The organism is Gordonia sp. (in: high G+C Gram-positive bacteria) (assembly GCF_047600385.1).
Lineage (GTDB): Bacteria > Actinomycetota > Actinomycetes > Mycobacteriales > Mycobacteriaceae > Gordonia.
The window spans coordinates 2587014-2817699 of record NZ_JASGKZ010000001.1 but is presented as its reverse complement, the minus strand read 5'-3'; the positions used below and the strand labels follow the sequence as shown (position 1 = coordinate 2817699).

General features: G+C 69.6%; 184 protein-coding genes, 2 tRNA genes, 3 rRNA genes and 16 pseudogenes (2 of these 205 only partly in view). 58 read left to right on the top strand and 147 right to left on the bottom strand.

Annotation, left to right across the window (positions count from 1 at the left end):
• Nucleotides 1–103: the 5' portion of a multicopper oxidase family protein gene (locus tag QM809_RS12720; RefSeq protein ID WP_415046128.1), read on the bottom strand. Its footprint begins 1292 nt before the window's first position; the window shows 103 of its 1395 coding nt (coding positions 1–103); its start codon is at nt 101–103; its stop codon lies beyond the left edge, outside the window.
• 174 nt (nt 104–277) lie between these two features.
• Here QM809_RS12720 and QM809_RS12715 point away from each other — a divergent pair, with 174 nt between their 5' ends.
• The 5 genes and pseudogenes from QM809_RS12715 (at nt 278) to QM809_RS12695 (ending at nt 7099) form a co-directional block, all read left to right on the top strand.
• Nucleotides 278–1927: a flavin-containing monooxygenase gene (locus tag QM809_RS12715; RefSeq protein ID WP_415046127.1), complete on the top strand. Its 1650-nt coding sequence runs from the start codon at nt 278–280 to the stop codon at nt 1925–1927.
• Between the two features lie 166 nt (nt 1928–2093).
• A pseudogene (locus tag QM809_RS12710) lies at nt 2094–3159 on the top strand (alpha/beta fold hydrolase).
• 258 nt (nt 3160–3417) lie between these two features.
• Nucleotides 3418–5142, top strand: a complete 1725-nt coding sequence (locus QM809_RS12705) for a sigma-54-dependent Fis family transcriptional regulator (RefSeq protein ID WP_415046126.1) — start codon at nt 3418–3420, stop codon at nt 5140–5142.
• A gap of 75 nt (nt 5143–5217) precedes the next feature.
• The gene (locus QM809_RS12700) at nt 5218–6399 is read left to right on the top strand and encodes an alkaline phosphatase family protein (protein WP_415046125.1); all 1182 of its coding nucleotides are present in this window, start codon (nt 5218–5220) and stop codon (nt 6397–6399) included.
• Between the two features lie 40 nt (nt 6400–6439).
• Entirely contained in the window at nt 6440–7099 is a 660-nt protein-coding gene (locus QM809_RS12695) for a TMEM175 family protein (protein ID WP_415046124.1), read from the top strand.
• 40 nt (nt 7100–7139) lie between these two features.
• Here the strand turns inward: QM809_RS12695 and QM809_RS12690 are convergent, their stop codons facing one another.
• A complete protein-coding gene (locus QM809_RS12690; RefSeq protein ID WP_415047082.1) occupies nt 7140–8171 on the bottom strand; it encodes a fused (3R)-hydroxyacyl-ACP dehydratase subunits HadA/HadB in 1032 nt (343 codons plus the stop codon).
• A 256-nt stretch (nt 8172–8427) separates the two neighbouring features.
• On the opposite strand from QM809_RS12690, the gene QM809_RS12685 reads away from it, so the two are divergent.
• From QM809_RS12685 to QM809_RS12675, 3 genes are read left to right on the top strand one after another with little or no spacing between them, the layout of a single operon-like run.
• On the top strand, nt 8428–10374 hold the full coding sequence (locus QM809_RS12685; protein ID WP_415046123.1) for a hypothetical protein: 1947 nt from the start codon (nt 8428–8430) through the stop codon (nt 10372–10374).
• Nucleotides 10371–10568, top strand: coding sequence for a hypothetical protein (locus QM809_RS12680; protein WP_415046122.1), 198 nt, complete (start codon nt 10371–10373; stop codon nt 10566–10568). Before QM809_RS12685 ends, QM809_RS12680 begins: the two co-directional genes overlap by 4 nt.
• Before the next feature lie 36 nt (nt 10569–10604).
• The gene (locus QM809_RS12675; protein ID WP_415046121.1) at nt 10605–11870 is read left to right on the top strand and encodes a hypothetical protein; all 1266 of its coding nucleotides are present in this window, start codon (nt 10605–10607) and stop codon (nt 11868–11870) included.
• Nucleotides 11871–11912: 42 nt separating this feature from the next.
• On the opposite strand, the gene QM809_RS12670 is transcribed toward QM809_RS12675, so the two are convergent.
• A complete protein-coding gene (locus QM809_RS12670; RefSeq protein WP_415047145.1) occupies nt 11913–12659 on the bottom strand; it encodes a hypothetical protein in 747 nt (248 codons plus the stop codon).
• Between the two features lie 61 nt (nt 12660–12720).
• Nucleotides 12721–12960 (bottom strand): annotated as a pseudogene (locus QM809_RS12665) (aldehyde dehydrogenase); the annotation flags it as partial.
• A 118-nt stretch (nt 12961–13078) separates the two neighbouring features.
• On the opposite strand from QM809_RS12665, the gene QM809_RS12660 reads away from it, so the two are divergent.
• Nucleotides 13079–13594 carry a hypothetical protein gene (locus tag QM809_RS12660; protein ID WP_415047144.1) on the top strand — a complete coding sequence of 172 codons (516 nt, stop codon included), beginning with the start codon at nt 13079–13081 and terminating at the stop codon, nt 13592–13594.
• Nucleotides 13595–13643: 49 nt separating this feature from the next.
• On the opposite strand, the gene QM809_RS12655 is transcribed toward QM809_RS12660, so the two are convergent.
• Complete coding sequence (locus tag QM809_RS12655; protein ID WP_415046120.1) at nt 13644–14075, bottom strand: hypothetical protein; 432 nt, start codon at nt 14073–14075, stop codon at nt 13644–13646.
• A gap of 451 nt (nt 14076–14526) precedes the next feature.
• Here QM809_RS12655 and QM809_RS12650 point away from each other — a divergent pair, with 451 nt between their 5' ends.
• Complete coding sequence (locus QM809_RS12650; protein WP_415046119.1) at nt 14527–14916, top strand: PucR family transcriptional regulator; 390 nt, start codon at nt 14527–14529, stop codon at nt 14914–14916.
• 52 nt (nt 14917–14968) lie between these two features.
• Here QM809_RS12650 and QM809_RS12645 read toward each other — a convergent pair whose 3' ends face one another.
• On the bottom strand, nt 14969–15391 hold the full coding sequence (locus QM809_RS12645) for a nitroreductase family deazaflavin-dependent oxidoreductase (protein WP_415046118.1): 423 nt from the start codon (nt 15389–15391) through the stop codon (nt 14969–14971).
• A 165-nt stretch (nt 15392–15556) separates the two neighbouring features.
• On the opposite strand from QM809_RS12645, the gene QM809_RS12640 reads away from it, so the two are divergent.
• The 3 genes from QM809_RS12640 to QM809_RS12630 all read left to right on the top strand — a co-directional run bounded on the left by QM809_RS12640 (nt 15557) and on the right by QM809_RS12630 (nt 17743).
• Nucleotides 15557–16543, top strand: a complete 987-nt coding sequence (locus QM809_RS12640) for a quinone oxidoreductase family protein (RefSeq protein ID WP_415046117.1) — start codon at nt 15557–15559, stop codon at nt 16541–16543.
• 42 nt (nt 16544–16585) lie between these two features.
• Entirely contained in the window at nt 16586–17110 is a 525-nt protein-coding gene (locus tag QM809_RS12635) for a YdeI/OmpD-associated family protein (RefSeq protein WP_415046116.1), read from the top strand.
• 108 nt (nt 17111–17218) lie between these two features.
• Entirely contained in the window at nt 17219–17743 is a 525-nt protein-coding gene (locus QM809_RS12630; RefSeq protein WP_415046115.1) for a DUF1697 domain-containing protein, read from the top strand.
• A 19-nt stretch (nt 17744–17762) separates the two neighbouring features.
• Here QM809_RS12630 and QM809_RS12625 read toward each other — a convergent pair whose 3' ends face one another.
• Entirely contained in the window at nt 17763–18122 is a 360-nt protein-coding gene (locus tag QM809_RS12625; protein WP_415046114.1) for a hypothetical protein, read from the bottom strand.
• 99 nt (nt 18123–18221) lie between these two features.
• A complete protein-coding gene (locus QM809_RS12620) occupies nt 18222–19076 on the bottom strand; it encodes a LysR family transcriptional regulator (protein WP_415046113.1) in 855 nt (284 codons plus the stop codon).
• A 69-nt stretch (nt 19077–19145) separates the two neighbouring features.
• Here QM809_RS12620 and QM809_RS12615 point away from each other — a divergent pair, with 69 nt between their 5' ends.
• The 3 genes from QM809_RS12615 (at nt 19146) to QM809_RS12605 (ending at nt 21781) form a co-directional block, all read left to right on the top strand.
• Nucleotides 19146–20084 (top strand): EamA family transporter, encoded by a 939-nt coding sequence (locus tag QM809_RS12615; protein WP_415046112.1) that lies wholly within the window; start codon nt 19146–19148, stop codon nt 20082–20084.
• 4 nt (nt 20085–20088) lie between these two features.
• On the top strand, nt 20089–21006 hold the full coding sequence (locus tag QM809_RS12610; RefSeq protein ID WP_415046111.1) for an alpha/beta fold hydrolase: 918 nt from the start codon (nt 20089–20091) through the stop codon (nt 21004–21006).
• A gap of 106 nt (nt 21007–21112) precedes the next feature.
• Nucleotides 21113–21781 (top strand): DUF4241 domain-containing protein, encoded by a 669-nt coding sequence (locus tag QM809_RS12605; RefSeq protein ID WP_415046110.1) that lies wholly within the window; start codon nt 21113–21115, stop codon nt 21779–21781.
• 41 nt (nt 21782–21822) lie between these two features.
• On the opposite strand, the gene QM809_RS12600 is transcribed toward QM809_RS12605, so the two are convergent.
• The 3 genes from QM809_RS12600 to zapE all read right to left on the bottom strand — a co-directional run bounded on the left by QM809_RS12600 (nt 21823) and on the right by zapE (nt 23699).
• Entirely contained in the window at nt 21823–22140 is a 318-nt protein-coding gene (locus QM809_RS12600; RefSeq protein ID WP_415046109.1) for a DUF2316 family protein, read from the bottom strand.
• Between the two features lie 142 nt (nt 22141–22282).
• Nucleotides 22283–22678 carry a tautomerase family protein gene (locus QM809_RS12595; protein ID WP_415046108.1) on the bottom strand — a complete coding sequence of 132 codons (396 nt, stop codon included), beginning with the start codon at nt 22676–22678 and terminating at the stop codon, nt 22283–22285.
• A gap of 97 nt (nt 22679–22775) precedes the next feature.
• Nucleotides 22776–23699 (bottom strand): cell division protein ZapE, encoded by a 924-nt coding sequence (gene zapE, locus QM809_RS12590; RefSeq protein WP_415046107.1) that lies wholly within the window; start codon nt 23697–23699, stop codon nt 22776–22778.
• 279 nt (nt 23700–23978) lie between these two features.
• Here zapE and QM809_RS12585 point away from each other — a divergent pair, with 279 nt between their 5' ends.
• From QM809_RS12585 to QM809_RS12575, 3 genes are all read left to right on the top strand, one after another.
• Nucleotides 23979–24281, top strand: a complete 303-nt coding sequence (locus QM809_RS12585; RefSeq protein WP_415046106.1) for a hypothetical protein — start codon at nt 23979–23981, stop codon at nt 24279–24281.
• Nucleotides 24282–24571: 290 nt separating this feature from the next.
• Nucleotides 24572–24892 (top strand): N-acetylmuramoyl-L-alanine amidase, encoded by a 321-nt coding sequence (locus QM809_RS12580; RefSeq protein ID WP_415046105.1) that lies wholly within the window; start codon nt 24572–24574, stop codon nt 24890–24892.
• A gap of 319 nt (nt 24893–25211) precedes the next feature.
• Entirely contained in the window at nt 25212–25415 is a 204-nt protein-coding gene (locus tag QM809_RS12575; RefSeq protein WP_415046104.1) for a hypothetical protein, read from the top strand.
• 224 nt (nt 25416–25639) lie between these two features.
• Here the strand turns inward: QM809_RS12575 and QM809_RS12570 are convergent, their stop codons facing one another.
• Entirely contained in the window at nt 25640–25984 is a 345-nt protein-coding gene (locus QM809_RS12570; RefSeq protein WP_415046103.1) for a hypothetical protein, read from the bottom strand.
• 410 nt (nt 25985–26394) lie between these two features.
• Between QM809_RS12570 and QM809_RS12565 the strand changes: the two genes are divergently transcribed.
• Nucleotides 26395–29892 carry a hypothetical protein gene (locus QM809_RS12565; RefSeq protein WP_415046102.1) on the top strand — a complete coding sequence of 1166 codons (3498 nt, stop codon included), beginning with the start codon at nt 26395–26397 and terminating at the stop codon, nt 29890–29892.
• A gap of 135 nt (nt 29893–30027) precedes the next feature.
• Here the strand turns inward: QM809_RS12565 and QM809_RS12560 are convergent.
• Nucleotides 30028–31483 (bottom strand): annotated as a pseudogene (locus QM809_RS12560) (IS1634 family transposase).
• 588 nt (nt 31484–32071) lie between these two features.
• On the opposite strand from QM809_RS12560, the gene QM809_RS12555 reads away from it, so the two are divergent.
• Nucleotides 32072–32506, top strand: a complete 435-nt coding sequence (locus QM809_RS12555) for a hypothetical protein (RefSeq protein ID WP_415046101.1) — start codon at nt 32072–32074, stop codon at nt 32504–32506.
• Complete coding sequence (locus tag QM809_RS12550) at nt 32506–33099, top strand: tyrosine-type recombinase/integrase (RefSeq protein ID WP_415047081.1); 594 nt, start codon at nt 32506–32508, stop codon at nt 33097–33099. Before QM809_RS12555 ends, QM809_RS12550 begins: the two co-directional genes overlap by 1 nt.
• A gap of 59 nt (nt 33100–33158) precedes the next feature.
• Here QM809_RS12550 and QM809_RS12545 read toward each other — a convergent pair.
• The 7 genes and pseudogenes from QM809_RS12545 to QM809_RS12515 all read right to left on the bottom strand — a co-directional run bounded on the left by QM809_RS12545 (nt 33159) and on the right by QM809_RS12515 (nt 38953).
• Nucleotides 33159–33232 (bottom strand) — tRNA-Pro (locus tag QM809_RS12545).
• Between the two features lie 86 nt (nt 33233–33318).
• On the bottom strand, nt 33319–34764 hold the full coding sequence (gene der, locus QM809_RS12540) for a ribosome biogenesis GTPase Der (protein WP_415046100.1): 1446 nt from the start codon (nt 34762–34764) through the stop codon (nt 33319–33321).
• Nucleotides 34757–35437, bottom strand: a complete 681-nt coding sequence (cmk, locus tag QM809_RS12535) for a (d)CMP kinase (RefSeq protein ID WP_415047080.1) — start codon at nt 35435–35437, stop codon at nt 34757–34759. Before cmk ends, der begins: the two co-directional genes overlap by 8 nt.
• A 35-nt stretch (nt 35438–35472) precedes the next feature.
• Nucleotides 35473–36517: pseudogene (locus QM809_RS12530) on the bottom strand (pseudouridine synthase).
• Nucleotides 36518–36593: 76 nt separating this feature from the next.
• Nucleotides 36594–37274 carry an SMC-Scp complex subunit ScpB gene (scpB, locus tag QM809_RS12525; protein ID WP_415046099.1) on the bottom strand — a complete coding sequence of 227 codons (681 nt, stop codon included), beginning with the start codon at nt 37272–37274 and terminating at the stop codon, nt 36594–36596.
• Entirely contained in the window at nt 37271–38104 is an 834-nt protein-coding gene (locus QM809_RS12520; RefSeq protein ID WP_415046098.1) for a segregation and condensation protein A, read from the bottom strand. The genes scpB and QM809_RS12520 overlap by 4 nt, the downstream gene beginning before the upstream one ends.
• Nucleotides 38105–38110: 6 nt before the next feature.
• Nucleotides 38111–38953, bottom strand: a complete 843-nt coding sequence (locus tag QM809_RS12515; RefSeq protein ID WP_415047079.1) for a ParA family protein — start codon at nt 38951–38953, stop codon at nt 38111–38113.
• A gap of 391 nt (nt 38954–39344) precedes the next feature.
• On the opposite strand from QM809_RS12515, the gene QM809_RS12510 reads away from it, so the two are divergent.
• Nucleotides 39345–40991, top strand: coding sequence for a DUF222 domain-containing protein (locus QM809_RS12510; protein WP_415047078.1), 1647 nt, complete (start codon nt 39345–39347; stop codon nt 40989–40991).
• 140 nt (nt 40992–41131) lie between these two features.
• On the opposite strand, the gene xerD is transcribed toward QM809_RS12510, so the two are convergent.
• The 28 genes and pseudogenes from xerD to pheS form a co-directional block, all read right to left on the bottom strand.
• Entirely contained in the window at nt 41132–42058 is a 927-nt protein-coding gene (gene xerD / locus QM809_RS12505; RefSeq protein ID WP_415047077.1) for a site-specific tyrosine recombinase XerD, read from the bottom strand.
• Entirely contained in the window at nt 42058–42678 is a 621-nt protein-coding gene (locus QM809_RS12500; RefSeq protein WP_415046097.1) for an NUDIX domain-containing protein, read from the bottom strand. Before QM809_RS12500 ends, xerD begins: the two co-directional genes overlap by 1 nt.
• Nucleotides 42679–44425 (bottom strand): annotated as a pseudogene (locus QM809_RS12495) (CTP synthase). It lies immediately after the preceding gene.
• 86 nt (nt 44426–44511) lie between these two features.
• On the bottom strand, nt 44512–45438 hold the full coding sequence (locus tag QM809_RS12490) for a copper transporter (RefSeq protein WP_415047076.1): 927 nt from the start codon (nt 45436–45438) through the stop codon (nt 44512–44514).
• Nucleotides 45438–46628, bottom strand: a complete 1191-nt coding sequence (steA, locus tag QM809_RS12485; RefSeq protein ID WP_415047075.1) for a putative cytokinetic ring protein SteA — start codon at nt 46626–46628, stop codon at nt 45438–45440. The genes QM809_RS12490 and steA overlap by 1 nt, the downstream gene beginning before the upstream one ends.
• Nucleotides 46629–46748: 120 nt before the next feature.
• On the bottom strand, nt 46749–48512 hold the full coding sequence (gene recN / locus QM809_RS12480) for a DNA repair protein RecN (RefSeq protein WP_415046096.1): 1764 nt from the start codon (nt 48510–48512) through the stop codon (nt 46749–46751).
• A 3-nt stretch (nt 48513–48515) separates the two neighbouring features.
• A pseudogene (locus tag QM809_RS12475) lies at nt 48516–49491 on the bottom strand (NAD kinase).
• A gap of 75 nt (nt 49492–49566) precedes the next feature.
• Nucleotides 49567–50391, bottom strand: coding sequence for a TlyA family RNA methyltransferase (locus tag QM809_RS12470; protein WP_415046095.1), 825 nt, complete (start codon nt 50389–50391; stop codon nt 49567–49569).
• 24 nt (nt 50392–50415) lie between these two features.
• A complete protein-coding gene (locus QM809_RS12465) occupies nt 50416–50670 on the bottom strand; it encodes a hypothetical protein (protein WP_415046094.1) in 255 nt (84 codons plus the stop codon).
• Nucleotides 50671–50693: 23 nt separating this feature from the next.
• Nucleotides 50694–52451: an HAD-IIA family hydrolase gene (locus QM809_RS12460; RefSeq protein WP_415046093.1), complete on the bottom strand. Its 1758-nt coding sequence runs from the start codon at nt 52449–52451 to the stop codon at nt 50694–50696.
• Between the two features lie 116 nt (nt 52452–52567).
• Entirely contained in the window at nt 52568–53533 is a 966-nt protein-coding gene (locus QM809_RS12455; protein ID WP_415046092.1) for an epimerase, read from the bottom strand.
• 470 nt (nt 53534–54003) lie between these two features.
• A 5S ribosomal RNA gene (gene rrf / locus QM809_RS12450) occupies nt 54004–54120 on the bottom strand.
• A gap of 115 nt (nt 54121–54235) precedes the next feature.
• A 23S ribosomal RNA gene (locus QM809_RS12445) occupies nt 54236–57377 on the bottom strand.
• 520 nt (nt 57378–57897) lie between these two features.
• A 16S ribosomal RNA gene (locus QM809_RS12440) occupies nt 57898–59420 on the bottom strand.
• Together the 16S, 23S and 5S rRNA genes form the textbook arrangement of a ribosomal RNA operon.
• A gap of 526 nt (nt 59421–59946) precedes the next feature.
• Nucleotides 59947–61251, bottom strand: coding sequence for a tyrosine--tRNA ligase (tyrS, locus tag QM809_RS12435; protein WP_415046091.1), 1305 nt, complete (start codon nt 61249–61251; stop codon nt 59947–59949).
• The gene (locus tag QM809_RS12430; protein WP_415046090.1) at nt 61248–61478 is read right to left on the bottom strand and encodes a Trm112 family protein; all 231 of its coding nucleotides are present in this window, start codon (nt 61476–61478) and stop codon (nt 61248–61250) included. The genes tyrS and QM809_RS12430 overlap by 4 nt, the downstream gene beginning before the upstream one ends.
• Before the next feature lie 27 nt (nt 61479–61505).
• On the bottom strand, nt 61506–64562 hold the full coding sequence (locus tag QM809_RS12425; protein ID WP_415046089.1) for an AMP-binding protein: 3057 nt from the start codon (nt 64560–64562) through the stop codon (nt 61506–61508).
• Nucleotides 64563–64643: 81 nt separating this feature from the next.
• Nucleotides 64644–66095 (bottom strand): argininosuccinate lyase, encoded by a 1452-nt coding sequence (gene argH, locus QM809_RS12420; protein ID WP_415046088.1) that lies wholly within the window; start codon nt 66093–66095, stop codon nt 64644–64646.
• Nucleotides 66096–66210: 115 nt separating this feature from the next.
• Nucleotides 66211–66705 (bottom strand): arginine repressor, encoded by a 495-nt coding sequence (locus tag QM809_RS12415; protein WP_415046087.1) that lies wholly within the window; start codon nt 66703–66705, stop codon nt 66211–66213.
• A gap of 39 nt (nt 66706–66744) precedes the next feature.
• Nucleotides 66745–67668, bottom strand: coding sequence for an ornithine carbamoyltransferase (gene argF / locus QM809_RS12410; RefSeq protein ID WP_415046086.1), 924 nt, complete (start codon nt 67666–67668; stop codon nt 66745–66747).
• The gene (locus QM809_RS12405; protein WP_415046085.1) at nt 67665–68924 is read right to left on the bottom strand and encodes an acetylornithine transaminase; all 1260 of its coding nucleotides are present in this window, start codon (nt 68922–68924) and stop codon (nt 67665–67667) included. Before QM809_RS12405 ends, argF begins: the two co-directional genes overlap by 4 nt.
• Nucleotides 68921–69895: an acetylglutamate kinase gene (argB, locus tag QM809_RS12400; protein WP_415046084.1), complete on the bottom strand. Its 975-nt coding sequence runs from the start codon at nt 69893–69895 to the stop codon at nt 68921–68923. Before argB ends, QM809_RS12405 begins: the two co-directional genes overlap by 4 nt.
• Nucleotides 69892–71082, bottom strand: coding sequence for a bifunctional glutamate N-acetyltransferase/amino-acid acetyltransferase ArgJ (gene argJ, locus QM809_RS12395; protein WP_415047074.1), 1191 nt, complete (start codon nt 71080–71082; stop codon nt 69892–69894). The genes argB and argJ overlap by 4 nt, the downstream gene beginning before the upstream one ends.
• A gap of 56 nt (nt 71083–71138) precedes the next feature.
• Nucleotides 71139–72222 (bottom strand): annotated as a pseudogene (gene argC / locus QM809_RS12390) (N-acetyl-gamma-glutamyl-phosphate reductase).
• Nucleotides 72223–72557: 335 nt separating this feature from the next.
• Complete coding sequence (locus tag QM809_RS12385) at nt 72558–73082, bottom strand: hypothetical protein (protein WP_415046083.1); 525 nt, start codon at nt 73080–73082, stop codon at nt 72558–72560.
• 287 nt (nt 73083–73369) lie between these two features.
• A complete protein-coding gene (locus tag QM809_RS12380; protein ID WP_415046082.1) occupies nt 73370–74539 on the bottom strand; it encodes a metallophosphoesterase in 1170 nt (389 codons plus the stop codon).
• A gap of 12 nt (nt 74540–74551) precedes the next feature.
• The gene (pheT, locus tag QM809_RS12375) at nt 74552–77089 is read right to left on the bottom strand and encodes a phenylalanine--tRNA ligase subunit beta (protein WP_415046081.1); all 2538 of its coding nucleotides are present in this window, start codon (nt 77087–77089) and stop codon (nt 74552–74554) included.
• An 80-nt stretch (nt 77090–77169) separates the two neighbouring features.
• The gene (gene pheS, locus QM809_RS12370; RefSeq protein WP_415046080.1) at nt 77170–78222 is read right to left on the bottom strand and encodes a phenylalanine--tRNA ligase subunit alpha; all 1053 of its coding nucleotides are present in this window, start codon (nt 78220–78222) and stop codon (nt 77170–77172) included.
• A 278-nt stretch (nt 78223–78500) separates the two neighbouring features.
• On the opposite strand from pheS, the gene QM809_RS12365 reads away from it, so the two are divergent.
• Nucleotides 78501–80894 carry a protein kinase domain-containing protein gene (locus QM809_RS12365; RefSeq protein WP_415046079.1) on the top strand — a complete coding sequence of 798 codons (2394 nt, stop codon included), beginning with the start codon at nt 78501–78503 and terminating at the stop codon, nt 80892–80894.
• 114 nt (nt 80895–81008) lie between these two features.
• Here the strand turns inward: QM809_RS12365 and QM809_RS12360 are convergent, their stop codons facing one another.
• The 4 genes from QM809_RS12360 to infC all read right to left on the bottom strand — a co-directional run bounded on the left by QM809_RS12360 (nt 81009) and on the right by infC (nt 83162).
• Complete coding sequence (locus tag QM809_RS12360; protein WP_415046078.1) at nt 81009–81824, bottom strand: TrmH family RNA methyltransferase; 816 nt, start codon at nt 81822–81824, stop codon at nt 81009–81011.
• Nucleotides 81825–81862: 38 nt separating this feature from the next.
• Nucleotides 81863–82243: a 50S ribosomal protein L20 gene (gene rplT, locus QM809_RS12355; protein WP_415046077.1), complete on the bottom strand. Its 381-nt coding sequence runs from the start codon at nt 82241–82243 to the stop codon at nt 81863–81865.
• A 45-nt stretch (nt 82244–82288) separates the two neighbouring features.
• Nucleotides 82289–82483, bottom strand: coding sequence for a 50S ribosomal protein L35 (gene rpmI, locus QM809_RS12350; protein WP_415046076.1), 195 nt, complete (start codon nt 82481–82483; stop codon nt 82289–82291).
• A 91-nt stretch (nt 82484–82574) separates the two neighbouring features.
• Entirely contained in the window at nt 82575–83162 is a 588-nt protein-coding gene (infC, locus tag QM809_RS12345; protein ID WP_415046075.1) for a translation initiation factor IF-3, read from the bottom strand.
• 226 nt (nt 83163–83388) lie between these two features.
• Between infC and QM809_RS12340 the strand changes: the two genes are divergently transcribed.
• A complete protein-coding gene (locus QM809_RS12340) occupies nt 83389–83757 on the top strand; it encodes a DUF1844 domain-containing protein (protein WP_415046074.1) in 369 nt (122 codons plus the stop codon).
• Nucleotides 83758–83873: 116 nt separating this feature from the next.
• Here QM809_RS12340 and QM809_RS12335 read toward each other — a convergent pair whose 3' ends face one another.
• Both QM809_RS12335 and uvrA read right to left on the bottom strand, forming a co-directional pair.
• Nucleotides 83874–84203 carry a hypothetical protein gene (locus tag QM809_RS12335; protein ID WP_415046073.1) on the bottom strand — a complete coding sequence of 110 codons (330 nt, stop codon included), beginning with the start codon at nt 84201–84203 and terminating at the stop codon, nt 83874–83876.
• Between the two features lie 235 nt (nt 84204–84438).
• A complete protein-coding gene (gene uvrA / locus QM809_RS12330; RefSeq protein ID WP_415046072.1) occupies nt 84439–87312 on the bottom strand; it encodes an excinuclease ABC subunit UvrA in 2874 nt (957 codons plus the stop codon).
• Between the two features lie 404 nt (nt 87313–87716).
• Here uvrA and QM809_RS12325 point away from each other — a divergent pair, with 404 nt between their 5' ends.
• The gene (locus tag QM809_RS12325; protein ID WP_415046071.1) at nt 87717–88415 is read left to right on the top strand and encodes an MBL fold metallo-hydrolase; all 699 of its coding nucleotides are present in this window, start codon (nt 87717–87719) and stop codon (nt 88413–88415) included.
• 97 nt (nt 88416–88512) lie between these two features.
• Nucleotides 88513–90798, top strand: a complete 2286-nt coding sequence (locus QM809_RS12320) for a HelD family protein (protein WP_415046070.1) — start codon at nt 88513–88515, stop codon at nt 90796–90798.
• 19 nt (nt 90799–90817) lie between these two features.
• Here the strand turns inward: QM809_RS12320 and QM809_RS12315 are convergent, their stop codons facing one another.
• The 3 genes from QM809_RS12315 to QM809_RS12305 form a co-directional block, all read right to left on the bottom strand.
• Nucleotides 90818–91264, bottom strand: coding sequence for a universal stress protein (locus tag QM809_RS12315; RefSeq protein WP_415046069.1), 447 nt, complete (start codon nt 91262–91264; stop codon nt 90818–90820).
• 116 nt (nt 91265–91380) lie between these two features.
• Complete coding sequence (gene uvrB / locus QM809_RS12310) at nt 91381–93537, bottom strand: excinuclease ABC subunit UvrB (RefSeq protein WP_415046068.1); 2157 nt, start codon at nt 93535–93537, stop codon at nt 91381–91383.
• A 140-nt stretch (nt 93538–93677) separates the two neighbouring features.
• Nucleotides 93678–94895: a hypothetical protein gene (locus tag QM809_RS12305; protein ID WP_415046067.1), complete on the bottom strand. Its 1218-nt coding sequence runs from the start codon at nt 94893–94895 to the stop codon at nt 93678–93680.
• A 108-nt stretch (nt 94896–95003) separates the two neighbouring features.
• Here QM809_RS12305 and QM809_RS12300 point away from each other — a divergent pair, with 108 nt between their 5' ends.
• The 4 genes and pseudogenes from QM809_RS12300 to coaE all read left to right on the top strand — a co-directional run.
• Nucleotides 95004–95444, top strand: coding sequence for a VOC family protein (locus tag QM809_RS12300; RefSeq protein ID WP_415046066.1), 441 nt, complete (start codon nt 95004–95006; stop codon nt 95442–95444).
• Complete coding sequence (locus tag QM809_RS12295; RefSeq protein ID WP_415046065.1) at nt 95437–95979, top strand: DUF402 domain-containing protein; 543 nt, start codon at nt 95437–95439, stop codon at nt 95977–95979. The genes QM809_RS12300 and QM809_RS12295 overlap by 8 nt, the downstream gene beginning before the upstream one ends.
• 147 nt (nt 95980–96126) lie before the next feature.
• Complete coding sequence (locus QM809_RS12290; RefSeq protein ID WP_415046064.1) at nt 96127–96879, top strand: hypothetical protein; 753 nt, start codon at nt 96127–96129, stop codon at nt 96877–96879.
• Between the two features lie 90 nt (nt 96880–96969).
• Nucleotides 96970–97557, top strand: a pseudogene (coaE, locus tag QM809_RS12285) (dephospho-CoA kinase); the annotation flags it as partial.
• Nucleotides 97558–97663: 106 nt separating this feature from the next.
• On the opposite strand, the gene rpsA reads toward coaE, so the two are convergent.
• On the bottom strand, nt 97664–99130 hold the full coding sequence (gene rpsA / locus QM809_RS12280; RefSeq protein WP_415046063.1) for a 30S ribosomal protein S1: 1467 nt from the start codon (nt 99128–99130) through the stop codon (nt 97664–97666).
• Between the two features lie 247 nt (nt 99131–99377).
• On the opposite strand from rpsA, the gene QM809_RS12275 reads away from it, so the two are divergent.
• Nucleotides 99378–100199, top strand: a complete 822-nt coding sequence (locus QM809_RS12275) for a class I SAM-dependent methyltransferase (RefSeq protein ID WP_415046062.1) — start codon at nt 99378–99380, stop codon at nt 100197–100199.
• 139 nt (nt 100200–100338) lie between these two features.
• Here the strand turns inward: QM809_RS12275 and QM809_RS12270 are convergent.
• A pseudogene (locus QM809_RS12270) lies at nt 100339–101749 on the bottom strand (aspartate aminotransferase family protein).
• 31 nt (nt 101750–101780) lie between these two features.
• A complete protein-coding gene (locus QM809_RS12265) occupies nt 101781–103310 on the bottom strand; it encodes a CoA-acylating methylmalonate-semialdehyde dehydrogenase (protein ID WP_415046061.1) in 1530 nt (509 codons plus the stop codon).
• A 131-nt stretch (nt 103311–103441) separates the two neighbouring features.
• On the opposite strand from QM809_RS12265, the gene QM809_RS12260 reads away from it, so the two are divergent.
• Nucleotides 103442–105079, top strand: a complete 1638-nt coding sequence (locus QM809_RS12260; RefSeq protein WP_415046060.1) for a PucR family transcriptional regulator — start codon at nt 103442–103444, stop codon at nt 105077–105079.
• Nucleotides 105080–105136: 57 nt separating this feature from the next.
• Here the strand turns inward: QM809_RS12260 and QM809_RS12255 are convergent, their stop codons facing one another.
• The 15 genes and pseudogenes from QM809_RS12255 to QM809_RS12185 all read right to left on the bottom strand — a co-directional run bounded on the left by QM809_RS12255 (nt 105137) and on the right by QM809_RS12185 (nt 122989).
• Nucleotides 105137–106021 (bottom strand): universal stress protein, encoded by an 885-nt coding sequence (locus QM809_RS12255; protein ID WP_415046059.1) that lies wholly within the window; start codon nt 106019–106021, stop codon nt 105137–105139.
• The gene (locus QM809_RS12250) at nt 106018–107859 is read right to left on the bottom strand and encodes an amino acid permease (RefSeq protein ID WP_415046058.1); all 1842 of its coding nucleotides are present in this window, start codon (nt 107857–107859) and stop codon (nt 106018–106020) included. Before QM809_RS12250 ends, QM809_RS12255 begins: the two co-directional genes overlap by 4 nt.
• 266 nt (nt 107860–108125) lie before the next feature.
• Nucleotides 108126–108878 (bottom strand): amino acid ABC transporter ATP-binding protein, encoded by a 753-nt coding sequence (locus tag QM809_RS12245; RefSeq protein WP_415047073.1) that lies wholly within the window; start codon nt 108876–108878, stop codon nt 108126–108128.
• A gap of 44 nt (nt 108879–108922) precedes the next feature.
• On the bottom strand, nt 108923–109903 hold the full coding sequence (locus QM809_RS12240; RefSeq protein WP_415046057.1) for an amino acid ABC transporter permease: 981 nt from the start codon (nt 109901–109903) through the stop codon (nt 108923–108925).
• On the bottom strand, nt 109900–110781 hold the full coding sequence (locus QM809_RS12235; protein WP_415046056.1) for an ABC transporter substrate-binding protein: 882 nt from the start codon (nt 110779–110781) through the stop codon (nt 109900–109902). Before QM809_RS12235 ends, QM809_RS12240 begins: the two co-directional genes overlap by 4 nt.
• A 120-nt stretch (nt 110782–110901) precedes the next feature.
• Complete coding sequence (locus tag QM809_RS12230) at nt 110902–111969, bottom strand: isocitrate/isopropylmalate dehydrogenase family protein (protein WP_415046055.1); 1068 nt, start codon at nt 111967–111969, stop codon at nt 110902–110904.
• A gap of 58 nt (nt 111970–112027) precedes the next feature.
• On the bottom strand, nt 112028–113701 hold the full coding sequence (locus QM809_RS12225) for a serine/threonine-protein kinase (RefSeq protein ID WP_415046054.1): 1674 nt from the start codon (nt 113699–113701) through the stop codon (nt 112028–112030).
• A gap of 31 nt (nt 113702–113732) precedes the next feature.
• Nucleotides 113733–116558, bottom strand: a complete 2826-nt coding sequence (gene polA, locus QM809_RS12220) for a DNA polymerase I (RefSeq protein WP_415046053.1) — start codon at nt 116556–116558, stop codon at nt 113733–113735.
• A gap of 255 nt (nt 116559–116813) precedes the next feature.
• Complete coding sequence (locus QM809_RS12215) at nt 116814–117602, bottom strand: ABC transporter ATP-binding protein (protein ID WP_415046052.1); 789 nt, start codon at nt 117600–117602, stop codon at nt 116814–116816.
• Complete coding sequence (locus QM809_RS12210; RefSeq protein WP_415046051.1) at nt 117586–118521, bottom strand: ABC transporter ATP-binding protein; 936 nt, start codon at nt 118519–118521, stop codon at nt 117586–117588. The genes QM809_RS12215 and QM809_RS12210 overlap by 17 nt, the downstream gene beginning before the upstream one ends.
• Complete coding sequence (locus QM809_RS12205; RefSeq protein WP_415046050.1) at nt 118518–119747, bottom strand: branched-chain amino acid ABC transporter permease; 1230 nt, start codon at nt 119745–119747, stop codon at nt 118518–118520. The genes QM809_RS12210 and QM809_RS12205 overlap by 4 nt, the downstream gene beginning before the upstream one ends.
• Complete coding sequence (locus QM809_RS12200) at nt 119744–120790, bottom strand: branched-chain amino acid ABC transporter permease (protein WP_415046049.1); 1047 nt, start codon at nt 120788–120790, stop codon at nt 119744–119746. Before QM809_RS12200 ends, QM809_RS12205 begins: the two co-directional genes overlap by 4 nt.
• Nucleotides 120791–120871: 81 nt before the next feature.
• Nucleotides 120872–122078 (bottom strand): annotated as a pseudogene (locus QM809_RS12195) (branched-chain amino acid ABC transporter substrate-binding protein).
• Between the two features lie 169 nt (nt 122079–122247).
• Nucleotides 122248–122865, bottom strand: coding sequence for an ANTAR domain-containing response regulator (locus tag QM809_RS12190; RefSeq protein ID WP_415046048.1), 618 nt, complete (start codon nt 122863–122865; stop codon nt 122248–122250).
• A gap of 42 nt (nt 122866–122907) precedes the next feature.
• Nucleotides 122908–122989 (bottom strand) — tRNA-Leu (locus QM809_RS12185).
• A 231-nt stretch (nt 122990–123220) separates the two neighbouring features.
• On the opposite strand from QM809_RS12185, the gene QM809_RS12180 reads away from it, so the two are divergent.
• A complete protein-coding gene (locus tag QM809_RS12180; protein ID WP_415046047.1) occupies nt 123221–125281 on the top strand; it encodes a CocE/NonD family hydrolase in 2061 nt (686 codons plus the stop codon).
• A 220-nt stretch (nt 125282–125501) separates the two neighbouring features.
• Here QM809_RS12180 and QM809_RS12175 read toward each other — a convergent pair whose 3' ends face one another.
• The 7 genes and pseudogenes from QM809_RS12175 to trpC all read right to left on the bottom strand — a co-directional run bounded on the left by QM809_RS12175 (nt 125502) and on the right by trpC (nt 134913).
• Entirely contained in the window at nt 125502–125954 is a 453-nt protein-coding gene (locus tag QM809_RS12175) for a hypothetical protein (RefSeq protein WP_415046046.1), read from the bottom strand.
• A 750-nt stretch (nt 125955–126704) separates the two neighbouring features.
• A pseudogene (locus QM809_RS12170) lies at nt 126705–127620 on the bottom strand (acyl-CoA thioesterase).
• A 49-nt stretch (nt 127621–127669) separates the two neighbouring features.
• On the bottom strand, nt 127670–129103 hold the full coding sequence (pyk, locus tag QM809_RS12165; protein WP_415046045.1) for a pyruvate kinase: 1434 nt from the start codon (nt 129101–129103) through the stop codon (nt 127670–127672).
• Nucleotides 129104–129113: 10 nt separating this feature from the next.
• Complete coding sequence (gene lgt, locus QM809_RS12160; protein ID WP_415046044.1) at nt 129114–131720, bottom strand: prolipoprotein diacylglyceryl transferase; 2607 nt, start codon at nt 131718–131720, stop codon at nt 129114–129116.
• A 68-nt stretch (nt 131721–131788) separates the two neighbouring features.
• Nucleotides 131789–132589, bottom strand: coding sequence for a tryptophan synthase subunit alpha (gene trpA / locus QM809_RS12155; RefSeq protein WP_415046043.1), 801 nt, complete (start codon nt 132587–132589; stop codon nt 131789–131791).
• Nucleotides 132586–133903, bottom strand: a pseudogene (gene trpB / locus QM809_RS12150) (tryptophan synthase subunit beta). Before trpB ends, trpA begins: the two are co-directional and overlap by 4 nt.
• Nucleotides 133904–134094: 191 nt before the next feature.
• Nucleotides 134095–134913 carry an indole-3-glycerol phosphate synthase TrpC gene (gene trpC / locus QM809_RS12145; protein ID WP_415046042.1) on the bottom strand — a complete coding sequence of 273 codons (819 nt, stop codon included), beginning with the start codon at nt 134911–134913 and terminating at the stop codon, nt 134095–134097.
• A 177-nt stretch (nt 134914–135090) separates the two neighbouring features.
• Here trpC and QM809_RS12140 point away from each other — a divergent pair, with 177 nt between their 5' ends.
• From QM809_RS12140 to QM809_RS12120, 5 genes are read left to right on the top strand one after another with little or no spacing between them, the layout of a single operon-like run.
• Nucleotides 135091–136371 carry an SWIM zinc finger family protein gene (locus QM809_RS12140; RefSeq protein WP_415046041.1) on the top strand — a complete coding sequence of 427 codons (1281 nt, stop codon included), beginning with the start codon at nt 135091–135093 and terminating at the stop codon, nt 136369–136371.
• Complete coding sequence (locus QM809_RS12135) at nt 136368–137855, top strand: DUF5691 domain-containing protein (RefSeq protein WP_415046040.1); 1488 nt, start codon at nt 136368–136370, stop codon at nt 137853–137855. The genes QM809_RS12140 and QM809_RS12135 overlap by 4 nt, the downstream gene beginning before the upstream one ends.
• On the top strand, nt 137852–139012 hold the full coding sequence (locus QM809_RS12130) for an ATP-binding protein (protein ID WP_415046039.1): 1161 nt from the start codon (nt 137852–137854) through the stop codon (nt 139010–139012). The genes QM809_RS12135 and QM809_RS12130 overlap by 4 nt, the downstream gene beginning before the upstream one ends.
• Complete coding sequence (locus QM809_RS12125; RefSeq protein WP_415046038.1) at nt 139009–141408, top strand: DUF5682 family protein; 2400 nt, start codon at nt 139009–139011, stop codon at nt 141406–141408. Before QM809_RS12130 ends, QM809_RS12125 begins: the two co-directional genes overlap by 4 nt.
• Nucleotides 141405–142619: a VWA domain-containing protein gene (locus tag QM809_RS12120; protein ID WP_415046037.1), complete on the top strand. Its 1215-nt coding sequence runs from the start codon at nt 141405–141407 to the stop codon at nt 142617–142619. The genes QM809_RS12125 and QM809_RS12120 overlap by 4 nt, the downstream gene beginning before the upstream one ends.
• Before the next feature lie 283 nt (nt 142620–142902).
• Here the strand turns inward: QM809_RS12120 and QM809_RS12115 are convergent, their stop codons facing one another.
• The 12 genes and pseudogenes from QM809_RS12115 to hisD form a co-directional block, all read right to left on the bottom strand.
• Nucleotides 142903–143553: a TIGR02234 family membrane protein gene (locus tag QM809_RS12115; RefSeq protein ID WP_415046036.1), complete on the bottom strand. Its 651-nt coding sequence runs from the start codon at nt 143551–143553 to the stop codon at nt 142903–142905.
• 197 nt (nt 143554–143750) lie between these two features.
• Nucleotides 143751–145307: an anthranilate synthase component I gene (locus tag QM809_RS12110; RefSeq protein ID WP_415046035.1), complete on the bottom strand. Its 1557-nt coding sequence runs from the start codon at nt 145305–145307 to the stop codon at nt 143751–143753.
• Nucleotides 145304–145492: pseudogene (locus QM809_RS12105) on the bottom strand (tautomerase family protein); the annotation flags it as partial. The pseudogene QM809_RS12105 and the gene QM809_RS12110, both read right to left, overlap by 4 nt.
• A gap of 48 nt (nt 145493–145540) precedes the next feature.
• Nucleotides 145541–145903 carry a phosphoribosyl-AMP cyclohydrolase gene (gene hisI, locus QM809_RS12100; RefSeq protein ID WP_415046034.1) on the bottom strand — a complete coding sequence of 121 codons (363 nt, stop codon included), beginning with the start codon at nt 145901–145903 and terminating at the stop codon, nt 145541–145543.
• A 132-nt stretch (nt 145904–146035) separates the two neighbouring features.
• Entirely contained in the window at nt 146036–146821 is a 786-nt protein-coding gene (gene hisF / locus QM809_RS12095; RefSeq protein WP_415046033.1) for an imidazole glycerol phosphate synthase subunit HisF, read from the bottom strand.
• 43 nt (nt 146822–146864) lie between these two features.
• Nucleotides 146865–147704, bottom strand: coding sequence for an inositol monophosphatase family protein (locus tag QM809_RS12090; RefSeq protein ID WP_415046032.1), 840 nt, complete (start codon nt 147702–147704; stop codon nt 146865–146867).
• A gap of 5 nt (nt 147705–147709) precedes the next feature.
• The gene (gene priA / locus QM809_RS12085; protein ID WP_415046031.1) at nt 147710–148462 is read right to left on the bottom strand and encodes a bifunctional 1-(5-phosphoribosyl)-5-((5-phosphoribosylamino)methylideneamino)imidazole-4-carboxamide isomerase/phosphoribosylanthranilate isomerase PriA; all 753 of its coding nucleotides are present in this window, start codon (nt 148460–148462) and stop codon (nt 147710–147712) included.
• On the bottom strand, nt 148462–148779 hold the full coding sequence (locus QM809_RS12080; protein WP_415046030.1) for a hypothetical protein: 318 nt from the start codon (nt 148777–148779) through the stop codon (nt 148462–148464). Before QM809_RS12080 ends, priA begins: the two co-directional genes overlap by 1 nt.
• Complete coding sequence (gene hisH / locus QM809_RS12075) at nt 148776–149441, bottom strand: imidazole glycerol phosphate synthase subunit HisH (RefSeq protein WP_415046029.1); 666 nt, start codon at nt 149439–149441, stop codon at nt 148776–148778. The genes QM809_RS12080 and hisH overlap by 4 nt, the downstream gene beginning before the upstream one ends.
• Nucleotides 149438–150067 carry an imidazoleglycerol-phosphate dehydratase HisB gene (gene hisB, locus QM809_RS12070; protein ID WP_415046028.1) on the bottom strand — a complete coding sequence of 210 codons (630 nt, stop codon included), beginning with the start codon at nt 150065–150067 and terminating at the stop codon, nt 149438–149440. The genes hisH and hisB overlap by 4 nt, the downstream gene beginning before the upstream one ends.
• Nucleotides 150064–151281: a histidinol-phosphate transaminase gene (locus QM809_RS12065; RefSeq protein ID WP_415046027.1), complete on the bottom strand. Its 1218-nt coding sequence runs from the start codon at nt 151279–151281 to the stop codon at nt 150064–150066. Before QM809_RS12065 ends, hisB begins: the two co-directional genes overlap by 4 nt.
• Nucleotides 151278–152607: pseudogene (gene hisD / locus QM809_RS12060) on the bottom strand (histidinol dehydrogenase). The gene QM809_RS12065 and the pseudogene hisD overlap by 4 nt, the downstream one beginning before the upstream one ends.
• Before the next feature lie 231 nt (nt 152608–152838).
• Here hisD and QM809_RS12055 point away from each other — a divergent pair.
• Genes QM809_RS12055 through QM809_RS12040 form a run of 4 tightly spaced genes read left to right on the top strand, consistent with a single transcriptional unit; the run spans nt 152839 to nt 154899 of the window.
• Nucleotides 152839–153141 (top strand): hypothetical protein, encoded by a 303-nt coding sequence (locus QM809_RS12055; RefSeq protein ID WP_415046026.1) that lies wholly within the window; start codon nt 152839–152841, stop codon nt 153139–153141.
• A gap of 15 nt (nt 153142–153156) precedes the next feature.
• Nucleotides 153157–153708: a hypothetical protein gene (locus tag QM809_RS12050; RefSeq protein ID WP_415046025.1), complete on the top strand. Its 552-nt coding sequence runs from the start codon at nt 153157–153159 to the stop codon at nt 153706–153708.
• Between the two features lie 18 nt (nt 153709–153726).
• Complete coding sequence (locus tag QM809_RS12045; RefSeq protein WP_415046024.1) at nt 153727–154479, top strand: hypothetical protein; 753 nt, start codon at nt 153727–153729, stop codon at nt 154477–154479.
• Between the two features lie 9 nt (nt 154480–154488).
• Nucleotides 154489–154899 (top strand): DUF1801 domain-containing protein, encoded by a 411-nt coding sequence (locus QM809_RS12040; protein ID WP_415046023.1) that lies wholly within the window; start codon nt 154489–154491, stop codon nt 154897–154899.
• Here the strand turns inward: QM809_RS12040 and QM809_RS12035 are convergent.
• Together QM809_RS12035 and QM809_RS12030 are read right to left on the bottom strand one after the other, a co-directional pair.
• The gene (locus tag QM809_RS12035) at nt 154884–155351 is read right to left on the bottom strand and encodes a hypothetical protein (RefSeq protein ID WP_415046022.1); all 468 of its coding nucleotides are present in this window, start codon (nt 155349–155351) and stop codon (nt 154884–154886) included. The two genes, QM809_RS12040 and QM809_RS12035, sit on opposite strands and share 16 nt — an antisense overlap.
• Nucleotides 155352–155451: 100 nt before the next feature.
• Nucleotides 155452–155901 (bottom strand): GNAT family N-acetyltransferase, encoded by a 450-nt coding sequence (locus QM809_RS12030; protein WP_415046021.1) that lies wholly within the window; start codon nt 155899–155901, stop codon nt 155452–155454.
• Nucleotides 155902–155938: 37 nt separating this feature from the next.
• On the opposite strand from QM809_RS12030, the gene QM809_RS12025 reads away from it, so the two are divergent.
• Nucleotides 155939–157447 carry a plasmid pRiA4b ORF-3 family protein gene (locus QM809_RS12025; protein WP_415046020.1) on the top strand — a complete coding sequence of 503 codons (1509 nt, stop codon included), beginning with the start codon at nt 155939–155941 and terminating at the stop codon, nt 157445–157447.
• Between the two features lie 49 nt (nt 157448–157496).
• Here QM809_RS12025 and nadC read toward each other — a convergent pair whose 3' ends face one another.
• A complete protein-coding gene (gene nadC / locus QM809_RS12020; protein WP_415046019.1) occupies nt 157497–158417 on the bottom strand; it encodes a carboxylating nicotinate-nucleotide diphosphorylase in 921 nt (306 codons plus the stop codon).
• The gene (nadA, locus tag QM809_RS12015; RefSeq protein ID WP_415047072.1) at nt 158410–159420 is read right to left on the bottom strand and encodes a quinolinate synthase NadA; all 1011 of its coding nucleotides are present in this window, start codon (nt 159418–159420) and stop codon (nt 158410–158412) included. Before nadA ends, nadC begins: the two co-directional genes overlap by 8 nt.
• A gap of 201 nt (nt 159421–159621) precedes the next feature.
• On the opposite strand from nadA, the gene QM809_RS12010 reads away from it, so the two are divergent.
• Nucleotides 159622–160317, top strand: a complete 696-nt coding sequence (locus QM809_RS12010; protein WP_415046018.1) for an NUDIX hydrolase — start codon at nt 159622–159624, stop codon at nt 160315–160317.
• A 78-nt stretch (nt 160318–160395) separates the two neighbouring features.
• Here the strand turns inward: QM809_RS12010 and QM809_RS12005 are convergent, their stop codons facing one another.
• The 6 genes from QM809_RS12005 to QM809_RS11980 all read right to left on the bottom strand — a co-directional run bounded on the left by QM809_RS12005 (nt 160396) and on the right by QM809_RS11980 (nt 165779).
• On the bottom strand, nt 160396–160980 hold the full coding sequence (locus QM809_RS12005; protein ID WP_415046017.1) for a DUF2567 domain-containing protein: 585 nt from the start codon (nt 160978–160980) through the stop codon (nt 160396–160398).
• Complete coding sequence (locus QM809_RS12000; protein ID WP_415046016.1) at nt 160977–161213, bottom strand: hypothetical protein; 237 nt, start codon at nt 161211–161213, stop codon at nt 160977–160979. Before QM809_RS12000 ends, QM809_RS12005 begins: the two co-directional genes overlap by 4 nt.
• Nucleotides 161214–161429: 216 nt before the next feature.
• Nucleotides 161430–162461: a biotin synthase BioB gene (bioB, locus tag QM809_RS11995; protein WP_415047071.1), complete on the bottom strand. Its 1032-nt coding sequence runs from the start codon at nt 162459–162461 to the stop codon at nt 161430–161432.
• A 5-nt stretch (nt 162462–162466) separates the two neighbouring features.
• Nucleotides 162467–163213, bottom strand: coding sequence for a dethiobiotin synthase (bioD, locus tag QM809_RS11990; protein ID WP_415046015.1), 747 nt, complete (start codon nt 163211–163213; stop codon nt 162467–162469).
• Between the two features lie 68 nt (nt 163214–163281).
• The gene (locus QM809_RS11985; protein WP_415046014.1) at nt 163282–164445 is read right to left on the bottom strand and encodes an 8-amino-7-oxononanoate synthase; all 1164 of its coding nucleotides are present in this window, start codon (nt 164443–164445) and stop codon (nt 163282–163284) included.
• A complete protein-coding gene (locus QM809_RS11980) occupies nt 164442–165779 on the bottom strand; it encodes an adenosylmethionine--8-amino-7-oxononanoate transaminase (protein ID WP_415046013.1) in 1338 nt (445 codons plus the stop codon). Before QM809_RS11980 ends, QM809_RS11985 begins: the two co-directional genes overlap by 4 nt.
• Nucleotides 165780–165927: 148 nt before the next feature.
• On the opposite strand from QM809_RS11980, the gene QM809_RS11975 reads away from it, so the two are divergent.
• The gene (locus tag QM809_RS11975) at nt 165928–166500 is read left to right on the top strand and encodes a TetR family transcriptional regulator (RefSeq protein ID WP_415046012.1); all 573 of its coding nucleotides are present in this window, start codon (nt 165928–165930) and stop codon (nt 166498–166500) included.
• Nucleotides 166501–166555: 55 nt separating this feature from the next.
• Nucleotides 166556–168904, top strand: coding sequence for a malto-oligosyltrehalose synthase (gene treY / locus QM809_RS11970; RefSeq protein ID WP_415046011.1), 2349 nt, complete (start codon nt 166556–166558; stop codon nt 168902–168904).
• A 105-nt stretch (nt 168905–169009) separates the two neighbouring features.
• Here treY and QM809_RS11965 read toward each other — a convergent pair whose 3' ends face one another.
• From QM809_RS11965 to lspA, 15 genes are all read right to left on the bottom strand, one after another.
• Nucleotides 169010–169852, bottom strand: coding sequence for a hypothetical protein (locus QM809_RS11965; RefSeq protein ID WP_415046010.1), 843 nt, complete (start codon nt 169850–169852; stop codon nt 169010–169012).
• A 102-nt stretch (nt 169853–169954) separates the two neighbouring features.
• Entirely contained in the window at nt 169955–171082 is a 1128-nt protein-coding gene (locus tag QM809_RS11960; RefSeq protein WP_415046009.1) for an MlaD family protein, read from the bottom strand.
• A 28-nt stretch (nt 171083–171110) separates the two neighbouring features.
• Nucleotides 171111–172235 (bottom strand): MlaD family protein, encoded by a 1125-nt coding sequence (locus tag QM809_RS11955; RefSeq protein WP_415046008.1) that lies wholly within the window; start codon nt 172233–172235, stop codon nt 171111–171113.
• A complete protein-coding gene (locus tag QM809_RS11950) occupies nt 172232–173344 on the bottom strand; it encodes an MCE family protein (protein WP_415046007.1) in 1113 nt (370 codons plus the stop codon). Before QM809_RS11950 ends, QM809_RS11955 begins: the two co-directional genes overlap by 4 nt.
• A complete protein-coding gene (locus tag QM809_RS11945) occupies nt 173338–174318 on the bottom strand; it encodes an MCE family protein (RefSeq protein ID WP_415046006.1) in 981 nt (326 codons plus the stop codon). The genes QM809_RS11950 and QM809_RS11945 overlap by 7 nt, the downstream gene beginning before the upstream one ends.
• Nucleotides 174315–175352 (bottom strand): MCE family protein, encoded by a 1038-nt coding sequence (locus tag QM809_RS11940; protein ID WP_415046005.1) that lies wholly within the window; start codon nt 175350–175352, stop codon nt 174315–174317. Before QM809_RS11940 ends, QM809_RS11945 begins: the two co-directional genes overlap by 4 nt.
• Nucleotides 175349–176671, bottom strand: a complete 1323-nt coding sequence (locus QM809_RS11935; RefSeq protein WP_415046004.1) for an MlaD family protein — start codon at nt 176669–176671, stop codon at nt 175349–175351. The genes QM809_RS11940 and QM809_RS11935 overlap by 4 nt, the downstream gene beginning before the upstream one ends.
• Nucleotides 176672–176677: 6 nt before the next feature.
• Nucleotides 176678–177544 (bottom strand): MlaE family ABC transporter permease, encoded by an 867-nt coding sequence (locus QM809_RS11930; RefSeq protein ID WP_415046003.1) that lies wholly within the window; start codon nt 177542–177544, stop codon nt 176678–176680.
• A 1-nt stretch (nt 177545) separates the two neighbouring features.
• A complete protein-coding gene (locus tag QM809_RS11925) occupies nt 177546–178319 on the bottom strand; it encodes an MlaE family ABC transporter permease (RefSeq protein ID WP_415047070.1) in 774 nt (257 codons plus the stop codon).
• 444 nt (nt 178320–178763) lie between these two features.
• Entirely contained in the window at nt 178764–180050 is a 1287-nt protein-coding gene (ilvA, locus tag QM809_RS11920) for a threonine ammonia-lyase IlvA (protein ID WP_415046002.1), read from the bottom strand.
• Between the two features lie 65 nt (nt 180051–180115).
• On the bottom strand, nt 180116–180424 hold the full coding sequence (locus tag QM809_RS11915) for a hypothetical protein (RefSeq protein ID WP_415046001.1): 309 nt from the start codon (nt 180422–180424) through the stop codon (nt 180116–180118).
• Nucleotides 180425–180565: 141 nt separating this feature from the next.
• The gene (locus QM809_RS11910) at nt 180566–181237 is read right to left on the bottom strand and encodes an IMPACT family protein (RefSeq protein ID WP_415046000.1); all 672 of its coding nucleotides are present in this window, start codon (nt 181235–181237) and stop codon (nt 180566–180568) included.
• A gap of 8 nt (nt 181238–181245) precedes the next feature.
• Nucleotides 181246–184785 (bottom strand): DNA polymerase III subunit alpha, encoded by a 3540-nt coding sequence (gene dnaE / locus QM809_RS11905; protein WP_415045999.1) that lies wholly within the window; start codon nt 184783–184785, stop codon nt 181246–181248.
• A 154-nt stretch (nt 184786–184939) separates the two neighbouring features.
• Nucleotides 184940–185866: an RluA family pseudouridine synthase gene (locus QM809_RS11900; protein ID WP_415045998.1), complete on the bottom strand. Its 927-nt coding sequence runs from the start codon at nt 185864–185866 to the stop codon at nt 184940–184942.
• Complete coding sequence (gene lspA, locus QM809_RS11895; protein WP_415045997.1) at nt 185859–186482, bottom strand: signal peptidase II; 624 nt, start codon at nt 186480–186482, stop codon at nt 185859–185861. Before lspA ends, QM809_RS11900 begins: the two co-directional genes overlap by 8 nt.
• 82 nt (nt 186483–186564) lie before the next feature.
• Between lspA and QM809_RS11890 the strand changes: the two genes are divergently transcribed.
• Nucleotides 186565–187524 carry a hypothetical protein gene (locus QM809_RS11890; RefSeq protein ID WP_415045996.1) on the top strand — a complete coding sequence of 320 codons (960 nt, stop codon included), beginning with the start codon at nt 186565–186567 and terminating at the stop codon, nt 187522–187524.
• Between the two features lie 106 nt (nt 187525–187630).
• Here the strand turns inward: QM809_RS11890 and QM809_RS11885 are convergent, their stop codons facing one another.
• Nucleotides 187631–188212 carry a hypothetical protein gene (locus tag QM809_RS11885; protein WP_415045995.1) on the bottom strand — a complete coding sequence of 194 codons (582 nt, stop codon included), beginning with the start codon at nt 188210–188212 and terminating at the stop codon, nt 187631–187633.
• Between the two features lie 178 nt (nt 188213–188390).
• Between QM809_RS11885 and QM809_RS11880 the strand changes: the two genes are divergently transcribed.
• Nucleotides 188391–189329, top strand: a complete 939-nt coding sequence (locus QM809_RS11880) for an asparaginase domain-containing protein (protein WP_415045994.1) — start codon at nt 188391–188393, stop codon at nt 189327–189329.
• Nucleotides 189330–189332: 3 nt separating this feature from the next.
• On the opposite strand, the gene QM809_RS11875 is transcribed toward QM809_RS11880, so the two are convergent.
• Nucleotides 189333–190718: a DNA polymerase IV gene (locus tag QM809_RS11875; RefSeq protein ID WP_415047069.1), complete on the bottom strand. Its 1386-nt coding sequence runs from the start codon at nt 190716–190718 to the stop codon at nt 189333–189335.
• Nucleotides 190719–190842: 124 nt separating this feature from the next.
• Entirely contained in the window at nt 190843–191292 is a 450-nt protein-coding gene (locus QM809_RS11870) for a nitroreductase/quinone reductase family protein (protein ID WP_415045993.1), read from the bottom strand.
• Between the two features lie 101 nt (nt 191293–191393).
• On the opposite strand from QM809_RS11870, the gene QM809_RS11865 reads away from it, so the two are divergent.
• Nucleotides 191394–192071, top strand: a complete 678-nt coding sequence (locus tag QM809_RS11865) for a TetR/AcrR family transcriptional regulator (RefSeq protein ID WP_415045992.1) — start codon at nt 191394–191396, stop codon at nt 192069–192071.
• An 18-nt stretch (nt 192072–192089) separates the two neighbouring features.
• On the opposite strand, the gene QM809_RS11860 is transcribed toward QM809_RS11865, so the two are convergent.
• Nucleotides 192090–192281: a hypothetical protein gene (locus tag QM809_RS11860; protein WP_415045991.1), complete on the bottom strand. Its 192-nt coding sequence runs from the start codon at nt 192279–192281 to the stop codon at nt 192090–192092.
• Nucleotides 192282–192777: 496 nt separating this feature from the next.
• Between QM809_RS11860 and QM809_RS11855 the strand changes: the two genes are divergently transcribed.
• A complete protein-coding gene (locus QM809_RS11855; RefSeq protein WP_415045990.1) occupies nt 192778–193545 on the top strand; it encodes an SGNH/GDSL hydrolase family protein in 768 nt (255 codons plus the stop codon).
• Between the two features lie 46 nt (nt 193546–193591).
• On the opposite strand, the gene QM809_RS11850 is transcribed toward QM809_RS11855, so the two are convergent.
• From QM809_RS11850 to QM809_RS11745, 22 genes and pseudogenes are all read right to left on the bottom strand, one after another.
• Nucleotides 193592–194497 carry a phosphatase PAP2 family protein gene (locus QM809_RS11850; protein ID WP_415045989.1) on the bottom strand — a complete coding sequence of 302 codons (906 nt, stop codon included), beginning with the start codon at nt 194495–194497 and terminating at the stop codon, nt 193592–193594.
• Nucleotides 194498–197713: an isoleucine--tRNA ligase gene (ileS, locus tag QM809_RS11845; RefSeq protein WP_415045988.1), complete on the bottom strand. Its 3216-nt coding sequence runs from the start codon at nt 197711–197713 to the stop codon at nt 194498–194500.
• Between the two features lie 279 nt (nt 197714–197992).
• A complete protein-coding gene (locus QM809_RS11840; protein WP_415045987.1) occupies nt 197993–199207 on the bottom strand; it encodes a hypothetical protein in 1215 nt (404 codons plus the stop codon).
• A 45-nt stretch (nt 199208–199252) separates the two neighbouring features.
• Nucleotides 199253–200026, bottom strand: coding sequence for a DivIVA domain-containing protein (locus tag QM809_RS11835; protein ID WP_415045986.1), 774 nt, complete (start codon nt 200024–200026; stop codon nt 199253–199255).
• 257 nt (nt 200027–200283) lie between these two features.
• The gene (locus QM809_RS11830) at nt 200284–200613 is read right to left on the bottom strand and encodes a YggT family protein (RefSeq protein WP_415045985.1); all 330 of its coding nucleotides are present in this window, start codon (nt 200611–200613) and stop codon (nt 200284–200286) included.
• A 60-nt stretch (nt 200614–200673) separates the two neighbouring features.
• Complete coding sequence (locus tag QM809_RS11825; RefSeq protein WP_415047068.1) at nt 200674–201480, bottom strand: cell division protein SepF; 807 nt, start codon at nt 201478–201480, stop codon at nt 200674–200676.
• Between the two features lie 56 nt (nt 201481–201536).
• Nucleotides 201537–202256 (bottom strand): alanine racemase, encoded by a 720-nt coding sequence (locus tag QM809_RS11820; RefSeq protein WP_415047067.1) that lies wholly within the window; start codon nt 202254–202256, stop codon nt 201537–201539.
• Between the two features lie 57 nt (nt 202257–202313).
• Nucleotides 202314–203045, bottom strand: a complete 732-nt coding sequence (pgeF, locus tag QM809_RS11815) for a peptidoglycan editing factor PgeF (RefSeq protein ID WP_415045984.1) — start codon at nt 203043–203045, stop codon at nt 202314–202316.
• Complete coding sequence (gene ftsZ / locus QM809_RS11810; protein WP_415045983.1) at nt 203045–204250, bottom strand: cell division protein FtsZ; 1206 nt, start codon at nt 204248–204250, stop codon at nt 203045–203047. Before ftsZ ends, pgeF begins: the two co-directional genes overlap by 1 nt.
• Before the next feature lie 170 nt (nt 204251–204420).
• A complete protein-coding gene (locus QM809_RS11805; protein WP_415045982.1) occupies nt 204421–205197 on the bottom strand; it encodes a cell division protein FtsQ/DivIB in 777 nt (258 codons plus the stop codon).
• Nucleotides 205194–206675, bottom strand: a complete 1482-nt coding sequence (gene murC / locus QM809_RS11800) for a UDP-N-acetylmuramate--L-alanine ligase (RefSeq protein ID WP_415045981.1) — start codon at nt 206673–206675, stop codon at nt 205194–205196. Before murC ends, QM809_RS11805 begins: the two co-directional genes overlap by 4 nt.
• On the bottom strand, nt 206672–207826 hold the full coding sequence (gene murG / locus QM809_RS11795) for an undecaprenyldiphospho-muramoylpentapeptide beta-N-acetylglucosaminyltransferase (protein WP_415045980.1): 1155 nt from the start codon (nt 207824–207826) through the stop codon (nt 206672–206674). The genes murC and murG overlap by 4 nt, the downstream gene beginning before the upstream one ends.
• The gene (gene ftsW / locus QM809_RS11790) at nt 207823–209592 is read right to left on the bottom strand and encodes a putative lipid II flippase FtsW (protein ID WP_415045979.1); all 1770 of its coding nucleotides are present in this window, start codon (nt 209590–209592) and stop codon (nt 207823–207825) included. The genes murG and ftsW overlap by 4 nt, the downstream gene beginning before the upstream one ends.
• A gap of 401 nt (nt 209593–209993) precedes the next feature.
• Nucleotides 209994–211535: a UDP-N-acetylmuramoyl-L-alanine--D-glutamate ligase gene (murD, locus tag QM809_RS11785; RefSeq protein ID WP_415045978.1), complete on the bottom strand. Its 1542-nt coding sequence runs from the start codon at nt 211533–211535 to the stop codon at nt 209994–209996.
• A 6-nt stretch (nt 211536–211541) separates the two neighbouring features.
• Nucleotides 211542–212612, bottom strand: coding sequence for a phospho-N-acetylmuramoyl-pentapeptide-transferase (mraY, locus tag QM809_RS11780; protein ID WP_415045977.1), 1071 nt, complete (start codon nt 212610–212612; stop codon nt 211542–211544).
• Between the two features lie 703 nt (nt 212613–213315).
• Nucleotides 213316–214909, bottom strand: a pseudogene (locus tag QM809_RS11775) (UDP-N-acetylmuramoyl-L-alanyl-D-glutamate--2,6-diaminopimelate ligase); the annotation flags it as partial.
• A gap of 174 nt (nt 214910–215083) precedes the next feature.
• Nucleotides 215084–216928, bottom strand: a complete 1845-nt coding sequence (locus tag QM809_RS11770; protein ID WP_415045976.1) for a peptidoglycan D,D-transpeptidase FtsI family protein — start codon at nt 216926–216928, stop codon at nt 215084–215086.
• Between the two features lie 26 nt (nt 216929–216954).
• The gene (locus QM809_RS11765; protein WP_415045975.1) at nt 216955–217764 is read right to left on the bottom strand and encodes a hypothetical protein; all 810 of its coding nucleotides are present in this window, start codon (nt 217762–217764) and stop codon (nt 216955–216957) included.
• On the bottom strand, nt 217764–218807 hold the full coding sequence (rsmH, locus tag QM809_RS11760) for a 16S rRNA (cytosine(1402)-N(4))-methyltransferase RsmH (protein WP_415045974.1): 1044 nt from the start codon (nt 218805–218807) through the stop codon (nt 217764–217766). The genes QM809_RS11765 and rsmH overlap by 1 nt, the downstream gene beginning before the upstream one ends.
• A gap of 212 nt (nt 218808–219019) precedes the next feature.
• Nucleotides 219020–219457 carry a division/cell wall cluster transcriptional repressor MraZ gene (gene mraZ / locus QM809_RS11755; protein ID WP_415045973.1) on the bottom strand — a complete coding sequence of 146 codons (438 nt, stop codon included), beginning with the start codon at nt 219455–219457 and terminating at the stop codon, nt 219020–219022.
• A gap of 411 nt (nt 219458–219868) precedes the next feature.
• Nucleotides 219869–220270: a DUF3040 domain-containing protein gene (locus tag QM809_RS11750; RefSeq protein ID WP_415045972.1), complete on the bottom strand. Its 402-nt coding sequence runs from the start codon at nt 220268–220270 to the stop codon at nt 219869–219871.
• A 154-nt stretch (nt 220271–220424) separates the two neighbouring features.
• Entirely contained in the window at nt 220425–220871 is a 447-nt protein-coding gene (locus QM809_RS11745; RefSeq protein ID WP_415047066.1) for an SAV_6107 family HEPN domain-containing protein, read from the bottom strand.
• Between the two features lie 169 nt (nt 220872–221040).
• Here QM809_RS11745 and QM809_RS11740 point away from each other — a divergent pair, with 169 nt between their 5' ends.
• Both QM809_RS11740 and QM809_RS11735 read left to right on the top strand, forming a co-directional pair.
• Nucleotides 221041–221712: a GNAT family N-acetyltransferase gene (locus tag QM809_RS11740; protein WP_415045971.1), complete on the top strand. Its 672-nt coding sequence runs from the start codon at nt 221041–221043 to the stop codon at nt 221710–221712.
• A gap of 4 nt (nt 221713–221716) precedes the next feature.
• The gene (locus QM809_RS11735) at nt 221717–222625 is read left to right on the top strand and encodes an LppM family (lipo)protein (protein ID WP_415045970.1); all 909 of its coding nucleotides are present in this window, start codon (nt 221717–221719) and stop codon (nt 222623–222625) included.
• 77 nt (nt 222626–222702) lie between these two features.
• On the opposite strand, the pseudogene QM809_RS11730 reads toward QM809_RS11735, so the two are convergent.
• Nucleotides 222703–223612 (bottom strand): annotated as a pseudogene (locus tag QM809_RS11730) (methylenetetrahydrofolate reductase).
• A gap of 206 nt (nt 223613–223818) precedes the next feature.
• Here QM809_RS11730 and QM809_RS11725 point away from each other — a divergent pair.
• The 4 genes from QM809_RS11725 to QM809_RS11710 all read left to right on the top strand — a co-directional run bounded on the left by QM809_RS11725 (nt 223819) and on the right by QM809_RS11710 (nt 229136).
• Nucleotides 223819–224955 (top strand): polyprenyl synthetase family protein, encoded by a 1137-nt coding sequence (locus tag QM809_RS11725; RefSeq protein WP_415045969.1) that lies wholly within the window; start codon nt 223819–223821, stop codon nt 224953–224955.
• A 126-nt stretch (nt 224956–225081) separates the two neighbouring features.
• Entirely contained in the window at nt 225082–226590 is a 1509-nt protein-coding gene (gene crtI, locus QM809_RS11720) for a phytoene desaturase family protein (protein WP_415045968.1), read from the top strand.
• Between the two features lie 28 nt (nt 226591–226618).
• A complete protein-coding gene (gene mptB, locus QM809_RS11715; protein ID WP_415045967.1) occupies nt 226619–228208 on the top strand; it encodes a polyprenol phosphomannose-dependent alpha 1,6 mannosyltransferase MptB in 1590 nt (529 codons plus the stop codon).
• Complete coding sequence (locus tag QM809_RS11710; RefSeq protein WP_415045966.1) at nt 228201–229136, top strand: phytoene/squalene synthase family protein; 936 nt, start codon at nt 228201–228203, stop codon at nt 229134–229136. Before mptB ends, QM809_RS11710 begins: the two co-directional genes overlap by 8 nt.
• Nucleotides 229137–229642: 506 nt before the next feature.
• Here QM809_RS11710 and QM809_RS11705 read toward each other — a convergent pair.
• Nucleotides 229643–230011, bottom strand: coding sequence for an Rv2175c family DNA-binding protein (locus QM809_RS11705; RefSeq protein ID WP_415045965.1), 369 nt, complete (start codon nt 230009–230011; stop codon nt 229643–229645).
• A 32-nt stretch (nt 230012–230043) separates the two neighbouring features.
• Between QM809_RS11705 and QM809_RS11700 the strand changes: the two genes are divergently transcribed.
• Nucleotides 230044–230686, top strand: partial view of a protein kinase domain-containing protein gene (locus tag QM809_RS11700; protein ID WP_415045964.1) — the 5' portion only. 563 nt of this gene lie beyond the right edge of the window; the window shows 643 of its 1206 coding nt (coding positions 1–643); the start codon lies at nt 230044–230046; its stop codon lies beyond the right edge, outside the window.

Sequence of the window (230686 nt, the reverse complement as noted above, 5' to 3'; positions counted from 1 at the left end):
GGTCGGCGAGCGGCGGGATGCGCAGCGGCGTCCGGAAGTCGACCGCGTCGACGGTGCTGAGCACGTCCCGGCCGCGCGGGAGCGCTCCGCAGGCGGCCAGCACGACGGCCCCGGCCGCGCCTCCGGCGAGGGCCAGGAAGCCGCGGCGGCCGATCTCGGCGACATGCGGGGACGTCTCCGGACCCGGCCCGAAAACTGTCCCAAAGTAGGACGGACACGAGTGAGGTGAGGCACAAAACTCTGTCATTGTGATCCGCACTACTAGGAGGGTTCTTTCATGACCGTCACCGACATCGCCCCCGACACCGAGGCCGGCGAAGCGACACGCACTCTCAATGCCCTGGTGATCGGCGCCGGCGTCGCCGGCCTGTACCAGGTCTATCAGCTCAAGAAGCTGGGCCTGAACGTCCACGGCTACGACGAGGCCGGCGACGTCGGCGGCACCTGGTACTGGAACCGCTACCCGGGCGCCCGCTTCGACTCCGAGGGCTACATCTACCAGTACATGTTCGACGAGGACCTCTACAAAGGCTGGGGCTGGAGCAAGAAGTTCCCGGATCAGGAGGAGATCGAGCGCTGGTTCCACTACGCCACCGACAAGATGGGGGTCCGCGAGGACTTCACCTTCAACACCCGGATCGAGAGCGCCGAATACGACGAGAGCACGGGCCGCTGGACCGTCCGCACCAGCGGCGGCGAGACGATCGACACCCAGTTCCTCGTCTCGTGCGCCGGCATGCTGTCGGCACCGCTGACCAACGTGTTCGAGGGCCAGGACTCGTTCCGGGGCCAGATCTTCCACACCTCGCGCTGGCCCGCGGAGGGCGTCGACTTCACCGGCAAGCGCGTCGCCGTGGTCGGCACCGGCGCCACCGGTATCCAGGTGATCCAGACCATCGCCCCCGAGGTGGACCAGCTCAAGGTGTTCATCCGGACCCCGCAGTTCACCCTGCCGATGAAGAACCCGGACTACACCGCCGAGGACGTGCAGGCCTACCACGACAAGTTCGAGCACCTGCGCGACACCATCAAGACCACCGTGGTCGGCTTCGAATACGACTACACCGCCAAGGAGTGGGCCGAGCGGACCGAGGAGGAGCGGCTCGAACTCCTCGAGGAGTGCTACAACGACGGTTCGCTGAAGCTGTGGATCGGCTCGTACATCTCGATGTTCATCGATCCCGACGTGAGCGCGGCCGTGTCGGACTTCGTGCGCGGCAAGATCGAGGCCCGCCTGAAGGACCCCGAGCTGATCGAACTCCTCGTCCCCCAGCCCGGGGACTTCGGGTTCGGCACCCATCGCGTCCCCCTCGAGCGCGGATACTACGAGGCCTTCCACCGCGACAACGTCGAGGCGATCGGCGTCCGGAACAATCCGATCAAGCGCATCGTGCCCGAGGGCATCGAGCTCGCGGACGGCACCGTCCACGAGGCCGACATCATCGTGCTGGCCGTCGGCTTCGACGCGGGCAGCGGCGCGCTCTCCCGGATGGATCCGAAGGGCCGGGACGGCCGCTCGCTCGCCGACGACTGGAGCCGGGAGATCCGGTCGACGATGGGCTTCATGGTGCACGGCTACCCGAACATGCTGACCACCGGCATCCCGCTGGCCCCGTCGGCGGCGCTCTGCAACATGCCGACCTGCCTGCAGCAGCAGACCGAGTGGATCACCGGCCTCATCGGGCACATGAAGGAGAACGGCCACGCCGTCGTCGAGCCGACCGTGGAGGGCGAGGAGGCCTGGGTCCAGCACCACGACGAGGTCACCCAGGCCACGCTCCTGGCCAAGACCAACTCCTGGTACAACGGCGCCAACGTCGAGGGCAAGCCGCGCGGCCGGATCCTGTCGTACCTGGGCGCCGCCGACTTCCGGCAGCGCACGGACGAGAACGCCGCGCAGGGCTACCCCGGCTTCCAGTTCTCCTGAACCGCCTCGCCGAGGGTCCTCTCGTCTGGAAACGAGGCGGGAGGACCCCGGCCCGAACCACAATGATCGTGCCTGTAAACCACGACACAGGTGCGCCCGGCGACCGCCGTCACGGAGCACCGCGACGCTCCGGCACCACTCACGACCCTTTGAGGAGACCACGACCATGGCCATCGAGAACCCCTTCTACACCCCCGAGTTCCAGGGCGAGTACGAACTGATCGAGCATCGGCGAACTGCAGCTGGAGGAGGGCGGGGTGATCCCCGACTGCGAGCTGGCCGTCGCCACCTACGGCACCCTCAACGAGGCCAAGGACAACGTCGTCCTGATCCCGACGTGGTTCTCCGGCACCCACGTGACCTGGCGGGACGTCTACATCGGCCCGGAGCACGCGCTGAATCCGGAGAAGTACTTCATCATCGTGATCAGCCAGATCGGCAGCGGCCTGTCCACCTCGCCGCACAACGCGGACGGCCCCAACGCCGAGATCGCGATGTCGAAGTTCCCGGACGTCCGGATCGGCGACAACGTCGTCGCCCAGGAGCGTCTGCTCCGCGAGCACTACGGCATCGAGCAGCTGGCCCTGGTGGTCGGCGGCTCGATGGGCGCGCAGCAGACCTACGAGTGGGCCGTGCGCTTCCCGGAGAAGGTGCTGCGGGCGGCGCCGATCGCCGGCACCGCGCAGAACACCCCGGACGACTACCTGATCGCCCAGGTGATCCGCGAGCAGATGATGTCCGATCCGGGCTGGAACGACGGCGAGTACACCTCGAACACGGAGGTGTTCGACGGCCTCAAGCGCATGTCGCACATCTGGGCCATCAAGGGGCTGTCGTCGGACTTCTGGAAGCTCGAGGTCTACAAGGCCCTCGAGTTCGCGAACAAGGAGGAGTTCCTGGCGGGCTTCCTGGAGCCGGTCTTCACCGCGATGGACCCCAACGATCTGCTGACGCAGTCGTGGGCCTGGCAGCGCGGCGACGTCGCCCGGCACACCGACGGCGACCTGGCGGCGGCCCTCGGCCGGATCACCGCGAAGGTCTTCGTGATGCCGATCGACCTGGACCAGCTCTTCCCGCCCGCCGACTGCGAGGCCGAGGCGAAGCTGATCCCGAACGCCGAGTTCCGCGTCATCAACGACGTCCTGGGCCACCTGGGCCTGTTCGGCGTGGCGCCGACCTACATGGAGCAGGTCGACAAGCACCTCGGTGAGCTGCTGGCCGCCGACGTCTGACGTTCCCCGGCAGCTGACGTTCTCTGCAGCCGCGACGCAGCGGTGGACCCGGGTCGTCCGGGTCCACCGCTGCGTCGTCGTCTGCCCGGCCGCCGACGCGCCGCGGGGACCTGACCCATCGGACAGGACGTCCCCCGCCTTTTCGGGCACGATCGGCGACGCACGCACGGCGGTTCGCGAATGTGACCGGCACTACATTCCGGATCCGTGGACACTGGAACCGGGAGACCTGGAACCGGGAGACGAGGAGCGACCGACGTGAGCACTCGCACGCTGAGCAGCGATCAGCAGACACCGGGTCTGCCCCGGTACATCACGCAGTCCTGGCATCGATCCCGCGAGGCCGGGCTCGTGCCGGACCGCGAGATCACCCAATTCGAGTACGTGGCCGATCTGGACTTCCAGCGGCGCCTGGTGCAGTGCGCCTCCCCCGTTCTCGACCGTCTCCGGCACGATCTCGCCGACATGCCGCTGAGCATCGCGCTGACCGACGAGCATGCCCGCGTGATGCTGCGCCGGGACAGCGACCGCCGCCTGGCCGGACTCCTGGACTCGGCGTGTTTCGCGCCCGGCTTCGACTACTCCGAGGGCCGGGTCGGCACCAACGGCGTCGGCACCGCCGTCGAGTCGGGCATGCCCGTCTACATCGACGGCGCCCAGCACTTCAACGAGGGGATCCGCGAGTTCACCTGCGCCGGCGCCCCCGTCCACGATCCGCTCAGCGGCCGCCTCGAGGGCATCATCGACATCAGCTGTCTGGCCCGGTACGCCAATCCGATGATGCGGCAGCTGGTCGTCGGCGCCGCCCGCGACATCGAAGCCGAACTCCGCTCCCTCGGCTCGGCCAAACAGCGGGCCGTGCTCGCCGCGTTCATCGCGGCCTGCCGCCGCCGCGCGAGCGCCGTCTTCTCCCTGAGCTGCGGCGTGTTCATGTCGAACTCCGGCGACCACCGGATCCTGGACCCCGTCGACGAGGCCTTCCTCCGGGAGGAGGCCCAGTCGATGCTCGCCCCGTCGACACTCGACCGGTTCACGCTGAATCTGCCGTCCGGGCAGGCCGTCGAGGTCCGGCGCACCCTCATCGAGGAGCACGGGGAGTCGGCGGGCGTGGTGCTGGAGGTGGAACCGGTGACGGCCGGCGCGATGCCGGCGGCGCCCTCCACCCAGCGGGCCCCCGCGCTGCCCGGCGCCGTCGGCACGTCGCCCCAGTGGGCGCGCTGCCGCACCGAGCTCGCCGACCTCGCGGCCGCGAGCACCAACACGCTGTTGACCGGCGAGACCGGCGCGGGGCGCACGACGCTCGCCCGCGGCGCGCACCTCAACAAGAACCCGCAGGCCCCGTACACGGTGGTCGACTGCGCGGCGTCGACCGTCGTGACCGACGTCGAGGAGGCGCTCGGATCCGGGGCGACGACGGTGATCCTGCGGCGGATCGACGCCCTCGCCGCACCGGACGACGCCCTGATCGCCGAGATGATCGCCGACGACCAGCACGGCTACCCCGCCCGGTGGATCGTGGCGACCGCCGACGCGGGCAACTCGGCCCTCCTCGATTCGCGGCTGGTGCCGCTCCTGGAGCGCACCGTCGAGATCCCCGCCCTCCGGCATCACCCCGACGACGTCCTGCCCATCGCGCGCATGCATCTCGGCCAGCTGGCCCCGCACCGCACCGTGACCCTCGACGACGGGCTGGTGCGCGCCCTCAAGAAGTATCCGTGGCCGGGGAACGTGACCGAACTCGTCGACGCGCTCACCCACGCCCTGAGAGCGAATCTCGCCGGCACCCTGACCGAGCACGACCTGCCGCCGTCGATCCATTCGGCGCCCAAGCGGACGATGACGGCGTTGGAGACCGCCGAACGCGACACCATCGTCGCCGCGCTGCGGGAGAACGGCGGCAATCGCGCCCGGGCCGCCCGGATGCTCGGCATCGCCCGGTCGTCGCTCTACCGCAAGATCGACACCTACGGGATCACCCTGTGACTCCGGCACCGCCCGGATCCACGACCTCGCCGATTCGTCCGGTCCGGGCCGCGCGGGCCCCGTAGCGTCGACGTCATGGGACCCCTGGACGCCGTGCCCCCGGACCGCTGGACGAGCGGACCGACCCTGGCCGATCTGACACCGTCGGCGGCGAGCGCCCTGGGGTTCGGCGACACGCGCGCCCTACCCGTCCCGGACGGGCACACCGTCGTGATGCTGCTGGTCGACGGTCTCGGAGACCTGCTGCTGGGCGACCACGCGGCGCTCGCCCCGACGCTGTCCGCGCATCGCGTCCGCGCGATGTGCGCGGGGTTCCCGTCGACCACGGCGGCGAGCCTGACCGCGCTGGGCACCGGCCTGGGCAGCGGCGAGCACGGGATCCTCGGTTACAGCTTCGTCCCGCGGGACCTCGATCCCGATGCCCGCCACGTGCTCAACGCCCTGCGCTGGACCCTGGACACCGCCGACGGGCCGTCGGCGGCACGCCTGTTCCCGGCCGCCGACGTCCAGCCGGCGCCGAGCATGTTCGACGAACTGGCGCGCGCGGGCGTCGACGTCGTCGCGGTGATGCCGGGCGAGTTCGCCGGGACCGGTCTGACGCTGGCCGCGTACGGGACGCCCGCCGACCATCGGAAGGCCTCGTCGGCCGACGAGGTGCGCCGCACTCTGCTCGACCTGGTGGGCGAGGGCGACCGCGGACCCCGACTGGTCTACGCGTACCTCTCCGAACTCGACACCGCGGGTCACCTCCGGGGCCCGGGGTCACCGGAATGGTGTGAGCGCCTGCGGGCCGTCGACGGCGTGGTCCGCGACGTGGTCGAGGCGCTGCCGCCCGGCGCCGCCCTGGTGGTGACCGGCGACCACGGCATGATCGGCGCGGGTCGGCGGATCGACGTCGAATCGGATCCCGCCCTGCACCGGGAGGTGCGCGCCCTCGCCGGGGAGGCCCGGGTCCGGCAGGTCTACGCCGAGCCGGGGGCGGGCGCCCGGGTGGCACGACGGTGGGCGGACGTCCTGGGCGACGATGCCCGCGTCGCCACCCGCGATCAGGTGATCGACGAGCGGTGGTTCGGTCCGGGACCGGCCGCGCACGTCGTCGACCGGATCGGCGACGTGGTGGTCGTCGCCCGGGGCGACGTGCTCCTCACCCGCCCGTCCGCCGAGCCCTTCGAGACGACGATGCCCGGCCACCACGGCGGCTGGACCGCCGCGGAGATGCTGGTGCCGCTGATCGTGGCCGCAGGCGAGGCATCGTGATCACCCGGCCGTCTCCCCCGCCCGGCCCTACACTGCCTCCATGGACGACGACTCCGACCCCGCTGCGGGCACCGTGTCCGGCGACGATCGACGCACCACCGAAGGCCTGCGGCGACTGATCGCGTTCACCGACGCGATCGTGGCGATCGCGCTGACCCTGCTGGTGCTGCCGCTCACCGACCTCGCATCCGACGCCCCGGAGGAGACCGGCCTCGGCGCGTTCCTCTCCGACCACCTGTCGATCCTGGTCTCGTTCGTCGTCTCGTTCACCGTGATCTGGGCGCTGTGGCGGCAGCATCACCGGCTGATCGAGTACTTCCGGTGCTACGACGGTCCGCTGTCGCGCCTGCACTTCGTCTGGCTGTTCACCGTCGTGCTGATGCCGTTCTCCACCGCGCTGATCGGGTCGTCGTCGATGGCCGCCGCCAACACGCTGTACATCGCGAACCTGTGGGTGTCGGTGGCGGCGCTCGGGCTGATGCAGCACCACGGCCTCCGCCGCCCCGCACTGCTCGAGCCCGGCCGACCCCGCCGCGAGCTGGCCGCCGCGGGGATCGACTACGCGCCGATCGTCCTGCTCACCGTCGCGCTGGTGATCACCGCGATCCGGCCGTCCGTCGGCCAGTGGCCGCTGCTGCTCCTGCTGCTCGCGATTCCCCTGGGGATCCGGCGGACACGCAGGCACGCCGCCGCGTCCTGAACGGCCCGTCCGGGACCGGGACACGGCGGCCGAGCGCCGGTCAGGAGAAGCGCAGGTCCAGGGTGGCCATGCCGAAGATCTTCTTGTCGTTCGACTTCGCGGTCAGGATCACCACGCCGCTCCGGGTCTGCGGATCGAGCGACTTGACCCTGCCGCCGTAGACGACGTCGCCGCGCCCGTCGGCCGGCACGATCGCCGGCGCGGAGAGGCGGACCGAGTAGCGGCTCACCGCACCGGGGTCGCCCGACCAGTCGGACACCACACCGGCGCCCAGACCCATCGTGAGCATCCCGTGCGCGATCACGTCGGGCAGACCGGCGAGCTTGGCGCAGGCCTCGTCCCAGTGGATCGGGTTGGCATCGCCGGAGACGCCCGCGTAGTTCACCAGGTCGCCGCGCGAGAGCCCCGTGTGGTGCTCGGGCAGCGTGTCGCCCTTGGTCAGCTCGTCGAAGTTCCGCGAGCCCACGGTGCGGGTGGCGACGGCGGTCGAGCGGGCCGGTGCCTCGCCCTCGCGGACGGTCTTGACGTAGTCGGCGGCCGCATCCTCGACGGAGAGGATGTCGACGTCGTGCATCATCAGCTTGCCGACGGCGTCCTTGATCCCCGGGTCCACCTCGTCGGCCGAGACGCCGACGACGGTGGTGTGCATGGTGTGCACCGTCTCGCCGTGCTGGTCGACGAAGGTGTTGGTGATGGTGATCATCTCCTTGCCGGCGATCTGCCGGATCGAGGAGAGCTCCACATCGGTGGTCAGCACGTCGCCGACGACGATCGGGCGGTGCTGTTCGAAGACCTGCTCGGTCTGGACGTAGGTCTCGTACCCGACCACGACCTCCTGCATGAGCTTCTGATTCGCGGCCATCGCCGGAATGGAGGTGAAGGTCAGCGGCGCGACCAGTCCGCTGTAGCCGAGCCCGCGCGCGGCCTCCTCGTCCCAGTGCGCCGGGTGGTAGTCCTGCACGGCACGCGCGTACTCGCGGACCTTCTCGCGACCGACCTGGTAGGTGTGGTCCGCCACGTAGTAGTGTCCGACGCGCTCGGCGAGCGCGGTATTCTCCGACGACGTCATCATTCTCCTGGTGTTCATGTGGACCCGGTGGTCGAGTGGACCCACTGATGTTAGTCCCGTGAACAGCACGTTCCGAATCGATGACGACGCACCGCCCCGAACGCCCGTCGGCTCCGGCGCAAACGCCGGTGCCGCGATCCCCCGGTGGGGCATGATTCAGGTCACAGGGTCCCCTATGATGTGACGCAACCCGAAAACATGCCAATGCTTGTTGTCACGATAAGGCGAGGCATGCCATAGTCACGGAATGCAGGTAGCGATGAGCCACACACTCCATCTCGCCGAAGACGCCGGCGGCGGTGCCGCACTGGACCAGGTCTTCATCATGAGCGGCGCCACCGCCGTCATCGCACTGGGCCTCCTGGTGATCGCCTATCGGCACCGCACCTTCGCCTCCGACTGGCTGCAAGACCTCTCCGCCTGGTTCAGCCGACTGAACGATCGACCCACCTGGTCGGTGCTGCCGATCTTCCTGTTCCTGGCGACCATCCTCACCGCGTTCTTCGGATTCATCTGGGACGTGAGCCTGCACATCGGCCGGGGCCGCGACGACGGTCCGCTCGCCAACCCCGCGCACTACTTCATCCTGGTGGGCCTGTTCTTCCTGTTCATCGCCGGGGCGCTGGCCATGACCCTGCCCCGGAACGACGACCGCTCGCCCGCGATCCCGGGCATGGCGGCGGTGCGGATCACCCGCACCTGGTACAGCCCGGCCGCCGGCATCCTGCTCGCCGCCTGCGGCCTGTACGCCCTCACCGGCTTCCCGCTCGACGACATCTGGCATCGGATCTTCGGCCAGGACGTCACCCTCTGGGGCCCCACGCACCTCATGCTGATCGGCGGCGCCGGATTCTCCCTGGTCGCCGTGATCCTCCTGATGCACGAGGGCTATCTGGCGGCGAACTACAGCAAGCAGAAGAAGCAGGTGCCCACCGGACCGCGCTCGATGCTGTTCGGCCGCCCGGTGCCCGCGTGGGTCACCGGACCGACCGTGCTCAAACTCATCCAGACGTTCGCCTGCGGCGGCCTGCTCATCGGTCTGTCGGTGTTCCAGGTGGAGTTCGACTTCGGCATACAGCAGTTCCGGCTGGGCTTCCATCCGATGTTGATGATCGCCGCGGGAGTCTTCGGCTGCGTCGTCGCACGACTCTGGGCCGGCCCCGGAGCCGCCGTGCTCGCGGTCCTGTTCAACCTGGTGATCCGGGTGATCGTGGCCGTGCTGGTGGGCCCGGTGTTCGGCGAGCCGACCAACGTGTTCCCGCTGTATCTCGCGACCGCGCTCGTCGTCGAACTGCTGGCCCTGATCCCCCGGCTGCGCGAGAACGCACTGGCCTTCGGCGCGACCGCGGGCGTGGCCTGCGCCACCCTGGGCGTGTGGGGCGAATCGCTCTGGGTGAACCAGGTCTTCCAGACCCCCTGGCCGTCGAGCATGTGGCCCACCCTGCTGGCCGTCGGCCTCCCGGTCGGCGTGACCGTCGGTCTCACCGCGGGCCTGTTCGTCCGCTGTCTCCAGCCCACGCCGCTGCCGCGCCCGCTGGTGCGCCGGGGCATCGTCGTCGCGATGATCGTCACCGTCGCGGCCTCCACCCTCGTGCTGCTGGACATCTCCCACCCGCAGAACGCTTCGGCGAAGGTCGAGCTCACCGAGTCCGCCGAGGTCGACGGCTTCCGCATGGTGACCGCCGACGTCCGGATCACCCCGGAAGACCTGGTGAAGGAAGACCCGGAGTGGGTCACCATCCTGGCGTGGCAGGGCGGCGGCGACACGCTGCGCGGCCTCGTCGTCGACCGGCTCGACCGCGTCGGACCCGGCCACTACGTCTCGACCAAGCCCGTCCCGGTCTCCGGGAGCTGGAAGACGGTCCTGCGCATCCAGCAGGGCGGCATGCTGACCGCGGCCCCGGTGTTCATGGCCGCGGACCCGGGGATCGGCGCCGCGGAGGTGAGCGCCCTCCCCGAGTTCACCCGGCCCCTCGATCGCGAGATCGACATGCTGCAGCGCGAGCGCAGGTTCGATCACCCCGCCTGGCTCTTCTCGGCCGCGACCTGGGTCGTCGCCGCGATGACCATCGCGCTGATCTGGATCCTGAGCTGGGGTGCCGCCCGCGTCAACGCCGCCTACTTCCCGCGTGAGGACCAGCGCCCGCTGGTGGCCGGCCGACGGTCGCGCCCGCAGCAGCAGCCGGAAACCGCCGCGTCGTCGTGACGACGTACTACCTGGCCGATCACCCCCTCATCACGGCGGTGCCGGCCTTCGGGCCCGCGTTCATCGTCGTCGCGGTGGTCGTCGCCGTCGTCGTGATCGACCGGCGGCGGCGCGGCGACGAGGACGAGGACGAGTTCTACGACGACCTCGACGACGAGTACACCGACGAATTCGACGCCTACGACGACAAGTGACCGCACCCGGTCCGCATCCGACCCCCAGGAGACTCCTTGCTGCTCGCACACGGTTCCGGTGAGGCCTCGGCGTTCCCGGTCGACATCACCTACGCGCTGATCGGCGGATCGTGGGCGCTGGCGATCTCGTTCCTGGTGCTCGCCTTCGCCTGGAAGACGCCGCGACTCAGCCCGGCCAAGCACCGCGCGACACTGCCCCGGCTCACCCGGTTCGCCGATGCGCCGCTGCTGCGCGAGGCGCTCGGGGCGCTCGGGGTGGTGCTGACGGTCGCCGCCCTGGTGATCGGCTTCGCCCAGCGGGCCGACCATCACGATCCGCTGGTCGGCACGTTCTTCATCTGGCTCTGGGTCGGTCTCGTCCCGCTGTCGCTGCTGTTCGGCCCGGTGGCGCGCCACCTCTCGCCGGTCCGGACCGTCCACCGCTGGGTGTGCCGGGCACTCGGTCGCCCGACCGAGCAGGGCCTGGTCGCCTACCCGACCGGACTGGGCCGGTGGCCGGCCGCCGTGGGACTGTTCGCCTTCGTCTGGTTGGAGCTCGCCGTCGACGAACCCGGTTTCACCGCGGTGTTCGCCTGGTGTCTGGTCTATCTGGCGGTCACCGCGCTCGGCGGGGTCGTCTTCGGCGACCGCTGGTTCGGACGCGCCGACCCGTTCGAGACGTACAGCACGGTGATCGCGACGTTGAGCCCGCTGGGCCGGGATCGCGGCACCCGGGAACTGGTGCTGCGCAATCCGCTCAACGGGCTGCCCACCTACGGTTCCGGTCCCGGCGCGGTGGCGGTGATCTCGGTGCTGATGGGGTCCACCGCGTTCGACGCCTGGTCCGCCGTCTACGGACTGCACGAGGCGTGGGCCCGCACCGCGCTGCTGCTCACCTTCATCGTCGCGGTGGGCGTCTCGTTCAGCCTGGCGACCATGGCCACCGGCGGCGTCTCGCGGGAACGACGCCGCGCGATCCCGGGGAGGATGGCCCACACCCTGATCCCCATCGCCGTCGGCTATCTGATCGCCCACTACATGCAGTACTTCGTCGAGGACGGCCAGGAGACGCTGCACCGGTATCTGCACGTCCTGGCCCTGCCCGAACCCGACTCGTGGACGCCGTTCACCGATCATCCGACGCTGCTGTCGGTGTCGGCGGTGGCCGCGATCGTCCTCGGCCATCTCCTCGCCGTGGTCTCCGCCCACGACGCCGCCCTGCGGATCCTGCCGCGACGGCACCAGCTCACCGGGCAGCTCGCCCTGATGCTGATGATGGTCGGCTACACGTTCGCCGGCCTGTACCTGCTGTTCGGCGGCTGACGTCCCCGGTCGGCGCGGTCTCCCCGCCGACCGGGGACGCGGTCAGGCGCGGAAGGCCGCGGCGAAGATGCCGGGCAGCTTCAGCCACGACGGCGCGGTCGCGAAGTCGCTGAGCCTGCGCCCGGTCGACGCCGCACTGCGCGCCGAGACGAACCACGGCGGCTTCGGGAACAGCGCGAACTCGCCGCCCAGCACCGACCGCGGGAAGGGTCGGAACGGACCGGTCACCACGGTGCGCTCGGCGTGCGGGATGAGCAGCGCGTTGTGCACGATGCCGATGCCGCTCTGCGCGTCGTCGAGGGTGTGGCCGGGGAACGCGCCCCAGGTGGCGGTCGGGGTGAGGAACGCCAGTCCGGTCCACGCGTTCACGCCGATGCCGCCGTAGCGGAGTCGCGCGATCGCCTCGCCGAAGCTCCCGCCGAGCCGCTTCTTGGTTCCCGGATCCACCAGGACGTTGGCGCCCAGGGTGCCGGTGAGCCGGTCGTTGGCGTAGTCGACGGCCGCATCCAGGAAGGTCTGCGCGTCGCCGCCGCCGTCGAGTTCCACCACGCCCAGGACCGGCGCGAAGTACTCGGTGCGCTCGATCGCGTCGGGGCCGTCGCCCTCGACGGTCACCAGCAGCCGACCGTCGCCGAAGGTCTCGACCGACTCGTGCGACGCGGCGGCGTCGTCCAGCCGGGCCCGGCTGCCCGGGTACCACGGGGTCCGCGCCGGGAAGCGCTGCAGCGCCGACCGGACCTCGCGCAGGAACTCCTCCCGCAGCGACCACGCCGAGTCGACGACGAGCATTCTGTCCCGCGATGCAGTTGTGCCCGGCGTTGTGCAGACGCATGGTCACCACGTTCTCGGCCTGGTAGCGCAGGTCGGCGTCGTCCCAGTCGCCCGGCACGACGATGATCGGCGAGACGCCGCCGAGCTCGCTGGTGATCGGCTTGGTCAGCAGCGGGGTGCCCGCGCGGCGGCGCTCGTCGGCCTCGGGTCCGCGGCCCCACACGATGGCGTCGTGCGTGGCGACGCTGCCGGTGATGTGCACGTGGGCGATCGTCTCGAGCCCGCACAGGTAGGCGCCCTCGGCGGCCCCGCCCGGCACCACGCGCACCAGATCGGCGTCGATCAGCGGTGCCAGGGCCCTGCGATAGACGTCGAGGAGCGCGTCGAAGGTCGGATTCACCTTGAGGATCGCGGCACGATGGTGCACCACCAGTTCGGTGAGCAGATCCAGCGGTCCGATCGAGGTGATGTTGCCCGCGCCGAGGACCAGGCCCACCCCGCCGGACACCCCGGTCTCCCGGGCGCCGTCGCCGACGTCCGCGCGGACCGTCTCCTCGTCGACGCCGGGCTGCGTCCAGACCTCGGCGGAGAAGCCGTTGAACAGCAGCGTCTGCTGCAGATCGAGCGGCAGCACCTGCCAGGCCAGACGGTTCCCCGGACGCTTCTCCGGGGAGATCGGGTCGAGCGGCGACGCGCCCCGGGCCAGCGCGGCCAGCGAGTGGGCGACCGTGCCGAAGCCCGCGAGGGTCGCGTACGGGCCGGACAGCCACTCCTCGCCCAGCAGCGAGGAGTCGGGGGCCAGCCCCTTGATCTCGGCCGCGGTCTCGGCCCACTCCTGCGCGACGGGCGCGATCGCGTCGTGGGTGGCGGCGATCAGCGCCGCGCGCTCACCCAGGCTCATCGCGGCCCAGGCCTGTGCGCCGGAGGTCAGCGCGGTGACGGCTTCGTCGTAGGGGGCGGTGTCGAACGGCTGCTCGGTTGTTTCTTCGGACACGGGACTCCTCATGCGGACACGGGCACGCAGATCGTGCCCATGCACCAATGATGCGTCCGTCCGCTCTCCGTCGCCACGGGCCGACGCTCAGAGATCCGCGTTCGTGATTGTGCCGCGGCACAAATCGTGCTTATCGTCGACGTATGCCGCCCCCTCCGCCGCCCACCGTTCGACCGCCGATCGACGAGATCGACGCCACCGCGCTCGCGCACGCGATCACCGACGACATCCTCACCGGTGAACACGCCTACGCCGAACGCGCCCTGCCCCGGACGACCCTGGCGGAGGTGGTCGCGCAGAACGTCGCCGCCCTCCTGGCCGCGGTGCGCGACGGCACCGAACTCGACGTCGAACCGGCGCGGCGCGCGGGCTCGCTCAAAGCGCAGGCCGGGGTCCCGTTGGCGGGTGTGCTGCACGCGTACCGGATCGCCGGTCTCCACGTCTGGGAGCGGATCGGTGAACTGCTCGGCGGACGCGACGACGCGGGCGCCCAGTTCTACACTCTGGGCGCTCGGACTTGGTCGATCCTGGACACGCTGTCGACCGTGGCGGCCGAGGCGCATCGGGAGGTGAGCGATGCGCGCGGTCGCTGGGACGAGCACTCCCGGCTCGCCGCGACCCTGGACCTGCTGGAGGGCGTCCCCGCACCGGAGCGGAGGGAGGCCGCCGCCCGGACGCTCGGGATCACCGAGCCGGGTCGGTTCGTCGTCCTCTCCACCGACGCGCCCGACGGCCTGCGCGGCCCGGGCGGACCGTCGGACACGCACTGGATCGATCGCGGCGGCATCCGGCTCGGACTGCGGAGCCTGCCCGTCGAATGCGGCCGCCGCGTCCCCAGCCGCCGGTCCCGACGACCGCCGTCGGCTCGGCCTCAGTCGCGAGTTCACCCTGTTGCACGAGGCGCCGGAGGCCGCCCGGCAGGCCGCGCTCGCGCTCCGCTGTCTGGCCCCGGATGCTCCGGGGACGGTGCGCTACGGCGATCTGCCGCTGGAGACCCTGGTGGTGTCACAGCCGCATGCGGCGAGCGAAGCCGCCGACCAGGTGCTCGGCCCCCTCGACGCCGTCCCGATCGGCGACCGCGAGGTGCTGCTCGACACGCTGGCCGCCTGGATCGCCTGCGACGGCTCCACGAGCCGCACCGGGCGCGCCCTGCACTGCCATCGCAACACCGTGCTGTACCGGATCCGGCGGCTGGAGTCGTTGACCGGCCGCTCGGTGGGCAGGCCCGCGGACGTCGCCGCGCTGACCGTCGCCCTGCTCGCCCGACGGCACCTCCGCTGACCCCGGTCCCGCGGTGATCCGCGGCGTCCGGGCTCCGCGGCCCGTCCGGGGCTCACTCCAGGACGAACACCGGGATCCGCCGGGTCGTCTTCTCCTGGTAGTCGGCGTACGGCGGGAACGCCTCGACCGCGAGCCGCCACCAGTGGTCCCGCTCCGCACCGTCCACCTCGCGGGCGGTGAGCTCGGTGACCGTCGTGCCGTCCTGCACGACGACCCGCGGATGCGCCTTCACGTTGTGGTACCACGACGGGTTCCCGGGGGCGCCGCCCTTCGAGGCGACCATCGCGTACCGACCGTCCTCCTCGACGCGCATCAGCGGGACGTAGCGCTTCTTCCCCGACTTGGCGCCGACGGTGGTGAACAGCACCACCTTCCGGCCGTCGATGTCGACGCCGTCGGTGGTCCCCCGGTCGAGGATCGTCCGAGTCTGGTCACGCACCCACTCGGTGGGGCTCAATTCCGGCTGTTCGCTCATGGCGGGGTCAACACCGGACCGGACGAGATCATTCCGGGGCTTTCCGCGCCCCGGACCTCCGGCGTTATCCTTCGACGACGGACACCGTGCCGGAGCGTCGAGGATGCGCCGACCCGATGCGGACGACGACACGGTGCAGACGACACGGCGACGATCGGAGATCCCATGACCGGAACGACCATGCGAGCACTCGTCCTGGGCCGCGGCCCCGATTGGGCGCTGGTCGAGCGGCCGGTGCCCGAACCCGGCCCGGGCGAGGTCCTGGTCCGCAACCGCGCCGCCGCCGTCAACCACGGCGACTTCCCGATGCTCGCGGCCGCGGACCCCACCGCCGGCGGCCACGGCGAGGAGTCGATCGCCGGGTTCGAGTACGCGGGCGAGATCGTCGCCGTCGGCCCGGACGTCCGCGGCCGAACCGTCGGCGACCTCGTGTTCGGCATCTTCCCGGCGTCGTTCGCCGAGTACGTGACCGTCGACGCGCGCTACCTCCTCCGCCGGTCCGCCGCTCTCGCACCGGAGATCGCCTGCGCCCTCCCCTCGGCGCTGCTCACCGAATACGGTGCGCTGGCGGCCGCGGGTTTCGCCGCCGGCCAGAGCGTGCTGATCACCGGAGCCTCCAGCGGGATCGGGCTCGTGGGCGTGCAGACGGCCCGGGCGCTCGGCGCCTCGAAGATCATCGCGACCACCCGCAGCGCGAGCCGGCGGGGACTGCTCACCGAGCTCGGCGCCGACACCGTGGTCGTCACCGGCGAACAGGATCTGACCGAGACCGTTCTCGCGGCGACCGACGGCGTCGGCGTCGACGTCTCCCTCGACCACGTCGGCGGCGCCACCTTCGCCGCCTGCCTGCCGGCCACCGCGGTCGACGGCCAGGTGGTCAACATCGGGCGCCTCGACGGGCCCGCGTCGACCGTCGACCTGGACGCGCTCTCGTACCGGCACCTCACCGTCCGGGGCGTGTCGTTCGGCTTCAGCCGGCCGTGGGAGGTGGTGCCCCTGCTCGAGCAGGTGTCCGAGATCGTGATGCCCGCCGTCGACGACGGCCGGATTCGCCCGATCGTCGACAGCACCGTCGACGTCGCCGAGGCCGCGCAGGCGGCCGAACGGATGCGCTCGGGCGCGGCGGTGGGCAAACTGGTCTTCCGCTTCTGAACTCTTCCGACAGCGAGATCCGACGGCGACAAGGAGCCCGCCATGCCCGCCAAGACCTCACCGACGATCCGTTTCACCGCCGAGGTGGAACGGGTCAACGACCGGACGCTCGCGCGGATCCCCGCCGCGGCGAGCGCCGAACTCCCCTCCCGCGGCCAGGTCGCGGTGACCGGCACCCTCGACGGTGCGAACTTCGCCACCGTCGTCGAACCCGACGGCAGACGCGGCCACTGGGTCCGGATCGACGACGCCGCCCCCGGGAGCACCGTGACCCTGGAGCTCACTCCGGCCGAGCGGTGGCCCGAACCCGCGGTGCCGCAGGATCTCCGCGAGGCGCTCGACGGCGCCCCGGACATCGCCGACACGTGGACGGACATCACCCCGATGGCGCGGTGGGAGTGGGTGCGCTGGATCGGGGCGACCAAGAACCCGGCGACCCGTCGTCGTCGGGTGGAGGTGGGCATCGACAAGCTCCGCAACGGCAAGCGTCGCCCGTGCTGCTTCGACCTGTCGTCGTGCACGGATCCCGAGGTCGCCCGCAGCGGCGTGCTGATCGGCACGAAGTAGGCCCCGGCACGGGAACCAGCCCGTCGGCCTGGAACGGACTCCGGCACTGGAACGGACTGCGGCACGAGCCGCCTCCGGTCGTCGGTCCCGGCGCCTAGGATCGTGCCCATGAGCAGTCGGATCCATCTGTTGCGAGCGGTCAACGTCGGCGGCGCGACCCTGCCGATGGCCGAGTTGCGCGCCCTCGCCGAATCGCTCGGCGCCGCGAACGTCCGGACCTACATCGCCTCCGGGAACCTCCTCTGCGATCCGCCCGGCGATCCCGCCGAGTTCGACCGCGCCCTGGAGCGGGCCGTCGAAGACCGGTTCGGCTTCTTCCGCGAGGTGATCTCCCGGAGTCGTGACGAGCTGGTGGCCGCCCGCGCGGCCCACCCCTTCGAGGTGCTCGAACCGAAGTACTCCTACGTGACGTTCCTGACCGACGCGCCGGCCCCGGAGAACGTCGCCGCGGCCCGACGGTTCGCGACCGGCGACGACCGCTGGGAGGTCGTCGGCCGCGAGATGCACATCCGCTACATCGGCGGCGCCGGTCGCCCGCAGATGAAGGACGCCTCGATCGGCCGGGCGCTCGGGGTTCCGGGCACGGCGCGGAACCTCAACTCCGTCGACAAGCTGATCGAACTGAGCCGCTGACACCCGCCCGCAGCACCTGTCACCGCATGTCGAACCCCAGGTCGCGGTATCTCGCGACGGAGCCCCGACCGGGGAGGGCCGTCGGAGGATGCTCGCTGTACCAGGTCTGTTCGACGAGGTCGATCTCGCCGCCGGACAGCCACAGGACGAGTTCCCCGGCGAGCTCACCCGCATCGTCGACGACCGCGAGCTTTCCCGGCGCCGGACCGTCGGGGAACGCCGAGACCGGAACCCCGTTCGGACAGGTCAGCTTCGCCGTCGTCGGGCTGCCCTGGACCGACTCGATCGTCAACATCTGGGCACTCACCGCGGCGTCGTTCTGGATGCTCGCCAGCAGGGCGAGGGCATCCCGCTGACCTCGATCGAGTCGCCCGTTCACCTGACCAGAACCTCTCCGATTCTCCCTATCCCCGCAACGACCGCGTCTCTGTCGAGTTCCGGGACCGGGACGGTGCCGGTCGAACGCACGGAGCGGGGTTCAAGAATACAGCGCGGTGACCATGTCGATCAGCTGCGACAGACCGGTCGGACGCTCGTCGCGCCGCCAGACCAGGTGCACCGGGATGCGGGGGCCGTCGTTGATCGGCCGGTAGGCGACCCCCGGCCGCGGGTGATGGTCCGCCGTCGCCTCGGCGGTGGTGCCCACGCCGCGACCGGCGGCGATGGCGTCGAGCCAGGTGTCCACATCGGTGGCCTCGGCGAACGTCGGCATGTGTCCGGTGCCCCGCCAGAGGTCCTCCGTCGTCGTACCGTGCCGGGAGTCGATCAGGACGGTGCGTGCGGCGATCTCGCGCATGCTGAGCCTGCGTCGTCGTGCCCATTCCGGGTCGTCGGCCGCGAACGCGACCAGGCGCTGTTCGAGTCCGACGACGACGGAGTCGAACCTCCGGTCGTCCACCGCCCGACGCACGATGCCGACGTCGGCGAGCCCCTCGGCCAGGCCCGACGTCAGCGAGGCGTGCCGCACCAGCACCAGTTCGATCGCCTCGTGTTCGCGCGCCCAGTTCCGCTGCAGCGGGGTCGTGTGCCGCCCCAGCGCCGCCCACGCGTAGCCGAGCCGGAGGCGGGCGTGCCGGGTGCGGAGGAACCGCTCGAAACGATCCGCTTCGGCGAGCACCCGCCGCGCCTGCGGGAGCACCTGGTGTCCGGCGCTGGTGAGTTCGCAGCCGCGCGGCACGCGGCGCAGCAGGGTCACCCCCGCCGTCTTCTCCAACGACGCGATCGTGCGCGACACCGCCGCCTGCGAGACGTGCAGTTCGAGGGCGGCATCGGTGAACGATCCCGTCTCCACCGCGGCGACGAACACGCGCAGTTCCCGCAACGTCCAATCCATGACTAAATCGTATGACAGTGGCGATACATGCACTAGGTGATTCGCGTATCCGCACTTAGCGTTCAGGACATGGTTCAGGAACTCGTAGACGCTGCACCGGCCGCGACCGCGGTCGAGACACACCGACCCGGGGGTCTGCCGGACGCCGCGGACACCGCCGGTCGCAGCCGGCACGCGGCCGGACTCGGATTGATCCTCGGCACCTCCGTCTCGAACCAGGCGGGCGCCGCATTCGGTGCGCTGGCCTTCCCGGCCATCGGACCGGTCGGCGTGGTCGCGGTGCGCCAGATCGTCACCGCGCTGATCCTGGTGCCCACCGTGCGTCCGCCGTTCCGCAGTCTTCGACGCAGCCAGTGGGGTCCGATCCTCGGCCTCGCGGTCACGTTCAGCGTGATGAATCTGGGCCTGTACGCCGCGGTCGAACGGATAGGTCTCGGGCTGGCGGTGACCCTGGAGTTCCTGGGTCCGCTCGCCGTGGCCCTCGCCGGGTCACGACGCGCCCGCGATCTCGGCGCGGCGGTCCTCGCGGGGATCGGCGTCGTCGTCCTGACGAATCCGGGGCCGGCGACCGACGTCCTCGGGATCGGGATGGCGCTGTGTGCGGCCGCGGCGTGGGGCGCGTACATCCTGCTGAACCGTTCGGCCGGGCAACGGCTCCCCGGCCTGCAGGGCACCGCCGCCGCGAGCGCCGTGACCGCCGCGGTGTGGCTGCCGATCGCCGCGGTCTGGTTCGCCTTCCACACTCCGACGCTGCCGGCGATGCTGCTGGCGGCGGCCTGCGGAGTGTTCTCGTCGGTCCTGCCCTACACCGGCGATCTGCTGGCGCTCCGGCGTGTTCCCGCCCCGGTCTACGGCACGGTGACCAGCGTGAACCCGGTGTGGGCCGCACTGACCGGGTGGCTCGTCCTGCACCAGGCGCTCGACCTTCACGAGTGGATCGGGATCGGTCTGATCGTCGTCGGCAACGTCCTGGTGTCCGCGGGCGGATTCCGCCCCGGGCATGATTGATTCCATGACGACACGTTCCGGCACCGCGCGTTCAGGCGACCTCGACCTCGTGTACGACGAGTTCGGCGACCTCGACGCCCCGCCCGTCCTGCTGATCATGGGTCTCGGCGCCCAGATGACCCTCTGGCGCGAGGGCTTCTGCCGGGCCGTCGCCGACCGCGGTTACCGCGTGATCCGCTTCGACAACCGCGACGTCGGCCTGAGCACCAAGCTCGACGGCGCCCGCGTGTCCGGTCCGCTGCTGCCGATCCGGTTGGCGAACACCTTCCTCGGCCGCCCCGTCGGCGACGTGCCGTACACGCTCGTCGACATGGCCGACGACGCCCGGGCCGTGCTCGACCACCTCGACATCGAGCGCGCGCACATCGTCGGCGCCTCGATGGGCGGGATGATCACACAGGTCTTCGCCGCCGAGCACGCCGACCGTGCGCACACCGCGACCGTCGTGATGTCGAGCAACAACCAGGCGCTGCTCCCGCCGCCCGGACCGAAGCAGTTGCTGTCGTTGATCAGCCCGCCGCCGAAGAACGCCGACCGCGAGGCCCTGATCGCGCACCGCGCGAAGGTCGGGCAGGTGATCGGCAGTCCCGTCCATCCGCTCAGCATGGAGCAGGCGCTCGCCTACAGCGCCGAGAACTACGACCGGAGCTACTACCCGGCCGGGTTCGTGCGACAGTTCGCCGCGATCCAGGCCACCGGTTCGCTGGCCGGATTCAACAAGCGGACCCGCGTGCCCACCCTGGTGCTGCACGGCACACACGACAAGCTGATGCGTCCGTCCGGGGCCAAGGCGATCGCCAAGGCCGTGCCGGATGCGCGGCTCCACCTGGTCGACGGCATGGCGCACGATCTTCCCGAACCACTGTGGGACGAGATCGTCGGCACCATGACGGGGCATTTCGCCGAGCACACCGGCTCCTGACGGGCCGCGGCGTCGTTCCTTCGGCCCCCGTTCCCATGGACGCCGTTCCCATGGACACTGTTCTCATGGACGGTGTTGTCGGCACCCTCCGGTAGCTTCTGCGGGCATGGACCCCTCGTCGTTCCACGCTCTGCGCACCGGCCCGGTCGACGGCCGGAATCACACCGTCGTCGCTCTCGGTGACCTCCGTCTGCCGTCCGGGCGGCTGGAGGCCTGCGATCCGTTCGTGTCGCTCGGTGAGGGTCTGGTGTTCCCGGTCCCGGCCGGGTCGTATCCGGCGTTCGTCACGGTGGCCGACGTCAGCGACGCCCAGGACGGCGGTCACCTGTGCGAGACCCACCTGAGCGTGGTCTTCGCCGAGGGAACACCCGCCCGGCTCGGCCTGCCCGTCCCCGAAGGCGGGACGCCGCCGCCCGCCGGTGAGCACTACGGGATCGGCGTCGACGCCGGGACCGTCGGATTCGCCGACGCCTCGGCCGTCGCCGAGTGCATGCCGCGGGGAGCCGACTGGTACGAGGAGATCTTCGACAACGGGGAGCCGGACAGCTGGTTCGCCCTGATGGACTCGGCCGAACATCTGGCGGCGGGCTGCGCGAACATCGTCCTGCCGCTGGCGAAGAACGGCGAGAACGTGGTGCTGTCGCATTCCGGTTGGGGTGACGGCTTCTACCCGGTGGTGGCGACGTACGACGCCGACGGCGCTCTCCTGGGCGTGCACATCGATCTGCTGGTCGACGACCCCGCCTACTTCGACCCCGCCGACGACGAGAAGTGACGGCGGTCCGGCCGCGGTGTTCGTCGGCCGGGCACGGATGATCAGTGTTCGGCGGTACGACGCCGGGCGGGCACGGGTTTCAGATCGAACCAGCGCTGCGCCTTCCGGCGGCTCGGCTCGGTGAGGACGGTGAACGGGACGGGTTCGCCGCCGGTGTCGGTGACCGCCGCTTCCAGGTAGTCGCGCAGGAGCCAGACCTCGGCCGGTGCGCGTCTGCCCGCCATGGCCAGGAGTTCGCGCACCGATTCGGTGTCCATCTCGAGGTCGGCGGCGACGTCGTCGACCGTCAGCCCGGTCAGTGCGAGATTCTGCTGCAGTTCGCGTCGTGTGCGGCGGATCTCTTCAGCGTTGAGCGACATCGTCGGTCGTCCCCTCTCGGTTGTTCTCCGGTCTGCGGCCGGTTCGGACCACACCCATCATCCTCGTCTCCGGCGCGGGTCGGTGTCGCCGGCTGTCGTGATCCGGCGGCTCGCGACGACGGTTCCGTGTCACCGGGGCGGGCTACACCCCGATGTCGAAGCCGAGGTTCACGTCGCATGCGGCCTGTCCACCGCGGATCCCCCAGTTCTCGGTCGGGATGTCGCGGACGGTGATCGAGACGCATTCCGGCGGAATGCCCAGTGCCGCGAACCGGTCGACGATCTCCCGGTACAGGGCCCGTTTGGCGTCGACGGTGCGGCCGGCGAAGCAGTCGACGTGCACCATCGTCAGATACTCGGGCTGTGCGAGGTTCGGCGGCGCCGCGAAGCGGTGGGGTTCATGGACGACGAGCCGGATGTGCTTGTCGTTCTCCGGGATCCGGAACGCCGCGACCAGCGAGTCGTGCACGGCGTCGATCAGGGCGATCTCGTCGTCGTGCGACCATCGGCGGCGGACTTCGATCTGTGCATGCGGCATGTGTGCCACGCTACGGCTCGGAGGCTTCGCCAGACCAGCGAGTTTCCCACTCCGGCACGGACTGCCGGCCCACTGCAGCCGCGTCATCGGACTGCCGTCAAGCCAGGGTCGACAATCGGCTCCGCATCCGAGTGGTTCCCGCTGGAAGTCGTCCCGACGTCGCGAACTCCGTGCGGTCGACTTCACTCTCGACCCGAAGCACGACGTCGCGGTCGTAAAGCACGTCGATCAGGTGAACGAAACGCTGCGCCGCTTCCCGGTCGGTCCGAACCAGGTCCGGGACGTCGCTGACCGTCCAGACGCCGTACCGAGTCGCGAGATCCAGGTAGTCGGCCGCACTCAACGGTCGGCCGCAGATCTCTGTGAAGGACACTCCGAGGTGCTCGTCTTCCACGTCCCAGGCCCAGAACCACCGAGAACCCACCCGGCATTCCGTCGGCGTCCTTCCAGAAGACGGAGGGCACACCGCCCAGCGACCCGACGCGAATCCACCGGTGTGCGGGACCCGGCTGCGATAGTCGACGCCCGCATCCAACGGAACCACTTCACAGATCCGCTCGATCAGATCGATGGTCGGCTGGAACGTGTCGTGGAAAAGCGGGTTCGGCATCAATTCGCTGGGCAAGCAGTTCGACGTGACCACCAGGCGCACTCCACGGCCTACGAGTTCCCGAATCAGCGTGTCGAGGAAGATCCCGTCAGCAGGATCGTCGACCTGCAGTTCGTCGAAGCACAGAACCCGTGCCGACCCGAGTACACCGTCGATCGCACCACCGAGACCACCGCGATCGCGGATCTGGAGGTGAAGATCACACAGGAACTCGTGCCAGTGCACGCGAACCACTGACTTCTTCGGAAGGCACTGGACATACGAGTCCAGCAGGAGCGTCTTCCCCCGCCCCGCGGGTCCGGCGAGGTAGATGTTCGACGACCCGGCGAGCGCCGCACACGCCGCGCGCTGCGGCGGATCGAGTTCGACGCCCCGGGTCTGCGCTACCCGGACCAGGTCTCCGAAATCCACTCCTCGCCGAGTCCATCTCATGACCGCGACTCTAGGCTTCCCACTATCGAACAACGCCTATCTGAGAGGAATCCCACGACCGTTCATACGACCTGCTGCTCCAATGCGGACCCTCACCGCCGGCGGCGCCCCAGCGAGGACAAGGTTCCCGATCCAGGTCGAATCACACCGTCCAGACAGACCATTCCCACCGACTCCCTCCCTAGACACGCTGGACAAGAGAATCCGCGGGCTATGGCATGAGGTGCGAGTGTAGAAGCGAGTGCCAGAAGGAGCAGAATGCTTGCAAACACGATCGTCACCGCCATCGAACAGCGGCTCGAAATCGAGTTCTTCTACGATAGAAGGTACCGCGTCGTGCGCCCTGCCACTCTCGAAACGTCGCGAACCGGCAATCCGACATTGAGCGCATTCCAGGTCGCCGGCGGAAGCAACTCCGATCTCGGCGACGGTCTTCCCTGGCCGTACTTCACATTGACCAAGATGTCGCGCGTGCTGCTGAGCAATCGCCGTTTCACCGATTTTTCGGAAGAATATCGGCGCGCCGACCCTCGTATGCGGACCATCGTCGCGCAGCTCTGAGTGCACTTTGCGCGGCAACGCGATAGCGGTGGAGCATGATCGCGAGTTCTGATCGTCGCGTCCACCAGTCGGAGCGTCGCCATCACGTCCGGTGGGAGTCCTTAGGCTGGTCGCGGCCGACCTGGCGAACGTCGATGTCCGGCAATGCCGGTGAAGGGAGGCGATATGACCTGGAGTGGAGATCCGATCTGGCTGCCCGAGGTGCTGCGCGGTGCGGGACTGACCGTGATCGAGCAGCCGGGATAGCGTCAGCGCGGTCACGGCGACTTCAAGACGTTCACCCATGTGATGTGGCATCCACCGCTGGAGGCGGAGCCAACGACTGGTACTGGGTGCAGAACGGCACTAACGGTCTCGCCGGTCCGTTGAGCCAGCCGATCCTCAAACGTGATGGCACGTATCGAGTCATCGCCGCCGGTATCGCCTGGCATGCGGGCATCGGTTCGTGGCCGGGATTGCCGACGAACAATGCGAACTGGCACAGCGTCGGGATCGAAGCGGTGAACGACGGCCGTGGTCAGCCGTGGCCGGAGGTGCAGCGCGAGGCCTACCGCGTCGGGACACGGCGGCGACTCTCCGTCGCCTCGGGCGCGGTGCCGACTGGCTGGTGAGACACAAGAAGTACGCGCGGATCCAGAGCAAAATCGATCCGTATCCGTTCAATATGGACGACGAACGACGACGGGTCGCGCTGCTCCTGGCAGGAAAGTCACCGGTCTTGCCTGAACGCAACGAGATCGACGTATACGCGAGCGGAAACGCTTGGTTGGGTGAGCGGATCACGCAGGGCGAGGTCCCCATGGGCTATGACGGTCAGGGCCTCAGAGTTCGCGACCAGGATCGTGTACTGGTCGGAGACCTCCAGAGCGCACGCGGTGCCGCGCGGGGCCACTGCTCGAAGACTACCAGCGGCGTGGCGGTACCGGCGGAATGCTCGGCTACCCGGTCCGCGATCACACCGTGCTGGAGGAGACTCCGGAGCAGGATGCCGGTTTGGTGCAGGCATTCGACGCCGATGTACTGTACGCATTCGCCGGCGCCGAACGGCCCGCGCTGGTCGGCGGCGTGATCGGCTCGCGCTGGGCTGAGGAAGGATACGAGACCGGTCCGCTCGAATACCCGCTCGCCGACTAAGAGCCGCCGGACGACGGCAGCCGGGTGCAGCGCTCCCAGCAAGGCACCCTGTCGTGGCACCCGTCGGGAGCGTTCAGGACCGTAACCACGTGACGTCTGTCGGACGGTGTCGAAAGCAACGGGGGCAAGGGTCAGCCGACCGAGGCGGCCAGGCGAAGGGATCCGACTCCACAGCCAGAGCCTTGGCATAGCGCCGACTGAGCGAACTGTGGAGGCCACCGCCGCTAGGCCGCGGCGCTCCCAGACTCCCCGATGACTACGGCCTGGACCTCGTGATGAGATCCGGAATTGGGGCATGCGATCAGAATTGCACGCGGACCGCTTTCCAGGGCGATTCCGCAGTTCAGATGGCCGGACTGGCAAGATGTCGGCAAGCAGAAGCCGCCCGTCGGAGGTCCGTCGAGAAGCGCGATGTCGGCATCGTCACTGATCGCCCGCTCAGCTTCATGCAGCTCGATCTTCCTAGGCTGATCGCCGAAGATCTCGCAAACCTGTGGGGTGAGAGCGGCCTCTCCCTCCCGTTCCATCAGTGTTTCGCCGTCGCCGGGCTCTATATCCTTCAGACGCACTGTGCCCGCACCGCGAGGAGTCGCTAACCCCGCTCAGAACGAACAGCCTCGACGGGAGTCGACCTGGTCTCCAACGCCGCCGACGCCTGCGTGGAGCGCATGGAGGCACGACCGAGAGTTTCGTGCGTGACGTTCTTGCGCTTCATGTGCTCGCCTCCGCCAAATGGTCGCCCCTCCATCTCCACTGAGGGAGCCTCAATCTAGCGATGCGTTGGTCTTGAATCAGGTCACATGCGGGCCGGTTGCCAAAGCGGGCGCCATCAGGTCACTCGACCGTGCAAGTCCAGCCTCCAGCGACGCAGCACGGTGACGTCTGGCTACCGGTGTGGCGCAGCCGATAATCGGGCCGACTCGTTATATTCGGAGTGTATCTAACGGGATCGAGTAGGGACGGAGGGGTAGGAGCAGACATGGACCTACTCAGTCGCATTGACCGACGTTTGAACGACACCCGATACCGCCTGCAACCGTCTGACTTCGAGGATTGCGCGGCCGCGCTCGTCGCCCATGACTACCCGGGCCTCGTTTCCGTCACCGGCGGAAGCGATCACGGACTTGACGCAGAGCTCGTCAAGCCGAACGGCCAGGTCCTCGGCCTCATCATCACCTCATCGCGCACCTGGGAACGCGCCAAGAAAAACCTTCGCGAGAGCCTCAAGTCCGCCCGAGACCACAATAGACGCGTCGACCAAGTCGTCATCGCGAACCTTGCCGAAGTCAACCGGCAAAAGCGCATCAAGCTGGCCGCCATCGCTGAGGAGTTCAGTTGCGAACTCCTCCAGGTCTACGATCGCCCATGGTTCGCAAATGCGTTCCGCGATGACCCCGACTGGCGCCGCAAAATTCTGCAAATCGAAGGCGGTGCGTTCAGCCTTTCCCGCTCGCCCCGCGGAGCGCGCCCGGATGAGCATCAGCTCCCCACTGTCGGCCGCGACGAACTCCTCGACCGAGCCGAGAACTCGGAGCAAGACCTCATCTTCTGGGGTGTACCGGGAGTCGGCAAGAGCCATGTCGCCGGAAGGCTGCCCGGCGCGCTGTTCCTTGAACGGAATACGGCACCCGAACGGCTACTCGACGACCTCCTTGCCGCGAATCCGCGGCTAGTTGTCGTGGACGACGCCGGTGGCCGACCCGACGACATCGAACACCTTCTACATGCTCGAGACGCAGAGAACCTCAAGTTCCGCGTCGTGGTCACCTGCTGGCCCCACGAGGTGGAGAGTGTCGCCGATCATCTTCCGAGGGCACTTAACCTTGAGGTAGATCTCCTCACCGTGGAGGAGATCGGAACTCTCCTTCGCGAGCGAGGCATCACCCGGATCTCGGTCATCGCTCATCTGCTCCAGCAAGCCCAAGGGCGCCCCGCTTGGGCACTGAACCTTGCAGACCTTCTCGTACAGCAAGGCGCCTGGCAAGCCGTGTGGACCGGCCAAGCGCTCAGGGACCAGATCCGGGCATTCCTTCGCCGGTCCAAAGCACCAGCCGAGGCGATCCAATTGCTCGCATCCATCGCCCTTGTAGGCGACGCCAACGAGAACCAGACCCGAATCATCGCGAAGCTATTCGAACTCAGCCCCACGCAGTTCGAGGAGCTCATCCGCTCGGTCGCGATCGCCGGACTCGTGGATGTTCGCCGTAACCGAATCTGGAACTCCACCGACGGGCGAAACTTCGAGAACTCCTATCGCGTAGTTCCCCGCAACATCGCAGCGAGCATCGTGGCCGATGTCTACTTCTCCGGTCACGCGACCGCCGTACGCATCAGCGATATCAAAACTGCGTTGCCTGAGCTCCTATCGGGCATACTGCAAATGCAGATTTACGCTGCACTACTCGGCGCCGAGGACCCGATGGTGCCCCCTGTTTCCGAACTCCTCTCGGTCCTGCCCAACCTCGGATTTGGCTCCGAGGGTAACGAACTCTCGCGCACCTATGCACTCATCAACCCTGGGTGCACCCGTTTCGTCTTCGAGTACCTAAAGCAGGCAGCATGTGACGCGGCCGAGAATGACGATGAAGATACCACCGTCGCCGCAACCAATGTCCTCGCCGCACGCGTCGCAGCCTCTCTTCAGGCCGAGCAATCCGAACATGTCGGTCTCTTCTTCGAGTCACTAGCCCGGCTAGCAGCACGCGGTTGGGACTACGCGGCACCCATCAAGACCGTGGTTGAAGATGTCCAGGACGCCAGGACTGGCGATCGCCCCACCTCGACCGCAATCGTGCATCTCTGCACGGCAATGGGGAGCAACCAAGCCAAAGGTCTGCCTGACAACGTCTGGTTCAAACTCGCGGGGCATGTCCTCCAGCCGACCTTCGACGGCAACTACATGAGCCCCGAGAAGGTGAACTCGTTCGTCATGCAATCCTTCACCTGGAGCGAAGAAGACATCGGCGCCATGTTCGACGCTCTCGAACCAGAGTTGATCAGGCGAGTCGCTCTAACTTCGGACGAAAATCTTTTAGGCCTTATCGAGGTCATGAGCAAGTGGACCTGTGTTGCCGGCGGCTACGCCTTGCCGTTCGGCGGTATCCCAAGTCCAGGACAGCGGACCGCGGCACGACGAGTCGCAGTCTCGATCTTCAAAGCCATCGCTCCATTGGTAACCACCTCAGGCCTACGCGCAGTCTTCAACCGAGAAGCCTCCAGCCTCGATATCAAGCTCACCGAGCCGGACGAACTCTTCGTGGCACTGACCGCCGAGCGCGACTTAACCGAAGATTGGAAAGAGAACCGCCGTACAAGGGAAGCGGAACTTGATCGGGCGCTCGCGGCCTACATCGAGCAACCACCCGACGCTATCATGACGTGGCTCGTCGACCACACCACCGACCTCGCCGTGTTGAAGCGCGGCTCAGCAGCGCAGAGCTTAATGGCCCGCCTCTCCTTACGTTCCGACCCTGACCTCTGGCTCCGTGCAGCGCTGGATCACGGACTGGGTCGCGCAGCGGGCCCCCTCGTCAGCAGCTGTGTCGACAACGGCCTCATGACTGTTACGCTTGCCACGGCGATCCTCCGCGATCCAGGTGGACGAGGTTCGCTCATCAACTCGGTCATCAGCGAGTGCAACGACGCCGAACTCGTAGCACTCGTCATAGAGGCACTCGAGGCTGACGACCTTAAAGACCTCGACTCATCCTACGCGATTAGCCATGCACCTGAGCCCACTCGCCTTGCCCTGTTCACCCACCGCGACCCCAGGGTTCGAAGCCGTGCGGCAGCGCTGTGGGCTGCGGAGATATCGTATTCCTCCGAAAAGATGCCAGACGACCCCGCCTGGGCTCCGGCCATGCGCGACCTTGTCGTCCGATCTGACGCCATGCGCGACCACATGCAGTCCCAGGCGCTTGACGTCCTCGCGAAGACGAATCCGGAGGTGTACATCGATCTACTTGTCAAGCACGTCGAAGCGCTTGTGGGTCACGTTGACTTCGGGCAGTGGGAGAAGAGCACCCGTGAACTGGACAGCGCGCATCGCTTCTCGCTCTGGGACCGGGTGCGGGAGAGCCCGATGGCCAACAACCTGTTCTGGGTCATCTCATCCGCCGACATCGAGTGGATAGCCGCCGCCGTGTCCGACCCAGCCTTCCCGATCTCGCTCAGCGATCTGCTGCACGCGACGCGGTTCCAGTTCGGCAAGCGGTACCCGCTGAAGGTCCTCGCTGTCATGCTCCGACCGCTGCGGTGGCAACCGGACGACCTTCTCTGGACCCTCGAGGTCGGAACGTACTGGGGCGAAAAGCACGAACGACTCGAACAGCACCTCCAGGTGTGCCGCGAGCTGGCTGAGTCCCTCGAGCCCGACCTCTCAGGCCTCGGGAAACGAGGGATTGAGATCTTCGAGCCACGTTTGGCTGAGGCGAGAGCTAGTGCGCGCCGGGCTGCGGTTCGCGGAAAACCCAGTTAATCAACCAACGTCGTTCAGGGTCACAACTGAACTCGAGCCAAGGAGAAGCAACGGGTTCGAACCGGAGACAGGACGGCACCGATCCTGAGAATCCGCGTGATTCTATGGTTCTCATGAAACCTGACTTGGCTCAAATTAGTGTCCACCCCGGATTGCGGCCAGGGCTTTTGCTAGATCAGGGGTGAGGGGGTCGGCGGCGGTGAGGGTTTTGCCGGCGATGTCGATGTAGACGGTGCGGTAGCGGCGGGCGGTGGTGACGAATTTCTTGATCGACCAGTCGGTGCGGGCCTCGATGATGCGGGTGACTGCGAGGGCGGCCATCACTATGGCCAGGTGAGCGCGGATGGAGTCCTTGGTGTGGTGGTAGATCAGGCAGGCGGCCAGATCGGATTTGGGCATGCGGAAGCTCTTCTCGATCCGCCATAGCTGGTGGTAGGCGCCGATCACGAAGTCCGGGGCCGGGTCGGTGGTGTTGGTGGTGTAGGCCTTCGGCCCGGCCAGTGCCCGTGCTTTCTCGGCCAGCTCGCGGTTGACCGGCTTGCCGGCGCCGGTGAGCGTGACGAACCGGTTCGGTTTGACCGGGATCTTGCCCTGCACGGCCTTCTCCGCTTTGGCTACTTGCTCGTTGATACCGCGCAGGCTGCGCTGAGCTCGGTCGGTGCTGTACCGGTAGTAGGTGACCCGATCAGTGGAGTAGCTGGTCTTCGGGTTCGCCGGAAACCGCTGCGTCAGGGTCAGCCCGTCGGGAAGTTCCCGGCCTGGATGGTTCTGGCGCCATTGGTCGATCTGGTACGGCCCCGTGGGGAGTTTGTCACCGCGGATGAACGTGAGGCCGGCGTTCTCGATCGCGGTCATGCTGGCCGCTGAGATCATGCCCGTATCAGTGACGACGGTGACGTCGGTGAGCTGGTGGGCGGTCATGAACGAGGTGAGGGTGGGGATCATGGTGAGGGTTTTGTCTTTGTTGCCCTCGGATGCTTCGATCATCAGCGGAAAACCCGCTGGCGTCGGTGAGCATGCCGACGGTGATCTGCGGTTCCAGGCGGTGTTCTTTGGAGAAGCCGGGTTCACCGAAACCGTCGGATTTATCGGTCTCGAAAGACAGTGTCGTGACGTCATAGAGCACCCAAGTCGCCGGCCCGAGCCCGGCATGGGCTACACAGGCGGCGGCGAGCTGCTGCCGCCAGGATGTGCCGGCATAGACCGGTAGCCGGCATTTGACCGTCGCGTACGAAGGCACCGGCACGCCGACCTCGTCCAGGACGCGCCGGGAGTCCAGTTTGCTGGTCGGTTCGATGATCCTCGCCAGCACCAGGTCCCGGAACACGGTGTCCCCACCAGTAGCGTCGTCGAAGCTGAGTTCGCGGTACACCCCGTCCAGGGCGTCCCACAGGACTGACATGCCGCTGCTGCGGATCGGCGGTATCTCTCCGGTTTCGGCGGCCGAGAGCCCGAGATCGAGTTTCCCCTGACCTTCCGATAACCGTTGTGCGGCAACATTTTTCAGCGCGGTAAGTTCGGCATCGTTGTGTGCGGACCCGATGTGGTCGATCGTGCGAGCGCCCTTGCGGTTGGAGTACACGATCTGCACCGCGGTCGCCCCTGAGGCCGTCTTCACCGTCCGCACGAACGCCATCCCACCAGCCTGGAACCCTCGATTAGTGTCCACCCCGACACCCCAACCCGCAGGTCACAGGACCGCCGAACTCAGAATCCGGGAAAATGAGCCAAGTCAGGTTCCAGTGACTGCGGCACCCCGACGTCGCAGCGCTCGTCCGATCACCTGTGGGTGGACCAGGACTAGGCACTCGTCGTCACGAGGATGGGGAACAGGATGGGGAACCTGGACCCGGTCGAGGTCGCCGAGATCGAACACGCCTGTGACGGCGACTGACCCTGGAGCACGCCGTAGGTGGGAGTCGAATGCTGAGCGACATCGATCGGCGTCTCCTCGATATCGCCGGCCGCTTCTACCGCGTCCCAAGCACACTGGGACGCGGTACGCGAGGAATTCGGCCTGACCTACACCATGTACTTGCAACTCTTCAACCAGTGCTGGACTAACATCCTGCCCTCGCGTACACGCCGACCACCGTGAAGCGGCTCCGCCAGATCCGCGACCACCACTCCCCCTCGGTTCGTGGGGGAAGATCAAACGCACCGAGCTCGGTCCGAGCAAGTGGCGTGCGCGAAGTACCGCGACTACGACGGACGAACCCGGGTGGTGGAGCGGTTCGCGAAGACCGGAGCGGCCGTCGAGCGCGCGCTCGTCAACGCGCTCACGGACCGGTCGACCCTGGTTGCTGCGGCTGCGGATATCAACGGCACGACACCAGCGACCCTCATCCTGGCGCAGCGCCAGGATGAGGGTCGGCTGGCGCCACAGACACTCGCCAAGTATCGCAAGTCGATCGACTATCGCATCGTTCCCGCGCTCGGCGGTGTCCACGTGTGCGAGGCCACCGTCGGGAGTCTCGACGCCTTCCTCCGGGCACTGGAATCGTCGCATGTACGTGCGCAGTGCCAGACCCGTGCTCGGCGGGATGATGAAACTCGCCTGGCAACACCAGCGGGCCGAAAGGCGCTGCGGATCTCCCGGACCTGTTCGACGTGATGGCCGGGACCGGTGCGCGGATCGGCGAGGTGTTGGCGCTGCGGTGGCAGGACGTGCAGTGGTCTACGGGTCGGGGGAAGAAGAAGCAGCCGGCGACGGTGACGATCGCGGGCACGGTCATCGACGACGGGACGCGGCAAGACTTCCCGAAGTCGCACACCTCGAAACGGACGATGGTGCTCCCGGACTTCGCCGAGGCCGCACTGCGCCGCCAATCCGAGCGTGATCTGCCCTCCGCTGAGGACCTGGTGTTCCCGTCACGGACGGGTGGACCGCGCACGTCATCGAACACCCGCCGTCAGTTGCGAGCCGCACGTGAGTTCGTCAAGCACGAGAAACCTGCCGACGGGAAGAAACCTGCTGACGGGAAGAAGCTGGATCCGAAGGAGTTCGATTGGGTGACCCCACACGTGCTCCGCAAGACCGCGGCGACGTTGATCGAGGGCGCGATGGACATGGAATCCGCAGCCCGGCAACTCGGGCACGCGTCGCCGGAGGTCACTCGGGCGCACTACGTCGCGAAGCCCGAGGTGGGCCCGGACGTGCGGAAGGCACTTGACGTGTTGGCCTCAGTTTCCGCCGTTTCGGGGTGATGAGACAGATAACCGCCCCCGCCGGGTGTCCGGCGAGGGCGGTTGACCTGCTGTTTCTGTCGGGCTGACAGGATTTGAACCTGCGACCACCTGACCCCCAGTCAGGTGCGCTACCAAACTGCGCCACAGCCCGTTTCCCTTGCGGGAGGCGCTCCGTAACCGGAGCGAGGATTACATTAGCGCACCCTCGCCCCGGATCACGAATCGCCTGTTCAGGACCTATTTCTTGCGGTCCCGCTTGTCGCGCACACGGACGTTGACCCGCACCGGCGAGCCCTCGAAGCCGAACTCCTCGCGGAGCCTGCGCTCCAGGAACCGCCGGTAGCCAGCCTCCAGGAACCCGGTCGTGAAGAGCACGAAGGTCGGCGGGCGGGTCGCGGCCTGGGTCGCGAACATCACCCGCGGCTGGCGGCCGCCGCGCACCGGCGGCGGCGTCGCGGCGATCACCTCCTTGAGCCAGTTGTTGAGGCGGCCGGTCGGGACGCGCTTGTCCCACGACTCCAGCGCCTGCTCCATCGCGGGCACCAGCTTCTGGACGGCACGACCGGTCTGCGCGGAGATGTTCACCCGACGCGCCCACGGCACGCGCGCGAGTTCCCGGTCGATCTCCTTGTCCAGCTGGAAGCGACGCTCCTCGTCCACCAGGTCCCACTTGTTGAACACGACGACCAGTGCACGACCGCTCTCGACGATCATCGACAGCACTCGCAGGTCCTGCTCGGTGATCGGCTCACCGGCGTCGATCAGCAGCAGCGCCAGCTCCGCCGAGTCGAGGGCCGCCCGCGTCCGCAGGGAGGCGTAGTACTCATGTCCGGTGGCGGTGCGCACCTTGCGCCGCAGACCGGCGGTGTCGACGAACTGCCACGGCCGACCGTCGAGCTCGATGATCTCGTCGACCGGATCCACCGTGGTGCCGGCGACGTTGTCGACCACCGAACGCTCCTCCCCGGCGAGCCGGTTGAGCAGCGAGCTCTTCCCCACGTTCGGCTTGCCGACCAGTGCCACGCGCCGCGGACCGCCCTCTCGGTGCACCTCGCGCGGGGTCTCCGGCAGCGCCTCCAGGATCACGTCGAGCAGGTCGGCGGTGCCGCGCCCGTGCGATGCCGAGATCATGTGCGGCTCCCCCAGCCCCAACGACCACAGCACTGCCGCATCGGCCTCGGCGCGCTCGCTGTCGACCTTGTTGGCCGCCAGGATCACCGGCGTCTTGGAGCGCCGCAGCACCCGCGCGACGGCCTCGTCGGTCCCGGTGGCCCCGACGGTGGCATCGACGACGACGACGATCAGGTCCGCCGTCCGCATGGCGTACTCGGCCTGGGTCGCGACGGCCTGCTGCAGGCCCTTCGCGTCGGGCTCCCATCCGCCGGTGTCGGTGACCATGAATCGTCGTCCGATCCAGTTGGCCGGGTAGGAGACGCGGTCACGGGTGACACCGGGGATGTCCTCCACGACGGCCTCGCGGCGACCGATGATCCGGTTCACCAGGGTCGACTTGCCGACGTTGGGACGGCCCACGATCGCCACCACGGGCAGTTTCTCGGCGGTCGCCTCGTCGGCGGCGTCGGCGAAGTCGGAGAGGTCCCAGTCGGACTCGTCCGACCAGGTGCCGTCACCGGACGCCGCGGCGTCGGCGAATCCGGCGTCGTCGAACATCTCGTCAGACATCTCGCACTCCGATCCGCTCGCCGGCCAACTCGGTCAGCCGGTCGAGCACTTGCTCCAGGGTCAGGTCGCTGGTGTCCACGAGCACCGCGTCGTCGGCGGCGCGCAGCGGGCTCACCGCGCGCGTGGAATCCAGGTGGTCGCGCCGGTTGACGCTGTCGAGGACCTCGGCGAGGTCGCTCGGGCGCCCGGCGGCGAGGTTCTGCCGGTGCCGACGCTCGGCGCGCGCCTCCGGCGTCGCCGTGAGGAACACCTTCAGCGCCGCGTTCGGGAAGACGACGGTGCCGATGTCGCGGCCCTCCACCACCAGGAACGCGTCCACCGCGTGACCGCGCTGCACGGCCACCAGCTTCTCGCGCACGGACGGGTTGGCCGACACCGCGGAGACGCTGCCGGTCACCTCGTCGGTGCGGATCTCGGCGGAGACGTCCTCGCCGTCGAGACGCACCACGGACGCGCCGTCGTCGCCGACGCCGACCCGGATGTCGAGCGGGGCGACCACGGCGGCCACCGCGGCGTCGTCGTCGGGCGCGATGCCCGCGCGCAGCACCGCGAGGGTGGCCGCGCGGTACATCGCGCCGGTGTCGAGGTACTGCGCGCCGACCCGTTCGGCGAGCCGACCGGAGACCGTCGACTTGCCGGTCCCCGCGGGACCGTCGATCGCGACGACCTTCAGCACCGATTCGGCGGCCGGATCCTGTCGAGAGCCGTTCACATCGCCACCGCCTTGTACAGCGCGCCGATCTCCTTGCTGTCGAGCACCCGCAGGCTGCCCGGACGCTGTTTGCCCAGCGTGATCGGCCCGATGTCGGTGCGCACCAGCTGCTGCACCGGGAAACCGACCTCGGCGAGCAGGCGGCGCACGATGCGCTTGCGGCCCTCGTGCAGCACCAGGCGCACCAGGGTCCGACCCTCGTGGAGTTCGAGCACCGAGAACTCGTCGACCGAGGCCGGGCCGTCGTCGAGCTCGAATGCCCTCGCGCAGCCGTCGTCCGAGGCCGCGCGGCACCTGGCCCTTGACGGTCGCCAGATAGGTCTTGGGCACCTCGAACGACGGATGCATCAGCCGGTGGGCCAGCTCGCCGTCGTTCGTGAGCAGGATCAGACCTTCGGTGTCGGCGTCGAGGCGTCCGACGTGGAAGAGCCGCTGCCCGGCCATCACGCGTTCGGCGACCAGGTCGCCGATGCAGGGGCGGCCCTCGTCGTCACTCATGGTCGACTGCCAGCCCTTGGGCTTGTTCAGCGCGAGGTACTGCTTGGTCTCGTCGATGATCACGCGAGCGCCGTCGACCTTGATGATCGCCGTGTTCGGGTCGATCCGCAGGCCCTGTTCGACGACGATCTCACCGTTCACCTCGACGCGTCCGGCGGCGATCAGTTCCTCGGCGCCGCGCCGCGAGGCGACACCGGCGGCCGCAAGCACCTTCTGCAGGCGCATGCCGTCCTCGACGTAGGTGACGCCGTCGCCGTTCACCTCGGGCACCTGGTGCCGGGCCGGTTTGGCGTTGTTGAGACGACGCCGACCCGAGTCGACGTCGGGGCGCGAGCCCTTACGGTGCGGTTTACGCGCGAAAGGCTGCTGGGCGGGTCCGCCCTTGCGGCCCTTGGCCGCGCCCTTCTTGCCCTTCGCGGGGCCTCCCCTGGCGGCGCCGCCCTTGGCCGCACCGCCCTTGGCGTTCTTGGGGGCGCCGCTCCTCTTGGCGCCGCCCGCGCCCTTGTTCCTGTCCGGTCTGCCGTCTCGGCTAGCGGGTGTCATGTTGATCCTTGTGTAGTTGGTTCGACGACGTGGTTCTGGAATGCCGTCGAAGGATCCGCCGCCGCCCGGAGGGGGCTCAACCCGTCGTCGGGCCGTCCTCGTCCAGGACCTCGGCGGCGAAGTCCCTGTCCGATTCTGCCGGTCGGGCATCCAGTTTGGCGAATCGTGGATCCTCCAGGAGTTCCTCACCGAGGTCGTCGATGACGTCGACGTCGGGCAGCAGCGGCGCCAACTCCGGAAGCTCGGCGAGCGAGGCGAGACCGAGCCGTTCCAGGAACAGTTCGGTGGTCGCGTACAGGGTGGCGTGCGAACCCTCGTCGGTGCCGGCCTCGACGACCAGCCCGCGCGCCAGCAGCGTCCGCATCACGCCGTCGACGTTCACCCCGCGGATCGCGCCGACCCGCGCACGGGTGACCGGCTGCTGGTAAGCGACGACGGCGAGCGTCTCCAGCGCCGCGCGAGTGAGTCTGGTGCGCGCGCCGTCCAGCAGCAGGTTCTCGACGTAGGGCGCGTACTCGGCGCGCGTGTAATAGCGCCAGCCGTCGCCGGCGTAGCGCAGGTCGTGTCCGCTGCCCGCCGCGGTCAGGTCGGCGGAGATGGTCCGGAGCATGCGCTGCACGCGGTCACGATCCTGCTGCACCACACCGGCCAGTTCGGCGGCGGAGATCGGCGAGTCCACCACGAGGAGGACGGCCTCGAGCGCGGCGCGCAGCTCCTCGTCGTCGAGGATCTCCTCGGCCTGCTCGGTGTCGGTCATCCGTAGTCCTCCGCCTTCTCGATGGCCTTCGCCATGCGTTCCTCGTCGGCCTCTCCGGTCCAGCCGACCTTCAATTCTCCCAGCGCCGACTCCTGGTCGAACAGCACCGCACGCTCGCGGTAGAGCTCCAGGAGCCCCAGGAAGCTGGCCACCACCTCGGTGCCGTTCACGCAGTCGGCGACCAGTTCCTGAAACGTGAGGTAGCGCCCCTCCGCCGCCTTCAGCAGCACGCTCATCCGCCGGGCCTGTTCGGGCACCGACACCGGGGAGCCGTGCAGGTGGTCGAGTCCGACGGTCGGCACCGGTTTGGGCGCCAGCGCGGCGGCGGCGATCCCGGCGAAGTGTTCGACGTCGACGCCGAGGACCACCTCGGGCAGCAGATCCGTGTAGCGCTCCTCCGGGGAGACCGCCCGCGGATAGCGTTTGAGCGCGGCGGCCTCCAGCTCGGCGAACAGCGCGGCGACCTGCTTGTAGGCACGGTACTGGAGGAGCCGCGCGAACAGGAGATCGCGGGCCTCCAGGAGTGCGAGGTCCTCGGGATCGTCCACCTCGCCCGACGGCAGCAGGCGGGCCGCCTTCAGATCGAGCAGCGTCGCCGCGATCACCAGGAACTCTGTGATCTGCTCCAGATCGGAGTCGGCTCCGAGCGCCTTGGTGTAGGCGATGAAGTCGTCGGTGACGGTGTGCAGCGCCACCTCGGTCACGTCGAGTCGGCGTCGGCTGATCAGATCGAGCAACAGGTCGAACGGACCCGTGAAATTGCTCAGCCTCACCTCGAACTTCGCGGGTCCCCCGTCCGCGGCGTCGTCCGTCGAGCCGCTGTCGGCCATCGACCGCTACTGCGGTTCGTTGCGGGCGATCACCTCTCGCGCGAGGTTCCGGTAGGCGATCGCGCCCGCCGAGGTCGGAGCCCACGAGGTGATCGGCTCGCCGGCCACGGAGGTCTCGGGGAATCGGACCGTGCGATTGACCACGGAGTCGTACACGGCATCGCCGAACACCTCCACCACGCGCGTCATCACGTCGCGCGAGTGCAGCGTGCGGGCGTCGAACATGGTCACGACGATGCCGCCGAGCCGCAGCCTCGGATTGAGGCGGTCGCGGACCTTCTCGATGGTGTCGGTCAGCAGCGCCAGTCCACGCAGACTGAAGTATTCGCACTCCATCGGGATCAGCACGTTGTCGGCGCAGGCCAGGGCGTTCACCGTGAGCAGGCCGAGCGACGGCTGACAGTCGATGAGGATGTAGTCGTACCGGTCGGCGACGGGGTGGAGCGCCCGAGCCAGCGCCTGCTCCCGTCCCACCTCGCTGACCAGCTGGATCTCCGCCGCGGAGAGGTCGATGTTCGACGGCAACAGGTCCAAGCCGTCGACGCGGGTCCGATGCAGGACGTTCTCCGTGGACGTGAACGGCGGGACCAGCAGGTTGTGCACGGTCTCCTCGAGCTCGTGATGCCGGACGCCCAGGCCCGCCGAGAGCGCCCCCTGCGGGTCCAGGTCCACCAGGAGCACCCGGCGTCCGACCTCGGCCATCGCGGCCCCGAGGTTGATGGTGGTGGTCGTCTTGCCGACGCCGCCCTTCTGGTTGCACACCGCGATGATCTTCGCCGGTCCGTGCTTCTCCTTGGGCCGCGGGTCCGGCACCTCACGGTATGGGCGCCCGGTGGGCCCAATCACCACGGCCGCGGCGCCGTCCGAGGACGACTGACCGAAGGATCCGGGCTTCGTCGAGCTCACCTGTCCGCTGCTCCTCCCCGGCGAGAACCTCGCCCATGACCGCGGACGGCACCCGCCCGCTCTTGAGTCACCCTAATGGTAGTCGTCTCTCACCCTCCTCCCTTCCGGCACACCCACCGTCGACCGCGATTCGGCGGAGACGCGGCGAGAATCCCGCTCGTGCGCTGCGAGGCATCCCTCTCCCTCGCGATATCGGTGATCCCGGTCTCACCCATTCTCGATCATACTCGAATACATGTTCGCTTCAAGTATTGATCGAACAACTCGTCAGGCGATATGATGGACACGTCGACGACGCCCGTCGTCGGTCCACGCCACAGGAGGGGAGGTCGTGATGGTCGACGACGAGTTCGACGCCCCCGCCCTCCTGGCCGACCTGACCCCGAGGGAACTGGTGGCGGTGATCGAGGCCGCGGAAGAGCATCTGGCCGTCGCCCCGCTGTCCCGGGAGTCCGAGGACGGGCTGTTGACTCTGTTGGAGAGTCGGGAACGGGCGCATTGCAAAGGAGTGGCCGTCGATGCGGCGTTGCACGTCGAGTTGTCGGATCGTGCCGCCTACACCCGGGCCGGGTATCGGACCATGCACCAGCTGTTGACGCAGGGATTGCGGATCGGCGAGGGCCGGTCCCGACAGCGACGCACGGTCGCCACCGTGATCGGCCGATTCACCTCGCTCACCGGCGAGCCGCTGGCTCCGGAGTACCCGGCGACCGCCGTCGCGGTGGCCGACGGCGCGATCGGCGCGGATCACGTGTCCGCGATCGACGAGGTGATGGACAAGATCCCCCACTCGGTCGCCCCGGACCGGCGCGCCCAGGCCGAGTCGATGCTCGCCGACGCCGCCCGCACGCTGAACCCGGCGAGCGTCGGCATGGTCGGCAACCGGATCCTGGCCCACCTCGATCCGGACGGCACGCTCGAAGACGAGACCGATCGAGCACGACGAAGCACCCTCGCCCTGTCCCCGCAGGACCGCCGCCTGATGAGCCGGATCCGCGGCTTCCTCGCCCCGGAACTGCGCGCCGAGTTCGAGGTGTTCTTCGATCAGTGGGCGGTACCGGGCATGAACAACCCCGCCGATCCGGACTCCCCGTCCGGCGCCGTCGGAGCACCCGGCGTGGATCCGGCCGTCGTCGCCGCGGCAGCCGAGCGGGACGAGCGTCTCCTCGGCCGGCGACAGCACGACGCGGTCCTGGCGATGGTGCGCTGGGTCAACGCCCAGATCGCCGAGGCACGACCGGACGGTCTGCGATCCCAGGTGGTGATCACCGTGACCGACGAGGATCTGGCCCGCCAGGCCGGGGTGGCGTGGACCGCCACCGGCACCCGGCTCCCGATCGCCGACCTGGTGAAGTACGCGGCCACCGCGGTTCCGTATCTGGCGGTGTTCGCCGAGGGCACCTCCCAGGTGCTTCACCTCGGTCGCGGCTCGCGCCTGGCCTCCCGAGCGCAACGGCTGGCGCTGTTCGCCCGCGATCGCGGCTGCACCGCTCCCGGTTGCACGCATCCGTTCAGCAGGACCCAGGCGCATCACATGCCGGACTGGGCCGACGGCGGCCCCACCGACATCGACCGTCTCGGTGCGGCCTGCGGCCGCCACAACCGGTGGAACGGCAAGAATCCGGGCCGGTGGGAGTCGATGGTGCTGGGCGACGATGCCGGCGCGAACGCCGGACGGGTCGGATGGCGGCCCGCCGGACGAGAAGGTCCATGGATCGTCAATCCGCTCTTCCATCCGGAGAAGCTCGCCACCGCTCTCGTTGATGAGTCGGTCGGTGAGTCGACGAGAGGAGATCGCAGCTCCGACGCTCCGAGCTCGCCTGCTCCGACACCGCCACCGGTGGTGAACCACCGGCTCGGCGATTCCGGGACCGACTCACCGCCGGAGGCGAAACGAACCGAGACACCGCCACCCGGCACTCGACGATCCAGCAGCGAATCCGGGGCCGAAACCCTCGTCGAACAGCTCTTGGCCGCCTGATGTCCCCCGAGAATCAGGCCGTCAGGAGTGTGCCCGAACAGATCCCGGCCCGATGGATCCCGGAGTCGGCTTCGACAAGCCTTCGTCACTTCGTTCCTCCGGCTGCTCAGCCGGCGGACAGCGGCGGCCCCCGGAATGAGTCACCGGGCGCGCGGATGCGCGGTCGCGTACACCTCGCGCATCGTGTTCACCGTGACCAGGGTGTAGACCTGTGTCGTCGTCACCGACGAATGTCCGAGCAGCTCCTGCACCACGCGGACGTCGGCGCCGCCGTCGAGCAGGTGCGTGGCGAAGCTGTGTCGCAGCGTGTGCGGCGACACCTCCTTCTCCACTCCGGCGCGGTCGGCGGCGTCGACCAGCACCTGCCAGGCGCTCTGCCGCGACAGCCGCCCCCCGCGGGCGTTCAGGAACAGCGCGGGCGTCGCCCTGCTCACCAGCGCGGGCCGCCCGCGCACCAGATACGCCTCGACCGCCGCGATCGCGGGCCGTCCGACCGGCACGATCCGTTCCTTGCCGCCCTTGCCGCGCAGCACCACGGCGCGGTGGTCGGTGTCGATGTCGTCGACGTCGAGCGCGGTGACCTCGGAGATCCGGGCCCCGCAGCTGTAGAGCAGTTCGAGCATCGCCCGGTCGCGCAGCGCCCGGGGATGGTCCGGTTCTCCCGCGGACTCCAGGATCGCCAGCACCTCGTCCACCGTGAGCGCCTTCGGCAGCCGGCGCGGCGGCGTCGGCGGACGCACCGCATGCGCGACGTCGTCGACCGTCATCCCCTCGGCCGCCGCGAACCGGTGGAACCCGCGCGCCGCCACCAGCGCACGCGCGACCGACGAGTCGGCCAGCGGCGCCACCGCACGCTCCGGGTCGCCCCGGCGCAGAGCCACCAGGAATTCGCGGACGTCGTTCTCGCCGATCTCCGCCGGCTCGGTGATCCCCCGGGCGGCCAGATACTCCGTGTACCGCACCAGGTCACGCCGGTACGACGACACCGTGTTGGCCGCGGCCCCCTTCTCCACGGTCAGGTGGTCCAGGTACCGCTGGACGGCGTCGTCGAGCGTGGCGGACGCGATCACGAGCCCAGTCTCCGCGGACGGTCGGTCCACGGCGCATCCGGCGCACGCAGCGCCGCACCGGTGTGCTCGGCCGCCGCGAGCGCCAGCACCCCGGCGACGGCGATCGCGTTCACCAGTTCCCCGGACAGTGCGGCGGCGACGGCGTCGTCGAGCGTCAACCAGCGGAGCACCAGGTCGGCCTCCTCGTGTTCGCGTTCGCCGCCGTCGATCTCGCTCAGGCCTTCGGCGAGGAACACCCGGATCGATTCGTCGGTGAATCCCGGGGAGGAGTCCAGATCGACCAGCGTCCGCCACGACGACGCGGCCAGCCCCGCCTCCTCGGCGAGTTCACGCCGGGCGGCGTCGACGGGCGTCTCCGACGGCCCGCCGTCGAGCAGTCCGGCGGGCAGTTCGAGGAGCCGTCGTCCGACCGGGTGCCGGTACTGCACCACCATCGCGATCCGTCCGTGAGCGTCGCGGGCGACGACGGCGACGGCCCCGTGTTTGGCGACCACCTCGCGACGCGCGGTGCGGCCGCCGGGCATCACCACCTCGTCGCGGCGCAACTCCAGGATCGCACCGGAGTACAGCGTCTCCGATCCCCGGACGGAGAACTCGTGCGATCCCGGAGCGCTCACCTAGACCTCCGCGGTGTCGTCGTCGGCGCTGTCGGCGTCGCCGAGCCCGGTCGGGTCGTACCCGTCGAGCTGCACCGGCAGACGCTCGGCCGCCTTGTACTTCAGCGCGGCCTCGATGAACGCCGAGAACAGCGGGTGCGGGCGCGTGGGACGGCTCTTGAGTTCCGGGTGGGCCTGCGTGGCGACCAGGAACGGGTGCACGTCGCGCGGGTACTCGACGAACTCCACCAGCGTGCCGTCCGGCGACGTACCGGAGAACTGCAGGCCGGACTCGGCGATCTTGTCGCGGTAGGCGTTGTTCACCTCGAAACGGTGACGGTGCCGCTCGGTCACCTCGGTGCCGCCGTACGACCGCGCGACCACGCTGCCCGGCGTCAGCACCGCCGGGTACGAACCCAGGCGCATTCGTGCCGCCCAGATCGGCCTCACCGGAGACGGCGGCCTCCTGGTCGGCCATCGTGGCGATCACCGGCGCCTTCGTGTCCGGATCGAACTCGGTGGAGCTCGCATCGCTCAACCCCACCGATCGGGCGGCCTCGATCACGACGCACTGCAGACCCAGGCACAGCCCGAGGAGCGGGATGCGGTTGTGCCGCGAGTACGCGATCGCGCCCAGTTTGCCCTCGATGCCGCGGATGCCGAAGCCGCCGGGGATCATGATCGCATCGACCCCGCTCAGCGCCTCGTGCGCGCCCTCCGGCGTCGCGCAGTCGTCGGACGGGACCCACACGATCTCGGTCCGCGCGTAATGCGCGAAACCGCCGGCGCGGATGGCCTCGGTCACCGACAGGTAGGCGTCGGGCAGGTCGATGTACTTGCCGACGATCGCGACGGTCACGGTCTCGCGCGGCGAGTGCACGCGGTCGAGCAGGTCACCCCACACGGTCCAGTCGACGTCGCGGAACGGCAGACCGAGCTGACGCACCACGTACGCGTCGAGTTGCTCGGAGTGCAGCACCTTGGGGATGTCGTAGATCGACGGCGCATCCGGGGTGGAGATCACGCCGTCGATGTCGACGTCGCACATCAGCGCGATCTTCTTCTTCAGCGCCTCGGGCACCGGCCGGTCGCATCGCAGGATCAGCGCGTCCGGCTGGATGCCGATGCTGCGCAGCGCGGCCACCGAATGCTGCGTCGGCTTGGTCTTGAGCTCGCCGGACGGGCCGAGGTACGGCACCAGCGAGACGTGCAGGAAGAAGACGTTCTCCCGGCCGAGGTCGTGCCGGATCTGGCGGGCCGCCTCGACGAAGGGCTGCGATTCGATGTCGCCGACGGTGCCGCCGATCTCGGTGATCACCACATCGGGTTCGGCACCACTCTCGTCGGGCTCGTGCATGGCCAGCATGCGCGACTTGAGTTCGTCGGTGATGTGCGGGATCACCTGGACGGTGTCGCCCAGGTATTCGCCGCGCCGCTCCTTGGCGATCACCGTCGAATAGACCTGGCCGGTGGTGACGTTGGCCGAGCCGCTGAGATTGCGGTCGAGGAAGCGCTCGTAGTGGCCGATGTCCAGATCGGTCTCGGCGCCGTCCTCCGTCACGAACACCTCACCGTGCTGGAAGGGGTTCATGGTGCCCGGATCCACGTTGAGATACGGGTCGACCTTCTGCATCGTCACACGCAGCCCACGCGAGGTGAGCAGTTGTCCGAGGCTCGACGCGGTCAGTCCCTTACCCAGGGACGATGCGACACCTCCGGTGACGAAGATGTGCTTGGTTCCTGGCTGCTGTTGGCGCAGTGATCGCAAACTGAATGCTCCCGTCAAGGCTGAATACCTACGGGATTTCAGGCTATCACCATCGGCGGCCGTCGGAGACCGACACTCTCCGACGATCAGGGGTTCGGCGGCTCGACAGTGATCGACGACGCACCCGGACCGGTCCCGTAAGCCCCGGAACGTCCGTGCCTCTCGGAGTCGAGCGCGAGCATCACGGTGACCCGACCGGTCGACGTCTCAACGTCGTCGACCGTCGACAACGCGTTGCCCAGCGTCGGATCGGCGCGGACGACGGCGACCGGCGACCCGCCCGCGGCCGAGCCCGTTCGGCCCGCCAGGATCCCGCCTTGACCGCGGGTGACCAGCGACGACGTCAGACGCGCGACGAGCTGTCCCTGAGTGCCCGAGTCGGCGCTCAGCTCGCCCCCGGTCACGACCATCGCCAGGCGCGCCGAGGTGACGGTCCCGTCGGCGTATTCGAGGAAACCGCCCTCGCGCAGCGCGGAGAGGGCGATCTCCCGGTCGGCTTCGGCAGCCGGTCGTGCTCCCTCCCGGAACATCACCGCCATGCCCAGCAGGTCGCCCACCCGGGATCCCGAATCGGTGAAGTCGCCCCGCAGGCGCTGCCCGCGCGGGACCGCCTGGTCGACGATGGAGGTGACCGTCGCCGCGTTCTGGTCGCGCACCAGCTTGGCGGTGAGGCCGAGTTGTCCGGCGAACACCGCGCCGGCGTCGTTCAGCAGTCCCTTGAGGGCCTCGACGTCGGATTCGGCCGCGTTCGGCGTGGTCACCACCAGGACGGGCTGGTCTTTCAGGATGCCGCCGACGAGTCGCGGGGTGACGCCTTCGAGGAAACCCCGGTCGACGTTCACCTGGCGGGCGAGTCCGTCGCGCTCGGCCTGGGTCTGCCCCAGCCGGTCACGCTCGGTGCCGGTCAGCGCGTTGACCCGGTCGCCGAGGTAGCCCGATCCGAGGAACAGGCCCAGGGCCAGGGCCAGGAACACCGCGATCAGCGAGATCGCGTGCTGCCGCATCGTCAGCATCAGTCGCCGGCCCTCCAGCCGCCGACCCATCCGGTCACGGTGTCCCACCGGTGACCGAACCACTCGCCGATCCCCGATCCCATTCCGGGATCGGTCAGCAGCAGCACGGTGATCAGCACGATCAGCGCGGCGAGCAGCAGCATCGCGACCACGGCGCCGCCGACGCGACTGCGGTACAGCGTGGCGACGGCCTTGGCGTCGACGATCTTCTGCCCCACCTTGAGTCGGGTGAGGAAGGTCGACGGGATCTGGTCGCGGCGGGAGCGGTCGAAGAAGTCTTCGAGCGAGCCGCCGAGTCCGACGGTGACGATCAGATCGGCGCCGTGGAAGTCGGCGAGCAGCAGCGCCAGATCGCCGGCCGAACCGATCGCGGGGAACGTGACGGCGCCGATCCCGAGATCCTGGATCCGCTCCAGACCCACGGCGTGCCCGTCCGGGTCGGCGGGCAGCACCAGTTCGGCCCCGGATTTGAGGGTCGCGTCCTTGAGTTCGTCGGGATCCCCGACGATCACGGCCGGGTGGTAGCCGGCCTTGGTCAGGGTCTCGGCGCCGATCCCGACGCCGATCATGATCGGCTGGTACTCCTTGATGAACGGCTTGAGGGCCTTCAGGTCGGCGGCCCGATCGGAGCCGTCGCCCACCACCACCACGTGGCGGCCCTCCAGCTTCACGTTCAGCTCGGGCACGCCGACGCCGTCGATGAGCAGCGGCGATTCGCTGCGGATGAACTCGAGCGCGTTGCCGGAGAACGCCTCCAGGTGGTCCACCAGACCGGTCTTGGCCTCGAGCATGCGATCGGCGACGGCGATCTCGTCGAGTTCGGTGCCCCGCGCCACCACGCGGTCGCCCAGGTAGAGCCTGCCGTCGTGCAGACGCACCTTGGCGCCGTCCTTGACCCGCGCGAACACCTCGGGCCCCACCGAGTCGAGCAGCGGGATGCCCGACGCGGCGAGCACCTCCGGCCCCAGGTTCGGGTAGCGCCCGGTGATCGACGGCGAGGCGTTCACCACCGCCGTGACCTCGGCCTCCACCAGGGCATCCGCGGTGAGACGGTCCAGGTCCACCTCGTCGAGCACGACGATGTCACCGTGGCCGACGCGCTCGAGGAGTCGTTTGGTCCTCTTGTCGATGCGCGCGATACCGGTGGTACCGGGCAGTTCCTCGGTGCGGCGACTGAGCAGGGCTGGCATCCTCATGCGTTCGATCCTGATCGCCGACCCGACCGATCACACGGAGGCGCGCCGTAACACCCTCAACTTTTGCCCCACACAGATCAAGAAACCCTTGAGTCACACGGGTTCACCCTGATCTCACCGGCGTTCGGCGCGCACCGCCTCGGCGGTCTGCAGCAGTTCCTCCGCATGCGCACGACCGGTCTCCGAATCACCCAGGCCCGCCAGCATGCGCGCCAGCTCCGAGACCCGTTGCTCCCGGCTCAGCTCGGTCAAGGTGGACGTCTGCCGCCCCTTCGACCCGCCGCCGACCTTGCCGATCACCAGATGGTTGTCGGCGAACGCGGCGACCTGCGGCAGATGAGTCACGACGATCACCTGGTGACGGCCGGCCAGCCGGGCCAGCCGCGCACCGATCTGCACCGCGGCCGCGCCGCCGACACCGGCGTCCACCTCGTCGAACACCATCACCCCGCCCGCATCCGGTTCGGCGAGCACCACCTCCAGCGCGAGCATGACGCGCGAGAGCTCACCGCCGGACGCCGACTTCCCGATCGGCAGCGGTCGGGCGCCCTTGTGCGCGACCAGCCCGAACTCGACGCGATCGGCGCCGTCCGGACCGGCCTGAGCCCGCCGGCCGTCGACGGTGATCGCGAGCCGATCGTCGTCGTCGGCGGGGACGAGGTCCACGGTGACGGCCAGTTCGCTGCCGCCCATCGCCAGACCCGCCAATTCGGCGGAGACCTTCTTGCCCAGCGTCCCGGCCGCCCCGGCCCGCGCCTTGTGCAGTTTCGCGGCGAGTTCGGCGACCTTCTCCCGTTCGGCCTCGGCACGCGCCTCCAACTCCTCGATCGACGACTCCGGGTCCTCGATCTGCGCCAGCCGCGCCCGCGCCTCGTCGGCCCAGGCGATCACGCCGTCGACGTCGGCGGCGTATTTGCGCGTGAGCATCTTGAGTTCGGCCTGCCGATTGAGCAGCGCGTCGAGATCGTGCGCGTCGCTGGGCAGTCCGCCCAGGTACGACGACAACTCGTCCCCGAGGTCGTTGACCACCAGCAGCGCCTCCTCGATCCTCGGGAGCAGACCGCGCAACGCCTCGTCGTCGGCCGCTTCGAGCAGCGAACGGGCGCCGCCGAGAGCTTCGATCACGCTGCCGTCCATGCCGCCGTCGCCGACCACGGCCCGATGCGCCCCGGCCGCGGCGGCCCGCAGGTCCTCCAGGTCGGTCAGGCGCCGGATCGTCGAGATCAGTTCGGCGTCCTCCCCCGGCTCGGGCGAGACGGCGTCGATCTCCTCCAGGCCGAAGCGGAGCCGGTCGGCCTCCTGCGCCAGCGCCCGGGAGTCGGCCCGGCGTCGTTCCACCTCGTCCACGGTGGCCAGCCAGCGCGCCCGCGCCGCCCGATACCTGGTCAGGGCCAATGCCGCCCGGCTGCCCGCGTACCGGTCCAGCGCGGCCCGCTGCTGCTCGGCGCGGGCCAGCCGCAGCTGATCGTTCTGACCGTGGATCGCCAGGAGTTCACCGGTCAGCTCACCGAGGGTCGCCGCGGGCACCGAGCGTCCGCCCAGATGCGCCCGCGAACGGCCGTCGGCGTTGACCGTCCGGGCGGCGATGATCGTCTCGTCGTCGTCCAGGACGGCCCCGGTGGCCTCGAGCACCTCGGCGATCGCGGCCGGCCGGGAGTCGGCGGGCGGCAGCCGGAAACGGCCTTCCACGACGGCGCGGTCGTCGCCGGTGCGCACCCGGCCGGCATCGGCCCGCGCCCCGGACAGCAGCCGCAGACTGGTGACGATCATCGTCTTTCCGGCACCGGTCTCACCGGTGAGCACGGTGAACCCGGGAGAGAATTCGGTGGTCGCGGATTCCAGGACGCCGAGTCCGCGGATCGAGAGCTCTTCGAGCACGGGTTACTGACTCCTCCCTCGCCAGCCGGTCACCGGCAGCGAGAACTTGGTCACGAGACGGTCCGTGAACGGCTCGTTGCCGATCCGGATCCACTGCAGTGTCTGATCGGCGCGTCGCACCTCCACGCGCGCCCCCGCCGGGACCTCCAGGATCCGGCGGCCGTCGCACAGTGCGACCGCGGGACGACCGGCGGCGTCGACCTCCACCGCGATCCGCGAACGCGGGCTGGTGACGAGCGGACGCGCGAACAGCGCGTGGGCGTTGTTGGGCACCACCAGGATCGCTTCGAGATCCGGCCACATCACCGGGCCGCCCGCCGAGAACGCGTAGGCGGTGGAACCGGTGGGGGTGGAGATCAGCAGCCCGTCGGCGCCGAACGCCGAGACCGGTCGCCCGTCCACCTCGGTGACCATCTCCAGGACGCCGTTGTGCGACCGGTTCTGGATGGCCACCTCGTTGAGCGCCCACGACCGCCCCAGCACCGCGCCGCCCTGGGCGTCGACCACGGTCACGTCGAGGACCATCCGGTCCTCGAGGCGGTAGTCCCCGTTCACCAGGTGTTCGAGGACCTCGTCGAATGCGGTTCGCCTCGGCCTCGGCCAGGAACCCGATGTGCCCCAGATTGACGCCGATCACCGGCGCATCGGCGGGATAGGCCAGCTCCGCGGCCCGCAGGAACGTCCCGTCGCCGCCCAGGACCAGGGCCAGCTCGCAGCCGGCGGCCGTCTCCGGACCGGCGTGCACCACCTCGACCTCGGCACCCGTCGCGCGCAGGCTCTCCGGATCGATCGGATGCCACGGATGGTCCGGCGACTCCGACGGAAGACGGGTGTCGTGGTGCAGCACCCGCAATGTGATCCCCGCCTCGGCGCAGCGACGCCCCACCGTCGTGAGCGTCTCGGTCACCTCGTCCCGGCGGGTGTGCGCGACGACGAGGAACGTCCGCCGGTCGACGGCGGTCGAATCCTGAACGCTCATCGGTGCTCCCCTCGTGTCTGATGTTCGACTGCGCTGACCGGCAGCCGGGCAGCGACTCCTCGCGCGTGGACCGCGCTACTGCGGTCCACGCGCGACTGCTGCGTGAATCTGCTCCACGGTATCGTCCGGTACCGACAGATCCGTGCCGGCGTCGGGTTTGTGCAGCCAGAGGAAGTATTCGACGTTCCCCGACGGTCCCGGGAGCGGGCTGGCCTCCACCGCCCGGACGACGAGTCCCTGCGCCGCGGCCGCCGCGGCGACGTCGACCACGGCCTGCGCCCGCAACGCCGGATCCCGGACCACGCCGCCCGCGCCGACACGTTCTCTGCCCACCTCGAACTGCGGCTTGACCATCGGCAGATAGTCGCCGCCGGGACGCAGACACGATGCGAGCGCCGGCAGCACCAGTTTCAGCGAGATGAACGAGAGATCGGACACGATCAGATCGACCGGCCCGCCGATGGCCTCGGGAGTCAGGTGACGCACGTTGGTGCGGTCGTGGACGTGCACGCGGTCGTCGGTCTGCAGGCGCCACACCAGTTGTCCGTAGCCGACGTCGACGGCCTCCACCTCGGTGGCGCCGCGCCGCAGCAGCACGTCGGTGAAACCGCCCGTCGACGCGCCCGCATCGAGGCATCGTCGTTTCTCGACGACGAAGCCGAGCGGACCGAACGCGTCGAGCGCACCGATCAGCTTGTGGGCGCCGCGGGACGCCCAGTCCTCGGACTGCGTCTGAGTCACCAGCACGGGCGTGTCCCGGCCGATGTTGGTCGCCGGTTTGGTCGCCACCGTGCCGTTGACCTTCACGTGCCCGGCATCGATCAGTTCGCGGGCCTGCTCCCGGGACCGGGCGAGTCCCCGGCGGACCAGTTCCGCGTCCAGGCGGGCGCGGGCGGCCATCAGTTCCCGCCCCGGATGTTGTCGTCAGCCACGGCCGACCTCCTCGAGCGTCGCCGACAACGCATCGTGCGCCCGCACCAGCAGTTCGCCCTGGCGACTCAGCGCCGCGAGGGAGAACGCTCCCTCGGCCGACTCCCGGATCGAGGCGGCCTGCGCGAGCAGTTCGCGCACCTCTCCGGTCACCGGATGATCGGCGGGATCACCCGGTTCGGCGGTCGTCTGGGCGGCCCGGGCGGCGAGTGCGGCCGGGGACGGCATCGGCGTGTCAGATCCGGTCATGGCGTGTTCAGGCTAGCGCACCGTCAGTGCGCGGCGGTGAGCCCGAGGCTCTCGAGCAGCGTCGCAGTGGCGGCGTCGCCGCTGCTGATCCGCAGGTCCAACGCGCCGACGTCGGCCGTCCAGACGGCGTTGGCCAGGGCCGGAAGCAGCGCAGCGGCATCCGGTGCCCCCTGCGGTTCGACGGTCACGCGGTGCTCCGCGACGGTCACCTGCCAGCCTCGTTGACGCCCGATCCGCAGGCTCGACGCCGCGGCGTCGACCTCCGACAGGTCTCCGACCACGAAGGTGGGACGACGATCGGCCGGTGCCGCGAGCAGGTCCCGCGGCGATGTGACTCCGGTGAGGACCAGCAGACTGTCGATCCCGACCGCGTTGGCCCCCTCGATGTCGGTGTCGAGGCGGTCGCCGATCATCAGCGGACGCCGGCTCTTCCCGCGGGCCAGCACCTCGCGCATGATGGGCGCGGCGGGTTTGCCCGCGACCGTCGGCGTCGCCCCCGTCGCACTCGCCACCGCCGCGACCATCGAACCGTTGCCGACCAGCAGGCCGCGCTCGGTCGGGAGCGTCGTGTCGGTGTTGGTCGCGAACCAGAGGGCGCCGTTCGCGATCGCCAGCGCCGCCTCGGACAGCTGGGCCCATCCGGTCTCCGGCGAATGCCCCTGGATCACCGCGGCGGGATCGTCGTCGGCCGAGGTCACCGGCTCCAGTCCGGCGGCGCGGATCTCGCCGCGCAGCGAGTCCGCCCCGACCACCAGCACTCGGGCCCCGGCGGGCACGCGCTCGGCGACCAGCCGGGCCCCGACCTGAGCACTCGTCACCACTTCGTCGGGGGTGGCCGCGAAACCCATCGACACCAGGTGATCGGTCACCTGCCGAGCCGAACGGCTCGCGTTGTTGGTCACGTAGAAACGTGCCTGCGGCTGATCACGGATCAGTTCGACGGCGCCCGGAAGGACGGTGTGACCCTCGTACAGGGTGCCGTCCAGGTCGAACAGGAGCGTGTCGTACTCCGACAGGACCGTCCCGTCCTCGTTCTCCTCCGCGGTGCCGGAGTCGGCGGCCTCGGCCTCGAGGCCTTCGGCGAGCAGTTCCTGCAGCACGAACTCCGCGTCGGTCGCGTCGTCGACGTCAGCCGCCGCCGCGTTCTGGTACCAGATGAGCGCATCCGCTCTCCGGCCGGCCTGGTAGAGCGCGTGCGCGTAGGCGCTGAAGAGCCGGGCGGCCTCCGTGCCCGTCCGGCCCGCCCGAAGGCCGCGGCCCGCGAGGACCCGCACCGCGGCCTCGGGATCCCCGAGGTCGAGGTAGGCCCCCGACTCGACGATCGCGAGTTCGACGGCCTCCTCCCCCGAGAGCGCCTGCCCCTCCGAGCTCTGCGCCACCTCGACGGCCTTCTCCGGCCGGCCCAGTCCACGCTCGCAGTCGGCGATCAGCGGGAGCAGCGCATCGCCGTCACCGGAGATCCGCCGCGCCGCCCGCAGCTCCGAGATCGCCTCCTGCCACTCGCCCGCGTAGTAGGCGGCGATGCCCGCGGTCTCCCGGACCACGCCCACCCGGGCGGCCCGCGCCCGGGCCGCCCGCGCATGCTGCAACGCCAGCTCGGGATCTTCGGCGAGGACGTCACCCACGACGACGAGGTGCCGCGCCACCCGATCGGCGGTCGCCTTGTCCAGACCCTGCAGATCCCGGCGCACGTCCGCTTCCAGATCGGAGGCCTTCACATCGTCGGGGATCGACGGTCCCGAATCGCCCCGGCCACCCTGCTGCGAACCACCCTTACTCATCCCACCAATCTATTCTGACCTGCACTGCATCCCGAAATCGCCGGATGGGACGACGACCCGCGGCTCCCGGCCTGCGCCGGTGCCCGGGAGCGCCGTCGGCGACGTGAGCAGGCCGGTCACGTGAGCAGGTCGGCGAGTGCGCCGTCGAGGTCGGGATGGCGGAACTCGAACCCCGCCTCGGCCAGCACCCGGGACCGAGCCCGGCGGCCGGTGAGCCCGAGCGCCGGATCCGTCCGCAGCAGCACCGCGCCCATCCGCAGCAGCGGTGCGGGCGTCGGCGGTGACCAGGGCCGGTGCAGGGTACGACGGAGCGACGCCATCAGTTCTCGGTTCCGCACCGGGTTCGGCGACGACGCGACCACCACCCCGTTCGGGAGGATCACCTCCGGGTCGAGCCCGAGTGCGGCACGGGCGACGGCGAGCCAGTCGTCGATGTGGATCCAACTGAACCACTGCTCTCCGGAGCCGACCCGGCCGCCGAGGAACGCCCTCGTCAACATCACCAGACGGTTCAACGCGGGCGTGTTCCTGTCGAGGACCACGGAGGTCCGCAGCACCGTCAGTCTCTCCGTGTGCGCACCGCTCACGGCCTCCTCCCACGGGCGGGCGACACCGGTCATCTGAGGGAGCGCGGCCACGCCCGGCAGATCCGGCGGCACCGGCGTCAGCTCGTCGCACCAGTGGTCTCCGGCGTCGCTCCAGATGGCGGTGGTGCCGGCCTGCAGCCATGCCTCGACCGGCGCCGTCCGTCGTGCGGCCGCCGCCACCAGGGCCCGGGTGGCGGCGACGCGACTGGCCCGCAGATCCGCGATGTTGGCTTCCGTGGGCCGACAGTCCACCAGCCGGCCGGCGAGATTCACGACGGCGGTACGACGATCCGCCGTGATCTCGTCGACCCACGGTCCCTGGGTGCGCCCGTCCCACTGCACCTGTTCGAACGACGACGTGGGATCGACTCGTCTCGTCAGAATCACGGGCCGGGCGCCGCGGGCGGCGAGATCGGCCGCGAGTCGGGTGCCGAGCGCCCCGGAACCTCCGGCGATCACGACGGTCAGCGGCGATTCCTGCTCTCGTGCGTTCATGCCACCACCCTAGATCTCGGTGCATCCGTCTACGCTCACCGTGTCTGACTCCGCGGGGATGAGAAGTCGTGCCCTCACCAGATGAGCCGAGCGGAGGAACGTAGTGACGGCTGCCCAGCCGCGCTGGCTGAGCCGAGTGGCGGAACGCAGTGAACGGCACTCGCGTCGAAGCCCCCGTCCCCAGAGAGTGTGGTTTCGACTCGGGGTCGTTCACTCCGTTCACGCCCCCGGCTCAACCAACGGAAAGGAACCGGATCAACGAAGAAGAGAAGCCCGATCAAAGCGAAGAGGTCCCGGATCAACCAACGAAGAGGCTCAACCAACGAAGAAAAAGAGAAGAGAGAGGGGCTCGGTCAGGAGAAGAGAAGAAAGGGGCCCGGACAGCGAGAAGACCCGACCAGTAAGAAAAACCCCCGGGATGCGGAAAGACCCTGAACCAGAATCTGGTTCAGGGTCTCCCCTAATGTTGTGTTCGGCGGTGTCCTACTCTCCCACACTGACTAAAGTGCAGTACCATCGGCGCTGGAGGGCTTAGCTTCCGGGTTCGGAATGGGACCGGGCGTTTCCCCTCCGCTAAAACCACCGAAACAATACGAAACAACACCACACCCAACCACCCCAGAAGGGGGGTCGAATGCTCGTGTGTTGTTTCAGAAGCACATAGTGGATGCGACACACCAAAAATTTTTGGTGTTCGGGTGTTATTGTAAGTCCTCGGCCGATTAGTACCAGTCACCTGAACACATCACTGCGCTTACAGTTCTGGCCTATCAACCCCATCATCTGTAGGGGGCCTTACCCCACCGAAGTGGGTGAGAAACCTCATCTTGGAACAGGCTTCCCGCTTAATGCTTTCAGCGGTTATCCCTTCCGAACGTAGCTAACCAGCAGTGCTCCTGGCGGAACAACTGGCACACCAGAGGTTCGTCCGTCCCGGTCCTCTCGTACTAGGGACAGGTTTCCTCAAGTTTCTAGACGCGCGCGGCGGATAGAGACCGAACTGTCTCACGACGTTCTAAACCCAGCTCGCGTGCCGCTTTAATGGGCGAACAGCCCAACCCTTGGGACCTACTCCAGCCCCAGGATGCGACGAGCCGACATCGAGGTGCCAAACCATCCCGTCGATATGGACTCTTGGGGAAGATCAGCCTGTTATCCCCGGGGTACCTTTTATCCGTTGAGCGACACCGCTTCCACTTGCCGGTGCCGGATCACTAGTCCCGACTTTCGTCCCTGCTCGACATGTACGTCTCACAGTCAAGCTCCCTTGTGCACTTACACTCAACACCTGATTGCCATCCAGGCTGAGGGAACCTTTGGGCGCCTCCGTTACACTTTAGGAGGCAACCGCCCCAGTTAAACTACCCACCAGGCACTGTCCCTGAACCCGATCAGGGTCCGAGGTTAGAAGCCCAATACGATCAGAGTGGTATTTCAACAACGACTCCACCAACACTAGCGTGCCCGCTTCACAGTCTCCCACCTATCCTACACAAACCGTACCGAACACCAATACCAAGCTATAGTGAAGGTCCCGGGGTCTTTTCGTCCTGCCGCGCGTAACGAGCATCTTTACTCGTACTGCAATTTCGCCGAGTCTGTGGTTGAGACAGCAGAGAAGTCGTTACGCCATTCGTGCAGGTCGGAACTTACCCGACAAGGAATTTCGCTACCTTAGGATGGTTATAGTTACCACCGCCGTTTACTGGGGCTTAAATTCTCAGCTTCACCACCCAAAAGATGATTAACCGGTCCTCTTAACCTTCCAGCACCGGGCAGGCGTCAGTCCGTATACATCGTCTTACGACTTCGCACGGACCTGTGTTTTTAGTAAACAGTCGCTTCTCTCTGGTCTCTGCGACCACCCCCAGCTCAAACAGTAAATGTCGTCACCAGGTGTGGTCCCCCTTCTCCCGAAGTTACGGGGGCAATTTGCCGAGTTCCTTAACCACAGTTCTCTCGATCGCCTTAGTATTCTCTACCTGACCACCTGTGTCGGTTTGGGGTACGGGCCGTGCACCAACTCACTAGAGGCTTTTCTCGGCAGCATAGGATCACAGAATTCACCTCAACGGCTACGCATCACCCCTCACCCTCAAGGAACACGGATTTACCTATATTCCGGGCTACAGGCTTACACCACGACAACCAACCGCGTGGCCCTGCTACCTTCCTGCGTCACCCCATCGCTTGACTACTACAGCCGAGGTCCCACGCAGCCACCCCCAAACAATCCCGAAGGACTGAGAAGAAGTTTTTGGGTGGTTAGTACAACTGCCTCGCCACTGGGCGCGGATACACGGGTACGGGAATATCAACCCGTTGTCCATCGACTACGCCTGTCGGCCTCGCCTTAGGTCCCGACTCACCCTGGGCGGATTAACCTGGCCCAGGAACCCTTGGTCATTCGGCGGACAAGTTTCTCACTTGTCTTTCGCTACTCATGCCTGCATTCTCACTCCCACACCCTCCACAACCCATCACCAGGCTGCTTCCCAGAGTGCAGGACGCTCCCCTACCCAACCACACCACTACACAAGAACCCGTAGATCCTCATGGATGTTTTGTGTGATTGCCGCGGCTTCGGCGGTGTACTTGAGCCCCGCTACATTGTCGGCGCAGGACCACTTGACCAGTGAGCTATTACGCACTCTTTCAAGGATGGCTGCTTCTAAGCCAACCTCCTGGTTGTCTAAGCAATCCCACATCCTTTTCCACTTAGTACACGCTTAGGGGCCTTAGCCGGCGATCTGGGCTGTTTCCCTCTCGACTACGAAGCTTATCCCCCGCAGTCTCACTGCCATGCTCTCACTTACCGGCATTCGGAGTTTGGTTGACGTCAGTAACCTAGTGGGGCCCATCGGCCATCCAGTAGCTCTACCTCCGGCAAGAAACACATGACGCTGCACCTAAATGCATTTCGGGGAGAACCAGCTATCACGGAGTTTGATTGGCCTTTCACCCCTACCCACAACTCATCCCCTCCATTTTCAACTGAAGTGGGTTCGGGCCTCCACCACATCTTACTGTGGCTTCACCCTGGCCATGGGTAGATCACTCCGCTTCGGGTCTAGACCCAGCGACTCAAAACGCCCTATTCAGACTCGCTTTCGCTACGGCTACCCCACCACGGGTTAACCTCGCCACTGAGCACTAACTCGCAGGCTCATTCTTCAAAAGGCACGCCATCACCCACCAACCCCAAGGATTGCGCAGGCTTTGACGGATTGTAAGCGTCCGGTTTCAGGTACTATTTCACTCCCCTCCCGGGGTACTTTTCACCTTTCCCTCACGGTACTCGTCCGCTATCGGTCACCAGGAAGTATTTAGGCTTACCGGGTGGTCCCGGCAGATTCACAGCAGATTCCACGAGCCCGCTGCTACTCGGGAAACATCGAAACCAGGCATTGCGTTTTCAGTTACCGGACTCTCACCGTCTACGGCAGACCATCCCAGGCCACTTCACCTAACACAACACTTTCTCAACTGGCCGACCAGCCGGCAGACCGATCCACGACACTCCCACAACACCACACGCACAACCCCTGCCGAGTATCACATACGCGCGGTTTAGCCTCATCCACTTTCGCTCGCCACTACTCACGGAATCACAATTGTTTTCTCTTCCTGCGGGTACTGAGATGTTTCACTTCCCCACGTTCCCCCCGCACCGGCTATACATTCACCGGGCGGTAACACCACATCACTGGTGCTGGGTTTCCCCATTCGGACACCCTCGGATCACAGCTCGTTTGACAACTCCCCGAGGCCTATCGCGGCCTACCACGTCCTTCATCGGCTCCTGGTACCAAGGCATCCACCGAACGCCCTAAAACACTTACAACAACACCCACAAACACACCCCCACACCCACCAGCAAAAACCAGCAAGCAACAAGGATACGAATGTGGAGTCCCACAAACACATGAGTAAAAACTGTGCCCAAAAAATTGAACAACAGAAACCAAAATGTTTAATTGCAGTACAAACACCAAAACTCAGAAGTCCTGATCTCCAGGGCCTTGATTATTGATGCTCGCATCCACTATGCACTTCTCAAACAACACACACCCACCCACCCCATACACACGAAAACATCGCGCGCGGTAGTCAGCGAGCACAGTTAGAGTCAACCCCACAACCAATCCCCTCCATCTAGTGGAAGAGTTCGGCGGGTGTTTTCTCAGAACCCCGATAGTGTGTGACATCGTCTGACCCGGTCACCCGGTATCAGTCCACCCCACCGTTTTCCGTCACAGTGACAGAAACAGTATATCGGATGGTTTTCTTGTGTTTCACCCTCGAACAAACACGCGGCCGGCCATGAACAGACCTGAAACCACTTGTTGTTGTTTGCTCCTTAGAAAGGAGGTGATCCAGCCGCACCTTCCGGTACGGCTACCTTGTTACGACTTCGTCCCAATCGCCGATCCCACCTTCGACCACTCCCTCCCCGAGGGGTTGGGCCATGGGCTTCGGGTGTTACCGACTTTCATGACGTGACGGGCGGTGTGTACAAGGCCCGGGAACGTATTCACCGCAGCGTTGCTGATCTGCGATTACTAGCGACTCCGACTTCATGGGGTCGAGTTGCAGACCCCAATCCGAACTGAGACACGCTTTAAGGGATTCGCTCCACCTCACGGTATCGCAGCCCTCTGTACGCGCCATTGTAGCATGTGTGAAGCCCTGGACATAAGGGGCATGATGACTTGACGTCATCCCCACCTTCCTCCGAGTTGACCCCGGCAGTCTCCTGCAAGTCCCCGGCATAACCCGCTGGCAATACAGGACAAGGGTTGCGCTCGTTGCGGGACTTAACCCAACATCTCACGACACGAGCTGACGACAGCCATGCACCACCTGTACACCAACCACAAGGGAAACGATATCTCTACCGTCGTCTGGTGTATGTCAAACCCAGGTAAGGTTCTTCGCGTTGCATCGAATTAATCCACATGCTCCGCCGCTTGTGCGGGCCCCCGTCAATTCCTTTGAGTTTTAGCCTTGCGGCCGTACTCCCCAGGCGGGGTACTTAATGCGTTAGCTACGGCACAGAATCCGTGAAATGGACCCCACACCTAGTACCCACCGTTTACGGCGTGGACTACCAGGGTATCTAATCCTGTTCGCTCCCCACGCTTTCGCTCCTCAGCGTCAGTTACTACCCAGAGACCCGCCTTCGCCACCGGTGTTCCTCCTGATATCTGCGCATTTCACCGCTACACCAGGAATTCCAGTCTCCCCTGTAGTACTCAAGTCTGCCCGTATCGCCTGCACGCCTGCAATTGAGTTGCAGGATTTCACAGACGACGCGACAAACCGCCTACGAGCTCTTTACGCCCAGTAATTCCGGACAACGCTTGCACCCTACGTATTACCGCGGCTGCTGGCACGTAGTTGGCCGGTGCTTCTTCTCCAGGTACCGTCACAAAAGCTTCGTCCCTGGCGAAAGAGGTTTACAACCCGAAGGCCGTCATCCCTCACGCGGCGTCGCTGCATCAGGCTTGCGCCCATTGTGCAATATTCCCCACTGCTGCCTCCCGTAGGAGTCTGGGCCGTGTCTCAGTCCCAGTGTGGCCGATCACCCTCTCAGGTCGGCTACCCGTCGTCGCCTTGGTGGGCCGTTACCCCACCAACAAGCTGATAGGCCGCGGGCCCATCTCACACCGCACAAGGCTTTCCACCACCGACCATGCAGCCGGTGGTCCTATCCGGTATTAGACCCAGTTTCCCAGGCTTATCCCAAAGTGTGAGGCAGATCACCCACGTGTTACTCACCCGTTCGCCACTCGAGTACCCTGCAAGCAGGGCCTTTCCGTTCGACTTGCATGTGTTAAGCACGCCGCCAGCGTTCGTCCTGAGCCAGGATCAAACTCTCCAACAAAAAACCAATCAGAGAAATAGACCTGACCAAAAAATAATCCAAATTCAAAAGAATCAACTGGCAAAAAATCATCTTGTCAAAAACATGACAGACTCCCTCAAATGCCAGCTGAAAATAGTTGGCACAAGAAAATCCATCACACACTATCGAGTTCTCAAAAAACACACACCCACCAACACCACACACCACCAAAAGCAGCATGCGAACTTCGGTGAACCGGAGCCTGTCACCCGACTCGCGGGCAACTCCACCAGCCTAACAAGACCGGCAGTCGGAAGTCAAACCCGGATTTTTCCTCCCAGTCCCGCGCCCTCACGAAGTGAGAGAAGCAGGAACCGCGTGAAACATCCGGCGTCCAACCACCCAGGCCCTAAACTCTAGCAGAATCTAGAACCTGTTCGCAACCAGCAGCAGAAGTTTTTCTTTCGAAAGTTCGTCGCTGGCGACCTGAACTAAGTTACACACATGTGTCGGGGAACCACAAATCGCCAGGTCAAGGGCGGTTCGCAGTTCCCCGAGACGAGTGTCAGGCGCCGAGACGGGCGCCGGCGAACGTCTTCTTGCCGCGACGCAGCACCAACCAGCGACCGTGCAGCAGATCGTCGGCGCCCGGCGTCCAGTCGGCGTCGGTCGCCTTCACGTTGTTCACGTACGCGCCGCCCTCGTCGACGGCCCGGCGCGCGGCTTTGTTGCCGGCGGCCAGACCGGAGTCGACCAGGAGTTCCACCAGCGTCGGCGTCGTACCCGCCGGGTACTCCGCGATTCCGGTCTCCCCCAGTGCCGCGGCGAGCGTCGCCTCGTCGAGCCCGTCGAGTTCGGCCCGGCCGAACAGCGCCTGACTGGCGAGTTCAACGGCGGCGGTCTGCTCGGCGCCGTGGATCAGGGTGGTCATCTCCGCGGCGAGACGCTTCTGCGCGGTGCGCAGGAACGGCTTCTCCGCGGTGAGTCGCTCGAGCTCCTCGATCTCCTCGCGGGTGAGGAACGTGAACCACTTCAGGTACTTGACGACGTCGGCGTCGGCGGTGTTCACGAAGTACTGGTACCAGGCGTACGGCGAGGTCAGTTCGGGGTCGAGCCACAGGCTGCCGCCACCGGTCGACTTGCCGAACTTCTTCCCGTCCGCCGAGGTGACGAGAGGGACCGTCAACGCGTGCGCGTGCGCTCCCTCGACCTTGCGCACCAGGTCGACGCCGCCGATGATGTTGCCCCACTGGTCGGAGCCGCCCACCTGCAGCAGGCAGCCGTACCGGCGGTAGAGCTGCAGGAAGTCGTGGGACTGCAACAGCAGGTAGCTGAACTCGGTGTAGCTGATGCCGTCGGACTCGAGACGACGCTTGACCGTCTCCCGAGCCAGCATCACGTTGACCGAGAAGTGCTTGCCGACGTCGCGCAGGAAGTCGATGGTCGACAGCTCCCGGGTCCAGTCGAGGTTGTTCACCAGGACCGCGCCGGTCGGCGACTCGTCGATCTCGACGAACCGCTGCAGCTGTCCGACGATCCGTTCGGCCCAGCCGGCGACGGTGTCGGTCGAGTTCATGGTGCGCTCGCCGACGTCGCGCGGATCGCCGATCAGCCCGGTCGCGCCACCGGCGAGCACCAGCGGACGGTGGCCCGCCTGCTGGAAACGCCGCAGCGTCAGCAGCGGGACCAGGTGTCCCGCGTGCAGGCTCGACGCGGTCGGATCGAAGCCCGCGTACAGCGTGAGCGGTCCGTCGGCCAGCGCCGCGCGGAGGGCGGCCTCGTCGGTGCTCTGCCCGATCAGCCCCCGCCACGAGAGTTCGTCGATGATGTCGGTCCGGTCGGCACCGGCCGTCGACCCGGAGTCGCTCACCGGCCGTCCTCGCCCTTCTCGCCCACCAGACGCGCGTGCTCGTCGTCGCCGACCTGCCGCGCGTCGCCGATCAGCATGTTCGGGATCCCCGACTCGTCGATCGCGTAGGCCACCCGAAGCCGCGGGTTGTAGAGCTCGTCGCCCGCATCGATCAGTTCGCCGTGATCCTGGGGGCAGACGAGTCGCGTCCGCACCACCGGATCCAATTGCTCCGCACGAGATGTCATGTGTGCTCCCTTTCGCCGGGCTTCAGGCTACTCCGCGACGACGGCCGCACCGTCCACCGGATCGACCGGCTCGTCGGCCGCGTCGGCGGGCGTCTGCCCGACCGGACGACGCAGGACCGGCTCCGGAGTGGGCCTGCTCCAGTCGATGTCGGCGGCGACGGATTTGCTGTAGCGGCGGTAGCGTCCCTCGGAGTCGCGGTACCAGATCTTCGACCCCGGGCGCGGGACGCCGCGCTTGACCAGCTCCGAGGCGACGAGCCGGTACGACTCGCTCATCGGGATGCTGCTCACCACCTGAACCAGGTGCGGACGTTCGACCGCCGCGAGTTCCCCCAGTGCGACACGCAGCTGGGTCGGCGTCTTCGAACCGTGTCCGTCCCGCAGGGTGATCGCGGCGACGACGACCTGCGCACCGCGCGTGCCGACCCCGTACACCAGGGCCTGGTCGACGCCCTTCATCCGCGAGAGCGCCTGCCGGATCGGCTCGGGGTAGACGACGCCGTCGCTCGTGTGGATGATCGAGCCCTCCGAGCCGACGTACCAGAGGTCGCCGTCGGCGTCGGCCCGGAACAGCAGACCGGAGACCTCCCAGCGGTCGCGCGGCCGGAAGACGTCGCGCAGCACCCGACCGCTGGCCTCGTAGCGCTGACCGGCGTGCGCCATCAGCATGCCGACCTCGCCGGTCTCGGCCCGCAGCACGAACCCGCTGTCCTCGTCCACCACGAGCTTGCCGACGTCCGGGCGGTAGGCGGCCAGGGCGACGGCGTTGGTCTCCGGAAGCGGTTTGCCCATCGAGCCGATCTTGGTGCCGTCGACGTTGGCGAGGATCGCCGAGCCGTCGGCCGTCGCGAAGAACTCCAGGACCTTGGCGCCGGGCAGCATCTCGTCGATGTCGTTCCACAGGCCGTTCGGCAGCCCCGACCCCATGAAGAGCCGGACGCTGGCCAGCTGTGACGGATCGAAGTCCGGGCTGCGCAGCACCTCGCGCAGCATGTTCCAGGTGTAGGAGACGACGGTGATGCCGTAGCGCCGCACCTCGGTCTGGAACCGTTCGGCGTCGACGCCGTTCGAGAGCGCGATCCGCGAGCGGCCGGCCACCGTCGCGCCGAGCGTGGTGAGCAGCCCCGAAGCGTGGTGCAGCGGCGGCAGGCAGTACACGGTGTCGTGCGTCGACAGGCCCGCGGCCGCCGCCGCGCCGAACGCCGACATCGCGAACCGGTGATTGGTCACCGCCCAGCGGGTCAACCGGCCGTTGACACGGGTGAACAGGATGAATCCGAGGTCGCCGGCCAGACCGGGATCGGGACGGTACCAGGCGGGGATCCGGACCGTGTCGGGATCGATCCGCTCCATGTCGACCACGCTCTCGCCGTCGGCGCGGTCGATGACGCGCTGATCGCCGCCGCCGAGGACCAGGACGCGGTCGCTCACCGAGGTGGCCGTCTCGAGGTGGTTCGGATCGGCGACGACGACGCGGGTCTCGGCGACGGTCATCATCTCCGCCAGGTCGCTGGCGGTGGACAGCAGCACCGCCACCGCACCGAGGCGCGACAGCGCGGCGACGGCGACCAGCGCGCTCGGGCGCGGATCCATCATCACGCCGATGTGCTCGCCCGGCCGGATCCCGCACTCGATCAGACCCGCGACGACGTTGTCAATACGGGTGTTGACCTGCTCGTGGGTGAGGACCCGGTTCTCGAAGAGGAACAGTTCGGCCTCGGGATCGCGCCGCTTGTTCTCGCTCATCAGCTTGCCCAGCGAGATCCGCGTGGACGGCTGGATCTGGCCGAGGCGGAACAGCCGCGGCACGGTGCGCATCGACTCCGCGGCCACGGCGCGCGTGGTGCGCTGGATCGAATCGATGGCATCGAACGCCTCGGTCGCGATCACGGTGCCCGCACCCGCGACCTGGCCCACGCCGTAGGTGAGACGCGTGGTCCAGCGGATGCCCGATCCGCGCCCCTGCGGGTCGGGGTCCATCGGCGCGACGGTCTCCGGGCGCGGGCCCTCGCCGTCGCACCACCGGATCCACTGCGCGGTGGTCGGCCACGACAGCCGACCCGACGTGGAGCCGACGACGAGACCGAAGTGCCCGGCCGGCACCAGCGTCTCGTACACGTCCGCATCCGGGCAGGCCTTGACGATGCCGCGGACGGCGAGCGGCTGGCCGATGTCGTCGGTCTCACCGACGAACGCCAGGATCGGGCTGGTGATCTCGGCCAGCGAGACGATCTCGCCGTCGATCACGAAACCGCCCGCCACCATCCGGTTGTGCGCGACGAACTGCTTGAGCAGCTCCGCGATCGCCGGACCGGACCACGCGACCCAGCCCTCCTGCTCCAGGAACCGCCGCTGGTCCTCCCGCGGGAGCAGCGCGTCGCGGTCGTGCAGTTTGCGCATGAAGTCGATCCGGCTGCGCGCGGTCTTGACCGGGTCCATCATCTGGAAACCGGTGCGGGCCAGCCAGCTCGGGATCCACAGGTGCGTGAAGACCTTGTCGGCGAGCAGTTCGGCGCTCGGTGCGACGAGATTCGCCGGCAGGCCGAGCGGCAGGGCGGCCAGGACGTCGACCGGACTGCCGAAGGTGATGATGCTGGCGATGCCCTCGGACCGCCGGTACGCGGCGGTCTGGTACACGAACATGCCGCCCTGCGAGTAGCCGCCGAGGTGCACGTCGCGGCCGACGACCCCGCGCACGAGATCGACGACGCGACTGACCGCCAGGATGTGATCGGTGAGGGTGCGCTCCATGCCGCCCTCCTCGTGGTCGGGCGATCCGAAGTCGACGACCCACGGGATGATCCCGTTCGCGTAGAGGATCGAGACCGCGCCGTTGTCCTCGGTGACGTCGTAGACGTTGGCCGACACCATCATCGGCGGCACCAGGATCACGTGCGAGTAGCCGTCGCCGGGATCGTCCGGGAAGTACCGGCGCAGGCGGTACATCTTCTCCGTCTCGACCACCTTGTACGGCGCGGGCTCGGTGTCCGTCTGGAGGCCGCCCATCCGGATCACTTCCAGCCCGTTCTGGGCCGTCGCGACGATCCGACCGACGGCTCCCGGAATGCTCGGCAGTCCAGCCACAGTGTTGCCCCTCTCAGATGACCGTTTCGTTGACACTGTAGCGGGCGCGGGACCGGGCCGACCCCCTTCCCTACTGAAGAGTCAGTTAGCGGTGCCGAGGTGCGCGCGCAGTTCCCGGACCTTCTCGCCGGCGACGTCGATCTGCCGTCGGACCTGTGCCGGAGCCGTGCCGCCGAGCGCATTGCGCGACTCGATCGACCCGGTCACCGTGAGGACCTCGCGCACCTCCGGGGTGAGCGCCGGATGGATCGCGGCGAAATCGTCGTCGCTCAGGTCCTCCAGGCCGAGGCCGCGGCCCTCGGCCTCCCGGACGCACGCGCCCGCGACCTCGTGCGCGACCCGGAACGGGATCCCCTGGCGCACCATCCATTCGGCGATGTCGGTGGCGAGGGTGAAGCCGGCCGGGGCGAGTTCGGCCATCCGCTCCGGGTGGAAGGTGAGCGTGGCGATCATGCCGGTCATCGGCGGCAGCAGCAGCTCCAGCTGGGCGACCGAGTCGAAGACCGGTTCCTTGTCCTCCTGCAGGTCGCGGTTGTAGGCCAGCGGCTGCGCCTTGAGGGTGGCGAGCAGACCCGACAGGTTGCCGATCAGCCGGCCCGACTTGCCGCGCGCCAGCTCGGCGACGTCGGGGTTCTTCTTCTGCGGCATGATCGAACTGCCCGTCGACCAGGCGTCCGGCAGCGTCACGTACCCGAACTCGGGGGTGCTCCACAGGATCACGTCCTCGGACAGACGCGACAGGTCGACGCCGATCATCGCCAGGACGAACGCGGCCTCGGCGGCGAAGTCGCGCGACGCCGTCGCGTCGATCGAGTTGTCCGCGGCCGAGTCGAATCCGAGGTCGGCGGCGATCGCGGCGGGATCCAGACCGAGCGACGATCCGGCGAGCGCACCCGAGCCGTACGGCGACACGGCCAGTCGGCGATCGGCGTCGACGATGCGGCTCACATCGCGCAGCAGCGGCTGCGCGTGCGCCATCAGGGTGTGCCCCAGCAGCACCGGCTGGGCGGCCTGCAGGTGGGTCTTGCCCGGCATGACGACGCCGGGATTCGCGGCGGCCTGGCCGACGAGCGCCTCCACCAGGTCCAGGACCTGGTCGGCGACGCGGCGCAGCCCGTCGCGCAGCCACATGCGGAAGAGGGTGGCCACCTGGTCGTTCCGCGACCGGCCGGCCCGCAGGCGCCCGCCGAGTTCGGGTCCCACGCGCTCGATCAGGCCGCGCTCGAGCGCTCCGTGCACGTCCTCGTCGGATTCGGCGGCGACGAACGCGCCCGAGGCGACGTCGGCGCCGAGCCGGTCCAGACCGGCGAGCATGCCGGCGAGGTCCTCGTCGCTCAGCAGGCCGGCGCGGGACAGGACGCGGGCGTGCGCCTTGGACGCGGCGATGTCGTACGGGGCCAGCGCCCAGTCGAAGTGGGTCGACTTGCTCAACGCGGCCATCGCCTCGGCCGGCGGCATCGCGAAGCGGCCGCCCCACAGCGAACCGGTGTTGGTGCCTCCGGGCGCGGCGGGGGTGTCGGTGTTCTCGGCCATGCGGTGGTGACTCCTTGTCGGGGTGTGTCGGTCGGGGTGTGTCGGTGTCTGGTCTCGACTCCGCTCGACCGTCGAAGTGATCTCCGGCGGTCGCGGTCGGGAGCCCGGTTCGGTCTCACACGAGAGCTTCGATCTGTTCGGCGAGTTGGGCGCCGGTGAGCGGCTCCCGCGCCAGGACGAAGACGGTGTCGTCGCCGGCGATGGTGCCCACCACGTCGGGCAGGTTGGCCCGGTCCAGAGCGCTCGCCAGATATTGGGCGGCACCCGGCGGGGTGCGCAGGACAGCGGTGCTGCCGGCCGAATCGGTGGAGACCAGGAGGTCGCCGAGGACCCGGGCCAGGCGGTCGGTGCCGCCGGTGATCCCGCGGACGGGACTGCCGTCCTCGGGGACCACGTACACGCCCGCGCCGCCGTCGGCCGCCCGGAGCTTCACCGCGCCGAGCTCGTCGAGATCACGCGACAGCGTCGCCTGCGTCGCCTCGATGCCCTCCGCCGCGAGCAGCTGCCGCAGCTCCACCTGGCTGCGCACCTGCTGCTGCGACAGGATCTCGATGATCCGGGCGAGCCGGCCGGCCCGGGTCGCGGCGAGATGCGAGTTGTCTCCGTTCATGCGGCCCCGTTCCTCCGTCGCCTGCTCATCCGGTCCGGTTCACTGCTCCAGCAGCCACGTGAGCAGCGCCTTCTGCGCGTGCAGACGGTTCTCGGCCTCGTCGAACACCACGCTGGCCGGGCCGTCGATCACCTCGTCGGTGATCTCCTCGCCGCGGTGCGCAGGCAGGCAGTGCAGGACGATCGCGTTCGCGGCGGCGTGGGCCAGGAGAGCGGCGTTGATCTGGTAGGGCCGGAACGGGCCGACGCGGTCGAGTCCGTCGCCCTCCTGCCCCATCGACGTCCAGGTGTCGGTGGTCAGGACGTCGGCGCCGGTCACCGCGGCGACCGGATCGTCGATCACCTCGACGCTGCCGCCGGTCTCGGCGGCCCGCGCGCGGACCGCGTCGAGGATCTCCGGATCCGGGGCGAAACCCTCCGGCCCGGACAGCCGCACGTGCATCCCGGCGGTGACTCCGCCGAGAGCGAGCGAGTGGGCCATGTTGTTGGCGGTGTCGCCGAGGTAGGTCATGGTCAGGCCCGCCGGATCGCCCCGGTGCTCGCGGACGGTGAGCAGGTCGGCGAGCACCTGGCACGGGTGGAAGCTGTCGGAGAGGGCGTTGACCACCGGGATCGTCGCATGCTCGGCGAGTTCGGTCAGTCGGTCCTGGCCGAACGTGCGCCACACGATCGCGTCGACGTACCGCGACAGCACCCGGCCGGTGTCGGCCAGCGACTCGTCGCGCCCCATCTGCGTCCGCGTCCCGTCGACGACGACGGCGTGCCCGCCGAGCTGGGCGATGCCCACCTCGAAGGAGAAGCGGGTCCGCGTGGAGTTCTTGTCGAAGATCACGCCGACGCCGCGCGGGCCGGCGAGCGGCTTGCGCCCGAAGGGGTCGGCCTTCATCTCCGCGGCGAGGTCGAGGATCGCGGACTGTTCCGCGGGCGACAGATCGTCGTCCCGCAGGAGATGCCGAACTGTCATGACCGGTCCTTCTTCTCCGCCGTGGCGTTCTTCTCCGCTGCCGCGGTCTTCTCCGCTGTCGTGGCGGCCGCCCGATCCAGGATCGCCGGCAGCGCGGACACGAAGTCGGCGGCCTGCTCCGCCGAGAGGATCAGCGGCGGCGCCAGTCTCAGCACGTCCGGTGCGGGGGCGTTGATCAGGTATCCGTGGTCGCGGGCGGCGAGGTCGACGGCCGCCGAGATCGGCTCGGTGAGCACGATGCCGAGCAGCAACCCGTCGCCCCGCACCCCCTTGATCAGCGGATGTCCCAGGTCTTCGATCCCGGTGGCCAGGGCCTTGCCGACGGCGTCGACGTGGTCGAGCAGCGCGTGCTCACGGATGCGGCGGAGCACGGTGAGCGCCGCGGCGGCCGCGGCGGGGTTGCCGCCGAAGGTGGTGCCGTGCTGGCCGGGACCGAACAGGTCGGCGGCGGGTCCGGTCGCGATCACCGCACCGATCGGCAGTCCGCCGCCGAGCCCCTTGGCCAGGGTGATCACGTCGGGCACGATGCCGACGCGCTGGTGCGCGAACATCGCTCCGGTCCGGCCGATGCCGGTCTGCACCTCGTCCAGGATCAGCAGGGCGCCGTGTTCGGCGGTGATGCGGCGGGCGGCGGCCAGATAGTCCGGCCCCGGTACGACGACGCCGTTCTCCCCCTGGATCGGCTCCAGGATCACCGCGGCGGTCTCGGCGGACACCGCGGCCTCGAGCGCGGCGACGTCCCCGTAGGGCACGAAGTCGACGCCGGCCGGCATGGGCTCGAACGGCGCGCGTTTGGCCGGCTGCCCGGTCATCGCGAGCGCACCCATCGTCCGGCCGTGGAATCCGCCCTCGGCGGCGATGATCTGCGGTCGGCCGGTGAGCCGGGCCAGTTTGAACGCCGCCTCGTTGGCCTCGGTCCCCGAGTTGCACAGGAACACCCGGCCCGACGGTCCGCCGTCGGCACCGTCGCCGACGCCGAACGCATCGAGCAGGGCCTCGGCCAGTTCGACGACGACGGGCGAGATGTACAGGTTCGAGACGTGTCCCAGGGTGCCGAGCTGCTCGGCCACCGCCCGCACCAGCTCCGGGTCGGCGTGGCCGAGTGCGTTCACCGCGATACCGCCGAGCAGATCGAGGTACCGCTTGCCGTCGGCGTCGTAGACCACCGCGCCCTCGCCGCGCACCAGTGCGACCGGCGGGGTGCCGTAGTTGTTCATCAGCGCGGCGGACCAGCGCTGCTGCAGCGGGGCGGTCATGACTTGCCTTTCGGCTCGGGGGTCTTCGTGGTCCGGCTCAGGGAGCCGAACTTCTCGACTCCGCTGGACGGGCGGCGCACCACGGTGGTGCCCGCGGTCGAGGAGGTGAGCAGTGCGGCGAGCACCGCGTGCGGCTCCCGGCCGTCGATCACGTGGGCGGCGCCGACGGCGCCCTCCACGGCGCGCAGGCACGCCTCCATCTTCGGGATCATCCCCGCGTCGAGCCGCGGCAGCAGCTCGGTCAGCGTCGCCGCGTCGATCTCCGACACCAGCGAACCGCGATCGGGCCAGTCGGTGTAGAGCCCCTCGACGTCGGTGAGCATCACCAGGTGTTCGGCGCCGAGCGCGTCGGCGACGGCCCCGGCGGCGGTGTCGGCGTTGATGTTGTGCACCACGCCGTCGACGTCGGGGGCGATGGTGGAGATCACCGGGATCCGGCCCGCGGCGATCAGATCGTCGACGGCGGAGGTGTTCACCGCGACGATGTCGCCGACCAGACCGATGTCGACCTGCTCGCCGTCGACGCGCGCGGTGCGCCGCACCGCGGTGAACAGGTGGGCGTCCTCGCCGGTCAGACCCACCGCGTAGGGGCCGTGGGCGTTGATCAGTCCGACCAGTTCGCGGCCGACCTGCCCGAACAGCACCATCCGGGCCACGTCCATCACCTCGGGGGTGGTGACGCGGAAACCGCCGCGGAACTCCCCCTCCAGGCCGAGACGTCTCAGCATGGCCGAGATCTGCGGGCCGCCGCCGTGCACGACGATCGGGTGGATCCCGCAGGCGCGCAGCAGCACCATGTCGGCGGCGAAGGCGGCCTTGAGGTCGTCGTCGACCATGGCGTTGCCGCCGTACTTCACCACGACGCGACGGCCGTGGAGCGCCTGCAGCGCGGGCAGGGACTCGGCGAGGATCGAGGCCTTGACGAGGGGGGTCGGGTCGGCGGGCTGCGCGGGGGGCGTGGAGGTGCTCATGTGGTGTAGGCCGAGTTCTCTTCGACGTAGGCGTGGGACAGGTCGGTGGTGCGCACGGTGGCCTCGGCGTCGCCGAGACCGAGGTCGGCGACGACGTCGATGCGGTCGCCGCTCAGGTCGACGGCGTCGCGCGCGCCGGGCACGCCGGTGCCGTTCTCGCACACCGTGACCTCGTTGAAGGCGACGGTGATCCGATCCGGGTCGATCTGCACCGGGGTGACGCCGATGGCCGCCAGCACGCGGCCCCAGTTGGGGTCGGAGCCGAACAGCGCGGTCTTGACCAGCGAGTCGCGGGCGACCGACCGGGCGATCACCAGGGCGTCGTCCTCGGTGCGGGCACCGCTGACGGTGATCGACGCCCGCTTGGTGACGCCCTCGGCGTCGTTCTGGAGCTGTGCGGCGAGGTCGTCGCACACGGCGTAGACGGCGGCGTCGAGCTGTTCCTGGGTGATCTCGATCTGGCTGGCGCCGGACGAGAGCAGCAGCACCGTGTCGTTGGTGGACATGGAGCCGTCGATGTCGAGGCGGTCGAAGGTGAGCGCGGTGGCCCGCCGCAGCGCGGTGTCGAGCATGTCCGCCGAGACCTTGGCGTCGGTGGTCAGGACGACGAGCATGGTGGCCAGCGAGGGCGCCATCATGCCGGCGCCCTTGGCCATGCCGCCGACGTTCCACCGGCCCGGATGGTGCAGGGCGACCTGCTTGGGGATCGTGTCGGTGGTCATGATCGCGTACGCCGCGTCGGTGCCGCCCTCCAGACCGCCGCCCATCTCGTGCACGATCTCGGTGACGCCCGCGAGGACCTTGTCCATCGGGAGCCGTTCGCCGATGATGCCGGTGGAGCAGACGGCCACCTCGACCGCGCCGGTCTCGGTGCCCCAGTTCGACAGCGTCTCGGCGACGGCCTCGGCGGTGGCGTGGGTGTCCTGGAACCCGCCCGGACCGGTGCACGCGTTGGCGCCGCCGGAGTTGAGGATCACCGCGCGCACGCGCTGGGACTTGAGGACCTCCTGCGACCACAGCACCGGCGCGGCCTTCACCTGGTTCCGGGTGAAGACACCCGCCGCGGCGAGGTCCGGGCCCTCGTTGAACACGAGCGCGAGGTCGGACTTGCCGGACGGTTTGAGCCCCGCGGTGAGCCCCGCGGCCCGGAATCCGAGCGGCGCGGTGACGCCCTGGCGTCGCATCATGCGCGAGCCGATCAACTGATCCAGATGCTTGTCGACGATCGACTGCTTCGCTTCGGTCACGGCGCCACTCCCACGGTGCTCAATCCTTCGGTCTCGCCCCAGCCCAGTGCCAGGTTCATCGATTGCACGGCGGCACCACCGGTGCCCTTGGTCAGATTGTCCACTGCCCCGACGGCGACGAGCAGACCGGCCCGCTCGTCGACGGCGAGACCGATCTGGATCGCGTTGCTGCCGACCACCGCCCCGGTCTCCGGGAACTCGCCCGCGGGGAGGACGTGGAGGAAGGCCTCGTCGTCGTACGCCTTCGCGTAGACCTCGCGGACCTGCTCGATCGTCTCGGCGCCGGTGGAGAGCCGGGCGGTGCAGGTGGCCAGGATGCCGCGCGACATCGGGACCAGCACCGGGGTGAAGGAGACGTCGACGGGCTGTCCGGCGGCCGCCGAGTACGCCTGGATCATCTCCGGGGTGTGCCGGTGCGTGCCGCCGACGCCGTAGGCCCGCGACGAGCCCAGCACCTCGGAGGCCAGGAACGCCACCTTGGGCGACTTGCCCGCGCCGGAGGCGCCGGTGACCGCCGAGATCTGGACCCGCGGCTCCACCAGGCCCGCAGCGAGCGCGGGCGCCATGGTCAGGATGGAGACGGTCGGGAAGCAGCCGGGCACCGCGATCCGGCTCGCCCCGGTCAGCTCGTCCCGTCCCCGGAGCCCCGTGGCGGGGTCGACCACCAGCTCGGGCATGCCGTACGGCCAGGTGCCCGCGTGCTCGCCGCCGTAGTAGTGCGTCCACTCGGCGGCGTCCCGCAGCCGGAAGTCGGCACCGCAGTCGACGATCAGGGTCGACGGCGGGAGCGCGTTCGCGATCACCGCGGACTGGCCGTGCGGGAGGCCGAGGAACACGACGTCGTGCCCGGCGAGGACCTCGGGGGTGGTCTCCTCCAGGATCCGGTCGGCCAGCGGCAGCAGATGACGGTGGTGCTCGCCCAATCGGGTGCCGGCGTTGCCACCGGCCGTCAGCGATCCGATCTTCGAGCTCTCCGGCGGCCAGGCGCGGGTGGCCACACAGGAGGCGAAGGATCTCCCCACCCGCGTAACCACTGGCACCGGCCACTGCAATCCGTACGGTCATGAAATCATTATGCATAACTCTGCAATTTGATACACGCAGGCCCCCGGTATTCGCACCCCGTGCCGGATGTCAGAGGTCGCGCGTATCTTCTCGGCATGATGTTCGGGGGCCAGACCAGGCAGTCGGCGACGACGAGACCAGGCGGCGTACCAGCGGTCGACCTCATGATGCGCTGATTCGGGAGCTTGTGAGCAGGCCCCGAGGACACGGCGAGACCGACCTTCCTCGCATGACGACGAGGCCCGGGTGATCCCGATGTCACCCGCCGGCCGCCCGCCTCACTCGACGAGATCTTCGCCTGACCGCTGCCCCGCCGACCGCCGACCGCCGACGAACCGTCAGCCGAGTTGCTAAGCGCCGGACAGCCAGGCACTGAGCGCCACGGTGAGCATGAACAGGATCGCGAACGCGAAGATCGCGACCACCGACAGAATGATCAGCCGTATCGTCTTGGCCGGATGGTTCTCCACGTGGTGGTGCCACCCCTGCAGGACGAGGTACTCGTGGAGGAACCGCGTCAGCGGACTGTTCGGAGCGACCTCCAACTTCCCCGTCGCGGGCTCGTGGACCAGATTGAGCGAACCGCTGACGCCGCGGCCCGCGAGGATCGTCGACGGGACGCTCGTGCCGTCGAGCATCCGGGACCAGCCGCCGGGAAAACGATCGCCCGGTCCCAGGGACTCCCACTTGATCGGATCGAACTCGGACAACTCGTAGTGGTGTCGCTTCGCGTCGAAGGAGACGGTGGCCGCTTCGGTGCCGACTCGCACGAAGACGGCGTCGTCGCTCAGACGTGTGACGTGTCGTACGTCGCCACCGACCTTCTTCTCCAACCTGGCGATCGCCTCGTCTACGGACTCTTTCCTCGCGGTCATCTCTTCCTTTCAGAAACACCGGTTCGCCGATGGAGGGCTTCGACACGGTTCGTCACTGCGTTCCGCTCCGGCTCAGCCGGCTGATCTCGACTCCGCTCGATCACCGAAGAAGGGACTCGATCACTGAAGAAGGGACTCGATCACTGAAGAAGGGACTCGATCAACGAGTCTCCCTCGCTGATCGAGCGAAGTCGAGATCACACCTCGCTGATCCACGAGAACGAACCTCCTCTCGCTGATCGAGCGGAGTCGAGATCACGCCTTCCCGATCGGCCGGAGTGAGTCGCTCACTCCTCGTCGGCGGCCTCGGTCAGCGTGAGGATCGTGATCTCCGGCGGGGCCATCACGCGGACCGGCGGGCCCCAGGCGCCCGTGCCGCGTGACACGTACACCGGCACGTCGCCGACCGTGCCGAAACCGGCGTGGACCGGATTGGCCAGGCGCACCGCGTAGGTGAACGGCCAGAGCTGACCGTCGTGCGTGTGTCCGGACACCTGCAGGTCCACTCCCCGACCCTCGACGTCCTCGGCCTGGGACGGCTGATGGGCGGCGTAGATCAGGACGCGCGCGTCGTCGTGCCCGGCCAGAGCCTTGTCCGCGTCGGGTTCCCACGGCTCGGGGGCGGTCTTGTCGTAGATGCCGGCGAGGTCGATGGTCGCGCCGTCCCTGGTGATGGGCACGGTCTCGTTGCGGAGCGCGCGGATGCCGAGCGTCTCCCAGTAGTCCAGCCACGAACCGCCGTCGTCGGCGTAGTACTCGTGGTTGCCGCTGACCCCGTAGATGCCCAGCGGTGCACGAAGATCTTTCAGCGGTGCCAGGTCCTCGCCGACGTGCGTAATGGTGCCGTCGGCCAGGTCGCCGCCAAAGAGGATGAGGTCCGGTTTCTCTGCGGCGACCTTCTCCACGACGCCGCGAACGAAGGACTCGCCGCGGGCCGGGCCCACGTGCAGATCGGTGATCAGCGCGATCCGCGTGCCCTCGAACTGCACGGGCAGACCGGTCACGGCGACGGTCTCGTTCTTGATGCGCGGACGGGAGGCCTCGAACAGGCCGTAGCCGACGATCACCGCGACGACCACCACCAGCGCCGCGGACGACCCCGCGACCCAGCGTCGTCGACGGTCGAGCGAGACGGCCGGTGCCACATCGCGCACCTTCGCGACGCCCCGCAGGAGCAGTGACACCAGTCCGATGAGGAGGACGCCCAGGATCAGGTAGAACAGCGCCGCCCACCAGGTGAAGCCGACGAAACCGATCACTCGCGCCCACGCCGGGTCCAGCGCCCCGCCCACCGCGAACGCCGTCACGCCCAGCAGGGCGCCGACACCGAGGATCACGTCGACCGCTCGCGCCCACGCCCCGCGCAATCCGGTCGCGACGACCAGTCGGCGATGCAGCCAGTAGGTGAGCAGTCCGACCAGAGCGAGCCCGAGGACCGGGACGAGAAAGGTGCGCATGGACGTCTGCGATCAGCGCATGCGGGCGCCGACCGCTCCTCCCGCGTGTTCGACGGCCGCCAGCTTGGCGGCGTTGGCCTCGTCTTCGGTGAGGGTCCGGTCGGCGGCCCGGAAGGTCAGCGCGAAGGTGAGCGACTTGTTGCCCTCGCCCACCTGTTCGCCGTCGAAGACGTCGAACAGCGCGATCGCTTCGAGGAGTTCGCCCGCCCCCTCGACGAGGGCCTGCTGCACCCGCTGCGCAGGCACGTCCTGGGCCACGACGACGTTGACGTCCTGGAGCACCGCGGGGAACGGCGACACCTTCGGCGACGGCAGCACGGTCCGCAGCGGCAGCGCGTCGAGATCGATCTCCAGCGCGCAGAGCCGGGCCGGGAGTCCGGCGCGTTCGAGCACGGCGGGGTGCAGTTCGCCCGCGTGGCCGACGGTCCGCCCGTCCACCTCCAGGCGGGCGCAGCGGCCCGGGTGCCACGGCAAACGCTGATCGGCCACCAGGGTCGGTTCGACGCCGGCCGCGGCCGCGACGGTCCGGGCGGCCTCGAAGGCGTCGGAGAAGTCGGCGACACGGCCGGGTCCCCACGGCCCGGCGGGCTCGCGCAGACCGGTCAGGATCGCGCCGACGTGCACCGGCTGCTTCGGCAGCGAGGCGTCGAGCGCGGCCTGCTCCTCGTCGGAGGGGCGGCGGGTGACGTCCAGCGCCGGAACCACCGGCCCCTGACCGCCGCCGAGGACCACCTGGCCGATGGCGTACAGCTGCAGGTCGCGGTTGCCGCGCGCCAGGTTGCGGGCGGCCATCTCCAGCAGACCGGGCAGCAGCGTCGTGTTGAGTTCGGGTCGGTCCGACTCCAGCGGGTTCAGGACCTTGACGGTGTCGCGGCGCGGATCGTCGTCGTCCAGGCCCCACACGTCGAAGACACCGGCGGGCATGAACGGGTACGGCAGCACCTCGACGAAGCCTGCGGAGGCCAGCGAGATGCCCACGGCACGACGACGCCGCTGGCGCGGCGTCAGACCGGTCCCGCCGGGGGCGCTCGGGAGCACCGCGGGGATGTCCTCCAGCCCTTCCAGGCGCAGGACCTCCTCGACGAGGTCGGCGGGCTGCTTCAGGTCGGGGCGCCACGACGGCGGCGTCACGCTCAGGGTGCCCTCGACGTCGTCGACGGCGCAGCCCACCTCGCGGAGTCGGGCGACGGTGGTGCCCGCCGGGTACTCCACACCGGCGTACCGGTCGGGCAGGTCGGCCTCGATCACGATCGCCGGGGTGGCCGGGACCTCGACGCGGGCGTCGGCGAGCGGTCCGGCGAGGCGACCACCGGTGATCTCGACGATCAGCTCGGCGGCGCGATCGGAGGCCACCGCGGTGATCTCCTGGTCCACCAGTCGCTCGAACCGCTTGGCGGCCTCCGAACTCAGCTTGTGGCGCTTGCCGGTGCGGAAGACGCGGACCTGGTCGAAGTTCGCCGACTCCAGCAGGACGCGGGTGGTGGCGTCGGTGACCTCGGTGGCGGCCCCGCCCATCACTCCGGCCAGCGCGATGGGGCCGGAGTCGTCGGCGATCACGGCGTCCTCGGGATCCAGGGTGCGCTCCACGCCGTCGAGCGTGGTGAGCTTCTCCCCCGCCCGTGCGGCCCGGACGACGACGGTGCCGGTCACCTTGTCGGCGTCGAACGCGTGCAGCGGCTGCCCGAGTTCGATCATCACGTAGTTGGTGACGTCGACGATCGCCGAGATGGGCCGGATCCCGGCCACCATCAGGCGTTTGACCATCCACCACGGCGAGACGGCGGTCGCGTCGACGCCCTCGATCACGCGGGCGGTGTATCGGGTGGCCCCGCCGTCGTCGTCGAGGCGGACCGGCCAGGGGGCGGACGCTCCTTCGGCACGGGCTCCCTCGTCGCCCGACTCGGGACCGGTCACGACCCGTGCCCCGTTCGAGGACGGGGTCGCCGCCGGGTCCGCGTAGGGCACGGCGAAGGCGCTCGCCAGCTCCCGGCCGAGGCCGCGCATGGAGAAGGCGTAGCCGCGGTCCGGGGTTACGTTGACGTCGACGGCGACGTCGTCGAGCCCGAGGACGTCGTGTGCGCCGTCGCCCGGCTCGGCGGTGCCCGGGGCGAGCACCAGGATGCCGGCGTGGTCGGTGCCGATGCCCAGTTCGGAGACCGAGCAGATCATGCCCGCCGACATCTTGCCGTAGGTCTTGCGCGCCCCGATCTCGAAGCCGCCGGGGAGCACGCAGCCGGGCAGCGCGACCACGACGAGGTCGCCCTCGGCGAAGTTCCGGGCACCGCAGACGATCTCCTGCGGTGCGCCGGTCTCATTGGCCTGACCGACGTCCACCAGACAGAACCGGATCGGCTTCTTGAACTCGGTGAGCTCCTCGATCTGCGCGACGCGACCGATCACCAGCGGGCCGGTGATCTCCGGGAAGCGCTCGATCTCCTCGATCTCGAAGCCGACGCGGACGAAGCCGGCGTCGATCTCGTCGGTCGACGCCGACCAGTCGGGAGCACCGGCCTGGAGTGCTTCGGTCAGCCAGGACTGGGAGAGGCGCACGGGGAACTTCTTTCGGTATCAGTGCAGGTCAGTGCAGAGAGGTTCGGGCAGAACGATGCGGGGCTCAGCGGCCGGACGCGTCAGAGCGCGACGCCGAAGGGGGTGGTGAAGCGGACGTCGCCCTCCACCATGTCGCGCATGTCCGGCAGGTCGTTGCGGAACTGCAGGGTGCGTTCCAGGCCCATGCCGAAGGCGAAACCGGTGTACACGTCCGGGTCGATGCCCGAGGCGCGCAGCACGTTCGGGTCGACCATGCCGCAGCCGCCCCACTCGACCCAGCCGGGGCCGCCCTTCTTGCCCTCGAACCAGACGTCCACCTCGGCGGACGGTTCGGTGAACGGGAAGTAGGAGGCCCGCATGCGGGTGGTGGTGTCGGGACCGAAGAGCGCCTTCGCGAAGGTCTCCAGGGTGCCGCGCAGGTTCGCCAGGGTCAGCCCCCGGTCGACGGCCAGCCCCTCGATCTGGTGGAACACCGGGGTGTGGGTGGCGTCGAGTTCGTCGGTGCGGAAGGTGCGGCCCGGGCAGGCGACGTAGATCGGCACCTCGCGGTCCAGCATGGAGCGCACCTGCACCGGCGAGGTGTGGGTGCGCAGCACCTGCCGCGAGCCTTCGGGGGCCACGTAGAAGGTGTCCTGCATGGATCGTGCCGGGTGGTCCGGCAGGAAGTTGAGCGCGTCGAAGTTGTGGTGCTCGGTCTCCACCTCGGGGCCTTCGGCGATCTCCCAGCCCATGGCGACGAAGACGTCGGCCACCTGCTCGGCGATCACGGTGATCGGGTGTCGGGCGCCGGCCCGACGGCGAGCCGTCGGCAGGGTGACGTCGACGGTCTCGGCGACCAGGACCTGCGCGTCGCGCTGCGCGGTCAGTTCGGCGGTGCGCTCGTCGAGGGCGGCGGCCACCCGGCCGCGCATCTCGTTCACCAGCTTGCCGGCCGCGGCGCGCTCCTGCTTGGGCAGCGCGCCCAGGGCCCGCCGGGCCAGCGCCACGGGCGAACGGTCGCCGACGTGCGCGGTCTTGGCCTCGGCCAGCGCGTCGAGGTCAGCGGCCTCGGCGAACGCGGCGATCGCGGCGGTCACCGCCGCGGAGAGCGCTTCGGGGGTCGGGAACTCGAGCGGGGTCTTCTCGTCGGCCACGGATGGAGCGCTCCTCGCAGAATCGGACGGCTTTGTCACCGTCGAATTCTAGTGGACCTGGCCCGCCGCGGGCACATCGGGCGACGCGGCCGCCGCCGCGACCGCCCGGCGCCGTGGGGAGACCGCCGCAGTCGGTACCGGGTAGATCTACTCAGACCGTCTCTGCGCTTCTACTCGACTTGGCCTCGATCGGGTTTCGAGATGCCCTGATCGTCCTGTGAGAACGATAAGTTGATGCTCACCCCGTCCCCCGGGGCCCCCGCCAACAAGGAGGAATCGTGCCTGTCGCACCCGGTTCGCTCATCGCCGGCTATCGCGTCGTGGCCCAGCTCGGCTCCGGCGCCATGGGCGATGTGTACATCGTCGAGAACCCCCAGCTGCAGCGTCGTGAAGCGATGAAGGTGATCTCTGTCGGCGGAGCGTCGAACTCCGACTTCCAGCAGCGGTTCACCAACGAGGCGCGCACCGCCGCCGCCCTCGATCACCCCGGCATCATCACCGTCTACGCGTACGGCGTGGAGGACGACGCCCCGTGGTTCACCATGAGTTACCTCGACGGCCCCGATCTCGCCTCCGTCCGGTTGTCGGCGGCCGAGGTGGTCGCCGTGGTGGAGCAGGTGTCCGACGCCCTCGACTACGCGCACAGACGCCAGGTGGTCCACCGCGACGTCAAACCGGCCAACATCGTCATCACCCGTGACGAGAACGGCGCTCTGCGTCGCGCCGTCGTCCTCGACTTCGGCATCGCACGGCTCTCCGACTCGCCGCAGCTCACCGCGGCCAATTCGGTGGTCGGCACCATGGCGTACACCGCCCCCGAGATCATCTCCGGGCAGACCGCCGATGCCCGCTCCGACCAGTACGGGCTGGCGTGCACCACCTACACCCTGCTGGCCGGCACTCCGCCGTTCCAGGGCGACACGTCGGCCGCGATCATGATGGCGCACATCCAGCAGCCGACGCCGTCGCTCGCCCACGTCCGGCCCGACCTCGCTCCCCTGGCGCCGGTCCTCGAGCGCGCGATGGCCAAGGATCCGGCCGCCCGCTACCCCGGTTGCGCCGAGTTCGCCGCGGATCTGCGGCGGGCCCTCGGGCAGACGCAGTCGGGCACCGCCACGGCCGTCGCCCCGACCCCGCCCGCTCCTGCCGGATCGCACCCGTCGGCGCCCTCGCACCCGTCCGCTCCGGGGGTCGGCGGCCGACCCGCATATCCGAACCAGCAGTATCCGGGCCGGCAGCACCCGAACCAGCAGTACGCGGGTCCGCAGCATCCGGACCCGCAGTATCCGGGCCATCAGTCCCAACCCGGTATGCAGTCCTACCCCGGCCCGTACCCGGGCACCTCGCCGACGACCCACCCCGGCGCCACCGGGCCGCAGGCCGCGTGGGCCCCGTTCGGAGGCCTCCCCGGACAGGACGGTCCACCGGGAACCGGTCCCACCGCACCGAAGAAGAGCCGGAAGGGCCTCTGGATCGGTCTGGCCGCGGCCGTGGTCGTGCTCCTCGCCGTCGCGGGGACCGCCCCGCTGTGGTGGCCCCGCGCCGATCCGCCGCCCGCGGTCCCGACCGCCGCCGACCAGGCCCGGCTGGCCTCGGCGCACGGCACCGTCTGCGCGGTGCACGAGTCCGAGCTCTACTGCTGGGGCCGCAACGCCCAGGGCCAGGTGGGCGACGGTTCCAAGGAGAGCCGTTCCACCCCGGTCAAGGTGGCTCAGCTGACCGACGTCACGGCCGTGGCCGTCGGCGGCTACTTCACCGACCGGACCCCGGCCACGATCACGACGTGTGCGGTGGCCGGCGGCGACGCGTACTGCTGGGGTTCGGGTCTGTTCGGGGTCCTCGGCAACGGCGACAACAGCGAGTCCACCGCACCGGTCAAGGTGAGCGGACTCGGCGAGGTCACCGAGATCCGGACCGACATGCACACCACCTGCGCGATCTCCGACGGCGACGTCTACTGCTGGGGCTGGAACAACGACGGTGAGGGCGGCGGCAGCGGCGAGCTGAAGCAGCCGACCAAGGTCGCCGGGATCAGCGGCGTCACCTCGATCGAGATGGCCAAGGGCACCACCTGCGCGGTGACCGAGAAGAAGGAGGCCTACTGCTGGGGCTACAACCGCGACGGCCAGCTCGGCAACGGCGGCACCGGCCCGAGCAACGGCACCCCGGGACGCGTCGCCGGCCTGGAGAACGTCACCTCGATCTCGGTCGGTTCGGGCACCTACGACGTCCCGAGCACCGACACCAGGCTCCCGTTCACCCAGTCCTGCGCGGTGGCCGACGGCGAGGTGTACTGCTGGGGAGCCACGTTCGACGGTTCCGGCGCCAAGCACTCGCAGCCGACGCCCACCGTGGTCAACGGGTTGCCGGGCAAGGCGCACACCGTGACCGCCGACGTCTACACGGTGTGCGCCACCACCGAGGACGACCTCTACTGCTGGGGCACCAACAGTTACGGTCAGGCCGGCGGACCGGACGGAGTCAACATGGTCGACGCGCCGACCAAGATCAACGGACTCGGCAAGGTGACGGCCGCGGTGACCGGCACCAGCGTCACGTGTGCGCGGTCGGACGACAAGCTGTTCTGCTGGGGCGCCGACGCGGACGGTCAGATCGGCAACGGCAGCACCTCCGAGAAGGTCCTCGTCCCCACCCCGGTCGCACTCCCGTGATGACGCGGCACCGACGGTAGCGATCGGCCCGCGACACCGAACGGTGTCACGGGCCGATCTCGTCGTCGTTCCGCCGACTCGCTGCGCTACGGCGTCGCCGGGCCGGGGACGCCGTCAGGCACGACGCCGAGCGGTCGCACTGGCGTAGAGGCAGATCGCGCTCGCCGCCGCCAGATTCAGGCTCTCGGCCCGGCCGTGGATCGGGATCGAGACCCGATGATCGGCGCCGGCGATCTCCCGCTCGGACAGCCCGTGGGCCTCGTTGCCGAACAGCCACGCGTGCGGTTCGGCGAGCAGGTCGTCGGCCTCGGGCAACGGCACCTCCCCGTCCATGGTGGTCGCCAGGGTACGCAATCCGGCCTCCCGCAGCCGGGCCAGACCCGCGGCGACGTCCCGTTCGACGATCAACGGCACGTGGAAGACGCTGCCGGCGCTCGCTCGCACGCACTTGCCGTTGTGCACGTCGACGGCATCGCCCAGCAGCAGGACCGCCTTGGCGCCCATCGCGTCCGCGCAGCGGATCAGGGTGCCCGCGTTGCCGGGTTCCCGCGGTTCGACGGCGACCACCGCGAACCCGTCTCCGGACAGGTCCACCCGGTCCGGGGTGTCGGTGAGCAGACCGCAGACCGCGAAGATCCCCGGTGCGGTGGTGGTCTCGGACAGCTTGTCCGCGGCGCGCGGACTCAACCGGTGCACGGGCAGCCGGGCGGCCTCGGCGCGGGCGATCAGGTCGGCGTGACGGCGGTTCTCCGCGGCGGGGTCGGCGTCGTCGTGCCGGACGAGCAGCTGCTGCGCCCGTCCGGTGGACAGAGCGGCGTCGACGGCGTTGGCGCCCTCGGCGAGGAAGGTGCCGGTGGAGCGTCGTACCGACGCCCGATGAAGCTTGGCCAACGAGACGACCCGCGACGAACGTTCGGTGAGAACATCCATCGCGGGTCGTCCCGGAAACTCGGTGCCGATCGGAGCGATCAGGCGGCCGGAGCGTTCACGTCGGCCGGCAGCGCCTTGCGCGCGACCTCGACCAGACCGGCGAACGCGGTCGGATCGGTGACGGCCAGGTCGGCGAGGACCTTGCGGTCCACCTCGACACCCGCGAGCTTGAGGCCCTGGATGAAGCGGTTGTAGGTCATGTCGTTGGCGCGGGTCGCAGCGTTGATGCGCTGGATCCAGAGCTTACGGAACTCGCCCTTGCGCGCCTTGCGGTCGCGGTAGGCGTAGGTCATCGAGTGGAGCTGCTGCTCCTTGGCCTTGCGGTAGAGGCGCGAACGCTGGCCGCGGTAGCCCTTCGAAGCCTCGAGGATCGAGCGGCGCTTCTTCTGGGCGTTGACAGCCCTTTTCACACGTGCCATGAGAAATCTGGTCCTTAACTACTTACGAAATCGTCGGGAAAGAGGTCACTTGTTGAGCAGGCGCTTGATGCGCGGAGCATCGGCCTCGCTCACCACGGTGGTGCCGTCCAGGCGACGGGTGACGCGCGAGGACTTGTGCTCCAGCAGGTGGCGCTTGCCGGCCTTCTGGCGGACGATCTTTCCGCTGCCGGTCGTCTTGAAACGCTTGGCAGTGCCCTTGTGAGTCTTGCTCTTCGGCATGGGTTTCCTTCATTCGGGCGAAGTTCACCCGCCGTACCGGAGACCGGCACGGCGGGAGACTCCGCGTGAGTGGGGTGTGGAACGGGTCGGGTCAGCGGTCCGAAGCGGACTGTTTGGCCTGGGCCCGAGTCTTGGCGCCCTTGTGCGGCGCCAAGACCATGGTCATGTTGCGGCCGTCCTGCTTGGCCGAGGTCTCGACGAAGCCGTACTCGGCGACGTCGTTGCCCAGGCGCTGCAGGAGGCGGTATCCCAGTTCCGGACGGGACTGCTCGCGCCCGCGGAACATGATGGTGACCTTCACCTTGGAACCCGCTTCGAGGAACCGGACGACGTGACCCTTCTTGGTCTCGTAGTCGTGGTCGTCGATCTTCGGGCGGAGCTTCTGCTCCTTGATGACGGTCATCTGCTGGTTCTTGCGCGATTCACGCTTCTTCTGCGCTGCCTCGTACTTGAACTTGCCGTAGTCCATGATCTTGCACACCGGCGGGCGCGCATCGGGCGCGACCTCGACCAGGTCCAAGTCGGCTTCTTCAGCCAGGCGGAGCGCATTCTCAACACGCACGATCCCCACCTGCTCTCCCCCCGGTCCGACAAGACGGACCTCGGGAACGCGGATGCGGTCGTTGATGCGGGTTTCGGTGCTGATGTGGCCTCCTCGATCAGTGTCTTCTCTACACAACCGACGGAGCGGTGCGGAGTAACAGTGAGGACTTCGAGACCAATACGCGCATCGTCGGCGGGCACTCGCATCACCTGAACGGGGATGCGCGCCTCATCGTCGTACGATGACGCGACCGGAACCGTACAACTGCCGCTCGGAAAGACGGTGTCGGACGGTGGGATTCGAAGATCCGCTTGCTACCCCGGCAGAGCCAGGGCGGTCGTACTGTGTAAGTCTAGCAGTCGTGAGCGAAAACTCCTACTCCACCGACCCGTCCGATCCCGCCGACGATCAGCAGGTCCGCGAACTCGCGACGATCCCCGCCATCGAGGTGATCTCGCGCGCGGCCGTCATGCTGATGAGCGCCGCCGCCGAGAAGATCGGCCCGGAGGCCGGCGGCGACGCGCAATTCCGCGATCTGCCGGAGGCCCGCGCGCTGATCACCGCGCTCGCCGGTCTGGTGACCGCCTCCGCGGGCGATCTCGGGCTGCACCGCAAGCCGATCCAGGACGGGGTCAAGGCCCTGCAGCTGGCGTTCCGCGAGGCGAGCGCCTACCCGGACGAGCCCGGCCAGGGGCCGGGCGAGAAGCAGACCGGCCCGGTCGAAGACTGAACGCGAGCGTCTTCGCGCAACGGAGGCCGGACGTGTTCACCCGCCCGGCCGCGTAGCACCCCGGCGGCGGACCCTCCGGCCCGGTCCGGCCGATCACTCGGCCGGACCGGGGCGGCTCAGTCGTCGGTGTCGTGCAGCCGGTCGAAGAGGATCGCGAGTCCCGCCGCGTCGCCGCCGGCCGTACCGCGGGGCCGAACGGTCGCGGTGTCGCAGATCTGCGCCCGCATGCGCCGCGGCGCCGGACCGCGCTGGGGCCGTTCCGCCTCGGCCGTCTCGGCGAGGGCGGCTTCGAGTTCCCCGCGCGGCACGCCCGCCCAGTAGGCCGCCACCGCGACCCAGTGGCGGCAGGGACCGCAGCCGCAGCGCTTCCCGGCGGCCGCCCGGTGGGCGGAGGTGCGTGCCTCGACGATCGCCTTCGCGTACCGCATGCCGTGCTTCTGAACCATCCTGATCTCCTTCTCCCTGGGGACACACGTCTCCTGTAAGACGTGTTCTGTGCCGGGTGATCAGGAGTGATCGGTTCAGGGAGAGTGCACGTGCGGTTCCTTTCTGCGGAGATCGGATGTCCGAGGACATCGGACGGATGAAACTACCGGAGCCCTGCTCACGACGCAAGAGGGTCCGTCGTCCGTTCTCGGGATCGCCTCTGCCGGCGTCGAACCGGCGCGGGCGCTCACGCGCTCAGCCCACCGGCTCCACCGTGGGCAGCAGTTCCTTCAGGAAACCGCCGGTGTGCGACTCGGCGACCGCCGCGACGTCCTCGGGCGTGCCCTGCGCGACGACGGTGCCGCCGCCGCTGCCGCCCTCGGGACCCATGTCGACGATCCAGTCGGCGGTCTTGATCACGTCGAGGTTGTGTTCGATCACGATCACCGTGTTCCCCTTCTCCACCAGGCCGTCGATCACCAGCAGGAGCTTGTGGATGTCCTCGAAGTGCAGGCCCGTGGTCGGCTCGTCGAGGATGTACACGGTGCGGCCGGTGGAGCGTTTCTGCAGTTCGGCGGCCAGTTTCACGCGCTGGGCCTCGCCGCCGGACAGCGTCGGCGCGGGCTGTCCGAGCCGGACGTAGCCGAGTCCGACGTCGACCAGGGTCTTCAGGTAGCGGTGGATGGAGGTGACCGGTTCGAAGAACTCCGCGGCCTCCTCGATCGGCATGTCGAGCACCTCGGAGATGGTCTTGCCCTTGTAGTGCACCTCGAGCGTCTCGCGGTTGTAGCGGGCGCCGTGGCACACCTCGCACGGGACGTACACGTCCGGCAGGAAGTTCATCTCGATCTTGATGGTGCCCTCGCCCATGCACGCCTCGCAGCGGCCGCCCTTGACGTTGAACGAGAACCGGCCCGGCTGGTAACCGCGCACCTTGGCCTCGGTGGTGGCCGCGAACAGCGTGCGGATCTTGTCGAAGACGCCGGTGTAGGTGGCCGGATTGGAGCGCGGGGTGCGGCCGATCGGCGACTGATCCACCTGGACCAGCTTGTCGAGCTGCTCGAGACCGTTGATTCGGGTGTGGTGCCCCGGCACCTGCCGGGCGCCGTTGAGCTTGTTCGCCAGGACGGTGGCCAGGATGTCGTTGACCAGCGTCGACTTGCCCGAACCGGACACCCCGGTGACGGCGGTGAGCACCCCGAGCGGGAACTTCACGTCGATCCCGCGCAGATTGTTCTCCCGCGCCCCGACCACGGTCAGCTGCCGCTTCCGGTCGATCGGCCGACGGATCTCCGGGACCGCCAGCCGCTTGCGCCCGGACAGGTACGCGCCGGTCAACGACTCGGCGTTCGCCAGCAGCTCCGGATAACCGCCGCTGTGCACCACCCGGCCGCCGTGCTCACCGGCGCGCGGCCCGATGTCGACGATCCAGTCGGCCGCGGCGATCGTGTCCTCGTCGTGCTCGACGACGATCAGGGTGTTGCCCAGGTCGCGCAGGCGCACCAGCGTGTCGATGAGGCGGCGGTTGTCGCGCTGGTGCAGGCCGATGGACGGTTCGTCGAGCACGTACAGCACGCCGGCCAGACCGGCGCCGATCTGGGTGGCGAGCCGGATGCGCTGCGCCTCCCCGCCGGACAGCGACCCCGCCGCCCGCGACAGCGACAGATACTCCAGGCCGACGTCGAGCAGGAACGTGATGCGCGCCTGCACCTCCTTGAGCACCCGCCCGGCGATGGCCGCCTCGCGCTCGCCCAGCCGCAGACCGTCGAGGTACTCGGCACACTCGGCCACCGACAGCGCGGTGACGTCGGCGATCGAGTAGTCGCCCTTCTCCGGGTGGTGCAGCGTCACCGAGAGGATCTCCGGGCGCAGTCGCGTCCCCGAGCACGCCGGGCACGGCACGTCGCGCATGTACCCCTCGTAGCGCTCCTTCATCTGCTCGGACTCGGTGGTGTCGGCGCGGCGGGTGAGGAACGCCATCACACCCTCGAACTCGGTGTGGTAGCTCCGCGTCCGACCGTAACGATTGCGGAACTGCACGTGCACCTGGTGATCGGAACCGTCGAGCAGAGCCTTGCGCGCATTGCGCGGCAGCGACTTCCACGGCGTGTCCAGGTCGAAGCCCATCTGCTCGCCGAGACCGCCGATCAGCCGCTGGAAGTACTCGGCGTTGTGCCCCGACGACCAGGGCGCGATGGCGCCCTCGGCCAGGGTGAGGTCGGGATCGGGCACCACCAGCGACTCGTCGACCTCCTTCTGCACTCCGAGGCCGTCGCACACCGGGCACGCGCCGTACGGCGAGTTGAACGAGAAGCTGCGGGGTTCGAGGTCGTCGATGGCGATCGGATGCTGATTGGGGCACGCCATCTTCTCCGAGAAGCGGCGGGTGCGGTGCTCGTCGTCCTCGGGACGGTCGACGAAGTCGAGCACCACGATGCCGTCGGCCAGCCGCAGCGCGGTCTCCACCGAGTCGGTGAGACGCTGACGCGCGGTGGGCTTGACCACCAGGCGGTCGACGACGACGTCGATGTCGTGCTTCTCCTGCTTCTTCAGCTTCGGCGGATCGGCCAGCTGGTGCACCGTGCCGTCGACCCGGGCGCGCGAGAAGCCCTGCGTCTGGAGTTCGGCGAACAGGTCGACGAACTCGCCCTTGCGGGTGCGGACCACCGGCGCGAGCACCTGGAACCGGGTGCCCTCCGCCATCTCCAGGACCTGGTCGACGATCTGCTGCGGCGTCTGCCGTTCGATCTTCTCGCCGCAGGCCGGGCAGTGCGGGGTGCCCGCGCGCGCGTAGAGCAGCCGGAGGTAGTCGTAGACCTCGGTGATGGTGCCCACCGTCGACCGCGGATTGCGGTTGGTGGACTTCTGGTCGATGGACACCGCGGGCGAGAGGCCTTCGATGAAGTCGACGTCGGGTTTGTCCATCTGCCCCAGGAACTGGCGCGCGTACGCCGACAGCGACTCGACGTAGCGGCGCTGCCCCTCGGCGAAGATGGTGTCGAACGCCAGCGACGACTTCCCGGACCCGGACAGTCCGGTGAAGACGATCAGCGAATCGCGCGGGAGATCGACGTCGATCCCGCGCAGATTGTGCTCTCGCGCACCCCGGACGATCAGTCGATCAACCACGTCTACCTCACGAAACTCTGGGCTGGAACTGTCTGTGATCTCGACTCCGCTCGATCATCGAGGGAAGCGACTCGACTCTCCGAGAAGAACCCTCCGCCCCCGAGAGGAAACCCTCCGCTGATCGAGCGGAGAACCCTCCGCTGGTCGAGCGGAGTCGAGACCACAACGCGTCTGATCTCGACTCCGCTCGATCACCGAGAGAACCCGACCGCCGAGAGAATCCCGACCATCGAGGGAACCCGACAGACAAGGGAGTCCGATCACGGTGGGGAACGGGTGTTCCCCACCGATTCAGGGTACGCGCGGGGTACGACAAGTCCCGATTCACCGGGCTTCGCTGTGAGCGGAACGACGACGCCGTCCCCGCTCCGACGACTATGCCGTGGATCACTAGACTGGGACGCATGAGCATCGAGGTCGGCATCTCCGACGAGTACACCGGCGACGTGTCCCCGGCCGAGGACCACCACGGCGTCCACGCCCAGCGCCGCACCCTGGACGACGCGACCATCGTGAAGATGTCGGTGGGACCGATGGACAACAACGTCTACGTGGTGACCGACACCGCGACGGGCCGGCGCCTGCTGATCGACGCCGCCAACGATCCGGACTCGATCCTCGCACTCCTCGACGCGCTGCCCGGTGAGCTGACGCAGATCGTCACCACCCACGGCCACGCCGACCACTGGCAGGCCCTCGAAGCGGTCGACGCCGCGACGCGCGTCCCCACCGCCGCGGGCGCGGCCGACGCCCCCGAACTGCCGGTGGCCCCGGACCGGCTGCTGCACGACGGCGACACCCTGAGCGTCGGCGACCTGACCCTCGACGTCATCCACCTCGTCGGCCACACCCCCGGTTCGGTGGCGCTCGCGCTGACCGAGGCAGGCGGCCGAGTGCACCTGTTCACCGGCGATTCACTCTTCCCCGGCGGGGTCGGCAAGACCTGGCAGCCGGGCGACTTCGAGATCCTGCTCGGCGACGTCGAGACCAAGCTCTTCGGCCGGTACGGCGACGACACCGTCGTGTATCCGGGCCACGGGAAGGACACCACGCTCGGGGCCGAGCGGCCGCACCTGCCCGCATGGCGGGAACGGGGCTGGTGACCGCCGCCGGGACGGCATCGACCATGCCGTAAGGCCGCTTCCGCTGCGGTGTACGTCACCGGCGCCGCGGGTGATCGATCAGTACACTGGATCGACTGTGACCCCCGATCCCCGCCTCGCCGAAGAACAGGTGCATCTCGACGCCGTGTACGCCCGGCTCGACCGCATGCGTGCGACCGCCCACCGTCGTCTCTCCGATGCGCTCCTGGAGACCACCGGCACCCCGCAGGCGCTGTCCGAGCGCGAATCGTACGAACGCCACTACTCCCAGATGCTCACCCGCATCGACGCCGCCGAACACAATCTGTACTTCGGCCGGCTCGACATGCAGCGCCCCGACGACGAGTCCGGCGGCGTCCACCGGGTGGGCCGCATGGGCATCCTCGACGACGACGGCGTCACCACCCTGCTGCTCGACTGGCGGGCGCCGCTCTCGCGGCCGTTCTACCTCGCGACGCCGGCCTCGACCGAGGGGGTGCGGCGGCGCCGTCACCTGCGGACCCGGTCCCGGGCGGTCCGCAGCGTCTCCGACGAGAACCTGCTGTCCGGCGAGATCGACGCCGACGACGCCCACGACTCCAGCGTGGTGAACGAGACCGCGCTGGTCGCCGCGCTGAACGCGGCCCGCACCGGCGAGATGACCGACATCGTCGAGACCATCCAGCGCGAACAGGACCAGATCATCCGCGAACCGCAGCGCGGGATCATGGTGGTCCAGGGCGGACCGGGCACCGGTAAGACCGCCGTCGCGCTGCACCGCGCCGCCTACCTGCTCTACACCTACCGCGACACCCTCTCGCGCAGCGGCGTCCTCATCATCGGACCGAACGAGACCTTCCTCGACTACATCGCGCAGGTGCTCCCCTCTCTGGGCGAGACCGGGGTGCTGCTGTCGACCGTCGGCAACCTGTTCCCCGGGATCCGGGCGGCCGGGCACGACGACCGGCGTGCCGCCCGGCTCAAGGGCGACGCCCGACGCATGCTCCCGGTGCTGCGCGCCGCCGTGCGGGCCCGCCAGTCGCTGCCGCCGAAGGGGCTCACCGTCGACTTCGACGGCACCCGGCTGCCGGTGGACGGCGACGTCGTCAAGACCGCGCGCGCCGCGGCCCGCTCCACCCGGCGCCCGCACAACCTGGCCCAGCGCACCTTCCTGCGCACCGCGCTGGACGAGCTCGCCGCCGCCCACGCGCGCCGCCTCGGACCGTCGACGCTCGACGGCTCGCAGCTGCTCACGGCCGCCGACCTCGACGACATCCGCACCGAACTGGAGGCCGAGGACGACGTCGTGCGCACCGTCCTGCAGTTCTGGCCCACCCTGACCCCGCAGCGTCTGCTCCGCGACCTCTACGCCAATGCCGCGTTCCGCCGCAAGGCCACGCGCGGCTGGAGCGACGACGACCGCGCCGCCCTGGCGCGCCGCGCCCACCCGCTCCCCGACGACGCCGACCTCTCTCCGGCCGACGTCCCGCTGATCGACGAGCTCGCCGAACTGATCGGCTACCGGACCGACGAGTCCGAGCGGGAGCAGCGCGCGCAGTGGCGCAGGCGGATCGCCGAGGCCCAGGACGCCCTCGACATCCTCACCGGCTCGGCCCCGCAGGACCTCGAGGACGAGATGGATCCCGAACTGCTCATGGCGTACGACCTGATCGACGCCGAGCAGTTGGCCGAGCGTCAGGAGGTGACCGAGTACCGCACCACCGCCGAGCGCGCGTACTCCGATCGCAGCTGGACGTTCGGGCACGTCATCGTCGACGAGGCGCAGGAGCTCTCGACCATGGCGTGGCGGATGATCATGCGGCGCATCCCGAATCGGTGGATGACGATCATCGGCGACACCGCCCAGACCGGCGATCCGTCGGGCACCACGTCGTGGGGCGATCTGTTCTCGACGTACGTCGGCGATCGCTGGCGGCTGCGCGAGTTGACGGTGAACTACCGCACCCCGGCGGAGATCACCCGGTACGCGAATCGGCTGCTCACCGAGATCGACCCCGAGCAGAGCCCGCCCGAGTCGCTGCGCAGCAACGGCATCGAGCCGTACGCCGTGCCCGCCGAGGAGGACTCGGCGTTGGAGACGGCCCTGGCGACGGCGGCCGCCGAGGGGTGGCCGGGTCTCACCGCGGTCCTGGTCGCCGATTCCGCGGCCGACGCCGCGCGCGCGGCGGATGCGAGGGACGGCATCCGGGTGCTGCCGCTGTCCGCGGCCAAGGGCCTGGAGTTCGACAACGTCGTCGTGGTGGAGCCGGCCGAACTGGTGGCGTCCTCACCGCGCGGCCTGAGCGATCTGTACGTGGCACTGACCCGCGCGACGCAGCGCCTCGTGGTGGTCCACGGACGAGAACTGCCGGCAGGTCTGGAAGACCTGCCGGCAGCCTCGTAGTCGAGGAGAGTGCGACGTCCTAGGTGGTGTGGACGATGAGCACGTCGCACGACGCCTTGCGCGCGACGTCCGAGGGCACCGAGCCGAGCAGACGCCCGGCCAGGGAGTTGAGTCCCTTGTTGCCCACCACGAGCAGGTCGGCGTCGGCGTCGGACACCAGCTGCAGGAGAGCCTCCACCGGAGCGCCCTTCACCGAGCGCGTGTCGACGACGGTGGCGCCGGCCGCCTTGGCACGCTCCTTCGCGGTGCGGAGGATCTCCTCGGTCGGCGAGCTTCCCATCACCTGGTAGGCGTCGTCGCCGAGGGCGTCGGCCGCGGCCTCGGTCGCCCGGTCGTCGTTCGGGAAGTAGGCGCAGGCGATCAGCAGGTTCGACTTGTCCCCGGCGATCGCTCCGGCGCGCGCCACGGCGTGCAGTGACGATTCGGATCCGTCGGTACCGACGACGACGGTCTTGTAATCGGCCATTCTTGCTTCTACCTCCGTCAAAGTGCCCGGCTCAGCGTCTCCGAACCGGAACGGTCTCTTAAAAACATACCTTGCTTACCCACCGGTAGAGCGTGGAAACCTCGGGTCCGTCCCGCCTACTTGATCCCCGCCGCGTCCATGCCGCGCAGTTCCTTCTTGAGATCGGCGATCTCGTCGCGCAGCCGCGCGGCGAGCTCGAACTGCAGGTCACGAGCCGCATTCATCATCTGCTCGGTCAGTTCTTGCACCAGGTCGGCGAGTTCGGCACGCGGCATGGCCGATGTGTCGCGCTGCTCAATCACCCCGGTCCCGGCCGACTTGCTCACTTCTCCCTGGGCTCGGCGTCCGCGGCTGACGTTGCGGCCCGAGCCGCCCACCTCCACGGTGTCCTCGGCCTCGGCGTACACCTGGTCGAGAATGTCGTTGATCTTCTTGCGCAGCGGCTGCGGATCGACGCCCTTCTCCTTGTTGTAGGCCATCTGCTTGGCTCGGCGGCGATCGGTCTCGTCGATGGCGTTCTGCATGGAGTCGGTGATCTTGTCCGCATACATGTGGACCTCGCCCGACACGTTGCGCGCCGCGCGGCCGATGGTCTGGATCAACGACGTCGTGCTGCGCAGGAACCCCTCCTTGTCGGCGTCGAGGATCGCCACCAGCGACACCTCCGGGAGGTCGAGGCCCTCGCGCAGCAGGTTGATGCCCACCAGGACGTCGTACTCGCCTCTGCGGAGCTGACGCAGCAGTTCCACGCGGCGCAGCGTGTCGACCTCCGAGTGCAGATAGCGGACCCGGATGCCCAGTTCCAGCAGGTAGTCCGTCAGGTCCTCGGACATCTTCTTGGTCAGCGTGGTCACCAGGACGCGCTCGTCCTTCTCGGTCCGCTCCCGGATCTCGTGGATCAGGTCGTCGATCTGCCCCTTGGTCGGTTTGACGACGATCTTCGGGTCGAGCAGTCCGGTCGGGCGGATCACCTGCTCCACGAACTCGCCGCCGGACCGGCCCAGCTCGTACGGCCCCGGCGTCGCCGAGAGGTACACGGTCTGGCCGATCCGGTCGGCGAACTCGTCCCAGGTGAGCGGCCGGTTGTCCACCGCGGACGGCAGTCGGAACCCGAACTCGACCAGGTTCCGCTTGCGCGACATGTCGCCCTCGTACATGGCGCCGATCTGCGGCACGGTCACGTGCGACTCGTCGATCACCAGCAGGAAGTCGTCCGGGAAGTAGTCGATCAGCGTCGCCGGCGCCGTCCCCGGGCCGCGGCCGTCGATGTGCCGCGAGTAGTTCTCGATCCCCGAGCAGAACCCGACCTGACGCGCATCATCTCGATGTCGTAGTTGGTGCGCATGCGGAGTCGTTGCGCCTCCAGATGCTTGCCCTGCTTCTCGAACTCCGCCAATCGCTGTTCCAGTTCCTCCTCGAATGCCCTCGATCGCCCGCGCCATCCGGTCCGGGCCCGCGACGTAGTGGGTGGCCGGGAAGATACGCAGGCTCTCGACCTCGCGGATCACGTCGCCGGTGAGCGGATGGAGGTAGTAGAGCGCCTCCACCTCGTCGCCGAAGAACTCGATCCGGATCGCCAGTTCCTCGTAGGAGGGGATGATCTCGACGGTGTCGCCGCGGACCCGGAACGTGCCGCGGGTGAAGGAGACGTCGTTGCGGTCGTACTGGATGTCGACCAGCAGCCGGAGCAGGGCGTCGCGGTCGATGGTCTCGCCCACCGCCAGCTCCACCGACCGGTCCAGGTAGCTCTGCGGCGTGCCCAGACCGTCAATGCACGACACCGAGGCGACCACCACGACGTCGCGCCGGGAGAGCAGACTCGACGTCGCCGAGTGACGCAGCCGCTCGACGTCGTCGTTGATCGAGCTGTCCTTCTCGATGTAGGTGTCGGTCTGCGCGATGTACGCCTCGGGTTGGTAGTAGTCGTAGTACGAGACGAAGTACTCGACGGCGTTGTTCGGCAGCATCTCGCGCAGTTCGTTGGCGAGCTGGGCGGCGAGGGTCTTGTTGGGCGCCATCACGAGCGTGGGGCGCTGCATCTTCTCGATGAGCCACGCGGTGGTGGCCGATTTACCGGTGCCGGTGGCACCCATCAGGACGATGTCCTTCTCGCCTTCGACGAGGCGTCGTCGCAGGTCGGCGATGGCCGTCGGCTGGTCGCCGGCGGGCTCGAGATCGCTGATCACCTCGAAGGCGGTGTTCGACCGTTCCACCTCGCCGAGGGGTCGGTGCTCCGAGTGCGCGACGATCGGCTGTTCCGCTGCGAATGCCATGGCCCCAGGGTAATCCGAGGTACCGACAGTCCGGCTCCAATGCCTGTGCCCCCGCTCCGGGGACGGCGGTCTCGACGGAGAAAGGGTCGTGCCCCCGGTTGCCGGGGCACGACCCTGTTCTCGTTCGGTCCGGTCGACGCTCAGCCGGTGACGCCGGTCATCTCCATGTTCGCCTTCCCGGTGGACTTCTCGGTGAGCACCTTGCCGTCGTGCAGGCTCACGGCGAGCACCCGCTGCTTGGCGGGCTCGGTGATGTAGACGGTGGAGCCGATGACGTGCAGATCGGGCATCGGGTCCTTCCAGTCGTCCGGCTCGGTCCACGGGGCGATCAGCTGGTAGGCGGCGGTCTCCTTGCCAGTCTCGGGGTCGAAGACGTGCAGCTTGCCGTCGGCGCCGAGGATCAGGGCCTCGCCGTTCGGGCCGCGGCCCAGCGACCGGAAGCTGTAGGTGGTGTCGATGTCGACCACGCGGATGGTGCCGGTGCGGGTGTCGGTCAGCGAGAACTTCCGCGGCCGCTCCAGTTCGGCGTCCTTGTCGGTCTTGTAGTCGCCGAGGATGATCGGCGATGCGTCGCTGCCGGCCTGGTTGCCGATGCGCGCGTACGGTGCGGCGGCCTTGATCTTGGTGAACCGGTCGCCCTTCACCATCAGGATGCCGTCCTCGCAGCCGAAGGTGATCACGCCGTCCTTCCCGGCGGCCTCACCGTGCAGGCCGGGGCACTCGTCGTTCTCGGCGACGGTCTTGCCCGAGGCGTCACGGATGAACGCGCCGGTGCGGGTCTCAGAATCGCCCTTGGAGACCACCACGCTGCCGTCGGCGCGGGCGACGGCCACACCGTGGTGCGCCGGGACGGTGAACTCGCTCGCCACCGCGTCCTCGGTGCCGAGCTTCTTCGGATCGAGGATGCGCACCGCACCCGTGCCGTCGGTGAAGAGCACGGTCTTGTCGTCGTGCAGCACCACGTGCCCCGGCTTCTCTCCGGTGTAGTCGATGTCGGTGAACTTCGGCGCCGCGGTGTACGAGTGCCCGTGATCGCCGTGCGCCTCGGTCCAGGTGCCGACGTCGAGCAGCCGGAACCCGTCGGACGTCGAGACGAAGGCGTAGCGGCCGTCGCCCGCCTCGTTCACGCGGGTGAAGCCCTCCACCGGGACGTCGGCGACCTTCTCGAGCGTGGTCGCGTCGACCACGGTGACACCGCCGTCGTAGGTGAGGACGAGGCGCGGCTGGGCGGTCTCGTGTTCGGCGGCGTTCGACGCGGATCCGGCCGGCGAGTCGTGCTCGTCGTCGTTCGACGAGCAGCCGACCAGCCCGAGCACCGCCGCCGAGGACAGGGCGAGGAGTTTGACGCTGTTTCTCATGCGGGCCAGTGAACAGTCTGATGAAAATTATTGTCAAAAACGCATACGCGCATGCGTATCCCGGTCGACGGTCGGCGATCGTCGGACCCCGCGCCTAATGTTCAGGGCATGACAGGCGCTCCGCTCCCCCACGTCACCGCGATCACCCTCGGCGTCCGCGACGTCGAGACCTCGCACCGCTTCTACACCGAAGGCCTCGGATTCCGCCCGGTCAGCCGGATCGCCGACGAGATCTCCTTCGTCCAGGCCGGTCACGGACTCCTCCTGGCGCTCTGGAACGTCGCCTCCATGCCGAGCGAGTACGGCGACGTCGGGCACGGTCCGACGGCGCCGCCGATGTCCCTCGGACACAACGTGGCCGCCGAGCATCTGGTCGGCGAGCTGTACCGCCGGGCCCTCGCCGCCGGCGCCGTCTCCGTCGGCGAACCCGCCCGCCGGGAGTGGGGCGGCACGAGCGCCTGCATCGCCGATCCCGACGGCTTCCGCTGGGACTTCGTCCACAACCCGAACTTCGCGGTCACCCCCGACGGCGAGGTGACCGGTGTCTGATCAGCCGACCCACGCCCCCGTGCACCCGCCCAAGCGGGAGGTGTTCGACGTCCCCGCGCGCACCAACACCGACAACAAGGGCTTCGTGCGGCCCGTCGAGGAGTACCGCGCCACCGAGTACGGGCTCTACATGTCCCGGACCGCCGACCATCCCCGCTTCCATCACCTGGAGACCTGGCTGCTCCCGTCGCTCGGGCTGCGGGCCAACATCTTCCACTTCGTCGGCGGCTACCGCGAGGGGCAACGCCTCTACCTGGACGTCGGCCGCTTCCACGGTCCCGACGACGACGGGCGCTGGCACGCCGTGGACTGGTACCTCGACCTGGTCGACGCGCCCGGCAGCCCCCTGGCGCTGATCGACGTCGACGAACTCTTCGAAGCGCACGCCGCCGGGCTGGTCACCACCGCCGAGGCCACCGAGGCGACCGAGATCGCGGCGCAGGCGTTGATCGGCGCGGCCGTCGCCGGCGACGTCCAGTCGTGGCTCGACGCGCAGGTCGGCGAACGCCTGACCTGGCTCGACCGCCCCGCCTGACCGTCGGTGCGGCCGGGAACGGCGACGGGAAGCACGAAGCGATCTGGGCCACAGTCGCCCGTGCACCGTGATCGCCGTCGGCGCACCGTGTGCCAGAATTGCGGTCCTGGTTCGATCCTGTTCCCCCACAACGAGAGTCTGGACATCATGACCACCCCGAACCCGTTCATGTCGGAGCAGCCGGGCCGACCGGCACCGCAGGAGCCCCCGACTCCGGGTCATCCGTATCCCGGGTATCCGCAATCCGGGCATCCGTATCCCGGCGGCTCCTCGGGGGTGCCGCCTCAGATGCCTGCCGCGGCCTACGCCGCGCAGACTCCGCCGCCCCGGAAGCGGATGAACGCGGGGACACGCAAGGCCCTCTTCTTCCTCGCCGGCTTCGCCGTGCTCGGACTCCTGGCGGCGTTCGGCGTCTTCGACAAGAAGGAGGGCGAATCGGTCCAGACCACGACGCCGGGCACCTGCATCTCGATGACCGGCTCCGCCACGAACGTGAAGACCGAAGGCATCTCCTGCGACGACACCGGTCCGTCGTCGTACATCGTCGCGGCCAAGCTCGCCGACAACGAGGCCTGCAAGGCGGGCGGTTACTCCCTGTCGGTGTACGAGCACGGCCGCGGTTCGAGTCGTGACGTCCTGTGTCTGGTGCCGAACTACCGGGTCGGCACCTGCTACGAGGAGACCCGATTCGGACCGGAGATCAAGACCGTCGACTGCACGGAGTCCTCGACGGTGTCGGCCGCCCGGTACAAGATCACCGAACGTGCCGATTCCAAGAGCGTGTCCGACTGCGCCGACACGGAGAAGCAGAAGGTGTTCGCCTACGACATCCAGAGCGACCCGGCCCGCACGGTCGGGTTCTGCGCGGAGATCCTCGGCGCGGACTACACCTGGGAATGACGTCCCCGCACCCCGGCCGCCCGGTTCGCAGGACGCCCTGCTGACGAGTACCGAGGGATGCATCGCCGCCGAGATGTCAGACTGGACGGCGTGATCAAAGTGGGACTGACCGGCGGTATCGGCGCCGGAAAATCGACCGTGGCCAAGACCTTCGTCGACCAGGGCGCCTATCACGTCGACGCCGACGCCGTCGCTCGCGAGGTGGTGGAGCCGGGCAGCCCGGGGCTGGCCGCCCTGGTCGAGGCGTTCGGACCGGAGATCCTCGACGACGACGGCGCCCTCGACCGCACGGCGCTCGCGGCCCGGGCCTTCGTCGACGCCGAGAGCACCGCGACACTGAACTCCATCACCCACCCGTTGATCGGTGCGCGCACCGCCGAGTTGTTCGCCGCCGCACCGGAGGATGCGATCGTCCTCCACGACGTACCGCTTCTGGTGGAGAACGGCATGGCCCCCTTCTACGACGCCGTCGTCGTGGTGCACACCGACGCCGACGTCCGCCTGAAGCGTCTGGTCGACCACCGCGGCATGGATCCCGACGACGCGCGCCGGCGCATCGACCAGCAGGCCACCGACGACCAGCGCCGCGAGGTGGCCGACATCTGGCTGGTGAACCACGGGACGCCGGAGGAACTCGCCGCCGAGGCGCTCCGCGTGTGGAACGAGGAACTGGTCCCGCTGCGGGATGCCGCCGGCCGTTGAGATGCGAAGAACCCCCGTTCGTGAGAACGGGGGTTCTTCGTGACCTCAGGGATCGGGTCGACTCTCAGGGAGTCGGACGATCTCAGGCGTTGCCGGTCAGCTTCTCGCGCAGGGCGGCGAGCTGCTCGTCGCTGGCCAGCGAGCCGCCGGCCGGAGCCGAACCGCTGGAGCTGCTGCTCGAGGCGGCCGAACCGGTGGAGCTGGAGTAGTCTCCGGCGTTCTCGGCCTCGGCGGCCGCGGCGGCGAACTTCTCCATCTGAGCGGTGTGCATCTTGTGACGGCGCTCCGCCTCGGCGTAGCGGCCCTCCCACTCCTCACGCTGAGCGTCGTAGCCCTCGAGCCACTCGTTGGTCTCGGCGTCGAAGCCCTCGGGGAAGATGTAGTTGCCCTGCTCGTCGTAGCTGTCGGCCATGCCGTACTTCGAGGGGTCGAACTCCTCGGTGTAGTCCTCGTTGGCCTGCTTCAGCGACAGCGAGATACGACGACGCTCCAGGTCGATGTCGATGACCTTGACCATCGCGTCGTCGCCCACGGCGACGACCTGGTCCGGGACCTCGACGTGGCGCTCGGCCAGCTCCGAGATGTGCACCAGGCCCTCGATGCCCTCCTCGACGCGGACGAAGGCGCCGAACGGGACGAGCTTGGTGACCTTGCCCGGCACGATCTGACCGATCGCGTGGGTGCGGGCGAACTGACGCCACGGGTCTTCCTGCGTCGCCTTGAGCGAGAGCGAGACGCGCTCGCGATCCATGTCGACGTCGAGGACCTCGACGGTGACCTCGTCGCCCACGGCCACGACCTCGGACGGGTGGTCGATGTGCTTCCAGGACAGCTCGGACACGTGGACCAGGCCGTCGACGCCGCCGAGATCGACGAACGCACCGAAGTTGACGATCGAGGAGACGACGCCCTTGCGGACCTGACCCTTGGCCAGCTTGTTGAGGAACTCGCTGCGGACCTCGGACTGGGTCTGCTCGAGCCAGGCGCGACGCGACAGGACCACGTTGTTGCGGTTCTTGTCGAGCTCGATGATCTTGGCCTCGACCTCCTTGCCGATGTACGGCTGCAGGTCGCGGACACGACGCATCTCCACCAGCGACGCCGGGAGGAAGCCGCGCAGGCCGATATCCAGGATCAGGCCGCCCTTGACGACCTCGATGACGGTGCCCTTGACGGCCTCGTCACGCTCCTTGAGCTCCTCGATGGTGCCCCAGGCGCGCTCGTACTGAGCGCGCTTCTTCGACAGGATGAGGCGGCCTTCCTTGTCCTCCTTGGTGAGAACAAGTGCCTCGACCTCGTCGCCGACCTCGACGACTTCGCTCGGGTCGACATCGTGCTTGATCGACAGCTCACGCGAGGGGATCACGCCCTCGGTCTTGTAGCCGATGTCAAGCAGAACCTCGTCGCGATCGACCTTGACGATGGTGCCCTCGACGATGTCGCCATCGTTGAAGTACTTGATCGTGGAGTCGATGGCGGCAAGGAAGTCCTCAGCCGAGCCGATGTCATTGACGGCTACTTGCGGCGAGGTGATCGTGGGGGACGACATATGTTGAGGTGCTCCGGACAGGTAAGTAGTAGGTTGACGGCTCCACACGACACATCCGTACCGGTCATGTCGGGTTTCACCGATGGATCTCCCCGTTTCCGCAGGCCGCTCGAAGAGCATTCGGCGAAACCGGAGAACGCGCGCATCACGCACACGCGAGATATAGGCTACTCCACCCCTCTGCGCTGCACAAATGCCGTCACCGCCAATGCCGTCGCCGCCACGGGGACGCCTACCCTCGGAGACCATGACCTCCGACTCGCCTCGCCCACCCCGTCTCCTCGGCGCCGTCGACTCGGCGACCAGCGAATCCGCGAGCCGGTCGTGGTGGGACGACGAGGCCGACGGCTACCAGGCCGAACACGGCTCCTTCCTGGGCAATCACGTCCCCGGCGGCGACTTCGTGTGGGGTCCCGAACGACTCCGGGAAGAAGAGGTCGGCCTGCTCGGCGAGGTGACCGGCCGCGACGTGCTCGAGATCGGCTGCGGGGCGGCGCCGTGCTCCCGGTGGCTCGCCGCCCGCGGGGCACACGTGGTCGGGCTCGACGTCTCGGCGGGGATGCTCGGCCACGCCGTGGCCGCCATGGTGCACGACGACCGGCCCGTCCCCCTGGTGCTGGCCGGCGCCGAACACCTCCCCTTCGCCGACGAGTCCTTCGATCTCGCGTGCTCGGCGTTCGGCGCGGTCCCCTTCGTCGCCGATTCGGCGCGGGTGATGCGCGAGGTGGCGCGGGTGCTGCGCCCCGGCGGCCGCTGGGTGTTCGCCACCAACCACCCAATGCGCTGGATGTTCCTCGACGATCCCGGGCCCGAAGGCCTGAAGGTGCAGATGTCCTACTTCGACCGCACGCCGTATTCGGAGACCGATGCCGACGGGAAGGTCACCTACGTCGAACATCACCGCACGATGGGCGACCGGATCCGGGAGATCGTCGCGGCCGGCCTGATCGTCGACGACGTGGTGGAACCCGAGTGGCCCGACGACCTCGACGACGAGTGGGGTCAGTGGTCGCCGCTGCGCGGATCGTACTTCCCGGGCACGGCGATCTTCGTGTGCCGCAAGCCCTGAGACCGCCGGGCGGCACTCCGCTCTCCGCGGAGTCGCCCCGGCAGACGACGACGCCGACGCCCCCGGGGAGAGGGGCGCCGGCGTCGTCGTCCGACGGAGGTTCCAGCTTCGTCGAGGCTCTATCTATCTCACATGCGTGTCACTTCACATGCGTGTCGGCGACGCTCAGCGCGGCGTCGAGGATCTCCAGACCCTCGCGCACCTCGTCGTCGGTCACCGTGCACGGCGGCACCGCGTGGATGCGGTTGAAGTTCGCGAACGGCAGCATGCCCAGCCGCTTGGCCTCGGCGAGCGTCTCGGCCATCGCGGGGCTGCTGCCGCCGTACGGCGCGAGCGGCTCCCGGGTCTCCCGGTCGGCGACCAGCTCGATCGCCCAGAACACGCCCTTGCCGCGGACCTCGCCGACGCTCGGATGCCGCTCGGCGAGGTCGCGCAGCCCCGGGCCGAGCACGTCGGCGCCGATACGGGCCGCGTTCGCCACGATCCCCTCGTCCTCCATCGCGGTGATCGTGGCGACCGCCGCGGCGGTGGCCAGCGGATGGCCCGAATAGGTCAGCCCGCCCGGGTAGGCGCGCTCGGCGAAGGTCGCCGCGATCGCCTCGCTGATCGCGACGCCGCCCAGCGGCACGTATCCGGAGTTGACGCCCTTGGCGAAGGTCAGCAGATCGGGGATCACGCCCTCGCCGTCGTTGGACTCGGCGTCGAGACCGTCGATCGCGAACCAGTCGCCGGCCCGACCGAAACCGGCCATCACCTCGTCGACGATGAACACGATGCCGTGCCGGTCGCAGATCTCCCGCACCCCCGCCATGTAGCCGGGCGGCGGCACCATGATGCCCGCGGTTCCGGGGATCGCCTCGAGCACGATCGCCGCGATCGTCTCGGGCCCCTCCAGCGCCACCAGTCGATCGAGAATGCGCCAGTGCACGCTGCGACTCCTGCTCCGGCGTCTGCGCGTGGAACACCGAGCGGTACAGGAACGGGCCGTCGAAGTGCACGATCCCGTGGGCCCCGCGGTCGTTGGCCCAGCGTCGCGGATCGCCGGTCATGTTGATCGCCGTGTCGGTGCCGCCGTGGTACGACCGGAACCGGGTGAGCACCTTGTACCGGCCGGTGTGCAGCCGGGCCATGCGCACCGCGTGCTCGTTGGCGTCCGCGCCGCCGTTGGTGAAGAACACCCGGTTCAGGTCGCCCGGGGTGCGGTCGGTGATCAGCCGGGCCGCTTCGGAGCGGGCGTCGTTGACGTACTGCGGCGCGATCGTCGCCAGCCGACCGGCCTGGGCGGCGATCGCCGCGGTGACCGCCGGATGCTGGTGTCCGATGTTGGTGTTCACCAGCTGCGACGAGAAGTCGAGCAGCTTGCGGCCTTCGCCGTCCCAGACGTACGAGCCCTGCGCGGCGACGATCGTCATGGGGTCGATCAGCGCCTGCGCCGACCACGAATGGAAGACGTGCTTGCGATCCAGTTCGTAGGCGCGACGACCGGCCTCGATCGCGGCGTCGACCGGCTCGCCGGTCGGCAGGACGGCGTCGTTCAGGGTGGACGTCATCGGGTGTCCTTACTCTCGTGCGGGGCTGCGGTCAGGAGTTGGTCGGGAAACCGAGGTTCAGGCCGCCGTGGCTCGGGTCGAGCCAGCGGCTGGTCACGACCTTGCCGCGGGTGAAGAAGTGCACGCCCTCGGCGCCGTGCGCGTGGGTGTCGCCGAACAGCGAGTTCTTCCAGCCGCCGAAGCTGTAGTAGGCCATCGGGACCGGGATCGGGACGTTGATGCCGACCATGCCGACCTCGACCTCGTTCTGGAAGCGGCGGGCCGCACCGCCGTCGTTGGTGAAGATCGCGGTGCCGTTGCCGAACGGGTTCGAGTTGATGAGGCCCAGCGCCTCCTCGTAGCTCTCGACGCGGAGCACCGAGAGGACCGGGCCGAAGATCTCGTCGGTGTAGACGCTCATCTCGGGGGTGACGTGGTCGATCAGGGTCGGGCCCAGCCAGAAGCCGTCGGCCACGTCGTCGCCCTCGGCGACCACGGTGCGTCCGTCCAGCGCGATGGTCGCGCCTGCGGCCTCGCCCGCGGCGACGTAGGAGGTCACTCGATCGCAGTGCTCGCGGGTGATCAGCGGCCCCATGTCGGCGTTCGAGCCCTTGACGCCGTCTCCGGTGGTGAGGGTCTTCGCGCGCTCGACGATCTTGGCGACCAGCTCGTCGGCGACGTCGCCGACCGCCACGCACGCCGAGATGGCCATGCAGCGCTCCCCCGCGGCCCCAAATCCGGCGTTGACCATCGCGTCGGCGGCCAGGTCGAGGTCGGCGTCGGGCAGCACGACGGCGTGGTTCTTGGCGCCGCCGAGCGCCTGCACGCGCTTGCCGGCCGCGGTCCCGGTGGCGTACACGTACTGCGCGATCGGGGTGGAGCCGACGAAGCTGATCCCCTTGATCGCCGGGTTGGTCAGCAGCTCGTCGACGGCCACCTTGTCGCCGTGCAGCACGTTGAACACGCCCGCGGGCAGTCCCGCCTCGGCCCACAGCTCGGCGATCCAGTTGGTGGCGCTGGGATCCTTCTCCGACGGCTTCACCACGACGGTGTTGCCCGCGGCGATGGCGATCGGGAAGAACCACATGGACACCATCGCCGGGAAGTTGAACGGCGAGATGATGCCGACCGGTCCGAGCGGCTGACGGACCGAGTGCACGTCGACGCCGGTGGAGGCGTTCTCGGTGAACCCGCCCTTGATCAGCACCGGCATGCCGCAGGCCACCTCCACGACCTCCTGGCCGCGTGCGATCTCGCCGAGCGCATCGGAGTGGACCTTGCCGTGCTCGGCGGTGATGATCTCGGCGAGTTCGCCCTTGCGTGCGTTCAGCAGTTCGCGGAACCGGAACAGGACCTCCACGCGCTTGGCCAGCGAGGTGTCCCGCCAGGCCGGGAAGGCGGCCGCCGCGGCGGCGATCACCGCGCGGGCGTCGTCGACGTCGGCCAGCGCGACCCGACCGATCTCGGCGCCGGTCGCCGGGTTCTTCACCGGTGCGGTGCGTTCTCCCGAACCCGCGAAGGGCGCGTTGTCGATCCAGTGGGTGACGGTGGCGACAGTGCTGTCGGCGATGGTGGCGGTCATGGAGATGAATTCCTCTCAGCAGCGCTGTCGAGCGCGGATGTGCGTTCGCTTGGTTCCAGGTTCCCCGATCATTCCCGACACCGGGGCCGACACAGTGACATCCGAAAGGATATTTTCGCTACGATCTGTCAATGCTTCCCTCGATCCGTCAGATCCTCGAATCGGACCCCGTGCAGCGCGGCGAACCCACCGTGGTCGCCGGACACGCCGAGCTGGACCGACCGGTGCGCTGGGTGCACGTCTCCGAGGTCGCCGACCTCACCGCACTGCTCACCGGCGGTGAACTGGTGCTCACCACCGGTGTCGCGATGACCGATCCGGCCGCGGCCGACGAATACCTGCGCGGCCTGCAGGAGGCCGGAGCGGTCGGGCTGATCGTCGAACTCGGCCCGCAGATCACCGCGGTCGACCCCGCGTTCCGGCGGGCCGCCGACGAGCTGCGCTTCCCGCTGATCGCGCTGGCGAAGGAGACGCGCTTCGTCGACGTCACCGAGGCCGCGCACCGGCTGATCGTGGCCGAACAGTACGACGCCGTGGTCTTCGCCCACCGGGCGCACGAGGTGTTCAGCGAGCTCACCATGACGCGCGCCTCGATGGCCGAGATCGTGTCGGCGGCGGGCCGACTGCTCGACCTGCCGGTGGTCCTGGAAGACCTCAACCATCACGTCCTGACCGTGGCCGCCGCGACCGTCCCCACGTCACAGCTGCTGCGGGACTGGTCCAAGCAGTCCCGGCTCACGCCCTGGACCAGGGAGACCGCCCGCTCGGGCCCCGAGTCGTGGCTCGTGACCCCGGTCGGTCCGCAGCGCCGGCACTGGGGTCGACTGGTGATGCCCGGCCCCGACACCGCCGCGGACTCGGCCGAGGCCCGCATGGTCCTCGAACGCGCCGCGCAGGCGCTGACGCTGTGGCGCATGGTGGAGCAGGCCGAGGACTCCCTCGAACAGCAGGCCCAGAGCAGTCTGCTCGACGATCTGCGTCGCGGCCGGATCACCGACGAAGGTCTGGCGATGGCGCGGGCGAGCACCCTCGGACTGCAGCCGTCGATCACCTACATCCCGATGACCGTCCGTCTCACGGGTGCGCCGCGCACCGACCAGGTGGTGGCCCAGCGCCGACTGGCCCAGGTGCTCGACGCCACGCGCCGCGCCGTCGTCGTGCAGAAGCAGACCGCCCTGGTCGCCGACCGCCAGGGCCGGCACGTCGACCTCCTGCTGTCCCAGCCGCCCGGCGCCGACATCGATCTCCTGCTCACCCGGACGGCGGCGGAGATCCGGGCCGCTCTGCTCCGGCTCGACGGGATCGCCGACTGCGCGATCGGGGTGGCCGCGGCCTCACCTCGCCTGGTCGACGCCGCAGCCGAACTGGCCGAGTCGGCGCACATCGCCGAGGTGGCCATCGCCATGCCCCGCGACCCCGATCCGCTCGCCCGGCCCTACCACCGCGCCGCCGACGTCCGGTTGCGCGGTCTGCTGTATCTGCTGGCCGACGATCCGCGGGTGAAGGCCTTCGCCGAGACCGAGCTGCGCGGTATCCTCGACCACCGCGTCCGGCACGACGACGACGCCTACGACATCCTGCGCGCCTACCTCGCGGCCGGCGGCAACAAGTCCGAACTCGCCAAGACGCTGCACATGTCACGCCCCACCCTGTACGCGCGCCTCGCGACGCTCTCGCGCATCCTCGGCGTCGACCTGGAGGACGCCGAGTCGCGGACCTCGCTGCACACCGCCCTGCTGATCATGGATGCGGTCGAGCGCAGGCCGTGACCCGCATCGATGCCGTCCGGGCACCGCGGGTCACGACCTGCGCTCGAGTGAGTCGTACTACTGATCGACGACGTTGGGCAGGATCATCACCGGCACCGGCGCCGCCCGCAGGATGCGGGCCGCGGCGGTACCGAGGAAGATCTGCTGGGACGGCGCCGCCGCCCCGGAACCGAGCACCAGCAGGTCGTCGCCGTCCCAGCCGACGGACTCCACGGCGCTGCGCCAGTCCTCCCCGGAACCCATCTCCACCTGGAGGTCGGCGCCGGACATCTGCCCCCGGACCTCCTCCAGCTGCCGCCGGATGCCGTCCTGGGTCTGCTGCCACCACTTGTCCACCACGAGCGACTCCGCCGCCGGGGGCGCGCTGATGCCGACCGCCGCCACATCGCGGACCGCGAACGAGACGATGCGCAGCGGCACCCCCCAGCGGGCCGCGAGTTCGGCCGCGCCCGGGATCAGCCGGTGCACATCGGCCCGGCCGCCGTAGGAGACGGTGATCCGCCGGAACGGTCCCCGGCCGGCGAGGTAGCCACGCGGTGCGATCACCACCGGCGTCGACCCGCCGTGGACCACCCGGTTGGTGACGCCGCCGAGCGCGATCCGGCCGAGCAGGCTCGACGACGAGGCGCCCACCGTCACCACTCCGGCGTCGACCTCGCGGGCGTACGCCGCGAGCGTCTTGGCGATCGACGGCCCCACCCGCACGTCCACGGTGACCCCGCCGCTCGGCAGATCCTCCACCGCGGAGTGCAGGGCGCGCTCGGCCTGCACGGTCACGTAGTCCAGGTACTCGTCCTCCACGGGGTCGCTGTGCGGTGGCGAACGCCGCTCCACCACGGCCACCACCGAGATCGGCTCACCCGTCGTGGCGGCGAGTTTCACCGCCAGTTCGATCGGCGCCTGATTCCGGCGGGTGGCGCTGTATCCCGCGACGATCGTCATGGCTGCGGCTCCGGATCCTTGATCCGGGAGGTCACGTGCACCACCGGGATCATCCGGTACTGCTCCCGCGCCCGGTCGACGACGTCGAAGCGCTCCCAGACCGACTGCTCCGACGGCAGCGTCGAGATGACGATCTGGTCCGGGCCGAAGCTCTCGACCCCGTCGGCGAGGGCCCGGAGCGGCCGGGCGTCACCGAGCGTGCCGTCGACCCGCAGTCCGTCGCCGCGGAGGCTCTCCAGGGTCGCGTCCAGTCGTTCCTGTGCGATGCGTCGGGTCTCCTCGACCAGATCGAGCGGACCGTACCGGTCGGCCGCACCGGTCTCGACCGGGCTCTCCGGGACGACGACGAAGTACTCCGTCGTGTCGTCGACGCCGCGGGAATGCAGTTCGGCCATCAGCTCGTCGGAGTCGAGCGTCTGGTTCGCCAGAACCAGGACGCGCTCGGACTCGGCCGGCGCCTCGGCCACCTCGTCGATCGACCGGTCGTTGACGAACTTCCGGTTGACCAGGAACAGGACGACCACCAGGAGCCAGGCGCCGAGGCTCAGGAGGAGCTGCGAGCGGGTGCCGTCGTCGATGCCCATCTGCACCAGGATCGCCAGGATCGCGACCGCGGTCAGGATCGACAGCACCGGGAAGAGCCACATCTTGACCTTGAGCTGCTCGCTCCCGTTCCGGAATCGGAGGACGATCTGCGAGACGCAGATGATGCCGTAGACGAACAGGATCACCGCACCCGACGAGTTCAGCAGGAACGCGAAGATCGTGTCCTCCCAGAACGCCGCGGCGATGACGCAGATCAGGCCGATGACCGACGAGGCCAGAATCGCCTTGGACGGCACGCCGTTCTTGCTCACCTCGACGAGCGACGCCGGGGCCTCGCGGCGGGCCGCGAGCACGAAGAGCATGCGCGAGGCGGTGTACAGGCCGGAGTTCAGGCAGCTCAGCACGGCGGTGAGGACCACCGCGTTCATGATGTGCTCGGCGCCGGGGATCCCCATGGTCTGCATGGCCTGAACGAACGGCGAGGCGCTGCCGCCGTGGCCGCTGCTGCCCATGGTGTTCCACGGGACGATCACGACCAGCAGGAAGGTGGAGCCGACGAAGAACACCGAGATACGCGCGATCACCGAGTTCGCGGCCCGCGCGACGTTCTTCTCCGGGTTGTCCGACTCGGCGGCGGCGATGGTGGCGATCTCGGCGCCGACCATCGAGAAGATCACCGTGACCACACCGACGGTGACGGCCATGGCACCCAGCGGGAAGAACCCGCCGTGCGAGGTGAGGTTGGAGAAGTCCATCGAGACGCCGGGCCACCAGCCCATCACGAAGAAGACGCCGAGGCCGATGAAGAGCATGATCGCGGCGACCTTCACCCCGGCGAACCAGTACTCGAACTCACCGAACGACGACACCGAGAACAGGTTCGTGGCCGTCATCGCCACCATGAGGACCAGCGAGGTGAGCCAGAGCGGCGCCGACGGTAACCAGAACTGGATGATCTTGGCGCCGGCGATGGCCTCGAAACCGACGACCACCACCCAGAAGTACCAGTACAGCCAGCCGATCGAGAAGCCGGCCCAGTTGCCGAGCGCGGCGCGGGCGTAGTCGGCGAACGAGCCGGTGGTCGGGTTCGCGACGGCCATCTCGGCGAGCATCCGCATCACCATGATGACCAGCACGCCGGCCAGCGCGTACGTGATGAACGACGACGGACCGGTCTTGCCGATGACGACACCGGAGCCGACGAACAGGCCGGCGCCGATCACGCCGCCGATCGCGATCATCCTGAGCTGCCGGTCGCTCAGGCCCTTGTTGAGTTCCCCGCCGCCGCTCATCGCGTCGGTCTTCCGCTGGGGATCAGGCGTTTGTTGACGGGCATGCTCTCCTCGATTCCTTCGGCGAATTTGTGACTCACCGATTGGTTGTCCTACCCCGCGCGTCTCCGTTGACGGCCACACGCTGAGAACTGTGTCACAGTGCGTGGCAATAACTTTCCCCCGCGGAGGGGTTCTCGGTGTGCGTCTTCGCGTAAATAATCAGACGAGAGCTTTTACAGAATGAAGCCTTGAATTCGGCTGCCGTTCAGCATGACCAATGCATGTCAGAGCAGTTTCGAGAGGAATGTCCGAGTTCGCTCGTGCTGCGGGTCCTCGAGCATCCGCCGCGGGTCGCCGCGTTCGACGACGACGCCGTCGGCCATGAACACCAGCTGGTCGGCCACCTCGCGGGCGAACCCCATCTCGTGGGTCACCACGAGCATGGTCATCCCGGCCTGGGCGAGATCGCGCATGACGGCGAGGACGTCGCCCACGAGCTCCGGATCGAGGGCCGACGTCGGCTCGTCGAACAGCATCAGCTTCGGCTCCATCGCCAGCGCCCGCGCGATCGCCACCCGCTGCTGCTGACCGCCCGAGAGCTGTGCCGGGTAGGCGTCGGCCTTGCTCGCCAGCCCGACCTTGGCCAAAAGGTCCTCGGCGCGGGCCGCCGCCTCGTCGCGCGACTGCCGTTTCACCAGCATCGGCGCCTCGATGACGTTGGCGAGCACCGTCCGGTGCGGGAACAAGTTGAAGTGCTGGAAGACCATGCCGATGTCCCGGCGCTGCTTGGCGGCGTCACGCGGGCTCATCTCGTACAGCCTGTTGCCGCGCTCCCGATAGCCGATCAGCTCGCCGTCGACCCGCAGCCGCCCGGCGCTGACCTTCTCCAGGTGGTTGACGCACCGCAGGAACGTCGACTTGCCCGACCCGGACGGGCCGATCAGGCAGGACACCTCGCCGTGGCCCACCTCCAGGGAGATCCCCTTGAGCACCTGCAGCGCGCCGAAGCTCTTGCAGACCTCCTCGGCCACCACCATCGGGGTGGCCTGCGTCTTCGGAGCGTCCTGCGCCTTCACGGTGTTCATCGGCCGCCCTCCAGCGTCTCGGCCTGAGCCAGGTCTTCGAGCTGACGGTCGCTCAGCATCCGGCTGGCCCCCTTCGCGTAGTGCTTCTCCAGATAGTGCTGACCGACCATGAGGATGCTGGTGATCGCCAGATACCAGGTGGAGGCGACCAGCAGCATCGGGATCGGCTGGAAGTTGAGGCTGGAGATGTCGCGCTGCTGCCCGTACAGCTCCAGGGAGAACGGTATGGCGGTGACCAGCGAGGTGGTCTTGAGCATGCTGATCAGCTCGTTGCCGGTGGGCGGGATGATCACCCGCATGGCCTGCGGCAGCACCACCCGGCGCATGGTCTGCGACCACGTCATGCCCAGGGCCACCGACGCCTCCAGCTGGCCCTCGGGCACCGAGGTGATGCCGGCGCGGACGATCTCGGCCATGTACGCGGCCTCGTTGAGTCCGAGACCGATCACCGCGAACAGGAAGGCGGCGTTCATCGCCTGCACGTCGATGTGGAAGAACTGCGGACCGAACGGGATGCCCAGATCGATCTGCTTGTAGATGGAGCCGAACAGGCCCCACAGCACCAGCTGCACGTACACCGGCGTCCCGCGGAAGATCCACAGGTACACCCAGGCCACCGACCGCAGCACCGGGTTCGGGGAGAGCCGCATCACCGCCATGACCACGCCCAACACCACGCCGAGCAGCATCGCGCAGACGGTCAGCGCGAGCGTCCAGCCCGCCGCCGCGACGATGCGGGTGTCGAAGAGGTAGTCGAAGTAGGTGCTCCACCGGTAGGCCTCGTTGGTGGCGGCGCCGTACCCGAACAGACCCGCCAGGATCAGGATCGCCGCGGCCGCGACCCACTGCCCCGGATGACGCAGCGGCACCGCCTTGATCGGGTCGGGAGCCTGGCCTGCGACGGATGTCTCAGCGGGGTCGGGAGCACGGTCCGGCTCGGGGGTGCCGCCGGTCTCTGTCGTCGTCGGTTCGCTCATTCCATCGCTCCGTTGATCTTCGAGGTCTCGATCATCCCGGCTTCGACGCCCCAGTGCTCGGCGATCGTCCGGTAGTGGCCGTGGTCGATCAGATACTGCATCGCCCGCTGGATCGCCGGCGCCAGCGGCGACCCCTTCGGCACCGGGATGCCGTAGGGCGCGGCGTCGTAGATCGGTCCGACCAGCTCCAGGTCCTCCCCGATCTTCGCGGTCTTCTTGACGGCGTACGCGCTCACCGGCGAGTCCGCGGAGAAGGCGTCGATCTTCCCCAGCAGCAGCGCGGTGACGGCCTGGTCCTGGGCGTCGAACTTCTGCTTGTCGATCGGCGGCTCGCCCGCGGCGACGCACACATCGCTCTTGGCGGGCACCTCGTCGGTGTCCTCCACCGTCGTCGACTGCACGCCGACCTTCAGGCCGCACGCGTGGTCGGGGTCCACGTCGTCGCCGGCCCGCTGCACCCACTGCACGCCCGCACGGTAGTAGGTGACGAAGTCGACCTGCTTCTCGCGTTCGGCGGTGTCGGTGAACGACGAGATCCCGGCGTCGTAGGTCCCGGACTGGATCGCCGGGATGATCTTGTCGAAATCGGATTCGAGGAACTGCAAGCGCAGCCCCAGCACCTGTCCGATCGCGGTGAACAGGTCGATGTCGAAACCGACGATCCGGCCGTCCTTGTTCTTGAACTCGTTCGGCTGATACGGCGGATTGGTGCCCACCCGCAGCACCCCGCGCTCGGCGACCGGCACCGGAACCAGGGCGGCGAGCGGCGGCTGCTCCGCGACGTCCACCGAGATCGGCGCGACGTCGAGATGCGACTCGTCGTTGACGCAGGCCGTGACGGACAGCAGCGCGACGACCGCCGTCAGTGCTCCGAACACGCGGAGTCGTCGGTGCCTCACACGGACCCCCTTCTTCCTCCGCCCGAGGCGGACTCCCCTGTCCCCGACTCCGATCCACACGGCAGGCGCTCCTGCGGTCGACGGTGAACGGAGATGAAACTACAGGACCGAGACGACCCGTTCGCCGAACTCGGCCGTCGTCGACGTCCCGCCCAGATCCGGGGTGCCGATCCCGCTCGCGACGGTCTCGGCGACGGCCTGGCGGAGGGCGGCGCCGGCCTCGGTCGGTCGGGCATCGTCGTGCCGGAGACCGTACCACTGCAGCGCCGAGGCCACCGAGTGGAGCATCGCGATCGGATCGGCGACCCCGCGTCCTGCGATGTCCGGGGCCGCACCGTGCACCGCCTGCGCCATCACGCGGGTGTCGGAGCAGTTGATCGACGACGCCAGCCCCAGCGACCCGGAGAGCTCGGCGGCCAGATCCGAGAGGATGTCGCCGAACAGGTTCTCGGTCACCACGACGTCGAAGTCGGCGGGGCGCCGGACCAGGAGCGCCGCCATCGCGTCGACGTGCTGCTGGTCGACCGTCACGTCCGGATACCGCCGGGCGACGTCGAGGCACGCGTCCCGGAACAGCCCGGTGGTGAGCCGCAGGACGTTCGCCTTGTGCACGACGGTGACGTGTCCGCGCCGGGTCCGCGCCAGCTCGAACGCGCGCTCGGCGATCCGTTCGCTGGCCTGCCGGGTCACCAGGCCCACCGCGAGCGCGACGTCGGGGGTCGGCATGAACTCGCCGCTGCCGACCGCCATGTTCCGGTCGGCGTAGAGCCCTTCGCTGTTCTCCCGAACGATCAGCAGATCGATGTCGGGCGCGGTCGCGGCGACGCCCGGGATCGCCCGTGCCGGCCGCAGGTTGGCGTAGAGCCCGAACCGTTTGCGCAGGATCGCCCCCGGCGCCGGGGCGGACCGGTGCTCCCCCGGGTACGACGCCGAGTCGTGCGGCCCGACCACCATCAGGTCGTAGCCCTCCAGGGCGTCGAGGGTCTGTTCCGGGATCGGCGCGCCGTGCGAGTCGATCGCGGCGCGGCCGAACGGCAGACGATCCCACCGGACCGCGACGCCGCGCGCGGTCAGCGCCCGATCGGCGGCCCGCACCGCGACCGGAACCACCTCGGGTCCGATCCCGTCGCCGTCGAGCACCGCGATCCGCAACTCACCTTCGATCATGGCGGTAGCGTATCGGGCGCCGCGGCACCCGGTGCCAGGCCGTCCCGATCACGGGGATTCAGCGTGCGCGGGGCTGCACGTAGCAGGTGCCCTCCGAGAAGTTGCTGCACACCTGCTGCGCCTCGGCCAGCGAGTTGGTCGGCCGCACTACCACGTAATTCGTGTCGAGTCCGACCAGCGAACCGTCGGTCACCACCGAGCCGTAGTGCTGCGCCGCACGGTCGCGGGCGTTCCCGAGATCGTTGAACGCTCCGAACTGCGCGAAATACGGCGCCTGTTCCAGCGGCGGCGGGGGCGGCACGTAACCGGGCGAGTCCGGGTCGGCGCTCTCGGCGACGTCCGGGGTGGGTGCCTCGTACGTCCGGACGGTCCGATTCGGGGTGGTCCGGGTCTCTGTGGGCCGGGGCTCGGTCGCCGTCACGTGCGTCGAGGTGACCGTGACCCGGCGTTCCTTCTCCACCACGACCGACGGTGCTCCCGGACCGGCCACGGCGTCTCCTTCGTCCTTCTGCGACAGCAGCGCGTACGCGACGGCGCCCACCACCAGCACCAGGAGCGTGAGACTCACCCCGATCAGGACCGGCACCAGCGCGGACGACCGCTGCGGTGGCTGCTCGACGTACTGGTAGCCCGAATGCTGGGGATACGGATAGCCGGGTTGCGAGTGGACCGTCGGGGAGGGCACCGGCTGGGAGTTCTGCGCCGTGCCGAGGCGGCCCGTGCCGGGCGGCAGCGGGCCCGAACCGGCCGCGGGAGCAGGTCCGGGCGTGCGCTCGCGCGTCGGGGAGTATCCCGCGACGGGCGCGGACACCGCCGTCGCATCCGGTGCGACGACCATGCGGGTCTGCGGCTCGCCGCCCGGGCCGCGGGGCGGCGGAGGCGGTGTCTTTCCGCGCAGGGCCGCCGCCGCGGCGGCGGCCAGCTCACCGGCCGAGCCGTGGCGGCGCGCCGGGTCGTGGTCGAGTCCGCGGGCGATCACCGCGTCGAGCGTGCTCGGCAGTCCGGGCGCCACCGCGCTGACCGTCGGGATCGGCGAGGTGAGCAGCGCCTTGATCGCCGCGGTGACGCCGTCGGCCGGATACGGGACACTCCCGGTCAGGCATTCGTACAGCACGCACGTCAACGCGTAGACGTCCGACGCCGGACCGGCCGGCGCACCGTCGAACAGCTCCGGCGCCATGTACGAGACCGAGCCGATCGCACCGCCGGTCTGGGTGAGCCGGGTGTCGCCGTCGGCGTTCGCGATGCCGAAGTCCACGAGGTAGGCGAAGTCGCGCTCGGCGACGAGGATGTTCTCCGGTTTCACATCGCGGTGGATCAGCCGGTCGGCGTGGGCGGCGTCCAGCGCCGACGCGATCTGGTCGACGATCGCGACGGCGCGCGCCGGGGCCAGGCGCCCGGCGCGGTGGATCACGGCCTTGAGATCGCTGCCCTCCACCAACCGCATGTCGATGAACAGGGCGCCGTCCACCTCGCCCCAGTCGTGGATCGGGATGACGTGCGGTTCCCCGAGCCGCGCGGCGGTGCGCGACTCCCGACGGAAACGCTCCCGGTACTCCGGGTCGGCGGCGAGCGCGGGCTTGAGTACCTTCAGCGCGACGATCCGGTCCTTGCTCGTGTCGTAGGCACGATAGACCTCGCCCATGCCGCCGCGGCCGAGCAGTTCGTCGAGTCGGTACGGACCGAACTGCGCCCCCGCCCGGATCCGGGCCTCGATCGGATCTGAGTTCATCATGTGAGCCTCTCGGTCGTCGTCGGCACCGTCAGTGCGCCGCTTCGTCCCAGGAACGACCGAATCCCACGGAGACGTCGAGCGGAACCGACAGTTCGATCGCCGCCCCCATCTCCTCGCGCACCAGCGACTCGATCGCCTCGCGCTCCCCCGCCGCCACCTCGACGACGAGTTCGTCGTGCACCTGCAGCAGCATGCGCGAGTGCAGGCCGTCGGCGGCGATCCGGCGCGCCACGTTGATCATCGCGACCTTGATGATGTCCGCGGCACTGCCCTGGATCGGTGCGTTGAGCGCCATCCGCTCGGCGGACTGGCGGCGCTGGAAGTTGTCGGAGTTCAGGTCCGGCAGGTAGCGCCTGCGCCCGAACATGGTCTCGGTGTACTCCTTGTGCCGCGCCTGCACCACCACCTCGTGGAGGTAGTCGCGGACCCCGCCGAAGCGCATGAAGTACCGGTCCATCTGGTCGCGCGCCTCCTCCCGGCTGATGCCCAGCTGCGCGGCCAGGCCGAAGGCGCTCAAACCGTACGCGAGCCCGTACGACATCGCCTTCACCCGCGAACGCATCTGCGCGTCCACCTGGTCGATCGGGACGCCGAAGGCCCGGGAACCGACGAAGTTGTGCAGGTCCTCACCGGAGTTGAAGGCCTCGATCAGGCCTTCGTCGCCGGACAAATGCGCCATGATCCGCATCTCGATCTGCGAGTAGTCGGCGGTCATGAGGCATTCGTAGGCTTCGACGGGCTCAGCCGGCGTGGAGGCGGACTCAGCCGGCGTGGAAGCGGACTCGGCCGGTGCGGAGGCGGACTCGGCTCGCACGGAGGACGATCGGGCCGTGCCGACGACGAAGCCGGCGCGGATCTTGCGTCCCGCCTCGGTGCGCACCGGGATGTTCTGCAGGTTCGGCTCGGTGGACGAGAGCCGGCCGGTCGCCGCCACCGTCTGGTTGAACGTGGTGTGGATCCGGGTGTCGTCGGCCACGGTCTTGAGCAGACCGTCGACGGTCACCTTGAGCCGCGTCGCGTCACGGTGTTCCAGCAGGAACTTCAGGAACGGATGCTCGGTCTTCTCGTAGAGCCACGTCAACGCATCCGCGTCCGTCGTGTAACCGGTCTTGGTCTTCTTGGTCTTCGGCATGCCGAGCTTGTCGAAGAGCACCACCTGCAGCTGCTTGGGCGAACCGAGGTTCACCTGCTCCCCGATCACCTCGTACGCGGCGTCGGCGGCGTCCCGGACCCGCTGGGCGAACTCCCGCTCCAGCGCTTCCAGGTGATCGAGGTCGACGGCGATCCCCGCCTCCTCCAGATCGGCGAGCACGAACGCCAGCGGCAGCTCCATGTCGTGCAGCAGCGCCACCGAATCGATCCGCTCCAGCTCGACGTCGAGGGTGTCGGCCAGCTCGGCGACGGCCTGCGCCGACAGCATGAGCTGATTGCTCGCGGCGGTCTCGTCCTCGTCGTCGTCGAGCAGCGAGAGCTGGCCGTCGCCGGCGGCGGTGTCGGCCTTGAGCTCGCGCCGCAGATAACGCAGGGCGAGGTCGTCGAGGTTGAAGGTGCGCTGCCCGGGCCGGACCAGATACGCCGCGAGCGCGGTGTCGGAGGTGACGCCGGCCAGCGTCCAGCCGCGGCCGCGCAGGGCGTGGATCGCCCACTTCACCTCGTGGACGGCCTTGGGCAGGTCGGCGTCGGCGAGCCAGGCGCCCAGCGCGGCCTCGTCGTCGGGGTTCAGGACGATCGGGTCGACGAAGGCGGCCTCGCCGTCGGCGGCGGCGATCGCGATACCGGTGGCCTCCGACGCGTACACCCGATGCTCCCCGGTCACCGCCAGACCGCTGCGTCCGGTGCGGGCATGGGCGTCGAGCCAGGCCGACACCTCGCCCGCCCCCAGCCGGGTGCCGTTCACCTCGAAACCGGCGTCGGCCTCGGGTTCGGCCGAGGTGAGCGTCGAGAAGAGCCGATCGCGCAGCACCTTGAACTCGAGGTCGTCGAACAGCCGGTGGATGCGGTCGCGGTCCCAGCCGTGCAATGCGAGATCGTCCGGATCGGCGGGCAGGTCCATGTCGCGCACCAGCTCGGTGAGCCGCCGGTTCATGATCACCGCCGCCAGGTTCTCCCGAAGCGAGTTCCCGACCTTGCCGCGCACCTCGTCGGCGCGGTTCACCAGCTCGTCGAAGGAACCGTACTCGCGGATCCACTTGGCCGCGGTCTTCTCCCCCACCCCCGGGATGCCCGGGAGGTTGTCGCTGGGATCGCCGCGCAGCGCCGCGTAGTCGGGGTACTGCCGCGGGGTGAGACCGTACTTCTTCTCCACCTCCTCCGGGGTGAACCGGGTGAGCTCGGAGACGCCGCGCTTCGGGTACAGCACGGTGATGTTCTCGTTCACCAGCTGCAGCGAGTCGCGGTCGCCGGTCACGACGAGGACGCGGTAGCCCTGAGCGTCGGCGCGGGTGGCCAGGGTGGCGATCACGTCGTCGGCCTCGTAGCCCTCGATCGCGATCACCGGGATCCCCATCGCGTCGAGGACGTCCTTGGTCAGGTCCACCTGACCGCGGAACTCGTCGGGCGACTTGGAGCGCTGCGCCTTGTACTCGGGGAACATCTCCGAGCGGAAGGTCTGCCGCGAGACGTCGAACGCCGCGCCGACGTGGGTGGGCTCCTCGTCGCGCAGCAGGTTGATGAGCATCGACGTGAAGCCGTACACCGCGTTGGTGGCCTGACCGGTGTGGGTCTGGAAGTTCTCGGCGGGCAACGCGAAGAACGCGCGGTAGGCCAGGGAGTGGCCGTCGAGCAGCATGAGCGTCGGCTTCTCGGCCGACTTGCTGCGGGTGGAAGTGCTGGACGACGTCTTCGCGGGGCTCACGGTGTCAGAGTCTAATGAGGAGGTCCGACATCGGTGGTGTCGGCGGGCTCCTCCGCTCCCTGAGCCGCCTCCGAGCGCAGCGAACCGCCACCCCGTTCCCTGAGCCGCATGCGAGCGCAACGAGCCGGCGAGTCGAAGGGGCCGGCGATCGTTCTCGGTGGGCCCCTTCGACTCGACTCGTCACTGCGTTCCTCCTCGGCTCAGGGAGCGGAGCACTACGTCCTCTCCGCGTCAGGAGCAGTAGGAGGTGCGCGCTCAGGCGACGCCCAGGTAGGCCTCCCGGACCGCCGGATCGACGAGCAGGTCGCGGCCCGCCCCCTCCAGGGTGATCGAACCGGTCTCCAGGATGTAGCCCCGATCCGACCGGCTCAGCGCCTGCTGGGCGTTCTGCTCGACGAGCAGGATCGTGGTGCCCGAGGCGTTGATGTCGGCGATGATCTCGAAGATCTGCTTGATCACCATCGGCGCCAGCCCCATCGACGGTTCGTCGAGCAGGAGCAGCCGGGGCCGGGCCATCAGCGCGCGACCGATGGCCAGCATCTGCTGCTCGCCGCCCGACATGGTGCCGCCGTACTGCTTCTTGCGCTCGGCCAGCCGCGGGAACAGCTCGAAGACGTGGTCGAGCACCTCGTTGTAGGCGGCCTTGGACTCGAACCGACGCCCGTAGCAGCCCATGTCGAGGTTCTCCAGCACCGTCATCCCGGGGAAGACGTGCCGCCCCTCCGGCACCTGGATGATGCCGCGGCGGACCCGGTCGTGGGTGGACAGCCCGTCGATCCGCTCGCCCTCGAACCAGATCTCGCCGTCGGTCAACTTGTCGAGCCCGGAGATGCCGCGCATCGTCGTCGACTTGCCCGCGCCGTTGGCCCCGAGCAGCGTGACCAGTTCCCCCTGATCGACGTGCAGCGAGATCCCGTGCAGCGCGATGATCCGGCCGTAGCCGATCACCACGTCGCGCAGCTCCAGCACCGGGGCGTCCGAGACCGGTGAGACGGGGGCCGGTCCGCCTGCCGCACCGGGGACGGGGTCATTCGAGTTCGTCATCGGGCACTCCCAGATAGGCCGCGATCACCGCGGGATTCTCTCGCACTTGCTTCGGTGTCCCCTCGGCGATCTTGCGGCCGAACTCCAGCACGACGATCCGGTCGGTCACCCCCATGACCAGCCGCATGTCGTGCTCGATCAGCAGCACCGTGTAGCCGTCGTCGCGGATCTTCTGGATCAGCTCCATCAGCGCCGTCTTCTCGCTCGGGTTGAAGCCTGCGGCCGGCTCGTCCAGGCACAGGAGTTTCGGTTCCGTCGCCAGCGCCCGCGCGATCTCCAGACGACGCTGATCGCCGTACGACAGGTTCGCGGCCTTCTCCGCGGCCCGGGCCCCGATCCCCACGAACTCCAGCAGCGCCATCCCCCGCTCCACCGCGTCCCTCTCCTCGCGGTAGAGCCGCGGCGACCGGAAGATCGCTCCCCAGACCGACGTCTTGTGCCGGGCGTCGGTGCCGACGCACACGTTCTCCAGGGCGGTCATCTCACCCCAGAGCCGGACGTTCTGGAAGGTCCGCGCGATACCGAGCCGGGTGATCTGATGCCGCTTCGTCTTGCCCAGCGGCGCACCGTCGAACGAGACGGTGCCGCGGGTCGGCGTGTACACGCCGGTGATCGCGTTGAAGCAGGTCGTCTTGCCCGCGCCGTTGGGGCCGATCAGCCCGAGGATCTCGCCGCGTCGGATGTCGAAGGTGACGCCGTCGAGTGCGGCGAGACCGCCGAACTCGACGGTGAGCCCCTCCACCCGCAGCAGGGTGTCGCCCTCGGCGGCCGCGATGTCACGATGCGGGGCCACCGCCTCGGCCACCGCTCCGGGGTCGGCCGGGGCCGCGTCCACCACGACCGGGTCGAGCACCGCGGTCGCCTCCGGATCGGACAGGATCTCCGCGAAGTGATCGTCGTCGCGTGCGTGTCTGCTCATGCCTTCACCTCCTCGGTCCGGGTCTGCCCCGGTGGTGGCGGCGGAACCCGATGCACCGCCGAGTAGACCCGCCGCCCGAAGGTGATCAGCCGGGCCCGCGCCGGGAACAGTCCCTGCGGACGGAAGATCATCAGCGCCACCAGAGCGATGCCGAAGAACAGGTACTTGTAGTCGCCGAGCGACTGGTCGCCGACCTGCACGCCCTGCACCCGCGCGGGCAGGTACACGATGATGAACGCGCCGACGATCACGCCCAGCTTGTTGCCCTGGCCGCCGAGGACCACCGCGCACAGGAACAGCATCGAGTTGATGACGGTGAAGGCCTTGGGGTCGACGTACTGGACCTGACCGGCGTAGACCGCACCGGAGAGACCGCCGATCCCGGCGCCGATCACGAACGCCCACAGCTTGTACTTGAAGGTCGGCACGCCCATGATCTCGGCGGCGTCCTCGTCCTCGCGGATCGCCACCCACGACCGGCCGACCCGGCTGCGCTTGAGGTTGCCGATCATCAGCAGCACCAGCACCACGAGCAGCAGCCCCAGCCAGTACCACCACACGCCGTAGCTGAGCACCCCCGAGTTGTTCGAGTTCGCGAAGACGCCGTCCGGGTGGCCGTCGCTGCGGCCGACCACCGGGAACAGCACGCCCTGCAGACCCGCCGGACCGTTGGTGACGTCGGTCAGGTTGTCGGCCAGGAGACGGACGATCTCGCCGAACCCGAGCGTGACGATGGCCAGGTAGTCGCCGCGGACGCGGAGCGTCGGACTGCCCAGGATCACGCCGGTGATCCCGGTGATCACGATGGCCAGCGGAACGCAGGCGAGCCATCCCCAGGGTCCGGAGAAGATGCCGTGATCGCCGCTGTCCCAGATCGGGCTGGCCGGACTGGTCAGGAGCGCCACCACGTAGGCGCCGACCGCGTAGAAGCCGACGTAGCCGAGGTCGAGCAGCCCCGTCTGACCGACGACGACGTTGAGTCCGATCGCGATGAGCGCGACCATCGCGAACTGCGCCAGGGTCGCCCCGAAATCGGTCGCCGTCGTCGTGATCAGCGGCGGTTTCAGCACCGGGAGCAGGGCGAACAGGGCGAAGACGACCACGCCGACCCCCCACTGCGCGGGACGCGACAGCGCATCCCAGCGTTCCCGGATCCGGTCGCCGGGCGCACCCAGCGTCCGGGCCCAACCGCGACGCGCGACGGTCTCGTCGTTCTGCTGATTCATACCCGCGCCTTCCCGAGCTTCTCGCCGAGGATGCCGGTGGGCCGGAACATCAGCACCAGGATGAGCAGCGAGAACGCCACCACGTCCTTCCACTGATTGCCGAAGACCACCGAGCCGTAGTTCTCCATCACGCCCAGCAGCAGACCGCCGAGCAGCGCCCCGCGGACGTTGCCGATGCCGCCGAGCACCGCCGCGCAGAACGCCTTGATACCGAGGATGAAACCACCGGAGTAGATCACCGTGTTCGGGTACCGCATGGTGTAGAGCAGAGCCGCCGCGCCCGCCAGCAGACCGCCGATCAGGAACGTGACCGTGATGATCCGCTCCCGCGAGACGCCCATCAGCAGCGCCGCGTCCGGATCCTGCGCGACCGAGCGGATGCCGCGGCCGAGCTTGGTCTTGTTGATGAGGAGGTCGGTGCCCAGCGCCAGGATCAGCGCGGAGGCGATCACGATCATCGTCACGTTGGTGACCGAGGCGCCGAAGACGCTGAACTGTTCCTGGGGCTCGACCAACCGGATGGTCGGCTGTGCGCTCGATCCGCCGAGCGGCGGATCCGACGGCACCTTCGGCAGCACGTAGTGCACCAGTTCCTGGAGCACGAACGACATGCCGATCGCCGTGATCAGGAAGGCCAGCGGCTTCGCATTGCGTTTTCGGAGCGGCCGGTAGGCGAGGAACTCCACGCCGACCGCGACCGTGCCGGACACCGCCATGCCGATCAGGCCCGCCACCAGGAGGAAACCGATGGTGGCGAGGGCGCCGACGTCGTAGGTGTCGCCCGAGGGCGAGAAGCCGAGGATCAGCAGTCCGACGTACACGCCGAACATGCCGAGCATGAAGACCTCGGAGTGCGCGAAGTTGATGAGTCGGAGCACGCCGTAGACCAGCGTGTATCCGCAGGCGACGAGGGCGTAGACGGAGCCGTAGGCGAGACCGTCGATGGTCAGGTTCCAGAATCCGTCACGGAGGGCGCCGAGATCGAATCCGATGGTGGCGTTGGCCAGCAGCGTCGTCGATTCGGCCAGGGAATACGCGATCATGCGTCCCTTTCAGGCAGGAGGGAACGACGACGGTGCGCCCGGACTTCCACCGCCCGGGCGCACCGCTGCCGCCCGAACGGGTTACTTGACCTGGTACATCCAGATGAGCGACGACTTCAGCTCACCGTGCGGCTGCCACTCGTAGGTGCGGGCGAGGCCGACACCGGAGTAACCCCGCACGTAGGTGAGCAGGTCGGCGCGGGTCCGCTTGCCCTCGCTGATGCCCTTCATCAGGATCGTGGCGAGGTCGTAGGCCTCCACCGAGTACACGCCCGGGGCCTGCTTGAACTTCTCGGTGTACTGCTTGGTGAAGTTCTCCGGACCGGGACCGCACGGGCACGAGAGGTACGCGCCCTTGGCGGCATCGCCCGCCTGCTTGGTGAACTGCGGATCGTTCGCGCCGTCGCCGGAGACGAACGTGACCTCCGGGGCGGCGGCCTTGAGCTGCTGGGCCAGCGGCGCGGCCTCGGCGTAGTAGCCGGCGAAGAACACCGCGTCCGGGCTCGCCCCCTTGATCTTCGAGATCAGCGCCGCGAAGTCGCGCTCGCCCTTCTTCACGTCGCCCTGGCAGGCGGCCACGTTGGCCGAGCCGAGCGAGCCGACGATCGCGCGGGACAGGCCCGCGCCGTACTCGGTGTCGTCCTTGACGACGCAGACCTTCTTCTTGCCCAGCGTCCCGGTCAGGTACTTGGCCACGGCGGGGCCCTGGACGTCGTCGTTGGCCAGACCGCGGAAGAAGGTCTTCCAGCCGTTGTCGGCGAGCGCCCCGTTGGTGGCCGAGGCGGTCACCGCGACCAGCCCCGCCTGGTTGAACACGCCGCCGGTGGCCTTGGTCTCACCGGAGAAGCCCGGACCGATCAGTCCGACGATCGACTTGTCGTTGACGATCTGCGGCGCCACCTGCGTGGCCTTCTGCGGGTCGCCCTCGGAGTCGAACGTCTTGAGCACGATCTTGCAGTCCGGGTTGGCCGCGTTGTGCTGGTCGACGGCCAGCTGCGCGCCGTTGCGCATGTTGATGCCCAGTGCGGCGTCGGCACCGGTCAGCGCACCCATCTGCGCGATCGTCGTCTCCGGGCACTTGGCCTTGCCGTCCCCCGCCGGGTCGAGCGCCTGGGTCTCGTCGGACTTCTTCTGCTCTTTGCCCTGGGTGTCGATCTGCGCCAGGGGCGCGATCTTCGAGGCCCGACCCGGCCGAACCCGAGTCGGTGGATTTGTCGCCACACGCGGACAGGACCAACACACTGGCCAATGTCGCCGCGAGGGCACCGGTCGTGATCCGACGGTGCATGTTCAACCTCTTCTGCTGTGGACCCGGCTCGACGCCGGAAGGTTCTCCGCTCGAAGACCTTTGCAAAAGATAAGCGGAATCTGTGAGTCCCGTCGAGCATTCACCGGGAACATGCAGGAAAACGGTGCCGACGTTTTCCCAGTTGTTACATCCGGGAGCGGAATACCGGTCAGGAGGAGGTGTCCTCGCCCAGAGTCTCGACGACGACCTGCGCGACCGCCTTCATCGTGACGCGCCGGTCCATCGCGTTGGTCTGGATCCACCGGAAGGCCTCGGGTTCGGTGAGCGCCTGCTTCTCCATGAGCAGACCCTTGGCACGCTCGATCAGCTTGCGCACCTCGAACCGCTCGTTCATGCCCGAGATCTCGTCCTCGAGCGCCTTGAGCTCCCGGAAACGGCTCAGCGCCACCTCGATCGCCGGCACCAGATCGGACTGGTTGAACGGCTTCACCAGGTACGCCATCGCCCCCGCGTCACGGGCCCGTTCGACGAACTCGCGCTGACTGAACGCGGTCAGCATGACCACCGGCGCCAGCCGTTTGCGGGCGATCTCGCTCGCCGCATCGATGCCGTCGCGGACCGGCATCTTGATGTCCATGATCACCAGGTCGGGCCGCAGCGATTCGGTGAGGTCGACGGCGACCTGCCCGTTGGGCGCCTCACCGACGACGTCGTAGTCCTCGTCGCGGAGCATCTCGCAGAGATCCATGCGGATCAGGGAGTCGTCCTCGGCGACGACCACCCTGTGCGCCCCGGTCCGATCCCTGGCCGCTCCGGCTTCGCTCATCGCCCGTGTCTTCCGCATCGCTCGTCAGTCATGTGTTCGGTGTGCCCCGGGCCGGACTCGAACCGGCACCCCTTTCGAGACCGCATTTTGAGTGCGGCGCGTCTGCCAATTTCGCCACCGGGGCTGGTGGTCGTGCGCAGACGAGTGTACGTACCCTCATCTGCTCCGCGCACACCCCCCATGGAAACCGGCCGAGAACCGGGGCGCGCACCGCCCCGAACGGACCGCTCGTCCCCGGCGGATGCGCCCGGACGCCACCGGGGAACGTGTTCTTCGTCTCAAGGAGGTGAGCTACGCTACTTCTCAGTAATCTCACAGATGTGTCACATCACGACTTCGGGGAGTTGTCCAACACATGATCCAGGCGACCCGCAGCGGACTGCGCCGACTCCTGATCCTCGTCCTCGTCCCGCTCCTCGTCGCCGCGGGCGCCTCCCTCGCGCCGATGACGAACGCCCCCGCTCAGGCGGCCGTGTTCGGCGCGCTCGGAGCCCAGTGGACCCGCACCGCCGAGGGACCCCAGCGCTACCCCCGCCACGCGGTGACCCCGGACGTGTCGATCCGGATGAGCGACGGCACCGTGCTCCGCGGCAACCTGATCCGGCCCGCGAACCAGGCCGGCCAGCCGGTGGACAGAGAACTGCCGACGATCGTCAACATGACGCCGTACACCAAGATGGTCAGCGCCCTCGCCGCCGAGGTCCTGAACTATCCGGTGCTGATCCCGCAGCTGATCGAACTGCTCAACGCGATCAACCTGCGCGGCACCGTGATCTCCGGTTACAACGAGCTGGTCGGCTCGCTGCGCAGCGGCTTCACCGACACCTTCTCCTACGATCCGAAGCTCATCCGTTCCGGCTACAACATGCTCGTGGTGGACGTCCGCGGCACCGGCTTCTCGCAGGGCACCTGGCAGGTCTTCGGTCCGCGCGAACGCAAGGACACCGTCGAGGTGATCGACTGGGCGAAGAAGCAGAAGTGGTCCAACGGCAAGATCGGCATGGCCGGCGCGTCGTACTCGGGCATCAACCAGCTTCAGGCCGCCGCGGACGCGCCCGGCAGCATCGACGCCATCGTGCCGGTGGTCCCCGGCGCCGACCTCCTGCGGGACGTGGTGGCACCCGGCGGCGGCGTCGGCGCCGGATTCCTCGGCTTCTGGCTCGCCGCGGTCAACGCCACCAAGATGATTCCGAACGTGGCCTCCATGCTCAACGGCACCTTCGACTGGAAATGGCTCGGCGACCGCGCGAAGGATCCCCTCACGTTCTTCGACGTGATGCTGCAGGCGCTGACGATCCAGCGGCCGGGCCAGGCGACCGGGGACACCCGCGAACTCCTCAACGACGGCACCCGCCGCCGGACCGCACTCCACACCGACGTCGGCAAGGTGACCACGCCGACCTTCGCCATCGGCGGCTGGAACGACCTGTTCACCAACAGCCAGGCCCGACTGCTCAGCGGCCTCACACAGCTTCCGGACAGCAAGAAGAAGCTCGTGATGGACGACGGCTACCACATCACCGTGGGCGCCGAGTTCGGCACGCGCGGAGCCCCGCCGAAGATGAACGTCTTCTCCCGCGCCTGGTACGACAAATGGCTCAAGGGCATCGACAACGGCATCGACCGGTACTCGCAGGCCACGCTCGCCTCGATGCCGCGGGACTCCTTCTTCCAGACCCAGAGCTTCCCGATGCCCGGCGTCACGCACCGGCGTCAATATCTCACCGGTCGGCCGTCCGGGTCCGTCCACACCCCGGTCGCCGGCGACGGCTCGCTCTCGTCGGCCGAGCCCGGTGCCCGGGCGACCCGCCTGGTGCAGCCCGGTCTGAGCAACCTGTGCGGCCGGGACGGATCGCAGGGCGCCGCGGGCGTCACCGCGTTCTTCGACTTCTGCGGCCGGGACAACCGGATCGCCGAGGTGGCCGCGCAGACCTTCACCACCGCACCGGTGAAGAAACGGACGCGGATCTCCGGCTGGCCGGGCATCCACCTGGTCCAGCGCCTGGCCGCGACCGACGGCTACTGGCACGCGACGGTCAACGTCGTGAAGCCGGACGGCCGGTCGACGGTGATCTCGATGGGCCAGCTCGTGGTGTCGCTGCGCGAGTACGACGAGTCGCGCAGCCAGTTCGCGGCGAACGGCGACGTCGTCGACCCGTTCCTGCACCTGTCCCTGGACAGGTACAAGCCGGTCCGCCCCGGCCAGACCCTGGCGGTCGACATCCCGATGAGCCCGACCCAGGCCACCCTGCAGCCGGGTGACCGGGTCCGGGTGGACCTCTACTCGCTCAATGCGCCCAAGGCGGTGCCGTTGGGCCCGACGATGTGGAGCAGCCGTTTCGGACCGCAGTACATCGAGATCGATCCGAAGAAGCCCAGCTGGGTGAACATCCCGGTCGACCACCCGCTGCGCTGATCCCGGTCGGGTCGGGTCGCACGGCGCGACCCGACCACGGCGGCCGCCGTCTCTCCCCTGCCGACGGACACCGGCCGCCGGCGTGCCGCCGACGGCGACATGTCGTCGAACGAGGCGCAGGCGGCCGGTGTCCGTCGGTGGACTCCGCAGGCCCGGTCGGAGCAGTCCCCCGTTCAGCACAGACCTGTGTCAGCGCAGGTCCGTATCGGTACAGGTCTGTTCAGTACAGGACGATGCCCTCGCCCAGCTCTGCCCGGGTGACCCGCTGCGGGTCCGCGTCGCCGATCTCCACCAGAAAGGCGTCGGACTCGTAGACGTCGGTGATCGTGAACGACGCCAGGCAGGTGCCGCCGCGGGAGGCCCCCGACTCACGCACCAGCGGCGCGGATCCGGCGAGGTCGCCGTCGCGGACGTCGATCAGCCGGACCGTGGCACCGACGTGCGCACCGCCGCCGTCGAGCGCCTTCCCCGAGGTGCAGTCGATCCGGACCGCGCCGTGCGCGGTGAAGTACGAAGCGTTCACCAGCCCCAGCACCAGTGCGCCGACCGCGAGCACCAGCAGCAACAGCCCGGCGAGCACGCTGATCGGCAGCACCCAGGTGCGCAGGTTCTTCCGCCAGGTCGCGGGCGGCAGCGGTGGACCGGGCGGCTGGAAGTACTGGATCTTCGGCATCGGCGGAGGCGGCGGATAGGGGATGCCCGGTCCGGCGGCCGGGACCGACGGCGGGAAGACGACGTCGGGTCGACCGCCCCCGGGAACCGGGCCGGGTCGGGGCCCGGGTCGACCGATCGGCGGCAGAACCTGCGCCCCGGGTCCCGGAGCGCCCGGATACGGAGCGCCTGGATACGAGGGGCCCGGATACGACGAACCCGGCATCGGAACCGCGGCCGGAGCAGTCGTCCACGGAGTCCCGACACCCGAATCCGCAGCACCCGAATCTGCAGAACTCGAGTCCACAGCACCCGAGTCCGTCGGGTCCGAGTCCACAGCGCCAGAGTTCGTCAGGCCAGAGTCCGTCGGGCCAGAGTCCGCCGGGTCCGAAGCGACTGCACCCGGACCCGGGAGGTCCGAATCCACCGCACTCGAACCAGCAGCCTCGGAATCCACCGGGCCCGAGTCCGCCGAGCTCGAATCCACTGTGTTCGAATCCACCGAGTCCGGCCCCGCGGCGACCGGATCGGCGCCACCGTCACCCGGAACCTCGCCGCCGATGTTCTCGGTGCCGACGTTCTCGGCTCCGGCGTTCTCGCCACCGGGGCTCTCGGCTCCGGTGTCCTCCAGGACTCGACCGACCGGGTCTGGAAGTCCGGGACCGTCGCCGCCGGAACCTCGGACGTCCGGCCCCGCGGCTCCAGGACCCTCTGCCGCTTCGTTCACGCGTTTCCCCTCAACTCTCGTCCGCCATCCGTCGACCGATCGGTGTCATTTCCGGGGCGGGAAGTACTTGATCAGCGCCTCCTGCACCACGGAGGTGGCCAGCAGACCGTCGCGCATGAAGAACCGGCCCGACCCGATCCCGCGGGAGCCGGCCGCGACCGGCGACTCGGTGGAGTAGAGCATCCACTCGTCGAACCGGAACTCGCGGTGGAACCACATCGAATGGTTCACGGTCGCCGCGAACAGGCGATCCATGCCCCACGACAGGCCGTGAGTGGTGATGATCGAATCGAGCACCGTGGTGTCGGAGGCGTACGCCATCGCCGCGACGTGCATCGAGCGGATCGTCGGGCAGCGTGCCGTCGGCCTTCATCCAGACCCGGTTGTGCTTGAGGGTCTCCCCCGCATCCTTGACCTTCCACGTGGGGTCGTTGGCGAAGCGGATGTCGATCGGGTGCAGGGCGTTGACGAACAACGCGATCTGGTCCTCGTACCCCTTGAAGTGCTCGCCGAGCGGCGGCAGCTCCTCCGGGTACGGGACCAGCGGGCTCTCCACCGCGTGCTCCAGGCCGGCGCTGTTGTCCTGGAAGGCGACCAGCATGGTGAAGACCTCCTCACCGTCCTGCATCGCCGTCACCTGCCGGTTCGCGAAGGCCTTGCCGTCGCGGAACCGCTGCACGTGGTACTCTATCGGCTTGTTCACGTCGCCGCCGCGGATGAAGTGCGCGTGCAGCGCGTGGACCGGCGGATTGCCGCGGGTCAGGGTGCGGCCCGCGGCCACCACGCCCTGGCCCAGGAGCTGACCGCCGAAGGTCCGCGCGGTCTTCTGCGTGGGGTGCTGTCCGTGGAACAGGTTCTCATCGACCTGCTCGATGTCGAGCAGGTCGATGAGCTTCTCGAGGTCGCCGCCCTCGCTCTCGTCTGAGATGCGATGGCTCGGGTCATCCAGGTTGCGGGTCATCCCACAACCCTATGTGACGGCGACGACCGGCCTCCGTGGCAGCCGTCGATCAGTGGTCCTGTTCGCCGATCCGGTGCAGGTGCAGCAGGTTGGTGGAACCGGGGACCTGCGGCGGCGCACCGGCGACCACCACCACGGTGGAACCGCGCTTGACCGTTCCGTTCTCCTCGCAGAACTCGTCGAGCTGATCGATCATCGCGTCGGTGCCCGAGGCCCGGCCGACGAGGAACGGTTCGACGCCCCAGCTGAGCGCCAACTGGTTCCGGATCAGTTCGCTGGTGGTGAACGCCATCAGCTTGAGCCGCGAATGCAGTCGGGCGATACGGCGCGCGCTGTCGCCGGTCTCGGTGAAGACCGCGATCCCGGCCGCGTTGAGCCGCTCGCCGATGTCGCGGGCGGCGAAGGTCAGAACACCTCGCTGGGTCCGCGGAACGTGCTTGAGGTCGGGAACGGTCCGCCGGCTCTCCTCCGCGGCGACGACGATCGAACTCATCGTGCGCACGGTCTCGAACGGGAACCTGCCCACCGAGGTCTCCCCGGACAGCATCACCGCGTCGGCGCCGTCGAGTACCGCGTTCGCGACGTCCGAGGTCTCCGCGCGGGTGGGTCGGGAGTTCTCGATCATCGAATCGAGCATTCGGGTGGCGACGATCACCGGCTTGGCGTTCTCCCGCGCGATCTGGATCGCGCGCTTCTGCACCAGCGGCACCTGTTCGAGCGGCATCTCCACGCCGAGGTCGCCGCGGGCCACCATGATGGCGTCGAAGGCCAGGACGATCGCCTCGAGGTTGTCGATCGCCTCCGGCTTCTCCAGTTTGGCGACCACCATCACGCGGTGTCCCACCCGGTCCATGATCTCGTGGACCAGCTCGATGTCGCCGGGGCTCCGCACGAACGACAGCGCCACCAGGTCGACGCCGAGTCCCAGCGCGAACTCGAGATCGTCGATGTCCTTCTCGCTCAGCGCGGGCACCGAGATGTTCATCCCGGGCAGCGAGAGTCCCTTGTGATTGGAGACGGTGCCGCCCTCGGTGACGCGGCAGACGACGTCGTCGCCGTCGATCTCCTCGACCACCAGTCCGACCTTGCCGTCGTCGACCAGCAGCCGGTCGCCGGGCTTGGCGTCCTCGGCGAGCTGCTTGTAGGTGGTGGAGACGCGGTCGTGGTTCCCCACGACGTCGGCGACGGTGATGCGGACCAGCTCTCCGGTGTTCCAGTCGACGGCGCCGTTCGGGCGGCCGTTCTCCTCGAACCATCCGAGACGGATCTTGGGTCCTTGCAGGTCGGCGAGGATGCCGACCGGTTTACCGGTCTTGCTCGCCGCCAGACGCACCGCCTCGTAGACCTTCCGATGGTCCTCGTGGGTGCCGTGGCTGAAGTTCATGCGGGCGACGTCCATCCCGCTTTCGACGAGCTCTGTGATGCGCTCTTCGGTGTTGGTCGCAGGGCCGAGGGTACAGACGATCTTGGTTCGACGGGTCACCCTGTCCAGGCTAGTCCCTCGTCCCCGGGTCGTCAGATCTTCCCGCCTCGGGATCGGTCCCCGTGTCGGCCGGTCCGCCCGGCTCGGTGCCGTCGGTCTGGTCGACGTCGGTGTCCTCGGCCTGGTCGACGTCCTCTTCCACCTGATCGACACCGGCGTCCTCCGCCTGATCGACGCCGGCATCACCCGGCTGGTCGACGTCGGCGTCCTCCGCCTCGACGGCCGGGGTGTCGGTTGCCGAGGTGTCGGCGGTCGGGGTGTCGGCGGGCTGATCCAGGTCTGCTCCGGCGACAGTCTCGGCGACACCCGCCGCGGTGGGATCGTCGGCAGCGGGATCGTCGCCGGTCCCGTCGTCTTCCGTCCGGTCGTCCCCGGTCTGGTCGTCTTCTGCCTGGTCGTCCTCGGTCTGGTCGTCTTCTGCCTGGTCGTCCTCGGTCTCCGCCTCCTCCAGCGGGTGCGAATGCACGATGACCATCGTCGTCTCGGTGCTCTCGACCACCCCGCGGATCTCGATGCCGCCGGAGGCGGCCGACTCGGGCTGGATCGTGTAGAACGACCCGGACGGGCTCGCGGCGGATCCCTCGGGCTCCTCCGCAGAATCGAAGTCCTCCACGGAATCGGTCTCGGGCGCAGAGTCGGGAGCGTCGTCGGGCTCGGGCACGACGTCAGCGGGCTCGGCGGGCTCGATATCGGCCGCACCGCCGGGCGCCTCGGCCGTCTCCGGTTCGGTCGCCTCTTCTTCCGTCGGCACCGCTTCCGTCGGCACCACGACGTCCGGGACCGCTTCGGCACCGGTGAGCGTGTCGACCTCGGGGGACGTCTCAGCCGCGGGGAACGCCTCGTCAGCCGTGGCGGCGACCGGAGCGGCTTCGACGTCCGACTCCTCCGTGCCGACGGTCTCGGGCGCCACGTGCTCGTCAGAGGCCTCGACGAGGGCTTCGACGGGGGTCTCCCGGAGGTCGTCGCTCCCCACGGCGGGCCCGCCCGGCGTGCCGGAGTAGCGGAGGCGGTCGGCGGCGACCTCGCGGACGGCCGGAATGAGGCCGGTGATCATCGGGTCCTTCACATGCCGCACGTTCTCGACGACGCCCTCCGCGGCGCCGACCCCGGTCTCCGAAGCGGCGACGGGTTCGGCGGAGGTCTCCGTCTCCGCAGAGGTCTCGGTCGGCACGGCGTCGTCGCCGGTGTCCACGGCCTCGGCGTCCTCGAAGGCCGTATCGACGGCCTCGATGTCCACGACCTCGGTGTCCACGTCCTCGATGACCGCCGTCTCCGAACCCGCTGCCTCCGAACCCGCGGTCTCGGGGTCCACAGCGGCCTCGGCGTCCACCGGATCCACGACGTCGGCGTCGTCGACTCCGGGACTCGACTCCACGGGACCGGTGTCCACGTCGTCGTCGAAGACGGCATCCGCGGGATCCACCGCCGCCGACTGCGCCCACACGGCCTCCGGCGCGGTGGGAGTCCGCCCCGCGGACCAGGCCGCGGCCGACCAGGCGCCCGCGGATCCGGGTGCGGGCCGGCCGAACTCCGCCGCGCCGGCGGAGGGCTCGGCGAGTTCGGGGTCGAACGCCGGATACCCGGGCCGCGCGTCCGGATCGTCGTCCGAGGGGTACTCCGCGGCATCGTCGAAGTCGGTGTCGTCGTACTCGGCGTCGTCGTCCCAGCCGTCGTCGTACTCGTCGTCCGACGGCGCCTCGTCCGACGGCACCCCGGTGAAGCCCTCGGCCTCGAGCTCCTCGGCCCTGGTCGGCCAGTACATCTCCAGGCCGGTCTCCCGGCCACGCGTGGCGAAGACGAAGTAGAGCGCCGCGCACAGGAACACGAACGCCGACGTGAACAGGTTGACGCGGATACCGAGGATCTCCGTGGCCTCGTCGGTCCGCATCATCTCGATCCAGAACCGGCCCAAGCAGTACCCCGCCACGTACAGGGCGAACAACCGGCCGTGGCCGATCCGGAAACGCCGGTCGAGGAACACCAGGACCGCCACGATCAGCAGGTTCCACAGCAGCTCGTAGAGGAAGGTCGGATGCACCACCTCGGCGAGGACACCGGTCGAGACGCCCTGCGGCAGGGAGATCCCGGTGACGGCGCCGTCCTGACGCACGTACAGTTCCAGGCCCCACGGGAGGTCGGTCGGCCCGCCGTAGAGCTCCTGGTTGAAGTAGTTGCCGAGCCGACCGATCGCCTGCGCGGCCAGCACCGGCGGGGCGAGCGCATCGCCGAACGACGGCAACCGGATGCCCTTGGTGCGGCAGCCGATCCACGCGCCGAGGGCGCCGACGAGCACCGCGCCCCAGATACCGAGACCGCCGTCCCAGATGGCGAACGCCGCGCCGATCCCCCTGCCGTCGGCGCCGAAGTAGCGGTGCCAGTCGGTGAGGACGTGATAGATCCGGCCGCCGATCATGCCGAACGGGACCGCCCAGAGCGCCACGTCGAGCACGTCGCCGGGTCGTCCGCCGCGTTCCTGCCAACGCCGGTCGCCCCACCAGATGGCGACGACGATGCCGGCGATGATGCAGAGCGCGTAGGCCCGCAACGGCACCGGTCCGAGGTACCAGACCCCCTGGGCAGGACTCGGCAGGTACGCGAGGATACTCGTGTGACTCACGCGTGCCACCCTAACGGACGACGCGCCTCCCGGCCGCTAAGCCGTGTTACGGCAGACCTTCCGCCCGATCAGAGGTCGCCGCGGCACCCGCGGGCGAGTTCGGTCACCAGGGCGGCGACCGCGTCCTGGCCTCGATCGTGCGCCGAGACGATCGCCGATCCGACGATCACCCCGTCGGCGTATTCGGCGATCTCGGCCGCCTGAGCCCCGCTGCGCACGCCCAGACCCACCCCGATCGGGATGTCGGAGTGCTCCCGGACCCGCGCGCACAGTTCCGGCGCCAGGTTCGAGACGGCGTCACGCGCCCCGGTCACGCCCATCGTCGACGACGCGTACACGAAGCCGCGGCAGTGATCGAGCGTCATCGCCAGCCGCTCCGGCGTGGACGACGGCGCCACCAGGTAGATGCGGTCCAGTCCGTGCGCGTCGGAGGCCGTCTCCCATTCGCCGCCCTCCTCGGGGATGAGGTTCGGCGTGATCAGGCCCAGACCGCCGGCCGCGGCCAGATCGCGGGCGAAGGCGTCGACGCCGTACTTGAGGACCAGGTTCCAGTAGACCATCACCACCGGTTTCGCTCCGGCGTCGGCGACGGTCTCCACCGCGGTGAACACGTCGCGAACCCGGCTGCCGTTCGCCAGCGCCACCTGGGTGGCCGCGGCGATCGTCGGCCCGTCCATCACCGGATCGGAGTACGGGATGCCGACCTCGACGATGTCGCAGCCGGCGTCGACCATGGTGCGCAGGGTGGTCAGGGAGTCGTCGACGGTGGGGTAGCCGACCGGGTAGTAGCCGATCAGTGCGGCGCGGTCGTCGGCGCGGCAGGCGGCGAAGGTCTCGCCGAGCCGCGAGGGCACCTCGGACTTGCTCATGCTCCGGCCTCTTCCTGGTTCTGGGCTCGCGCCTGCTTCTGCTTGACCTGCTCGGCGTACTCGAACTCCGACGGCGGCTTGCCGAACAGTCCGAACCACTCGCCCGCGGTGTCGACGTCCTTGTCGCCGCGTCCGGACAGGTTCACGACGATGATCGCGCCCTCCCCCAGTTCGCGGCCCAGGGTGAGTGCTCCGGCGACGGCGTGGGCCGACTCGATCGCCGGGATGATGCCCTCGCGGCGCGACAGCAGGGCCAGCGCCTCCATCGCCTCGGCGTCGGTGACCGGACGGTACTCGGCCCGGCCGATCTCCTTGAGGTGGGCGTGCTCGGGGCCGACGCCCGGGTAGTCCAGTCCCGCCGAGATGGAGTGCGACTCGATGGTCTGGCCGTCCTCGTCCTGCAGCAGGTACGAGTAGGCGCCCTGGAAGGCGCCAGGGCTGCCGCCGGTGAAGGTGGCGGCGTGCCTGCCGGTCTCCACGCCGTCGCCGGCGGCCTCGAATCCGACGAGGCGCACGGCGGCGTCGTCGATGAAGGGGTGGAAGAGACCGATCGCGTTCGATCCGCCGCCCACGCAGGCCACGACGGCGTCGGGCAGTCGTCCGGCCTGATCGAGGATCTGGACGCGGGCCTCCATGCCGATGATGCGCCTGGAGGTCGCGCACCATCATCGGGAACGGGTGCGGTCCCGCCGCGGTGCCGAAACAGTAGTAGGTGTCGTCGGCGTTGCTCACCCAGTCGCGCAGCGCCTCGTTGATGGCGTCCTTAAGGGTGGCCGAGCCGGTCTCGACGGCCACCACGTCGGCGCCGAGGAGGCGCATGCGGGCGACGTTGAGCGCCTGCCGCTCGGTGTCGACGCGCCCCATGTAGATCACGCACGTGAGACCGAGCAGCGCGCACGCGGTCGCGGTGGCGACGCCGTGCTGGCCCGCACCGGTCTCGGCGATCACCCGGGTCTTGCCCATCCGCTTGGCCAGCAGCGCCTGACCGAGGACGTTGTTGATCTTGTGCGAACCGGTGTGGTTCAGGTCCTCGCGCTTGAGGAAGATCCGGGCCCCGCCCGCGGCGTCACCGAGCCGCTTGGCCTCGTACAGCGGCGACGGGCGTCCGGTGTAGTCGCGCTGCAGGGCGTCGAGCTCGGCGAAGAACTCGTCGTCGGTGCGCAGCTTCTCGTAGGTGGCGGTGGTCTCCTCGATCACCGCCATCAGCGCCTCGGGCACGTGCCGACCGCCGAAGACGCCCCAGTGCCCCCGCTCGTCGGGGCCGATCGACGAGCGCTGCGCGACTCCGTCGCTGGCTCGGGGGAAGCGCGGCATCGCGCCGCCTGCGGATTCTGCTGCGGGGTGTTCGGTCACGGTGTCTGAGTATCCTCGTCGTCTCGATCGATGCGCGAACCGGGCCCGCCGACGGCGCGGGCCCGGTCCGTGTCGCACCGATCGACGGTGCGTCGATCGGTGCGAAGGCGTGGGTTCGGCGGTGTTCGATCCGGTCGGTGTTCGCTCCGGTCTCAGTGGGACGGCTTGGGGCACGACGGGTGCGCGCCCGCGGTCACCAGATCCGACACCGCCTGACGCGGATCGCCGCTGGTCACCAGGCCCTCGCCGACCAGGACCGCGTCGGCGCCCGCCCCGGCGTAGGCCAGCAGGTCGGCGGTGCCGCGCACCCCCGACTCGGCGATCTTGATGACCGTCGACGGCAGCCCGGGCGCGATCCGGCTGAAGCAGTCGCGATCGACCTCCAGGGTCTTCAGGTTGCGCGCGTTGACGCCGATCACCGTGGCACCGGCCTCCAGCGCGCGGTCGGCCTCGGCCTCGGTGTGGACCTCGACGAGCGCGGTCATGCCGAGCGATTCGGTGCGGTCGAGCAGCGAGGCCAGGGCGTGCTGCTCCAGGGCCGCCACGATCAGCAGGATCACGTCGGCGCCGTGCGCGCGGGCCTCGTGGATCTGATAGGGGCCGACGATGAAGTCCTTGCGCAGGATCGGGATGTCGACCGCCGCGCGCACCGCGTCCAGGTCGGCGAGGCTGCCGCGGAACCGTCGTTCCTCGGTGAGCACGCTGATGATGCGCGCCCCGCCCGCCTCGTAGTGCCGGGCCAGTTCGGCGGGATCGGCGATGTTGGCCAGGTCCCCCTTCGACGGGCTCGCCCGCTTCACCTCGGCGATCACGCCGATGCCCGGCTGACGCAGCGCCGCGGTGGCATCGCGGGGCTCGGGGGCCCGCGCGGCGGCCGCCTTCACCGCGGCCAGGTCGAGAACCGCCTCACGGGCGGCGACGTCAGCCTTGACCCCCTCGATGATCGAGTCGAGTACTGTGCCGCCAGTCACCGAGTCGTCCCCTTTCGTGCTGCGGAACCAGGAATGCCCTCAAGGTTAGAGACCCTCGTGTGAGACCGCTCTCCCGGGTCCGTCGAACCGCGCGTACGGCGGATCCGGCGAACCGGGTCTCCGGTGCGAATCGCATGATCGGCGTGCTTGTCGGAGGGAGCCGCTAGGGTGCGGTTCATGCCCTGGAGTGAGGAACAGGTCCTGGCCGCGGCGCCGGACGCATCGTCGGTGAAGGCCGCGCGCAGACTCGCCGTGCCGGGCCCGTGGTCGGCCGCCGGCAGCACCGATGCGCTGCTGTGGGGCTCGTGTCAGGGCAGCGGTAAGAAGCCGTATCAGGTGAGCATCGACCTGCACGGTCCCGCCTACCGCTGCTCGTGTCCGAGCCGGAAGTTCCCGTGCAAGCACGCACTCGCGCTGCTGTTGCTGTGGTCGGCCGGCGCGATCGGCGACGGCGAGGTGGCCGGCTTCGCCGCCGAATGGGCCGACCAGCGCGCCACCCGCACGCAGCGGACCGCCGCCGCCTCCGCGGAACCGGCCGATCCGGAGGCCCGCGCCGCCCGCCGGGCGGCGCGGCTGGAGAAGATGGACGCCGGTGCCGACGACTTCGCGCGCTGGCTCGGCGACCTCGCTCGGGCCGGTCTCGCCGAGGCGCTGCGCCGTCCCGTCGACTGGTGGGAGGGGGCCGCGGCCCGCCTCGTCGATGCGCAGCTCCCCGGGCTGGCCGAACGGGTGCGCGACACCGGCGCCGACGTCGCGCACGGGCTGTCGGCGCCGGAACTCGCCGAACGGGTCGGCCTCTGGTGGACCCTGACGCGGGCGTGGCGGAGTCGGGCGACACTCGACGAGCCGCTGGCCGCCGATCTCGCCGCCGCCGTCGGACTGCCGACGCCCACGGCGCAGGTGCGCGACGGCGAACGCATCGCCGGGACCTGGACCGTGGCCGGCGCCCACCGGGACGAGCGCGGACGACTCGCGCAGCAGCGCACCTGGCTGCGCGCCGACGACGGCCGCTGGGTGATGCTGTTGGAGACCGCCGGTCCCGGGCAGTCGCTCGGCGTCCCCCAGCTCGCCGGGGCCCGGCTCGACGCCGAGGTGGCCCTGTATCCGGGACACGCACCCCGCCGTGGACTGTTCACCGGGGAGGCCGTCCCGGCGGGCCGCGCCACCGCGTTCGTGGCCGGTTCCACCGTCGACGACGCCCTCGACGCCGCGGCCGTCGCCCTGCGTGCCGTGCCGTGGCGCGACCGGCACCCGGTGGTGCTCGACTCCGCCGCGCTGACCGTCGACGGCGGGGTCTGCGACCCGGCAGGCACCGCGCTCCCGTTGAGCGACGACACCCCGCACGAGCGCCTGCTGGCGCTCACCGGAGGGCGGGCCGAGCAGCTCTTCGGCGAACTCGACGGCGGACGGCTGCGCGTGTTGAGCGTCGTGGTGGACGGGGCGGTGACCTCACTGTGAACACCTCGTGGCAGGCCGATCTGCTGACCGCCGCCGTCCTCGGGACCGGGCGCCGACCGCCGCCGACCGTTCCCGCCGAACTCGGCGCCGCCCCCGCCGGTCTCCCGCCGGAGGTCCTTCTCCTGGACCAGCTGGCCGTGGGGGCGGCGCTGGCCCGCGCGGGCCGGACCGCCCGGACCGGCGAACCGATCGCTCCGGCGGCGCCCGAGGTGCGCCCGGCGGCCCCCGAACGTGCGGCGGCGCAGCTGCGCATGCTGATCGAGACGCCGCCGTCCCGCGAACTGCGCACCGAGCTGCTGCGGCGCTGGCTGGCGTGCGCCGAGGAGTCCGGCGTCGTCGTACCGCCGGAGTTCCTGCCGATCCTGGCCGCCCTCGCGGTGACCGAACCCGAGCTGCGCGCACCGCTGGCCGCGGTCCGGGGTCGACGCGGCGACTGGCTCGCCGCGCGCGCGACCGCGCAGAAGCGGGGTGCGGGTACCGGGACTGCGGCACCGGCGCCGGCGGCTTCGCCGACGGGCGGCGAGCCGACGCTCGCGGACCTGCGGGCCGACGATCCGGCGGCCGGACTCGACCGGTTGCGGGCCGCCTGGCCCTCGTTGCCCGCGCGAGCCAAGGAGGAGGCGCTCGAGACGCTGCGCACCGGGTTGTCCGCGGCCGACGAGGAGTTCCTCGAGTCGTGTCTGACCGAACGGTCCTCCCGCGTCACCGCGGCCGCCCGCACCCTGTTGACGCTGCTGCCGGACAGCCGTTTCGCCCGGCGGATGGCCGACCGGTTGCGCCCGCTGCTCACGGTCACCGCGCCCGGACGGTTCGCCGCCCTGCGGCCGGGGGCGGGTCCGCGGATCACGGTCTCCCCGCCGCAGACGCTCGACGACGCCGCCCGCCGCGACGGCATCCGGCCGATCGAGGCCGACGCCGACCGGGTGTCCGCGCTGTCGGCGATCGTCGCCGCGGCGCCCCTGCGGACCTGGACCGACACCGCGGGGGCCGCCCCGGCCGTCGTGGTCGCGGCGCTCGCCGACGACGCCACGGTCACCGCGGCCCTCGTGCGGGCCGCCGTCGCCCAGCGGAATCCGGAGTGGGCCGCCGCGCTCGCCGAGGACTCGCGGTCGGCGGATCTGATCGAGGTGCTCGCCCCGGCCGACCGGGAACGCTTCGTGCTGCGGCACCTCCCGATCGAGAGCGACACGGATTTCGCCGGCACCCTGGCCCTCGCCGCGACACCGTGGTCGGCGGCCGTCGCCGATGCCGTCCTCGATCGGCTCGTGCGGCCGGTCCCGGAGAAGAGCCGCGGACCCGGCCTCTGGCTGCCGCACGACGCGACGACCGCGTTCCCCGTCGCCGCGGCACCGCGGATCCGCGTCCTGCTCGACGATCCGCCCGAGACGAACTGCGCGCTCTCCGACGAGCGGCACCGCAAGATGCTGCGCACCGCCCTGTCCTTCCACGCCTTCGACCGATCCATCCGGGAGTCCTTCTCATGACCGACCGCACCGTGCTCTCCGACAACACCGCGCCCTCCGCCGTCACGCCGTCCGACACCGCCGAGGTGGTCCGGGCCCACGCCGAACAGGCCTACGCCGACGAGCTCGCCGCCCTGGACGCCGCCGACGACCGTCCCCGCCCGCCGCAGTGGAAGCTCTCGCCGTGGGCGGTGTCGACCTATCTGCTGGGCGGCACGCTGCCCGACGGCACGGTGATCACCCCGAAGTACATCGGCAGCAGGCGGCTCATCGAGATCGCCGTCGCCTCGCTCGCCACCGACCGGGCCCTGCTGCTGCTCGGTGTCCCGGGCACCGCGAAGTCGTGGGTCAGCGAGCATCTCGCCGCCGCCGTCAGCGGCGACTCGACCCTGGTGGTGCAGGGCACCGCGGGCACCGGTGAGGAGACCATCCGGTACGGCTGGAACTACGCGAGCCTGCTCGCCGAGGGCCCGTCCGAGCGCGCCCTGGTCCCGGGACCGGTGATGCGCGCGATGCGCACCGGCGCCCTGGCCCGGATCGAGGAGCTCACCCGCATCCCGGCGGACGTGCAGGATTCGCTCATCACCATCCTCAGCGAGAAGACGCTCCCGGTGCCCGAACTCGACACCGAGGTGCAGGCGCGGCGCGGTTTCAACGTGATCGCCACCGCCAACAACCGCGACAAGGGCGTCAACGACCTCTCGTCCGCGCTGCGTCGCCGGTTCACCACCGTGGTGCTGCCGCTCCCCGATTCGCTCGACGACGAGGTCGACATCGTGACCCGCCGCGTCACCAGCCTCGGCGCCGCCCTGGACCTGCCCGCCGACCTGGAATCGCTCAGCGAGATCCGCCGGGTGGTCACCGTGATGCGGGAGCTGCGCGCGGGCGTCACCGCGGACGGCCGCACCACCGTCAAGTCGCCGAGTTCCACCCTGTCGACCGCCGAGGCGATCTCCGTGGTGACCAGCGGGCTGAGCCTGGCCGCGCATTTCGGCGACGGCGTGGTGGGTGCGGACGACGTCGCCGCGGGTCTGCTCGGCGCGGTGGTGAAGGATCCGGTGCAGGACTCGGTGGTCTGGGACGAGTACCTGGAGACCGTCGTCCGCGGCCGCCCCGGCTGGGACGACCTGTACCGGGCGTGCCGCGATCTCGGCGGCGCGCCCGCCGGCCGCGGATGACCACGCCGGGCGTGCACGTCCTCGGCATCCGTCACCACGGGCCGGGGTCGGCACAGAGCGTCGCGGCGGCCCTGGCCGCGCTGGAACCGGACCTGGTGCTGGTGGAGGGGCCGCCGGAGCTGACACCGATCCTGCCGTTGCTCGCCGACGTGGACACCGCGCCGCCGGTCGCCGGACTGGTGTACGCCGCCGACGAGCCGAGCCGGGCGGCGTTCTACCCGCTCGCTGCGTTCTCGCCGGAGTGGATCACCACCCGGTGGGCGCTCGACCGCACGGTGCCCGTGCAGTGGATCGATCTGCCGGGGGCGCAGTCGCTGGCCCTGCGGGCGGCGGTCGAGGCGGCGCGGGCCGAACCCGGGGCGGACGGGCCCGTCGTCGATCCCGCAGGTGTCGATCTCGCGGTCACCGATCCGATCGGGGCGCTCGCCGCCGCGGCCGGCTACGACGACCCCGAGCGCTGGTGGGAGGACGCCGTCGAGCATCGCAGCGGCGCGGTCGTGGACTCGGTGGACTCCGACGGCACCGCGGGCGGCACGGCGCTCGAGCACTTCGCGGGCCTGACCGAGGCGATCGCCGAACTGCGCCGGGACGAGCCCGCGCCCGCACCGCTGGTCGACGACGCGAAGCTCCTCGACACGGTCGCCGCCGCGCTGCCCACCGGTCCGGCGACGACCGCCGTCCGCGAGGCCGCGATGCGCAAGGCCGTGCGCGCCGCGCTCAAGGCCGGGCACGAGCGCATCGCCGTCGTCTGCGGGGCGTGGCACGCACCGGCAATCGATCCGAAGACCGCGTCGGTGTCCGCCGACAATCGACTGCTGCGCGGGCTGCCGAAGTGCAAGACGGCCGCGGCGTGGATCCCCTGGACGGCCACCCGGCTCAGTCAGGACAGCGGATACGGCGCGGGCGTGGCCTCGCCCGGCTGGTACCGCCACCTGTACGACAGCCGGGTCCGCGGCGAGGACCCGGAGACCGCGGCGTCGTCGTGGCTGGTCCGGGTGGCCCGGGAGCTCCGCGCGCAGGGGCTGGCCGCGTCGCCGGCCGCGGTGGTCGACGCCGCGCGCCTGGCCCGCACCCTCGCCACCCTGCGCGGCCGCCCCCATCCGGGGCTCGCCGAACTCGACGATGCCGCGCTGACGGTGCTGGCCGACGGCGAGCGTCTCCCGCTGACCCTGGTGCACGAGAACCTGGTCGTCGGCCCGGACCTCGGGCGCGTCCCCGACAATGCGCCCCTGGTCCCCCTCGCGGCGGATCTGCAGCGGCTGCAGCGCAGCTGCCGCCTGAAGCCCGCGGCGAAGAGCCAGACGGTGACCCTGGACCTGCGCACCGACTCCGGCCGGGCCCGCTCGGTCCTGCTGCATCGGCTCACCCTGCTCGGGATCGACTGGGGCGAGCCCGCCGACGCCGGGCGCACCACCGGCACGTTCAAGGAGGCGTGGGAGCTGGTCTGGGATCCGGCGCTCGCCGTCGCCGTCGTGGAGGCCGGGATGTACGGCACCACCGTCGCCTCGGCCGCGGCCGCCAAGGTCGCCGCGCAGGCGCGCGAGTCCACCGATCTGGCCACGTTGTCGGCGCTCGTCGACGCCTGCCTGCTGGCCGAGCTCCCGGTCGGCGACGTGGTCCGGGCCCTCGCCGACCGGGCGGCCGCCCACAGCGAGGTGTCCGAACTGCTCGGCGCCCTCGAACCGCTCGCCCGCGTCTGCCGTTACGGCACCGTCCGCGACGTCGACACCACTCAGGTGGCGCAGGTCCTGGAGGCCACGGCGCTGCGCGCGGCCATCGGCCTGCCCGGGGCGGCGGTCTCGCTCGCCGACGACGCCGCCCTCGCCCTGCGGGCGGCGATGGAGTCCGCCCACCGCGGGCTCCTGCTGCTCGACGCACCCGCGCCGGATGCCGATCCGGGCCCCGACCCCGTCTCGACCGGTCCCGGCCCGACCGACCAGTGGACGGCCGCCCTGCGCGAGGTGGCGGCGCACGACCAGGTCCCCGGCCTGATCGGCGGCCGCGCCGCCCGCATGCTCCTCGATGCCGGGCACGTCGACCGCGATGCCGTCCAGCTCCGGATGAGCCGGGCCCTGTCCGTGGCCGCCGACCCGATCGACGGCGCGGGCTGGCTCGACGGCTTCCTGGCCGGCGACGCGATGGTGCTCCTGCACGACACCGCGCTGCTCGGCGTCGTCGACGAATGGCTCACCGGCGTCCCCGTCGAGGTGTTCGACGATCTGCTGCCCCTCCTACGGCGCACCTTCGCCGAGTTCTCGACCGCCGAACGCCGGAACCTCGGCCGGCAGCTGAGCAGGAGAAGCGACGACGCCCCGTCGGCGGACACCCTCGACACGACCCGCGCGACGCCGGCCGCGCTCGCGGTGGCGAACCTGATCGGATGGAAGACGGCATGACCGACACCTCGAACCCGGAGACCCCCGACCCCGGCACGCCCGGGCCGGGTCTCTCCTCGCCAGACGACCGGCTGACCCGCTGGCGGCTGGTCCTCGGCGGCGGCGAGGCCGACGGGATCGGCGTCGCACGCGACGCCATGACCATCGACGACGCCGCCCGCGACCGGGTGCTGGGCGACCTGTACGACGCCCCACGACGCGGCGGACTGAACGGCTCGCAGCCGAAGGTCTCCCGGTGGCTCGGCGACATCCGGACCTACTTCCCGTCGACAGTGGTCCAGGTGATGCAGCGCGATGCGATGGACCGTCTCGGTCTGCGGCAGCTGCTGCTGGAACCGGAGATGCTCGCCGCGGTGCAGCCCGACATCCACCTGGCAACCACCTTGATCGGCCTCACCTCGGTGATGGACGAGACCACCCGCGAGACCGCCCGGACCGTCGTCCGCACGGTGACCGACGAACTCGAGGAACGGCTGCGCAGCGCCACCGTCCAGGCCGTCACCGGCGCGCTGGACCGGTCTGCGCGCACCCGGCGGCCACGCCCGGCCGACATCGACTGGAACCGGACCATCGCGGCGAACCTGCGGAACTATCAGCCGGAGTACCGTTCGGTGATCCCGGAGAAGCTGATCGGCCACGCCCGACGTCGCTCCCAGGTGCAGCGGCAGATCGTCCTCGCGATCGACCAGTCCGGGTCGATGGCCGAATCGGTGGTCTTCGCGGGTGTGTTCGGCGCGGTCCTGGCGTCGCTGCCGTCGGTCTCGACGCGACTGGTGGTGTTCGACACCGCCGTCGTCGACCTGACCGACGACCTCGACGACCCGGTCGACATCCTGTTCGGGGTGCAGCTCGGCGGCGGCACCGACATCAACCGGGCGGTGGCCTACTGTCAGCAGCACATCACCGTGCCCACCGAGACCATCGTGATCCTGATCAGCGACCTCTACGAGGGCGGGGTCGCCGAGGAGTTGAAGGAGCGCTCCCGCGCGATCGTCGATTCGGGGGCGACGATGATCGCCCTCCTGGCGCTCTCCGATTCCGGCGCACCCGCGTTCGACGCCGAACTCGCCGGTGAACTCGCCGAACTGGGCGTGCCCGCGTTCGCCTGCACCCCGGATCTGTTCCCGGATCTGATGGCCGCAGCGATCGAGGGCCGGGACGTCACCGAGTGGGCGGCGGGCAACGACATCGTCACCACCCACCGCACCTAGGCCCGCCCACGACGATCGACCCCTTTCTACGATCGCCCCCTTTCGATGATCCCCCATTCGATGATCGGCACCGTCTTCGATGATCGGGCCCCTTCTCGATGATCGAGCGGAGTCGAGATCACATACCCCCACGCTCCCCGAGCGACCTCCCCGCCGCCGGCTGAGCCGGAGCACGAACGACGTGAGTGTCCGTGTCGAAGCCCGCCCCGACGACGAGCCGCCCGCCACGACCGCCGCACGCGGCTGCTCGCGATCCGGCACGACGCTCGTCGGTGTCACGAGGTCAGCGGCGCGAGTCCTTCGCGGTCTCCTCGTCCGAGTCCTCGTCGTCGGTGGGGTCGACACCCGAGTCGAGGGAGTCCCAGAACTCCCGTTCCGTCGGGGCCGGAGCCGCTGCCGCCGCCGCGGCCTGGCGCCGCTCGTGTTCGGCGAAGGCGCGTCGTTCCAGATCCTCACGGCGGGCCGCGGGCGAGGAGTACTTCGACGACATCCGTCGACCGCTCGAGGCGGACCGGAGGATCATGATCGCCGCGATCACCGCGCACAGCGCCGAGAGCAGCACGACGACGCCGGGTTCCCACTCGTTGGTCACCGCCACCACCTCGGCGCGGGCCGGGATCTCGACCACGCCGACGGCGTACCAGTCGTCGCCGCTGCCCAGCAGGGAGATCGCCGGGAAGGCGATCGCCACTCCGGCGAGGGCCACGAGAACCGCCACGATCCGCAGGAGGAGCCCGTGCAGCGCGAACAGTGCGGGCACGGCGGCGAGGAACACCAGCGCCACGGCGAACAGCCAGGGGCTCCAGTCGGAGCCGAGCACCTCGAAGATGCGCGCCGGACTCAGATCGTCCTCGGTGTAGACCGAGGCCCACGTCATCCGCGACGACGCCCACAGCGTGCCCGCGGCGATCAGCAGCAGGATCGTGGCGATCATCTGCGGGCGTCGACCGCCGCCGCCCGCCGACTCCCCGGAGTCCCCCGAGGCGGAATCCCCCGGAGATGAATCTCCCTGAGTCGTATCCTCTCGGGTGACATCCCCTTGCGCGGAATCCTCCCGGGCGGCCCCGGGATCGGCGGCGCCGGGAGCGGGCCGAGTCGATTCCGGCCGGGCGGGCTCGGTGGGGCCGTCGGTCATGCGTCGTCCTCCCCGCTCCGCACATCGGCCACCGGCGCCATCGTCTCCGCGGCGGCGATCGCGTTGAGCACGGCCGTGGCCTTGTTGCGGGCCTCGTTGAACTCGTACTCCGCGTCGCTGTCGGCGACGACGCCCGCACCGGCCTGCACGTAGGCGCGGTCCCCGGACATCAGCGCGGTGCGGATGGCGATCGCGGTGTCGGCGTCGCCGGCGAAGTCGAGGTACCCGACGATCCCGCCGTACAGGCCGCGGCGCGTCAGCTCGTTCTCCTCGATCAACTGCATGGCGCGGACCTTCGGTGCCCCCGACAGCGTCCCGGCCGGGAAGCACGCGGTGACCGCGTCGAGGGCCTGTTTGCCCTCGCGGAGCTGTCCGGAGACCGTCGACACCAGGTGCATCACGTGGCTGTAGCGCTCCACGCGCCGGTAGTCGGTGACCCGCACGGTCCCCGGCCGGCAGACGCGGCCGAGATCGTTGCGGCCGAGATCGACGAGCATCAGGTGCTCGGCGTTCTCCTTCTCGTCCTCCAGCAGTCCCTTGGCCAGGAGCGTGTCCTCCTCCTCGGTGGCGCCGCGCCAGCGGGTGCCCGCGATCGGGTGGGTGGTGGCGACGCCTTCGGCGACGGTCACCAGGGCCTCCGGCGACGAGCCGACGATGCTGAACGGCCGCGCCGCCGCGCCCGAGGCGCCCAGGGCCGGGAGTCGCAGCAGGTACATGTACGGGCTCGGATTCGAGGCCCGCAGCACGCGGTAGACGTCGACCGGATCGGCCTCGGTCTCCATCTCGAACCGCATCGACGGCACCACCTGGAAGGCCTCCCCGGCTTCGATGGCCTCGACCAGGCCCTCGACGACGGGGGTGAACTCCGCCAGCGACCGCTGGCTGGTGAACTCCGGCGCCACCCGGGAGAAGGTGGAGACCGTCGACGGCGCGGGTGCGGCCAGCGCGGCGGTCATCGCGTCCAGGCGGGCGACGGCGTCGTCGTACGCCTGCTCGGCGCGCTCGTTGCTGCCGTCGAAGTTGATGGCGTTGGCGATCAGCGTGATGGTGCCCTCGTGGTGGTCGAAGGCCGCGAGGTCGGCGACGAGCAGCCAGAACATGTCCGGCAGACCGAGGTCGTCGACGGTCAGTTCCGGCAGCCGCTCCAGGCGACGCGCGAAGTCGTAGGCCATGAATCCGACGAAACCGCCGGTCAGCGGCGGCAGCCCGGGCAGCCGATCGGTCTGCAGCAGGCTCAACGACGCGGCGAGCGATTCGAGCGGGTCACCCTGCGTCGGGGCGCCCGCCGGGACGGTGCCCCACCAGTGCGTCTGGCCGTCGACGCTGGTCAACGCCGACGGCGACCCGGCGCCGATGAACGACCAGCGCGACCACGACTGCCCGTTCTGCGCCGACTCCAGCAGGAAGGTGCCCTCCTTGTCGCCGGCGAGTTTGCGGTACGCCGAGAGCGGGGTCTCCGAGTCGGCGAGCAGTCTGCGGGTCACCGGGACCACGCGGTGGTCGGCGGCCAGGTCGAGGAACTGGTCGAGGGTGGTGGTGTGCGGGACGCTCATCCGAGCGGCACCCCGCCGACGCCCCACTGGGTGCGCGGGATCTCGTTGATGGTGACCCACACCGAGTCGGGGTTCTTCCCGGTCGCGCGGGCGTAGGCCTCGGTGACCGCGGCGATGGTCTCGTTCTTGACCCGGTCGCTGAGGCCGGGGGTCTGCGAGATCTGGATGAGCGGCATGGCGTCGGTCCTTCCTGTGGTGACGTTGCAGGGGGCGTTCGGTGGTGACGCGAGCGATCAGGCGGGGTCCGCGGCGGGGACGCCGAACTCCAGCGGGTCGGTGTCGAAGCAGCTGTGGCTGCCGGTGTGACACGCCGCGCCGGTCTGATCGACGGTCAACAGCAGCGTATCGCCGTCGCAGTCGATCCGGGCGTCGTGCACGTACTGCACGTGGCCGCTGGTCTCCCCCTTGACCCAGTACTGCTGCCGCGACCGGGAGTAATAGGTGGCGCGGCGGGTCGCGAGGGTGCGTTCGAGGGCTTCGTCGTCCATCCACGCCATCATCAGCACCTCACCGGTGGAGCGCTCCTGCGCGATGGCGGCGAAGAGGCCGTCGTCGTTGCGCTTGAGACGGGCGGTGAGTTCGGGGGGCAGTGCCATGGGTGTTCCTGGTGGTTCGGGGTCGGGGTGATCGGATTCGTGCGGTCTGGACGAGACCGGTGATCAGGCGGCGTCCACGGTGATCGAGCGAGGCCCTCGGTGATCGAGCGGAGTCGAGATCACCGGACGCGTTCAGTCGTGATCGGTGCGGACGACGATGCCCTCCGCGGCCATCGCCGACTTCACCTCGCCGATGGTCATCTCGCCGAAGTGGAACACCGAGGCGGCCAGCACCGCGTCGGCGCCGGCCCGCACGGCGGGCGGGAAGTGCTCGGTCCGGCCCGCGCCGCCGCTGGCGATCACCGGGATGCCCACCGCCGCCCGGACGGCCTCGATCATCCGCAGGTCGAAGCCCTCCTTGGTGCCGTCGGCGTCCATGGAGTTCAGCAGGATCTCGCCCACGCCGAGTTCCTCGCCGCGGCGGGCCCACTCGACGGCGTCGATCCCGGTGCCCTTGCGGCCGCCGTGCGTGGTGACCTCCCACCCCGACGGCGTCGGTTCGGATCCCTCGGGAACCGTGCGGGCGTCCACCGACAGCACGATGCACTGCGAACCGAAACGACGACTCATCTCGCTGAGCACCTCCGGCCGGGCGATGGCGGCGGTGTTCACGCTCACCTTGTCCGCACCGGCGCGCAGCATGGTGTCGACGTCGTCGACGGTCCGGATGCCGCCGCCCACGGTCAGCGGGATGAAGATCTGGTCGGCCGTCCGCTTGACCACCTCGATCATGGTGGAGCGTCCGGAACTGGAGGCGGTCACGTCGAGGAAGGTCAGCTCGTCGGCGCCCTCGGCGTCGTAGCGGGCGGCCAGCTCGACCGGGTCGCCGGCGTCGCGCAGGTTCTGGAAGTTCACGCCCTTGACCACGCGGCCGGCGTCGACGTCCAGGCACGGGATCACGCGTACTGCCAGGCTCATGGTTGTCCCCTCTCAGTCGGGAAGTTCAGGTCTCGGTGAAACGTCAGGCGCCGGGGAAGCTCAGCGTGGTCGGAGCGGGCCAGTCGCCGGCGGCGAGGATCTCCAGGAGTTCGTCGTGCACGCCCGGGGCACCCGTCACCAACGACGGCGTGGTGACCGTCCACGGCCTGCCGTACACGTCGGTGGCGACGCCGCCCGCGGCGCGGACCAGTGCGACGCCCGCGGCGTGGTCCCACGGGTGGCGGCCGTACGAGATCGCCCCGGCGAGGATCCCCGCCGCGACGTAGGCCATGTCCGAGCCGGTGGAGCCGTGCATCCGGATCCGGGCGTGTCGCCGGGTGATCTCCCCCTGCACGCGCAGCCGTTCGGCGCCGGGGAACATCCCGCGCTCGTCGACGTAGTAGGAGACGTAGCCGATCGCGCTCCCGTGGAGGGTCCTCGCAGCCAGCGGAGGCACCGGCTCGCCGTCGACCAGCAGCGGCCCGCCCCGGTGGGCGGCGAACCGCTGGCCGCGGCCCGGGATCCAGGTGAGTCCGATCACGGGTTCGCCGTCGACCACCAGCGCCGCCAGCATGGCGGTCATCGGCAGGCCGATCGAATAGTTGAAGGTGCCGTCGATCGGGTCGAGCAGCCAGACGGCGCCGCGTCCGGGGTCCGGGCCGCCGAACTCCTCGCCGTGCACCGCGATGCCGGTGCGGCGGGCGAGTTCGGCGCCGATGCGGCGTTCCAGCGCGAGATCGATCTCGGTGGCGAAGTCGGTGCCGCCCTTGGCCACGGCGCTGGGCGCCCCCATCCCGGCGAGGAAGTCCGCGGACGCCTCGTCCAGGATCTCGCCGGCCACGGCCAGCAGGCCGGGCAGCGCGGCGGGGTCGACCGTCGTCACGGCGGTTACTGCGCTGCCGCGGCCACGGCCGCCAGGGCCTCGGGCAGGGTGAACCGACCGGCGTAGAGCGCCTTGCCGATGATCGCGCCCTCCACGCCGAGCGGAGCCAGACCGGCGATGGCCACCAGGTCGTCGAGCGCCGAGATCCCGCCGGAGGCGATGACGGGCGCGTCGGTCGCGCGGGCCACCTGCTCCAGCAGCTCCAGGTTCGGGCCGGTCAGGGTGCCGTCCTTGCTCACGTCGGTCACCACGTAGCGCGCGCAGCCGTCGCCGTCCAGGCGTTCCAGGATCTCCCAGAGGTCACCGCCGTCGGTCACCCAGCCGCGGCCGCGCACCCGGTAGGCGCCGGTGTCGTCGCGCAGCACGTCCAGGCCGACGGCGATCTTGTCGCCGTGCTCGGCGATGGCCTTCGCACACCATTCGGGGTTCTCGATCGCCGCGGTGCCCAGGTTGACGCGGGTGCAGCCGGTGGCGAGCGCCGCCGCCAGCGAGGCGTCGTCGCGGATGCCGCCGGACAGTTCCAGCTTCACGTTGAGTTCGGCGGCCACCTCGCTGATCACCGCACGGTTCTCGCCGCGCCCGAAGGCGGCGTCGAGGTCGACCATGTGGATCCACTCGGCACCGTCGCGCTCCCAGGCCAGGGCCGCATCGCGCGGGGTGCCGTACGACGTCTCCGAGCCCGCGGCGCCCTGCACCAGGCGGACGGCCTGACCGTCGACGATGTCGACGGCGGGCAGGAGTTCCAGGATCTGGGCCATCAGTGGGATCGGCTTTCTCTCGGGGTCAGGGGGTCTTCGGTGGGGTTCTTCAAATCGTCGATCTCGCGCTGGATCCCGCGCAGTTCATAGCGCGCGACCAGGGCCATCACGATCAACATCACGACGACGGCGCCGGTCGCCACGCCCAGGGCGGCGGTCGCCGCGGTCCGGGCGAGCCACCACACGAGCGGGATCGTCAGGATCAGCACCAGCACGGCCGCCCCGAGGGCGCGGGCGACCATCCGGCCGAACGAGAACTCCTCGTCGGCCCGGGGGCGTCGTCGCGCCGCTCCTCCGGTGGCGGACCGCTCGGTCACAGGGTGGCCACCCAGTTGCGCAGCAGCGCCGCGCCGACGTCGCCGGACTTCTCCGGGTGGAACTGCGTGGCCCACAGCGGCCCGTTCTCCACCGCGGACAGGAACGGGGCGCCGTAGGTGGTCCAGGTGAGCTTCGGCGCGCGCAGCGGCGAGTCCTCGTTGTCCATCTCCCAGGTCTGGGCGGCATAGGAGTGCACGAAGTAGAAGCGCGCCTCCGGAGCGATTCCGGCGAACATCTGCGAGTCGGCGGGGGCGTCGACGGTGTTCCAGCCCATGTGCGGCAGCACCTCGGCGGGCAGTCGCGTCACCGCGCCCGGCCATTCGCCGCACCCGGCGGTCTCGACGCCGAACTCGACGCCCTGCTCGAACAGGATCTGCATGCCGACGCAGATGCCCAGGACCGGGCGGCCGCCGGCGAGACGCCGTCCGATGATCCGGTCGCCGCGGACCGCGCGCAGCCCCTCCATGCACGCCTCGTAGGCGCCCACACCGGGGACCAGCAGGCCGTCGGCGGTCAGCGCCGTGTCGAAGTCGGCGGTCACCTCGACCCGGGCTCCGGCCCGCTCCAGGGCGCGTTGCGCCGAGCGCACGTTGCCCGAGCCGTAGTCGAGCAGGGCGACGTTCGGGACGGTCCCCGCGGCGGCCGTGTCCGGGGCGCTCACAGCGTGCCCTTGGTGGACGGGATGCCGGTGACCCGCGGATCGGGTTCGACGGCGGCGCGCAGCGCGCGGGCCACGGCCTTGAACTCGGCCTCGGTGATGTGGTGCGGGTCGCGGCCGTACAGCACGCGCACGTGCAGCGCGATCCGGGCGTTGAGGGCCAGCGACTCCCACACGTGCTGGTTGATCACGGTCGCGTAGGTGGTCGTCGGGCCCTTGTCGCCGCCGGAGTATCCGCCGATCACCGAGGTCAGCATGTGGTCGGGCTCGCCGGTGAAGACGCAGTAGGGGCGGCCGGACACGTCCACGACGGCTTGCACGAGCGTCTCGTCCATAGGGATCCACGCGTCGGCGAAACGCCGGATGCCGCGCTTGTCGCCGAGGGCTTCGGCGATCGCCTGGCCGAGCACGATCATCGTGTCCTCGACCGTGTGGTGGGCTTCGATCTCGATGTCGCCGACGGCCTGCACGGTCAGGTCGAAGCCGCCGTGCGCGCCGAACGCGGTGAGCATGTGGTCGAAGAACGGCACCCGGGTGGAGATGTCGGTGGCGCCGGTGCCGTCGAGGTCGATCTCGACGGTGATCGACGATTCGCGCGTGGTGCGCTCGATGCGGGCCTTGCGGCTCATGCGGTGGCCTTTCGGTCCGACGTGAGCGTCCGGCTCACGTCCAGGAAGACGTCGTTCTCGGCGGGCAGGCCGATGGTGGCCCGCAGGCGGCCCGGGATGCCGACGTCGCGGATCAGCACGCCGTGGTCGAGGTAGCGCCGCCAGGTGGCGGGCGCGTCGTCGAACTCGCCGAACAGCAGGAAGTTCGCGTCCGAGGCGATCACGTCGAAGCCCATCGCGGTGAGCTCGGCGGCCACCCGTCTACGTTCGGCGACGATCGCCGCGACCCCGGCGAGGGTCTCGGTGCTGTGGCGCAGCGCCACCCGTGCGGCGGCCTGGGTGAGCATCGACAGGTGGTACGGCAGCCGGACCAGCAGCAACGCGTCGATCATCGCGGGAGCGGCCGCCAGATAGCCCAGGCGTCCGCCGGCGAAGGCGAAGGCCTTGCTCATGGTGCGCGAGACGATGATCTTCGACGGGCACTCGTCGATCAGACCGACGGCGCTCGGACGGTCGGAGAACTCTCCGTAGGCCTCGTCGACGATCACGATGCCCGGTGCGGCGTCGAGGATCCGGCGCAGGTCGTCCGGCGCGAGGGAGCCGCCGGTCGGGTTGTTCGGCGAGGTGACGAACACGACGTCGGGGCGCCGCGCGGTGATCTCGCCGACCGCGTAGTCGATGTCCAGGCCGAAGTCGGCGGCCCGCTCGGCGTCGATCCAGGCGGTCTGGGTGCCGTCGGAGATGATCGGGTGCATCGAGTACGACGGCGTGAAGCCGAGCGCGCTGCGGCCGGGGCCGCCGAACGCCTGCAGGATCTGCTGCAGGATCTCGTTGGAGCCGTTCGCCGCCCAGACGTTGTCCGCGGTCAGCGGCACGCCGGTCGCGTCGGACAGGTAGTCGGCGAGGTCGGTGCGCAGCGCGCGCGCATCGCGATCCGGGTAGCGGTGCAGGTCTCCGGCGCAGTCGGCGACGGCCTCGGCGATGTCGTCGACGAGGGCCCGGCTCGGCGGGTGCGGGTTCTCGTTGGTGTTGAGGACCACCGACACCGACAGCTGCGGTGCGCCGTAGGCGCTCTTCCCGCGCAGCGACTCGCGCAGCGGCAGATCGTCGAGCCCGATCCTGCCGCCGATCACCCGTGGCGTCCCGCTGTCCGTCCCCGCGTCGACCGAGTTCTCGGCAGCGGCCGAGTTCTCGGCGCCGGCTGAGCCCGTCGAAGCCCCGCCCTCCCCCGTCATCGGTCGGCCTCCGCGGCGAAGCGGACCGTGACCGCGTCGCCGTGCGCGGGCAGGTCCTCGGCCTGGGCGAGGGTGACGACGCGGTCGGCGATTCCGGCCAGCGCGGCGCGGTCGTAGTCGATGACGTGCACGCCGCGCAGGAAGGTCTGCACCGACAGACCCGACGAGTACCGGGCCGAGCCGGAGGTGGGCAGCACGTGGTTGGAGCCCGCGCAGTAGTCGCCGAGGCTCACCGGCGAGTAGGTGCCGACGAAGATCGCGCCGGCGCTGGTCACCCGGTCGGCGACGGCCGCGGCGTCGCGGGTCTGGATCTCCAGGTGCTCGGCGGCGTAGGCGTCCACCACGCGCAGGCCCGCGTCGACGTCGTCGACCAGGACGATGCCGGACTGCGGACCGCTCGAGTGCGGTGTGCACGCGTTCGGTGTGCTTGGTGGCGGCGGCCTGCCGGGCGACCTCGGTGTCGACGGCGTCGGCGAGCGTCTCGCTGTCGGTCACCAGCACGGAGGCGGCGAGGACGTCGTGTTCGGCCTGGCTGATCAGATCGGCGGCGATGACGGCCGGGTCGGCGGTCTCGTCGGCCAGGATCGCGATCTCGGTGGGGCCGGCCTCGGAGTCGATGCCGACCACGCCGCGGACCAGGCGCTTGGCGGCGGTCACGTAGATGTTGCCGGGGCCGGTGATCAGGTCGACCGGATCGAGGTCGGCGCCGGTGGTGTCGGTGCCGCCGTAGGCCAGCAGCGCGATGCCCTGGGCGCCGCCGACGGCCCAGACCTCGTCGACGCCGAGCAGCGCGCACGCGGCCAGGATCGTGGGGTGCGGCCAGCCGCCGAAATCGGCCTGCGCCGGGGAGGCGACGACCAGCGAACCGACACCCGCCTCCTGCGCGGGCACCACGTTCATGACGACCGACGACGGGTAGACGGCGTTGCCGCCCGGGACGTAGAGACCCACGCGGCCGACCGGGATCCACTTCTCGGCGACGGTGCCGCCGTCGACCACGGTGGTCACCGAGGTCTGGCGACGCTGGTCGGCGTGGACCAGGCGCGCCCGGCGGATCGCCTCCTCGAGCGCATCAGTGACGGCCGGGTCGAGGTCGGCGCGGGCCCGAGCGATCACCTCGGCCGGGACCCGCACCGAACCGGGACGGATCCTGTCGAACTTCTCGGTGTAGTCGAGGGCGGCGGAGGCTCCATGCTCGGCGATCGCCTCCACCACCGGCGTGACCACCGGGAGGACGGAGTTGATGTCGGTACCACCGCGCGGCAGGGCGCGACGCAACTGGCTGAGCGTCACGTGGGCGCCGCGCAGATCGGTTCTGGCGAGCATTGGCTGAGTGCTCCACTTCTGTGGTTCGTAGCGGGGACGGCCGGACGGCCCCCTCAAGGATATGCGCCGTTGGCAAAGCCTTTCCAACCAGTCCTTCGAGTCCGGCGCGCGTGGAACCCGCGGAGCGGGAAACCGGGCCCTCGGTCCTGGAGTTCCACCGAATCCGGTGCCGTGCACTCGCCGCACGCTTAGGTTGGACACGTCCGGTCCGTACGACGAGAGGCGGCTCCCATGGGGATCTCCGATTCCTTCGATTCCATCAAGAACATCGCGACCAATTCGGTGGCCAGGTCCGGCGACATCGTCGAGAGCGCGGGCGACCTCCTCAAGGGCGACATCAAGGGCGGCGCCACCAAGATGGCGAGCAGCATCACCGACATCGCCACCACCGCCGCCACCGAGGGCATCAGTGCCGCGGGCAGTGCGGCCGGTGCCGTCGGCGAGGTGATGAAGAAAGCCACCGGACAGGGCGACGACGCTCCCGATTCGGGCTCCTCCCAGGACCGGTCCGCGGACACTCCGCCCGCGTCCTGAACCGGGGCCGCTCCCATGCGACGATCCGCACTCCTGATCGTGGGCACGGCGGCGGTCCTGGCGGCCGCCGGGTGTTCGTCCGGCGGCGCCGACGACGCGTCGGACGCACCGGAGATCCGGACCGTCACCACGACCGTGCCCGCGACCGGTCAGGATGCCGACGCGTCGAGCACCGGCGCCTCCGATCCGTTCTCGGTCGACGGGGTGATCACGCCGTCGAAGTCCGATCGATTCGTGACCGCGCTGCGGAAGGCCGCCGAGACCGGAGGGCGGCTCACGATCGCGATCGAAGCCGCGCGCAAGGAGGCCGAGGTTCCGCTCAACGCCTCCGGCGACACCAAGGTCGTGGTCTTCCGGACGTCGACCGGACTGGCGTCGTACACGATCCGCGTGAACGACCACTACCGTCAGGAGTGTTCGGCGCCCCTGCAACTCGGTCTGCCGGATTTCCGGATGTGCCAGACGGTGACGGTCGAGCGCGATCCCACGTTGGTCGAGAAGTATCTGCCGAACGCCGACAAGGCGTCGGTGGGCGACGACGCGTTCTCCCTGACGACGGTCTCCTGACGCGACTGGTTCGGGGCTGTGCTGCTCTCCGGCCCGTACCGCCGTCACGGATCGACGCTTCTCGTCGCTGTCGTACCCCCGGTCTACCTTGTCGCGGAGAACACAGGCGGACGCCACGGACGGAGGAAGACCATGACGACCTACCGGAAGAACGAGAAGAGGTCCGACGGCGGCGGGGACCTCTCGGCGCTCGCGTTTCGCTGTCGACGGTGCGACAAGGTCGCTTTTCCGTCTCGGAACGCAGCGCGTCGGGCCGCCCGGACTCGTCAGTTGCATGACACCCACTCGTATCGCTGTCCCGCGGGCAACGGTGTGCACCTGGGCCACCAGCCCGAATCCGTCCGTCGCGGTCGTGTCTCCTCCGATGCGTACGCTCTCGGCGCCCGCGGCCATCGGCTGCACAGAGTCGGTTCCGAGGTCCGGAAGCGATTCGCTGAGGTGTTCCCGAACACCGTGCTCGTCTCGTTCGCGGACGAGTTCACCGACGTCGTCGCACAACACTGGTCTGCCGACGGACGAGGTCCGACGTGGCGTGAAGCGATCACTCCGTTCCTCGATCGCCCCGGGCACCCGGTGACGGAGTTCTTCGATGCTCCCGACGGATGGAAACAGGACCGCTGGCGTGAACAGGCACTGCTTCTCCTCCTGGAGACGCTTCGAGACGACCGGTGGATCACCTTCGATGACCGACCGCGTTCGCTGCGCGCCATGGATGACGGTGCTCGACATCGAGATCCCGTCGATGTCCCGGACCGGACCGCACGGCCGTAACCTCGATGCATGACGAAGACGCGGCCCACCGAGGTCTCCGCCGACGAGTTCCTCGCCGACGTCACCGAGGAACGACGACGCGCCGCCGCCCAGGCAGTCTGCGCACTGATGCGCGAGGTGTCCGGGGTCGAGCCGGTGATGTGGGGTTCGGCGATCGTCGGTTTCGGTGATCGGCCGTACACCACCGCCGACGGCAGAGCGCACGACTGGTTCGCGATCGGCCTCTCCCCGCGGAAGGCCGCGCTCACCCTGTACGGCCTCACCTACGACGGCAGCAACGACGATCTCCTCGGCCGGCTCGGCGCGCACACCGTCGGCAAGGGCTGCCTGTACGTGAAGCGGCTCGACGACGTCGACCGAGCCGTGCTGCGGGAGCTGATCGAACGGGCGTGGAACGTCCATGATCAGCCGATCAGATAGACCAGACCGAGCCCGTCGCGGGCGAGTCCGGCCGTGAAGTCCTGCGCTCGCCTCAGGTAGCCGTTCACCTGGTCGGCAGTCGAGTTCGGGCGGCCGATCTCCTTCGCGGTCGCCTCGTCGATCGGTTTCATCCGCGCGAGGTCGTGAGCGATCGCGGACACCGCGTCGGGGCCGCGGACCGCGGTGTAGGCCTCGCACCACCCCGCTCCCGATCTGCCGACCGTTCCGCGCACCAGTTCGGCGGCCATCCGCGGCCGCGGGTCGTCGTCGGCCGGCGCGAAGAGTCGTTTCAGTTCGCACCAGTATCTGTCGAGGTAGAGCATGCGGGGCCGGTTCCTCGCCGGACCCCGCGCGTCCAGCAGCAGGTCGCCGGAGAGGAACGGCCACGGATCGCGGTGCGCGGGGCCGAGCTGGTCGGGTCGGAGCGGATAGGCGTAGTAGCGGATTCCCATGTGACGACGATCCCGTTCCGGCGTCGTCGCCGACAGACCCGAGCGAGCGATCTGTGGACAGTCGGCGTCGTCCACAGGCCGCTCGGATCGGTCCTTGACCTCAGGTCTCGCGTCGCATAGGGGTGTGCGGGATCCCGTCCTCGACGAACTCCGGGCCGTCGACCGCGTAACCGAATCGTTCGTACATCCCGGTCAGGTGCGACTGGGCGTCGAGGACGCTCGGCCGCTCCCCGATCTCGTCGAGCATCGCCGCCATCAACCGCGTGGTGATCCCGGTCCCCCGCACGGCCTGCGCCGCGCACAGTCTGCCGACGCGGCAGACCGAGCCCCCGGGGAGTTCGTCGTGCAGCAGCCGCGCGGTCGCGACCACCGCGCCGGAGTCGTCGGTGCACCAGAACTGCCGTGTCGCCGGTTCCAGGTCCCGGCCGTCGAGTTCGGGGTACGCGCAGTCCTGTTCGACGACGAAGACGTCCACCCGCAGCCTCAGGATCGCGTAGAGCGTCGCGGGGTCGAGGTCGGCGGTGGCGGCACGGTGAATGGTCGAAGTCACTCACCGATCCTCCCCCATTCCGTCGTAGGCTTCGCCCATGACCGCCGCCCGACTCACCCTTCTCGTCGAACTCGAGGACGTCGAGCCGCCGATCACCCGAACTCTGCAGGTCGACGGGGCCGTCTCCCTGGCCGATCTGCACGTCGCCCTCCAGATCGCCTTCGGCTGGCGAGACCGTCACCCGCATCTGTTCACCGATCGCGAGCGGCCCGGCACCGGTGCCCGTCATTGGGGCGCCCCCGAGCTGCGAACCGTCCTGGACCTCGAAGAACTGCGCTCGGAGGACGACACCACCGTCTCCGAGGCGTTCGCCTCCGACGTCGCGGGCGGCTCGGACGACACCGATCCGCACACCGTTCTCCGGTACGAGTACGACTTCGGCGACGGCTGGCGGCACCGGATCACCGCCGCCGCCCCGACCGCCGCGATCGGGGTGCACCGCAAGGTCGCACTGCTGAACGGGACCGGACGCGGTCCGATCGAGGATTCGGGCGGCCCACGCGGCTACACCGACACGCTCGCCGCGCTCGCCGACCCCGAACACCCCGATCACGCCGAGATCACCGCGTGGACGACATCGGTCGCCGGACCGTGGTTTCCGCCGACTCCCGACTCGTTCGATCCGGAGGCGATCCAGGCCGAGCTGGACATGTACTTCGAGCACGGCGCCGACGAACGCGACCCCTACGACCTGTCCGGGCTGCTCGTCGCCGACGACCTGCGCGAACCGCATCATCTGGCCTCGGATGCGCTGATCGTCGACTTCGCCGCCTCCCTGCCGCCGGCGGCGCGGTCGGAGTTCCGTCGGTACGCGCGTCGTACCGGGCTGCTCGAACCGGCGGAGGTCTCCCCCGAGGTCCGCGAGCGGTTGACGGCGCCGTTCGCCTGGCTGCTCGACGCCGTCGGCACCGACGGCGTGCGACTCTCCGAAACCGGACGGCTGCCGCCTGCCGTCGTGCTCGACGGCATGACGACGCTCGGCATGACGACGCTCGGCCTGCACGACCCGCACTGGGAGGAGAGCACTCGCGAACAGCACCCGGCGCCGATCCGTCGACTGCGCGACGCCGCGACCCGGCTGGGCCTGGTCCGGGTGCTGAACGGGCACCTGGTCCGCACCGGTCACGGCGCGTGCGCCGCCTCCGGTCCCGACGCCCTGTGGGAGGCTCTGACCACGCGGATCCTGGAGAAACTCACCGCGGGCGGCCAGATCGCCGCCACCGCCCTGCTGCTCACCTACGCCGACGGCCGTGCCGCGGACGATCCGGGAGAACAGGACCGCCGCTGGCGCGACGTGGCGTTCGCCCTCCAGACGTGCGGCTGGCGGCTCCGCGGATCGACGGAGGAGTTCGGCGCCCGCGACGTCGCCGACATCGTCCGGCCCGTCGAGGACGTCCTCGTCTCCCTGGGTTCCACTCGGGATACGACGGGCCGGCCACCGTCGATTCGGCTCGATCCGCATCTCGCCGACTTCGCGCGCGCCGTCCTGCACGGCTCGGCCGCGCTCCGATCCGCCACCCACGGACGTCCGCGTCTGCGTCGTTGACCAGACCTGCCCCGGACGCTCGACCGGCTCCGGAGACCTTCCGGAGTCGCTACCAGTCCAGGCCGAGGTCGAGGACGGTGACCGAATGGGTCAGCGCCCCGACGGCCAGGTAGTCCACCCCGGTCCGGGCGTAATCCCTCGCCACGTCCAGCGTGAGCCCGCCCGACGACTCGAGCCTGGTCTCCGGCGAGTGCGCGTCCCGACGCTGCACCGCCATCTGGGTCTCCCACGGCTCGAAGTTGTCGAGCAGGACCAGCTGCGGTTTCAGGGCCAGGACCTCATCGAACTGCGCGAGCGAGTCGACCTCCACCTCCACCGGAAGATCCGGTGCGGCGGCGCGCACCGCTTCGAGAGCCTTGGCCACGCCACCGGCGGCGACGACGTGGTTGTCCTTGATCAGGGCCGCGTCGCCCAGACCCATCCGGTGGTTGACTCCCCCGCCGGCGCGCACCGCGTACTTCTGCAGGAAACGCAGACCCGGCAGCGTCTTGCGGGAATCGCGGATCCGCGCGCCGGTGCCCTCGACCGCGTCCACCCAGGCGGCGGTGGCGGTGGCGATCCCCGACAGGTGGCACAGCAGGTTCAGCGCGGTGCGTTCGGCGGTGAGCAACGACATCGCCGGGGCGCGCAGCGCCAGCACCGTCTGCCCCGGCTCCACGGTGGACCCGTCGGCCAGTTCCTCGGTGACGACGTAGTTGCCGCCGCCGATCACCAGGTCGAACACCGCGCGCACCACCGGGACGCCGGCGATCACGCCGTGCGCCCGGCTGACGATCCGCGCGTCGGCCACGGTGTCGGCGGGCACGGTGGCCAGCGTCGTCATGTCGGGGCCGTAGCGCAGATCCTCGTCGAGCGCGGTGGCGATCACCGCGAGGAGTTCCTCGGTGACGACGAAGTTCAGCTCCGCGCCCGCCTCCTCCTGTCCGACGAACCCAGGCTTGGCGTCGGCGTCGTTCACCGGGTCACTCACCGCTGCCCGGATTTCCGATGGCGATCATCCGCTCGACGCTGAGGCGCGCCCGCTCGGCGACGTCGGGGGCGACGTGCACCTCGTCCTTGCCCTCGGTGAGGCAGCGCAGCAGCGCGGCCGGGGTGATCATCTTCATGTACGGGCAGGCGGCGCGCGAGTTGACCGGCTGGAAGTCGATCTCCGGCGCGGCCTTGCGCAGCTGGTGCAGCATGCCGACCTCGGTGGCCACCAGCACCTGCGTGGCGTGGGTCTCGCGGGCGGCGTCGATCATGCCGCCGGTCGAGAGGATCTTCACCTTCTCCTCGGGCACGAAGCCCTCCCCGGCCAGGTAGAGCGCCGAGGTGGCGCACCCGCACTCGGGGTGGATGAACAGGTCGGCGTCCGGGTGGCTGTCCGACTGCGCGGTGAGCTCGTCGCCGTTGATGCCGGCGTGCACGTGGCATTCGCCCGCCCAGATGTGGATGTTGTCGCGACCGAGTTCACGCTTCACGTGTGCGCCGAGGAACTGGTCCGGCAGGAACAGCACCTCGCGGCTCGGATCGATCGAGGCCACCACGTCGACGGCGTTCGACGACGTGCAGCAGATGTCGGTGAGACCCTTCACCTCGGCGGTGGTGTTGACGTACGACACCACCAGCGCGTCCGGGAACTCGGCCTTCCAGGCGCGCAGTTCGTCGGCGGTGATCGAGTCGGCGAGCGAGCAGCCGGCCCGCTCGTCCGGGATCAGCACGCGCTTCTCCGGGCTGAGGATCTTGGCGGTCTCGGCCATGAAGTGCACGCCGCAGAAGATGATCTCGTCGGCGTCGACCTCGGCGGCGATCCGGGAGAGGGCGAGGGAGTCGCCGCAGTGATCGGCGATGTCCTGGATCGGCGGCAACTGGTAGTTGTGCGCCAGGATCACGGCGTTGCGCGCCTTGGCCAGGCGCTTGATCTCGTCGGCCCACGCCGTCGTCGGCTCCACGCCGCCGTAGGCGGGCGGGATGCCGGTGCGGGGGTCGGGCATGCCCAGGTCGGTCTCGGTACGGGTGATCACACTCGCGGTCATGGCTACCAGCCTTCATCGTGCTTCCCCGGGACGGGCTGGCCCCGGAGAGGGTTTTCGACCATTGATCGAAAACTGTCCCGTCATCGTAACACCGACCACACTCCGACTGTTCCCGGCGGTGCCCCGCGAACGTCGTCCGGGGGCATAGACTCACCGTTCATGTCCCCCTCCAGCGCCGTCGAAGCACTCAGCGCGGTGTTCCAGGTCCGCGAGCCCGACGACGGCGAGGTCGCCCTCCACGTCCTCCTGACCTGGCACGACGACGATTCGTGGGCGCTTCCGGGCGGCCCGGTGGGCGAGCGCGAGACGCTGGCGACCGCGGCCCTGCGCCACCTGGCCGCCGCGTCCGGGCTCACCCGGATCGCCCACCTGGAACAGCTGTCGGTGCTCTCCGACCCCGACCGCGTCCCGGACGTCCGCACCATCGCCTCGACCTACCTGGGCCTGGTCCACCGCGACGTCCCCGCCGATTCGGTGTCGCAGGACGGCGCGCCCGCCACGGCCTGCTGGTTCGACGTCGACCGGCTCCCGACCCTCGCCTACGACCACGCGGACATCGTCGCCCTGGCCCGCGCCCGCATCGCCGCGAAACTCTCGTACACCAATCTCGCCTTCGCGCTGGCGCCGAGCCGGTTCGCGATGTCCGAGCTCTCCGAGATCTACGGCGCCGCCCTCGGCTACCCGGTGGATGCGACCAATCTGCTGCGCGTGCTGTCGCGGCGCGGCGTCGTCGTCTCGACCGGCACGGTGGGGCGCACCGGGCGTCACGGCGGACGCCCGCCCGCGCTCTACACGTTCGCCGACGATCGGCTGGTGGTCACGGACGAGTTCGCGACTCTGCGTCCCCCGCCGTGACCCCGACCGCCGAGGCCGCCGCAGGTGTCGACCGACCCGGACCCTTCGACGCGCCGGTTCACTGCGTTCACCGACGGCTCAGGGAGCGGTAGCCGGGTCGGAGGATTCGGGCTCGTCGTCTGCGGTGTCGGAGGCCCCCGCCGTGCCGATGAAGTAGACCAGGGCCGCCATGCCGGGGGCGCAGGTCAGCAGCAGCCAGGGCGTCGGGAGTCCGGCCAGGGCCGCGTCCGTCAGCCAGAGGCCGCCGGTCATGCGGTACGTCCCGACCGTGTGCGCATCGATCCCGGGGAACCGGGCCGCGGCGATCGACTCGCCCACCTGCATGGCGATGCCCGACGACGATGCCGCGCCGACCACGGCGAAGAGCACGCCCGCCGGTCCGCGGGCCTTCGTCAGCAGAACCCACACCAGCACACCGATCAGCAGGCCGAGCCCGGCCGCGATCAGCCCGAAGACCGCGACGCCGCCGAACAGTCGGGCCGTCTGCGCAGCGCTGAAGGCGACGCCGTCACCGGTCACCTCGACCGTGGCGACCGGGGTCGTGAACGCCCACAGCGTTCCCGCGGCCGCCCCGAGCACCAGCATTCCGACGCCGACCAGCAGGGCCGTCGGATCGAACCGCCGGGACGACGACTCCGCGGCGGCGGCCGGAACGGTCGTCACCGTCGTCCCAGCTCGACCGAGTCGACGGTGCCGTGCCGGGAGCATCGGGCGTCCCAGCCGTCCGGACGCACCTGCACCACCATCCGCCGTCCGCACTGACCGCAGTAGCGCGGCGGCTCCAAGCCGAGCCGGGCGGCCTGCGGGATCGCCTCGGGCGACTGCAGCTCCAGCTCCAGTCCGGTGTACACGCCGTATTTGAGCGGCTGCTCCAGCGGTCCGGGGACCGTGATCATCGACTGTTCTCCTCGCACGTTCTCGACGCTACCGGCTCCGCGTGAGCCTCTTCGCCACGGCTCCTCACTCCGTTCGTCACCGACTCGGGCAGCCGGGCGGGTCCCCGTCCGGCCCGACACGGGGAGAGAAGACGGCCGGGGTCTCGACTCCGCTCGACCAGCGAGGGGGCCGCTCGACCGACGAGCCGCCCCCTCGCTGATCGAGCGGAGCCGAGATCACAGGGTGTCGTTGAGGGCCTTGATCGGCATGCTCAGGTCGTCGAGCAGGTCGAGGTCGGCCTCGGCGGGACGACCCAGCGTCGTCAGGTAGTTGCCGACGATCACCGCGTTGATGCCGCCCAGGATGCCCTGCTTGGCGCCCAGATCGCCGAGGGTGATCTCCCGGCCGCCGGCGAACCGCAGGATGGTGCGCGGCAGAGCCAGGCGGAAGGCGGCCACCGACTTGAGGGCCTCCGACGCCGGGAGCACGTCGAGATCGCCGAACGGGGTGCCCGGGCGCGGGTTGAGGAAGTTCAGCGGTACCTCGTCGGGATTCAGCGTCGCCAGTTCGGCGGCGAACTCGGCGCGCTGCTCGACGGTCTCGCCCATGCCGAGGATGCCGCCGCAGCAGACCTCCATGCCGGCCTCGCGCACCATGGTCAGGGTGCTCCAGCGCTCGTCGTAGGTGTGCGTGGTGACGACGTTCGGGAAGTGGCTGCGCGCGGTCTCCAGGTTGTGGTTGTAGCGGTGCACGCCCATCGCGGCGAGCTCGTCGACCTGCTCCTGCGTCAGCATGCCCAGGCTGCACGCGATCTGGATGTCGACCTCGTTGCGGATGGCTTCGATACCGGCGGCCACCTGGGTCATCAGGCGCTTGTCGGGTCCGCGGACCGCGGCGACGATGCAGAACTCGGTGGCGCCGGTCTTCGCGGTCTGCTTGGCGGCCTCGACCAGCGCGGGGATGTCGATCCAGGCGCTGCGGACCGGCGAGGCGAAAAGGCCCGACTGGCTGCAGAAGTGGCAGTCCTCGGGGCAGCCGCCGGTCTTGAGGGAGATGATGCCCTCCACCTCCACCTCCGGCCCGCACCAGCGCATGCGCACGTCGTGCGCCAGCTCCAGCAGTTCGGTCAGCCGCTCCTCCGGCAGGTGGAGCACCTCGAGGATCTGCTCGTAGCGCAGCCCCTCCCCGCGCTCGAGCACCTGCTCCCGGGCGACGGCGAGGACGTCTTCGCAGGTCTGGTCGGCGACGGCCGCGGGGGCCTCGTCAATGGTGGTCACTGGGTCTCCTTCACACGCGTGAACAGTTCTTCGGATGCGGCCGGCCAGAGCCGGGGACCGCGAAGCCAGGTCGGCGCCGCCGCCTGGAAGTCGGTGGGGTCGTGCGCACCGGCGCCGGCCGGTACGACGGCGACGATCGGCACCCCGGTCAGGCGCGGCAGATCGTCGACGTTGCAGGTCGTCGCCAGATCCGGATCGGTCGGCCACGCGCCGATCACCAGACCGGCCGGCTCGCAGCCCGTGGCGCGGATCGTGTCGACGGTGAGCTCGGTGTGGTTGAGCGTGCCCAGTCCCGGATCGGTCACGACGAGCATCGGTGCGTCGAACGCCGCGGCGACGTCGAGCAGCGTGAGGTCGGGGGCCAGCCGCACCAGGACTCCCCCGGCGCCCTCGACGATCACCAGGTCGGCCTCGCGGCGGAGGTGTTCGACGGTCTCGCAGACCTCGTCGATCCGCAGGTGGGGCGCACCGGCGCGGCGGGCCGCGGTCTCCGGAGCGAGCGGTTCGGCGTAACGCACCACCTCGGCGCACGGCAGTTCCCCGGCCAGCCGCACGACGGCGGCGAGATCGCCGGGTTCGCCGGGGACCAGCCCGGTCTGGGCGGGTTTGCACACCGCGACGCGCAGACCGTCGGCGCGCGCGGCGGCCGCCAGCGCGGCGACCGCGACGGTCTTGCCGACATCGGTGGAGGTGCCGGTCACGACGAGGACGGCGCCGGGGGACGCTTCGACACGACTCGTCACCGCACGATCGGACGCCGTCGGCTCGGCACGCGGAGGGGGACTCGAGCCGGGCACAGCGGATTCGCGGATCATCGGCGAACCCCCACGTGGCGGAGGGCCTCGTCGACGATGCCCGCGACCTCCTCGAGGAGCGACGGCGAGAGGTCCGCGCGCACGGTGACGCGCAGCCTGGACGTCCCGGCCGGCACCGACGGCGGCCGGAAACAGCCGACCAGCACCCCGCGGTCCCGGCAGTACGCGGCCGCGGCGACCGCGGCGACCGGATCGCCGACGATCAGCGACACCACCGCCGACGACGGCCGGTCCGCGCCGACCGCGCGGGCGAACGACGACGCCGAGCGCGCCAGCCGCACCGGCAGCTCCGGATCGTCGCGGAGGATCCGCAGCGCGGCGTGCGCGGCGCCGACCGCCGCCGGGTTCAGCCCGGTGTCGAAGATGAAGGTGCGGGCACGATCGATCAGGTGCGACCGCAGCAACGTGCCGCCGGCGACGATGCCGCCCTGCGCACCCAACGATTTGGAGGCGACCGCGGTCACGACCAGGCCCGGAGCCCCGGCCAGACCGCATTCGGCCACGACACCGCGACCGCCGGGTCCGCGCACGCCGAGGGCGTGCGCCTCGTCGACCAGCAGCGTGGCGCCTGCGTCGTGCGCGGCGCCGTGGAGTCCGGCGATCGGCGCGCACTCCCCGTCGATGCTGTAGATCGAGTCGGTCACCACCAGGGCGCGCCGCTCGGTCCGAGCGGCCAGTTCCCGGCGGACCGCGTCGACGTCGCCCCGCTCCACCACGACGACGCGGGCCCGGGAGAGCCGGCAGCCGTCGATCAGGGAGGCGTGCGTGCCGGTGTCGCTGACGATCAGATCGCCGCGTCCGGCGAGCGCGGTGATCGCCCCGATGTTCGCGAGATAGCCGGAGGAGAAGACCAGGGCCGCTTCGGTGCCGAGGAAGTCGGCGAGGTCGTCCTCGAAGTCGAGGTGCGCCCGGGTGGTCCCCACCACCAGGCGCGACGACGTCGATCCCGCCCCCCACACCCCGACCGCCCGCTGCGCGGCGGCGATCACCTCCGGGTGCCGGGACAGGCCGAGGTAGTCGTTCGATGCCAGGTTCACCTCGGCGGAGTCGCTCTGTCGGGCGAGCGGGTCGCGATGCAGTCCGGCGGCCCGGACCGCGGCGGACTCCTCCGCCAGCCAGGCCAGCGGATCGGCGGTCGAGGCGAGCGTCGATCCGGTCATCGGGCCGCCGCCGGGGTGCGGGTGGTCTCGACTCCGCTCGACCGGAGAGAGGAGCCCGACCCGTCGAGGCTCGCGCGGGCGGCGGCCACCATCCCGGCGGCGATCGTGTCGACGTCGGACTCGGTGCAGACGAACGGCGGCATGGCGTAGATCAGTCTCCCGAACGGTCGCAGCCACACTCCGTGGGCGACGGCGGCGTCGGTCGCGGCGACCATGTCGACGTCGTCGTCCAGTTCGACGACGCCGATCGCGCCGAGGGTCCGGACCTCCCGCACGCCGGGGACGCCCGCCAACACCGCGAGACCGGCCGCGAGCCGCGCCCCGATCATGGCGACCCGTTCCCGCCAGGCGCCGTCGTCGAGCAGGCCGAGTGACGCGCACGCCACCGCGCACGCCAGCGGATTGGCCATGAAGGTGGGGCCGTGCGCCAGACCGCCGGCCTCGCCCTCGCTGATCACCCGCGCGATCCGGTCGGTGGTGAGGGTCGCCGCCAGCGTCAGATAGCCGCCGGTGAGCGCCTTGCCCACGCACATGACGTCGGGGCTGATCTGCGCGTGGTCCACCGCGAACAGCTCGCCGGTACGACCGAATCCGGTGGCGATCTCGTCGCAGATCAGCAGGACGTCGTAGACGTCGCAGAGCCGCCGGAGTTCGACGATCAGCCGCCAGTCGTGGAAGCGCATGCCCCCGGCGCCCTGCACCACCGGTTCGACGATCACCGCGGCGAGTTCGTCGGCGTGGCGCGCGAGGACGGCTTCGATCCGGGCGACGTACGCCGGGTCGTGGTCGCGCGGCGGGGCGTCGACGAAGAGCTGTTCGGCGAGCACCCCGCGCCACATCGCGTGCATGCCGCCGTCCGGGTCGCACACGCTCATCGGTGCGAAGGTGTCGCCGTGGTAGCCGCCGCGCCAGGTGAGCAGGCGCCGCTTCCCGGGCCTGCCGAGGCTGCGCTGGTACTGGATCGCCATCTTCACCGCGACCTCCACCGACACCGATCCGGAGTCGGCGAAGAAGACCTTGGTCAGCGGCTCCGGGGTCATCTCGACGAGTCGCTCGGCCAGCGCGACGGCGGGTTCGTGCGTCAGCCCCCCGAACATCACGTGCGACATCGCGCCGAGCTGCCGGGTCGCCGCCGCGTCGAGGACGGGATGCGCGTACCCGTGGATCGCCGCCCACCAGGAGCTCATGCCGTCGACCAGGGCGGTGCCGTCGGCCAGCACGATCGACGTCCCCGAGCAGGACGCCACCACGCGGGACGGCACCGACGCCGGGAAGCCGCCGTAGGGATGCCAGACGTGCTCGGCATCGAGCCGGGCGATCCGCTCGGAGTCCACGGCGACCTCCTTCCTCGGTGTCGGCCGACGCCGCACCGTCGTTCCCCTGTACGTCGTCCAGGAGTGGTACCTGGACACCGTACAGGAGCTTCCTGAACGACGTACAGGAGTCCGGGTCGGAGGCCCCCGGTGCGTATAGGGTGTGCGCGTGGGCAACACTCGGGCGGACATCCTGCACGCGGCGCGGGCGATCCTGTCCGATCACAGCCTCGCCGACCTGACCATGCGGCGACTGGCCACCGAGGTCGGCGTCCGGCCCAACGCCCTGTACTGGCACTTCCCCAACAAGCAGTCGATGCTCGCCGCCCTGGCCGACGACCTCCTCGCCGACGTCGACACGGCCGCGGATCTGTCCTGGGACGACGGTCTGCGCGCGACGGCCGTCGGCATGAGGGCGGCGCTGCTCGCCGTCCCCGACAGCGCCGAAGTGGTCTCGTCGGCCTGGGCCTCCGGGCTCGCCGAGAACGACCTCGCCGGACGCCTCTCCGCCCGTGCGCTCGACGGCGGTCTCTCCCCCGCCGCCGCCCGCGGGGTCGCCACCGGGATCTGTCAGCTGACCATCGGCCTCACCATCGAGGAGCAGACGCGCTCGCAGATGGAACGCCTCGGGGTGATCGGGCCGTCGGGCCGTGATTTCGAGGCCGAGTTCACCGAGGCGCTCGAGGTGATCCTCGACGGTGCCCGCGCCGCGCGCCGGGCACACGACGTCGGAGCGCCCTGACGCCGAAAGCACACGGACCCGGGGTCGGCGGCATCGGGAGCGATAGAATCTCCCGGTGAGCACCACGCCGATCGAGCCGATCGCGACCTATCGAGTCCAGCTGACACCGGACTTCGCGTTCGCCGAAGTGGTCGGGATCCTCGATCACCTGATCGAACTCGGGATCTCACACCTCTATCTCTCGCCGATCCTCGCCGCCATGCCCGGATCGACGCACGGATACGACTGGGCGCCGCCGCCGCGGATCTCCCCCGAACTCGGCGGCCTGGACGGGTACCGCCTGCTGCGGGCGCATGCGCAGGCCGTCGGCATCGGGATCATCGTCGACATCGTCCCGAATCACGTCGGCGTCGCCGCGCCCCTGGCCAATCCGTGGTGGACCGACGTCCTCCGCCACGGCATGGACTCGCCGTACGCCGAGTACTTCGACATGCATCCCGTGACGGTCGACGACGGTCGGCGGCTCATCACCCTGCCCTACCTCGGCGCCGCCGACGACCTCGACGAACTCCGGCTCGACGACGACAACCTCCGCCTGCACGAATGGGTGCTCCCGACGGCTCCGGGCACCGCCGCCCCCGGCGACGATCCGCTCGAGGTGCACGACCGCCAGCACTACCGCCTGGTCTCCGCCGCCGGCGGTCCCCTCTCGTACCGGCGTTTCCTCGACGTCAGCGAACTCGCCTGCCTCCGGGTGGAGGACCCCGAGGTGTTCGAGGCGACCCACCGCTGGCTCCGTGAGATGGTCGCCGAGGATCTGCTCGACGGAGTCCGCGTCGACCATCTCGACGGGCTGCGCGATCCGATCGGCTACGTCGAACGGCTGCGCGCGCTGATCGGTCCCGAACGCCTGCTCTACGTCGAGAAGGGGCTGGTGATCGGCGAGCAGCTGGATCCGGCGATGCCGGCCGACGGCACCACCGGATACGACCAGCTCCAGCTGATCGAGTCGGTCTTCACCGCCGCCCCCGGGATCATCGAACTCGACGAGATCTACCGCTGGATCACCGGCGTGCACGGCGACGGCGACCAACTCGTCCAGCTCGCCCGGAAGGTGCGCGAGGAGACGCTGCGCAGCAAGTTCACCACCCGGCTGCGCTGGGCCAGCGCCGCGGTCTCCGAGGCGACGCCGTCGATCCCGCTGTACACGGTGGAACAGGCCGTCGCGACCTTCGTGATCTGGTCGTATCTCAGTCGTCCCGACTATCCGTCGCTGCTGCCTCGGGTCCTGGACATCATCGAGGACGCCCGCGCCCACGCCCCCAGCGCCGGGGCCGGCTTCGATTCCCTCGCCGAGGTCTTCCTCGCCGCCGACGAGTACCCGGACGCGGTGTTCCGGGTCAGCGAACTCTGCGCGGTGGTGAGCGCCAAGGCCATCGAGGACATCGGATTCCACCGCACCGCACGGCTGGTCTCCACCCAGGAGGTCGGCTGCAACCCCCGCGAACCGTCCGTGAGCCGACCGGTGTTCCACGAGCGCAATCGGCTGCGGGCGCAGGAGTGGCCGCGGGCCCTCACCGCCTCCTCCACCCACGACACCAAACGCAGCGGCGACGTCCGGGCCCGCATCGCGATCATCGCGCAGGTCCCCCAGCGCTGGAACCTCCTCGTGCACCGGATCTGGGAGCTGTGCCCGCCGCCCCACCAGCGCACCGCCTACCTGCTGCTCCAGAACGTCGTCGGCATCTGGCCCGAATCGGGGCTGCCCGACGCCGAACTCCACGCCCGGCTCTCGACCTACACGGCGAAAGCGATGCGCGACGCGGCGCTGATCACCTCGTGGGCCCGGCACAACGAGGATGCCGAACGCGAGACGCAGGAGTGGCTGGCCGGTCTGCTCACCGGCGTCCCCGCCGCCATCATCTCCGAGTTCGTGGCGCTCATCGCCCCCGCCGGCCGCGACGAGGGACTCGCCCGGACCGCGGTCGCCCTCCTCGGCCCGGGTGTCGCCGACGTCTACCAGGGGTCGCAGTGGTGGGACGACTCCCTCACCGATCCGGACAACCGCAGGCCGGTGGACTATCGGCGCCCCCTCGATCACCCGAAGTTCGTGCTGACCGCCGAGGCCCTCGCCGTCCGGAGGCGCCATGCCGCAGCGTTCGGGCGCGACGGCGAATACCACGAGGTGACGGCTCGTGGAGCACGCGCACGCCACGTCATCGCCTTCGCCCGCGGCCGCCGCGGCGCCGCACCGGACGTCGTCGTCGTCGCCATCCGCATGACCCAGACCTTCCGCCCCGGTCTCGACCGCGAGGAGGCCGAGGTGAATCTGCCGGACGGCCGCTGGCGCGACATCCGCACCGAGGTCGTCCACTGCGGTCGGACCCGTGCCGACCGTCTCCTCGGCGAACGGTCCGTCGGCATCCTCGAACGTCTCGACGACGAGGACGGAAGCAGCCGGTGAACGACTGATCCGGCGAACGACTGATCCCGCGAACGACGGGGGCCGGACCGACATCGCGTCGGTCCGGCCCTCGTCACTTCTTCCGTACGGCGTGCGGCCGGCGGGCTAGCCGGTCGGCTGAGGCGCCTGGGTCAGCTGCGGCGACCCCGACTGCTGTCCGCTCGTCGCCGCCGAGACACCCTGCACCGGGGTCATCTGGCCGACGAGCCACTCGCCGTCCTTCTTCTCCAGGTGCAGTTCGAACAGCAGCATGTCCTTGCCGCCCTCGGGTGCGACGGCGCTGGTGCCCTCCAGCTCTCCGGTCAGGACCGTGGTCGCCTTCGACGACGAGAAGGACTCCACCGTCACGATGCCGATGTCCACCTTGACGTTGGCCATCTTCGCCTGCTTCACCAGCTCGACACTGGACTTGGCCTCCTGGTCGAGCCGTTCGCGCGCCTCCCCGGTGCTCAGCGGAAGCATGACGTCCTTGATCTCCTTCTCGGAGGCGCCCGGCTTCATCATGGTCTCGAAGTAGGTCTTCACATAGTGCGACGACGCCGACTTCGACTCCTCGAAGGCCGAGAGCTGCCGAGACTTCGCGAAGTACTGCCAGCTCAGCAGACCGACGACGACGACCGCCGCCACCGCCAGGAGAGCCACACCCGCCCGCACCAGCATCGCGGTGGTGACGGTGAACTCACCGGATCGCTTCGCCGCGGATGCCGAATCGTCCTTCTCGGCCGAGGCCTTCGCGGCGGCGGGCTTCTTCGCCGCGTTCCCCTTCGCGGCCGGCTTCTTGGCCGACGTCTTCTTCGCGGCGGGCTTCGGGTCGGCGGCCTTCGCCGTCGACACCTCCTCCGTCGCGTCGACGTCCACCGCGTCGGTGTCGTTCTCGGTGACCGCATCGGCCGACTGCGCGTCGGCCGTCGGCTCTTCCTGGTCTCGTGAAGTCGAGTCGGAGCTCATAGGTCCTTCATCATCGTTGTCGTGGGGCCACCGCGCCACTGCCGACCGGAGCAGAGGCCCCGGCCGGCAGTGGCACTGGCGGTTTCGCTTGCGGCGTCGAGCCTACTTCAGCGGCACGGTGCGGCTGTTCGGATCGAATCCGGCGGGCGGCTTGGCGGTATCGTCGCCCTTCGGTCGCGGAGCGTTCACCGAACCGCGGATCTGCTGCTTCGGATCGTTCGTGGTGCAGTACAGATTCTTCGGGACCGAGGACTCGAGGATCTGCGTGGGCCGCGTCGAGGTGACCGGGTACTCGCAGTACGGCCGGATCCACAGCGAGGCCATCGCCCACCAGGCGTTGTCGTGGAACATCTTCTGCGCCTGGGCCGAACCGTCACGGATCGACGGCAGCAGCACCGCGAGCGTCGGCGCGCGCAGCGCACCCTGCTCGGCGACGTCCAGGAACTGTCCGAGGGCATCGCTCACCGGGTCGGTGATCGTGTCCAGCGAACCGGTCAGGCTGGTGACCTGCCCCGGGCCGGTACCCAGCAGGGTACGCAGTTCCTTGTCCGACTTGACCGCGGCGTTGATCAGGTCCGAGCCGCCGTCGATCAGTCGTCCCAGATCCGGCTGCACGTTCGCCGAGGTCTCCAGAATGGTGCCGATGTTCTGGATCATGTTGGTGGTCTCCGGCAGCACCTTGTAGAGCTTCGCGAAGATCGTGCCCGACGAATTGAAGATCGACTTCAGCTCGTTCGGCTTGTCGCTGTTCAGCGCCACCGTCAACTCGCCGAGCGCATCGCTCAGCTTCTCCGCATCGACCTGACCGATCAGGTCCAGACCCGATTCCAGCAGCTTCGGGAACGGCACCGTGACCTCGGTCTGCGCCGGCTGGACCACGTCCTTGTCCTTGAGGAAGGGGCCGTCGTTGGTCTCGGGCACGATGTCGACGTACTGCTCACCGGCGGCCGACAGACCCAGCGCGTAGAACTTGGAGTTCTTGTTGATCTTGTACTTCGACTGCAGGAGCATGGTCACGTCGACGGTCTTCGGCGTCACCTGGATCTTGTCGACCTCACCGATCTCCACGCCGCGCAGAGCCACCTTGGAGGTGTCCTGCAGACCGCCCGAGATCGGGAACTTGACCGTCACCTCGTAGCGGCTCTGCCAGGGACGCAGGTTCAGCGCCGCCAGAGCCAGATAGGCCAGGCCCACGAGCATGACCAGGACCAGCGCGACGTTACCGAGCATGTTCGAGTGCTTACGCAGAAAATCCATGCTAGTTCGCCCCGTTTCGTCCGGTCAGCCGCGAATTGATCGCTTCCAGCGTCTGCCGCAGGCTGTCCACCGTGTTCGGCAGATCCTTGTCCAGTTCGGGCCAGCGCGACGCCGAGTCGGAGCTGATCCCCGGGAACGTCTCGACGCCCGGAGTCAGGTACCACAGGCGGGCGTTGACCGTCGCCGCACTGCCCAACGTGCTCTTCTTCCACTTCGGCGTCAGCTCGAGCAGTCGCTGGACCAGCGGCTGCAGCTGCGGCGCCGTCTCGTCCAGCGTGGACATCGTCGTCGCCAGGTTGCCGATCAGATCGATCAACGTGTCCTCACGCTTGTTGAGGAAGTCGTTCGTCGCCTGGGTCACCTGGTTCGACTTCGACAACGTGTCCACGATGAGACCGAGGTCGTCGTTGATCGTCGCGATGGCCGGCGGCAGCTTGTTCACCGCGGCGGCGATCTGATCGCGGCCCTTGGCGAGCTGACCGGTGAGCTTGGCGGTGTTCGCCATCGCCCGGTCCACCTCGCTCGAGTTCTTGTTGAACTTCTCGATCGCCTGGGTGAAACCGTTGATGGTGCCCTGCAGCTCCTTGTACTTGCCCTCACCCGAGATCGCGGTGCTCAACTCGGTGAACAGGGTCTGCAGCGACGAGATCGATCCGGAGTCCACCTGCGCGGTGATCGCGACGAGCATGTCCTCGACGGTGGCGGCCGCACCGGTGGTGCCGGTCAGGTTGTCACCGTCCTTCATGAAGCCGTGATCGGTCGACGTCGGCATGTCCAGTGCCACGAACACGTCGCCCAGCGGCGTCGCCTGACGCAGCTCGGCACCGGTACCCACCGGGACCTTGATGGTCTCGGAGATGTTCATGGTGACGACCGCCTGGTAGTTCTCGGCGACGATGTCGGTGACCTCGCCGACGTCGATGCCGCCGAGGCGGACCTTCGCCTGCATGGGCAGGTTCAGCGCGTTGTCGAACCTTCCCGAGATCTGGATCGTGTCGCCGAGGCCGCCCGGAGACGGCAGCGGGATCTGCTCCACGGTGATGCCCGGCAGCGCACCGCATGCGGTGAGGCTGACGGAGGTCACCGCGGCCACGGCGCCCATCGTGATCTTCTTCATCCGGTTCATCGCTTGCTCAGCTCCAACATCGCCGAGACCGCGCCGAGGTCCGGGCCGAAATCCTTCAGCTGTCCCGTGCGGCAGCCGTTCTTCTGCAGGTTGATGGCCTCACAGAACTTGGCCAGCATCTCGTTGTCGACCAGCGACTTGTCCAGCAGGACGCGGGCCCGCCAGGCTCGCTGCTCGGAGGAGACCGAGTTCGCGAGGTTCTGGAACAGCAGCGGCGCCATGTTGATCGAGTCGACCACCTCGCGCGAGTAGTCCGAGAGGTTCGCGGCCAGGGCGGCGAGTCTCGACGTCGACGACGCGATGTTGCCCGAGTTGCCCGACAGGAACGCCTCGGTGTTCTTCAGCGTGGTGTTCACGTTCGCCAGCGTCTCCTCCAGGCCGACGCTCTGCTCCCCGAGCATCTCGCCGACCTGGGTCACCGAGTTCGAGAAGGCCAGCATCTTGGGGTAGTTCGCCACCAGCGTGTTCGAGAGCTCGGTGATCGTCTTGATGATGTCGGCGAGTCCGTCGGCCTCCTTCGAACCCACTCGCGCGGCCTTCTCCAGGCCGGCGAGCGCGTCGCGGAGCCGCTCTCCGTTGCCGTCCGCCACACCCGAGGCGATGTCGACCAGGTCCGCGATCGGCTTCTCACCGCTCTTCTCGTCGCCGCCGAGGTTGTCGACCAGCGAATCGAGCGAATCGAGCAGAGTGCCGATCTCGACCGGCGAGGCGGTCTTGGCCAACGTCCCGCCCGGCTCGAGCTTCGGGCCCTTGCTGTAGACCGGCGAGAGCTCGATGTGGCGAGTCGTGATGATCGAGGTGTTGACGATCGCCGCGGTCGCCTCCTTGGGGACCGCGATGTTCTTGTCGACGGCCAGCTCCACCTTGACGGTGGTCCCGGTCGGAGTGACCTTGGTCACTCGACCGACCGGCATCCCGAGAACCGCGACGTCGTTGCCCTCGTACAGGCCCGCGGCGCTGTCGAAGTACGCCGTGTACGTCTCCCACGACCCCGACGCCGTCTTCCAGCTCGCCGGCACCAGGCTGCAGCCGGTGAGTCCGAGAGCGACCACCGTGCTCACCACGGTGGCGGCCATTACGCGGCGCCAGCGATCATTACGCGTCAGCATCCGTCCACCACCCTTGCCATGCAGAGCCAGTTGTCCGGGAAGATGCCCCACGGGAGGTAGGAGTTCGCGTACGGTCCGTCACCCATGAGGTTGCTGACCGCACGAGCCGTGACGGGAAGCACGTCGAGCAGCTTCCGCAGGTTGTCCCGGTTCTTCTCCAGACCCTGACTGATCGTATTGAGGTTCGCCATCAGAGGGGCGAACTGGCCTTGATTCTGTTCGGCGACCTTCTCGGTCTGCGTCATGAGCTCGGCGAGCCCGTCCAGCAGCCGGGTCACCATCGCCTCGCGCGCCTGGATCTTGCCGGCGAGCTGAGCGCCCTGACCGACGATGATCGACAGCTCCTTCTGGCTGTCGGACACCTGATCGCTGACGGTCTGCGTGTCCTTGATCAGCTGGTTGATCTGATCGGCGCGGTTGTTGACCACCGCGGACATGTCGGTCAGCGCGTCGAGCGTGGGCTCGGCGATCTCCGGCACCCCGGAGAGCTGCCGGTTGAGCCCCTTGAGGCTGTCGGCGAGCTGCTCGTTGTCGATGTCGGCGATGATCGGGACGCCGGCCTCCAGGGTCTTCTGGAGGTCGTAGGGCACCTCGGTGTTCGGGATGATCGAGTCCTTGGCCCGATTGTTCCCGTTGCCGAGGTCGACGGCCACGAAGCGCTGACCCAGCAGGGTCGACAGCTTGATGGTCGCCGTGCCGTTGTCGGTCACCTTCACGTCCTTGTCGACGCGCACCTCGACCTTGACGCGAGTACCCGCCAACTCGGTGGCGCTGACCTCGCCGACGTTGATGCCCGCGACACGGACCTTGTCACCGGGACGGATGCCGCCGGCGTTGGTGAAGTACGCCGTGTAGTTGGTCTTGCCGATGCCCAGTGAGCTCCAGCCCACCACACCGGCCAGGATCGCCACGATCACGACGGTGCCGAGCAGGCCGTACCAGAGCAGGCGATTGTTGGAGAAGATCTTCGTCATCGGCACACCACCGAGTGTTGTTTGCCACCGATCTGAGTCAGCAGCCCGGGCGGAAGGAAGACGCCTCCGAAGGAGATGTCGAGTTCACAAGCGTAGATGTTCAGGTAGGTGCCCTGGCTCATCACCATCGGCAGATGGACCAGGAACTCCGGAAGCGTCACGGCGGCACGATCGAGCGAGCCACCGATGTTGATCAGCTTCGAGGTGGCGCTGCGCGCCTTCAGGCCCGCGGTCTGCAGCGACTGCTCGCTCTTGGCGAGGACGTTGCTGAAGCCGTCCGCGGTACGACCGATCAGCTGGATCGACCGACCGAACGTCGCCGAGTTCTGGTTGAGTCCCTCGACGAGCTTGGCGGTGTTGTCGATCAGCGCCTCCACCTGGTCGCCCTGCTGCGCGAGTTCGCGCATCACCACGGCCAGGTTGTTGATGATCGTGCCGAGCACCTGGTCGCGGTCGGCCATGTCGCCGGCCACCTTGCCGATCTGGCGGACCGTGTTGGTCAGCGAGACGGTGTCACCCTCCTGGAAGGTGTTGATCAGGCTGATCGTCAGATCGTTGACCTGATCCGGCGACAGGGTCTCGAACACCGGCTGGAAGCCGGCGAGCAGCCGGGAGACGTCGAACGAGTCCAGGCCGTCGAGCTTGAGCTCGCTGCCCTTGGAGAGCTGCTTGCCCCGCTCCTCGCCGTAGATCGTGAGCTGCAGGTAACGCTGACCGATCAGGTTCTGATAGCGGATCGCGCCCTGGGTGTTCTCGTAGACCTTCTGATCGTTGACCACGTCGAAACCGACCTGGGCCTTGCCGTCCTTGAGGTCGATCGACTCGACACGTCCGACGCGAACGCCGGCCATGCGCACGTCGTCGCCGACGGCCAGACCCGACGCGTCGTTGAACGACACCCGGTAGTCACTGGCGTCGCCGTCGAGCGTGCGCCCGAGGGTCGACCAGATCAGATAGGTCATGAACAACGCGACCAGGGTGAACGCGGTGAAGCCGATGAGCGGCTTCCGAATACTGGCGACCGGTTGGCTCACTTGTCTCCTCCCTTGTCGTTCGAGACCGGACGCACACCCGAGACCAGCGGTCCGAGCATGAACTGGTCGGCGGCCGAGGGCTTGCGGCCCAGGGCCCGACCGAGGGTCTTCGAATCCTTCTTGGTCGTGACACCCGCGGACTCGATCTTGCGTCCCTGGGCGCCCGTGCCGGTGCCCGTGCTCGGATGGATCGGCAGCGGTCCCGACATCGTCGGCCCGGTTCCGGTCCCCGCGCCCACACAGCCCGGACCACGCAGCTGGCCGTACTCGCCACCGTCGTACACCGGGCAGTTCTGCTGGGTGTACTGGACCAGCGGCGTGAAGCTGATGCCCAGGTTGAGCTGGATCTTGCCGTTGGTGCCGCTGAAGATGGTGAGCACCCGTCCGGCGAGGACGTACAGCTCACGGACCGCCTGCGGCATCGCGGAGGGGTCGCTCATCACGGCGCCGATCGTGCGGTTGAGGTCGCCGACGATCTCGATGCCCGCGTTGCCGTTCTTGGCGAACAGCGACTGGGTCTGATCGAGCACGCCCTGACCCGCCGACAGCAGCGCGGTCAGGTTGCGCTCGTTCTCGACCACCGTCATGGCCGGCTTCACACTGCGGCCCAGCGCATCGAGCAGCTCCGGAGCCGACTTGGAGATGCCGGTGACGGCCCTGTTGAAGTTGTCGAAACCCGAAGGCGCACCCGCCGGGAACTGCGCGTTGATCTCCTTGAAGTAGGTGTCCAGAACCGGGAGGAAGGTCTTGAACGTCGCACCGCCGCCGCGGAACGCCTCGGCGAGCGTGCCCAGCACCATGCCGAGGTCCTCGGCGGGCACCGCGTCGAGCAGCTCCTGGAGGTCGTTCTGCGCATCCTGCAGCCGGATGGTGTCGGCGCTGGTGTCCGCGGGGATCTCCATCCCGTCGTCCAACCGGTTGGCCGCCGGGTTCTCCGGGGTGATCAACTCGACCGAGTTGACGCCGAACAGGTTCGCCGGCACGGTCCGCGCGGTGGTGTTGCGCGGGATGCCGCGGGCCTGATCGGTCTGGAGCTTGATGTGCACGTGCTTGTTCGGACCGCTCTGACCGGAGTTCACCGACTCGACGCTGTCGACGACGCCGACGATGAAGCCGTTGTACCGGACGTCCGAGCCCGGGATCAGGCCGTCACCGACGTCAGTCATCTTGGCCTTGACCTCGACGACGGAGTCGAACTTGCCCTCGTACCGCATGAACAGCAGCGCACCGACGACGGCCACCACCACCATGGTGGCGACACCGCGCCACAGGTATGTACTCGCTGACGGGTCGCGCCCGCCTGTATCTACACGAACCATGTCTTGTTACCCCGAAATCTTGATTCCCGACGTGGTGCCCCAGAACACCAGCGTCATGATCAGGCTGGCAAAGACGATCGCGATGATCGCCATACGGATGGCGTGACCGGCGGCGATACCGACGCCCTCCGGTCCGCCCGAGGCGAAGTAGCCGTAGTAACACTGGATGAAGGTGGTCAGCAGCACGAAGACGGTGACCTTGATGAACGAGAAGATCACGTCGGACGACAGCATGAACTGATGGAAGTAGTGGAGGTACGTTCCGGCACCCTGACCACTGCGGATCTGGAAGATCACCTGCGCCGCGATGTAGTTCGCGGCCAGCGCGATGGCGTACATCGGGATGATCGACAGCACCGCGGCGGCCATGCGGGTGGTCACCAGGTACGGCAGCGGCCGGATGGCGATCGCCTCGAGGGCGTCGATCTCCTCACAGATCCGCATGGAACCCAGCTGCGCGGTGAAGCGGCAGCCGGACTGTGCGGCGAAGCCGGTCGCGGCGAGCAGCGGCGCGATCTCACGCGTGGTCGCGAAGGCCGACAGGGCGCCGGACAGCGGAGTCATGCCGAGCAGGTTCAGGGCCGTGTAGCCCTCGATGCCGACCGTGAGGCCGCCCATGATGCCGAGGATCACCATGACGCCCACGGTGCCGCCGCCGACGACGATCGCACCGTTGCCCCAGGCGACGTCGGCGAGGAGACGCCAGACTTCCTTCTGGTAGTGGCGGAAGGTGATCGGGGCCAGACCGATGGACTTCACCAGGAAGGTGATGAAGTGGCCGATCGAGATCAGTCCGTCACGCGGGACGTCCCACAGTTTCTTGAGGCTCTCGAGAGGTTTGAGAACCGGGGACACATACCGGGATGCAGTCACATCACACCACCTTCGCTGGGACGACGAGCGCGAACAGCTGGGTCATCGCCACGTTGACGGTGAACAGCAGGATCACCGAGTTGACCACCGCGGCGTTCACCGAGTTGGCCACACCGGACGGACCGCCGCTGGTGGTCAGACCGCGGTCGCAGGCGACGATGGCCACGATGACGCCGAAGAGCACGGCCTTCACCAGGGCGAAGATCAGGTCGGGCACACCGGCGAACGACGCGAAGGTGGACGTGTAGGTGCCGGACGTGCCGCCCTGCAGGTACACGTTGAACAGATATCCGGTGATGAAGCCGACGAAGCAGACGAAACCGCAGAGCAGGAAGCTGACGACCATGGTGGCCAGCAGGCGCGGCGAGATCAGCCGCTCCACCGGGTTCACGCCCATCACCTTCATGGCGTCGATCTCTTCACGGATGGTGCGCGAACCGAGGTCGGCCGCGATGGCCGAACCGATCGCGCCCGCCATGATGAGCGCGGTGACCAGCGGTGCGCCCTGTCGGATGATGCCCAGACCGGTCGCGGCGCCGGCGAACGACGTCGCACCGATCTGCCCGGCCACGTTGGACACCTGGACGGAGACGATCACGCCGATCGGGATCGAGACGAGGAGCGTCGGGAACACCGACGTCGACGTCATGAATCCGCACTGGCGGACGAACTCCGCGAACGGGAACCGGCCCTTGGCCAAGTCGGTCACCAGGACCTTGAATACCTCAACGAACATCGCCAGTTGTCGTCCGAAGGTCTCGAACGACTTGGTGATGTGCTCTCGCCACCACTTACCGGGGCCGGTATCCGAAAAACGTCGGCGGCTCCGCGTCTGTGGTGCGCCGGCATCGACAGTGTCTGTGCTCACTCCCCTGCCTTCACATCAGTCACGGGGGCTGCGGCTACCGATTGTGGCCACAACCCGATTGGCGGATCTGCCGAAAGCGCCGACCCGTGGGTAGGAATATACATAGCTGAGAACGAGCTATGTGCCTGGCCTCACGTTTCTCAGCGATTGTGCGGCGTGCGGCACGCCGCTTCGGCCGCCCCCGTCGGAGCCGTCGGAGCCGCCCGTAACCTACTGAACAGTAGTAAGTGCGATTACACCATGGAGTGACGACGTTCTCGCCGACGCGCCGGAGCACCCTGAACTTTGGTCACCCTAACTCTCAACCCTTGGGTGAGAGTTTCCGGCCCGTGGGTGAGAGTTTCCCGGGTCTTAGGTCAGATATTCATAGGCCGGAGTACCCGGTTCCAGGCGTTCGACGTCGAGCCGCGAGTGCGCCATCCTGTCCAGAAGCGCATCGAAGGCCTCACGCGCACCGAGCTCCACCCCGACGAGCGCGGCGCCGGTCTCCCGGTTGTTCCGCTTGACGTACTCGAAGAGGGTGATGTCGTCGTCGGGGCCCAGCACCTCGTCGAGGAAACGGCGCAGCGCACCCGGCTCCTGCGGGAAGTTCACCAGGAAGTAGTGCTTGAGTCCGCGATGGACCAGTGACCGCTCGATGATCTCGCCGTACCGGGAGACGTCGTTGTTGCCGCCGGAGACCAGGGCGACGACCTTCGCTCCGGCGGGCAGGTCCAGTTCGGCCAGTGCCGTCGCCGCGAGCGCGCCCGCGGGCTCGGCGATGATCCCCTCGTTCTGATAGAGCTCGAGCATGGTCGAGCAGATCGCGCCCTCGTCGACGTGTGTGACGACGACGCTTCCCGGGGCCAGATCGATCGCCTCGCGGGCGATCACCGGCACCCGAGGGGTCTCGGTGACCGACGCCAGGACGGGATGGTCGACGACGCGGGCGCCGGCGGCGGCCATCACCCGGTGCCCCAGCCCGCCGATCCGCTTCACGGCGGCGCCGTCGACGAAGGGGTCGATCTCGGGCAGGGTGTACGGCTCGCCCGCCACGAGCGCCGCGGCCATCGAGACGGCCCCGGCGGGCTCCACGCCCACGATCGCGGCATTCGGGCACACCGCCCGCAGATAGGTGACGATGCCCGCCAGACACCCTCCCCCGCCGACCGGGAGGATCACCACGTCCGGATCGTCGCCGAGCTGGGCGACGATCTCCTTGCCGATGGTGCCCTGACCGGAGGCGGTGCGCGGATCGTCGAACGCGTGGATCCAGCTGGCGCCCGTGCGGATCACGTCGGTCTGCGCGGCGGACGCGGCGGCGTCGTAGGTGTCGCCGACGGCGAGCAGTTCGACGTAGTCCTTGCCGTGCCAGGAGATGCGGTCGCGCTTCTGCTTGGGCGTGGTGGTCGGGACGTAGATGCGCCCCTTCACCTTCATGGTGCGGCACGCGTACGCGACGCCCTGCGCGTGGTTTCCCGCGCTCGCGGCGACGACGCCGGCGGCGAGCTCCTCCGGAGTCAGCTGCGCCATGACGTTGTAGGCGCCGCGGATCTTGTACGAACGAACCGTCTGCTGGTCCTCCCGCTTGAGGTACACCTGCGCGCCGGTGGCCTCGGAGAGACGCGGGCACGCTTCCAGCGGGGTGCGGGCGACCACGCCGTCGAGCCGCTCGGCGGCGGCATTCGATACTCGCCGGACTCAGTCCGGGGACGACGGTGGCGTCAGTGGCGGTCGTGCTGTTCGCGGGAGGCGTGGTGGTCACGCCCCCCATCGTCCCACCGGAACGACCGGAAGTCGCGCACGACGCACCGGGATTCACCCCACCAGATACCGAGCAGCACAACGGCACTGACCCACATGGCCGTGACACCCGAACCGCCGGCGATCACGACCACGGCGACCGCCAGCGCCGCCGCGGCCAGCGCGTGCAGCTTGTAGAGCGGCCACTCGACACCGAACACCGAACGCGTGGGAACGGGCGGCCGTACCCGCGTCACGGGTGCGCCGTAGGCGTGATGGAGGGTGGTCATGACTTGACTGTAGCACGACCCGATGAGAAAGATTCGGGTCGCCGAAAACATTGTTCGGCATCCGCCCGACGCATACTCGTTCCGTGCACCCCCGCCAGACCCCCGCGAACCCGGATGCGACGGCACCGGTCGATCCGGATCTCACGCCAGCCGGTGTGCCACCTCGACGATCTCGGCGGCACCGGAGGTGAGCGACATCAGGCGGTCGACGAACGCCGCCTCCCCGTCTCCGGACACCTGCACGGTGTACTCCGCGTACGCGGGCCCGTAATCCACCGCGCCCACCTCGCCGGCCGCGTACAGCGCCTTCTCGACGCGACCGGCGTCCCCGACCGGGAGACGCAGGCGGATCAGGCTGACCGGTTCCGCCCGGCGCAGCGGTGCACGGTCCAGGACGCTCGCGGCGGCGCCGCCGTACGCGCGCACCAGTCCTCCGGCACCGAGTTTGATGCCGCCGAAGTACCGCACGACGACGATCGCGGCGTTCACCACCGCGCGACTGGTCAGCGCGGCGAGGATCGGCGGACCCGAGGTTCCCGAGGGCTCGCCGTCGTCGCTGCACCGCGCGATCTGCTGCGGACCGTTTCCGATCACCGCGCCCCAGCAGGCGTGGTTCGCCGCCGGATCGCGCACGGCGTCGAGCAGTGCGGCCAGCTCCTGCTCGGATGCCACCGGAGCGAGGGTGGCGACGAACCTCGACCTGCGGATCGTCACGGTCTCGACGAGTTCGCCGCAGTCCGCGTCCAGGACGAACGTCGCCGAGCCACTGCCGCGTGCATCGCCACCGCCGACGACCGGCCCGGATTCGACCATCGGGTTTCTCAGCTGAGGCAGCCGGGGCCCAGGAGCGCCTTGAGGTCGCCCATCAGGGCCGACGACGGCGCCACCCGCAGCGCGTCGGCCAGTTGCAGCCGGGTCTGCTTCTTCTCGCTGACCAGGGTCACGTGGACGTCGGACGTGCCGGAGTGCCGCTGCAGCACCTGCTTGAGCGAGGCCACCGTCGACGGCGTGCAGGCGCGCGCCTGGAGCGTGAGGCTGAGCGGCCGCGTGGTGCCGACGGCGGAGAGGTCGGGCACGGCGAGGTCGTTGGCGCTGATCATCATCGAATCGTCGCGCTTGTTGACCCGCGCCTTGACCAGGACGATGTTGTCCACCGTCAGATCCATGCCGTAGACCACGTAGGCGCGCGGGAAGAAGTAGACCTCCACGCCGCCGACCATGTCTTCGACGGTCACCGCGGCCCAGGGCTCGCCCTTCTTGTTGACCCGCCGGGTCACCGACGAGATGATGCCGCCGATGGTGATCTGGGCGCCGTCCTTGACCTGGTCCTCCAGCAGCTGGGTGATCGAGGTGTCGGTCTGCGCGGCGAGGGCGTGCTCCACCCCGGCCAGCGGGTGGCCGGAGACGTAGAGACCGAGCATGTCGCGTTCCAGCGCCAGCTTGTGCTTGGACTCCCACTCCTCGTCGGGCACCTTGACGGCGAACACCTCGCTGAGCGATTCGTCGCCCCCGCCCATGTCGCCGAAGAGGTCGAACTGGCCCATCGCCTCGGCCTTCTTGGCGCCCAGCACCGAGTCGACCGCATCGGCGTGCACCAGGAACAGGCCCTTGCGCGGATGGTCGAGCGAGTCGAACGCGCCGGCCTTCACCAGCGATTCGGTGACCTTCTTATTACAGGCCGTCACGTCGATCTTGGACAGGTAGTCCGAGAAGCCGGTGAACGCGCCCTTCGCCTCGCGGGAGGCGATGATCGACGCCACCACGCCCGCACCGACGTTGCGGATCGCGGCGAGTCCGAACCGGATGTCGTCGCCGACGGCGGCGAAGTCGGCGCGCGAGGCGTTCACGTCGGGCGGGAGCACCGTGATGCCCATCTTGCGGCAGTCCGCCAGATAGATCGCCGACTTGTCCTTGTCGTCGCCGACGGAGGTGAGCAGACCGGCCATGTACTCGGCCGGGTAGTTCGCCTTGAGGTACGCGGTCCAGAACGAGACCAGACCGTAACCCGCGGCGTGCGACTTGTTGAACGCGTACCCGGCGAAGGGCAGCACCGTGTCCCACAGCGCGGTGATCGCGGCCTGGGAGAAGCCGTTCTTCTTCATCCCCTCGGCGAAGCCCCCGTAGGCCTCGTCGAGGATCTCCTTCTTCTTCTTGCCCATCGCGCGGCGCAGCAGATCTGCTTCACCGAGCGAGTACCCGGCGACCTTCCGCGCGATCGCCATGATCTGCTCCTGATAGACGATCAGGCCGTAGGTCTCGGCGAGGATCTCCTTGAGCGGCTCCTCCAACTCCGGATGGATCGGTTTGATCTCCTCGATCCCGTTCTTACGGCGCGCATACGAATGGTGCGCACCGACGTCCATCGGACCCGGCCGGTACAGGGCGAGCACGGCGACGATGTCCTCGAAGCCGGTCGGCTGCATCATCTTCAGCAGTTCGCGCATGCCCGCGCCGTCGAGCTGGAACACGCCGAGGGTGTCGCCGCGCGCCAGCAGCTCGTACGTCTTGGGGTCTTCCAGCGGCAGCTTGTCGAGGTTCAGGTCCTCGCCGCGGTTGGCCTTGATGTTGTCCAGCGCGTCACCGATGACGGTGAGGTTGCGCAGACCCAGGAAGTCCATCTTCAGCAGGCCGATGGCCTCGCACGACGGATAGTCCCAGCCGGTGATGATCGCACCGTCCTGCGCACGCTTCCACACCGGGATCGCATTGGTCAGCGGCTCGGACGACATGATCACCGCGCAGGCGTGCACGCCCGCGTTGCGGATCAGGCCCTCCAGCCCGAGCGCGGTGTCGTAGATCTTCTTGACCTCGGGGTCGGTCTCGATGAGCGTGCGGACCTCGGCGGCCTCGCTGTACCGCTCGTTGCCCGGGTCGGTGATGCCGGCGACCGAGATGTCCTTCGCGGCGATGGGCGGCGGCAGCGCCTTGGTGATCCGGTCGGCGATGGCGAAACCCGGCTGGCCGAACTGGACGCGCGCGGAGTCCTTGATCGCGGCCTTGGTCTTGATGGTGCCGAAGGTGATCACCTGGGCGACCTTGTCGTTGCCCCACTTCTCCGACGCGTAGCGGACCATCTCACCGCGTCGGCGATCGTCGAAGTCGATGTCGATGTCGGGCATCGACACGCGCTCGGGGTTGAGGAACCGCTCGAACAGCAGGCCGTGCGGGATCGGGTCGATGTTGGTGATGCCCAGCGCCCAAGCGACCAGCGAACCGGCCGCGCTGCCACGGCCCGGACCCACCCGGATCCCGACCTCCAGCGCGTGCGCGATCAGGTCGCCGACCACCAGGAAGTAGGCGGGGAAGCCCATCTGGTTGATCACCTGGAGCTCGTAGTCGGCGCGCGTCCGGTACTCGTCGGGCACCGGGTCGCCCTCGAAACGCCGTTTGAGGCCCTCGATCACCTCGCGTTCGAGCCAGGTCTCCTGGGTGTATCCCTCGGGCACCGGGAAGATCGGCATCCGGTCGCGGTGGGTGAACACCTCCTCGTACGACTGGACGCGCTCCCCGATCTCCAGGGTGGAGTCGCAGGCGCCGGGCACCACGTCGTCCCACAGCGTCCGCATCTCCTCCGCGGACTTGAGGTAGTAGCCGTCGCCGTCGAACTTGAAGCGCGTCGGATCCGAGAGGGTCTTGCCGGTCTGGACGCACAGCAGCGCCTCGTGCGCGGAGGCGTGATCGCGCGTCACATAGTGGCAGTCGTTGGTGGCCAGGGGTTTGATCCCGAGTTTGCGCCCCACCTCCAGGAGTCCGTCGCGCACCCGGTTCTCGATCTCCAGGCCGTGCTCCATGAGCTCGAGATAGAAGTTGTCCCGGCCGAAGATGTCCTGCCATTTGGCGGCCGCTTCGAGCGCCTCGGCGTCGTGCCCGAGACGCAGACGGGTCTGCACCTCGCCGGACGGGCAGCCGGTGGTGGCGATGATGCCCTCGGCGTGCTCGGCGATGATCTCGGCGTCCATGCGCGACCACTTGCCGAGCTGGCCCTCGATCGACGCCAGCGACGAGAGCCGGAACAGGTTCCGCAGGCCGGTGGCGTTCTCGGCGACCATCGTCATGTGGGTGTAGGCGCCCGAACCGGAGACGTCGTCGCCCTTCTGGTCCCGGGTGCCCCACAGCACGCGCTTGGTGTTGAAGCGCGACTCGGGCGCGATGTACGCCTCGATGCCGATGATCGGCTTGATGTCGTGCTTCCTCGCGGTGTTGTAGAACTCGCTGGCGCCGAACATGTTGCCGTGGTCGGTCATGCCGATGGCGTTCATCCCGAGCCGTTTGGCCTCGGCGAACAGCGGAGACACCTTCGCCGCACCGTCGAGCATCGAGTACTCGGTGTGATTGTGCAGGTGAACGAACGAACCGGTCACTCGGTGCTCCTGTCGTGCGGGGTCGAGGCCTCGTGCTCGAGGTACCGCTCCACTCTAGGCCGCCCCTCCGACAGGTTCACTCCGCGTCCCTCGCCGATCGAGATCTCCGCCCCGATCGAGACGTCCCTTCTTCGGCGCTCGGGCGGAGTCGAGATCAGGGTTCGCGGAGGACGTCCAGCGCGTGCTGCAGATCCGCCGGATAGGGCGCGGTGAACTCCACCCGCCGTCCGTCCGCGGGGTGGGCGAACGCGAGCTGCCGCGCGTGCAGCCACTGCCGGTCCAGGCCGAGGCGGGCGGCGAGCTTCGGATCGGCCCCGTAGGTCGGATCGCCCACGCAGGGGTGGTGCAGCGCCGAGAAGTGCACGCGGATCTGGTGGGTGCGCCCGGTCTCCAGGTCGATGTCGAGCAGGCTGGCCGCGGCGAACATCTCCACGGTCTCGTAGTGGGTCACCGACTCCTTGCCCTTGGAGGTGACGGCGAACCGCCAGTCCGAGCCGGGATGGCGACCGATCGGGGCGTCGATCGTGCCCACCGGCGGATCCAGGTGCCCCTGCACCACCGCGTGGTAGACCTTGTCGACCGTGCGGTACTTGAACGCGCGTTTGAGCATGGTGTACGCGTGCTCGGAGGCGGCCAGCACCATCACTCCGGACGTGCCGACGTCCAGGCGCGAGACGATGCCCTGCCGTTCGGCCGCCCCCGATGTGGAGATCCGGAAACCGGCGGCCGCGAGCGCCCCGACCACCGTGGGGCCGGTCCAGCCCTGTGACGGATGCGCGGCCACCCCCGGCGGCTTGTCGACGACGATGATGTCCGAATCGTGATAGAGCACCGTCAGGTCCTCCACCGGTGTGGGCTCCACCCGCAACGGCTGCTCCGGCGCGGGCAGGGTCACGTCCAGCCAGCTCCCGGCGCGCAGCTTGTGCGACTTCCCGACCGTCGTGCCGTCGACCGTCACGTCCCCGGCGTCGGCCAATCCGGCGGCCACCGTGCGGGAGAGTCCGAGCAGGCGGGCCAGCCCGGCGTCGATCCGCATGCCGTCGAGCCCGTCGGGCACCGGCATCGCTCGTGACTCACGCATCGCGGTCCTCCTCGGGAGCAGTGGTTCCGGCCTCGCCGTCGGCGACGGCGGGGTCCTCGTCGTTCCGTGCCGCCCAGCCGGAGCGGGTGCCGTCGTAGTCGAAGCCGAGGAGCGTGAGGGCCACCAGCAGGATCGCCCCGCAGACCACGGCGGAGTCGGCGACGTTGAACACCGGCCACCAGCCGACGGAGATGAAATCGACCACGTGGCCGCGCAGCGGTCCGGGTTCGCGGAAGAAACGATCGGTCAGGTTCCCCAGCGCCCCGCCCAGCACCAGCCCCAGGCCGACGGCCCAGCACAGCGACCGCAGCCTGCTGCTGAACCGGATGATGGCGACCACCACGGCCAGCGCGATGATCGTCAGGATCCAGGTGTAGCCGGTCGCCATCGAGAACGCGGCGCCGCTGTTGCGCACCAGACTCAGGGTCACGACGTCGCCGACGATCTCCACCGGCGACGAAGGATCGAGGTGGCGGACGGCGAGCGTCTTGGTCAGCAGATCGGCGGTGTAGACCACCACGGCGAGCGCGGCCAGGCTGACGAGCGGGCTGCGCGAACGCGGAGGCTCGTCGGCGGCGTCCGCGCCGGAGGCACCGAGCGGTGCGACGTCGTTCATGCCGTCGATTCTCCACAATCACCCCGCGTGACGGCCACCCGGCCCGCTCGGAGGCCGGAGAGGGCTCTATTACTGTGGACGTGTGCGCGCTCCCCGATTCTCTCGTGCCGCGGCCGCCGTGCTGCCGCTCTCCCTCGCCACCGCCCTGGCCCTGACCGGCTGTTCGGGTGACGAGGCTCCGGCCGCCGATCCGAACCGCGGATGCGACGAGACCTCCAGCCGGAAGAACGACGGCGTGCGCCCGATCGAGCTGCCGCCCGCCCATCTGACGGTGACCGATCCGGGTGCCGGCGACCGGCGGGTTCCGGTCTCCGCGCCGCGCACCGACGCCCCGCAGCGGGTCACCCTGACCACCGAGTCGCGGGAGACCAGCGTGGTGTCGGGGCGGGAACCGACGTCGACGGTGGAGGCCGTGACGCTGCCGCTCACCGCCCGCGCGGGCTGCCGCGACCCCAAGAACCTCGAGTTCACGGTCACCGGTGCGCCGACCTCGCCGGACGAGGCGCTGCAGCCGGCCCTGGCGGTGTTCGACGGCGCGCACGGCGGCGTGACCTTCACCGGCGGCCTGGCCCCGAACGAACTGCGGATCATGCCGCCGGCGGACGCGACGGATCCCGCGACGCGCGCCGTCGAGCAGTCGCTGGTGACGGCGTTCACCCTCGCCGTCCCGATCCCCACCACTCCGGTCGGCGTCGGCGCCCGCTGGACCGTCACCCGTACCGTGTCGTCGGCCACCACGCTGACCCAGACCCTGAACGCGACCCTGAAGTCGTGGAAGGACGATCGCCTGGTGGTGGACGTCGCCGTCGACGAGACCCCGGTGGACCCGGTCTTCCGGATCCCGGGGAGCGACGCGACGCTGGACCTGACCCGCTACTCCAACAGCGGAACCGGGACGGTCACCGTCGACCTGAAGACGCTGCTCCCGGCCGCCGGCGAACTGAAGTCGAAGGGCGCGCGGGAGCTCATCGGCTCCGACGCCAACCGGCCGATCCTCCAGCACACCACGCTCGATCTGACCTGGACCACGACCGGGTCGTAACCGGTCCGGACACGACGAAGCGCCGCCCCGGTGAACATCTCACCGGGGCGGCGCTTCGTCGGCGTCTTCTTCGGACGTCAGATCTCGCCGAGCAGTCGGCCGTCGATCAGTTGGCCGAGGCCCCCGCGCTGCTGGACGCACCGGCAGCGGTGTCGGCGCACGCCGGGGTCTTCACGTTCTGCGCGCTCAGCAGCGGGCAGACGGTCTGCTTCGACAGCTTCCAGCGACCGTCGTCGTAGACGATCGACGCGTCGATCTTGGTCGGGGGGTTGTCCGGGATACGGACCTCGAACTTCACGCTGGCGCGCTTCGGGCCGTTGCTGATGACCGGCTTCTTGATCTCGTAGTCCACGTCGGGGTTGTCCTGCGCCACCTCGACCAGCTGGTTGAACAGCTTCGGATCGGCCTCGGAGCCCTCCACCAGGACGGTCTTGTCCTCCGGCGAGATCTTCGGGTCCAGCGCCATCTGCAGCATCTCGTTGAGTGCCTCGACGCTCGGCCGCTTGTTCGCGTCGGAGAGCTCGGACTCGAGCTTGTCCTCCGGCGCGGCAGACGCGCTCTCGTCCGCCGCCGCCGTCGTCGACGCCGCGGGCACCGGCGGCAGGCTGTCGTCGTCGCTGCCGCACGCGGCGGTGACGCCGACCAGGCCGGCGATGGCACCGGCCATCAGGAACTTCCGGAACTTCACCGAATCACACCTCCATGATCGTGCTCCGCGGCGTTCGCCTGCCCGGAGCTCGCGGACCACTATGCCAAACATTCCTGAGTCCTCTCACAGACTCGTCCGCGAACCGGTCCGGATCGGCCCCGCGGCCGGGTGATCTGACCGGCGGACACGAGGCGCCCGATAGTGCGAGAATCGGGTCATGAGCCCACGCCAGGTTGTGATGATCACCACCGGAGGCACCGCCGCCTCCCGCACCACGGACGACGGCGCCGTCCCCGTCCTGGGCGCGAACGACCTGGTCCCGCCGCTGCACGACGACGTCGTCGTGCGTCCCGTCGACCTGATGACGGTGGACTCGTCGGCGATGACCGTCCGTGAGCAGTTCGCCGTGGTCGCCGCCGTCGCCGAGGCCCTCGACGATCCGGACGTGGCCGGCGTGGTGGTGACGCACGGCACCGACACTCTGGAGGAGACCGCCTTCCTGGCCGACGTCTTCGCCGCCGATCCCCGGCCGGTGGTGTTCACCGGCGCGCAGTATCCGGTGGATCATCCGCAGTCCGACGGACCCGCCAACATCGCCGCGGCCATCGCGCTGGCCGCCGACGACGACTCCCGCGGACGCGGCGTGCTGGTGGCGCTCGGCAGCCGGGTGCTGGGAGCGCGGGGCGTCTTCAAGGTGTCGACCACCGCGGTGCAGGCCTTCGACACCGTGCACCCGGACCTCCCGCGTCCGGTGATCGAGGCGCCGATCCCGGCCGGAGTGCCCGCCCGCGTCGACCTGCTCGCGCTCTACCCGGGCGTCTCCCCCGGGCTGATCGCCGCCGCCGTGGCCCAGCGCGCGGCGGGCATCGTGCTGTCGGCCACCGGATCGGGCAACACCCATCCCGACATCACCGGCGAGGTGGCCCTCGCCCAGCAGCGGAACGTCCCGATCATCGTCTCGACGCGCGTCCCCTACGGCGCCGTCACCGCGACCTACGGCGGTGGCGGCGGCGGGGTGGATCTGGCCCGCACCGGCGCGATCATCTCGCCGTGGCTGCGGGCCCCGCAGGCGCGGATGGCCATGATCGCCCTGCTCAGCAGTGGTGCGGCGCGCTCGGAGATCGCCGACTTCTTCGCGGCGTCCACGCCCTCCTGACCGTCACTCCGCGTCGTTCCAGGCCAGACTGGCGAGCGGGTCGGCACGACGGAGCGCGTCCAGCGGCCAACGGAAGGTGATCGCGCGCCCCGGCCCGGTCGCCCGCGTCTCGAAGCGCACGGTGACGAATCCGTGTCCGGCGCCCTGCACCCAGCCGTGCCCGAAGTCGGGATGGTGGACGTCGGTGCCCGTCGACCACGGCTCCCCGGGCGGTTCGCGGCGGGGATCGGTCGGCGGCCCCTCCTCGACCCGCGGTGTGGACGCAGGATTCTCCGGCACGGGCTCCTCCGGGGTCGTCGGCTCCCGGAGCGCGGACTCCGCTCCGCTCGCCGCCGCGTCGCCCAGATCCGGGAAGAGACTGTACTGCTCGGTCTCGGTGAGACCCGAGTATCCGACGCCGACCAGCCTGATCGGCCCCACGTCGAGCGGATCGAGGACCACCCGCTGCGCGGCGGCGGCGAGCACGTCGAGATCGGTGCTGGCGGCGGGCATGGTGATCGATCGGGTGAGGATCGACATGTCCGCACGCCGCAGTTTCACCACGACGGTGCGGGCGCCGCGCCCGTCCTCGAGCAGTCGGCGATGCGCATCGGCCGCGGCCCCGGCGACGGCGCGGCGGAGACTCGGCAGGTCGATGATGTCGACGGCGAACGTCGATTCCGCGCTGATCTGCTTGGCCTCGGCGCGTTCGGCGACCGGGCGGTCGTCGATGCCCTGCGCCAGCCGGTGCAGCGCCGGCCCGAGGGTCGCGCCGAGGACGGACACCACCTCGGTCGGCGCCATCGCGGCGAAGTCTCCGATGGTCTCCACCCCGAGGCGAGCCAGTCGGTCCTCCGACACCGGGCCGATCCCCCACAGTCGCCGGACCGGCAGCGCCTGCAGGAACTCGAGTTCACCGCTCGGCGCGATCACCGCGACCCCGTCGGGTTTGGCCTGGCCGGAGGCGATCTTCGCGATCTGCTTGCCCGAACCGAAACCGACCGACGCCGGGAGTCCCACCTCGGTGCGGATCGCCGTACGCAGCCGTTCGGCGAACTCCCGCGCCCGCCCGGCGCTCTCTCCGGCCAGTTCGGCGGGCTCGCCGAAGGCCTCGTCGAACGAGAGGGTCTCGATCACCGGGACGAAGCGTCGGATGATCCCGAAGACCCGTCCGCTGACCTCCCGGTACACCGATCCGCGCGGCGGCAGGACCACGGCGGCGGGGCCGACGAGTCGTCGTGCCTGGTGCATCGGCATGGCCGACCGAGCCCCGTAGGTGCGGGCCGCGTACGACGCGCCCGCCACCACTCCGCGGCCGCCCGCGCCGCCGACCAGGACCGGACGGCCGTCGAGCGTCGGTCTGGTGAGCTGTTCGACGGACGCGAAGAAGGCGTCCATGTCGATGTGCATCACCCAGCGCGCACTGATCTCGGCCGGGTCCTGTTCCACGCCGCCGATGGTAGAGGAGCGATCCCCGGCGGCCACCGGCCTCCTCGGCGGGGTCTCGACTCCCCTCCGCCTGCGGTGACGAACCTCAGGCCGGGTGCACCTCGAAGACCGGGAGCGCATCCCGGTACCGGTGCAGCGTGGCGTCGTCGGCGTCCGGGGTCAGGCCCTCCGGGAGCAGTCGGCCGACCTCCCAGCCCCACTTGGCGAGATACCGCCGGACGACGGCGACGTGCACCTCGTCGTCGCCCGGTTCGGTGAGCACGACGCGGCGGATGCGCCGACCGCGCCGGAGTTCGGCATGCGGGTCGACCCGCGCGTTGCGCACCCAGTCGGTGACGCCTCGCGGCGCGACCAGGTAGGTCCGCCCGTCGAGGACGAGCGGATTCACCGGGATGCGGTGGGGTGCCCCGGAGTGGCGCCCGCGCACCGTCAGGGTCTGTGCTCCGGCCATGTTGACCCCGAGGTCGGTGAGACGCCGGACGGCGTCGTTGAAGACTCGTGTGCCGCGGCCGACGGGGGCGTGTGTGCTGGTCATGACGTTCTCTCCCATTCGTGAGCAGTGCTCTCGTTTCAGTCTGCGCGTCGACGACGGCGATTTCAAGAGCACCGCTCTCGTTTTTCTGGAAGAATCGAGCCGTGACCGGACCGCGAGCGCGACGACGCCAGGAACTCGACCGACGGATCCTCGATGCCGGCCGTGCCCAGCTCGCCGAGGTCGGCGCCGCCGCCCTGTCGGTCCGGGCCATCGCCCGCGAACTCGGGATGGTCTCCTCGGCCGTCTACCGCTATGTGGAGAGCCGTGACGAACTGCTCACCCGCCTCGTCGTCGCGTCGTACGACGACCTCGCCGACCACGTCGAATCCGCCGTCACCGCGGCTCCCGGCTCCGCCGCCGACCGCGTTCGCACGGCACTGCGCGCGTTCCGGGCGTGGGCGGTCGGACACCCGGCCGAGTACGCCCTGCTCTACGGAAGTCCGGTGCCCGGCTACGCCGCGCCGGCCGAACGGACGACGGGACCCGGCACGCGGGTGATCGGCCTGCTTCTGCGCCTGTGCGCCGAGGCCGGAGCCTCCCCCGCCGCACCCGCTCCCCCGCCCGGAGCACCGTTGAACGCCGAGCTCGAGGCGATCGCCGCGGAGTTCGACGTCGAGCTGACGTCCGCGGAACTGGTGACGGCGACCACGCTGTGGACCTGGCTCCTGGGCGCCGTCGGCCAGGAGGTGACCGGCGGCTACGGCCCGGAGACGTTCAGCGACCCGTCGGCGCTGTTCGAGGCGCAGCTGCGGTGGCAGCTGTCGGTCGCCGGGATGTGAACCGGGCGGGGAACGGCGTCAGACCCCGCCGTCGGCGTGTTCGGCGCACCAGCGGCGGACGTCCGGGTCATCGCTGATCAGACGCCCCATCTCCTCGCCTCCGTCACAGGTCGTCAGCGCGATCACGAGGTGTTCGCCGCGGCGACTCAGCACGCGGACCAGCGCACCCGCATCGGTCCAGCGCTGCAAGCGCTCCAGCTCCTCCGACATGAGCGGCTCCTCCTCCGTCGACCCGGCCCCTCCGATCACTCTGCACGACGACGCCCGCTCCGCGCCCGGCGATGCCGAATCGCCGTGACCGCCGGCCGCGTCGACGCCTCCGTCGCCCTCTCCTCCCACTCTGGTCGCCCACGCTCGGACGAGACGAAAGAAGATCTTTCATTCGAACTCTTGTTCTCATATTCAGTGGGATGTACCGTGGTCTCACGGAGGTGATCCGACCGGTGGCCGCACCGGACGATTCACCCCCGCCGACACGGATCGGAGCACTCCGATGCGGTGTGTTGTTTGAGAATTCCATACCCCTACGACACCTTCGGGTGGCCGCGCCCTCCCTTTCCGAACGACAGGCCGGAAAGGTCCGTTCGACGACGTCTCTCCCCTCGACGTCGTCGTCTCCTCCTCGGGCGCGGCCCCCGCGGGGCGACGTCGACCCTTCCGAAGGCCGGAACCGAGCGTTCGTTAGGGCATGGCCTAGGCTCGGATCGTGACCTTCACTCGCTACGTGGCCCTGGGAGACTCGTTCAGCGAAGGCGTCGGCGACGACGCCCCCGACCTGCCCAACGGCGTCCGCGGGTGGGCCGATCGCGTCGCCGCCGCCCTCGAGGCGGCCCACCCCGGTCTCGAGTACGCGAACCTGGCGATCCGCGGTCTCAAGTCGCGCGCCGTCGTCGACCGCCAGGTGGGGCCCGCGCTCGCCATGGCGCCCGATCTGGTCTCGATCCACGCCGGCGGCAACGACGTCCTCCGCCCGACCGTCGACCTGGACGGACTGCTCGCCCACTACGACGACGCGGTCGCCCGGCTCGTCGACTCCGGTGCGACGGTCGTGATCTTCACACCGCACGACCCCGGCGCGGCACCGGTGTTCCGCGCCCTGCGCGGGCGTTTCGCGATCCTCGCCGAGGGCATGCGGGCGATCGCCGACCGACGCGGAGCGGTTCTGGTCGACTACTGGCGGATCCGCGACTACGACGACCCCCGGATGTGGGCCTTCGATCGCCTGCACATGTCCGCCACGGGTCACCAGCGGATGGCGATCGCCGTGCTCGATGCGCTCGGCGTCGAACACGACCTGACGCCGCTCCCCCTGCCCGTCGTACCCGAGCGATCCGCTCTTCGGGCCCGCCTCGCCGACCTCGACTGGGCCCGCGGATTCCTCGCGCCGTGGCTGGGCCGTCGCCTGCGCGGCGTCTCCTCCGGCGACACCCTGTCACCGCGCTACGGGACCCCGGTGCCGGTCGGGGACCTCTAGAAGATCCATCGGAGGCCGGAGGCCTCCCTTCCCGGACAGGCCCCGGTCACTCCGGCCGCACCGTCTCCAGCCTGCGCCACGACCACCAGGCCAGCAGCACCGTCAGCACCGAACCCACCGAGGCGAGCGATTGGGCGGCCAGATACAGGTTCCATTCGGCGATCGACGTCCCCGGCCCCTGCCCGATCCCGGCGCGCCCGACATACGCGCCGAGCAGGCCGACGCCCAGCACGTACAGCGCCGCCACCGTGAGCAACAGGGTGCGCACCGGGGCGAACCGCTGATCGGGGACCCGTCGCACCAGCCCGCTGTGCAGGAGGACCAGTGCGCCGAGCGACGTCGTCGTCAGTGCGATCGCGTCGGCGCCGAGCGTGTCGGACAGCCGGTGCCAGCGAGCGATCACGGTGTAGGCGCCCACGCCGACGGTCCACCCGGTCACCACCAGCATCGCGATGGTCCGCCAGCGCCAGGAGACGACGAGGAGCGTCGCGCACGCCACCGCCATCGCGACGGTCGTGTGACCGCTGGGGAAGCTGTTGTGCAGCCACTGCGACGGACCGCCGGCCAGGTCGGGTCGTGACAACAGGATCCGTTTGAGGATCTCCGTGGTCAGCGTCGCTCCGACGATCACTCCGACCGCGACGGCCGCCAGCCGGACACCGCCGCGCACCCAGCCGATCACCGCCAGGATCACGACGGCCACGCCCAGACTGGTCAGGGTGATGCTCGCCAGCGCGAGATCCGCATCGGTCACCTCGTCGGCGTTCACCTGGTAGGACCCTCGCAGCGCCGCGTTCTCCACCTGCTGACCGGTGTGGGTCCGCACCGCCGCCCAGTAGACGCCGACCAGGGTCGCCGACGACGCGAACGCCAGAACGGCCCAGCGCACAGCGGCGCCGGACCGTTCCCGACTCGTCAGCTCGACGCTCCGGTGCGCCGTCGCCGTGACCACTCAGGCCTTGGCGATGTCGACGGTCACACCGTCGCCCAGCTCGATCGCCCCAGCCGGTTCGGCGGCCACGGTGAAGTCCGTCGCCAGGATCTCGCCGGCGATCAGGTCGGCGTGGGTCTCGGCGATCGGCCGGGTGGCCTCCGGGACCACCAGGCGCACGACGATCCGATCGGAGATGTCCAGGCCGAGGTTCCGGCGGGCGTCCTGGAGTTCGCGGATCCGGTCCTTGGCCCAGCCCTCGGCCTCCAGTTCCGGGGTCACCGCGGTGTCAAGCACCACCAGGCCGCCGCCGTCGGGCAGCTCGCCGGTCGAGTCCGGCGCCACCGCGACGAGCCTGCGGGTGAACTCCTCACCGCGCAGTTCGATGCCGTCGGCGACGACGACCGGCTCCCCGGTCTCCTCGCTCGACGTCAGCTCCCAGTTCCCCGACTTCACGGCCTTGATGGCGCGCTGCACGTCCTTGCCGATGCGCGGACCGGCAGCCCGGGCGTTCACCGCCACCTCCACCCGGCCGTGGGCGTCGACGTCGGTGCTGAGCTCGACGTTCTTCACGTTCATCTCGTCGGCGATGAGACCGGTGAAGGGCGCCAGCGACTCCGCCGCGGGCGAGGCCACGGTCAGCTGCCGCAGCGGCAGGCGCACGCGGAGCTTGTTGGCCTTCCGGACGCTCGAGGCCACCGAGCACACCGACTGCACGGCGTCCATCGCCTCGACCAGTGCGGGGTCCGCGGGCAGGTCGTCGGCCGCGGGCCAGTCGGTGAGGTGCACCGAGCGCTCACCGGTCAGTCCGCGCCACATCGCCTCGGTGGCGAGCGGCAGCAGCGGAGCCGCGAGTCGCCCGGCCACCTCCAGGACCGTGTAGAGCGTGTCGAAGGCGTCCGGATCGGCTTCCTGACCGGCCCAGAAGCGGGCGCGGGACCGTCGCACATACCAGTTGGTCAGCGAATCGCAGAAGGTGCGGAAGCTGTCGCAGGCACCGGCGATGTCGTAGACGTCGAGCGCCGCCGTGATCTCGTCACGGGTGACGGCCAGCTTCGCCAGGATGTAGCGGTCGAGCACGTTCTCCGAGTCGGTCCGCCACGTCGCCGGACGCTCGGCGTACAGCTGCAGGAAGCTGTACGCGTTCCACATCGGCAGGAGCGCCTGCCGTACGCCCTCGCGGATGCCGCGCTCGGTCACCACCAGGTTGCCGCCGCGCAGGATCGGGCTCGCCATCAGGAACCAGCGCATTGCGTCGGAGCCGTCGCGGTCGAAGACCTCGTTGACGTCCGGGTAGTTGCGCTTGGACTTGCTCATCTTCTGGCCGTCGTCGCCCAGGACGATGCCGTGCGCCGCCACCGTCTTGAAGGCCGGCCGGTCGAACAGCGCGGTCGCGAGCACATGCAGGTTGTAGAACCAGCCGCGCGTCTGACCGTTGTATTCGACGATGAAATCGCCCGGATTGTGTGCGACCTCGCCGTTCCCGCCGTCGAACCAGTCGTTGTTCTCGAACGGGTAGTGCACCTGGGCGTACGGCATGGATCCGGACTCGAACCAGCAGTCGAGCACCTCGGACACCCGGCGCATCGTCGAGCGGCCGGTCGGGTCGTCGGGGTTCGGGCGGACCAGTTCGTCGATGTTCGGCCGGTGCAGATCGGTCGGCCGCACGCCGAAGTCGGCCTCGAGTTCGTCGAGGCTGCCGTAGACGTCGATCCTCGGGTGGGCGGGATCGTCGGAGATCCACACCGGGATGGGTGCGCCCCAGTAGCGGTTGCGGCTGATGTTCCAGTCCTTGGCGCCCTCCAGCCACTTGCCGAACTGGCCGTCCTTGATGTGGGCCGGCGACCAGGTGATCTCCTGGTTCAATTCGAGCATCCGGTCCTTGATCCGGGTCACCGCGACGAACCAGGAGGGCACCGCCATGTAGATCAGCGGCTGGCCCGAGCGCCACGAATGCGGGTACGAGTGCTCGATGGTCTCGTGCCGGAGCACCCGGCCTGCGGTCTTGAGGTCCTTGATGATGTTCGGGTTGGCGTCGAAGACCATCTGGCCCTCGTACGGCGGGACCAGCTCGGTGAACCGGCCGCCCGGATCCAGCGGCTGCACCACCTCGATGCCCACGGCGGCACAGGCCTCCATGTCCTCCTCACCGAAGGCGGGCGCCTGATGCACGACGCCGGTGCCGCTGTCGGTGGTGACGTAGTCGGCGGTGATGATCCGGTGCGCGTTCGGATGGCCGGCGAAGAAGTCGAACGGCGGCGTGTACGCCAGACCCGCCAGCTCCTCGCCCCGGTAGGTCGCCACCGTCTCCGACTCGCCCAGCTCCTTCCGGTAGGCCCCGACCAGTGCCGAGGCCAGCAGGTACTCGGTGCCGTCCTCGGCCCGCACCTGCGAGTACTCGACGTCCGGGTGCACGGCGATCGCCAGGTTCGACGGCAGCGTCCACGGCGTGGTGGTCCAGACGAGCGCGTTCACGCCGTCCAGCGGAGAGTCCGGTGCCGACAGCGGCATGGTCACCGTCAGCGCGGGATCCTGGCGCATGCGGTAGGCGTCGTCGAGCTTGGCCTCCTGGTTGCTCAACGGGGTCTGCTCGTACCAGGAGTACGGCAGGACGCGGTACCCCTGATACACCAGGCCCTTGTCGTACAGACGCTTGAACGCCCACATGACCGACTCCATGAAGTCCAGGTCCAGGGTCTTGTAGTCGTTGTCGAAGTCGACCCAGCGCGCCTGGCGGGTCACGTAGTTCCGCCATTCCCCGGTGTAGCGCAGCACCGAGTCACGGCAGTACTCGTTGAACTTGTCGACGCCCATCACCTCGATCTCCGACTTGTCGGTGATCCCCAGCTGGCGCTCGGCCTCGAGTTCGGCGGGCAGTCCGTGGGTGTCCCAGCCGAAGCGGCGCTCGACCTTCTTGCCGCGCATCGTCTGATACCGCGGAACGATGTCCTTGACGTAGCCGGTCAGCAGGTGCCCGTAGTGCGGGAGCCCGTTCGCGAACGGCGGACCGTCGTAGAAGACGAACTCCTCGGCGTCCGCGCGATTGGCGATCGACGCGGCGAAGGTGTCGTCGTCGGCCCAGTACCGGAGAACTCGCTCCTCGACGTCGGGGAACGACGGCGCTCCGCGCCCGGTCCCGTCGGTGAGGTCGACGATCGGGTATGCGCGCGTAGGCGTCCCGGCGTCCGCCGCTCCGGTGTCAGCGGCGCTGCTGTCGAAGGCGTTGGCCTCGGTCATCGGTGTCTGCACTCCTCGTGCCTGCAGGACCGGCGTTCACCGGTTCTTCTCTGGCACGGGGACGCGCACACCGTTCTCGGCGGACGCGCGGTACCACCCCGCTTGCACCGCATGCGGTGCCTCTCACGGAGTCACCCCCGGAGACGGGAGTGCTCACACGGCTGTGTCGGGCCGCACCCGCCCGGTTCTACTGGGGCCGGACACGCGGAGAACCGCACCGACCCGTTCTTCCGGGAGCTCCCCGGTGATGGCCGGATCATCGCTGTACTGCCGAGCAGTCTACTCCCCGCGGTTCTTGAAGGTCATCTTGGGAAGCGGGCCCGTGTGATCGTGCACGATGATCGCGTCACTGCTGGTCACCGCGGACTCGGCCGATCGGTCCGGCGCAGCGTCCTGCGCGGTCCACGCGGTCGGTGCCGGACCGGCCGGCGGGAACGACGTCGACGGCGAGTAGGGGTTCGACGACGACGGCTGCCGTCGAACGCCCTGCGACGACGCCGTGCCCGCGACGGGAGCGGCGGAGATCGGGAACGTGTCCCGGGCGTCCGCCGCGGAGCCCACCGGAGGAAGCGGTCCCGAGACGGTCGGGTCGGCGGAGGTCGGTCGCATCTCGTCGGCGGCGTCTGCGGCGGCGCGACGGCGCCGTCCGACGTACGGCGACGAGGCGACCGGGATCGGCCCGGTGGCCGGGGCGTCCGACGAGACGCCAGGTCGGAGTGTCGACGGAGACTCCGCCGGACGGGTGATCGGCACCGGCGGCTCCGACGTCGGCCACGCGCCGGTCTGCTGACGTTGGACGGGGAACGTTCCGGTCACCGACTTGACGTAGTCGTTCGCGTCACCGGTCGCCACGTCGTCGTGCGGTTCGACCCCGACCGCCGGGACCGGGGGAAGCGGGCCCGACTCCAGGCCGGTCGAGGTGGGCGGTGCCGCAGAGTACGGATCGGCGGAATGAGGGTCGGCGGAGTACGGGTCCGCGGAACCGTAGGGCTCGGCGCCGTAGGCGCCCGCGGAGTACGCGGACGCACCCGTGGAGGGCGCTTCCGGAGCGCCGTAGGGCTCCGCAGAGTACGCCTCCGTGGCGAACGACGCCGACTCCTGGGGGCCGCTCAACGGCCACTCCCCGGAGTCCGCCTGTTCCGCGCGGGCCATCGCCCCGGTGTCGACCACCAGCGAACCGAGCCCGCCGTCGTCCGCGGGGGCCGCGGCGCTGAGGAACGCCCCGGAGTCGTCCGCGGGCGCCTCGGCGTCGTGGTCGTCGTGCAGGGGATCCTGACGATCGTCCGGCCTGCCGTCCCGGATGGTGAACAAGGGCTCGTCGTCCAGACCGGATCCGCCGCGGCGTCCCGACTTCATCGTGTCCACCAGGAGCACGACGAGGCCGGCGACGCAGACGATGATGCATGCCACGGCAAGCCAGAAATTACCGGTGATCAGCGCGACTACGAGCAGACCGAACCCGATCAGCGTCGTCGCCAGTGCCAAGGTCAGCATTGCCCCGAACCCTTCTCGCGTATCCAACCCACCCCCGAAGGCCGATCAGCCCTGAGGGTAGCCGTTCTCGGAGCCGTAGCCGTGCTCGGCCGGCGCGGCGCTGCTGCGCTGCTGCAGCTCTTCGAGCTGCGACTCGAGGTAGGTCTGCAGGCGCGTACGGTATTCGCGCTCGTAGGTCTTGAGCTGCTCGATCCGGCCTTCCAGCACCGTGCGCTGCTGGTTGATGGTCGACATGATCTCCGAGTGCTTCTGCTCGGCGTCACGCTGCAGGAAGTCCGCACGCTCCTGCGCCTGACGCACCTGGGTCTCGGCGCGGGTCTGCGCGTCGGCCAGCAGGGCCTCGGCGCGCTGACGCGACTCGGACAGGGTGGCCTCGGCGGTGGCCTGGGCGTCGCTGACCATCGCATCGCTGCGCTGACGGGCATCGGAGAGCAGCGCCTCGGCCTCGCTGCGGGCGCTGCCGGTGACCCGGTCCGCCGTGTCCTGGGCGAGCGCGAGCACTCGGGCCGCACGACCGCTGGCGTCGTCGTCGTACGACGAGGGCTGCGGTGCGACGGGCACGGGCTCCGGCGTCGGCGGCGCCGCCGCGAAGACCTGAGTCTGATCGCCGCCGGCCGGCGCGCCGGCGCGGGCCGCCGACAGCTCGGACTCCAGATCGGCGACGCGATCGGTCAGTTCGGAGTTCTCTTCGATCAGGCGCGCCAGCTCGGCTTCGACGAAATCGAGGAACTGATCCACCTCGTCCTCGTTGTAACCGCGCTTACCGATCGGCGGTTTGCTGAACGCGACGTTGTGCACATCAGCTGGTGTCAGCCGCATTTCGGTTTCCCCTTTGGTCTACGAGCGTGTCCGTCGAAACACTCTGATTCATGGTCGTTGGCCGGCGACAGGCCGGGCACAGTTCTATTAATACCAGTAGCGCTGCGTCACTAACGCCCCATCTTGTCACAACCGGACCCGATCCCGTCGCCCGGCCGCAGCCTGTTCGCCACCGGATTACGGTCCGGATGCGTCCGGCTCCGCGACGCTCCCCGTCGGGGATGCGCCGTCGTCGTCGCAGCGACCTGCGACGACGGTCAGGTGAGCGCGGCGGCCGCCGCGTTCACCGGTGAGATCTCGTTCGCGAACGCCCACGCGACGCGCCAACCGATGGTCACCACGATCAACACCAGGAACAGCGACAGGTCCAATCGTACCGATCCGACATCGATCGGTTTGATGATCCGCCGCAGCGCCTTCAGCGGCGGATCGGTCACGGTGAAGACGCTCTCGATCAGCACGACGGCGAGACCGCGCGGCCGCCAGTGTCTGGCGAGCGACTGAATGAACTCGATCACCAGCCGAGCTATCAGCAGCATCCAGTAAATGATCAGGATCAGATAGAGAATCCAGAGGAATGTACCCACGTGTCTACAGTGCCACGAAAGGCGCCGGGCGGACCCGGCGCCTCTCCCGCGGCGTTCCTCTCAAGCCTGGTTGTGGAATCCGGACTCGGCGAGTCGACGGCGCTCCTCCGGACTCACGTCCGTCCCGGCCGGCGACAGCAGGAAGACCTTCTTGGCCACCTTGTCGAACGCACCGCGCAGACCGAACGCGAGGCCGGCGGCGAAGTCGACCAGACGCCGGGCATCGTCGTTGCTCAGGTCCGACAGGTCCATGATCACCGGATTGCCGCTGCGGAAGCGCTCACCGATGGTCCGGGCCTCCGAGTAGTCGGCCGGCCGGATCGCGGTGATCTTGCCCGGGGACTCGGCGGGCGCCTCGGAACGGGGCTCGGACGCCGGAGTGCTGACGCGCGACTCGGCGGCCACGGCGGGACGGGACTCGGGAGCCAGTGCGTTGGCACCGCGCACGGCCATCGTTCCGCTGCCGCCGCGCGCCGCGGTCACGTTGCCGCTGTGCGACAGCGGCTCCAGGCGTCCACGGGAGGGCGCCGGAGCAGCCTCGACGCGGACCGCGCGCTCGGCGTACACGCGGTCGTCGCCGCGCGCGGCGTACTCGACCTCCGCGTAACCCGCCTCGTAGGGCTCGTCGTCGTAGTAGCCCTCGCTCTGGCCGCCGCCCGCGGTGCGGTAACGCTCCAGGTACAACCGCTCACGCGAACTCATCGGCTCGTCACCGCGCCCGGCCGGGGCGGGACGCCGCGATGCGGGCTCGGGGTAGCGATCGGCGGGGTCGTACCCGTCGTGCATGGGATCTGCCAGGTAGTCGTCCTCATACTCGGCGGGAGGCACCATGCCGAAATATGCCTTGAACTTCTGCATCGTCGTCATCGACTTGCCTTCCTCGTTAAGCATGTTCACCGGTGAGTCTACTGTGACCAATGTGATTACTGAGAGGTTAGCGGTCGAGACCCCATGATCGCACTTCCGACACGCACACATGTCGATCCGTGGACGATCGCCTGCTCCAGATCGCCGGACATGCCGGCGGAGAGCTCGCCTGCGGACGGATATGCGGATCGGAAGCGCTCGGCGATCGCCGCCGCCTGCGCCGAATGCGCCTCGGCCTCGCCGTGCAACGGTGCGATCACCATCAGCCCGTCCAGGCTCAGCACACCGTCGTGGGCCAGCACGGTGTCGGCCAGCGCCGGAAGCGCCGACTCCACCGCTCCGCCCCGTGCGGGGTCTCCATCCAGACTCACCTGAAGCAGAGTACCCAGTGCACCTGTGCGTTCGCTTACTTCCAGGGAATGTCCCGCCGCCGTCGCGAGCGCCTCGATCAGTTCAAGCGAGTCCACCGACTGGACCCGTCGCGCCCACCGGGCCACCGTCTTGGCCTTCTTACGCTGCAGCGATCCGATCATGTCGACGTCGAAGACCGCGTCCGGACGCGCGCCGCGCACCTCGGCGATCTTCCGTCCGGCCTCGGGTTCCCGGTTCTCGCCGAACTCGTGCTCACCCAGCTCGATCAACCGTGCCAGGTCGTCGGCCGGGAAGTACTTGGTCACCACCATCAGCCGAGCGCTGCCCGGACTCCGGCCCGCCGCGGCCTCGGCGGCCGCGATCCGGGCCCGCACCGCGGCCAGCGCCGATGCCAACTCCCGCATCCGCGGGTCCTCCGATGCGGCGCCGTCTCCGCGCGCATCCGCCCCGTCGTCCACCGTCTACTCCGTCGTGTCCATCCAGATCACCGATGCCAGCCGCCCGGTCGGGGCGCCCCGACGATGGCTGAACAGATCCGGGTCTTCGATCGTGCACCGCGGGTCCACCGCCACGCCGCCGACACCGGCGTCGGTCAACTGGCGGGCGATGCCCGCACGGATGTCCAGTCCCGCCGTGCCCCGGGTCGTCCGGCAGGCGCTGCCCGGCAAATGCTTCTCCACGTCGCGCTGCATCTCCGCGGGCACCTCGTAGCGCTCCCCCGACGCGGCGGGGCCCAGCAGCGCACCGATCCGCTCGGGTCGCGCACCGAGCCGCGTCATCACTTCGAGCACCTCCGGCACGATGCCGATCCGCGCACCCACGCGCCCGGCGTGCACCGCGGCGATCACGCCCGCCTCGTCGTCGCTCAGGAGGATCGGCACGCAGTCGGCGGTGAGCACCGCCAGCGCCAGCCCCGGCGTCGTCGTGACGAGGGCGTCGGTGGTCTCCACCGGACCGTCCACGGGGCCGTCGACCACCGTGACGTTGCGGCTGTGGATCTGTTCCATCCACACCACGTTCGACGGCGCCAGGCCCAGGTCGCGAGCCAGCCGCTCTCGATTGGCGGCGACCGCCGCGGGATCGTCGCCCACGTGGTCGCCGAGATTGAACGAATCGTACGGTGCCCGCGACACCCCGCCGGCGCGGGTCGTCACGACGCGCCGGACCCGCGGCGCGGGAACCGAGTCGCCCATCACTTCATGAAGTCGGGGACGTCGACCTCATCGTCGTCGAACCGCGGGCGCGGGTTCGGCCGCGGAGTCGACTGACCCGCGAACGGGTCGGCTCGACGCACGGTGCTCGAATCGAACAGCGGATCGGGGTTGGGCGGTGCCACCGGAGCCTCCCGGCGCACCGGCTCCGGCTCGCTGTGCCGCGCCGCCGTCGTGGTGGTGGCGGCGGTCGTCTGCTGCGGCTGCTTGATGACCGGCTCGTCGACGCGCTTGCGCGGCGTCCCGCCGTCGAACCCGGCCGCGATCACGGTGACGCGGACCTCGTCGCCGAGATTGTCGTCGATCACCGTGCCGAAGATGATGTTGGCGTCCTCGTGGGCCGCCTCCTGCACCTGGGTCGCGGCGTTGTTGATCTCGAACAGGCCCAGGTCGCTGCCGCCGGCGATCGAGATGAGGACGCCGCGGGCGCCCTCCATCGAGGCCTCCAGCAGCGGCGAGTTGATCGCGGCCTCCGCGGCCTTGCGCGCCCGGTCCTCTCCTCGCGAGGCGCCGATGCCCATCAGAGCGCTGCCCGCATCGCTCATCACGCCCTTGACGTCGGCGAAGTCGACGTTGATCAGGCCCGGGGTGGTGATGAGGTCGGTGATGCCCTGGACGCCGTTGAGGAGCACCTCGTCGGCGCTGCGGAAGGCGTCCATCAGACTCACCTGCGCGTCGCCGAGCTGGAGCAGGCGGTCGTTCGGGATCACGATCAGGGTGTCGCAGGCTTCGCGCAGCGCGGCGATGCCCTCGTCGGCCTGGTTGCCGCGGCGTTTGCCCTCGAACGAGAACGGCCGGGTCACGACGCCGACGGTCAGGGCGCCGAGCTTGCGGGCGATCCCGGCGACGACGGGCGCGCCACCGGTGCCGGTGCCACCGCCCTCACCCGCGGTGACGAAGACCATGTCCGCGCCCTGCAGCAGGTCCTCGATCTCGTCGCGGGCGTCCTCGGCGGCCTTGCGGCCGACCTCCGGATTGGCACCGGCGCCGAGGCCGCGCGTCGACTCGCGGCCGATGTCGAGCTTCACGTCGGCGTCACTGATCAGCAGCGCCTGGGCATCGGTGTTGATCGCGATGAACTCGACCCCTTTGAGGCCCTGCTCGATCATGCGATTCACAGCATTGACGCCGCCGCCGCCGATGCCGACGACCTTGATGACGGCGAGGTAGTTATGAGGGGGCGTCATGGTGCCTTCCTGCTCCGCTTCAAACCCTAAAGCTCAAGCTGAGGGTTATAGTTATGTCAAGTACCGGTCTCGAGGAAAACCGTATCGACCCGCCGCCGGTGAGTCAGGAGGCGCGCCGAGTTTCCGAACACATTTCTACTCCCCGGCCCGCTTCCTCGCTCGGGTCGGGTTCAGCTCACCGCAGGATACTCCGGCGCCGAGACGTTGAATGTACTCCCCGGCAATCTCAGGACATACGCGAGCGCCTCGGCCTTGTCGCCGCCGCGCTCCGCATCCCCCCAGACCACCGTGCGTTCCCTGGTCAACTTCAACCGCAGGTCGGCCGGCGAGGAGGCGGTGATCGACACCACTTCTCCGCGCAGCCAGTCCGGCAGATCCCCGGCCACCACCAGGGCGGCGGCCGTCGTGGGATCGGCCGGTCCCGGGGTGGGGACCTCCACGCGCGGAAGAGTCCGGTAGGCCACTCCGTCGCGACCCGCCTTCCCCATCGCCGCACGCGAATCGAACTCCAGGTAGACCACGCCGAGCCGATCCATCACCCCGAGCTTGCCCTGTGCCGTCGAGACCACTGCACGCGGGGTCCGTTCGACGACCTCGATCGACACCGTCGACGGATAACCGCGTTCCACCTTCACCGACTCGACACCCGGGATCCGCGCGATCCGGTTGGCCACCGCGGCGGTCTCCACCTGGAGCAACGGCAGCCCCGAGGGGACCTCGGCGACCGTGAGGATCTCGTCCCGCGGGACGGCCGAATCACCGGTGACGGTGACGTCGCGCACCGACATCAGCGGCGAGAAGTAGGCCGCCGCGACCAGGCCGCCGACGACGGCGAGCAACGCGAGGGCACCGAGGAGTCGCCACAGCCGGCGGCGCCCCCGGCGGCGCATCTCCGCGTACTCGTCCGGCACCGGATTCCTCGGCGCCGTCGTCCGGCGTCCGATCACGCCCCCAACGCGGCGAGGATGTACGGCCCCTGCATGGTGATGTCGCCGGCGCCGACGGTCAGCACGATGTCGCCCGCCCGCGCCCGGCTCACCACCGCGGCGGGCAGATCGTCCACCGCGGCGACGAAGGCGGCCGGCGCGGTGACCGCGTCGGAGATCAGCTTGCCGGTGACCCCGGGCCGCGGCTCCTCACGGGCGCCGTAGACGTCGGCCACGATCACCTCGTCCGCCAGGCTCAACGCCTCGGCGAACTCGGTCGCGAACTCCTCGGTGCGCGAGTACAGGTGCGGTTGGAAGACGGCGATCACCCGGCCGCCGGTCTCCCCCACCAGATCACGGGCCGCCGACAGCACGGCCCGCACCTCGGTGGGATGGTGCGCGTAGTCGTCGTACACGGAGATCCCGGCGACGGTGCCGCGGAACTCGAATCGGCGATGCACGCCGCCGAAGCCCTCGATGCCGTCGAGCACGGTCGCCGGCTGCGTGTCGGGATCCACCGCGAGGCAGCCCAGCAGCGCCCCCAGCGCGTTGCGGGCCATGTGCACGCCCGGCAACGTGACCCGCATGCCGCGGTTCAGCGGAGCGGGCACCAGCGGCGGCTCGATCTCGACCTGCGTGCTGCTGCCGGTGCCGTGGGCGGCGACGTCGCTGAGCCGTCCCGCCCAGGGCACCGACGGCGCGGCCGCACGACACTCTCCGGTGCCGTAGCCGAGCACCGCGATGCCCCGGTCGCCGAGACGGGCCGCCGAACGCTCGCCGAGCGCCGCCGATCCCGGGTCGTCGAGGCACACCACCAGGGTGCCGCCCGGACGGATCAGGTCGACGAACCGGTCGAAGACCTCGACGTAGGCCTCCTCGGTGCCGAAGAAGTCGAGATGATCGGCTTCGATGTTGGTCACGATCACCACGTCGGGCAGGTATTCGAGCAGCGAGCCGTCGCTCTCGTCGGCCTCGGCGACGAAGACGCCCCCGCTGCCGTGGTGGGCGTTGGTGCCCGACTCGTTGAGTTCGCCGCCGATCGCGAACGAGGGATCCGCACCGCAGTGCTGCAGCGCGACCACCGCCATCGACGTGGTCGAGGTCTTGCCGTGGGTGCCGCAGATCAGCAGCGTGCGGTAGCCCTCCATCAACTGCGCCAGCACATGCGGCCGGTACAGGATCGGGATGCCGCGGCGCCGGGCCTCGACCAGTTCGGGATTGTCCTTCGGGATGGCCGCGTGCGTGGTGACGACGACGGTGGGGCCGCCGTCGAGCAGATCCAGCGCCGCCGGATCGTGACCGATCCGCACGTGCGCACCGCGGGCCCGCAGGGCGACGACGCCGTGGCTCTCCCGCGCATCGGAGCCGGAGACCCGTCCGCCGCGTGCCAGCAGGATGCGGGCCAGACCCGACATGCCCGCCCCGCCGATGCCCACCATGTGGACGCGATGCAGCTGCTCGGGGAGGTCTCCGGGGACGGCGGCCGGGGCGTCGGTCATCGTCGTGCCTCCGCGCCGCGCCGGTGCTCGAAGGCCAGCGCGAGGGCCGTCGAGGCGACGGTGTCCGCCGCCCGGCGGTGGCCGCTCCCCGCGCTCGCCTCCCGCATGGCGTCGAGGCGTCCGGGGTCGCCGAGCAGCGCCGGAACCTCCTGCGCCACGTAGTCGGCGGTCATGTCCGCGTTGTCGACGAGCAGCGCCGCCCCCGCCTCGACCACGGGCAGCGCGTTGAGGCGCTGCTCGCCGTTGCCGTGCGGCAGCGGGACGTAGATCGCGGGCAGCCCCGTCGCGGTGACCTCGGCGACGGTCATCGCGCCCGACCGGCAGATCACCAGGTCGGCCGCGGCGTAGGCGAGATCCATCCGGTCGACGTACGGGAGCGTCACGTACGCCGGCGCCCCGTCCGGGGACTGCGGCGAGACGGTGTTCTTGGCTCCGTGCGCGTGCAGCACGCCCACACCGGCGGCCCCGAGCGCTCCCGCGGCGCCGGCCACGGCCTCGTTGAGCTGCTGCGCCCCCTGCGAACCGCCGAAGACCAGCAGCGTCGGCGCGTCCGGGTCGAGGCCGAAGAACGCGCGGGCCTCGGCCCGCAGCGCGTCACGGTCGAGTTCGGCGATCTGTCTGCGCACCGGGATGCCGACCACTTCGGCGCCGGGCAGACCGCAGTCGGGCACCGCGGCCATCACCTGCTCGGCGAACCGCTGTCCGATCTTGTTGGCGATCCCCGCGCTGGCGTTGGCCTCGTGGATCAGCACCGGCAGACGATGCCGCCGACCGACGTGTCCGCGCGCGGCGAGATACGCCGGAAGCGCGACGTAACCGCCGAAGCCCACGACGACGTCGGCGTCGACCTCGGTCAGCACGCGGCGGGCCGCCGCGACCGACCGGCTGAGCCGGTACGGGGTCATCGCCAGATCCTTGCCGGGTTTGCGCGGCAGCGGGGCGGGCGGGATCAGCTCGAGGTCGAAGCCGCGTCTGGGGACCAGGTCACCCTCCAGGCCCTTGGCCGTCCCGAGCGCGGTGACCCGGGCCGTCGGGTCCAGACGGCGGACCGCATCGGCCACCGCCAGTGCGGGCTCGATGTGCCCGGCGGTGCCGCCGCCGGCCACCACCACGGAGAGACCGGCGGGAGCGGACTGTTGACTACTACTCACCGGCGTCTGTACTCCATTCCTGGCTGGGGGTCGTTTCTGGGCGGAATCGGGGACCGGGTGGTCCGGGCCCGCCGCGGCTCACGAGGCTCCGTGTCGCGGGCCGCGGAGCGCCGGGACTCGGGAGGCACCCGGCCGCCGCGCCTTCCTGCAGGATAGTGGATCTCGTCGCTGCGCTGCGTCACCGCCCGATCCGGACGTCGGGGGGACGCCCCGGATGCGCGACGATCACCGCCGCGGCGCGAGGCCCCGGTCGAACCCGGGACGTCGGCGTGCAGCCGGGTCTCCCCGCCCGGCTCGATGCCTCTCGGCCGGGCGCTCGACGACGGGGGCGGGCGGCGGACGCCGCGCACGACCGCCGTCCGTCCGGTCGCGCCGCGCGGTGCGGCGGGCCGGTTCCGCGCCTGCCCGGGCGCACCCGAAGGCGGCGCCCCCGAGCCCGGCGCACGACGTCGATCGCGTCGGCTGTCGGGCATCCGACCCGCGCTGCGACGACGGTCGGAACGATCCCGCGCCGGATCGGTGACGCGCGGCCGGAAGGCCGCGGGCGGCGGCAGGTGCAGCCACCGAGCGAGCCCCTCGGGACTCCCCCGTTTGCCCGACAGGGCGATCACGGCTTCGGGCTCGTGCCGCGCCGCGCTGGCCAGCATGCCGAGCATCAGCAGCATCGTCAGCATCGAGGTGCCGCCCTGGGACAGCAGCGGGAGCTGGATGCCGGTCACCGGCAGCAGTCCCACCACATAGCCCACGTTGATGAACATCTGCGTCGTGATCAGCACCGTGATCGTCCCGGTGAGCAGCCGTAGGAAGGGGTCGGCCGAGCGCCGCGCGATCCGCATGCCGACGTAACCGAGCATCAGGAACAGCACGACGACGGTCATCCCGCCGATCAGACCGGTCTCCTCGACCAGGATCGCGAAGATGAAGTCGTTGTGCGCGTTCGGCAGATAGCTCCACTTGGCGGTGCTCTGCCCGAGCCCGACGCCGAACACGCCGCCGTTGGCGAGGGCGAACTTGGCCTGCATCGCCTGGTAGCCGCCGTCCAGCGGATCCGCCGATCCGAGGAAGCTGAACACGCGCGCCGCACGGTAGTCCGCGCTGAACGCCGCGATCACCCCGGCGACGGAGAACAGTCCGACGAACGCCGCGAACACCGAACCGGGAAGCCCGGCGAACCAGAGCAGCGCGGCGGTGATGACCAGGATGATCACGGTGGTCGAGAGGTTCGGTTCGGCGATGATCAGGAAGGCCATGAGGATGACGACCGGCACCAGCGGGATCATCAGCTCTCGGACCCACGCACCGGTGGTCCGGCGGCCGGCCAGGACGTGGGCGCCCCACACGCACAGGGCCACCTTGGCGATGTCGGACGGCTGGATCGAGACGCCCGCGATCTGGAACCAGCGGCGGGCGCCGTCCACCTCGACGCCCAGGGAGGGCACCAGGACCAGCGCCAGCAGCACCAGGCTCGCCACGATACCGAAGGTCGCGAACCGCCGGTAGAAGCGGATCTGCACCCGGAGGATCAGGTAGAAACCGGCCCAGCCGAGCACCGCGAACACGGCCTGCGTGCCGAAGGCGCCGTACGCGGACTGCTTCTCGGCGTAGCCCTCCACCGCGGACGCCGACCAGACCATGATCAGACCGAGCACCGTGAGCACCGCGGTGAGGCCCACCACCAGGTGGAACGAGGTCAGCGGGCGTCCCATCAGCGTCTGGGTGCCCTCCACCGCGGTCTGCACCCAGGCCCGGAGGTCCACCTTGGGCATTCTGAAGACCCAGGTGCAGCGGTTTGGCCGGCTGCGCCGTGCGGGCCGGTCTGCGGTTCCGGCCCGGCGCGCGCACCGCTTCGCCGGGCTTGCGACGGCGCCGCCGCGACCGCCCCGCGGTGCTCTTCGCGGAGTCGGCCTCGGCCGGGTCCGCGGGGTCGTCGGCGTCCGCGGAACTCTCGTCGTCGTCCGCCGCCGAGTCGTCCGCCGCCGGATCCCGGTCCGCGCCGTCGTTCACGACGTCGAGGGAGGCGCCCCCGGCGGCCGACCCGCCGCTCTCCGGGTCCTCGCCGGATCCTCGCCGCACGGCACGCGTCGCCCGAGCGCCGTCGGCCTTCCGGGTCGTCGCCTCGGTCCCGGCCGCATCGTCGAGATCGTCGGCCGGGTCGTCGGGCGCCATGTCAGCGCTCCGCGTCGCCGCGTGTCGCGCCGGCCAGCGTCCGCGCCGCGGCGGCGAAGCTGTCGCCGCGCGCGCCGTACGAGGCGAACATGTCCAGCGAGGCGGCCGCCGGCGCCAACAGGACGGCGCCGGTGCCCGGCGCGGCCTGCGCCAGCGACCAGGCCTCCGCGACGGCCTGCGCCATCACGGCGTCGGCCGCCGACGACTGCGGCGCAGCCGGAAGCGAAACGGTGTCGGAGGTGCGATGAGTGATCACCGCACCATCGTCCCCTGTGAATACTGTGACTACTGGGACTTGTGGGGCGTGTCGTGCAATCGCGTCGAGAATCACGGCACGATCCCGGCCGATCGCGACCACTCCGGCGAGCCGATCGGCCGAGCGCGTCACGAGATCGTCCACCGGCGCGCCCTTGAGCAGTCCCCCCGCGATGAGCACCACGCGGTCGTGCGCGTCGATCGCCGCCTGCGCGGCGTGCGGATTGGTCGCCTTGGAGTCGTCGACGAACCGCACCCCGTCCAACTCCGCGACCGTCTGCCCCCGGTGCGCGGCAGGCGAGAATCCGGCGAGTCCGCGCGCGACCGCATCGGCCGACACCCCGATCGCCCGGGTCAACGCCGCGGCGGCGAGCGCATCGGCCACCCCCGACGGCCCGCTCGGCTGCACCCGGTCGGCCCCGACCAGGTCGGCGGGCGCCGCCGCGGCCGGGCGGACCGCACCGTCGTCGTCGAACGCGGCGTCGACCAGGGTTCCGCTCCGGATGCCGTCCCGCACCCCGAGCTCACCCGGTCCCGGCACCGCCAGGGTGAAGCCCACCCGCCGGGATCCGGCGGGCACCGGCAGCGCGGACGCCACCGCGTCGTCGAGCCCGACCACCGCGATCTCGCCGGTCAGCACCCCGGCCTTCGCATCGCGGTAGGCCTCGAACGAGCCGTGCCAGTCCAGGTGGTCGTCGGCCACGTTCAGGACCACCCCGGCGCGCGGCCGGACCGACGGCGCCCAGTGCAACTGGAACGACGAGAGCTCCACCGCCAGCACGTCGGCCCGCGGCTCGGCCCGCAACGCCGCCACCACCGGGAGACCGATGTTCCCGCAGGCGGCCACCGCCAGGCCCGCCGCCTCGCAGATCGCCTCGGTCATCGACGTGGTCGTGGTCTTGCCGTTGGTGCCGGTGATCACCAGCCAGGTCCGCGGGGCGCCGGTCAGACCCGCCGCATCGAGGCGCCAGGCCAGCTCCACATCGCCCCACACCGGCACGCCCGCGGCCTGTGCGGCCACCAGGAACTCGTTGGTCGGCGGGAAACCCGGCGACGTCACCACCAGATCGACGTCGTCGAAGGCCTCCGGCCCGGTCAGGTAGTCGTCGGGGGAACGCTGCTCGTGAGCGCCGGAGGCCGCGGCGGCATCGGCGAAACGACGGTCGACGACGACGCTGCGCGCGCCGAACTCGTCGAGCGCCGCGACGACGGCGGCACCGGTGGTTCCGGCGCCGGCCACCAGGACGTGAGCGCCGACGAGGTCCAGGGGTTCGGTCGAGAAGGACATCTCAGATCAGCCCGCGACCCACTCGCCGTAGAACAGGCCCAGTCCCAGCGCACAGGAGATCGCGGTGAGCAGCCAGAACCGGATGATGACCGTGGTCTGGTCCCATCCCGCGAGCTCGAAGTGGTGGTGGAACGGCGCCATCCGGAACGGCCGCTTGCCGGTGGTCCGGAACGACGCCACCTGGACCACCACCGAGATCATCTCGGCCACGAACAGCGCACCGATGACGATCATCAGCAGCTCGGTGCGGGTCGTGATCGACAGACCGGCCACGACGCCGCCCAGCGCCAGCGAACCGGTGTCGCCCATGAAGATCTTCGCCGGTGCCGCGTTCCACCAGAGGAAGCCGAGACAGGCCGCGGCGGCGACCATCGCGACGACGGCGAGGTCGTGCGCATCGCGGACGTCGTAGCAGGTGGCATCGGAGTTCACATCGCACGAGTAGGTGCTCTGCCACATGGTGATCAGCACGTAGGTGCCCATGACCATGGCCGTGGACCCGGCCGCCAGACCGTCGAGCCCGTCGGTGAAGTTGACCGCGTTCGACCACGCGTACACCACGAGCCAGCAGAAGAACACGAAGCCGACGCCGGTGAGCGTGATCACCTCGATGTCGCGGACGTAGGAGAGGTGGTCGCTGGCCGGGGTGCGGCCCTTGCTGTCCGGGAACTGCAGGAACAGGATCGCGAACACGATCGCGACCACGAGCTGGCCCACCGTCTTCTGCGTCTTGTTCAGCCCCAGGTTCCGGTGGCGCGCCAGCTTGACGAAGTCGTCGAGGAAGCCGACCAGACCCAGGCCGGTCGCCAGACCGAGCACCAGCAGGCCCGAGGCGGACGGCCCGCCGTCGCCCATGGCCCAGCTGAACAGGTACGAACCGAGGTAGCCGGCCCAGATCGCGATGAGGATGGCCACGCCGCCCATGGACGGGGTGCCGGCTTTCGCCTGGTGGCTCGCGGGGCCGTCCTGGCGGATCTCCTGGCCCCAGCGACGCCGGGCGAACTCACGGATCAGCACCGGGGTCAGCAGAATCGCCACGGCCAGCGAGATCGCGCCGGCGATCAGGATCTGAGTCAAAGCATGCGTCCTTCGTCGTCCCCCGTCGCATTCCGCGACGGCCGAATGATGACCCCGGCCGGCCTGCAGGCTACCGCCGGGTATCGGTCCGTAACATTCTGCCGCGCGCGGCCCCGTCGCCCTCTCACCGGGTCCGGACCCGCACGTCGAGCGCCGCGTCGGCGTTCCACAGGTCGAGCAGACCCGGTACCAGTCCGTCGCCGCCGACCACCAGCACCAGGTCGCCGGCGCGCGGTGCGTCCGGAGTCCCGGCCGCCGCGCGGAAGTGCTCGATCAGCTCGTCGGCGGTGGTGAAGAAAGCCGCCTCCTCGCCCCACGAGCCCTCCTGGATCGCGCCCTGATAGAGCGACCGCGCCAGGCGGGTCGCCCCGACGGCGAGCGTCTGGTCGACGGCCAGCCGCACCGCCTGCCGCCCGATCAGATCGTGCTCGATGCAGCGGGCATCGACGTCGGCGGCGGCCTCGTCGGAGGTCAGCTCGCCGAACACCGCCCAGGTGCGACGACCCTCCGCCGGATCCGCGCCGACCCGGCGGTGCGCGCTCCCGATCCCCAGGTCGGCGGCGTCGGAGACCGCGACGCGGAGCAGCGTCCGGGCCCGGGCCACGGTCGCCGTCCCCTCGACGGTGTACACCGTGAGCGGAGCCCCGGACGTCTCTGTTCCGGACGCCTCCGTTCCGGGTGCGCCGGTCGTCTCCGCCGCGTGCGCGGTGATCGCCGCGGCGAGGACCTCGCGGTCGTCGAACGGATGCTTGTGTCCGGCGATCTCCTGGCCGGTCTCGTGCCCCTTGCCCGCGACCAGCACCACGTCCCCGGCCTCGGCCCACGCGACCGCCGCCGCGATCGCCTCGGCGCGGTCGCCGATCTCGGTGATCCGCCGGGCCCGGCGCTCGTCGCCGATCACCCCTTCCGCACCGGCGAGCACCGCGGCGCGGATCACGGCCGGATCCTCGCTGCGCGGATTGTCGTCGGTCACCACGACGAAGTCGGCGCCGCGCGCCGCCGCGGCACCCATCAGGGGCCGCTTCTCGGTGTCCCGATCGCCGCCGGCGCCGAGCACCACCCCGACCCGACCGTTCGTCTGCGCCGCGAGAGTGGCCAGCACCGCCTCCACGGCGGCCGGTTTGTGCGCGTAGTCGACGACGGCGAGGAAGTCCTGCCCTCGCTCGATCTTCTCCAGCCGTCCCGGGACCGACACCAGCGCCAGTCCCCCGACGGCGACGTCCACCGGGACCCCGGCGGCCACCGCGAGCCCGACCGCGAGCAGCGCGTTCGCCACGTTGTACGCGCCCGGCAGCGGCACGACCATCACGTGCTCGGCACCCGCCGCACCCGGCCCGCTCACGGCGCCGGTGTCATCCGACCCGCTCGTTCCGCTCCCGGCGCCGCCCGGAGCCCGGATCACCACGGTCTGCGAGCCCGTCTCCGACGTCTCCAGACGACTCACCACGCTCCAGTCACCGGGGCCGGTGGTCGAGACCCGCGCGGTGGACGCGCCGCCGGACTCCGCGACCCGCGCCATGTCCGCGCCCCAGCGGTCGTCGGTGCAGATCACCGCCGTCTCCGCACGCACCGGCGAACCCGCCCGGAACAGAATGCGCCTTGGCCTGGAAGTACTCGTCCATGGAGTGGTGGAAGTCGAGGTGGTCCTGCGAGAGATTGGTGAACCCGCCCACCGCGAACCGGCTGCCGTCCACCCGCCCCAGCGAGAGCGCGTGACTGGAGACCTCCATCACCACCGTGTCGACGCCCCGCTCCACCATCACCGCGAACAGTCGCTGCAGGTCGGGGGCCTCGGGTGTCGTGAGCGAACTGGGGACGCGCTCGCCGTCGATCCGGATCTCGACGGTGCCGACCAGTCCGACCACCCGGCCCGCGGCCCGCAGCGCGGCCTCGGTCAGGTACGCCGTGGTGGTCTTGCCGGAGGTCCCGGTGATCCCGATCAGGGTGAGCCGCGCCGACGGATCGCCGTAGATGCGCGCCGACGCCCGGCCGAGCACACCGCGCGGATCGTCGTGCACCAGCACCGGGACCGCGGCCATCGCCTCGTCCACGCGGAGCAGCGCGAGCCCGTTCGCATCGGTGAGTACCGCGACGGCGCCGCCGGCGACCGCCTCGGCCGCGAAACGGGCACCGTGCACCCGGCTGCCGGGCAGCGCCGCGAACAGGTCGCCGGGGCCGGCCTCCTGGGCACGCAGGGTCACCCCGTGCAGGGATCTGTCCCCGCCGACCAGTTCGGCGCCGACGAGCTCGGCGAGCTCGGTCAGATCCGCTCCCACGGGACGTTCGGGCCGCACCATCGCAGGGTGCACCCGGTCGCTGTTCTCCGCCACGTCGCTCGCGTCCTCACTTCGATCCGTCGTCTCCTGAGCCGGCAGGCTCGTCGCCGCCCAGACTAAGTCCTGTGGTTCCTCCGGGCGCCGCCCGGCCGCACCGGGAGTGACCGGTCCCGCTCGAGGCCCGTCACCTCGCGGTCACGCCTCCAGCCTCACCCGCGGCGCCTGGCGTGCCGAATGCGGGACCTTGTCGTGCTGCAGGAGCCACGCACCGATCGTGCCGAACAGCGGCGCCGCCGACTGGCCGCCGCTGCCGTCCGAGCTGCGCGTCGGGTTGTCGAGCATGATGCCGATCACGTAGCGCGGATCGTCGGCGGGGGTGATCCCGGCGAACGTGATGTTGTAGCTCGACTTCGAGTAGCAGTTGCACGCCGGATCCACCTGCTGGGCGGTGCCGGTCTTGCCCGAGGTCTGGTAGCCGTCGATCGCGCCCTTGGCTCCGGTGCCGCTCTGCACGCCCGACGGATCGTCCTGCATCACCGCGCGGAACATCTCCCGGACGGTCTTCGCCGTCTGCGGGCTCACCACCCGCACCTTCTTGGGGGAGCTGAAGCCGGCGCCGCGGCCGCCGGTGTCCGCGCGCAGGATCCGCGGCTCGATCCGCAGACCGTCGTTCGCGATGGCCTGGTACATGGCGGTCATCTGCAGCAGCGTCATCGACAGGCCCTGCCCGATCGGCAGGTTCGCGAACGAACCGCCGGACCACTGGCTCAGCGCGGGCACCGCGCCCGCGCTCTCGCCGGGCAGGCCGATCCCGGTGCGTCGGCCGAGACCGAACGCCGACAGCATGTCCGCGAACCGCTTCTCCCCGACCTTCTGCGCCAGCATCAGGGTGCCGACGTTCGACGACTTCCCGAAGATCCCGGTGGTGGTGAACGGCACCACGCCGTGCTCCCACGCATCCTTCACCGTGATCCCGGACATCTGGATCTGGCCGGCCACCCGGTGCACCTCGTCGGGTGTGGTGAGGCCGTATTCGACGGCCGCCGCGGCCACCACCAGCTTGTTCACCGATCCCGGCTCGAACGGCGACATCACCGCACGGTTGCCCAGGTCGGCGTCCTTCTGCTCGTCGAGCGGCCGGGCGGCGTTGAACGTGCTGTCGTTCGCCATCGCCAGCACCTCGCCGGTGCGCGCATCCAGGACCACCGCCGAGGCGTTCTTGGCGCCCGAGTTCTTCTTCGCCTCGTTGACCTGCGTCTGGACGTACCACTGGATGTCCGAGTCGAGGGTCAGCCGCACCGTCTTGCCGTCGATCGCCGGGTGCACGTTGCGTTTGCTGCCCGGGATCACCGCACCGTCGGAACCGCGGTCGAAGGTCTCCGTGCCGTTCATGCCCGCGAGGATCGGATCGAGCGACGACTCCAGGCCGATCGCCCCGTGACCGTCGAAGTTCACGCCGCCGACGACGTTGGCCGCCAGCGAGCCGCCCGGGTACAACCGGATGGCCTGGGGGTCGGCGCCGACCTCCGGGAAGTCGCGCGTGATGCGGTTCGCGGTCTCCACGCTGACCGAGCGGGCCAGATAGACGAACTGCTGGTCGGACATGAGTTTCGCCAGCAGATCCTCCGACGAGATCGATCCGCCCAGCCCGGCCGAGACGCCGTCGGCGATCTGCCGCAGACGCGTGTCGACGTCGGGCAGCTCCGGCCTCTTCTCGTGCTCGGCCGCGATCGACTTGCGCACCGCCTTCGGCAGGAAGGTGAGCGCCCGGGCGTCACCGGTGTACGCCAGCGGTTTGCCGTTGCGGTCGAGGATCGCCCCGCGCTCGGCGTACAGGGTGACGGTGTCCTCGCGCTGCTGCGCGGCCTGCGCCGCCAGCGCCGGGGCCTCGATCACATTGACGTACAGCAGTCGACCGGCCACCGCGAGCGCGAGGATCAGGGCGAGCACCGTCAGGATCCGGGTGCGGCCGACGAAGTGCCGGGTCGCACGGTCACCACCGGTGCGGGAGCGCCGGACCGAGGAGCGTGGAGCGGTCATGGGCGTCGATCCATCCTCTCGTTCGATCAGCGGGCTTCGGGGAGGTCACTGCCCGGGACGGCGGCGTTCTGCGGCAGGACGTTGGGGGTCGGCGTCGGCGTCGTCATCGTCGGCGGAGCGACCTCGGGTGCCGCGGACTCCGGCACCGCAGGCTCGGGCACCGCGGGTTCGGTGGTCGTGGGCTCGGGGGTCGCGGGTTCCTGCGACGTCGCAGGGGCCGGGTTGCCCGCGAGCCCGCCGGAGTCGTCGACCTTGTTCGGGTCGATCTCCGTGACCGGGTCGGGGGTCGGGTTCAGCGAACCGAGCCGGCTGCCGTCGGACGGGGCGAGCCTGCCCTTCAGCCGTGCCTTGCCGTCGGGTCCGACGACGAGCTGCGGACCGGCGGCGCCCGGCGCCCCCGGGACCATGCCCAGCTTGGCCGCCTTGTCGGCCAGCTCGGGCGACGAGTCTCCGGCATCGGCGGCGTGCTGCAGGCTGTCCCGCTTCTCGGTGAGATCACGGTTGGTCTGCCGGATCGACTCCAGCGCGTACGAATCCTGCGCGGCGGTCGTCGACAGGAACAGCGTCAGACCCAGCGCGCCGATCACCAACAACACGATCGGCACGATGAACGGGACGTCGGCCAGACCGGAGAGCACACCGGACGGCTTGACCGCGACCGGCTGCGCGGCGCGGCGCGGCGGCCGACTGCCCGGCGCCCGCGTGGCGCGGACGTCGTCGCGGTTCGACGACGTCCGGGCCGCCCCGGGTCTGCGGGCGGTGCGGGTCGTCGCGCCCTGGGCGCTCCGCCTGGTGGCATGACGCACGGTGGCCCGGCGATCGTCGATCAGCGTCATCACCGGCTCCCTTCGTCGTCCGGAGCGATTCGTTCGATGGCCCGCACCCGGACCGGAGCCGACCGCGGGTTCTCCCGGCGCTGCTGCTCATCGGCCTGTTCGGCGCCGCGGGTCACCAGGGCGAAACGTGCCGCGGTCCCCGGCAGGTCGACGGGCAGGCCCACCGGAGTGGTGTTCCGGACGGCCTGCGCGAAGTCCCGCTTGACGATGCGGTCCTCCAGCGACTGGTAGCTCATCACCGCGAGGCGTCCACCGACATCGAGCAGGTCGAGGGCCGCGGGCACCACCCCGCGCAGCGAGTCGAGTTCCCGGTTCACCTCGATGCGCAACGCCTGGAAGGTGCGTTTGGCGGGGTGCCCGCCGGTGCGGCGGGTCGCGGCCGGGATGGTCGCGTACAGCAGTTCGACGAGGCGTCCGCTGGTGGTGAACGGCTCTTGTTCACGGGCCCGGAGCACCGCGGACGCGATCTTCCCGGCGAACCGCTCCTCGCCGTACTCGCTGAGGACCCGGGCGAGGGACCCGTGGTCGTAGGTGTTGAGGACGTCGGCGGCGGTGAGTGCGTCGTCGGCGTTCATCCGCATGTCCAGCGGGGCGTCGATCGCATACGCGAAACCCCGCTCGGCCTGGTCCAGCTGCATCGACGAGACGCCGAGGTCGAGCAGGACGCCGTCGACGGCGGTGAGCCCGGCGTCGACGGCCACGTCGGCGATCTGGTCGTAGCGGGCGTGGTGCAACACCGCCCGGTCGCCGAACGACGCGAGTCGCGCACCGGCCACGGCCAGGGCGTTCTCGTCGCGGTCGATGCCGTGCACGGTGAGTCCGGGCAGCCGGGTGAGGAAGAGTTCGGTGTGACCGCCCGCCCCCAGCGTGCCGTCGATCAAGACGGCCCCGGAGCCGTCCGGCGCGTGGCGGGTGAGCGCGGGAGCGAGCAGTTCGTACATCCGGTCGGCCATGACCGGGATGTGACCGTGCTCGCCGGACCGGGATTCCGGCTCCGACGGGGATCCGGGCTCACCGGAGGGGGATTCGGGCTGATCGCTCATCACTGCACCCCTCCCCTGTGGTCGACTGCGCACCGTGTCCGGCGCGCGATGCTCCCTGTACTCGCACGGATCGCCGGATCATCCGGCTGAAGAATCGGCGCTGCGGTGAGGCGGGGTCCCCGCCCGAGTCGCACCTGACGCTGGGGAAGTACGCCAGGGTCGGCCGGGCTGAGGCCTCGCCTCACCGCAGCGGTCCAGTTCTTCATATGTGTTCAGAGAATCGCGTCCAACGCGGCCGAGCCGCCGGCCGCGAAGGCCTCCTCGTGGGCTGCCTCGTACGCCGCCCAGCGCGCCGCGTCCCAGATCTCCAGGTGGTCGTACTGCCCGGTGACCACGCACTCCTTCTGCAGTTGGGCCCAACCGCGGAGTCCGACGTTCAGATGCACGCGCCCCTGCCCGTCGAGATTCTGCTCGTCGGCGCCCGCGAGCATCAGTCGGACGAACGCGCGCGCCGCGGGATCGTTGCGCGATGCCGCGTTCACCTTCGCCGCGGTGGCCTCGAACTCCTCCGCGGGGTACACCGACAGGCTGTGATCCAGGCCCTTCGTGACCACGACCCCTCCTGACAGTGCGTTACGAAACTTCGCGGGCAACGTGAGTCGCCCCTTGTCGTCGAGCTTGGGTGAGTACGTGCCGACGAAGCCAGCCACGCCGTCACCTCCTGACCCGGCGCCGACAGGAAGGTACCGGGTCCCTCCCTGTCGATGATCCCCACATTACCCCACTTTCCCCCACTTTCCATCCACTCCACCCCACTCCTGCACCACCAGCCACAAAAGTCACTGGTCACAGGATTCCTGAGAGAACCCGGCACCGGGAGAAACATAGCGTCCACCTCACACCGCCACCGCATCCAGTGTGTCGGAAGCATACGGATGTGACGGGTGAGGCGGGTGATCTCACCGTGGTGGGGAGAAGTGGGTGGTCCGGGTGGGGAACGGTGGGGAACCGCGAGGCCACGACACCGCGTGGTGCGGAGAATGCGAAACGGGGCCGCGGTCTCTGCACGAGACCGCGACCCCGAGTGTCGCTCGCGACCGTCTCCGGTCGCGGTGGATCGGTCAGCGACCGTCCTGGTCGAAACGCTTGTTGAAACGGTCCTCCATGCGCGAGGAGAACGAGTCCCGCGACGGCGCCCCCTGCCCCGCGCCCGTCCCGCGGGCCCCGCCGGACGGCACCGAGCCGCCGTGCGGCGTGAAGATCAGCAGCAGACCGCCGGCGAACATCACGAAGAATCCGACCAGGCTGATGATCGGGAACTCGCCGATCCGCACGTCGACCATGATCCCACCGACCAGCAGCCCCAGTCCGATCAACAGCAGCAGGGCGGCCTGCCACCGACGCCGACCATCCGGGCGGCCTACGCGCTGCTTACTGACGCTGGAGACGAACTTCGGGTCTTCGGCGTAAAGCGCGCTCTCAATCTCATCGAGCATCCGCTGCTCATGCTCCGAAAGCGGCACCGCGCTCCTCCCTTACTGTCCGGTGGTGTGGATCGACGCACACTCGTCGACCGCTGGGTTCCATGATAGAAGCTCGACAGCCTCACGACCACTATTACCCCAAGCATCCGGAAGCTTTCCCGCAGACGCCGAATCGACCCGCTCGAGCACCCCGTCAAGCACCCAGTCTGCGGGCCGCGCGCCCCGCACTTCCGAGCCGCCCCTGTTCGTAGGCGAGCAGGCTGGCGTCGGCGGCGTCCAGGAACTCGGCGGCCCGGCGCTCGACACGCGCGCAGAGCATGTCGTCGACCCGGCGCACCAGACCCGTCTCCACCTTCGAGCGCATCGCCGACAGGCCACCGAAGTACTCGGCGAGTTCGGTGTACTCCGGCGCGACCGCCGTGATGCGACTCCAGGCATCGCGCGCGTTCCGGCGGCGACGCACCGGCCCGGCGGGTTCGTGGAGCGCCAGCACGGCACCGGAGGCCCGGAGGGCGGCCAGATAGAACTGCCGGAACCGCTCGGCGCCGTCGTCGTGCACCCGCGACGCCTCCTCGAAGAGCACCTCGGCGCGCTCGAGCAGGTCACGACTGCGATGCACCACGTGCGGATCGGCGATCATGATCACGCACCCCCTTTCGTCTTCCGTTGAGAGCAAGATCTCACGACCCTCTGACAATTCCGGTCGACGACGGGGCACGGCCCGCTCTCGGCCCCCGCTTCGAGTCCGGCTAATCTCTCGGAACGCGCGATGTGACGCGCATGCCGGCGACGAGAAGGGCGGAATCACGATGTCGATGCGGCTGATCGACCTGCCCGCCGACGACGCCCACCTCTGGCTCGAACCCGCGGTCCACACCTACGTCACCGCGATGCGCTATCCGAAGGGCACCGAGTTCAATCGGATCGGGCTCTGGCGCGATCATCTGCGCCGCCCCGGCTGGCGGGCGGTCGGCGCACTGACGACCGTCTCGGCGATGGATCTGCTGCGGCCCGGCCACGCACGACTGCGGGTGGAGGCGCCGTGGACCCTCGAGCGCGAGGTGCTGGTCGGCGTCGCCTACGGGTACACCGGATATCCGGATCAGTGGTGGAACCGGCAGCTGCGGACCGGACTGGCCGGCCGCGGGTGTTCGCGCGAGCACATCGAGGCGGTCGCCTCCGACTACTTCGAGCTCACCGAGATCCACGTCCATCCGCTCGCCCAGGGCCGAGGTCTCGGGCAGGCGCTGCTCACCACGCTGCTCACCGACCGCCCGGAGTCCCGGGTGCTGCTCTCGACGCCGGAGGTGCCGGGCGAGGAGAACCGCGCGTGGTCGCTGTACCGCAGGCTCGGCTTCGGCGACGTGCTGCGGCACTTCCTCTTCGCCGGAGATCCGCGCCCGTTCGCCTTCCTCGGACGCGATCTGCCGCTGCCGCCGACACCGCTTCCCGCCGACGCGGCGCCGACTCTGGCACGATGACACCGTGCCATCTCTCCTTCGACGCCCGGATCACGGCCACCCGGACCGCCGCCGCGCCCGCCGCCTGCCGGTTCTCGCCGTTGTCGCACTGCTGACGCTCGTCCCCCTGCTCGGCGGCTGCATGACGCGCTCGGAGCACGTCGGCGACCAGTACTCCGGGTACATCATCGTCGCGGCCACCTCGGCCAGCTCCCCCACGCGTCCCACGTTCGACGTGCCCAACTCGATGCTGGGGTCGATCGGCATCACGGACTTCTCCGCCGAGAAGGGCGCCGCCGCCGACTCTCCGTCCGCGGGCAAGGTCGGCAGTCAGCTCACCTACTCGAACCTCAGCGCCGGCCAGTTCGCCCAGCTCGGCGACATCGTCTCCACCGCGCTCGGACACGGGGCGACGGTCGATCTGAGCGCGACCCGCAGCGGCAGCATCGTCCGGCTGCGCGGCGGCGCGTCGTTGACCGAGCTCTCGCCGCGCAACGACTACCTCTCGATCACCGTCGACTTCGGCGGACCGGTGGTGGCCACCAACGGCGAGCGGGCGGGCGAGAACTCGATCAACTGGACTCCCGAGCCCGGGCAGAACGCCGATTTCAACGCCGACGCCGAATATCCCGACCCCGCCACGGCCGCGCTCCCGAGCTGGACCTGGCTCATGGTGCTGTCGTGCCTCGCCGTCTCCGGGCTGGTCGCCGCCGCCGCCTACCGTTCCCGCGACCGCACTCCGCGGTACGTCGATCCCGAGCGCGCGAACGCACCGCAGAGCGCATGGCACCCGCGCAGAATCCTCGAGGCGATCGAGAAGCGCCGGTCCGGGACCGGCGCGAAGAAGAAGACGGACGACGACGCCCCGGAGGCGGAGACCGGAGACGACGACGAGCCCGCATCGGCGGAGAGCGCAACCGCTCAGCGCGACTGATCCGGCGGCGCGGCCGACATCCGGCTCACCGACTCCCGCCGGGGCCGACACCCGTCACGCCGCAGCGAGGGGCGTCCTCACACCGGTGCGAGCGCTCCACGCGTGTCGACGCCGATCCGCTCCAGCACCTCGCTGGTCGCCCGCGCGAAGTTGAGGCTGCAGAAGTGCAGGCACGGAGCGCCCTCGGCGATCAGCCGCTCGGACATCTCGGTGCACAGGTCGATGCCCGACGGCGCGCACGGCCTCGCGGTCCTCCTCGGGGCCGTCGCCCGCCGCCGCGGCCAGCCGTTCGGCCACCGCGGTCGGAAGCACGCTGCCGGAGAGCTGGACCATCCGACGCACGCTCGCGAGCGAGGTGATCGGCATGATCCCGGGGATGATCGGCTTGGCGCCCTGTTCGGGGTCGGCGGCCACCACGCGATCACGCAGCCGCAGGTAGTCCTCGACGTCGAAGAAGATCTGCGTCACCGAGTACTCGGCGCCGGCGCGCAGCTTGCGGACCAGGTTGCCGGTGTCGGCGGCCAGGTTCGGGGCGCGGTGGTGGCCTTCGGGGAACGACGCGACGCCGGTGTGGAAGTCGCCGAGCGAACCGATCAGTTCCACCAGCTGGTTCGCGTACTCCACGCCTCGCGGATGTCTGACCCATTCGCCCAGCGGATCACCGGGCGGATCGCCGCGCAGCGCGAGCAGATTCGTGATCCCCTTGTCCGCGTACGCGCCGATCAGGCCGCGCAGTTCGTCCACGCTGTGGTTCACCGCGGTCAAGTGCGCCACGGTGGTCAGCGTCGTCGACGTCGCGAGTTCGCCCGCGATGCGCACGGTCCGGTCGCGCGTGGACCCGCCCGCCCCGTAGGTCAGCGACACGAATGCGGGGTTCATCCGCTCGAACACCCGTACCGCGTGCCACAGCCGGGACTCCTCCTCCGCCGAACGCGGCGGGAAGAACTCGACGGAGAAGGGCACGGGTCCGCGGTGCGGAGCGGCCAGGCGCTCGACGACGGTCTGCTGCCCGGTGGTATCGGCGGAAGGTGCGGTCACGCGATCATGTTACGGGCGTACCGGTTCGGCGCACGACTCGCCGAACGGGTTTTGCGCAGACCTCGAAGGGGCGTTGACGCACCGCATGTGATCGGGTAGACACCCGTCTCTCACGGCTTCCCGACCACCGGGACCACCCCGGTAGGCTTACCCGCGTGTTGAGTCAGCAGCAGGTCCCCGGCGCCGTCGAATCGGTCCTGCAGGACTTCTTCTCCGCCGCCGCGACGTCCCTCGACCGGATCTCCCCGACCGTCGCCCGGACCGGTGTCGCCCTGGCCGAGTTCGTGCTGAACGGCGGCAAACGGATCCGGCCGCTCTTCGTCCACGCCGGCTGGCGCTGCGCGGTGACCGCCGACCGGGCGCCCGGCGACGCCGCCGACACCGAGGCCCTGATGGTCCGGACCGGCGCGGCGATCGAACTCATCCAGGCATGCGCCCTGGTGCACGACGACATCCTGGACCGCAGCGACACCCGGCGCGGCAACCCCACCGTGCATCGGCGCTTCGAGCGCGTGCACCGCGAACTCGGCTGGGCGGGCGACGCCGCCCACCACGGCTCCTCGACGGCGATCCTGCTCGGCGACCTCGCCCTGGCCTGGGCCGACGATCTGGTCCACGGCTACGTCCCGGTCTCCCCCTCCCCGAGCCCTGCATCCCGCTCCCTGAGCTCCGTCGAAGGGTCCCCCGAGCCCCTGCCCGTCGCGGCCGGACGACTCTGGTCGCTGATGCGCACCGAGGTCCTCGGCGGCCAGCTCCTGGACATCACCAACGAGGTCTCCGGCGACGAGTCCGTCGACGCCGCCTACCGCGTGATGGAGTACAAGACGGCGGCCTACACCGTCGCCCGGCCGTTGGAGATCGGCGCGGCGCTCGGCGGCGCCTCGCCCGACCTGTCGGCGGCGCTGCGCCGCATCGGCACCGGTCTCGGGCTGGCCTTCCAGATGCGCGACGACGTGCTGGGCGCCTTCGGCGATCCGGAGCAGACCGGCAAACCGTCCGGCGACGACCTGATCGCGGGCAAGCGCACCGTCCTCATCGGTTCGGCGCTGGCGAACTCCGCTCCGGCGACCGCCGACGCGCTCCGCGGGCTGCTCGGGCGACCGCTGTCCGACGACGAGCTGACCGCCGCCCGGACGATCCTCACCGAGTCCGGGGCGCTCGCCGACGTCGAAGCCCAGATCGACGCGCACCTGTCGGCGGCGCTGACCGAGATCGACGCGCTGCCGACGGCCGACGAGGCCCGCGACGAGCTCACCGCGCTCGCCCACCGCATCACCCATCGTCACACCTGACCCGACCGCCCGCGGGAACCGACTCCCGGCGGGCTCCGGCGTGCCCGCGGCCGCCCGTCCGACCCGCCCCGCGGCGGATCCACCCGAGCCCCCGACCGCCCCGATCCCGAGACCCCGGAGACACCCATGACTCCTGATCCCCATGTCGTCATCATCGGCGCCGGACTGTCCGGTCTGGCCGCGGCCGCCCGCCTGCGCGGCCGCGGCCACCGGGTGACCGTGGTCGAGTCGGCCGACACCCCCGGCGGACTGGTCCGCACCGAGACCGTCGACGGTCACCGCTTCGACACCGGCGCCACCATCCTCACCATGCCCGAGCTCGTCGTGAACCCGATGGTCGAGCTCGGTCTCGATCCGGCCGAGGCCCTCGCCCGGCTCGCGCTGCGCCCCGTGGACCCCGGCTACGTGATGAACTACGCCGACGGCACCGGCCTGGCGCTCCCCCACGACGCCGCGCAGATCCCGGGCGCCGTCGCCGCGGCGTTCGGACCGGCCGCGGCGCGCGGCACCGAGGAACTGCTCGGCTGGCTGCGCGAGGTGTACGACGCCGAGTTCGACGTCTTCATCGACCGCAACTTCGACGGTCTGTCCGACCTGGGCGATGCCCGCACCCGGAGCGCGGCGGCGCGGCTGGCACAGCTGCACACCCTCGGCGGCCTGACCGGCGCGGTCGCACGGTTCGTCGACGACGAGCGGGTGCAGCGCGCGTTCACCTTCCAGGCGCTCTACGCGGGCGTCCCGCCGCATCGGGCGCGGGCGATCTACGCGATCATCGCCGACATGGACATCGGCCGGGGCCTGTCGGCGCCGGCGGGCGGCATGGGCCGGATCGGCGAGGTCCTGGCGGGAGCGCTCGCCGACGCCGGCGTCGTCTTCCGCTACGGCACGCCCGCCCGCGGACTGACCCGGGACGGCGCGCGGACCGTGTCCGGCGTCGTCGTCGACGGTGAGACGATCCCCGCCGACGCGGTGATCGCGACCGCCGAACGCGATGCCGTCGCCGCACTGCTCGGAGTGCGGCCGCGGCGCAGGCTGCGGTACTCGCCCAGCGCCGTCGTCGCGCACGGACTGCTGCCGGTCGGGGTCACCGACGCCTGGCGATCCGGACACCACACCCTCGACTTCGGGGCGGCGTGGACGCAGACCTTCGCCGAGATCACCGGTCGGCGCGGGAAGCCGATGACCGACGGCTCGTTCCTGATCACCCGCAGCGCGGTGAGCGATCCGGACACCTTCGTCGCCGACGGCCACGAGTCGGTGTCGGTGCTCGCCCCGACCCCGAACCTGGACAGCGCACCGCTGGACTGGGACGTCGTCGCCCGGCCGTACGTCGCCGAGGTGCTGGGCACTCTGGCCGCGCGCGGCTACCCCGGGATCGATGCGATGAAGGTCCTGCGGACCGATCATCCCCGGACGTGGCTGCGGGCCGGGCTGCCGGCGGGCACCCCGTTCTCGGCGGCGCACACCGTCGCCCAGACCGGGCCGTTCCGGACCCGCAACACCTGGCCGGGCACCGACAACCTCTTCCTGGCCGGCAGTGCGACGGTGCCCGGCGTCGGCATCCCGCCGGTGCTGATCTCCGGCGGTCTGGCCGCCGACCGCGTCGACGCGCTGCTCGCCGCCGCGGCCCGCTGACGACTCGGCGCCTGCGAGAATGACCGGCATGGACACGTCGCGCCCCGCGCCCGAGGCCCCCGCCGTCGGCGCCGACCGCCCGACCCGGCCCCGCCCGCACCCGGACGCGGTCCTGGGTCTCCTCGGTTCGCTCATGCTCTCCGTCGGCACCTACGGGCTCGCCGACATCCCCCGCAACGACGCGACACTGGCCGACCTCGGCCTGGCGCCGTTCACCTACGGGCACGGCAAGACCCTCGCCTGGCTGATCTTCTGGGGCGGCGCGCTGGCGATGGTGATCGCCTGGGTGCGGATCGGTCGGGCGCTGAACCTGCACCGCTGCACCCTCGACCTGCGCGCCATGCGCTGGACGGTGGTCGCGTGGGCGGCGCCGATGGTGTTCGCGATCCCGGTGTTCAGCCGCGACGTCTACGCCTACCTGGGGCAGGCGATGGTCCTCGCGCAGGGTTTCGACCCGTATCTCGACGGTCCCGCGCACCATCCCGGGCCGATCGTCGACAGCATGGCCCAGATCTGGGCGCCCACCACCTCGCCGTACACCCCGCTGTTCGTGCTCATCGCGCGCGGCGTGGTCGGGGTCGCCGGGGAGAACGTGTGGCTCGGCGTGTTCCTGATGCGCCTGATCCTGCTGATCGGTCTGGGACTGTGCCTGTGGGCGCTGCCCGCGCTGGCGGCGCGCTTCGGATCATCGTCGCGCACGGCGCTGTGGCTGGTGCTGCTGAACCCGATGCTGCTGGCCCACCTGGTGGCCGGGGCGCATCTGGAACTGCTCATGATGGGGTTCCTCGCCGCGGGCACGGCGGTGGCGGTGTCCGGCAGACCCGTTCCCGGGCTGCTCCTGCTGGGGGTGGCCGCGTCGATCAAGATCACCGCGGCCGTCGCGATCCCGTTCGTCCTGTGGATCTGGCTCGACCGGCTCCGGTCCCGGCGCGCGGTGACCCCGCGCGATCGGGTCGGGGTGTTCGCCGCGACGGCGCTGATCCCGACGGCCGTCTTCGGGCTGTTCACCGTGCTCCTCGGTCTCGGGGTCGGGTGGCTGCACGGGCTCGCCTGGGCGTCGCGCATCATCAACCCGTTCTCCCTCCCGACGCTGATCGGCCACATCGTCGCCTACGTCGCCGCACCGTTCCACGTCTGGAATCTGCAGGAGGTGCTGCCGGTGACGCGCGGCATCGGCTCGGTGGTGCTGGCGGTGCTGCTGGTGTGGCTGTGGTGGCGGTTCCGCGCCGACACCCGCAGCGCCGTCGCCGGAGCCGCGTGGGCGATGCTCGCCGTGCTGCTGCTGGAGCCGTCGACCCTGCCCTGGTACTACGTGTGGACGCTGGTCCTGGCGATCGCGTTCCCGCTCCCGCTGTGGGCGCGGCAGATCGTGGTCTGGGCGAGCGTGCTGTTCCTCATCGTGTTCCAGCCGGACGACTCGATCGTCTTCTACAAGCCGGTCGAGTCGCTGATCGCGCTGTCTCTGGCGGTGCTCGCCGCGCTCTCGCTGCGCCGGGCCGATCCGCTGCGACTCGGGGCCGCCGCCCGGTGGGCCTTCGCCGTCGGGCCTCGGGACGGGTCGACCCCGCAGACTCCGGCCGCCGCCGGCCCGGCCGGGGGCGGTGCCGCCCATGACTGACGACGGGTACGCGCTCGCCCGGGCGCTCACCGCCCGCGCCGGACGCACCTACTATCTGGCTTCGGCGCTGCTGCCGCCCGCGCATCGGCGCGGCGTGTTCGCGCTGTACGGTTTCGCCCGGATGACCGACGACGTCGTCGACGGCACCGAGCACCCCCCGCGGGCCCGGGCCGCCGCGCTCGACGCGATCGAATCCGGACTGCACGCGGCCCTGTCCGACACGCCCCCGGAACCCGGTTCCCCTGCGGAGACCCTCGTCCCGGAGCAGTGGAGCCTGCTGGGCGCGCTCGCCGACACGGTACGACGGTTCGGGATCGACCCCGCCACGTTCGACGCCTTCCTGCACTCGATGCGGATGGACGTGCCCGGGACCCCGGAGTTCCGCCACCGGTACCGGACTCTGGCCGAACTGGCCGAGTACACCCATGGTTCGGCGGCGGTGATCGGACGGCAAATGCTGCCGATCCTGGGCGTGGACGCCACCGCACCCGACCACGCGCGGACCGCCGCCGGCGCCGAACTCCTGGGCGAGGCCTTCCAGTTGACCAACTTCCTGCGCGACGTCGGCGAGGACCTGGACCGCGACCGCATCTATCTGCCGCTGGACGAGCTGGCGGCGTTCGGGGTGGACGAGGTTCTGCTGCGCGCCGACAAGGCGTCCGGGACGACGAGCCGTCCCACTCGGCGGGCGCTGGCCCACCTGATCGCGATCAACCGCGACCAGTATCGGCGGACGCGTCCGGCCGTCGTCGCGCTGCCGCCGAGGACCCGGCCGGCGATCGCCGCGGCGGCGGTGTCGTACGAGGAGATCCTCACCGCGATCGAGGCGTCGGGGTACGAGGTGTTCGCGCGCCGCGCCGTCGTGCCCCGGCGTCGACGACTGCGACACACGGCATGGGCGGCCGCCACCGCGGGCCGACGCCTCTGACCGGCTCTCCGCCCAGCGGAGTCTGGTGACGAACACCGGCCGTTCGACACGCGACCTCGTTCCTCCGCTCGGGATCTCGACTCCGCTCGATCAACGAGGGGTGCTCGATCGACGAGGAATGCTCGATCACCGAGGTGGTGTCGCCCATCGAGAGGCGCCGCCGGTCATGGAGGGATGCCATCGTTCGCGGAGGGGCGATCTCGACTCCGCTCGATCAGCGAGGGGGCTCGATCAGCGAAGTATCTCGCCGGTCGAGCGAAGTCGAGACCATCTTCCGCTGGTCGAGCGAAACATCCCGACGGTCGAGCGAAGTCGAGACCACACAGAGGGCATCCCAGAACGCCCTCTGGCATCGAGTGAGGGGCAGGACGACGATTTCGCGTCGAACGTCTCCGCACGACACGCGCCCTCCTCGATTCGAGTGCACTGTCTCGAGGATGTCGCGTGGCGAGGACCAGTGAGACCGAAGATCGTCGTCCTGCCCCGCCCCACTCAGAGCCAGGCGATCAGAACGCTTGGGCCTGCGCCCGCCGGATCACCTCGCGCGCCGAATGACTGTGCAGCGCCTCGGCCGGGCACAGCCCCAGATCGTCGTGGGTCTCGAAGAACCAGGCCAGGGCCTCGTCGCGGGTGTAGCCGCCGTCGAGCAGGATGGTCACCAGGCCTTCGAAATGCTTGGCCAGTCCGCCGTCGTCGCCGAAGAACAGGGCCGGGATCACGGGTTCGCCGGCGCGGGACGCGGCGAGCAGATTGTGGTCGCGGATCAGCGTGCGCACCCGGTTGGGCGAGACGCGCAGCCGGTTGGCCGCCTGGTCGAGGGACAGCACCTCGGCGTCGTCGGGAAGGATGCCGAGGGACAGCGGAAGGGAACTCACGTCACGGAACCCTATCAGGGTAGATTCGCCTCGTGACCTCCCCCGACGATCCGCTGCTGGGCCGCGTGCTGGAACGGCGCTACCGGATCGACGCGCCGATCGCGCGCGGCGGGATGTCGTCGGTCTTCGTGGGCACCGACCTGCGGCTGGGGCGTCGGGTCGCGGTCAAGGTGATGGACGCGCGGTACGTCGGCGACCCGCAGTTCCTGCGCCGATTCGAGTTCGAGGCGCGCGCCGTCGCGGGCCTCAGCCATCCCGGTCTGGTCTCCGTGTACGACCAGAGCATCGACGGCGACATCGCCTTCCTGGTGATGGAGCTGGTTCGCGGCGGCAGCGTCCGCGATCTGCTGCGTGAGCGCGGTCCGATGCCCCCGCACGCGGTGGCCGCGGTGGGTCTGCCGATGCTGGGCGGGCTCGGCACCGCGCACCGCGCCGGTCTGGTCCACCGCGACGTGAAACCGGAGAACGTGCTGATCTCCGACACTGGCGACGTCAAGGTGGCCGATTTCGGTCTGGTGCGCGCGGTGGCCGAGGCCGGGGTCACCTCCGCCAGCGTGATCCTGGGGACCGCCGCCTATCTCTCGCCCGAACAGGTCAGCTCCACCGAGATCGACGCCCGCAGCGACGTCTACTCCGCGGGCGTCCTCTTCTACGAGCTGCTCACCGGTCGTCAGC

Excerpts from the sequence above, each read along its gene's own strand:
- QM809_RS12715 (WP_415046127.1), top strand. The coding sequence starts at position 278 with ATGACCGTCACCGACATCGCCCCCGACACCGAGGCCGGCGAAGCGACA.
- QM809_RS12700 (WP_415046125.1), top strand. The coding sequence starts at position 5,218 with ATGGGACCCCTGGACGCCGTGCCCCCGGACCGCTGGACGAGCGGACCG.
- QM809_RS12695 (WP_415046124.1), top strand. The coding sequence starts at position 6,440 with ATGGACGACGACTCCGACCCCGCTGCGGGCACCGTGTCCGGCGACGAT.
- QM809_RS12690 (WP_415047082.1), bottom strand. The coding sequence starts at position 8,171 with ATGATGACGTCGTCGGAGAATACCGCGCTCGCCGAGCGCGTCGGACAC.
- QM809_RS12685 (WP_415046123.1), top strand. The coding sequence starts at position 8,428 with ATGAGCCACACACTCCATCTCGCCGAAGACGCCGGCGGCGGTGCCGCA.
- QM809_RS12670 (WP_415047145.1), bottom strand. The coding sequence starts at position 12,659 with ATGCTCGTCGTCGACTCGGCGTGGTCGCTGCGGGAGGAGTTCCTGCGC.
- QM809_RS12645 (WP_415046118.1), bottom strand. The coding sequence starts at position 15,391 with ATGAGCGAACAGCCGGAATTGAGCCCCACCGAGTGGGTGCGTGACCAG.
- QM809_RS12640 (WP_415046117.1), top strand. The coding sequence starts at position 15,557 with ATGACCGGAACGACCATGCGAGCACTCGTCCTGGGCCGCGGCCCCGAT.
- QM809_RS12635 (WP_415046116.1), top strand. The coding sequence starts at position 16,586 with ATGCCCGCCAAGACCTCACCGACGATCCGTTTCACCGCCGAGGTGGAA.
- QM809_RS12630 (WP_415046115.1), top strand. The coding sequence starts at position 17,219 with ATGAGCAGTCGGATCCATCTGTTGCGAGCGGTCAACGTCGGCGGCGCG.
- QM809_RS12620 (WP_415046113.1), bottom strand. The coding sequence starts at position 19,076 with ATGGATTGGACGTTGCGGGAACTGCGCGTGTTCGTCGCCGCGGTGGAG.
- QM809_RS12615 (WP_415046112.1), top strand. The coding sequence starts at position 19,146 with ATGGTTCAGGAACTCGTAGACGCTGCACCGGCCGCGACCGCGGTCGAG.
- QM809_RS12610 (WP_415046111.1), top strand. The coding sequence starts at position 20,089 with ATGACGACACGTTCCGGCACCGCGCGTTCAGGCGACCTCGACCTCGTG.
- QM809_RS12605 (WP_415046110.1), top strand. The coding sequence starts at position 21,113 with ATGGACCCCTCGTCGTTCCACGCTCTGCGCACCGGCCCGGTCGACGGC.
- QM809_RS12600 (WP_415046109.1), bottom strand. The coding sequence starts at position 22,140 with ATGTCGCTCAACGCTGAAGAGATCCGCCGCACACGACGCGAACTGCAG.
- QM809_RS12595 (WP_415046108.1), bottom strand. The coding sequence starts at position 22,678 with ATGCCGCATGCACAGATCGAAGTCCGCCGCCGATGGTCGCACGACGAC.
- QM809_RS12585 (WP_415046106.1), top strand. The coding sequence starts at position 23,979 with ATGCTTGCAAACACGATCGTCACCGCCATCGAACAGCGGCTCGAAATC.
- QM809_RS12575 (WP_415046104.1), top strand. The coding sequence starts at position 25,212 with ATGCTCGGCTACCCGGTCCGCGATCACACCGTGCTGGAGGAGACTCCG.
- QM809_RS12565 (WP_415046102.1), top strand. The coding sequence starts at position 26,395 with ATGGACCTACTCAGTCGCATTGACCGACGTTTGAACGACACCCGATAC.
- QM809_RS12550 (WP_415047081.1), top strand. The coding sequence starts at position 32,506 with ATGGCCGGGACCGGTGCGCGGATCGGCGAGGTGTTGGCGCTGCGGTGG.
- der (WP_415046100.1), bottom strand. The coding sequence starts at position 34,764 with ATGTCTGACGAGATGTTCGACGACGCCGGATTCGCCGACGCCGCGGCG.
- scpB (WP_415046099.1), bottom strand. The coding sequence starts at position 37,274 with ATGACCGACACCGAGCAGGCCGAGGAGATCCTCGACGACGAGGAGCTG.
- QM809_RS12520 (WP_415046098.1), bottom strand. The coding sequence starts at position 38,104 with ATGGCCGACAGCGGCTCGACGGACGACGCCGCGGACGGGGGACCCGCG.
- QM809_RS12510 (WP_415047078.1), top strand. The coding sequence starts at position 39,345 with ATGGTCGACGACGAGTTCGACGCCCCCGCCCTCCTGGCCGACCTGACC.
- QM809_RS12490 (WP_415047076.1), bottom strand. The coding sequence starts at position 45,438 with ATGCTGACGATGCGGCAGCACGCGATCTCGCTGATCGCGGTGTTCCTG.
- steA (WP_415047075.1), bottom strand. The coding sequence starts at position 46,628 with ATGCCAGCCCTGCTCAGTCGCCGCACCGAGGAACTGCCCGGTACCACC.
- QM809_RS12470 (WP_415046095.1), bottom strand. The coding sequence starts at position 50,391 with ATGGCCGCCCGCGCCCGCCTGGACGCGGAACTGGTCCGCCGGGGACTC.
- QM809_RS12465 (WP_415046094.1), bottom strand. The coding sequence starts at position 50,670 with ATGACCGGATCTGACACGCCGATGCCGTCCCCGGCCGCACTCGCCGCC.
- QM809_RS12460 (WP_415046093.1), bottom strand. The coding sequence starts at position 52,451 with ATGAGTAAGGGTGGTTCGCAGCAGGGTGGCCGGGGCGATTCGGGACCG.
- QM809_RS12455 (WP_415046092.1), bottom strand. The coding sequence starts at position 53,533 with ATGAACGCACGAGAGCAGGAATCGCCGCTGACCGTCGTGATCGCCGGA.
- QM809_RS12430 (WP_415046090.1), bottom strand. The coding sequence starts at position 61,478 with ATGACATCTCGTGCGGAGCAATTGGATCCGGTGGTGCGGACGCGACTC.
- argH (WP_415046088.1), bottom strand. The coding sequence starts at position 66,095 with ATGGCCGAGAACACCGACACCCCCGCCGCGCCCGGAGGCACCAACACC.
- QM809_RS12415 (WP_415046087.1), bottom strand. The coding sequence starts at position 66,705 with ATGAACGGAGACAACTCGCATCTCGCCGCGACCCGGGCCGGCCGGCTC.
- argF (WP_415046086.1), bottom strand. The coding sequence starts at position 67,668 with ATGACAGTTCGGCATCTCCTGCGGGACGACGATCTGTCGCCCGCGGAA.
- QM809_RS12405 (WP_415046085.1), bottom strand. The coding sequence starts at position 68,924 with ATGACCGCCCCGCTGCAGCAGCGCTGGTCCGCCGCGCTGATGAACAAC.
- argB (WP_415046084.1), bottom strand. The coding sequence starts at position 69,895 with ATGAGCACCTCCACGCCCCCCGCGCAGCCCGCCGACCCGACCCCCCTC.
- argJ (WP_415047074.1), bottom strand. The coding sequence starts at position 71,082 with ATGATGCGACGCCAGGGCGTCACCGCGCCGCTCGGATTCCGGGCCGCG.
- QM809_RS12385 (WP_415046083.1), bottom strand. The coding sequence starts at position 73,082 with ATGACCGCGAGGAAAGAGTCCGTAGACGAGGCGATCGCCAGGTTGGAG.
- QM809_RS12380 (WP_415046082.1), bottom strand. The coding sequence starts at position 74,539 with ATGCGCACCTTTCTCGTCCCGGTCCTCGGGCTCGCTCTGGTCGGACTG.
- QM809_RS12360 (WP_415046078.1), bottom strand. The coding sequence starts at position 81,824 with ATGGATGTTCTCACCGAACGTTCGTCGCGGGTCGTCTCGTTGGCCAAG.
- rplT (WP_415046077.1), bottom strand. The coding sequence starts at position 82,243 with ATGGCACGTGTGAAAAGGGCTGTCAACGCCCAGAAGAAGCGCCGCTCG.
- rpmI (WP_415046076.1), bottom strand. The coding sequence starts at position 82,483 with ATGCCGAAGAGCAAGACTCACAAGGGCACTGCCAAGCGTTTCAAGACG.
- QM809_RS12335 (WP_415046073.1), bottom strand. The coding sequence starts at position 84,203 with ATGGTTCAGAAGCACGGCATGCGGTACGCGAAGGCGATCGTCGAGGCA.
- QM809_RS12325 (WP_415046071.1), top strand. The coding sequence starts at position 87,717 with ATGAGCATCGAGGTCGGCATCTCCGACGAGTACACCGGCGACGTGTCC.
- QM809_RS12315 (WP_415046069.1), bottom strand. The coding sequence starts at position 91,264 with ATGGCCGATTACAAGACCGTCGTCGTCGGTACCGACGGATCCGAATCG.
- uvrB (WP_415046068.1), bottom strand. The coding sequence starts at position 93,537 with ATGGCATTCGCAGCGGAACAGCCGATCGTCGCGCACTCGGAGCACCGA.
- QM809_RS12305 (WP_415046067.1), bottom strand. The coding sequence starts at position 94,895 with ATGAGAAACAGCGTCAAACTCCTCGCCCTGTCCTCGGCGGCGGTGCTC.
- QM809_RS12300 (WP_415046066.1), top strand. The coding sequence starts at position 95,004 with ATGACAGGCGCTCCGCTCCCCCACGTCACCGCGATCACCCTCGGCGTC.
- QM809_RS12290 (WP_415046064.1), top strand. The coding sequence starts at position 96,127 with ATGACCACCCCGAACCCGTTCATGTCGGAGCAGCCGGGCCGACCGGCA.
- rpsA (WP_415046063.1), bottom strand. The coding sequence starts at position 99,130 with ATGTCGTCCCCCACGATCACCTCGCCGCAAGTAGCCGTCAATGACATC.
- QM809_RS12275 (WP_415046062.1), top strand. The coding sequence starts at position 99,378 with ATGACCTCCGACTCGCCTCGCCCACCCCGTCTCCTCGGCGCCGTCGAC.
- QM809_RS12265 (WP_415046061.1), bottom strand. The coding sequence starts at position 103,310 with ATGACCGCCACCATCGCCGACAGCACTGTCGCCACCGTCACCCACTGG.
- QM809_RS12260 (WP_415046060.1), top strand. The coding sequence starts at position 103,442 with ATGCTTCCCTCGATCCGTCAGATCCTCGAATCGGACCCCGTGCAGCGC.
- QM809_RS12255 (WP_415046059.1), bottom strand. The coding sequence starts at position 106,021 with ATGACGATCGTCGCGGGATACAGCGCCACCCGCCGGAATCAGGCGCCG.
- QM809_RS12250 (WP_415046058.1), bottom strand. The coding sequence starts at position 107,859 with ATGAGCGGCGGCGGGGAACTCAACAAGGGCCTGAGCGACCGGCAGCTC.
- QM809_RS12245 (WP_415047073.1), bottom strand. The coding sequence starts at position 108,878 with ATGGTGGTGGCCGAGGAGGTCTGCAAGAGCTTCGGCGCGCTGCAGGTG.
- QM809_RS12240 (WP_415046057.1), bottom strand. The coding sequence starts at position 109,903 with ATGAGCGAACCGACGACGACAGAGACCGGCGGCACCCCCGAGCCGGAC.
- QM809_RS12230 (WP_415046055.1), bottom strand. The coding sequence starts at position 111,969 with ATGATCGAAGGTGAGTTGCGGATCGCGGTGCTCGACGGCGACGGGATC.
- QM809_RS12225 (WP_415046054.1), bottom strand. The coding sequence starts at position 113,701 with ATGAACTCAGATCCGATCGAGGCCCGGATCCGGGCGGGGGCGCAGTTC.
- QM809_RS12215 (WP_415046052.1), bottom strand. The coding sequence starts at position 117,602 with ATGACGAACTCGAATGACCCCGTCCCCGGTGCGGCAGGCGGACCGGCC.
- QM809_RS12210 (WP_415046051.1), bottom strand. The coding sequence starts at position 118,521 with ATGAGCAGACACGCACGCGACGACGATCACTTCGCGGAGATCCTGTCC.
- QM809_RS12205 (WP_415046050.1), bottom strand. The coding sequence starts at position 119,747 with ATGAATCAGCAGAACGACGAGACCGTCGCGCGTCGCGGTTGGGCCCGG.
- QM809_RS12200 (WP_415046049.1), bottom strand. The coding sequence starts at position 120,790 with ATGATCGCGTATTCCCTGGCCGAATCGACGACGCTGCTGGCCAACGCC.
- QM809_RS12190 (WP_415046048.1), bottom strand. The coding sequence starts at position 122,865 with ATGAGCGAAGCCGGAGCGGCCAGGGATCGGACCGGGGCGCACAGGGTG.
- QM809_RS12180 (WP_415046047.1), top strand. The coding sequence starts at position 123,221 with ATGATCCAGGCGACCCGCAGCGGACTGCGCCGACTCCTGATCCTCGTC.
- QM809_RS12175 (WP_415046046.1), bottom strand. The coding sequence starts at position 125,954 with ATGCCGAAGATCCAGTACTTCCAGCCGCCCGGTCCACCGCTGCCGCCC.
- trpA (WP_415046043.1), bottom strand. The coding sequence starts at position 132,589 with ATGAGCAAGTCCGAGGTGCCCTCGCGGCTCGGCGAGACCTTCGCCGCC.
- QM809_RS12140 (WP_415046041.1), top strand. The coding sequence starts at position 135,091 with ATGCCCTGGAGTGAGGAACAGGTCCTGGCCGCGGCGCCGGACGCATCG.
- QM809_RS12130 (WP_415046039.1), top strand. The coding sequence starts at position 137,852 with ATGACCGACCGCACCGTGCTCTCCGACAACACCGCGCCCTCCGCCGTC.
- QM809_RS12125 (WP_415046038.1), top strand. The coding sequence starts at position 139,009 with ATGACCACGCCGGGCGTGCACGTCCTCGGCATCCGTCACCACGGGCCG.
- QM809_RS12120 (WP_415046037.1), top strand. The coding sequence starts at position 141,405 with ATGACCGACACCTCGAACCCGGAGACCCCCGACCCCGGCACGCCCGGG.
- QM809_RS12115 (WP_415046036.1), bottom strand. The coding sequence starts at position 143,553 with ATGATCGCCACGATCCTGCTGCTGATCGCCGCGGGCACGCTGTGGGCG.
- QM809_RS12110 (WP_415046035.1), bottom strand. The coding sequence starts at position 145,307 with ATGAGCGTCCCGCACACCACCACCCTCGACCAGTTCCTCGACCTGGCC.
- hisI (WP_415046034.1), bottom strand. The coding sequence starts at position 145,903 with ATGGCACTGCCCCCCGAACTCACCGCCCGTCTCAAGCGCAACGACGAC.
- hisF (WP_415046033.1), bottom strand. The coding sequence starts at position 146,821 with ATGAGCCTGGCAGTACGCGTGATCCCGTGCCTGGACGTCGACGCCGGC.
- priA (WP_415046031.1), bottom strand. The coding sequence starts at position 148,462 with ATGGCCCAGATCCTGGAACTCCTGCCCGCCGTCGACATCGTCGACGGT.
- hisB (WP_415046028.1), bottom strand. The coding sequence starts at position 150,067 with ATGAGCCGCAAGGCCCGCATCGAGCGCACCACGCGCGAATCGTCGATC.
- QM809_RS12065 (WP_415046027.1), bottom strand. The coding sequence starts at position 151,281 with ATGACGGGGGAGGGCGGGGCTTCGACGGGCTCAGCCGGCGCCGAGAAC.
- QM809_RS12055 (WP_415046026.1), top strand. The coding sequence starts at position 152,839 with ATGGGGATCTCCGATTCCTTCGATTCCATCAAGAACATCGCGACCAAT.
- QM809_RS12050 (WP_415046025.1), top strand. The coding sequence starts at position 153,157 with ATGCGACGATCCGCACTCCTGATCGTGGGCACGGCGGCGGTCCTGGCG.
- QM809_RS12040 (WP_415046023.1), top strand. The coding sequence starts at position 154,489 with ATGACGAAGACGCGGCCCACCGAGGTCTCCGCCGACGAGTTCCTCGCC.
- QM809_RS12035 (WP_415046022.1), bottom strand. The coding sequence starts at position 155,351 with ATGGGAATCCGCTACTACGCCTATCCGCTCCGACCCGACCAGCTCGGC.
- QM809_RS12025 (WP_415046020.1), top strand. The coding sequence starts at position 155,939 with ATGACCGCCGCCCGACTCACCCTTCTCGTCGAACTCGAGGACGTCGAG.
- nadA (WP_415047072.1), bottom strand. The coding sequence starts at position 159,420 with ATGCCCGACCCCCGCACCGGCATCCCGCCCGCCTACGGCGGCGTGGAG.
- QM809_RS12010 (WP_415046018.1), top strand. The coding sequence starts at position 159,622 with ATGTCCCCCTCCAGCGCCGTCGAAGCACTCAGCGCGGTGTTCCAGGTC.
- QM809_RS12000 (WP_415046016.1), bottom strand. The coding sequence starts at position 161,213 with ATGATCACGGTCCCCGGACCGCTGGAGCAGCCGCTCAAATACGGCGTG.
- QM809_RS11985 (WP_415046014.1), bottom strand. The coding sequence starts at position 164,445 with ATGACCGGATCGACGCTCGCCTCGACCGCCGATCCGCTGGCCTGGCTG.
- QM809_RS11965 (WP_415046010.1), bottom strand. The coding sequence starts at position 169,852 with ATGAGCTCCGACTCGACTTCACGAGACCAGGAAGAGCCGACGGCCGAC.
- QM809_RS11960 (WP_415046009.1), bottom strand. The coding sequence starts at position 171,082 with ATGCTCGGTAACGTCGCGCTGGTCCTGGTCATGCTCGTGGGCCTGGCC.
- QM809_RS11955 (WP_415046008.1), bottom strand. The coding sequence starts at position 172,235 with ATGAACCGGATGAAGAAGATCACGATGGGCGCCGTGGCCGCGGTGACC.
- QM809_RS11950 (WP_415046007.1), bottom strand. The coding sequence starts at position 173,344 with ATGCTGACGCGTAATGATCGCTGGCGCCGCGTAATGGCCGCCACCGTG.
- QM809_RS11945 (WP_415046006.1), bottom strand. The coding sequence starts at position 174,318 with ATGACGAAGATCTTCTCCAACAATCGCCTGCTCTGGTACGGCCTGCTC.
- QM809_RS11935 (WP_415046004.1), bottom strand. The coding sequence starts at position 176,671 with ATGGTTCGTGTAGATACAGGCGGGCGCGACCCGTCAGCGAGTACATAC.
- QM809_RS11915 (WP_415046001.1), bottom strand. The coding sequence starts at position 180,424 with ATGACCACCCTCCATCACGCCTACGGCGCACCCGTGACGCGGGTACGG.
- QM809_RS11910 (WP_415046000.1), bottom strand. The coding sequence starts at position 181,237 with ATGGTCGAATCCGGGCCGGTCGTCGGCGGTGGCGATGCACGCGGCAGT.
- QM809_RS11900 (WP_415045998.1), bottom strand. The coding sequence starts at position 185,866 with ATGCGTGAGTCACGAGCGATGCCGGTGCCCGACGGGCTCGACGGCATG.
- lspA (WP_415045997.1), bottom strand. The coding sequence starts at position 186,482 with ATGAACGACGTCGCACCGCTCGGTGCCTCCGGCGCGGACGCCGCCGAC.
- QM809_RS11880 (WP_415045994.1), top strand. The coding sequence starts at position 188,391 with ATGAGCCCACGCCAGGTTGTGATGATCACCACCGGAGGCACCGCCGCC.
- QM809_RS11875 (WP_415047069.1), bottom strand. The coding sequence starts at position 190,718 with ATGCACATCGACATGGACGCCTTCTTCGCGTCCGTCGAACAGCTCACC.
- QM809_RS11870 (WP_415045993.1), bottom strand. The coding sequence starts at position 191,292 with ATGACCAGCACACACGCCCCCGTCGGCCGCGGCACACGAGTCTTCAAC.
- QM809_RS11860 (WP_415045991.1), bottom strand. The coding sequence starts at position 192,281 with ATGTCGGAGGAGCTGGAGCGCTTGCAGCGCTGGACCGATGCGGGTGCG.
- ileS (WP_415045988.1), bottom strand. The coding sequence starts at position 197,713 with ATGACCGAGGCCAACGCCTTCGACAGCAGCGCCGCTGACACCGGAGCG.
- QM809_RS11840 (WP_415045987.1), bottom strand. The coding sequence starts at position 199,207 with ATGCTGACCTTGGCACTGGCGACGACGCTGATCGGGTTCGGTCTGCTC.
- QM809_RS11835 (WP_415045986.1), bottom strand. The coding sequence starts at position 200,026 with ATGCGGCTGACACCAGCTGATGTGCACAACGTCGCGTTCAGCAAACCG.
- QM809_RS11825 (WP_415047068.1), bottom strand. The coding sequence starts at position 201,480 with ATGACGACGATGCAGAAGTTCAAGGCATATTTCGGCATGGTGCCTCCC.
- QM809_RS11820 (WP_415047067.1), bottom strand. The coding sequence starts at position 202,256 with ATGCGGGAGTTGGCATCGGCGCTGGCCGCGGTGCGGGCCCGGATCGCG.
- pgeF (WP_415045984.1), bottom strand. The coding sequence starts at position 203,045 with ATGGGCGACTCGGTTCCCGCGCCGCGGGTCCGGCGCGTCGTGACGACC.
- ftsZ (WP_415045983.1), bottom strand. The coding sequence starts at position 204,250 with ATGACGCCCCCTCATAACTACCTCGCCGTCATCAAGGTCGTCGGCATC.
- murC (WP_415045981.1), bottom strand. The coding sequence starts at position 206,675 with ATGACCGACGCCCCGGCCGCCGTCCCCGGAGACCTCCCCGAGCAGCTG.
- ftsW (WP_415045979.1), bottom strand. The coding sequence starts at position 209,592 with ATGCCCAAGGTGGACCTCCGGGCCTGGGTGCAGACCGCGGTGGAGGGC.
- murD (WP_415045978.1), bottom strand. The coding sequence starts at position 211,535 with ATGTCCTTCTCGACCGAACCCCTGGACCTCGTCGGCGCTCACGTCCTG.
- QM809_RS11770 (WP_415045976.1), bottom strand. The coding sequence starts at position 216,928 with ATGACCGCTCCACGCTCCTCGGTCCGGCGCTCCCGCACCGGTGGTGAC.
- QM809_RS11765 (WP_415045975.1), bottom strand. The coding sequence starts at position 217,764 with ATGACGCTGATCGACGATCGCCGGGCCACCGTGCGTCATGCCACCAGG.
- rsmH (WP_415045974.1), bottom strand. The coding sequence starts at position 218,807 with ATGAGCGATCAGCCCGAATCCCCCTCCGGTGAGCCCGGATCCCCGTCG.
- QM809_RS11745 (WP_415047066.1), bottom strand. The coding sequence starts at position 220,871 with ATGATCGCCGATCCGCACGTGGTGCATCGCAGTCGTGACCTGCTCGAG.
- QM809_RS11740 (WP_415045971.1), top strand. The coding sequence starts at position 221,041 with ATGTCGATGCGGCTGATCGACCTGCCCGCCGACGACGCCCACCTCTGG.
- crtI (WP_415045968.1), top strand. The coding sequence starts at position 225,082 with ATGACTCCTGATCCCCATGTCGTCATCATCGGCGCCGGACTGTCCGGT.
- mptB (WP_415045967.1), top strand. The coding sequence starts at position 226,619 with ATGGACACGTCGCGCCCCGCGCCCGAGGCCCCCGCCGTCGGCGCCGAC.
- QM809_RS11710 (WP_415045966.1), top strand. The coding sequence starts at position 228,201 with ATGACTGACGACGGGTACGCGCTCGCCCGGGCGCTCACCGCCCGCGCC.